Below are 228,349 nucleotides of genomic sequence, written 5' to 3' on the forward strand. Positions count from 1 at the left end.
GGCGCTGAAGGAGAACGCGGGCGGCGCCTCGTCGCCCATGCCGGGCCTGTACGTGAAGGACACGATCGCGATCGGCCAGTCCCAGTCAGCGGCGCGGCTGGCCATCTACTACAACACGATCCAGCCGCTCTACAACGTCCTCGACGGCTTCGCGTTCTGGGACCGTTCGGGCCAGCTCCGAAGCGACCTTTCCGTTCCCGCGATCAGCGTCGACTCCGAAGGACTCGGGGGATCGTTCGGAGGTGCGGCGTGGACGACGTCTCAGTACACGCGCAAGTGGGACGTCGCCGGCGCGACGCACGCGTCGCTCTACGGCGCGCAGTACATCGAGGCGATCGCGCAGCGCGATCAGTCCATCCAGGCGCCCAACGGGCAACCGATCACGTTCTTCGGCTGGATCGAGCCCTCCTGTGCCAAGCTTCCGCCCTTCACCACGGTGGACGTCGGCCTGGTCTACGACAACGCCATCGCGTCCGTCCGCAACTGGGTCGAGCGTGGAACCCCCGCAGCGCCTTCGCGGAGCTTCGTCACCTCCCCGTCAGGAACACTCGTCCGTGATGCGGACGGCAAGGTGCAGGGCGGGATCCGTCTCCCGCAGTTCCTCGTGCCGACCGCGGACCAGGGGGCACTGAACGGGACCGCCTTCCCCTGTGCCGTGTCTGGATGGCACCGCTATTACACCCGGGCCGAGCTCAGGGCGATGTACGGCAGTCACGGGCGCTATGTGTCGAGGGTGCTGCGGGTCATGGGTCCGCTCGTGGCAGATGGCTACGTGTTGCCCTCTGACGGAGCCGCGGCCGTTCGTGACGCCGCACTGTCCGACGTCGCGAGGTAGACCCCTCCGCTGGCTCGCCGCGAGTCAGTTCTCTACAACGCGCGACGCAGGGCGCCGGGGATCACCCACCTTGACTGGTGGGTGATCCCCGGTCGCGCGCCAGGAAGGCCGGCCGTCAGTTCGGTGGGGCGGCTTGGTCAGGAACATCGGCCCTGAACTCCGAAGGGCTGCGGCCGCACCGCTTCTTGAACGAGGTCGCGAAGTGCGCCTGCCAATCAGATCCTCGAACATCACCTGCCACCGGCCGCGGTCTGCGCTGTGCCCAGCGGCCACCGCACGATCTTCGGTTGTCTTCACAAACCCCGATGATCACGTTGTGGCCGTCCCCGTTCTCAGGCGCCCCACCAGCAAGATCACGACTTACCACTGGAGTACCAAGGGCCCGTCTCGGTGGTTCCCGAGCCGTCGCCATCGGCACCGGTCAGCCAGTCCCCCAGCCGCCGGGGTGCCGGCCTAGTGGTCTTGGTCGGTACCTGGGTGTAGACCTCAATCGTGATGCTGATCTGGCTGTGCCGAAGAATCTGCATCGCCGTCTGGGGGGTGTACGTCCAGCGCGGCCAGCAGGGACCCACACGTGTGCCGCGTGTCGTGAACGGTGATCACGCGAACCCCAGCACGCTCACAGCGTGCCCTGAAACTGCGATTGTCGCGGTTTTGGTCATCTGGCGGCTACCTCCCGCCTCGCGCTCCAGAAGCACGATGTAGTCGGCGATGGCGCTGCCAGGGATACGACGAGCTGCTGCCGCCGCGTCCAGCTGGCGGCGCTGCTGCGCCTGGCCGGGCAGACCTTCCGCTCCCCGCAGCAACCTGGTCATCGAGGCCGAACTGAACACCGCGGCCGCGGCCACCGCCCGCGCTGCTGCTGGTGCCGCCAGCCGTCCGGCCGCCGCGCATCACTGTTCGACGGGCCAGGGGCGCCGATTGCGTGGTGCGTATCACCGAACCCGGCACCGGACGGCCGGCAGTGTGGACCGGGCTGCTTGAAACCACCCGGCACGCCGAAGGCGGCCTGCCGCGCTTTGTGGTCACCGCGTCCCGCTGCTACGCCATCGCGGCGTGGCAGGAGGCGTTCCTGGCCACCGGCACTCCCACCCTTGACGTAGGACTTCCGTGCCCAGATGTCGCTGGTGGCCGCCTTCTTGATCGCGTCGATCGACCGCTTGTTGGGCCATCCGGATCCGAAGCTCAGGTAGTCGTCGTCGACCGAGCCGTTCTTGGAGCCGTAGAAGAAGTGCACCCGCGCCTTGCTTCCCTTGGGGGCCGACCCGGTGAAAGTGATCCTGATCCGGCGCGTGCCCACCACCTGCCAGTAGCCGCTGGCCTTGACCGCGGTAGGCGCGAGGGCTTTCCCCTTGCTGTTCTTGTTCAGGTTCCAGCGGTGCTTGGCGGCGGCGATCCCGGCCTCGGCGGCGGGCGCGGTGGTGACAGCGGCGTCGGCGGACGGCGCCAGGGCTGCAGCAAGCGCCCCCGCACGGTCGCGCCTGCGATGTCGTCGGCCCGGTCGGGTGTAGCTCGTTCTGAGTGACGCATCTGCCCAGATCAGCAGGCTCTTTAGCGTTGTACTGCCCTAGATCAGGATTCAGCCATGGCCGTAGAAGTAGTCACGCCGGAAGGATTCCCACTCGTGCAGGTCTTCGCTGGTCTCCTCGTACTCAGCCAGGGCGTGGGCGATGTCGGTCCACCCGTGGGCGATGAGGTAGTTCAGTGTGGATTTCGCGCCTGCACCCAGTAGAAACTGCACGTCGAACCCGATGGAGGTGTCGAAGTCCAGGTGTTTGGCCTGCCACATCATCGGCACGTCGCTGGGGTCGCCGATCAGGTAGAGCAGGAACGCGCACTGGTAGAGGTTTTCAAAGAACTCGTCTCCGCCGGTGTCACGGCGATGCTGTATCTCCGCCTGGAAGATATCGCGCAGGAGCGCATGATGCCCCCGTGCGACACAGAGGTCGATGCCGGCCAGAAAGCGTTGGCGTTCGAGTGGGTCGGTGAACCGGTTTGTCACGAGTTGGGAGCTTAACCGGCCCTGAAGAGCGAGAACCTAGCTAACCCTTGACGACCTTTGTGATCAGGCAGTGAGGTCATATTCGTTCCGGTGGCGGGTTTGGATGTTGGTAAGCGGACGGGGTTCTTGTGTCACTGAGGGCTGGAGTTGGCGAGTGAACGCCCCGTCTGGCGGAGGTGCTGGGGTGCTGCAGTTACTCGAACAGGTGGCGGTTGGCCCGGCTCCAGGCGACCCGTTGGTCCAGTTCGTCAAGGAGGCCGTCGGCGACCCAGCGGGCTTGGGGCTGGTATCCGGCGTCGGCCAGCCTGCGAACTTGATCGATTCCGTCCTGCTGGACGTCGATGACCGCGTCGATCAGTCCGGTGGTGGAGGTCAGGCCGTAGGTGGCGGCGAACGCCTCCACCCGGTGGCGCCGGTCGGGTGGCTGGGTATAGCGCAGCCAGCGCAGGCATTCGGCGTCATCGCGAAACGGCGCGACGTACTCCAGTGCGTAGGCGATGTCGTGCATGCGGTGCGCCGGCCGGACGTAGTCCCAGTCGAGGATGCCGACCGGGCGTGCGCCGCGCCAGACGATGTTCCATGGGCCGAAGTCCCCGTGGCAGATCACCTGGTCATCGCCCGGCCCGCTCTCGCCGGTGAACCAGGTGAGCTCATCGGGCGGGCGGAAGTCGGCGACGGCGTCGTGATAGTCGCGCAACAGGCGGGCGAAGGTCATCAGCCCCGTGTCGTCGACTACCTTGGCCCAGCCGTGCGGCCCGGACTCGCCGTCCAGGTAGGTCAGGACCTCACGCCCTTGCTGGTCCATCCCCAGCACCCGCGGCGAGTAAGGGAATCCGACCTGCTCCAGATGCCCGAGCAGCGCATGGACGGCCGGTGTCCACGGATGAGTGGGCCTGCGGACGGTGGCGGCCTTGGTTCAAGGGCGTGCTGGTCATGCGATCCGTTCGGGTTGCAGGTCGGGGCGGGGTGAGCGGACGCGAGGCGTCCCAAGGCCGACGGTGCTGTTGCGGTGGCGGCGGACAACGGTCACGGTGTCGAGGATCTGCTGCTTGTCCTCGGCTGGGAGCTCGCCCATCTTTTCCCGGACGCGAGCGATGAGCTGTCGGGCCCGGCGGATCTCCTCATCCGAGGACATGGCCTCGGCCTTGGCCCACTCGTCGGCGTCGACCATGGCGATGAGCCGCTCGCGGTTGCGCAACAGGTCGGGCGGTAGGACACGTCGGTGCGGAAGTGACCGCAGCCGACGCAGCGGAACCGGACGGGACAGTCCTGACCGGCGGCCGCGACGTTGCTCGGTTCGGACGATACTCCAATGATCTGTAGATATACGCATAAATCGCCAGTAGCGTGTAGACGGTACGGCCACCGGGAGCGCCCGTCAGGTGCGCGACGGTAACCGGCCCCAGCTTTGACCCGGTGCGGGGCCAAACGACGACAGACTGCTACTCTATTCCAGAGATTACTTGAGGAGTGGATATGGGCGGTCCGGAACGCAAGGTGGCGCTCTACGATCAGTTCGCGCGCGTCGGCAAGGCCCTCTCCAACGGCATGCGCCTCCAACTGCTCGACTTGATCGCACAGGGCGAGCGCACAGTCGACTCTCTGGCCCGCACGGCCGGTCTCGGCCTGACCACCACGTCCGCGCATCTGCAGGTGCTCAAGCGCGCCGGCCTGGTCCACACGCGCCGAGACGGCACTCGCGTCTACTACAGTCTCGCCGGGGATGACGTCGCGATGCTGTACGCGTCGATACGTGACGTCGCCCAGCAGCACATCGCCGACACCGAGCACGCACGCCTGGCCTACCTCGGCGACGAAACCGAAGCCGTGTCCCGGGACGAACTGATGAACCGGGTCCGGGAGGGCACGGTGATCGTGCTGGACGTGCGGCCGCGCGAGGAGTACAAGGCCGGCCACATCCCCGGAGCGATCAGCATTCCGCTCGAGGAGCTGTCCGAGCATCTTTCCGGCCTTCCCTCCGACCGCGAAATCGTCTCGTATTGCCGGGGCAGCTATTGCGTGCTCGCTCACGATGCGGTCCGGCTGCTGCGCGGAGAGGGACGGGTGGCCGCCCGGCTCGCAGACGGCATGCTCGAATGGCGCCTGAGCGGGCAGCCGGTCAGCACCGACGCTCGGATAACGGCCTGACCCGGCGAGCTCGGCGCGACACGCCGAGCAGATGATCAACGTCACCGTATGTCGGGGGGCGAGGAACGTCCATTCCCCTGGGGGTTGCTTCATCGGTGCGGCCGATCAGGCAAGGAAAGCACGACACGGCATGGGCGGTTCTTCGAAGACGAACTCGCTTCCGCTGTAAGCGGACAGGTCACGAAGGAGTCGCGGAAATCTTCGTCGGACAACCCAAGGTCTCGTACATCCGGGCACCGGCGAACAGCCCCGAAGCGGTCGTGAGAGCGGCGACAGTCCAGGTCGCGACTGGGATGCCGTAGGCGTCGGCGATGATCCCGGACAGCAGGGCCCCGACGGCGAAGCCGCCGTCGCGCCACAGCCGGTAGATCCCAACGGTCCGCGCGCGGGCGGCTGGATGGGCGACGTCGCCGATCGCGGCCAGCAGCGTCGGATACACCATCGCGGTGCCGAGGCCGAGCAGGACCAGGGCGAACGCCCACACGGTCATGGTCGTGCCGAGGGCGACGAGCGCGAGGGCGGCGCCTTGCAGGAGCATGCCTCCGACGATGAACGGTTTGCGGCCGTACCGGTCTGAGGCGGCTCCGGTGACGAGCTGGCCGAGCCCCCACACCATCGGATACAGCGCGGCGAGCAGCCCGATCTGGCCGAGGGACAGGCCGTGGGCGGCGAACAGGATCGGGAACAGGCCCCAGGCGAGCCCGTCGTTGAGGTTGTTGACCATTCCGGCCTGGCTGGCCGACGACAGTGCGGGCTCGGTGAAACTGGTCTGCTTGAAGATCTGCCCGGTGGTCAACATGCCGGCTGCGGCCTGGGCGGAGGCCTCGTGATCGGCATGGCCGCGGGTCTCCTGCACGACCAGTGCCGAAAGTCCGAGCCCGAGGGCGGCATAGGCCAGGCCGAGCAGGAACGGCGCCGGCCGCAGCCCGTATTCGGCAGCCAGATGACCGGTGGCCATCGCGGTGAGCGCGACGGCGACGTATCCGGCTGCCTCGTTCAGTCCCATGGCCAGACCGCGGCGGGCGGGCCCGACCAGGTCGATCTTCATGATGACGGTGGTCGACCAGGTCAGACCCTGGTTCACACCGAGGAGCACGTTGGCGGCGACGACCCAGCCCCAGGACGGTGCCCAGATCAGCAGCAAGGGAACCGGTAGCCCGATCAGCCAGCCCAGGATGAGGACGGGTTTGCGGCCGTACCGATCGGACCAGGTGCCCGCAAAGAAGTTCGCGGCGGCCTTGGTGACGCCGAACGCGAGGATGTAGGTGAGTGCGGCGGTGTAGGCGGCGAGCTGGAAGGTCTGCTCGGCCAGCAGCGGCAGTACGGTGCGCTCCTGGCCGAGCATGCCCCCGACCAGGGCGTTGACGGCGACGAGCAGAGTGAACTGGGCGGCGTTGGCGCGGAGCCCGAGGACCGGCCGGGACCCTATGGTCATCTGCCTTCCTTCAGGCGGTGCCCCGTCGCTTTCGCCCAGTCCCACGGCCCGCCCTCCATGACGGCGACGTCGCTGCGGTCACGCAACAGGAGGCTGGCTGCGGTGGCGGCCCGTTCACCGTGCCCGCACATCACGACGGCCGGCCCCTCGGGCGCGGCGGACTGCGGCAGGTCACCGACAGGCAGATTGACGGCAGCGGGCAGGTGACCTGCCTCGTACTCCGACGGCTGGCGGACGTCCACCACCCTTCGCCCCGCCACAGCATCCGGCTGGACCAGTGGAAACGTCACCAGCTCGCCGTCCCACACGTCCATGGGCAGCTCGCCGATCGGCACACCGTGGCCGATCTTCAACGCCTGCCAGACGATCTCGGCGGCATCCTGCGCCGGGTCGCGGACGACCATCCAGGGCGTGCCGAGTTCGACCAGCCAGCCGAGCCACGTCGCGAACTGCGGCCGGAGAGCGATCGACAACGCCCCCGACACGTGTCCAGCGGCGAAGGCGGCCACCGGCCGGGCATCGACCAGCACCGCTCCATCAGCCAACGCCCGGCGCACCTGGCCGGAGTTCAACTGCTCCAAACCCGGAGTCGAAGCGACCACGGCCGGCCCGGCACGGTTGATGTCGGCAAGACGCAGGAAATAAGGCGGAAAGTCGCCGAGCCCGTCGATCAGCTGGTCGGCGAACGTGCCGGCGTCCGGCGCCGTGAGCAGCGGGTTGGTCGTCTTCTGCGCGCCGATCGTGCTCGTGCGCGCGGATCCAGGTGGCGCCGCGCAGAACGAGCCCGCCCCATGCGTTGGCCACAGCGCGGTCTCGTCCGGTAGCTCCATCAGCCGCCGTACCGACCGGTACTGCGCGAGTGCCAGCTCACGAGTGCGCTCCTGGTCGACCAGGTCCGTTCGGGCGGCCGACCCGACGATCAGCGATCCGCCGGAGAACACCCCGAGGGGATGGGAGCCGTCCAGTAGCAGGAACGCCAGGTGTTCGTCGGTGTGCCCCGGTGTCGCCAGCGCCCGCAGCGTGAGACCGCCCAGATCGATTTCATCGCCGTCATCCAATGCCTGGTGGCCGAAAGTGCGCCGTCCGGCGGCCGACGCCAGGATCTGAGCGCCCTCGCCGGACGCGAGTTGCAGGGCACCGCTCAGGAAGTCGGCGTGCAGATGAGTGTCGGCCGCGAACACCACGCGCAGTCCTCGCCGCTGCGCAGCAGCCCGCAAAGCACGCAGATCCCGCGAGGCATCGACGGCCAGGGCCCGGCCGTCTCCCAGATCGACCAGGTAGGCGCTGTTGCCCAGACCTTCATCGACCAAGGGGATCAGATGATCATCGGCGAACCCCATGACATCCGCCCTCCTGTGAACTCACCTCCATATTCTAATAATCATTGGAATAGTGCAATATTGATAGCACCGAGTGGACTGGGCGGCTCTGCTCTCCGACGCCCAGGGGCAGAGAAGCTTCAAGAGACCGCGAGGTCGCCGTCAGGTCGGGGGGCGATGCGGGTCCCGAATTGGGCACTGATCTCGTTCAGCAGCCCGGCGAGGTCTTCGGTGTCGTCGCGGGACGCGAGCTGCAAGCTCATCTTCCGGGCTTGCATGGGGATGATCCGAAGGTCGGCCGGTGTGTCTGTGACGGCGTCGATCGACGCCAGGTACAGCGGCCGCAGGTCATCGCGGTAGGGGTGGGGTGTGTCGATGCCTTCGTAGTCGTCGATGAAGTCGCCGCATCCGTAGAGGATCAGCTTGCCTCGATAGATCTCGAGGGGGCGGGGGTGGTGTGAGGAATGGCCGTGGACGACGTCCACGCCGCCGTCGATGAGCGCGTGCGCGAAATGGATCTGAGCCTCCGGGACGTCGTATCCCCAGTTGGAGCCCCAGTGGACGGAGACGACCACGATGTCGCCGGGCCGCCTGGCCTGCCGCACCCGTTCGTTGATCTCGGCGGCGCGGGCGGCGGAGAGGGTGTCGATGAACGCGACGCCCGCACGGTCGGCTGTCGCGGCCCAGGACGGATCAATGCCGCTGGAGGCCGTACCGAAGGCGAACACCACGACCCGGCCATGATCGACGGGAACGATCGCGGGCCGGTGTGCCTCGGCCAGGTCCCGTCCTGCACCTGCGGCGTGCAACCCCAGGCCGTCGAGGCAGTCCAGGGTCTCCTCAAGACCGGGGCGCCCGAAGTCCAGCACGTGGTTGTTGGCCAGGGTGCAGACGTCCGGCCGCGCGGTGGCCAGCGCGGGCGCGTTGGCAGGGCTCATGCGATAGTGCACGCTCTTGTGCGGGGCGAACGCGCCGCTGCGTGTGATGCCGGTCTCCAGATTCACCAGCCTCGCGTCGGCCGCCGCCATGACGGCACGAGCCGCACCCCACGGCCACCCGAAGCCCACCGGCCGGGGAATCGGGCCGTTCGCCGCCTCGGCGAGCTCCACATACGTTCGCGCGTCCCGGACGCTAGTTTCGCGCAGTACGGAGTCGCCCGGGTGCGGGAGGATCTGGTCGACCCCGCGGCCGAGCATCACATCGCCGCACAGCCCTATCCTCACCCGGCCTTCTCGCAGCTCGCGCCGACTCACCCGTAGGCCGACCGACCTCACCGTCTCCGGCTGAACGCACCTGGAACGGCGGCCGTGACCAGCAACCGGTCCAGCCCCGTGAACCCGACGATCCACGGGAAGACGGCCAGATACAGCCCGGCCAGCAGAATCAGCCCATCGGCCAGTTGCACGGCCGGTCGCGATGCCGCGACCTCGTACCGCTCTCGGCGAGCGCCCAGATCGACGTGCTCTTCGACGATGTTGTGGGCCATGGCTCACCTCCATGCCGCTACCGTCGATGACGCCCTTCCCCCTCAGAAGCCGCCCATGCAAAACCCGGACGCAGGTTTCACGCAGCACTCTGGACCCGCCAGGCAAGAAGCTGCACGATAACCCCGCAGGGCGGAACACGCCTGATCGGAAAGGCCATGTCCAACGCCTCCGCCGTCGCTATTCCTGGCGGGTCGCGGCGCCGAGGTGTCGAGCCCGTCAGGATCATGGGCTGGCCGGTTTACCGAGAGCGCACGACGGCCTCCAATACCTCGTGAACGGTCTTCGCGGGGTGGCCGATGGTGGCTTCCAGCGTGGGGTCGGTGGCGTTGAACTCGCCATTGCGCGATGCAGCGAACATCGTCAACGAGAACTCCGCAGCTGGCCGCGGCATCCCACTGGCGACTGCTGCGGTTACCCACTCGTCGTCGTCCATGACGACTCGGGTGATGGTGCGGCCGATGATGCGGCTGAGGATTTCGGCAACGTCAGCGAAGTCCAGCGCGTGGGGGGCCGTCAACGGCGGCGTGATGCCTTCGGGTGTTCCGTCTTCGGTCAGAGTGAAGGCCGCGGCGTCTGCCAGGTCCTCGTGGGCCGTCCAGGACACCGGGCCGTCCTGCGGCACGGCGAGCGTGCCGGTCTCCAGCGCCGCGCCGATGTAGTAGCCCAAGGTGGAGGCGTAGAACCCGTTGCGAAGGGCGGTGTAGGCGACCCCTAGCTGCTTGAGGTGCTCCTCGGTAGCCGCGTGGACCTTCTGCGGTGGGAAGAGCGACGTGGGAGAGGCAGCCTGGTGGCTGGTGTACAGGATGCGCTGGGCGCCCGCTTCCCGCGCTGCGTCGATAGCAGCGCTGTTGGCGGTCAACGCGCCGCCGCCTCGGATGGCCGCGGAGACGACCAGGACGCGCTCGGCACCTTCGAAGGCGTGCTTCAGGCTGTCCGGTTCGGTGAAGTCTCCCGCTCGGACTCGGACGCCGCGCTCGGCGAGGTCGGCGGCCTTGCTCACGTCGCGCACACTGACGCCGATCCTGTCGGCCGGTACCCGTTCCAGCAGGCGGTTGACGATCAGCGACCCGAGGTGGCCGGTGGCTCCCGTGACGATCAGCATTGGTGCCTCCCATGTTTCCAACGGAACGAAAAATATGGTAACACTGATAATTCCGTTGGATGCAACTGCATGCCTCCATCCGGAGGCTGGCCGGGCTTTGCCTGTAGTTTTGACTGGTCGTACAGCCTACAGTTGGCAATATCAGTGATAACGTCGCCGGTCACGCATGGGCGATAGCATCGTTTCCATGGCACCGAACACGCAGCGGCGAGACATCACCCGGGACCGCATCGTGAAGGCTGCGGCCGGCCTGCTGCGCGACCAAGGGCCGGCCGCGGTGACCACGCGCCGCGTGGCCCACGAGGCCGGGCTGCAGCCTCCTGCTCTTTACCGCTTCTTCCAGGACAAGGACGACCTGCTGGATGCCGCCGCGGAGCATGTCTTCACCGAACATGTGGCGAGCAAGCAGACCACCGCGCCCACGGACGACCCTGTAGAAGACCTCCGCGCCGGATGGAACACGCAGATCAGCTTCGGCCTGGCCAACCCGTACATCTACGGCCTGTTGCTCGACCCGGCCCGCGCACGCGACACCCCGGCACAGGTCAAGGGTGTGCTGATCCTTGCCGAGCGTGTGCACAGAATCGCCGCCGCCGGACGGCTTCGGGTGAGCGAGGAACGCGCCGTCAACCTCATCCGCTCGGCGGGGGTCGGAACCGTCCACACCCTGCTGACCCTGCCGCCAGAGCAAAGCGACCCGCATCTGGCCGATGCCGCTTTCGACGCGATCGCTCGCGCCATCCTCGTAGATGAGCCCGCTGTCCCCACCGATGACCCGGCGGCCGTCATTGCAGCCTTCCGCACCCTCCTGCCCGAACTACCCAGTCTCAGCAAAGCTGAGGCCGCGCTTCTCGACGAATGGCTGCAACGCTGATCCAGCAACGCGCTACGACCACCCTGGCCACGATGGCAAAGTTTCGTCCCCCGGCGGATTCTCTTCTCACTGCGGATGCGTGGGCGCCCTCGGCGTTGGCTGCGAGGACCTCAGGGTGTCGGGCGTTCTTGTTGCGCCAGCGTAGGTAGGCGTGCAGGGCCCGGGTCTGCACGTAGTGATGCAACCCGAGCGCCGCACCTCCGGACTTCACCCAGCGACCCGGCCGAGGTGAAGGTGCTCCGCTGCGCATTGTTCAATACAGGCTTCGCGCCGCCAGGGCACTGTGTTGCCACAAGCGAAACCGCATGGAGGCCATCGACGTCGCCCGGTCTTCAACGCGCTGCAAGACGCCGTCGTTCGCCAACCCGCCTTCTGCGCTCGGCGTCCGTACCGGCGCCGTCGTTCACCGGGGTCCGCGCCGTCGAGGCGAGCGCTATCTGGTCATGCGCGAAGGCGGCCAGGTCCCGGGAGGCGGCGGTTCCAGCATGGGCACGAGGAACCGCTGGGCCAACGCGGCGAGTTGTTCGTCGTCGTCGAGGTCGATGAGGTGGCTGGGGATGGCCAGGAAGGACGCGGAGATCCGGACCATCATTTCGGCTACGTGGTCGGTGTCCAGGTCGCTGGACACGTTGCCGGCGCGTTGTTCGTGGCGGAGTTGGCCGGCGACGAACTGCCGGACGGCGGTGAGCGTTCGCCCCTCGTCATTGATCATGGAGGATACGAGCAGGTCCGGTTCCGTGGTGATCAGGCCGCCGATGAGCGGGTTGCGCCGGATGGCGCGCAGCGAGCTCACAAAGCCCAGCACCACCCGGTCGGCGGCGGTGCCGGCCTGTTGGATGTCGATGAGGAACTGATCGAAGTACCGGCGGAACTCCCGGCGTACGACCTGTTCGACCAGGGCGTCCTTGGTGGTGAACCGCCGGTAGACGGTGATCCGTGAGACTCCGGCGCGGCGGGCCACGTCCTCCATGGTGGATCGCTGGATGCCCATCCGGCAGAACAGCTCATATGCCGCATCGAGGATGCGCGTACGGGACTCGTCGCTGTCGTCGACGCGTTCGACGGCGTCGCTGTACGCGCGTTCGAGCAACGACTCCGAGCCCGCGTTCGCCGTGAGGAAGGACGGCACTGGTTCCATGAATTCCTCCTAGACGACCGATTCTGCCTTGATGGCCGCCGGCCAGGCTCGGGTCTTGTGATGCCCGCCACAGTGTGCTCTCATGGGACTCGCCGAGATGAAACGCAGATGCACGCTCTGTTTCATCGTATCAACGACAACGCTCTGCGGCCCCCCGAGGAGGAGCGAAGGCATGGAGAAACCCAGCAGGCGCAACGTGTTGATGGCGGGCGGGACGTTGGGCGCGCTCGGCGCGTTGAGCGCCGCGTCGCCCGCACAGGCGGGCTCACTGTGGACGTGGTCGCCCAAGGGCTCGGTGGCCGGCGCCGGGGACGGCGCCGACCCGCGGTGGGTGTGGGACGCCGAGGCCGACCCGCTGGTCGCCTCGCTGCTCGACCGGGGTGACGTGCCCAAGGTCAACACGCTGCTGCGGACCTGGACCAAGAACGGCCAGCCGCTGCCGAGCGGGCTGCCGGCGGACCTGCGCGACTTCATGGAGAACGCCAGGCGGCTGCCGTCCTGGGCCGACCAGGGCAAGCTCGCCACCGCGGTCGACTTCAACGAGAAGCGGGGGCTCTACCTCGGTGTGACCTACGGCTTCGCCAGCGGGATGATGAGCACGGTCATCCCGAGGGAGGCGCGCGCGGTCTACTACTCCAAGGGCGGCGCGGACATGAGGGACCGCATCACCAAGACCGCCAAGCTCGGGTACGACATCGGGACCTCGAACGCCTACAAGCCCGACGGTGAAATGATCGTGACCTGCGTCAAGACCCGGCTGGCGCACGCGGGGGTGCGCCACCTGCTGCCCAAGTCGCCGTACTGGTCCAAGGTCGCCGACGAGGAGATCCCGATCAGCCAGCGGGACATGATGGTCACCTGGCACAGCCTGCCCACCACCGTCATGCAGAACCTGGTCAAGTGGAAGGTGCCCATCCCCACCGCCGAGTCCGAGGCCTTCCTGCACTCGTGGCAGGTGGCCGCGCACATGCTCGGCATCAAGGACGAGTACATCCCCGCGACGTGGAACGAGGCCAACGCCCAAGCTGAACAGGTCCTGACCCCGGTGCTGGCCCCGACGCCCGAAGGCATCAAGCTCGCCGACATCCTCCTCAACCTCGGCTCATCGATCGACGGCGGCCTCCTCAGCAAGCCCATCCTCGGCTCACTCACCCGCTACGTACTCGGTGACCAGATCGCCGGATGGCTGAAAATCCCCAAGGATCCCCTCTGGGACCCTCTCTTCCAGGTCGCCTGGGAGCCCTTCGTCGCCGTACGCGAAGGCCTGCTGTCGCTCGAGAAGGCACCAGGCGCCCTGCAGAAGGCCTACTGGGCCTTCGACGAAATCCTCCGCCTGGGAGCCCTGCTCTACCTGTCCGAAGGGGAACTGCCGATCAGCATCGAAATCCCCCAAACCAACAACCCGCACCACTGATCGAGGCCGCACCGCACCCTCGTTTCCGGGGCCATCCCCATGCGGGGATGGCCCCGTCGCGTAGAAATTCAAGCACGGCTCCAACGCGTCGGCCTCATCTGCGCCGGGATCCCTAAATGATGGGCCCGACGGCGCGCCACGCGCCCTTGCCTACATCTGCACCGACCGGCCGTCTGGGCGTTGGACGGGCCGTCGGTGGTGGGTCACTTGTTGAACCAGATCTGGCTCTTCTTACGGTTGTCGTACTTCTTGGCGACGACCTTGCCCCGGCTGGTGGTGTCCAGGTAAAGCCTGGTCCTCCAGTTCATCCGGGCGCCCATCTGGGTGGGCAGCCAGTACTGCCATTCCGAGTTCTTGTTGCACCTGCTCGTCCACACCGTGCCCGCGCCATTGCTGTTCAGGCAGCGGCCGGTGGCTTGGTTCTTCATGAGCCACGCGGTGCGAATGTGGTCGAACTTCTTCGACGTCATCTTCCACTGCTGGCTCTTGGGCGGCCTATTGGCGCACTTCTTGAGAACGACCTTGTCACCCGACGCATTCGTCAGGCACTTCTTCGACGAGTACTGAACAATTTTGTGCGGACCAACCGTCTGCGCGGAGGCGCTGGTCGCGACGCCGACAATGGCGGCCGAGGAGAGCAGTACGAGGGTGCCTGCCGCTGCGACGATGCGCATAGAGGTCCCGCCTCTCTGAATGGGTGTGGATACGCTGCGCCCGCCGTACGGGGAAGCACAGGGCGCGAGAGCCGCGACCCCGACGTGGGCTGTCCGCGCAAAACTAACTACCTACCCCACCCGCAAAATAGGGCCTGAAGCACCACCACCACCTGGTCGAATAGTGCCCAGCTCCTACTCATCCTGACGGATATGTGGACTTCACTCAGAAGACGCTTGATGGCCGGATCACGCTCACCGGCCCGTGTTATTAAGCGACCAGTCCGCCAGGCCAATACCCGACCTACGGGGACGCTCTGCTGGTGCGACAGGGGCCGCCGGAAAACCGTTTGAGCCTTCCTTCCGCGTTCCCGTAGGTTGCCTGCGGTCCGTCGCAGTGAGGACAGAGGACAAACCGCGTGACCCCGCCTGCTCTTTAGCCCTGACACCTTCTTCCGCTCACCTTCAAGCCGACCCTCCCGTCGGCTCTGCCGGGCTGCCCGTGCGCGCCCGGTCATTCAGCGTTTGAGGCCGCGCGCAATCGGCCTCGTGTCAGGTCTCGAGAGATCATGTCTTCACAACCACCGTGATAGCCAGGGACTAGCGGGGATGTAGCCGCGGCGCGCGATCCCCGGCAAGCAAGCCGAGCTTCATGCGCGCGCCGCGGCGGCACCCTTTCGGCTGGTTCAGAGAACGGCGGACAGGCCTGCCGGCTTCTAGTCTGGGGCGGCTGACGCTTGGCCGACTTGTTCCATGCAGGCTTGTCGGACCAGGGCCGCCAGTTCGTCGCGGGGGCGGCCCCACCCGTCCACCCACTCGTCGTAGAGCCGATAGAGGGAGCCGAGGGGTGGATCGTGGAAGGCGTCGTCCCAATGGGAACTGACCATGAGCTGTTCGACTTCCGTGATCAACCATCCGGTGTCGGTCTCGCCGGCGAGGTAGCGGGAGGCAAGATCGTCGTAGACATCGTTTACCGCGATGTGAAGGTCGTCCGGCACGGGGCTTCGCGCATCGATCAGCGCAGCAGGAAGGATGTCGCGGACCTCCCGGGTGTCGGATCCGTCCATCCCGGCCAGCGTCCGGAGCGCTTCCCCGTCGAGGCCGTCGGCGATCCAGTGCGCCGCCCAGAGAGGCACTCGCTCAGCCACCAGATCGTCGATCTTGAGCCAGGCCGCGACGAGTCGCGGTGGAGGGATCTTTCTGCCGGCACCGTAGTAAGGGACGCTCACCATCCCATCATGATGTCTGGCCTATCGCGGCCCTCAGCAGGCGCTTGTCCGGTTTGCCGCTCGGGGCCAGCGGCGCCTCGTCGAGGACGGTGATGGTCACCGGCACGCAGGCGTCGCCTAGCTGTTCACTGACCAGGGTCCGGAGCGAACCGAGGTCGGGAGTCCTGTTGGCCGCCGGCACCACGAAGGCGTGCACCGCCTCGCCGGTGTCCTCGTCCGGGGCACCGACCACGTACGCCTCCGCGATGTCAGAGGAGGTGGCCAGAACCCGCTCGATCGGGCCGGCGTAGTGGAGGCCTGCGTTGACGATGATGACGTCCCGCGCCCGCCCGACCAGGTACAGTCGCCCGTCCTCGTCGAAGTGGCCGAGGTCCCGGGTGCGCACCCATCCGTCGATGAACACGTCCGTGGTCTCCGCCGGCTCGGCCCAGTACCCGATCGCCTGCGCGGGTGTGCGGACGTACAGCTCACCGTCGACACCGGCCGGGACCGGCCTGCCGTCCGCGTCCCGGATCTCGACGTCGATGACTTCGGGTGGGAACCCGACCGACGGGGGGACGTCCGACGGCGTGGCCATGGAGATCGTGCCGGTCTCGGTCTGCCCGTAGCCGTGGAACACGACCGGGCCGAGCACGTCGAGTGCCTCGCGGAGCCGGGACGCCTCCAGCGGCGACCCGGACACCATGAGCGCCCGGAGGCTGCTCAGATCGGCCGGGTCGCTGCGCTGGGCGGCGACGAGTTTGTACAGGCGGGGCACGGTGATGATGCTGGCGGACGCCCGATGCCTGGTGATCGCGTCAGGGAACACGGGCGGGTCGGCGACGACCATGGTTCCGCCCGCGGCGAGCGTGAGGACGCCGTACTCCATCATCACCTGGCTGCTCAGCGACCCGAACACCAGGTAGCGCTGCAGCCGGGACGCCAGTTCCCGGATGGCCGGCGGCCACGCCTCCGGCCTGGCCGTCCACGCCGCGTTCATGGCGGCGTAGGTCTGCGCGCATGCCTTCGGCGCGCCGGTGCTGCCACTGGTGTAGAGGAGCCGGGCGACGTCATGCGGCCGACCGGACAGGTGCAGCGGGCCGTCGGGTGCGGCCAGCAGCTCGGCGAGGCTCAGCGTGCGCGGCGCGTGCTCCGGTCCGGTGGCCGCGTCGGTCACGACCGCGGTGATGTCCTGGTGGAGCACATGACGCAGCTGGCCGTCGAGCAGCCCTGGCCGCACACCGACGACGCGGGCCCCCACGACGTGGCCGGCGATCATCGTGGCGAACGCTTCCGGGGTGACACCGAGCATCATGGCGACGCCGTCCCCCGGCCCTATGGCCGCGGCGCGCAGCCCGGCCGCGATCCGCCGGACGAGGCGGAGCATCTGCTCGCCGGTGACGGCACGGGCACCGTGTTCGAAGACGGGCCGATTCCCGGCCGCCACGAGGAGATCCAGAACCGACCGCGGGTACGGGTCAGACGGCATCGGCGAGACATTCCTTGACGAAGACGGCCAGTGGCTGCTGATGCACCGTCGGCAGGTTCCACCGGTTGTCCAGATTCTCCGCGAGGTGGTGGACGCCGGCCATCTCGCCGTCGCGGTAGTACCGCACCACCGGGTGCAGGTAGCTCGCGTCGTGGGCGTTGACGGCGTCGTTCTCGCCGACCCGCGGGACCGAGATGTCGAACGGGTCGCCCTGGTCGTGATCGGGTCCGTACTCCAGGGTCGTAATGAGCCTGTGCCGGGCATCGCCGAGGCCACCCTCGGCGGCGTAGGCCACCGGGACCTCCTCCTGGTACAGCGCGACGGCGCCGTTCACGGTGACCACGTCGCCAAGCACGCCGAACTGCTGCCACAGCGCGGAGGAACGGTTGACCCGGGCGATGATCGCGTCGCTGATCGCGTCCGGGGCCGGCTCGACCTTTTCGGCCGGCCAGGTCTCACCGTCGTAGCGGGTGGTCAGAATCCGGTAAAGCGCGCGCACCCCGTAGCGGAAGCCGTGGATGAACCCGCTGGTGGATCTCTTGAAGTCGCGTTGCTGGGTGAGCGTGCCGGCGAAATACAGACCGGGCACGGTGGTCGACTCGTACGCCGGCGTCTGCTCGGGGAAACGGTCGTTGATGACCAGCGCGGGCCGGCAACCGTCGTCGAACACCGAGGCGTCGAACCGGAAACCGGTGCACACGATCACCCGGTCGTAGAACAGCTCGCGCAGCGCCTCCACGGTCCGGGCATAGCGGAACATCACCCGGTAGCGACCGTCGCCTTGGCGTTCGATGCTTTCCACGGTGCCGTCGAGGACCGAGTTCTGGGACTTCAGCTGGTAGGTGTCGAGGAAATTGTTGTTCACCGCGCGCAGGTGCCCGACGAAATGCGACTGCCAAGCCATCTTGATGGAGTGCGGCCCGGCGACGTGGATGACCGCGGCCTTCTCCAGGAGCGCATCAGCGGTCTCGAACCCCGAATTGCCCTTGCCGATCACCAGGACCTGCTGGTCGGCGAAGGACGCGGGGTCGGTCTCGAACGTGTCGTAGCGTTCGGCGCTCTCGATGCCGGGGATCGGCGGGACGTACAGCTGGGAGACGCCGGTGGCCACGACGAGTCGCCGGCCCCGCCATGACCGTCCATTGTGGTCGACGGCGGTGAATCCGTCGTCGTCCCGGCTGATACGGACGATGTCGGTGTCGTAATGCACCCGGACGCCGGTCGCCGACGCGAAGTCCGACAGGTAGCGCACGAGATCGTCGGCTTGCGGGAAGTACCGTTCGCTGTACCGGGTGAACAGCAGCTCCGGATCGTCGCTCAGCAACGAGTTCCAGTCCATCCGCAGCCGCAGCTCCGGATCCTGGTACCCGGTGTGCACCTTGTTGATGGAGATCAGTTGGCGGTGCCGTGGGAACCGGGTGAAGAAGGTGCCCGGCCCGGCTCCGCGTTCCAGCACGGCATAGTCGTGTCCGCCACGTTCCAGCAATGCGGCGAGCTGCAGTCCCGCCGGGCCCGCCCCGATGATCAGGTAGTCATGCGGCATGTGCCGGAAGCTACCGACGAAATCTCAGAGGATTCTGAGATTTCGTTTCTATGGTCCAGGCATGCCCGCTGTCGAAGGCTCCCTCAACCTCAGCTCCATCAACCTCAGCGCCCCGCTGCGCTCCGCCGATCTGCACCGCGCCGCGACGCCGGTGTCCGTCGTGGTCGACGCGGGTGTCCACAGCCGTGTCGAGCGCGGCCGTGAGTACCTCCGTGGGGTGCTGCGGGAGGAGGAACGTCCGGTCTACGGCGCGACCACCGGCTTCGGTGCACTCGTCGGGTTCCCCGGCCGGGACGAGGAGGCGGACCAGTGTGACAACACTCTGGCCCACCTCGGTGCCGGGCAGGGGCCGGATCTGCCCCATGACGTGGGACGGGCCGCGCTACTCGTGCGCGTGTGGTCTCTCGCGCAGGGGAAGTCCGGGGTTTCGGCGCACGTGGTCGACGGGCTTGCCGCGATGTTCGCGACGACGTTCGTCCCGGCGATTCCACGCTACGGTTCGGTCGGCGCGAGCGGAGACCTGATTCCGCTCGCCTATGCCACCCAGGCACTGCGCGGCCGGGGACACGCGTATGTCGACGGCCGGCGGATGCCCGCAGCCGAGGCGCTCGGCCATGCCGGGCTGATCCCGTTGACGCTCGACGGCCGGGACGCCCTCGCACTGGTCAACGGCACGTCCCTCACCACCGCCGCGACAGCCCTGGCCCTGGACAGCATCCGGTCGTCCCACCGCGCGACGCAGGCGCTCACCTGTCTGCTGGTCGATCTGCTCGGCTGCGACCCGGGCTTCCTCAACCCGCAACTCCTCGACGCGTATGGCCATCCCGGGGCGGTCGACGTCGCCGACGGCATGCGCAAGACGCTCTCCGGGATCAGTCCGGCCGGCACACGTGCGCTGCAGGAGCCCTACAGCATCCGCTGCTCCCCGCAACTGCTGGGCGCCGCCGAGGACGCCCTGCGGTACGTCGACGGTGTCGTCGAGGCCGACCTGTCCAGCGTCAGCGACAACCCGCTGTTCTTTCCAGATGACGACCTGGTCGCGCATGGCGGCAACTTCTTCGGTCAGCCGGCCGCGTTCGCCTCCGACGTGCTGGCCATGGTCACCGCCCAGCTCGGCAACCTCGCCGAGCGGCAGCTCGACCTCCTCGTCGACCCGGCCCGCAACGGCGGCCTGCCCCCGATGCTCGCCGCCGGACCCGGCCGCCAGCACGGGATGCAGGGGGTCCAGCTCGCCACGACCGCGTTCGTCGCCGAGATCCGCCGCGCCGCCGTGCCGGCCGGCATGCAGAGCCTGCCGACCAACCTGCACAACCAGGACGTGGTGCCGTTCGGCACACAGGCAGCCCTCCGCGCCTACGACATGGCCGCCCTGCTGCACCTGCTCTGCGGTTCGCTGGCCGTGGGCCTGCGGCAGGCAGTGCACGTCGGCGCCCGCCGCCCCACGTCCCCGGGCTGTGCGGTGCTCCTCGACGCCCTGATCGAGGCGATCCCTCCGATCGATCCCGACCGGCCGTTGGACGCCGATGTCCGCACGGCCGCCGAGCTGCTCACCGCGATACTTCCCTGAAGTACCGCAGAACGGCTAAACCTGTCGGCGCTGGATCAGAGGCAAAGTGACGGCACCCGCAAGGTAGGCCAGCAGGGCACCCGTGGGGAGAGCGCCGGGACCGTGATAACCAGGACCCGCCAGCGTGATGCCGGCCAGCCCCATCTGCGCCCCGGCCAGCCCGGCGATGGTCAACGTGGTGTACCTCCGCTGCGGGGCAGTCGGCCTGCGGTCCTTGTCCACGCCAGCTGGATCCACGCCGGCTGAGTCCACGCCGGCTGGGCCACGACCGGGTCGGATCCTGCCGCGCCACTCGATCCGGCCGAACAGCATCACCAGAGAGGCGAGCACAACCGTCAGGCAAGCCAGCCAGGGAAGCCGCGATAGCAGCCACTGGCCCGTCCCGACCGGTGGCTGCGGGAAGATCCCCGTCGGATAGAGCGCGGCGGCGGCCACCACCACCGCCGTCATGTGCCACAGGAACACGGTCAGGATCACGGTGTTGACCGCCACCACGGCGGTCCACGGGCGGGTCCGCTGCAACCACCGGTTGGCCCGGTCACGCAACAGCAGCACCAAGCCGGTCTGGGCGGCCGCCAGGGACAGCAAGGCCACAGTCGGCGGGGAGGTGTTCTGCACCTGTGCTCCCGGAACGAAGACCATGCTGACCGGATACGGCCCGGCCGCCGTGAGCAGCACCAGGGAACCGAATCCTGCCACGGCCAGCGGCAGGGCCACCGTCCACCGCGTCGGCAGCCGCCCGTCCTGCCAGGCGAAGCCGACTTGGTGCACCGCCAGCCACATCAGCAGAAAGTTGGCTGAGCCGACGTACGGCAGGTCGAACCCAAGGCGAGCGATGTCACCGGCGCCGACCCCAACCGCCAGGACCATGGGGACCGCAAGGCCCCACCGACGGTGCAGGAGGTGCATCACGGGCGTGAGCACCACCACGGCGAAGTAGACGGTGAGAAACCACAGCGGGATCGTGGCCAGCCAGGCCGCCCTGCCGATCAGCTCCTGCTCGCCACCGAGTGCGCGGGCCACCACTGCCGAGATCCCGATCAGGACCAGGAACGCCGTCGTCGGGCGCAGCAGCCGGTCGGCGCGGCCGGCCAGCCAGTCCCGCCAGTGGACACCACGCCCCCTGGACGCCCTCAGGGAGGAGGCATTGGCGAAGCCGCCGACGAGAAAGAACACAGGCATGACCTGAAACAGCCAGGACAGCCCATGCGCCCACGGCAGGTCCTTCAGCACGTGGCCTCCACCGAGGCCGTCCTCGTCATAGTTCACCGCGCTGGCCAGCCAATGACCGATCACCACCAGCACGATCGCGAGCGCACGGAGCAGGTCGACCCAGCGATCTCGCTGCGGCGGCGTCTCCTCGGCCAACCGCCGCAGCCCCCAGGTCACCGGCCGGTGGTCACGCTTGGTGCTGTCGGACATGGGAACGAGCTCCCAGTGACCAGGTCGCCGGCCAACCGCACAGGCACTCCTCGCCGGGCCGCTTCTCGCAGAGCCCAGTCGAGAACCGCGTCGCTTGGCTCGGAACCATCGACGCCGACGAGAATCGTTCCCTTCATAAAGCCGCCCCCACGCAAGCTTCTTGCGGTCCTCCCGCGTCATCACAGCCCTCTTCGTCATCACAACAAAGAGCGACCGTCATGACTGCGCCGGCCCGAACGACGTCAACCCGGGCGGCAGGCCCCCATCCAGGGGACCTGTAGTCATGCCCTGCCCGAGTTTCCCCACGTCAAACCGTCTCGGTGTCGCCCAGGCGGTCGCGCAGGGGCCAGTAGTTCTCGGTGAACAGGCGGGCCACCAGTTCGCCGCGGCTGGAGACCTGGGTCTTGTCGAAGATCGCCTTGATGTGGTCGCGGACGGTGTGCGCGGAGATGAACAGGGCGGCGGCGATCTCGGCGGTGGCCAGGCCCCGCGCGACGTGCTGGGTGATCTCCAGTTCGCGGGGCGAGAGCCCGTAGGCGGCGGCGATGATCGGCGCCATGTCGGAGGCGGGGGCGGGCTCGATGATGAGCGCCGTTGGACCGGGGACTCCGGCGGGGCCGGTGAGGCATGAGGCGTGGCAGGCGAGCCAGCCGCCGTCTCGGGTGCGGATGCGCACCCGCGCCGTTCGCCCGTCGCGTTCGGACGCGATCGCCCGCGCCTGGACGGCCGTCCCGACGACCCAGATGGGCAGGCGGACGCCGAGGGCCGACGGCTCGGACGGCCCGTCCGGCAGCAGCGCGAGGTAGTGCCGGGCCTCCTGGTTGATCGAGGTGGCCGTCCCGTCGGGGGTAAAAAGGATCATGCCCGGCGCGGACGTCCCGGGGAGCACCGGGGCGGCGGACGGGCGGGCGAAGGAGCGGAGCCGTGCGCCGAGCGAGGCGGATATGCCCGCGACCAGATCGATCTCGGCCTGGTCGAACGGTTCGCGTCCGGCGCTCCGGAACAGGCTGACCACGCCCCACGGCCTGTCGCCCGCGCGCAGCACCGCCCGCAGCTCGTCCATCAGGCCGTCGCCGCGGAGCCGCCGGTACTGTGCGCTGCGCCCGGGCAGGTCACCGGTGTTGCGCCGCAGCGCGCCGGCGGGAGTCGCGGCGCGGGCCAGTTCGCGGAAGGGGATGACGGTCTCCTCCAGCAGCTCGCACTCCCAGTACGCGTAACACTGCGAACCGCCGTTGAGGTTCTGCACCCACATCGGCGCGGTCACCAGCCCGGTCTGCGGGTCGGTGGTCGACCATGCCGCCGCGTCGAAGACGACGCGCTCGCGGAGCCGGGCGGAGACCTGGGTGAACAGCTCGAGGGGGCCGGCCGCCTGTGCGAACGGGTCGTGGCGCGCCATCCGGTCTCCCTTCCGAACTGGTGATCACTCCAGCCTGCCGCAGCGGGCGCCGTCCCCCAACCCCTCGTTTGAGGGGGTGCATCCCGTCGCAGCGCCCCGTTGGTGCGGGATGGGAGGCGCGGGCAGCGGCGGCCAGGGTCGTGATCAAACGACCAAGGACGAGCTGGAGGACGGCACATGGAGATCGGAATCATCGGCGCGGGAGCGTCCACGGTCGGGTTGCTCGACGCGCTGGCCAGGCTTGCGCGGGGGCCCGGCGCGGTCACGGTCTTCGAGCCGTCGCCGCACCGGTGGCGCGGGCGCGCCTTCGGACCGGACCTGAAGTCGGTGCTGGTCAACACCCCACCAATGATCATGTCCGCGCGGCACGGCGATCCCGCACACTACGCCCGATGGCTGGAGGACCGCGACGCCTCTCACCTTGACCGGCGGCTCGGACATCAGATCGTCCCGCGCGGGATGTACGGCGATTACCTGGAGCAGACCGCCGAGTCGGCCCTTGCCCGCCTGCGCGAGCTGGGGTGGCGGACCGAGGTGGTGGACGAGCGCGTGACCGGGATCTCCCCGTCGGACCGTCCTGCCTTGCTCACCGGCGCCGGACGGCGTCACACGGTCGACGTCGCGGTACTGGCCGTGGGCAGCGGTGCCCCGCAGGACCACTACGGCCTGAGCGGCAGCCCGGGATTCGTTCGCGACCCCTATCCGCTGGCATCCAGCCTTGACGACCTCGCGCCCGAACGGGACGTCGCCATCGTCGGCAGCGGCCTGACGGCGGTCGACATCGTCGTTTCACTGGAAAGGCGCGGCCACGCGGGCCGCATCAGCCTGCTGTCGCGCGGCGGGGTGCTGCCTGCCGTCTGGCAGCGACCCGTGAAGACCGAACTGCGTCACCTGACCGCCGGCCGGCTGACGGCCCTCGCCCGCGAGCACGGCGAGCTCACCCTCGGCCACCTGCGGTCGCTGCTGGACGCTGAGCTGGGGCAGGACTTGGGCGAACTCGCCGAGGAAGTGCGGGCGACGCGCTCGGAGGACCCGGTCGAGCGGTTGCGGCGGCAGCTCTCGCTGATCGACTCGCCTGGCATGGGCCGCCGCGTCCTCCAGCAGACCGTGCATGCACTCGGGCCGTACGCCTGGCGCCTGCTCCGCCAGGCCGACCGGGACGTGCTGCGCGATGAGCACTTCCGCACGATCGCCAGCCTCAGCTCGCCGATGGTGCCCGGCAACGCCGCCGCCATGCTGGAGCTGCTGGACGCGGGGCAGCTCGCCCTTGTCCCCGGTGTACGAAAGATCGAGGCCCGGGCAGGCGGCTTCCGGGTCTTCACCGACGCCGGCGTCCGGGCCACCGACGTCGTCATCAACGCCATCAACCCGCCGCCGCACTCGATCCCCGAGAGCACCGGCGCGCTGGTCTCGTCGATGCTCGCCGACCGGGTGGCCGAGCTCCACCCGGACGGCGGGCTGAACGTCGAAGCCGCGACCGGGCGGCTGACGGTGTCCGGCCAGGCCGACCACCGGTTGTACGCCGTGGGCGACCTCGCCGGGGGCGGGCTGTTCATCACCACGAGCATCGCGGGCCTGGCCGCACGTGCCGAGGCGACCGCCCGGGCACTCCTGGCGAACTGACGGCACCATCCCGAGACCATGCGAGCGCCCGGCCTGCGTTCTTTGAGCGCAGGCCGGGCGCTCGCTCTTTGAGCGCGCCGGGCGATGGCCGCAGACGGCCGAGATCATGTCATCCCGTCTGCATCGCGCGGCGAATCCTCACCATGAACACCGACGGCAGGGGGCGCCCGCAGAGCGGGACGTCAGCCCTTGAAGGTGTGTCCGGGCTCAGCGGCCGTAACCGGTCAGTGAGATCCACGTGCCGAACCGGGTCCAGACGGCAAACGTCACCGGGACATGAGAATTCACCGCCTTCCCCGCGTCCCGGTGATCGTTTTGGCCGTGGTGCGTCAACTCGGCGCGGCATACCGACCCAAGCACCTCAGCCCTTACCAGGGGCTCAGGGGTCACAGAAGAATCGGCCACCTGCGATACCGCACATTTGGAACGTGGACTCAATGCGGTGTCAGTTCGGTGTCAGCAAGTCAGGCTAAGTTCCCTGTAGAAAGCGAGGAATCAAATACCGGATCGGTAAATAGGATGTGCAGGAAAAGAAACTGGAAGTGCATATGCTAGCGATCGATAGGCTGCACGGGCTTCCGCTGTCCGAACGGCGTGAGGAACTCGAAGAACTTGTCGTCACGGAGTTCAAGTCCACGCTGATGATGGCAGATGACGAGGACCTTCCGTTCGATATGAGCTATTTCGAGCTCGGCTTCACCTCGCTGGGGCTCACCGAGATCAAGGAACGGCTTGAAATGCAGCTCGGTCGCAGTGTGAGCACCAACGTGCTTTTCAACAGCCCGACCATGGAACGCCTCATATCGTATTTGGCCGACGAGGTCCTGGCAGATCTCTTCGGCGCTCTGTCAATGCCGACAGGTTGAGGAGCAGCACATGACCACATCCGACGGGGAGGCCAAGGGCGAGGGAATACACGCCTGGCACCGCCAGGCCGTGAACGACCCGAATCCGCAGACGCTTACCGCCACGTCCGCCGGGCATGCCCGGCGGCGCCCAGATCATCTGGCCGTCATCTGCGAAGGCCGTGAGGTGACCTACGCGGAGCTGCACCGTCGCAGCAACCAGACCGCACATGCTCTGCTCGCCGAGGGGCTGCGCCGGGGGGCGCGCGTCGCCTACCTCGGCCGCGAGTCAGAGCACTACTTCGAGATCGCGCTCGGCTGTGCCAAGAGCGGCACCGTGCTCGTGCCGGTCAACTGGCGGCTGACCTCGCGCGAGGTCGATCACATCCTGCGGGACTCGGACGCCGAAGTGCTGTTCGCCGAGCGGGAGTTCCGGCCGGTCGCCGACCGGCTGCGACCCGTCCTGCCCGGGCTGCGCACGGTGATCGAGATGGATACACCCGGCTCTCTCGCGGACGGCTTCCTGGACTGGCGGGCCGGTCACGCCGAGACCGATCTCGATCCCGGCACCGGGCGCGACGACGCCGTCGTGCAGATGTACACCAGCGGGACGACCGGCCTGCCCAAGGGCGTCGTGCTGGCCCACCGCACGTACTTCACCCTGATGGAGCACATGACCCGGGCGGGGCTCAACTGGTACGACTGGCACCCCGAAGACCGCTCCATGAGCTGCTTCTCCAGCCTGCACTCGGCGGGCATGGGCTGGTTCATGGTCGGGTTCGCGGCCGGATGCACGAACGTGGTCATGAGGATGTTCGTCCCGGAGGAGGCGGTGAAGCGCGTCCATGAGGACGGGGTCACGGTGATGCAGGCGGCTCCGGCGATGTTGCGGATGCTGCTGGCCGAGCCCGGCGCCACGCCGGACGCGTTCGCCTCACTGCGCAAAATGATCTATGGGGGGTCGGCGATCGCGCCGCCGCTGCTGCGCCAGTGCATGGAGCGGCTGGACTGCGACCTCGCGCAGATGTACGCGGCGGCGGAGTCGGGCAGCGTGGTGACGTGCCTGGCTCCGGCGGAGCACACACCGGACAATCCGAGGCTGGGCTCGGTCGGGCTGCCCTGCCCGGGCAACGAGGTGAGGATCGTGGGCCGCGACGGGGAGGTCCTCCCCGCCGGCCGGGTCGGGCAGATCCATGCCAGGACCCCCGCCCTCTTCATCGAGTACTGGCACCAGCCGGAGGCGACCAGGGAGGCGCTCGTGGACGGCTGGCTGTGCATGCCGGACGCGGGCTACCTGGACGACGACGGCTACCTGTTCGTCCTTGACCGGCTGGACGACGCCATCATCGTCGCCGGGCAGAACATCTATCCGGCGGAGGTCGAGATGGCGCTGGCCGAGCACCCGGCGGTGGCCGAGTCCGCGGTGGTGGGCGTGCCCGACCAGCGATGGGGCCAGGCGGTCAAGGCCGCGGTCGTGTTCCACACGGATCAGCGGGCGACCGCGCGCGACCTCATGGTCTTCCTGCGTGGCCGGATCGCCGATTTCAAGATTCCCACCCAGTACGACTTCGTGGACGATCTACCCCGCAATCCGACAGGCAAGGTCCTGCGTCGAATGCTGCGCGCGCAAGCGTGATGAACGGGGGCGCGCCGGATCCTTAGGGCCGGCCGCAAAAATCGGGGGCTCCATCATGACCGTGTCCTGGTGTGAGTTCGCTGAGAAATCAGCAATGGGGGTACATGAAATGATCCAATTCTTTGTGCTCGGGCCGCTGGAATGCCGGTCGGTCAATCGTCCTGTGAACATCACGGGAACACTCCAGCGAGCACTGCTCGCGACACTGCTGGCGGCCGAGGGAATCCCCGTATCGGTGGACTCACTGGTCGCAGAACTGTGGGGGGACTCGCCCCCTCCGCACTGGGAGAACGCGCTCCAGGCACATATCAGCAGGCTGCGCCGTCGGATCAACGCCGTCGCCGGCGACCGGCCCACCCGGCTCATCGTCGAGCACTCCGGATATCGTCTGCAGACGGAGGAAGGAACGGTGGACGCGAAAGTGTTCATGCGCAAACTCGACAATGCACGGCTCCTCGGCGCCACCGATCCGAGAACGGCGGCTGATGCGCTGCGCGACGCGCTGTCACTGTGGCGCGGCAAGGCCTTCGGCCTGGTCACCCATGGTTCGCTGTGCCGCACGGTGGCGCAACGCTACGAAACCGCCCGGGTGGTGGCGCTGGAGACGCTGTTCGACCTGGAACTGCGGAGCGGGCGGCACACCGACATCATCCCGATGTTGTCGGAGCTGGTCGAGGCACCGACGCTGAACGAACGTTTCTGCGAGCAACTGATGATCGCGCTCTACCGCTCCGGACAGCAGGCGCGCGCCTTGAGCTCCTACCTCCGGATGCGCGACCGGCTCGACGACGAGCTCGGCGTCGAGCCGACCATCACGTTGCGCAACCTCTTCAACGCGATCCTCAACCACCATCCTGCCCTCCGCCTGGGCGCCGATCACGCGGTGCTGCGCGCCTGACGGCAGTAACTGACGGCAGTTTCCCGGCAGCACCTGACGGCAGTTCCCAGCTGTACCCGGCCGTACCCGGTCATGATCGGCTCCTCGCTCCCCCGCGCCGCCAAGATCATGACCGGGTGCGGCTAGCGGTCGTCGGTGATCCGCAGCAGGCGCCGGCCGAAGTCCGACATGACGGCAGTGGCGTGCTCGCCCACGTAGAAGTGCCCGCCTGGATACTCCTGGTGCCCGAGATACCGGCGGCTGCGTCCGGTCCAGGCCGTCATCGCGTCCGGCTCGACCAGCAGCGGATCCGACCGGCCCGCGTACGACACCAGCGGGCACTCCACCACGGCCCCGTCGTCCTCGTACTGCACCGCGATCCGGAAGTCCGCGATCACCGGCGGCATGACCAGATCCAGCATGTCCGGATCGTCCCAGAGCTCCTTCGGGAAGGCGCCGAGGTCCTTGAACAGCCCGCCGAACTCGTCCATCGAGAGCTTCTCGTGGCCCGGAGGCGCACGGAAGAAGCCCCTCGGTGACCACCCTGACATACCGAGCAGCGACGGCGGCGGATCACCGTCGGCCTCGAGCCGGACGGTCAGCCGGTAGGCCAGCATGGCGCCGATGCAATGCCCGAAGAACGCGTACGGGCGTTCATCGTCCACCGTCTCCAGCACGGCGCGGTGAAGGCCGTCGAGCAGCGATTCCCAGTCGGCGGGCAGCGGCTCGGCGCGCCGGCTCTGCCGCCCGGGCAGCGTCAGCGCCTGTGCGCCGATCTCCGCGGGCAGCAAGCGGGTCCAGCCCCGGTAGGCGGCCGCTCCGCTGCCCGCGTGAGGCATCAGGAACAGGCGGATCCGGGACTCGCGCGGCGGCTCCGCGGGACTGAACCAGCGGCCTGCCGAGACGGCCCGGTTCTCCGTGGTGTCCATCGTCATCCCACCTTCTCCGGCTGCCCGTCGAGGAACTCGGCGAGCGCGCGGGGCGTCGGGTTGTTGAAGATCTCTGGCGTGGCGAAGGAGATCGACAGCACCGCGCAGAGTTCCTTGCGGATCCTGACCGCGAGGAGCGAGTCCATCCCCAGGTCGGTGAAGTCGATGTCGGCCCCGACATCGGCGAGGTCGGAGTACCCCAGCACCGCGGCGACCGTTGTCCGGATCAGCTCGGTGATCGCCGTGCGGCGTTCACCGCCCTCCGGTGTCGCCGGCAACGCCGCCGGGGCGATGTCGGCCGGTCGCGTGACCGCCTGGCCGGCGCCCGCGTCGACGCCGGGACCGGCGGGAGCGGCGGGAGATTCCCCCGCCGGGCCGAGGGGCAGCCGGTACGACCTGCGATCGAACGCGTACGTCGGAAGGTCGATCTTCCGCCCGTGGTGCCCCCGGTGGAAGTCGGGCCACGAGACCGGCTGACCCGCCGCATAGGCCTTCGCGACCGACTCGAGGAGCACCTGGCCGTCCTGGTCGGATGAGTGCATGCTGGCCAGCCAGGCGTGCCTGCCGGGCGGGACGCAGCGCTTGCCCAGCGATGTCAGCGTCGCGGACGGGCCGATCTCGATGAAGAGGTGCTTGCCCCGCCGGTCCAGCGCCCGCATGGCGGCCATGAAATTCACCGGTTCGGCGATATGGCGGGCCCAGTAGCCAGCGGAGAAGTCGCTCTTCCTGGCGACCTCGCCGGACAGCGTCGAGACGAGGGTGATCGCGGGCTCGGTGAACCGGACGCCGTCGAGCGCCTTCCGCAACTCCTCGGCCACCTCGGCCATCAGGGGCGAATGGGAGGCCTGCGACACCGTGAGGCGCGTGAACTCGATGTCCTGCGCGGCCAGTTCGGCGGTGATCGCCGCAAGGGAGTCACGGCCGCCGGAGATGACGCATTGCTGAGGCGCGTTGATGGCGGCGACGGCGACATCCGGATAGGCGGCCAGCAGCGGAGCGACCGTGTCCGCGCCGGCCCCGACGGACACCATGCGGCCGGGGGTGCGCACCGAATCCATCAGCCGCGCCCGCACCGTGATCAGCTTGGCGGCGTCCGCGAGGCTGAGCAGCCCGGCGACCGCGCCCGCCGCGACCTCTCCCATGCTGTGGCCCGCGACCGTGGTCGGCCTGACTCCCCACGACATCCAGAGGCGGGCGAGCGCGTACTCGATCGCGAACTGGACGGGCTGCCCGTACTGGGCCAGGCGGAGCGCCTCGGCGTCCTCCGTTCCGCATGTCCCCAGCACCATGCTCTTGATCGGACGGCCGGCGAGCGGGGTCAGCAGCTCGTCGCAGGCATCCAGTTCCTCGGCGAACACGGGGTGCCGCCGGTACAGCGCGGCGCCCATGCCGGGGGTCAAGGGGTTCAGGCCCGAGAAGAGGAACCCGACTTTGCGGGCGCCGCCGGGCAGCCCGCCGCTTTCCACGGTGGCCAGCATCTCCTCGAGCCTGGCGGCGAGGTCATCGGAGCCGGTCACCACGCCGGACACCCGATGACGGAAATGCGCACGGCCGACGTTGGCGGTGTAACACAGGCCGGCGATGTCGAGGTCGGGCCGGCCGGCCGCCCACCCCCGGTAAGCCCGGATCTGCTCGGCGAGCGCCGGGACCGACTTGGCGGAGATGGTCAGCACGTGACCGTCGCCGGGCTCGGGCGCCTGTTCGAGCGCCTGGGCGACCGATGGCGCCTTCTTCGGCGCCTCTTCCAGGACGGCCGAGGCTATCGTCCCGGTGAACCCGAACGAGTTCACCATCCCCCGGCGGACGTCGGCCCGCCACGGCTCCTGCCGTGTGGGAACGCGAACCGGCCAGGTCTCCCAGGCGATGCGGCTGGAGGGCTTGTCCAGGTTGAGATGCGGGAACACGGTGCCGTAGCGCATTTGCAGCACCGTCTTGACCACGCCGCCGATGCCGGCCGCGGCCTCCATGTGCCCGATGTTGGTCTTCAGCGAGGCGACCAGGAGCGGATCGTCCGCGCTGTGCGACGGACCGAAGACCTCGGCGATCGAGGCCATCTCGATCGGGTCGCCCAGGGGCGTGCCGGTCCCATGGGCCTCCACGTACTGGATGTCACCGGGCTCGAGGTTCGCGCCGGCCAGTGCGGCGCGCATGAGTGCTTCCTGTGCGAGGCCGTTGGGGGCGGTGAATCCGGCGCTCTCGCCGTCCTGCCGCACCGCGGTGCCGCGGACCAGGGCCAGCACGGTGTCGCCATCCCGCTCGGCGTCGCTGAGCCGCTTGAGCACGACCACGGCGCACCCTTCGGCGCGGCCGTAGCCGTCGGCGGACTCGTCGAAGGTCTTGCATCGCCCGTCGGCTGAGAGCGCCTGCATGTCGGTGAGCAGCACGCTGCTGTACGGGTGGTGGATGACGCCGACGCCACCGCACAACGCGAGCTCGCATTCCCGGCCGCGCAGGCCGTTGACCGCGAGGTGCAGCGCGGCCAGCGACGACGAGCAGGCGGTGTCCACCGACATGCACGGACCGCGCGCACCCAGGAAGTACGAGACCCGTCCCGCCACGGCCGCGTTCAGGACCCCGCCGGCGAGGTACCCGTCCATGTCCTCGGCTGCGAGCGCTCCGATCTCCCACGCGAAGTCCAGGGCGCTGGCGCCGAAATAGACCCCGACATTGCCGTGCCGCAACCCGGCGGCGTCGATATTGGCGTTCTCCAACGCTTCCCATGACGTTTCCAAGGCCAGGCGCTGCTGCGGGTCGATGCAGCGCGCCTCCTTCGGGGAGATGTTGAAGAACGAGGCATCGAACTGGTCGACTCCCGTCAGGAACCCTCCGCTTGCGGAGCTTATTCGCCCGTTTCCGTCACCGTCGGCTCCAGCGAATTCCGCGGCATTCCACCGGTCCGATGGAATGGACATGATCGCGGACTTTCCCGAGCCGAGATACTCGGCGAAGGCGCCGAGGGTCGTGCTGCCTCCCGGCATCCGGAGGCCGATTCCCACAATCGCGATGGGCTCGTGCAGCCGCTGGAGCTGCGACTCGTAATCACGGATGGTCTCACGTGCCGCGCCAAGCTCAGCTTCGATCGTCATGCGGGCCAATATGCCAGGCGCTCCTGATACGCGACTGTTTCGGCACTGACTCATTGCACGTCAGAACGCGGTCAGCGGATTATCAGAACCCCCTGCGAGGATTCCGCGGAGACGGCAAGAAAGACGGAGACAATCATTCTGGAGCGAACCTGTGGCTGATCCTTTTGAAAACGAGGAAGCGAGCTATCTCGTTCTGGTCAACCACCAGGGCCAGCATTCGTTGTGGCCGGAGGCGATCGACGTGCCGTCCGGCTGGCAGGTGGTGTTCGGCCGTGGCGAAAAGGGGGCCGGGCGGCAGGAATGCCTGGACTACGTGTCGGAGAACTGGACGGACATCACGCCGCTGAACCGGTCCCCCAGGTGAACGTGCGATGACCGACACCATCGCCACCGCACAGGCGACGCTGTGCCAGATCATCGCCGACGTCGTCGACCGTGAGCTCGTCGGTCCGCGGGACGGCTTCTTCGAGGTGGGCGGGGACAGCGTCCTGGCCGTTCAGGTCGTGGCCCGCGCCCGCGAGGCGGGCCTCGTGCTCAGCGTGCGCGACCTCTTCGACCACCAGACCCCCGAGTCACTGGCCGCCGTGATCGGCGATCTTGCCGCCGCCGGCACCGCCGCCACTGCCGCCGGAACGGGTGGAACCGGTGGCGATTCCGCGGAATCACCGCTGATGACCTTCGCGGACGACGAGTTCGGCGATTTCGAGGAGCTCGGCGCCGGCCGCCCCGACGGCGGCGACGAAGGCGAGGGCGAGGGCGAATGGGAGATCATCACATGAACCGCGCCGACATCGAGTGCGTCCTGCCGCTGACTCCCCTGCAGGAAGGTCAGCTGTTCCACGCCGAGTTCGACGAGGACGGCCCGGGTCTCTACAACATGTACCTGTCGGCCCTGCTGTCCGGGCCGCTGGACGTCGCCGCGCTGCGGTCCGCCTGTGCGCGGTTGCTGGCCAGGCACCAGTGCATGCGAGCGTGCTTCCGCCGCAACCGCGAGAACCAGATCGCCCAGGTCGTGCTCCGCGAGGTGCCGCTGCTCTGGCGGCAGGTCGATCTGTCCGGCCTCCCCGAGCCCGAACGCGCCGAGCGGCTGGACCGACTGGAACGGGAGACCCGGACGGAGCGCTTCGACCTCGCGAAGCCGCCCCTGACCCGGTTCGTGCTCGTGCGGCTGACGCCGGACAGGCACCGCTTCATCCTCTGCACCTATCACGCCGTTCTGGACGGCTGGTCTTCCTGGTTGCTGCTGGGCGAGCTGGCACGGCTCTATGAACAGGGCGGGGACGCCTCCGGCCTGCCGGAGCCGCCGCCCTTGGAGGACTACTACCGCTGGCTTGCGAAGCAGGACCGCGCCGCGGCGGAGGAGGCGTGGCGGACCTCGCTCGCCGGCCTGGCGGGCCCGACCATGCTGGCGCCGTCCGGGCCCGAACGATGGCTGGCCGACAGCGAACGGTTCGGCGCCCGGCTTCCCGCCGAGCTGGTCACGAAGCTGCAAGCCCTCACGCGCGGCCGCGGCCTGACGATGAACACCGTCTTCCAAGCGGCGATGGGGCTCGCTCTGGGCACCGCCACCGGCCAGAGCGACGTGGTGTTCGGAGGAACGGTCACCGGCCGTTCTCCGGAGGTGCCGGGCATCCAGAACATGGCGGGGATGTTCCTCAACACGGTGCCGGTCCGGGTCCGCCAGGACCTGTCCCGGCCCGAGACGGTCGCCGCCATGCTGGCGCGGATCCAGGCCGAGCAGGCGCGGCTGATCCCCCACCACCATCTCGGCCTCGTCGACATCCGCCGTGCGGCGGGACGGCCGGAGCTGTACGACGTCCATCTGTCGTTCCAGAACTTCCCCGGGGCCGGCACGACGGGCGGTTTCCCGATGTCCGACGTGCGGACCGACGTCAGGACCGACTACACGCTGAGCATCGCCGTGCAGGCGTCGGGCGACGTGATCGACCTGGACGTCGAGCACCGGCCCGGCCTGTTCGATCGGGAGGGCGCGGACGCACTGGCGGCACGTCTGGTGCGGGTTCTGGAGGCGGCGGCGACGGCGCCGGACGTCCCGGTGAGCCGGGTCCCGGTACTGGCGGCCGAGGAACGGCGGGCACTGCTTGAGCTCGGGCAGGGCGAGCCCGCGACGGCCGGACCTGACCTGGTCCCGGAGCTGTTCGCGGCACGGGCGGCGACGGTGGAGCCGGGGCTGACCGCCGTGGTCTACGGCGACGTGGAGGTGTCGTTCGGCGAGCTGGCCGGACGGGTGAATCGGGCGGCCCGCCGGCTGATCGCCGCGGGCGTGGACATCGGCGACCCGGTGGCGGTGTTGTTGCCACGGTCGGCGGACTCGGTGGTGGCGATGCTGGGGGTGCTTGCGGCCGGGGCGATGTACGTGCCGGTGGACGTGTCCTATCCGCCGGAGCGGGTGCGGTTCATGCTGGCCGATTCGGCACCGCAGGTGGTGATCACTACGGCGGAGCTGGCGGCGTCGGCCGAGTGGCCGGGCGGGGCACGGCCGCTGGTGCTGGACTCCCCCGAAGCCGAAGCCGAAGCCGCGGCCGAACCGACGGCCTCGACGGACGGGCCGGTCGACCCGGCGGAGCGCCGCGCCCGGCTCACGCCGGCGGACCCGGCGTACATGATCTACACCTCCGGCTCGACGGGCCGGCCGAAGGGCGTGGTCGTCACGCACCAGGGCCTGGCGAACCTGTTCGCGTTCGCGTGCGGCGAGGTGATCGAGCCGGCGGCGCGGCGGTCCGGACGGCGCCTGCGAGCGAGCCTGGTCGCCGCGCTGTCGTTCGACGCCTCCTGGGACATGGTGCTGTGGCTGCTGGCCGGCCACGAGCTGCACGTGCTGGACGACGACGTCCGCCGCGACGCGCACGCGCTGGCCGGCCATGTCCGCGAACACCGGATCGACGTCGTCGAGGTCACGCCTTCCTATGCCGAGCAGCTGATCGAAGCGGGGCTCCTCGCACAGGGCGGGCCGTCCGTGCTGGTTCTGGGTGGTGAGGCGGTGGATGCCGGGCTGTGGGAACGGGTCGTTCGGACCGAGGGCCTGACGGGCTGGAACTTCTACGGTCCCACCGAATGCACGGTGAACTCGGTGGTCGCCCGCGTGAGCGGTGACGGGCCGGTGATCGGCCGTCCCGTGCCGGGCACGCAGGCGTACGTACTGGACGAGTGGCTGCGCCCCGTCCCGGCTGGGGTCCCGGGCGCGCTGTACCTGGCCGGACCGCAGGTGGCCCTCGGGTACTGGGGCAAGTCGGGCCTGACCGCCGAGCGGTTCGTGGCCAACCCCTTCCAGGCGGCAGGGGGACGGATGTACCGCACCGGCGACCTTGCCCGCTGGACCCGCGACGGCGTACTGGAATTCCTCGGCCGGGCCGACGACCAGGTGAAGATACGCGGATTCCGGATCGAGCCCGGCGAGATAGCCGCCGTCCTCACCGAAAGCCCGCTGGTCCGCCAGGCCGCGGTACTGCCCGGCAAGAACGGCCTGGTGGCCTACCTGGTGCTCGCCGACGCCGTCGACTCCGACTCCGACTCCGACGACAACCGCGTCGACCTCGACGACGCCGATGTCGGCGAGCTACGCCGGCACCTCATGACCAGGCTTCCCGACCACATGATCCCGTCGGCTTTCGTGCCGCTCGACGCCCTGCCGCTCACACCCAACGGCAAGCTCGACCGCGGCGCGCTCCCCGACCCCGGCGCCGCGCGAGTCCCGGCCGGCCGGCCTCCGCGTACCGGTCGGGAAGAGGTGCTGTGCGGCCTGTACGCGGAGTTGCTCGGCCGCGAGCCGATCGGGATCGACGACGACTTCTTCGCACTCGGCGGCCACTCGCTGCTCGCCACCCGCCTGACCAACCGGATCCGGACCGAGCTCGGCGCCGAGCTCTCCGTCCGGACGGTGTTCCGGGCACCGACCGTGGCCGAGCTCGGCGCCGCGCTCACGGACGCCCGTCCCGCCCGTCCCGCCCTGCGGCGCCGTACGGCGAGGACCTGAGGAGGCACGATGATCCCGCTGTCCTTCGCGCAGCGACGGCTCTGGTTCCTGAACAAGCTGGAAGGCCCCAGCACGACCTACAACATGGCGGGGGCGCTGCGGCTGCGGGGCCCTCTGGACCGCACGGCGATGGCGGCGGCCATCACAGACGTCATCGGTAGGCACGAGCCACTGCGCACGGTGTTCCCGACCGTCGAGGGAGAGCCGTACCAGCAGGTCCTGGACATCGATCAGGCCGGCCTGCGTCTGGAGATCAGTGAGCCCGGGCCCGGTGGCCTGGCGGAGGCCATGGACCGGGCGGCGAACCACGTCTTCGACCTCACCGCCGACCGGCCGCCGTTCCGCGCGACGCTGCTCGTCGCCGGCCCGGACGAGCACGTGCTGATGCTCGTGGCCCATCACATCGCCGGGGACGGCTGGTCAACGGCTCCGCTGCTGCGCGACATCGGGCGCGCCTACCAGGCGCGAACCGGGGGACGGGAGCCGGACTGGGAGCCGCTCCCCGTCGACTACGTGGACTACGCGTTGTGGCAGGCCGAGTTCCTCGGCCGGGCGGACGATCCCGGCAGCGTGCTCGCCGAACAGCTCGCGTTCTGGGCCGGGGAACTGAAAGGCGCGCCCGAGTGCCTCGCCCTGCCCGCCGACCGGCCCAGGCCGCCGGCCGCCACGTACCGCGGCGACACCGTCTTCCTGAGGGTGGACGCGGAACTGCACGCCCGTCTCGCCGACCTGGCGCGGGCGAACGAGGCGACGATGTTCATGGTGCTGCACGCCGCGCTCGCCGTGCTGCTGAGCAGATGGGGCGCCGGCCAGGACATCCCGGTCGGGTCACCGCTGGCCGGGCGCACCGACGAGGCTCTGGACGATCTGGTCGGATTCTTCATCAACACGGTGGTCGTACGCACGGATCTCTCCGGCGACCCGGCTTTCGCGGAGGTGCTGGGCCGGGTGCGCGAGCGGGTGCTGGCGGCCCTGGAGAACCAGGACGCGCCGTTCGAGATGGTGGTCGAACACCTCAACCCCGAGCGGTCACCGGCCCGCAACCCGCTCTTCCAGGTCATGCTGACGCTGCAGAACGCGCCGCGCGACGCGGACCTGATCCCCGGGCTGAAGGCGGAGATGGAGGCGGTGCGCACGCCGACCGCCAAGGTCGACCTCTCCTTCACGCTGACCGAGGAGCTCGGCCCCGGCGGCCTGCCCGCCGGGCTGACCGGCGACCTCGAGTACGCGCTCGACCTGTTCGGCCGGGAGAGTGCCGAAGCGCTGGCCGGAGGGCTGGTACGGGTGCTGGCGGCGGTCGTGGCGGCTCCGGACGTCCCGGTCGGCCGGCTGGACGTGCTGACGGTCGACGAACGGCGGGTGCTGCTCGCCCTGGGGCAGGGCGAGCCGGCGACGGCCGGACCCGACCTGGTGCCGGAGCTGTTCGCCGCGCGAGCGGCGGCGGAGCCGGAGGCGACCGCACTGGTGTGCGGGGACGTCGAGCTCCCGTTCGGTGAGCTGGCCCGGCGGGTGAACCGGCTGGCTCGACGGCTCGTCGCGGCGGGCGCCGGGCCCGGGGATCCGGTGGCGGTGCTGGTGCCGCGATCGGCGGACTCCGTGGTCGCGCTGCTGGCCGTGCTGACGGCCGGAGCGATGTACGTGCCGGTGGACGCGTCCTCTCCTCCGGAACGAGTGCGGGCCATGATGGCCGACGCGGCACCGATGCTGCTGATCACCACGGCCGAGCTCGCGGAACAGGCCGACCTCGATGTCCGGCGGCTGACGCTGGGCTCGGCCGACGCGGAAGCCGAGCCGACGGGATGGCCGGACGGCCCGGTCGGCACGGCGGAGCGCCGCGCCCGGCTCACGCCGTCGGACCCGGCGTACATGATCTACACCTCCGGCTCGACGGGCCGTCCCAAGGGCGTGGTCGCCACTCACCAGAATCTGGCGAACCTCTACGCGTTCCTGAACGGCGAGATCTTCGAGCCCGCGGCCCGGCAGGCCGGACCGCGGTTCAAGGCGATCTCGGTGAGCGCGCTGTCGTTCGACGCTTCCTGGGACACGGTCCTGTGCCTGCTGGCGGGTCACGAACTGCACCTGCTGGACGACGACGTCCGCCGCGACGCACGCGCGCTCATCGACTACGTCCGCCGCCGCGAGATCGATGTGGCCGACGTGACCCCCTCGTACGCCGAGCAACTCATCGAGGAGGGCCTCCTCGACGAGCGGAACCGGCCATCAGTGCTGATCCTGGGCGGTGAAGCGGTGGGAGCCGGGCTCTGGGAACGGGTCGCCCGGACCGAGGGCCTCACGGCCTGGAACATCTACGGCCCCACCGAATGCACCGTCGACGCGGTGATCGCCCGGATCCGCGGCGACCGGCCGATCCTCGGACGCCCGCTGCCCGGCACCCGGGTGTACGTGCTGGACGAGTGGCTCCGCCCGGTCCCCCTCGGTGTCCCGGGCGCGCTGTACGTGGCCGGTGCACAGGTGACGCGCGGCTACTGGCACCGCCCGGACCTGACCGCCGGACGGTTCGTCGCCGACCCGTTCGGCGCTCCCGGTGAACGGATGTACCGCACCGGCGACCTCGCCCGCTGGACCCGCGGCGGCGTGATGGAGTTCCTCGGCCGGGCCGACGACCAGGTCAAGGTGCGCGGGTTCCGGATCGAGCCGGGTGAGATCGCCGCGGTCCTGGCCGGGAGCCCGCTGGTCAGGACGGCGGCGGTGGTCGTACGCGACGGCGCTTTGGTGGCCTACCTGGTCCTCGCCGACGGCACCGCCGACACCGGCGAGGTGCGCCGCCACGCGATGACCGAGCTGCCCGACTACATGATCCCGTCGGCGTTCGTGCCGGTCGACGCTCTGCCGCTCACACCCAACGGCAAGCTCGACCGCGACGCCCTCCCCGATCCCGCCACATCGCACGCCCCCACCGGCCGAGGCCCGCGCGACCACCAGGAGGAGGTGTTGTGCGGCCTGTTCGCCGAGCTGCTCGGCCGCGAGCCGATCGGGATCGACGACAACTTCTTCGCGCTCGGCGGTCACTCGTTGCTGGTCACCAAGCTGGTCAACCAGATCCGGAGCGACCTGGGCGCCGAGCTCTCCGTCCGGGCGGTGTTCCAGGCGCCGACCGTGGCCGGGCTCAGCGCCGAGCTCGCCGGCGCCAGGCCCGCGCGGCCCGCGCTACGCCCGATGACCGACCCGGCGATGACCTGAGGAGAGACGATGATCCCGTTGTCGTTCGCGCAGCGACGGCTGTGGTACCTGAACAAGCTGGAGGGCCCCAGCGCGACCTACAACATCCCGGGAGCGCTGCGGCTGCGGGGGCCGCTGGACCGCCGGGCGCTGGCCGCCGCGCTGAACGACGTCGTACGCAGGCATGAGCCGCTGCGGACGGTGTTCCCGGACGTCAAGGGAGAGCCGTACCAGCAGGTCCTGGAGGTCGAGCGGGCACGCCTGGATCTGGAGATCGTCGAGCCCGATCCCGATGACCTGCCGGCGGCGATGCGCGAAGCCGGGAGCCATGTGTTCGATCTGGCCGCCCCCAGGCCGCCGCTCCACGCGACGTTGTTCGTCGTCGGCCCCGGCGAGCACGTGCTGATGATCACGATGCACCACGTCGCCGGGGACGGCTGGTCGACGGCTCCGCTGCTGCGCGACCTCGGGCTCGCCTACCAGGCACGATGCGAGGGGCGTGAACCGGACTGGGAGCCGCTGCCCGTCCGCTACCTGGACTACACGTTGTGGCAGACCGAGCTGCTCGGGAAGGCCGATGACCCCGGCAGCGTCCTCGCGGGCCAGCTCGCCTTCTGGGCGAAGGAGCTGGCGGACGCGCCGGAGTGCCTGCCGCTGCCCACCGACCGGCCGCGTCCCGCGTTCGCCGGGAATCGCGGCGACACCGTCTCGCTGAGGGTGGACGCGGACCTGCACGCCCGTCTCGCCGACCTGGCGCAGGCGAACGGGGCGACGGTGTTCATGCTGCTGCACGCCGCGCTCGCCGTTCTGCTGAGCAGATGGGGCGCCGGTCAGGACATCCCGGTCGGGTCACCGCTGGCCGGGCGCACCGACAGGGCGCTGCACGATCTGGTCGGGCTCTTCATCAACACGGTGGTCATGCGCACGGACCTGTCCGGGGATCCCACCTTCACCGAGCTGCTGGGCCGGGTGCGCGAGACGGCCCTGACGGTGATGGACAACCAGGACGCGCCGTTCGAGATGGTGGTCGAACACCTCAACCCGGAGCGGTCACCGGCCCGCAACCCCCTCTTCCAGGTGATGCTGAACGTCCTGGTCATGCCGGCGCCCACGGACCTGCTGCCGGGGCTGTCCGCGGAGATGGAGCCGGTACGCACGCCGACCGCCAAGGTCGACCTCCTCTTCACGTTGACGCTGCACTCGGACCCCGATGGCAGGCAGGCCGAGATGGGCGTCGACGTCACGTACGCCCTCGATCTGTTCGATCGGGAGACCGCCGAGGCGCTGGCGGGAGGCCTGGTACGGACACTGGAAGCCGCCGTGGCTGCGCCGGACGTCGCGGTGAGCCGAATGGAGACGCTGACCGCCGAAGAGCGGCGGACGCTGCTGGAGCTCGGGCAAGGCGCGCCCGCGGCGGCCGGGCCCGACCTGATCCCGGAGCTGTTCGCGGCACGGGCGGCGGCGGTGGAGCCGGGGCTGACCGCCGTGGTGTGCGGGGACGCCGAGATGTCGTTCGGCGAGCTGGCCGGACGGGTGAACCGGCTGGCCCGATGGTTGATCGCGGCGGGCGCCGGCCCCGGGGACCCGGTGGTGGTGGCGTTGCCGCGGTCGGCGGACTCGATGGCGGCGATGCTGGGGGTGCTGGCCGCCGGGGCGATGTACGTGCCGGTGGACCTGTCCTATCCGGCGGACCGGGTGCGGTTCATGCTGGCGGACGTGGCGCCGCGCGCGGTGATCACGACGGCCGGGCTCGCGGCGGGGGCGGCGGGTCCCGGTGTCCCGGTACTGCCGCTGGGTTCGGCGTCGGCGGAGGCCGAGCTGGCGGGACTGGCGGACGGCCCGGTCGACCCGGCCGAGCGCCGAGGGACATTGTCGCCGTCGGACCCGGCACACCTGACCTACACCTCCGGGTCGACGGGCTGGCCCAAGGGCGTGGTCGCCACCCACGAGGGCCTGGCGAACCTGTACGCGTCCTTGCGCGGCGAGGTGATCGAGCCGGCCGAACGGGAGGCCGGGCGACGGCTACGGGCGGGTCTGGTGACCGCGCTGTCGTTCGACGCGGTGTGGGTCATGGTGGTGTGGCTGCTGGCCGGCCATGAGCTGCACGTGCTGGACGACGACGTCCGCCGCGATCCCCACGCGCTGGTCGGCTATGTTCGCGAGCACGGGGTGGACGTACTGGAGGTCACCCCCTCCTATGCCGAGCAGCTCATTGAAGAGGGGCTGCTCGAGCCGGGCGGCCCGTCGGTGCTGATCCTCGGCGCCGAGGCGGCGGGGGCCGGGCTGTGGGAGCGGATCGGCCGGGCCGAGGGCGTGGCGGGCTGGAACTTCTACGGCCTGACCGAGGGCACGGTCGACTCGGTGGCCGCCCGGGTGAGCGGTGACCGGCCGGTGATCGGCCGCCCGCTGCCGGGCACCCGGGTGTATGTGCTGGACGAGTGGCTGCGGCCGGTTCCGCCCGGGGTGCCGGGCGCCCTGTACCTGGCCGGTGCGCAGGTGTCCCGGGGGTACTGGGGCCGTCCCGCACTGACCGCCGAACGGTTCGTGGCCGACACGTTCGGCGCTCCCGGCGAACGGATGTACCGCACCGGCGACCTGGCGCGCTGGACCCACGACGGCGTCCTGGAATACCTCAGCCGGGCCGACGACCAGGTGAAGATACGCGGGTTCAGGATCGAGCCCCGCGAGATAGCCACCGTCCTGGCCGAAAGCCCGCTGGTCGCTCAGGCCGCGGTGGTTGCCAGGGAGGAGAGGCTGGTGGCCTACCTGGTGCCTGCCGACGCCTCCGCCGACGCCGGCACCGGCACCGGCACCGGCACCGCGGACGATGCCGACGCCGGCACCGGCGAAGTGCGCCGCCACGCCATGGCCAGGCTTCCCGACTACATGGTCCCTTCGGCGTTCGTCACCCTCGACGCCCTGCCGCTGACCCCCCACGGCAAACTCGACCGCCGGGCCCTCCCCGACCCCGACTACACGGCACCGGGTTCCGGTGACCACGCCGCCCGTACCGCCCGCGAGGAGGCGCTGTGCTGCCTGTTCGCCGAGGTACTCGGCCTGGACGCGGTGGGCGTCGACGACAACTTCTTCGCGCTCGGGGGGCATTCGCTCCTGGCCACACGGCTGGTGAGCCGGATCCGGGCGGCGCTGGGAACGGACCTGTCGGTGCGGCTGTTCCTCCAGGCGCCCACCGTGGCCGGGGTCATCGAGTCCCTCGCGGCGGACCCCGCCGCGCAGGCCCGGATCGACCCGGTGGTGCCGATCCGGACATCCGGCGGACAACCTCCCCTGTTCTGCGTGCATCCGGTCTCGGGAGTGGCCTGGTGTTACTCCGGGCTGCAGCGGCACCTGCCTCCCGACCTCCCCATCTATGGCCTCCAGCTGGAGATGTCCGGCGAGCCGGCTCGGCCGCGGGACCTCGAGGAGCTCACCGCGAGCTACGCCGGCCGGATCCGTGAGATCCAGCCGGCGGGCCCGTACCGGCTCCTCGGCTGGTCGCTGGGCGGGACCATCGCGCACGCCGTCGCCGGCCGGCTGCAGCGCGAGGGCGAGCGGGTGGAGTTCCTCGCTCTCCTGGACTCCTACCCCAGCAATCCCTGGCTCCTGGACATGGATCCGGCGGCCATGCGCGGCGAAGTCGAGCTGGCGATCCTGGTCACCATGGCCCAGGATCTCGGCCTGGACGTCGAGGCCGTGGACGATCCGCGATCGCGGCAGCGGATGAGGCAGGCGGTCGCCAGGGGCTTCGGGCTCCCGGAGGAGATCCTGGCCGACCTCCCGCACGCGGCGGGGAACCTCATCCGGATAGCCCAGGGCGACGAGCACGAGGTCTTCCACGGGGATCTGGTCTTCGTCAAGGCCGCGGGCACCCCCCTCGGCGACACCGACGCGACGGAACTGTGGCGGCCGTACGTCAACGGGACCATCGACCATCGCATCATCGGCTGCGAGCACTTCGAGATGATGAAACCCGGGCCGGTGGCTGAGATCGGAGCGCTGCTCACGGCCAGGATGGTGGCCTGATGGCTCCGGTCGGCGGATCGGGCACCGCCACCGCCGAGGCCGCCACCGGTGGCGGCGCGCTGCGGGGGCGGGACTTCCGGTTGTTGTGGGCGGCGGAGACCGTCAGCAAGACGGGCACCGCCGTGACGACCTTCGCGCTGCCCCTGGTCGCGCTGCAGACGCTGGGCGCGAACACCCTGATGATGGGTGTGCTGAACGCCATGATCTGGCTGCCGTGGCTGCTGGTCGGGCTGCAGGCGGGGGTATGGGCGGATCGCCGCAACAGGCGGCCGCTGATGATCGGCTGTGAGATCGCCTCGGCGCTCCTGATCGTGAGCGTCCCGGTGCTGGCCTGGCTCGACGCCCTGACCATGGGGTATCTCCTCGTGATCGCGTTCGCCTCCGGGTGCTCGACCGTCCTGTTCACCGCGGCGTACAACGCGTACGTGCCGTTCCTGGTCGGCAAGAGCGAGCTCATGGACGCGAACTCGCGCCTGATGGGCAGCGAGCAGGCCGCCAACATCGCCGGCCCCGGCATCGGCGGTCTGATCACCCAGCTCGTCTCGGCCGTTCTCGGGCTGGTCGTCGACGCGTTCAGCTTCGTGGTCAGCGCCGTCTGCCTGTGGTCCATCCGGGCGCGAGAACCGTCCGATCGCCCGGGCGACCGGGCGGAGCGGGCGCGGACCACGTTCCGCGCCGACATCGGGGCGGCGGTCAGGTTCGTGGCACGGGATCCCTATCTGCGGATCATCACCGCGAGCAGCACCTCCACGAACCTGCTCATGGCCGGTATCCAGGCGCTGGTCGTGGTGTTCCTGGTCCGGGACGCCGGGCTCAGTCCCTGGGCGGTCGGCGCCACCACGATCACGATCAGTGTCGGCGGAGTGCTCGGCGCCTTCATCGCGCCCCGGGTCACCGGCCGCCTGGGAACCGCCAGGACCCTGCTCACGGCCCCGGTGACCGACTGCTTCCTCCTGCTGTTCCCGTTCGCCGGCCACGGCCCGCTGCTGGTGGTGGCGCTCGCCGGGACCCTGGTGTGGGCCACGGGCATCGTCGTCAGAAACGTGACGGGGGGCGCTTTCCGGCAGGCCTACTGCCCGCCTGAAATGCGCGCCCGGGCCGCCATGACCATGCGGTTCACCTTCTTCGGAATCTGGCCCATCGGCAGTCTCCTCGGCGGCGTGCTGGGCAGTGTCCTGGACGTCCGGACGGCGCTGTTCATCCTCGCCGGCGCGAATGTCATCACCGACATCTGGGTGTTCATCGGCCCGATCAAGCGCAGCAGAGATCTGCCGACCGAATTCGCTAAATCGCCGGGCGAGAGCGCCGCATAAGCGTCACCGGACCGCCGGGCCGTCCGCATTCCGCATTCCGCATTCCGCATTCCGCATTTCGCAGCCGATCGCGTCAGCTTCACGTCAGCACCCAATGCGACAATTATCACAATTTCAGTGTGCAATTTCGAAGGGAGAATGAGCGTGCATAGAATTCGGATGTTGGCGGCGCTGGCCGCGGCCGTCGGAACGGCGATCGCGCTGACGGCGGGGTTGCCAACGGCCTCCGCAACGGGGGCGGGAAACCGGGGCGGAGCCACCGCCGCGGTGATGGGCGTGGCCGGCCCGGCCACCCAGTTCCCGCGAAACGATCAGGACATGCCGACGTTGGCGGTCGACCCGGTCCACCCGAACGTCGTGGCGGCGACCGCGAACGACCTGGTGGACCTGCAGCGGTGCTCGAAGGAGGCCGCCACCCTGGGAGCGGCGTGCAGCCTTCCCGCCAGCACGACGGGAGGAGGCGGCGGGTTCAACCGCGGGGTGGGGTTCAGCGGCGTGTACTTCTCGTACAACAGCGGCCGCCGATGGAGCCAGCCCACCTATCAGGGGCTGACGGCGGCCGGATGCGATCCCGAGGTGGAGCCGTGCACGCCCAAGCCGGGACCGATCCACACGGTCCCCAACTACTACGAGAAAGGCCTCGCGGCCCGCGGTGGGAGCTCCGTGGCCTTCGGCCCGGTGTTGCGGAACGGCAGGTTCTCATGGGCGAACGGCTCGCGACTGTACCTGTCCTCGCAGGGCGCGACCTTGACCAATACGCCGATCGAGCCCGGTCGCATCGACAGCAAGCGGGCCCTGATGGTGTCGCACATCGACGATCCGACACCCGCCCGGGCCGCCGACCAGTCGAACTGGTCGACCCCGGTCATCGTGCCGGAGCGCACCCCCGCCATATCGAACCCGACCCAGGGCCAGATCTGGGCCGACAACGCCGCCAGCAGCCGGTACTTCGGCCATGTCTACACGTGCTGGAACGACTTCCGGATCGAGGGGCTCAACGGCGCCGGCCCCATCGAGCCCACGGTGGGCGTGTCCCGGGACGGTGGCCGGACCTGGGCGAGCCAGGGGTTCGCCCCGCCGGTCAACTCGGCCGCCGACGGCTATCGCCAGTCGTGCACGGTCCGTACCGACAGCCACGGCGTGGTCTATCTGTTCATCAATCACTACACCGGGCAGTTCCCCTCGTTCGAGCCGTCCGGAAAGCTGACCATCGTCAAGTCGTTCGACGGCGGCGCCACGTGGACGAAGCCGGCCGACTTCATGCCGATGAACACCGGCTGCTTCTATGTGGACCGGCTCGGCAACCGCTGCACCGAGGCGGGGCCGGCGGGCACCGCGAACGAGCAGGGGCCCAGCGTCGGCATCGCCAACGGCGCGCCCACCGGGGCCGGCGCCACGAACGAGATCGTGCTCGCCTGGTCCGACGGCCGGTTCGGCCAGAACCAGGAGTCGGCACTCCTCTCCTACTCCAGGGACCGCGCCAGGACGTGGTCCACACCGGCGAGGATCTCGCTGCCGGGCGACCGGGTCCTGTACACCGCCGTCGCCATCGCACCCGACGCCTCCCGCGTGTACCTCACCTACAACGCCTACACCACACCGTTCAGCCCGACGACGGCGAAACCGCGGTTGTTCCGCGGGATCCTGCGTTCGGCGGCGATCGGCCGGCGCGGTGAGCCGGCCGGCTGGAAGACCGACTACGCGGGGCCCACCGGGGACGCGCGAGGCACCAGCTTCGTCACCTGGAACTACCCGGAGTTCCTCGGCTACCACGTCTCCGCCATCGCGACCCGCCGCTACGGCGCCGGCGCCTGGACCGACGTGTCGCGCACGGCCGACTGCCCGGCCATCGACGTGTGGCGGCAGAAGTCCCTCGACGCCGGCAAGATCCTGACCCCGGCGCCGTGGCCGCTGGCGGAATGCCCGGCGAAGTTCGGAAACTCCGACATCGTCAGCGCGACGACCGCTCGCTAGCACAACGCCACCGCCCGTCCTGGTCAGCGACAGCCGGCTGATCAGGACGGGCGGTGGCATGGCCGAACTTCGTGCGGACGCCCCGTCGAGGACGGACTAGGGCGCACCGGCCGCCAGGAGCCGTTCGAGCTCCATCAGCGCCGCGTCGGCTGCCCTGCCGACCTCCACATCGTCAGGGGCCGCCGCGCACGCGCCGAGCATCTCGACGACCTCGGCTCCGGCCGCGGCGATCTCATCGGGCTCGTTCACCATGACAATTCCTTCCGGGTCTCAGACGGCGTTGCACGCACGGAAGACGTGCACCAGGGCCGGGATGCTGGCCTTGCCCTGGAAGGCGATGTACTCGGGCAGGACGACGTCCTGCTTCCACTTCTCCTTGTAGGCGTACTGGGTCTGCGCCGGGTAGATGTGCCCGCCGTTGGTCCAGAGCTCCTTCATGAACCACTGGAAGGCGCGGCTGTGGCCCGGGAACTCGTGCTCGGCGGAGAGGGCCGAGAAGGGCGTGTAGCCGAAGTGGAGCCACTCCACCCCCTCGGCCTGGAACGTCTCGATGGCCGTCTTGTTGATCGCTTCCATCACCCCGGGCGGGGAGTCCGGCCGGCGGCGGCTGAGGTCGTGCATCCAGCCGGGCCGTGAGCCGTAGACCGGGGAGTACGAGATGTAGCCGGTCAGCTCGTCGCCGCGCACCCCGGCGAAGAGCCGGCGCAGGTGCTGGTACGGCCCGCCGTACTCGCCGACGAGGAACTCCAGCGGCCTGGCGCCGCCCTTGGAGCCCAGCCAGGCCGTGTCGAGCGTCCTCATCTCGTCGTGCCACGCGCCGAGCGGCGCCTCGCTGATCGTCAGCCCGCTGCGCACGGCTCGCGCGATCTTGTTGCGCAGCTGCATGAACGCGGTGCCGCGCAGGCTGAACGAGTCCAGCCGCAGCGCGTACGAACCGCCGATCTGGTTGACCGTGAAGCCCTCGTCCAGGTATTCGGCCGTGTCGGCTCCCTGGAGCTGGATGGCCACGATCTCCCGGTCCTGCTCGGCGGCCAGGTCGAGAAAGGCGCGCAGCAACCGGGGGCGTGCCTCCTTGGGCGCGAATGGGCCGCCGAACTGCACCAGGTATCGCCCGGTGGGCCGGTACACGATCACGCCCGGCGTGTCCGGCAGACGCAGGTAACTGTTGCCCTCGTTGACCGCGAGGAACGAGCTGGGATTGTCCGCGTCCGGGTACCGCTGGATGGCCTCCAGCGCAATATCTGATCTCGTAAGCGTCTCGGTCATCGCAATGCCCCCATTCATGACGGTGCTCGCAAGATTTATCGCATACAGATACGCGAATATCAAGGCCACGAAAAGGTCAGTTACGAGTCAGCAGCGGATCAGGGCCATCCGTCATGATGGCTTTAGCGAAACACAAGTGAACATCGAAGCAGTAACCCTGGAGAGGTTCCCAAAGTGGCCTAATGGGGCCCGGCGTCAGCCGGGAAGGCGCTGTTCAGGCGCCTACGCAGGTTCGAATCCTGCCCTCTCCGCGACGACAAGAATTCGCGTTTTCTGTCTTGGCGCTATTGGCGCTTTCTAGGAGGATCCGTGGGTGGCACGACCGCCGGACCAGTCTCCCTTGATCCCGCCAGTGGGAAAGCGCGCACCCCGATCCCGGTCTCCGGCGTCCATCAGTGGCTTACGACCCTGCTGCAGGACCTGCCCAAGCCGACCGAGTACCGGTTCACCGCGGACTATTCTCGCGCGGTCGTCGACTACTGCCTGGAGAAGTGGCTGGCCGGGAGCTCGGCCGCCGCTCCTGCCGTCGAGGAGGCCGGCGCGGAGTTCCGCGAGGCGATGACCGCCGCAAAGGATCTCTCCGAGTATCAGGTCGATCAGGTCTGCAACCGGATCTTCGGCACGGAACGCGAGCTTTCGGCCTGGCTCTGTGGCACCACCGAGCGCTACCTCAACATCATCAAGCCATGGACCCCCGTCTGGCTCAGTTTCACGAACTGGGCGCTGCGCTGGTGCCGGCAGAACTCGATCGAGACCTTGGTCTTCCTCGCCCGCGACGCGCTGCCGTTCTACGTCGCGGCCACATCCCTGGAACAGGGTCTCAATCTGCATCTGGCACACGTGTCGAGGGCCACCAGGCCGGACGCGCTAACAGCGAATTCGATTCTCCGGCAGCCATCCATCGCCCTTGTCGATTCCGGCTGCTACGGGACGTGCATCAACGAGCTGCGACAGCGGCGCAGCGCCGTTCTCGACAACTCACACGATGATGGCCTGGCCACGCTGCTCTATTACAGCCGCAATCCCCAGCTGTTCGGCTATGTCAACTACGTCATGGGCAAGGACATGCTCGCCAGTCCCGAGACAATGGACCGTGCGGCAGACTTCGTCATCTATGCAGGTGACCTGCTCGAGGCCCTGCCGAAGCCATATCGGTATCGCGAGCAGGACCTGTCCTCGGTGGAGCTGAGCGACCTCGTCAGCTTCACGATCTCTATCGCCGCGCTCAGCAGGATCAGCAGCATGGCGAAGGCGAGCACCTTCCTCGACGCGGAGAGAATGAACGACATTCACGAGCAGGTGGGGCTGCTGTTCCGGCTTTACCAGCTCGCTCAGCATCGCTGCGACCTGCGCAGCGATTTTCTCTTCGACGAGCCGACGCCCAAGAGCTTGCCGGCACCCGGCGCGCTGGCCGGCCTTGACTTCGTTGAAATCCCACCGCAGAGCTACGCGTTCGGCACCGCCAGCGGCTGACCTCCCCGCCGCTGCCTGATTCCCGTACCACTGCGACAACGTGAGGAGCAGTTTTCTGATGCCATTTCCGGCCAGTACTCCAACGCTACTTCGGGCCGGCGCGACGTTGCGCTTCCTGACTTCTCGACGGCAAGGACCGGGCGCCTACCTGGAAGCCCGCGAGGACGTGCCGACCATGGAAGCACTGAGGTGGGCGGCCGAGATCACCTCGATGCTGTCCGGTGAGCCGCTCACGCCCGCCCCTTTCATGGACGCGTGCCGCCGGGAGGGCGGCACGTTCGCGATGACGGCCACCGACCCTGGGCCGTCCCGGGCCGCAGGCTATTACGCCGTGCGCGCGCTCACGCTCTCCGGCCGGCGTGACGATGTGCCTGACGGGCTCCCCCGCTGGTTCGCCGGCGAGATGTCCGAGCCCGACCAGCCCGCCTCATCGGACATCGACGAGATGTTCTATGTCCTGCGCGCACTCGAGCAGCTCGGGGCGCTCGGCCTGCTCTCCGCCAAGGTGTCTCGCTCGCTCGTCGATTTCATCCGGGCCTGTCGGGACGGCGACGGAGGCTATGCGGGCGTGCCGGGCCAGCCGCCGGACACCGAGCACACCTACTGTGCCGTCTGCAGCTTGTCGCTCCTCCAGCAGCCTCTCGGTGCCGCCGAGAGCCGCGTCACCGCCGCATGGCTCAGGTCGCGGTTCGCCACGTCGTCCGGCCTGGCGACGCTCAACGCAGGCGATGACGCTCCTTCACTCGCCGCCACCTATTGGGGCTTCCGCGCGGGAGAGGTGCTGAACGAAACCGTCTGGACAGACCGGCTCAGGCCGGCGGTGGAAAAGCTGGGCAAGCCGGATGGCGGTTACGGGGCACAGGCGTACGCCACCTTGTGGGAGTCGTACTGCGCCCTGCGCGTCCTGTCCACGATCCCTGCTCCGAGCGGAGACGAACGATGACGCCTCCCCGTCTGTCGGACATCATCGGCGGCCGCGCGAGGCGAGGAGAGCTCGCGGTCGGGATCTATCTCGTCCCGGGCTTCCCGGACTGGAACACGAGCCTTGAGGCACTCGACCTGTGCGTCAGCCATGAGGTGGACTTCATCGAGTTCCCGGCGGTGTCGGACCCGCAATGGTCGCCCAGGACCGGTCCGATGATCGCCCGGGCGCTGCGGGATGCCGAGCCTTACTCGGAGGCTGAGGCGACCGCGTGGCTGCTGCGTGCCCCCGTGCGGGTGGCCGTCGTCTACGGGTCCGCCTGGCCGTCGCCCGCCACGTGGTCAGCGCCGCCCCCACTGCGTGCGGGAGTCTCCGGCTACCTCTTCGAGACCGACCCGCCGGATCTCGCGCCCTACGCTCTGGCCGCCGCTGAAGAGGGCGCGGTCATCATCCCCGCGGTGGACGCCACCGCTGCCGGCCTCTCCGATGGCGACCGGCATCTCATCTCCCGCGGCGGCGGGTTCGTGTACGCCTCGCTGGGTCCGGAGACAGGCACGAGGGCCGCTTCCCCCGCCGACCTTCAGCGAAAGCGGGCGGAGGTCCAGTCGTTCCGCCCGGATCTGCCGGTCTGCGCCGCCTTCGGCATCAACCGGACCGCCGATGTCGAGGAGCTGCGTGGCAGCGGCGGCTGCGACGGGATCATCATCGGCTCCGCCGCCCTGGCCAAGCTGGACGAGGGGATGCCGGCGTTCAGTGGATGGCTCAAGGAAATCGTCACCGCCTCCAGGTAGGCCCACGAGACCGGGGACAGGATGTTGAACGGCAAATCCATGCATCAACTGGACCAGAAGCTGGCGCGGCTCGTGTTCGACGAGTGCTGGCGGCAGCTCAGCCTGGACGAGGTTCCGCTGAAGACAGGCGGCGACAGGGAGCGGCTCGCTGAGCGCCTGGCCGGGCTCATCGGGCCGTCCGGCAACGATCCCGAGGCGGTCCTGTCGGTCTTCCTCCGGGACATCGCCCCGGCCATCATCGCGTGCGACACTCCTCGCTTCATGGCTTTCGTGTCGTGCGTGCCGTCGAAGACCTCGATGCTCTTCGACATGATGGTCTCCTGCTTTTCGCTGCACGGCATCTCGTGGCTCGAGGCCGCCGGGCCGGTCGCGGCCGAGAACCAGGCTCTACGGGTACTGGCCGATGCCGCCGGGCTGCCTGCCAGTGCCGGCGGTTGCTTCGTGGCGGGCGGCTCCAGCGGCAACCTGTCGGCCCTGCTCGTCGCACGCGATACCGGCCTGAGCCGTCGCGGCGTGCCGGGCATGCCGCGACGGCCCAAGGTGGCGCTCGCCGCCGAAGCCCACAGTTCGGTGAGCAAGGCCCTCCACCTCCTGGGCATGGAACCGCTCCTGGTGCCCACAGCCGGCCATCGGCTGACAGGACAGGCGCTACAAGCCGCTCTGACCCGCGAGCCGCACGCGGAGGACGTGGTGGCCGTGGTCGCGACCGCCGGTACCACGAACGGCGGCCTGGTCGATGATCTTGCTGGGGTGGCCGAGGTGGCCCGGCGGCACGGGCTGTGGTTCCACGTCGACGCGGCCTATGGCGGCGCCGGGCTGTTCGCTCCCACGGTGCGGGGGCTCTTCAACGGCATCGAGCAAGCCGACTCCGTGGTCATCGACCCGCACAAGTGGCTCTTCTCGCCGTTCGACTGCGCGGCGCTGCTCTACCGCGACCCGCCGACGGCGAACGCGGTGCACACTCAGCGGGCGTCCTATCTGGACGCCATCCACGATGACGCCAACGGCGTGTGGAACCCGAGCGACTACGCCCATCATCTGACCCGCCGAGCCCGTGGCCTGCCCTTGTGGTTCGGGCTCGCGGTCCACGGGACGGACGCCTACAGCGACAGCATCGAGAACACGCTCACCATGGCCCGCTACGCGGCCGACCGCATCGCTGAGGCCGAGGGCCTCACGCTGGTCTGTGAGCCGGAACTCTCGGTGGTGCTCTTCCAGCGGGACGGATGGGGAATGGACGACTATGAGAACTGGTCTGCCAGGCTCCTCGCAGACCAGGTCGCCTTCGTCCTCCCGACGTCCTGGGGCGGCGAACCGGTGGCCAGGCTCTGCTTCGTTCATCCCGACACCACCAAACAGCTGGTCGACGAGGTCATCTCGACGATCGCTCCGGCGCTGGACGGCGTCAGCGGTGCACACGTGCTCATCGATGACTAGGGCGCCCTCATCGATGACTAGGGCGCCGGACCGCGTTGTACGGCGGTGACCATCAGCGCCAGTCCAGCGTCCACGTGAGACCAGCGTCCACGTGCGGACAAGGGCCCGGCCGAGGGGGATCCCCCGGCCGGGCCCTTGTCTGCGCGGGTCTAGGAGCTCTCTCCCGGCGGGAGAGCGTCAACGACGTCCACCCGGTCCGGCAGCAGATCCACCGGCAGGCGAGCGGAAAGCCAGTCCGCAACGAGTTCCGGCTTGATCGCGTGCGCGGTACCGGCTGCCGCCACCACCGGCCGCGGGTCGCTTTCATAGCCCGGCCGAATGGCGTAGACCGCATAGCGGCCAGTGCCGCGAAGCATCTCCTCGACCTCCACGCTGACGCGGAAGCCTTGTTCCGCGAGCAGCTCCGTGACCTGCTTGACCCGGCCTTCGGTCGGTGAGGCGGCCTCGTCGTGGACTTCCATGCTCACCTGCTGGATCAGTGGCCAGTGGCGGGCCTCTATCCCCTGGAGCACGTCGTATTCGGCACGCTGGGCATCGATCTTGATCAGGTCGATCCGGTGAACCCCGGCCTCATCGATCACCGACGACATCGTGCGGAGCCGGCACCGGTGTTCGACGAACTCGAAGTCCTTGGCCACCAGGCTCTCGACCTCGGCAAGGTGCTCCGCACGGCCGGGCGGGCCGCTCTTGCGCTCATTCGCGACGTACCGCTTGATCAGGTCGACCTCGTTGTCCCAGTTCGTGTAGTCGTGGCGGCAGGACATGATCGAGATATTCGGATAGTAATAGAACGAGACCTCCTGGTCGCGATCGGACAGCCCGTAATTGAACGGGCGGGTGTTGAGACCGCGCTCGCAGATGTTCTGTTGAAGCTTGGCGAACACTTCAGGAATCGGCTCGAAGGCATACACTTCCGCCGACGGGCAGCGCGATCCGATGAAAAGACTGAACATTCCCACGTTCGCGCCGACATCGAACACGACGGCATTTTCACGGAGCACGATCCCGCCGCGAAGATAGACTTCATCGACGAAGATCTCGTCATGCAGGAATCGCGTCTCGGCCATGTTCATACCCGCCAGTTCGGCGAGGACCCCGGTGTCAGCGGTCACGGAAAGCGTGCCCCAGGGCAGCACCTGCGCCACCAGCCGGTCGTCGGCATCCCGGATGACACGGGCACGCGCTACGCCAGGGTAACGGCGCAGCGTCCCCTCGATTTCGGCCGCGACCTGGCGGAGCGGCAGCCCGAGAGAATTATCAGGGGTGGCCATAGACCCTCCTTGCTCTTGCGCCCCTTGACGCAGTTTGGAAGAGACCGAGCCACCTGGGAATGATTCGCCGGTAGATGAAATTCTGGATTGCGGCCCGGCTGATTGCAGCATGTCAGCCCTGCCCGACTCACCACTGACATCCCGCTGATCGATGCCGCCGCCTCGACCCGTTCACCTCACATCGCCGAAAGCCTCTGCGATCGGGATCCGTTTGCCGTCAGCGCGGCGTCAGAAGAGGCTGCAATCATATTCACGGAGATGGTGCCTGAAATAGGTCGGAGAATGATTCATGCGATCCCTTGATGAGGCGCGTAACCTGTGCGAGCGCTACCACCCGGGCATGTGTGCCGCTCTCGCGGACATCTCCCTGGCCGAACGTGAGGCACCGGACGGGCCGGTCGTCGGCATATTCCGCAAGTTCGGCGGACCCGGGCTGGTGGTGCCGGCGGAATACGGCGGCATGGGAGTGGACGCGCTCAGCGCGGCACGCATTGTGCGGGCGATGTCGTCGTATTCGCCATCGCTGGGTGCTGCCACCACGATGCACCACTACACGGTGGCGACGCTTTTCTCGCTCGCCAAAAGGGCCGGACGGCTGACCCCCGCGCAGCTGGAACTCCTGACCGAGATCGCACCGGCCGATCTCATCGTGGCCTCGGGCTGGGCCGAGGGGAAGCCGGGGGCGAACATCGTCGTCCCGGCGGCGACCGCCCGCGTCACCGACGGCGGCTACCTGGTCAACGGCGGCAAGAAGCCGTGCAGCCTCGCCCGTTCGATGGACCTGCTCACCGCCAGCGCCGCAGTGCCGATCGACGGGTCTCCCACGCTCGCCCTACTGCTCATCCCGGCCGGCTCACCGGGCATCTCCGTCCACAGGTTCTGGCTGAGCAATGTGCTGGCGGGAGCGGAGAGCCACGAGGTCAGGCTCAACGACGTGTTCGTCCCGGCCGACATGGTGATCCGTACCGAGCCGGACGACCCCGACCGGCTTGATGATCTACAGACGACCGGGTTCGCCTGGTTCGAGATGCTGGCGACCTCGGTCTATGTGGGCGCCGCGAGTGCCCTGGTGGAGCAGGCGCTGGCCAGGGGGCGGGGCAGCGTGACAGACCGTGCGCAGGCGGCGATCGAGCTGGAGTCCGCCGTCGCCCTCGTTGAGGGCGCGGCCCGGGCCATCGGCGACGGGCTCACCGGCGACGCCGCCGTTTCGGCGGTCCTGGTGGCCAGATACGCGGCTCAGCGGGCGCTCAGGACCGCTGCGGACATGGCGGCGGAACTCCTCGGCGGCATCGCGTTCATACGGTCGCCGGACATCGCCTACCTGATCGCCGCCGTCCGCCCGCTGGCCTACCACCCGCCCTCGCGCACCGCGATGGCGGAGGCGCTCGTCGACTATTTCACCGGCCAGCCGCTGCGGCTGTCCTGACCAGCCAGTGAGGATGCCATGGATGTGAAGAACCCCTTCGAGAGCCCGACGACGTTCCGGCTCCACCGGGCCGAATACGTCGTCGCCTGGCTCGCCGTCAACGTGTTCGTCGTTCTGCACTGGAGCGAGATCCGCTGGCTCCCGGCGCTCGTCCTGTTCGCCTACATCGATCTCCTCGGCTACCTGCCCGGCGCGATCGCCTTCCGGCGCAGCGCGTCCGGCCGGATCTCGAAGAACTACTACATCGCCTACAACATCATGCACAGCATGATCACGCAGGGTGCGATCATCGTGCTCTGGGGCTTCACCATCGGCTGGGAGTGGGCGCTGCTCGCGATCCCGTGGCACATCTTCGGCGACCGCGGCATCTGGGGCAATTTCCTCAAGCCGTTCAGCCTGCCCTTCGAGCCGCACGCGGCGCCGGGCTACCGCCGGCTGATGGAGGAGATCTCCACCGGGAACGGGCGGGCGGCCGACGGGCGGACTCCGGCCGCCGCCGGAGTGCACGTCAAATGACGGCATCCGATCTGGACGTGGTGCTGCGCCAGGCGGTCCGCCGCCTCGCGACCGGCGTGGCGGTGGTGACCGTCTGGCACGGCGACATCGTCCGCGGCACCACGGTCTCCTCGATCACCGCGATCTCGCGGGAGCCGCTGCTGATCGGCGTGTGCCTGCGGGAGGGGTCGGGCCTCACCGAGGTCATCGGTGAGGCCCGGCGGTTCGCGGTGAACGTGCTGTCCACGCGCCAGTCCGCGCTCGCCGGCTGGTTCGCCGATCCCGCCCGGCCGCAGGGACTGGCGCAGTTCGATCACCTCGAGTGGGAGCCCGACGCGTTCAGCGGGGCGCCGTGGATCAACGGTTCGCTGGCGTCATTCGGCTGTCATCTCACCACGTCGGTCCCGGCGGGCGATCACAACCTCCTGCTCGGCAAGGTCGTCACCGCCCGCAACGGCGAAGGCGGCCCGCTCCTGCACTTCACCGGACGGCTGCACGACGGGATGCTCCGCGTCCTGCCCCGAGAGGCCACACACCCATCCGGCCAGGTCGCCGCGCTCGGCCGGGCATAAGAACAAGGAGACGGCATGACGGTGCCCAAGGAAGCCGATTTCGACCTGGCCCCCAACCTGCTCGACGGCGCGATGGGCCTGACCATGACCACCCGCGACTGCGACCTTGCGTACTGGCTGACCGCCGTGGCGCAGGGCACCCTCAAAGGACGGGCGACCACCGGTCACGCCGCGGCCGCGGCCACACCCGAGTACATGCGCGAGCCCGGCCCGCTTCGCGAGGCGCTGATCCTGGAGCTGGGCTGGCGTTCGGTCGCCGAGGACCGAGCCGCCCGGGCGTTGTCGTACTTCGTGGCCGAGGCGCCGGGGGTCCCGGAGATGGAGTTCTTCGCGACGCAGGTGCTGGACGAAGCCAGGCACGCGATGGTCTTCCGCAACCACCTCGTCGAGCTCGGTGTGCCCGCCGACCGGCTGCACACGACCATCGCCGAACTGTCCGCGGACTACGTCGCCGAGGTGCTCGCCCCCATCGAGGAGTTCGTGGTCCGCACCGTACGCGACGAAGGCGACTTCATCGGCGCCGTCGCGGCTTTCACGATCGTGGTGGAGGGAGTTCTGGCACCCGCCGCAGAGCTGAGCGAGCGCAAATGGGACCGCCTCGACCCGGCGGCCGGCGAAATCGCCCGAGGCGCGGGGATCGACGAGATCCGGCACCTGACCGTCGGGAGTTCGATCGTGCGTGAGCACCTGATCCGCAACCCCGGCTACCGATCGCGGATCATGGAGATCGTGACCGCCGGCCGCCGGCTCTGGGACGAGGTGCCCGTCCTCAAGTACGTGCTGCGCCGCGAGAACCTCTTCCAGGAAGGCATGCAGGACCACACCGAACTGCTCGACGGCTACGAGGTGTTCCCCGGCCGCAAGCTGCTGGAGACCACCGCGACCGAACGCTACGACATCGCAGAACGATGGACCGACGAGATGGCCGAAGCCCGCCTCCACTACATGGGCCTACCAGAAGCAGCAGCGATCCTGTCACAACCCGCGAACTCAGCCTGACCCCGGGACATCCGGCGATTAGGGGTCCCTATGCCCGGATTTGAGGGCTGGCGGCCCGACCCAGGCCCCCTACGTTCAAGAATCCATCCCTTGCCGATTGAGTTGAGCTCAACTTACACTCTGACCATGGATGGTGAACGCAAGGAGCGGCGATGGTCCGCGCAGGGTGCATCGGCTCGGCAACGGATACTCGCGGCGGCCGCCGAGGAGATGGTCGAGACCGGCGATCTTGAGGTGGCCGCCGTGGCTCGGCGAGCTGGAGTGAGCGTGGGCCTGCCCTATCGCTATTTCGGCACCCGCAGTGGCCTGCTGAGCGCGGTTGTCTCCGGCTTCTACGACCGGCTGGATGAGGCTGTGGTCAACAAGGAGTTCGACGGCGACAGCTGGTACGAGCGGGAGGAGGCGCGGGTCTACGCGTGGGTGGAGCATCTGTACGACGATCCGCTGGCCCCCGTCGTACTCGGCCGCGTGGGTGGCGACGCCGAGACGGCGAGCACCGAAAGGCAGCGCCTGCACACCGCCATCGAGCTGGGTGCTCGGAACATGGCTCGTGGTCAGCGCGAAGGTGACCTTCCCTCCGACCGGGACCCCGAACTGCTCGTGGCGGCGGTTCTGGGCGGCGTTCACATGGCCGTCGTGGTGGCCCTGACCCGCACGCCTCGTCCAGACCGCACGCGGGTGGCCGCGCAACTGTGGGCCTTCGTCGCCGGAGCCGCCGGCGCCGCTCGGAGGACACCATGACCGAGCCGAGCACCAACCCCGAAGTGCGCCGGCTGGAGGATCTGGCCGGCGATCTCGCCCGCACCCACCGCGCCACCAGCGGCGACCGGGACGTCCAGGCGGCGCAGATCGAGGCCGACCTGGCGGCCCTGGAACGCGACGGCTACGTCATCTTGAAGGACCTGCTCAGTCAGAAGGAACGAGAGGACCTGCGTTCCGAGCTCGCTCCGTTGCTCGGGCCGACAGGCCGCAACAGTTTCGAAGGCCACCACACCCAGCGGATCTACAGCGTGCTCAACAAGACCCGCGCCGTGGACCGCCTGGTGGATCATCCCCGCGTGCTGGCCCTGCTCGACCGCCTCCTGCTGCCCAATTACTTGCTGTCCCAGCTTCAAATCATCAATATCCAGCCTGGTGAAGACGCCCAGTTGCTGCACCCCGACGACGGCTTCTACCCCATCCCCCGCCCCCGCGCCGCACTGTCGGTGGCGACAGTCTGGGCGATCGACGAGTTCACCGAGGAGAACGGCGCGACTGTCCTTCTTCCTGGAAGCCACCGCTGGCCAGATGGCCGAACCCCCACCGAAATGGACCCGCGCGTGACCGGTGTCATGCCCGCTGGTTCCTGCGTGTTGTTCCTCGGCACCCTCTGGCACGGCGGCGGCGCCAACCGCAGCACAACGGCGCGGCTGGCTGCCACCGCCCAGTACTGCCAGCCCTGGCTACGCACACAAGAAGCCTTCACCTTGTCGACCAGCCCCCAGGTGACCAAAGAAGTCTCCGAAGACATCCGCCGCATGCTCGGCTACAGCATCTATCCACCCTTCGTCGGGATGGTCGACGGCATGCACCCCAACCGCCTCCTGGAAATCGATTAGGTGCGCCGGGTCTTCAGGAGGCCTGGCCATGGGGATCGGCTCCGTCAGTCCAGCAGAGGTCCGCTATTCCGCGGCAGCAGCAGGCTGACCACCGCGATGGCCACGCCAAGCCCGGCCGCCAGGAGGAAAACCCGGTCGTAGCCGGCGGCGAGGGCGGCGGCCGGGGAACTCCCGCCGGCCTCCATCTGAGTTTTGGCGCTGGCGACGGTCGCGAGTACCGCCAGGCCGACCGATCCGCCCAGCTGACTGGCGGTGTTGGCCAAGCCGCCGACGATTCCCGCGTCGCCTTCGGGAGTGTCGGCGGTCGCCGCGGCCATGAGAGTGGGGAACGTCAGCCCGATGCCGACCGCGACGAGCAGCGTAGGCCCGAGCACGCCGGTGAGATAGCCGCTCTCGGCATGGGCTTGGGCGAGCCAGCTGAAACCGGTCAGGAAACAGCCGCAGCCTGCCAGCACCAGAGTGCGCACACCGGTTCGCGGCAGCAGGGCGGCGGCCCATCGCGCGATCACCATGAACATCACCGCTGCGGGTGTTTGCCCGAGCCCGGCTTGAAGCGCATCGTAGCCGAGCACGTTCTGCAGGAAGAGCGACGTGAAGTACCACATCGCGATGGCGATCCCGCCGAACAGCAGCAGCATGCCGTTGCCGACGGCAACCCCCCGGAGTCTGAACAGCCGCAGTGGCATCATCGGCTGGCTGGCGAAGCGTGCCTCCACCACGGTGAAGACGACGAGCAGAAGCACGCCCGCCCCGGCTGGCCCGATGACCAGCACGGACGTCCATCCATGATCGGCGCTTTGCATGACCCCGTAGATCAGCGCGGCCAGTCCCGCCGTCCCCGTGAGCGCGCCAGTGAGGTCGAGCGGCTCCCGGTGGCCGGTGTGCGTGCCGGCCAGCGACATCATGGCCACCACGATCAGCACCACGCCGATCGGCACGTTGATCAGGAAGACCCACCGCCATGACAGGCCGGTGGTGAGGGCACCGCCCGCGACCGCGCCGGCCATCCCGCCCACGCCGCCCGCGGCAGACCATGCGCCGAACGCCCGGGCACGCGCGTTCGGCTCGGTGAAGCCGGAGTTGATCACGGCCAGCGTCGCCGGGGCCATCATGGCGGCTCCCATGCCCTGAGCGACGCGGGCCGCCACCAGGACCTCCGGGGCGGTCGCCAGGCCACCGGCCAGACTTGAAGCGGAGAACAACAACAGCCCGGCGACCAGCAGCCGGCGATGGCCGAACAGGTCAGCGGCACGGCCACCCAACAACATGAAACCGGCGAAGGTGAGCAGGTAGCCGTTCACCACCCAGGCCAGGCCGGCGGCTGCAAAGCCGAGGTCCCGGTCGATCGAGGGCAGGGCGACGTTAACAATGGATGCGTCCAGGATCACCATGAACTGGCAGGCACACACCAACGCCAGGACCATCCAGGCGTGGCCGGTCCCGCCTTCCGCGTGGCTGCGGGTCAAGGTATTCGTGGACGGTTCGGACGTCACAAGCGCCTCCTCAATGCTGAATGCGAATCTGCGGCAAATGTTCAGTGAGCTGGCCCGCCGGTGGTGCTCATGGGATGAGCTCTCTGTGCCGCCCCTGGCCGGGAGCGGGTCGGGTGGGATCGCCGCTCACGCGGTCTGGCGGGCTCTTCCGTCGGCGGTTGTGCGGGCGTTCCCGTCGGAATCGGGAACGCGGCTGCCCACCAGCAGCCGGATCGCGGTCTGGGCCAGCCGCCGTCCCTGGTACCGGGCCGCATCTAGCGCCGCGGCGTCTGGGCCGTCTCCGTTCGGGCCGGTCACTGACGACGTGCCGTAGGGATTTCCGCCGGCGGCGTACACGGCCGGATCGGTGAATCCGGGCGGGACGATCAGTGCCCCCCAGTGGTAGAACACGTTGGCCAGCGACAGGATCGTGGCCTCGCTGCCGCCGTGCAGGTTGAACGCCGAGGTGAACGCCGTCACCGGCTTGTCGGCCAGGCGGCCTTCCCGCCACAGCCCGCCGGTCTGGTCGATGAACTGCTTGAGCTGCGCCGCCGGCGCGCCGAACCGTGTCGGCGTCCCGAACGCGAATGCGTCCGCCCACGCCAGGTCCTCAACCGAAGCCTGGGCGATCGACGTCGCGGCGTCGGCGTGCTCACGCCACTGCGGGTTCTCGTCGATCGCGCTGTCGGGCGCCAGTTCAGCGACCCGCCGCAGCCTCACCTCGGCTCCGGTCGAGGCGGCGCCCTCGGCGACGGCCTGCGCGAGTGCGTGCACGGCGCCCGTCGCGCTGTAGTAGATGACTGCGACCTTCACGGTCATGTCGGCTCCCTCGACCCCTGAATTAGTTATGCGCATAATGTTATCCGCATAACTAACCTGTCAAGGGGAGCCGGAGATCGACCGGCTGTCGATCAGCAGGCGGTAGCGGCTGACAGTGAGTCGCTCTCGGGGGAGAGGTTGTTGTTGAGGTCGAAGGCTTGGACGGTGAAGGTGTACGTCTTGCCGCAGCTGAGTCCGCCAACGTACGGGTCGGTGAGCCGAGTCCATGGGGCTGGCGCACCACCGCGTGTGATGAGCCGACCGTCCGCGTAGATGTTATATGTGCTGCTCACGCCCCAGTTGTCGCTGGAGGCATTCCACGTTATCCCCAGCGACTTTCCGCTCGCGTCGAGGTGTTCGCGAAGACCGGTTGGTGCAGTGGGCGGCTCGTCGTCCGCAAGGGTCGTGGCTGACAATCTCGCGCCAGGGCCGAACTCGCCGGAAGACCTGCCCGCCTGGACCTCGAACTCGTACGTAGTGCCTGGGCGGAGTTGAGTAACCGTAAGAGTGCTCTCGGGGTCGTAGGCGGCACCACGCTGAACGCCGTTGACGAGGACGCGGTATAGCTCAGCGTTCGATACGCGTGACCACGCGACCTCTAGCCTGTCGAAGCCGGTCTGGGTGACGCGGAAGTCTGTTGGTGCCGGGAGCGTGGAGGCGTTTGCACTGGTCGAGGGTATGACCGTGGCTGCCAGCACTATCAGTGAGCACACTATCGTGGGGAGCGCATGTAGCTTGGGGAGCACAAGCTTTCCTTTCGCCTGGGGTGCTGGTATTCATTACCAGCCGCGCCTAAAAGGGGCACGAATTCGCCAGGCATCTGGTTCATCCCAGTAATCTGATGACCTCAAGTGGACGCAGGTGTCGCCCGCCGTTGTGGGGTGTCAGCCTCGCGGGCCCAGGATCGCCAGTGTGCAGTCGATCGCGGCGTCGGTGATGCCGCGGATGTCGCCGCCGTCCTCGAGGGTGACGGCGACGAGTTCGTTGAGGCCGCCCAGCAACATGATCGCTGTGTGCCGCGACGCCGGCTTGACGCCCGCCGCGCGGAGATCGGCCGTGTCGGTCAGTGCCCGGATCAACGCGACGAACCGCTCAAGCAACTCGCGCTGCACCCGAACCCCGTCGGTCCCCAACCTCGGTACCGCGCGTATCCAGCTCAATTCGATCGCAGGATCGGCCTCGATCCTCGTCAGCCAGGTCGCCATCGCCTGCCGTATCTGGACGGACAGGTCCGCATGGGGATCGACGGCTGCAGCGATCGCTAGCGCCAGCTCGGCGTTCAACTCGGAGTGCAGCGCGAGGAAGCACGCCTCTTTGTTGGGGAAGTACTCGTAAAAGGTGCGCCGCGACGTGCGCGCGTGGCGCACCACGTCAGCGATCTTCGTATCGAAGTATCCGCGTTCACGGACCGCGGCGGCCATACCGTTCAGCAGGCGCTGCCGGAACGGGTCGGCCCCAGCGGCCGTTCCCGGCGCCGCATCGCGTTGTCCCTCGTCAGGGGACATCCTGACTGGCGCGTCACTGACGGCGTCTTGCGACCTCACCTCCCCAGTCAACCATGCGCCCTTGACCGAGCGGGCATGGGGCAGCCGAGTAATGATCACAGTTCCTCTCGTCGCAGGGCGCGGTCAATGCGCAGGACCAGCTCCCCGGCCGTGCAGCCGGTTCTCCACCCGCTCCAGGATGTCGAAATAGCGGGTCGGTGCGATGCGCGCCAAGGCGTCGATCAGGTAGGCGTCCGGCCCGATCAGGATGCGCGCCTTGCCGGCCTCCACGCCCTTGTGAATGGCCTCCGCCGCCTTCTCCGGCGTCGTCATGGCCATGGAGTCGAATTCCTGGGCGTACTCCGCCTGAGTACGGCCCTTGCCTTCGGGGTCCTGGCGGAAGCGTGCGTTCCACGCGATGTTGGTGCGGATTCCGCCGGGATGGACGTTGACCGCGTGGACTCCGGTTCCGCGCAGCTCCTGGCGGAGCGCGTCGGTGAAGCCGCGCACAGCGAACTTCGACGCGCAGTAGGCGCTGTGGGACGGCACGCCGGTCAGGCCGTACACGCTCGACGTGTTGACGATCACCCCCTTGTCCTGCGCGAGAAGAAGGGGGAGAAAGGCTCGCGTGCCGTTGACGACCCCGCCGAGGTTGATGCTCATCACCCAGTCGTGGTCCTCGGGCGGCATTTCGGCGACCGGCGCCGCGGTCGCCACGCCGGCGTTGTTGAAGACGGCGCCGAGGCGGCCCGGCATCCAGTCCCCGACCTCGGCGGCGAATTCGGCCTGGGCGGCGGCGTCGCGGACGTCCATCACCCGCGCGAACACTGGTCCCCGCAGGGTCACCTCGGTCTCCTTGAGGCCCCGCTGATCGATGTCGGTGATCGCCACGGCGCAGCCGTAGGCGGACAGCCGCTGGGCGAGGCTGCGGCCGATGCCCGAGGCGGCGCCGCTGATGACCACGGTGCTTCCGCTGATCCTTCTACGCTGTGATCTCGGCATCGCCGCTCTCCTGCTCCGAAGGTGCCGTCATCTGGTCCGGAGGCGTCGTCACCGGGGCCGTGCGGCCGGCCCGGCGCGCGTTGGCGTCGATGAGGTCGATGATCCGCGGCCACGCTCCGCGCGGCAGGTCGTGTCCCATTCCGGTGATCGTCTCCATCTTGGCTCCGGGGATCGCCCGGGCCGTCGCCCTGCCGCCGGTCGGGTGCACCATCGGGTCCCGGTCACCGTGGACGACGAGCGTGGGGGCCTGGATGCCGGCCAGCTCGCCGGTCCGGTCGCGGCTGGCGAAGATCGCGGTCAGCTGCCGGGCCACCCCTTCGGACGTCGGGTCCCGGTCCCAGGCGCGCCCGGTCGCATCGCGGATCGCGGCCTCGTCGAACGGAAATCCGTACGAGCCGATGTGGCGGTACATGCCCACTTCCTGGTCCATCGCCTCGGCGCGGTTCCTGGGCGCCGGTTTGAGCATGCGCAGCCACGTGCTCAGCGCCGGGCGGCCGATCTTCGGCGCGCCGGTGGTCGACATGACCGAGGTGAGCGATCGCACCCGCCGCGGAGCATGTGCCGCCAGGGTCTGGCCGATCATTCCGCCCATCGAGACACCGACGACGTGCGCCGAGCCGAGACCGAGCGCGTCGAGCAAGCCCATGGCATCGCGTGCCATGTCGCCGAGGTGGTACTGGCGTGGTCCGCCGCGCCCGCGGAACATCGCGATCGGGTTGGGCGGCGGGTAGGTCATGTGCGTCGAACGCCCCGCGTCGCGGTTGTCGAACCGCACGACGGCATAGCCGCGTCCGGCAAGTTCCGCACAGAACTCATCGGGCCATGAGTGCAGTTGCTGGCCCAGACCGGCGATCAGCAGAAGTGGCTCGCCGGCCGGATCACCGATGCGTTCGTAACAAAGAGTGATGCCGCGTCCGACGTCGGCGAAGCGCTCGGACGGAGGAGTCGCCGTGTCCGACGGAGGAGTCGCCTTGTCGGACGGAGGAGTCGCCGTGTCGCTCACGGTGCACCGGCCGCGGTCAGGGCTTGTTCGCCAAGCGTGCCCTTCGGTGTTCTTTGGTGGACGACCAGGCGTCCGCCTTCGGCCGGGGCGATGGCCACGCCGCGCCAATGCGCTCGCTCCGGCCGCGCGTACGTCGTGCCGATTTCGAATTCACGCAGGATCGTCCGCAGAGCGACGTTCAATTCCATGGTGGCGAACGCGGCGCCGATACAGCGGCGCGTTCCGCCTCCGAACGGCACCCACGAAGAGTTTTCCGGTTTCGCGCCTACAAACCGATCCGGGTTGAAGGATGCGGCATCGGGAAACACCGAGTCGTCGTTCTGTACGCGGTCGATATGGACCATGATGCTGTGGCCGTGGGGAATCATCCATTCGCCCAGTGTGTAAGTCGGGGCCTTGACCGCACGCTCGGTGGTGTCGATGACCGGCCGGGTGCGTTGCACCTCCAGAATCGTCGCCTGGCGCAGTTCCGAACCGCCGGCATCCGCCTCCTCGGCGAGGCGGTAAAGGAGGGATGGGTGGCGACGGATCCGCTCGAAGGCCCACGCGAGTGTGGTCGCCGTGGTTTCGTGACCGGCGGCCAGCAGTGTCAGGAGCTCGTCGGCCAGGTGCTGCCGTGTGATCGGCTCGCCGTCCTCATACCGCGCCTGGACCAGCAGCGACAGGACGTCCGGGCGGTCCTCCAGATCGGGATCGCTCTTCGCCTTTTCGATCAGCGTGTCGACGATCTCGTCGAAACGGCGGCGGTGGGCCCGGTACCGGCCGCCGGGGCTCCACGGCCCGAGGTCGGGCCGCAGGAACGGGATTCCCATGAGCTTGGAGCCCAGGTCCACCAGGCGCGGGAGGAGCTCGCGGAGCTGCTCGAACTCGGCTCCCTCGGCTCCGAAGACGGCGCGCAGGATGATGTTGAGGGTGACGCGCATCATCGGGGTCAGGGTCTCGAACTCCTCCCCGGCCCGCCATGTCTCGATCTCGCGCATCACCTCCTCTTCCATGATGGTCTCGTACGCCTGCAGCCGCCGCCCGTGCAGGGGCGGGACCAGGAGCTTGCGCCGGCGATGGTGTTCGGCGCCGTCCAGTGCGAACAGCGAGCCGGACCCGAGAACGACGCCCAGGTTGAAATCGTGGAGACCGACGATCTCGGGTTTGGCCTGGAACACCTGCTTGATCAGCTTCGGCTCGCTGATGACCACCGTCGGGCCGAGAAACGGCAGGTTGAGGGTGAAGGACGCGCCGTAGACCCGGTGCAGCAGCCGCATCGTCGACTGACGCCACATGACGAAGGCGAGCCCTTGCGCGATCTTCGGTAGCCGGGGTCCAGGCGGTAGCGACACCGCCGTGTTCTTACTTGCGGTCACGGCCCGCACCTTTCGTTGGTACAGCTCGGTACCACGGCACGGTACACGCAAGTACCACACCCTGCAAGACTGCGTTAATGTGCATTGAATCCCATCGAGCTCGAACGGTACAGACGGGTACCACATTCCGGTACATGCGCGTACCATGAGGCTCCGTCGCCGCGCGGCGGCGCCGCCAGGCGCTCAGGAACAGGAGTACGACATGGCCGAACACCTCGACGTGATCATTGTGGGCGCGGGCCTGTCCGGCATCGGAGCAGCATGCCATCTACGGCGGAATTGCCCCGGAAAATCGGTAGCGATCCTTGAGGCGCGCGGCGCCGTGGGCGGGACCTGGGACCTGTTCCGGTATCCCGGCGTGCGGTCGGACTCGGACATGTTCACGCTGGGATATTCGTTCCGGTCGTGGACCGAAGGCGACGCCATCGCGGACGGGCCGAGCATCCTGCGTTACATCGAGGACACCGCCCGGGAGTTCGGCGTCGCCAAGGACATCCGGCTCGAACACCGTGTCGTCACTGCGAGCTGGGACAGCGACACCGCGCGTTGGACCGTCACGGCCCACCGCGCCGACACCGGAGAGGACGTGACGCTCACGTCCGCCTACCTGTGGATGTGCACCGGCTACTACCGTTACGACGCGGGCTTCGACCCGGGCTTCCCGGGGACGGACCAGTTCCGTGGTCAGATCGTCCATCCGCAGCACTGGCCGGACGATCTGGACTACGCCGGCAAACGGGTCGTCGTGATCGGAAGCGGCGCCACCGCGGTCACCCTCGTACCCTCGATGGCCACGACGGCCAGCCACGTCACGATGCTCCAGCGGTCCCCGACCTACATCGTGGCGGCCCCCAGGCAGGACCCCATCGCGACCGTCCTGCGCCGGCGGCTGCCGGCGTCCACCGCGCACTCGGTGGTCAGGTGGAAGAACGCACTGCTCGACCTGGCGATCTACCGGCTGAGCCGCCGCCGCCCGAAGTTGATGAAGGCGTTCGTGCTGCGGCACACCAGAAAGCGGCTGCCCAGCGGCTACGACGTCGACAGGCACTTCACGCCGACGTACAACCCCTGGGATCAGCGAATGTGCCTCGTGCCCGACGGTGACCTCTTCGCCACGATCCGCGCCGGCAAGGCATCCGTCGTCACCGACGTGATCAGCACCTTCACACCGGACGGAATCCGCCTGGCATCGGGACGCGAGCTCACCGCCGACGTCGTGATCACTGCCACAGGCCTCACCATGCTCGCGCTGGGCGGCGCCGAGATCTCCGTGGACGGCCGTCCGGTCGAGGTCGGCTCCACGGTGTCCTACAAGGGCATGATGTTGTCCGGGGTCCCCAACCTCATCTGGACGCTCGGATACACCAACGCCTCCTGGACGCTCAAGGCGGACCTCGTCGCCCGGTACACCTGCCGCCTGATCAACCACATGGACGCGGGCGGCTACGCCTCGGTGACCCCGGCGCCACCGGCGAACGGGGCGCTCGCTCCCCTGATCGACCTCAACTCCGGCTACGTGCGGCGCAGCATCGACGCCTTTCCCAAGCAGGGTGACACCGTGCCGTGGCGCCTGCACCAGAACTACATCCGCGACCGGCGCCTGCTCACCCGCGGACCGGTCGACGACCACGTCACCTTCACCGCCCGCCCGGCAACGGGCCGTAAGCGGGAACCGGCCACGAAGGCGTCGCCGTGACCCGGCACGCACGGACCACCGCGGGAGCCGGATCGCCTTCGTCAACCTCGCACCGCGGAAGCCGCTGGTCGGTCGTCGCCGCCTTCACCGTCGTGGCGGCGGCGAACCAGCTGGTGTGGCTGACCTACGCGCCCGTCACCACCGTCACCGCCGGCCACTTCGGTGTATCGGAGGCGGCGGTCGGATGGCTGGCCAACATGTTCCCGCTCTGGTACGTCCTGCTGGCGATTCCCGCCGGGCGGCTCCTCGACCGCTGGTTCAAGCCCGGTCTCGCGGCCGGCGCGCTGCTCACCGCAGGCGGAGCCGCACTGAGGCTGGCGGGCGACTCCTATGAGTGGGCGCTCGCCGGGCAGATCATCGTTTCGATCGGACAGCCGCTGGTGCTCAACGCGATTCCCATGGTCGCCCGCAACCATCTTGCCGAGAAGGACCGCGCGGGCGGGATCGCCCTGGCGAGCGCGGGGACCTTCGCCGGCATGGTCGCGGCCTTCCTGCTCGGCGCCGCGCTGCCGGACGCCGAGCAGCTCACCCTCCTGGTCGGCCTCGGTGCCGGGGTCGCCTGTGCCGCGGCCCTCGCCCTGCTGGTCGCACTCAGACACCCGTTGCGCACATCCGGCTCACCGCCGGGCGGGCAGCGGGTCTCGGTACGCGCCACACTCGCCGACCCCTTCATCCGGCGGCTTTGCCTCCTCGTCTTCTTCCCGTTCGGGATCTTCGACGCGATCATGACCTTTGCTCAGCCGCTGCTCGAACCCGCAGGTGTTCGTGCGGACGTCGCGAGCGTCATGCTGCTCCTCACTGTGCTCGCCGGTGTCGTCTCCTGTGCGTTCGTCCCCGTTGTGGCGGCACGCCGCCGGCGGGAACGCCAGATCTTGGTCGCCGGCCTCGTCGTGGCCGCCATGGGCTGCCTGCTGCTCGCGGTCGCACCTTCGGTGCCCACCGGCTTCGTCAGCCTGATGCTCATCGGATTCGTGCTGCTGCCGTCCCTTCCCATCGTCCTGGAACTGCTGGGACGGCGCGCCGGAGAGGCCGAGGGCACAGCCTCGGGCCTGGTCTGGCTCACCGGGAACATCGGCGGCTTCATGATCCCGGCCGCCGTCGGGCTCTTCGTCCACGAGCCGACGATCGCGTTCCTCATCTGCGGCGCCGGCGCGCTTGTCGCCGTGCCGCTCCTGCGCGGTCTCAGTACTCCCACGGTGGTCGACACTCCGGCACCACAAACGGCCTGACCTGTGCACGCATCGCCTGAATTGATACGCCAGACCGAACGTTGGTTCGTCCGTCGTGGCACGCCCACGATGATCGACGGATACGGCTTCGCCACGCACATACTCCCCAGGATGATCCCGTCGCTGGCATTCGTGGCCCTCGCCAGCCTGGCCTGGTTCGTGCCGCTCAGGACCGCCGGTTCAGCACGCTGGATGCTGCTCGGCGCCGTGCTCGCGGCAGCGGCGGCCATACGGCTGATCATCCGCGTGCTCGTCCCCCGGCTGCCCCGCTTCTCACCAACGACCACCGCCGCCATCCTCATCGCCTACGCCGCGATGCCCATCACCGTGCCCTTGCTGCAACTGGCCGTCGACGGGACCGTCACCCTGCCTGGAAGCCGCTGGGTCGGGGTGCTCGGGTTCGTCATCTTCTTCGCCACCGCCTTCGCCGCCATGCTCCTGGTCACCACGTACGGCATCGTCACGCTCGTGCGCCGGGCGGTCCGGCGCACGTTCTCCGACATGCGCAACAGCATGCAACTGCTGGGCCGGGCGCTGCCCGCACTGTTGTTCGTCACGCTCTTCCTGTTCTTCACCGGCGAGCTGTGGCAGGCCATGAACCGCCTGCCCTGGTGGCGAGTCGGACTGGTCGTCGGGCTGTTCGCCGCGGTCACCACGCTCGCCGCCGCTGTCCGGCTACGAGAAGAGATCGGCCGGGTCGAGCAGGATCTGAGCCCGCACCGGCTGGCATCGGCGTGCAGCCGAACACCCTTGGCCGACGTGCCGATCGAACACCTGACGCGCGACGGTCCCCTGCGCGCGGTCCCGCTCAACGGACGCCAGGTACGAAACCTGCTGCTGATGCTCGCCACCCGCCAGCTCGTTCAGGCAGCGGTCGTCGGCCTGGCGCTGTTCACGTTCTTCCTCGTCCTGGGCCTGCTCGTGGTCACACCCCAGACGGCGGAGCAGTGGATAGGCACCAGACCGGTGCGGACCATCCTGCTGCCGGAGATACCGGTCGCGATGCTGCGCACCGCCACGCTCTTCGCCGGCTTCGGCAGCATGTACTTCGCGGTCACCTCGATGAGCGACGCCGACCACCGGCGGCGGTTCTTCGCACCGATCATCGACAGGATCGAGCGCACACTCGCGGTACGCGCCGTCTACCTCGCAATACAAGTCGAGCGCGACGCGGCTGAGGTTCACCGATGATGCTGAACTTCTCTGAGCTGGAGGCTGGGTCCTACGGCGCGCGCGGACGACTCTGCGCTTCTACAGGTCGCGGCGTAGGAAGGCTATTGCGGCTAGGCCGAGTACGAGGCCGGTCCAGAGGCAGGTCCAGGCCAGGTAGGTGGTGGTGAGCGGGGCCTGGCTCAGGAACGGGAAGTCGCCGAATGAGGGGAAGTACAGCAGCACGGTTGGGTCCTGGAATCCGCGCATGGCCCCGCGCCAAAGGCCGTCGGTCGGCAGGAGCATCCGGGAGACGGCGCCTACCCGGGCCATGCCCTGGTTGTCGAGAGCTTGGCCGACGCCGCCGACCACACCCGCGATCCAGGTGGCGCCGAAGAGGCCGACCGCTACGATGCCCGATGCCATCGGCGAGGTGATGGTGGACAGGAGTAGAGCGAGGGTGAGCAGCACGGTGGTCTGGGCCGCCAGGAGCGCCAGACCGGTCACCGGCTGGGGTGGCCAGTATCCCGTGGTGGCCCAGACGATGACGAGCTGGGTGAGCCCGGCCATGGCTATGAAGCCGCTGCCGAAGGTCACCAGCCCCAGCCATTTGCCGAGCAGCACCGCCGAGCGGCGGACCGGCCGCGCCAGCATCGCCAGTGCCGTCCCTGACTCGATCTCGCCGGCCATGGTGGGGCCGGCGAGGAACGCCGTGCCAAGGGCGGCGATCAGGCTCAGGCCGAACATCACCAGGTTGAGCACCTGGGAGGTTGCCAGCCGGGCTTCTCCGGTGGTGAGCGTGCCGAAGTTCGCGTTGAGCCGGGAGAATCCCCAGGCGCTGAGCGCGAGCAGGACGATCGTCATCACGGCGAGCGAGCGCAACACGCGCCGGCGGGCGGCCTCCTGGAGGGTGAGGGCGGCGACGGTGAGCACAGTCCGGGCGGTCCGGGCGGTCCTGGCGTTCCGGGTGGTCCGGGTGGTCATCGCGGTCATCGGCGGTCCCCTCCGGGATCAACACGCAGAATGTCGAGCAGTCGTTCCTCAAGGCTGATCCGTCCGGGCTCGACGGCGTGCACGCGCACTCCGAGTGCGACCAGATCGGCCACCAGATCGGGCACGGTGGTGGTGTCCTCGTCGGCGGGCAGCGCGATGGTGAACGAGTTTCCGCTGCTGGTGACGCGGCCGGCGGCGTCAAGCCGTGCCTGTGCTTCCGTGCCCACCCCGTCCAGCCGCAGCCGCAGCTCGCGCTGGCCGAGCAGCTCGGCCAGGGTGCCGGATGCGGCGACCTTGCCCTTGTCCAGGATGACGACGCGATCACAGACCCGCTCCACCTCGCCGATGAGGTGCGAGTTGAGCAGAACGGTGACCTGGCGGGATTTGAGGGTCAGCAGCAGGTCTCGCACATCGGCCCGCCCGATCGGGTCCAGGGCGCTGGTGGGTTCGTCCAGGACGACGAGCTCTGGGCGGGCCACCAGCGCGACGGCCAGGCCGAGGCGCTGCTGCATGCCCTTGGAGAAGCCGCCCACCCGGTCGCCGGCGCGGTCGGCGAGGCCGACGGTGGCCAGGCACTCGCGTCGTTCTCCGGCCGGCACCGCGACGCCCGCGAGCCGGACGTGCAGGGCCAGCACCTCGGCGGCGGTGAGCCAGGGCTGGTACCGGAAGAGCTCCGGCAGGTAGCCGACGCGGGCCCGGGCTTCCGGGTCCCGTGCCGGCTGGCCGAGCAGCAGCACGTTCCCCGCGTCCGGGCGGACCAGACCGAGCAGGATCTTGATGACGGTGGTCTTGCCCGCTCCGTTCGGGCCAAGGAGGCCGACCACCTCGCCGCGGCCGACGGTGAAGGACACGTCGTCGACCGCGATCTGGCGCCGGTACCGTTTGCGCAGGCCCGAGCACCACACCGCCGGTGCGGGAGGCAGCTCCGCGAGCAGCTGCTCGGTGGCCTCGGCGGGGCGGGGGGTCACCGGCCCCACCGCAGCCCGCGGGCCACCGACAGCACCTCGCCGGCGCTCAGCGAACCCGCCACCGCGGTGACGACACCGTCGTTCACCCAGACCACCCCCGCCATCGCGCCGTCCCGCGAGCTGAGCACCGTGGCCGCCACTCCCCCGACGTCCGCGGACGAAGTCGTCAGTCTCTCGGCCGCCACGAACAAGGGCAGCGTCGTCCCCGCGCCAGAGAAACCGCGCAGCTGCGACGCGACGTTCTCGGGCAGGTTGGGCAGGGACAGCAGGTAATCGCGGGCCGTCTCGAACGGGACGCCCGAGGAGTGCACGGTGGGCGCGACCGCGCGGACCACGATCAGCGCCGGTACGGGGCGGCCCTGCGTCCAGACCGCAGCGAGGCCGGGGCCGGCGCCCAGCCGGAACCGGCTGCCGTCGAGGCCGGGGGGTGGTGGCGGCGCTGTCCCGCCGGCCGCCGCGACGGTCCGCGCGGTCTTCTCGACCGAGAAGGTGAACACGCCGCTCACCTGGCCGCTGGCCCGGTACGTGGGTTCCCCCGTCACACCGCGGGGCAGCCTGCTGACCTGTGGGACGGAGAGACCCGTGGCCCTCTGCGCCGCGTTGGCGTCGGCGACCTGGCGCAAGTCGACCTTCGCGGTCACCTCCAGCTCGCCAAACTCGGACAACTCGGGCAGTTTCACCAAGTCGGCCCGGGGTGCGGTGACCGGGGTGACCTTCTCGGTACGGAAGATCTGCAGCCAATCCGCAGCGGCCGCGACACTGGCCCCGCCCAGGATGGCGACGACCCCGAATATGGCGACCACCGGACTGCGCAGCTTCGCGCGCCATCGGCCGGCGGGGGTCGCCGTGGCGGCCGGGCGCCGTTCCTCGACGGCGACCGCGCCTGCCAGGCGTTGCCACCCCCCGTCCACATCCGCGGTGAACGCGGTCTCCAGCGCCGCCCCGGCGAACGCCGCGTCCTCCTGGGCGGCCGCCAGTCCGGACAGGCACGTCACGCATCCCCCGACGTGCTCGCGATCGGCGTCGGCGACTCCGGCCGGCTCGTCCAGGAGCCGGCGCAGCGTGCCGTCACTCGGATGACGCATGACGGTTCAACTCCTTGCGCAAAGCGGACTCGGCGCGTCGCACGGTGGTGCCCACGCTGCCGGGGGAAAGGTCAAGAGCGGCGGCGACCTCGGCGTAACTGAGGCCGCTGTGCCGCAGGACGAGGGCCACGGCCTGCCTGCGGGGAAGCCGGGCCAGCGCCGCCCGCACGCGGCGGCGCTCGTCGAGGGTCACGACGGCGTCGGCGATATCCGGGGAGATGGCGCCGCTGCTGTCGGCGGCCTCTTCCCGCGTAGCGCGGCGACGGCCGGAGCGCAGATGATTCAGCGCGGTGTGCGCCGCGGCGACCGACAACCATCGCACCGCCTCGCCGGTCGGCACCGAGGAGCGCGCGAACGTCAGGAACACCTCTTGAGCCACGTCCTCGGCCTCGTCCCGCGAACCGAGCACGCGGGCGGCGACGGCGACGACCCGCGGATAGGCCGTGCGAAAGACCTGTTCGAGGTCGGATCGGACGGCTCCTCGCCCCAGCGGACTCGACACCACCTCGCCGTCCTTCCGCTCGGCTCGCCTGACCACCGCGCCGCGTCCCTCACCTGCCAGGACGGCCGGCAACGCGGCGGCCGGCGCGCTCACACCATGTCTTACAAGGTCCACACCTGTAGAGCACCGCCGAAGCCCCACATGTGACAGTGAACAGTTGTGCGAGTGGCGTCCTGTACGCCACTGGGCGATGGGGAGCATTTCCTACAGATAGCGGAGCCAGAGGTAGGGGGCGGCAAGAGCGACCGTCACGACGGTGACCACGAGGCCGTATTTAGTGAATTGCCAGAAAGTGATGGGGTGGCCGTTGCGGGCGGCGATGCCGAGGACCACCACGTTGGCGCTGGCGCCGACGGCGGTGGCGTTGCCGCCCAGGTCGGCGCCGAGCGCGAGCGCCCACCAGAGGACCTGGGCGTGGTCGTTTCCGCCGTTCTGTTGCACGAGGTCACCGACGATGGGGCTCATGGTGGCGACGTAGGGGATGTTGTCGATGATGGCCGACAGCCCGGCGGAGGCGCCCAGGAGGAGCATGGTGGCGAAGCCGAGGCGGCCTTCGGTGGCGTCGGCGGCGGCGTTGGAGACGTCGCCGATGACTCCGGTTTCGACCAGGCCGCCGACCATGACGAACAGCCCGGCGAAGAAGACCAGGGTGGGCCATTCGACTTCGTCCAGTGCCTGCTCGGTGGTGACCTTGGTGGCGGCGACCAGCAGGCCGGCACCCAGGAGGGCGACGATGGAGGGCTCGTAGTGCAGCACGGGGTGCAGGACGAACGCGGCGACCACCACGCCCAGCACCCCCAGTCCTTGGAACAGGAGCCGGGTGTCGGTGATCGCCTCGCGTTCCTCCAGCGCCATGACTTCCGCTACGCGTTCGGGGTCATAGGTGAAGGCCGAACGGAACAGCAGGCGGCACATCAGGCAGAACACCACCATGAGCACCACCACGAGGGGGGCCAGGTGGATGAGGAAGTCGTTGAAGGACAGGTTGCCGCGGCTGGCGATGATGATGTTGGGCGGATCGCCGACCAGGGTGGCGGTGCCGCCGATGTTGGACGCCATCACCTCGGCGATCAGGTAGGGGGCGACCTGGAGGGCGAGCCGTTCACACACCAGGAACGTGACGGGCGCGATGAGCAGCACGGTGGTCACGTTGTCCAGCAGCGCCGAGGCCGAGGCGGTGATGACCACCAGCATCAGCATCAGCCGGTACGGCTTGCCGCGAGCACGTTTGGCAGCCCAGATCGCCGTGAACTCGAAGACGCCGGTCTGCCGCAGCACCGACACGATCACCATCATTCCCAGGAGCAGGAAGATGACGTTCCAGTCGATCCCGCTCTCCTCGGAGAAGAAGGCGGCCTCGGCGTCGGTGATGTGGAAGAGCAACATCAGGGCCGCGCCGCCCAGCGCCACCTTGGTCCGGGCGATCTTCTCGGACGCGATGAGCACGTAGGCGAAGGCGAAGATCGTGATCGCTACGGCGGCCAAGGAGCCTCCTGTCGAAGGGGATGAGCGGAATGACGCCGACGAGACTTCCCGGCACGCCTAACTTCCCGGGCACACCTGTCCCTACGGTAATGAAGCAATCACTCAGAGTCCTTGTCGGGAGTGGTCACCGCGGTGGTCCCGGGACGGCGTACGAGTGTGCGGGCCTTGCCGTACCACGCGGGCACCTCGCTCTCCTCGTCGAACCCGCGAGCCACGACGACATCGGTCGAGGAGTGCGCCAGGATCGACAACACGATGGTCACCGCGACCAGGTGGAAGATCTCGTCGGCTGCCGGAATCCCTGATTGGAGCACCAGGAGCCCGTACACCACCGAGGCGAAGCCCTTGGGCCCGAACCACATGACCGCGCCGACCTCGCGGGCGGTCAGCCCCGACCGCAGGAACGACATCCAGATCGCCAGCGGCCTGGCCAGCACGAGGGCAAGGACGGCGAACACCCAGCCGGTCCATGACACCTCGCCCAGGAAGGCCGGGGACAGCAACGCGCCGAAGACCAGCAGCGCCGCCAGCTTGAGCAACTCGGCGACCAGCTCTCCGAACTCCTCGAACGCCTTGCTGTGCTCATCGCCGATGGAGGCCACCGTGATGCCGGCGGCGAAGGCGGCCAGGAAGAGGTTGCCATGGGTCGCCTTGCCCAAGGCGAGGACCAGGAGCCCGATCGCCACCGCGTTCAGGGGCTGGTACTTGGGTGCGATGGCGAACAGCCGGGTGCGCTCCAGCATGATCGCCGCCCAGGGCACCGTCACGCCGATCACCAGGCCCAGCGCCAGCTCACTGCCCAGCTCACCGAGGTGCAGGTCGTCACTGCCCTTGGCGATGGCCAGGAACAGCACCACGAACGGCAAGATCAACCCGTCGTTGACGCCCGACTCGACGTTCAGCAGATGCCGCAGCCGTGGTGGCACGCGGTCGTTGCCGACCAGGGCCGCGGCGAAGACGGGGTCGGTCGGCGTAAGGATCGCCGCGACCAGCAGTGACTCGATCAGCCCCAGACCGGCGACATAGTAGGCGAGCAGCGCGGTGACACCCAGGGTCAGCGGCAGGCCCCAGCCCAACGCCCGCCCCGGCAGGCGCCAGGCGGCCCGCAGGTCCTTCCAGCCGGCGTGCATGCCGTCGGTGAACAACACCGCGAACAGCGCCAGCTCGGCCAGACCGGCCACGATCGGGTCCCCTGGACTCAGCGACACCGTGCCGGACACGCCATCACCCAGCAGGAACCCGCCGATCAGGAACAACGCCGCCGTCGACAGCATGGTGCGGTTGGCAAGGCTGGAGACCAGCACGGCAAGCAACAACAATGCCGCGAACGCGAGAAGAAGCGGGGTCATGGCGGCCTTCTGGGTCGGCTGAACAGGACATGCCGACCAGGCTTCCCGGCTCACCAATACACGACCTTAACGGGATTTTGATGCCTTTTCCACGCGTCGCCGGTGTGACCTCCTCAAACGTGATCGCCGACGTGAGCCACCGTCAACAGCGCCAAACCATGACCGTCCAGAGCGGTCACGTGCGCCATTTCGGCCGGATCGGGTATCCGAGCGGAGCCGGGCGGTTCACCGTTGCCGACACGCTTCACCACGCTACGGCGGAAACTGGACGCGCCGGTCGACCACGTCGAACCCCCTAAGCCCGGCGTCACCCCGCACGACAAGCCACCCATCAAGAGCTGGGCCGATCCCGGCGGCAAGAGCAGTAGATCCCCACAGGCCGGCCCCTAGCCGGCCGTTGCAACCCCCTGATTCAGCCGCCGTGTGCACCGTCGCCGATGTCGAAGGGGTTGTCTGTGAGGAACGTGGCGTGGGCCGCGATGATCCTCCAACCCGCCTGGTCGTGGATCCAGGTCCGGGTGTAGCGCATCCGGGCGACCAGCCGCCGGCCCCCAAGGGTGCCCTCCAGCGTGCCGAGGAACCAGGTGACACCGGTGTGCGCGGTGGCCAGCACCTGGAGGTCCTCCTCCTCGACGCGGGTCAGCACTTGGTGGCCGGTTTCGTGCAAACGCAGATCGTCCTGCTTGGAGTAGAGATTTCCGTCCGGTCCGGTGAACCGCACCGAATCGTCGATCAGCTCGGTCAGTGCATCGATATCGGAGTTCAGCTGGGCGGCCTGGAGGCGCCGTTCGGCTGCGCGGAGACTTTCGGTGTGGTCGATGATCGGCATGAACCCCACTATCGCGGGCCGGCCTCCCATCCCCATCCCGCGTCCGCTCTCGGCGGATCCGCTGAGAACGAAAGATCTCGTAGCGACACCGGGACCGTCCTCACGATCCCCGGCATCGCCAAGACCAGCACCTGAGGAAGGATCGTGGCATGGGAACCTGGGGCGTCGGACCCTTCGACAATGATCACGCTGCGGACTTCGCCGGAGACCTGGATGAGGCGCCTCCCGAGCAGCGCACCGAGCTGATCGCCCGCGCGCTGCACGCGGTACTGGCACCCGGCAACAACACCATCAGCCGAGTGGCCGATCCGGCAGTCGCCGCAGCCGCGCTGGTCGCGGCCCAACTCCCTGGCGGGTCTCCCGCCGATCCGGTCTACGGCCCGGATGAACCCTTGCCGCCCATGCCCGTCGAATTGATACCTCTGGCCATCAGAGTGCTCGATCGAGTCACTGCGGCCGACTCCGAGGTGAAGCAACTCTGGGACGAGGTTCCAGAACCTGGATGGCACGACGAGATTGCTCGGCTCCGGGCCGTCCTGGTCAACGACATCTCTGTCGAATAGCCCAGCAGCCGCTGCTCAGGCCGGTGCTGAACGAGCCGTTCGAGACGGGGGGCGGGAGCGCGCCCGAACTGTCTGCTTCTATTCGGCCTTCTGCACGCGGGTGGTGTCGGCGTCGAGCACCGTGCCGTCCGTGCCGGTGGGTACGAGTTCGGGCACAGTCGCGCCGTGCCGGTCGATGAGGGTGGAGTGGGCTTCGCCGGGGGCAAAGGCGTGGCGTTCCCCCCACTGGCGCAGCGTGACGACGACGGGGAAGAGATCGCGGCCCGCGTCGGTGAGCACGTACTCCTGGCGGCGACCCGACGGTGCGGTGCGCTGGGCGAGGAGACCGTGGGCGGTGAGCTTGCGGAGCCGGTCGGTCAGGATGTTGCGGGCGATGCCGGTGCGGCGTTGGAACTCGGTGAACGATCGTGCCCCGTCCATCGCGTCACGGATGACGAGAAGACTCCACCGGTCACCGACGAGGTCGAGCGTGCGAGCGACCGGGCAGCCGGGGTCGGTCCAGCCGGAGTCCGGAGCGCGGGTGACGGCGTCCGACATGACACCTCCAGATGAGTTGCAGATTGAAACTATTGTGCCGTAGCCTCACATTGGTTGCAATATGCTACTGATTGAGGGTGTGCAATGAATGGGTGGCGGCGGCTACTGCTTGCGATGGTGTGTGGTGTCGCGGTGGCGAGCATCTACGCCGCTCAGCCGGTGTTGGAGCCGATGGGCCGCGATCTCGGCGTTCCGGCAGAGCTCACCGGGTGGATCGTGGCGACGGGCCAAATGGGCTACCTGGCGGGACTCGTTCTGTTGGTGCCGCTGGGCGATGTGGTCGACAGGCAATGGCTCATCGCCGCGCATCTGGCGCTGACCGCAGCGGGCATGATCCTCTCGGCCTCAGCCCATGCGGCGTGGGCAGCGTTCGCGGGGTTGGCGGTAGCCGGGGTGTTCGCGGTGGTGGTGCAGACCACGGTGGCCTATGCCGCATCAGTCTCTGCGCCGGGCGAGCGCGGCAAGAACATCGGGGTCGTGACCTCGGGCGTGGTCGTCGGCATCCTCGGTGGAAGAGTCCTCGCTGGCTGGCTCGCCGACGTGTGGGGCTGGCGGAGCGTCTACATCGTCCTCGCGGTGCTCGCGCTTGGGCTCGCGGCCCTCGTCCTGGCCGTGCTGCCCGCGGACCAACGGCCCGAACGTCCGGCAGGGTACGGGCGGGTCGTCGCATCGCTGGTCAGACTGTTCGGGGAGCGCCTGTTCCTCACGCGCGGGCTCATCGCGTTCTTCCTCTTCGCGTCGTTCGGAACCCTGTGGAGTGGCATGGCGCTGCCCTTGGCCGACGCGCCGTGGCACCTGAGCGAGGCCCAAATCGGACTGCTCGGCATCGCGGGGCTCGCCGGGGCGCTCGGTGCGGCGCGCGCCGGACGGTGGGCGGATTCGGGACGGGCGATCTCGGTCACCGGTCTGGCGCTCGCCCTGCTCGTCGCCTCCTGGGCGGGGATCGCGCAGCTTCCATGGTCGCCGTGGCTCCTGGTCGCCGGGGTGTTCCTCCTCGACTTCGCGGTCCAGGCCGCGCATGTCAGCAACCAGCACGTTCTCACCTCTGCGCATCCGGATCGCACGAGCAGCGTCATCGGTGGCTACATGGTCTTCTACTCCCTCGGCTCCGCCCTCGGTGCAGCCGCCACCACGATCGTGTTCGCCTCCGCAGGCTGGGCCGGTTCCAGCCTGCTCGGAGCAGGGTTCGCCCTCGGCGCCCTCGCTGTCTGGGCGATCGACCGGCGACTGCCCGCACAGACCATGAGCACCCCTGCCAAGGAAAGCGCGATGGCCTCAGGCACTCGGCCCGAAACGCCAGAAATGACACGTAGTGAAATGCCGCCCGGGCAGTAGCCCGGGCGGCTCGACCTGCTCACTCTGGAGACCGCATGACCTTCAAGGGCATCACTCACTGTCTGCGCTGCGGCGCAGCACCACGGTGAGCGCCGACAAGGCGAGGTGTCAGGCCTGTTGGTTGGCGATCCCGATGTACTCGCCCATCCGGTACTCGAAGTCGAGGCCCTTCTCAGCGACCAACGCTTGGGCGCCGGCCGCGCGCGTGAGGAACCCCGGCAGCGTCAGCGAGTGGGCGAACTCACCGTAGGCCGCGACCAGGTCGGCGTCCGGCGGCAGCGACGCACGGTTGACCATCGACTTGGCGGTCGCCAGGGAGGTCTTGTCGAAAGAGGCCAGGCGGGCCGCCATCGAGTCCACGAAGTCGTCGAGTTCGGCGTCCGGCAGGGCCCGCGTGACCCATCCCCACCGCTCGGCCAGGTCGGCGTCGTAGTCGCTGCTGCTCAAGACGACCTCCAGGGCCCGGTCGCGGCCGACGAACCGGGGCAGGCGCTCGGTCCCTCCGCCCCCGGGCAGCAGCCCGCCGCCCACCTCGGGCTGGCCGAACATCGCCTTCTCCCGGCTCGCGTAGCGCAGATCGCAGGCCAGGGCGAACTCGTTGCCGCCGCCGCGGGTGCGGCCACGGATGGACGCGATCGTGATGTAGTCGGCCTTCGTCAGCCGCAGCACCATGTCGGTCCAGACCGGCACCGCGCCCTCCGCCGCGGGGAAGTCCGCGGCGGCAGCCAGGTCGAAGTGGTTGAAGAAGAAGTCGGGGACACCGCTCTTGAAGACGACGACCTGGATGTCGGGATCGTCGCCGAATTCCACGACGAGTTCGTGCAACCTGGTCATCGTCTCGCCGACCATCAAGTTCGCGGGAGGGTTCGAGAACGTGATCGTGGCGATCTTGGGTGTCGGGCGTTCGAGACTGATCGTGCTGGGCTTGCTCATGGGCACTCCATGTCGGATCGAAAATATTACGGTCATTCGGGCGGGATCGGCGCCCTTGAAGCCGGACTGGGATGTCAGGTGGGGAGGCGGTTGTTCTTGCGGATCTGCTTGTCGAACACCCCGGCGGGGATGAGGCGGCGTGCTTTGGTGACACGTGAGGCCAGCGGGCCGGCGGTGTAGCGCAGCTTCGGTTTGTTGTCGGTGGCCGCGGTGACGATCACTTTGGCGACTACGGCGGGGTCGTCGCCGGCCTTCATCGCATCCGCCATCACCTCGTCGAAGACGCGCCGCCGCTCGGCGTACACAGGCAGCGGGGTGTCGGGCTGCGCCGCGTTGGTGTCGAAGCTGGTCTTGGTGAAGGCGGGCTGGACGAGCAGGACCCGGACGCCGTGCTCGCGGACCTCGTGGTCCAGCGACTCTGAGTAACCCTCGATGGCGTGCTTCGACGCGACGTACAGGGCCATGAAGGGCTGGGGGGCGACTCCGAGGACCGAGGAGATGTTGATGACGCGTCCACTGCGCTGGGCGCGCATGTACGGCAGGACAGCCTTGGTCATGCGGACGACGCCGAGGACGTTGGTGTTGAGGATGGTCTGGGCCTGGGTGACGGAGTTCTCCTCAACGGCGCCCGCCGAGCCGATACCGGCGTTGTTGACCAGGACATCGATGCGCCCGAATCGGCCGATCACCTCTTCGACCGCGGCGGTGGCCGACTCGTCACTGGCCACGTCGAGATCGAGGTAGTTCACACCGGCGGGCGGGGTGAGACCGGAGGTCTTGCGGCCGGTTCCGATCACCTCAAAACCCGCCGCGGCCAGGGCGCGGGCCGTCTCCTTGCCGATCCCCGATGAGGCACCTGTCACGAGCGCCACCGGCCTAGTTGTCGCCATCACGAGCTCCCTATGGTTTTGAATTACGTTCGTATGCCTTACGTTCGTACGACCATATGGGGAGTCGTCGGCTGATGGCAAGGGGTCACGTCCGGCGATCTGAGAAGGATCAAGGGACTGCAGCGGTCGGCAGTACTACCTCTTCGACCAGTACAGCTCAGGTCCACCAGCAGCACGGCGTCGCCACCGCACGCTGCCGGAATGTCAGCCCGGACGATGACCGGTGGCGAGCCACTGCCCCTGTCGACGAGCGCGGAGAGTTCCCGCATCGCAGCAGGTCATTCGGGTCGCTGAATATCAGGTTTCGCGGTGGAGGGTGTAGCGGATCTTGTGCGCGCCACGCGCCCCGGATCTGTCGTAGAACCGGATGGCATCGGTGTTCCAGGAGGGCGTTTGCCACTGGATCTGGTTCACGCCGATTTGTCGCGCGATGCCGCACAAGTGTTCCAGCAATTCAGCTCCGAGACCGCGCCCGCGGTAACCCTCGGCGAGGAACACGCAGTCCATATGGATGAATTCCGCCGCCTGCCAGGTGGCGAATTCGAGCGTGTAGGAGAGGTAGCCCACGAGCTCGTCCGCCGCGCAAACGACGAGGCACCATAGCCGGGGTTGTGGCGCGAACAATGCCGGCCGTAGGCGGTCGGCGAGGTCGTGGGGCGGCGGAGCCGCGCGCTCGAACTCGGCGTGTGCGCTACACAGCAGCGCCAACCCCGCGAGGTCTTCTGGCTGGACCGGACGGATCTCGTACGCCTCGGTCGTGGCCGGACGCCCGTCAGCAGCCACGGCTGATGGCGGAGACGGGTGTGGTCAGTGGATCCACGGGTCGGCTGAGCTGGCCGGCCACGGTCTGCATTACCCGGTGCCCGTATCTGCCGATCATTTCCTTGACCCGGTATCCGAGGCGTCCGTCCTGATCAGGATGCGGGTACGTGCGGTGATCGGGTCGGTGGGCCGGTGCGGTCACTGACGTCGGTTTCGAAGGCGAGGCGGGCAGAGGGGTGGGCGGCCGCTCGGCGGGCACGGCCGGGGTGGTGGAGAGAACGGCGCTCATGTGATCAACGGTGCTGGTGGCGACCACCCGGAGCCAGTGGCGTGAATGACAGCTTCCGCAAATATCTCGCCATTGCCTCAGCAAGGAGGGCAACCTGCCCGCGGCCAGATCCGCGTCGTGCAACCCGCGCACCTGGTCGAGGGCGATCCGATGCGACGCATCGACCCAGACCAGCCGAGCGGCGGAACCTCAGTGCCGAGGGGGAACTCGACGCCTTGATAGGCTCTTGATCATGACGTACTTCTTCCACCTCCGCTAGTCGCTCCGTCGGCACGACGCGGATCAACCCGGCGCCGGCGATGCGGGACGGTCGTTCATCGTCCCGGGTTGCGACGTGGGAGAAAACGGCATCATGCGCACACGGCGCGTGTTCGTTCGGCACCCGCGTCCCGGCACGCCGACCGTCTCGTGACGGCGGCGCGCCTGGTGGCGCGGTGCGTACGCGGGCTGGAGCCCGCACTTTGCACGGAGATTCTGCGGACAGGTTCCGCGACCATCGACTGGATCGGCCACCGTGAGGTGGGCTTCCTGGCTGGCGACGGCGACTTGCGCTTGCGGACCGCCGACGACGTCTTTCTGCTGGCCGGCCGCCGGGACGACATCGGTCCGTACAAAAGCGATCTGGCCGCCTTGGCCGAGATGGCCCGTGCGGTCGATCTGGAAGGTCTGGCACGGGAACGCCGGGCACGCGGTGGCCCAGCCGGGTTCGGCGGGATCGAAATTTCGGCGTCCTTCCTGGGACGGAGGACGTACAACCGCTACGACATCGAGGACGTTGTCGGCCGGGTGCTGGCCGAGCGCGCCGGTGTGCCGTACCACGCGCGCCGGCATGGCGAGGCTCCGCCAGCCGGCCACAGTGGGTGGCGGCTGACGCTGGACGGCACCCACGCCACCCTGCTGCTCCGCCTAGGGCGGCGCCCAGCACACCGGCGCGCCTACAAGACCGCGACCATTCCGGGCACACTGCACCCACCGGTCGCCGCCGCCATGGCCCAGGCGGCCGAAATGCGCCCGGGCCAACGGGTGCTGGATCCGTGCTGTGGAGCGGGAACGCTGCTCATCGAGGCCCACCACACAGTGCCGGGCACCACGCTGCTCGGGTTCGACATCGATCCGGCCGCGCGCCGGGCGGCCCGGCAGAACGCCGGGCCGCTCCCGGTCGCCATCGAGCACGGCGACGCCGGCGCCCTCACCGTCGCCGACCGCAGCATCGACCGCGTCCTGTGCAACCCGCCCTGGGGAGAACAGGTCGACGCAGGTGGACGCCTCGCCGGGCACCCGGCGCAATGGTGGCACGAACTCGCCAGGGTCCTCGCCGACGAGGGACGGGCGATCGTGCTGCTGCCCGAGGCACGCGGACTGGGCCATGCCCTGGCGCTCGGCCTGACACCCGTCCACGTGCAGCAACTGAGCCTGTTCGGCAGCCGTCCGCTGCTGGCCCGGCTCGAACGCCAACGCGACCGGAGACGCTCTCGGACCCCGCGGGAAGCAACCAGGTCGCCTACCCGTGGGGCCAGATCGAAGGGAGTGTCCCGGGAGAGCTGATCAGACCTTGCGAGCCGTGACCAGGAGGTATTCCCAGTCCATGCCCTCCGGGCTCAGGTGGCTGCCGCCCAGCGTGGCGAGGGCTTCGTCCAGCGCGGCGACCCGTTCGGGATCGTCGGCGATGTTCCGGTACACGGCGATGGTCGGACCGTAGAACGCCTTGAAGTAGTCGCGGAACTCCTCCGGGGTCTTGAAGCGGTCGATGTGCACGGTCTGGCGGACGGCGGTGAAGTCGTCCACCCGGTCGCCGAGCAGCGCCCTGACGTGGTCGGGGTCGCCCCACCGCGGAGGCGGCTGCGCTCCGGGCGGCGGCGGGGGCGCGTACGGCTTCATCGTTGCGAACATCTGCCCGATGAAGCCCTCGGGCGTCCAGTTCAGCAGCGCCATGGTGCCGCCGGATCGGGTGACGCGGACCAGTTCGTCGGCGCTGGCCTGGTGGTCCGGCGCGAACATGACGCCGACACACGACATGACGACGTCGAACTCCTCGTCCTTGAACGGCATCGCTTCGGCGTCGGCGACCTCCCAGTTCAGCCGCGCGCCGCGCTGGGCCGCGATCTCCTTCCCTGCCTTCAGCAGTTCCGGTGTCAGATCGCTGGCCACCACGTCCGCGCCGAGCAGGGCAGCGGGGATGGCGGCGTTGCCCGCACCGGCCGCGACGTCCAGCACCCGCTGCCCCGGCTGTACGCCGCACGCCTCGACCAGCGTCGCGCCAAGCGTCGGGATCACCTCCGTCGCAAGCGCGACGTAGTTGCCCCCGGCCCACATCGCCCGATGCTTGGCTTTCAGTTCACTCACATGCGCCCCCTCGTTTCTGGCTACGGAACGAGTTAAGAATGCGCAGCTCATCTTCTCTAGTACAGGATCTGTACTAGCCACCAGGGCGGATCTAGTCTGCATCCATGGGGTCCTCGTACCAGCAGTTCTGTCCCGTGGCCAAGGCGATGGAACTGCTTGACGAGCGCTGGACTCTGCTCGTCATCCGTGAGCTGCTGTCGGGCAGCCGGCACTTCAACGAGCTGCGCCGCGGTGTGCCGCGCATGTCGCCCACCCTGTTGTCCAAGCGGCTGAACCGGCTCGTACTGGCGGGCGTCGTGCACCGCCAAGACGACGGTGACCAGGTGCATTACCTGTTGACCCAGGCCGGGTTGGAGCTGCGCCCGATCGTGGAGGCGCTCGGTGCCTGGGGCACCCGGTGGATCGGGGAACTCGGCGACGAGGACCTCGATCCGGCGCTGCTGCTGTGGGACATGCGCCGCAACATCGACCATGCCGCCACGCCGCCCGGCCGGACGGTGGTCTTGTTCCGGTTTCCCGAGGTGCCCGCGAAGTCCCGGCACTGGTGGCTGGTCATCGCCGAAGGCGAGGCGGACGTGTGCGACTTCGACCCGGGGCACGAGGTCGCGGTGACGGTGGAGTCCAGCCTGCGCGGCATGGTCGGGGTCTGGCGCGGCGATCTGCGCTGGGCCGACGCGCTGCGCAGCGGTGACCTGACCATCCAAGGCCCGCAGGACCTGCGGCGAATGGTCCCCGCCTGGTTCATCCTGTCGGGGTTCGCCGAAATCCCACGCGCCGAGCTCCGAGGCGCGCCCGGCCCGAGCAGCCTCTGACCGTCACGGCAGGCGCAGGGCGGCGAACACTGCGCGATGGTCGGTGCCGGGCAGGGAGTGCACGCTGAAGTCCTCCACTGCCATCCGGCGGTCGGCGAGCACATGGTCGAGTGTCACGTCCGGGACGTTCCACCAGCGCTGTGGCCAGGTCGGTATCAGCGCCTTTCCCCTGGCGTCGGCGGCGTCCCGGTATCCGCTGCCCAGCAGGTCACGCGGCGGGCGGTGGTCCAGGGTGGAGTTGAAATCGCCCGCGAGCACCTTGAGCCCGCCGCCCGCCCTGGGCAGAGCCCTGAGGCCGTCTGTCCAGCACGGCGTGTCATGCACGTCGCTGGGAGAGCAAGGGTGGACGGAGACCACCTCGACGCGCTGGCCGCTCGGGTGCTCAAGCGTTGCCCGTGCCTGCCGGAATCCGCCGATTTCGATCATCGGAAGTTCGGTGAGCGGAAGCACCAGCAGCCAGAGCAGCCCGTCAATCCACCGTGATCGGATCATGGTCCACACGGTAGCCATGCGGGCCTGGCGTGGTCAGGTGCCTACGTAGGTGGCGAGGTGCTGGGCGGTGAGGGTGGATTGGGCGGTGATGAGGTCGGCGGGGGTGCCTTCGAAGATGATCTGGCCGCCGTCGTGGCCGGCGCCGGGGCCGAGGTCGATGATCCAGTCGGCGTGGGCCATGACCGCTTGGTGGTGTTCGATGACGATGACGGATTTGCCGGCGTCGACGAGTCGGTCGAGCAGGGCGAGCAGGTGCTCGACGTCGGCGAGGTGCAGGCCGGTGGTCGGCTCGTCGAGCACGTACACGCCGCCCTTCTCGCCCAGGTGAGTGGCCAGCTTGAGGCGCTGTCGCTCACCGCCCGACAAGGTGGTGAGCGGCTGGCCGAGGCTGACGTAGCCCAGCCCGACGTCGGCGAGCCTGTCCAAGATGGTGCGCGCAGCCGGGGTGCGGGCCTCGCCAGAGCCGAAGAACTCCTGGGCCCCGGCCACCGACATCGCGAGCACCTCGCTGATGTCACGACCGCCGAACGTGTATTCCAGCACCGAGGCCTGGAACCGCTTGCCCTCACACTCCTCGCAAGTGGTGGAGGCGCCGGCCATCATCGCCAGGTCGGTGTAGATGACGCCGTTGCCATTGCAGTTAGGGCAGGCGCCCTCGGAGTTGGCGCTGAACAGTGCCGGCTTCACGCCGTTGGCCTTCGCGAACGCCTTGCGGATCGGGTCGAGCAGTCCGGTGTAGGTCGCCGGGTTGCTGCGCCGCGAGCCCTTGATCGCGCCCTGGTCGATCGACACCACACCGGCGTCGGCAGGCATCGAACCGTGCACCAGCGAGCTCTTGCCCGAGCCCGCCACGCCGGTGATCACGGTCAGCACGCCGAGCGGGATGTCGACGTCCACGTTCTGCAGGTTGTGACGGGTGGCACCGCGGATCTCCAGCGAGCCGGTGGGCGTCCGTACGGCGTCCTTGGCGGAAGCCCGGTCATCGAGATGGCGGCCGGTCAGAGTGTCACTGGTCCGCAGACCCTCGACGGTGCCCTCAAAGCAGACCGTGCCGCCCGCCGTGCCGGCACCGGGGCCGAGGTCCACCACGTGGTCGGCAATCGCGATCGTCTCCGGCTTGTGCTCCACCACCAGCACCGTGTTGCCCTTGTCCCGCAGCCGCAGCAACAGATCATTCATCCGCTGAATGTCATGGGGATGCAGACCGATCGTGGGCTCATCGAAGACATAGGTGACGTCCGTGAGCGCCGAGCCCAGGTGGCGGATCATCTTCACGCGCTGCGCCTCGCCGCCCGACAATGTGCCTGACGGCCGGTCCAGCGACAGGTAGCCCAGCCCGATCTCCACGAACGAGTCGAGGCTGTGCCGCAGCGAGTCCAGGAGCGGCGCCACCGATGGCTCGTCGAGGTCGCGGACCCATTCGGCCAGGTCGCTGATCTGCATCGCGCAGGCGTCGGCGATGTTGATCCCCGCGATCCTGGAGGAACGGGCAGCCTCGTTGAGCCGTGTGCCCTCGCAGTCGGGGCAGGTGATGAAGGTGACCGCGCGGTCGACGAACGCCCGGATGTGCGGCTGCATCGCCTCCCGGTCCTTGGCCAGGAACGACTTCTGGATCCGCGGGATCAGCCCCTCGTAGGTGATGTTGGTCCGGTCGATCTTCACCTTGGTCGGCTCGCGGTACAGGAAGTCGTCCAGTTCCTTCTTCGTGTACTTCCGGATCGGCTTGTCCGGGTCCAGGAAGCCCGCCTCCGCGAAGATGCGCACGTACCAGCCGTCGGCGTTGTAGCCGGGGATGCTGAACGGGCCCTCGTTGAGCGACTTGCTGTCGTCGTAGAGCTGGGTCAGATCGAAGTCGGTCACACGGCCCGTGCCTTCGCAGCGCGGGCACATCCCGCCGAGCACGGTGAACGTCTTCTGCTCAGCCTTACCCTTGCTGCCACCGCGCTCGACGGTGATCGCACCGCTTGCCCGGACCGAGGCGACGTTGAACGAGAACGCCTTGGGCGAGCCGATGTGCGGCTGCCCGAGCCTGCTGAAGAGGATCCGCAACATCGCGTTGGCGTCGGTGGCGGTGCCGACGGTGGAGCGGGGGTTGGCCCCCATCCGTTCCTGATCCACGATGATCGCTGTCGTCAGCCCGTCGAGAACATCGACCTCCGGCCGCGCCAGGTTCGGCATGAAGCCCTGCACGAACGCGCTGTAGGTCTCGTTGATCATCCGCTGCGACTCCGCGGCGATCGTGCTGAACACCAGCGAGCTCTTGCCCGAGCCCGAAACGCCGGTGAACACCGTCAGCCGGCGTTTCGGGATCTCAATGCTGACGTCCTTGAGGTTGTTCTCGCGCGCGCCGTGCACACGGATCAGGTCGTGGCTGTCGGCAACGTGCAACTCAGACTCAGACGATTGCGTGTCCGTCCTCGTGGCCATGCTCATCGTGTCTCCATCTGGTGGGCTCATCTAGTGGGCACAGTCGCGTCCACGATCCGCGCGCGTGAACGGTGACGTCCATGGCGTTCACGCTAGGGGCGGACGGGCGACCCACGCTTCTCGAATCCTGATCGGCCCGGCCCCTGATCGGCCGCGATCTCGTCCAGGACGCCGGTGTACCGGGCACGGCGGTCGGGGCGGGCGCGGCCGGCGGCGTGCTTGAGCGCGGGGACGGCCGGCTCGCCGATGGCGACGAGACCCTCGGCGGCGGCGGCGCGGACGGGGGAATGTTTGTGGGAGAGCAGGGCGATCAGGCCGGGGATCGCCGGTTCCCAGGCGGCGTGGCTCAGCGTTTTGACGGCCGAGCGGACGACGTTCGGCTGCGGATCGTTCAGGAGCCGTTCGGTCTGCTCCAGGTAGGCGGGCCGGTCGAGAACGATGCGGGAGACGCGGTGGGCGTGCAGCCTGACCCGCGTCTCGGGGTGGGCGATCAGGTCCGCGAGCAGTTCCTTGAATTCGGGGTCGGTGGTGTGGCGTTCAGCCAGCTGGGTGAGCGCCCGCCTGACCTCGGCGGGGCTGCCCTCGCGGGCCCGCTGGAACAGCTCCGCTCGGGACGGCTCGGGCGCCGGGGGCCTGCGTTCGCGTAGGGAAGAGAGCGCGGCCTCGTCTTCGCGAGCCGCGCCGGGGGCCCGCAGCGGACCGTCGACCAGGACGAGCCTGTCGGCGAGATCGTCTCGGCCCTCGGCGCGCAGACGCTGGACGGTGCGGGTCAGAACGGGAGTACGCGTCAGTGTCCGGCCGGAGATGAGATCGAGGAAGCCCCAGGCGCCCGCGTCCAGACGGGCGGAGAGGGCGGCGGCCACGATGTCCGCGGGTGCGCGGCGCAGGGCGGACGCGACCGCGGCGCGAACGGCGTGGTCACCGTGCTCCCAAGCGAGGAGCAGGTGCGGGAGGAGCAGGTGCGGGAGGAGCCGTTCGACATCGGACGAGGGCTGGGCCGCCAGCCGGGCGACGCGTTCTGGGTCCGCCGCCAGGTCGTTGTCGGTCGTCATGGCGAGGGCTGAGGCGGGGACGACATCGATCCGGGAGTCCAGGAAGGCGTGGAGGAGGGCCCGGCGGACATCGGGTTCGGGCCAGTCAAGGAGGGCCCGGGCTGCGGTCTCGCGACGAGCGCTGTCCGGATCGTCCAGCATGGCCAGGAGGCGTTCTCGTTGCGCTGAGGAGCGGGGCTGGTCCAGATCTCCGGGGCGTGGGACGCGGGTCGCCGGGACGGGGCGGCGGGTCTCCTCGGCGACGGTCCAGGGCGGCGCCCCGAGCGGCTGCAACTCGATCATCTGGTCGAGGAGCGCGGACTGGACGTCCGGCAGGGCCTTGGGGAAGTCACTGATCAGCGCGTCGAGGCGGGCGCGCGAGGAGTGCTCGTCGTCGTACGCACCGGACGGCACGCCGAACGCCTCACGGAGGACGGCCTCCTGCGTCAGCCAGGGGTTGGGGCCGCTGTGCGCCAGTGCACGTTCAAGGTCGGACCTGGTCAGGACGGCGTCGCAGCGCCGTAGCAGGACGATCGCGGCTCTGCCGAGCGGCAGCCGCCGCAGGTGATCGGCCGTCTCCAGCTTCCGGGCGGGATCGAACCGTGCGATCACCTTGTCGAGCAGATCCACGAGGACGTCGCCGGCGACGGGCAGCGCTTCGACCAGCGTCCGGGACGCACGGGCGAAGGTCTCGATCTCCACGTCCGACCAGGGTGGAGAGCAGATCCGGAGCGTGAACCGCAGGACGTCCACGTCACCGTCCGCGAGATCCAGCCAGTTCGCCAGCAGGGGCCGCAGCCGCGGGGAGGGCGTGTTCGCGGCCACGACACGACGCGCGATCTCGGCGTCCCAGGGGCCGGATGTCAGGGCGTCCACGTCCGAGAGCCGCCGAGCGGGCGAGGCGCCCTCCAAGGGGTTGAGCAAGAGCGTTCGTGTGCGTTCATCCGTGGCGCGGTCCGCGGCGGCGACGAGAGTGGCGGCGAAGGCGTCGCCGAGGATCGCACGCAGAGCTTCTGTGAGCGCCTCACGCAGACCGGGGTTGTCGTGATGACCGAGCCAGTGCAGCAGCTTGGGCACGGCTTCGGGTGCGCCGGCGCGGGCGAGGGCGGCGGCAGCGGTCTTCTTGACGTTCATGGTGGGGTGGTCGAGGCAGGCGGCGATCGCGGGCGCGGCCCACGACGCGCCGGCCTCCCCCAGCGCGACGAGCGCCTGCCGCACGGTCTGCGGGTCGCCGGCGGCGGTGAGCGGGATCAGGCTCGCCGACAGCGCCCGCGCGTCCCCGGCGTCGCGCGCGATCAGTGCGATCGCATGCTTGCGAACGTGCCGGTCCCGATGCCGCAGCAGCGGATGGACCCGCGCCCTGACCTGGCGGTATGGGGTGCGGAGCAGGAGGCCGAGCAGGATCGTCTGCTCCTGCGGCGTGAGCTCAGGACGTTCCAGGAGGTCCAGGGCGAGGTTCGCGGCGAGCGCGTTCCCGGCCTCGGCCTCGTCGGCGGCGTCCAGCAGGCAGTGTGGCCGGATCGCGCCCCGCCGGAAGAGCCGACCGCCGAGGTTGCGGATCGCGGTCACGGCGTCGTCCGGCACCACGGGTTCGACGTTCGAGGCGCCGGGCCCAGCACCCGACGTGCCAGGCCCAGCGCCCGACCGCCAAGCGCCGGCGAGGTCGGACACGACCCGCAGCAGCAGGTCAGCGATCACCGGGACCGTGGTCGCGTCGCCGTTGCGGGCGATCCTGGACAGCGCCTCGACCGGATCGCCGGGGTCCAGGGCGGAACGGAGCAGGGCGAGCTCGTGCGGGTCCGGGCCGCCCAGGTCGACGGCGATGCGGTGCGGCACGTCCCGCGGGTTGAGGCGATCCAGGATCGATCGCCGGTCGGCCGGGTCTTCGCTGAGATGCCAGAGGAGTTCCAGGGCGCGGTGCCGGAACGGGCTCAGGTGCGGGGCGACGTCCCCGCCGTCCAGTCCGAGTCCCGCGCGCAGCACCGCGACGGTCCGCGCACCCCCGATGGCCTCCAGCGCGTCGAGCCCCGCCTGCGGTGAGCGTGGCAGGAGCTCGATGACGGTCTCCTCGGCGGCCTCGTGCCGCAATGTCCGGATCGCCCGCAGGAACGGCGCCGGGTCCTTGGCTGCGCGCGCCAGGGCGGTGACGGCGTCGCCCGCCATCGGCTCGCCTGTGCCCTGCGCGTCAAGCGCGACGAGCAGTTCCAGGCGGCGCGGATCGTCGGCCGCCAGTTCGCGGACGGCCTCGTTCCTGACCGGGTAGAGGAGGGTGGCGATCTCGCCGGCGGGAACCGAGTGGTCGGCGAGCGCCAGTCCCACGATCGCCGGGACGTCCCGTCCGGACGGGAAGTGACCGCGCCGGTGCAGCCCGCGCAGGCACGCGATGGCGGGCCCGGCGAGCAGCAGCGGGTCCCGGGCGGCGATGCCGAGCAGATCCGTCACGTCGTCCCGGGTCGCCAGTTCGCCGAGCGCCTCCAGCGCCCGCCGCCGCGGCTCCGGCGGCCACCCGGGGCCGGCGGCGACGTCGCGGAGCAGGGACTGGTGCCCATGCCGGGCCGCGACCTCGATCGCTGCGTCGGCCGGACCCGTTCCGAGGAGACGGCGTACGTGCTCGTGCGGCAGCGGGTCCAGCGCCGCCCAGGGCTCGGCGAGTTCGCGCAAGGCATCCGGAACGTCGACGGCAAGCTCGACCACGAGCGCCCGCACCCGGCGCGGGGACAGCACGGCTGCGTGCAGGGCCTCGCGCGTGATTCGGAACGCTTCCGCCCGCAACACGGTGTCGGGCCGTCCCGCCAGCTCTCTTACGAGAACCTCGGGGTCGTCCACGTGCACCGCGCCGACCCCGCGCACGGCCTGGTAGAGCCGATCCCCTGCCGGCTCGTCCCGCACGGCTGCAGGCCGGTCGGCGATCTCGGCGCTCAGCCACGCGATCTGGACGGGGACCGGCAGATCGGCGGCGCGCCAGTCGGGCCAGGACCGGACGTGCTCGCGCAGCCGCAAGTAGATGCGCGCCAACGCGAGCGCCGCCTCAGGCGACTCGTCCAGAAACGCCGGCAGCGACGAGGCGTACGCGACCCGCTCGTCGTCATGGCCCGCATCAAGGTGTGCGGCGAGGCGCACGAGTCCGGACCGCCGCATCCGCGCGTCCTCATGCCCGATGAGCGCCGTCAGCTCCGCGGCGGCACGGGGATCCGTCGATGTCATGGCAACCGATCCTAGGCATCGACCCCGGGTTGGCCAGATCCTTACAGGTAGTGGAGACCGGGCCATCAGCCGGGACGCGCTGGGCGGCCCGGAGGGGCTGAAGGAAGCCCGCCGCACCTGCGTGGTGCGGCGGGGCCTCTGAGCTTGGTGAATGTCGTACGGCACCGGCGGCCTAGTGCTGCACTTCGACGACCACCTTGCCGATGTGGGTGTTGGACTCCAGGTGGCGGTGGGCTTCGACGATCTCGGTGAGGTCGAAGGTGCGGTCTACCACGGGGGCGAAGGCGCCCGTGTCCAGGCCGGCGGTGATGAAGCGGCGGGCTCGTTCCATTCGCGCCGGATCAGCACCGTAGAACATCGGGTTGGCGTACTTGCGGAGATCGAGGGGCCAGGTCCATGGCAGCGGCGTGGGCGTCGGGTCGAGGTTGGACGTGACGATCAGGGTGCCGTTGGGAGCGACTGACTGGGCGAGGGTCTCCAGGCCGGGACCGGCAATGGCGTCGAGGACGAGGTCGGCACCGCGCCCGTCGGTCAGTGCCTGGACCTCCTTGAGGACGTGGTCGGCGGGGACGACGTGCGCGGCTCCGAGTTCGGCCAGCCGCACGTGCTTGGTCGCGTCGCGTGTGGTGGCGATGGGAATCGCGCCGAGGTGGTTCGCGATGCGGATGGCGGCGATTCCGACCGCGCCGGCGGCGGCCGTGATGAGCACCGTGGCGCCCGGGCGCAGTCGGCCGACTTCGACCAGAGCGCCGTAGGCGGTGGTGTACGCCAGCCACGTGGCCGCTCCGGTCACCGCGTCGATGCCGGTGGGACGCTCGATCACCTCGGATGCGGGAACGATGGCACGATCGCCGTAGATGCCGTGCGCCGACATGTCGCTGATCGTGACGGTGCTGATCGGGTCTCCGACCTTGACGTGGTGAACGTCCTCGCCTACGGCCTCGATCACCCCGGCGGCCTCGTGGCCCAGGCGGGACGAGGGGAGCTTGGGCGCGAGCCAGTAGGCGCCGGAGCGGAACAGCGCCTCGCCACGGTTGAGTCCGATCGCGTCGATCCGGATGCGCACCTCTTCGCGGCCGGGATCGCCGATCTGGACGTTCTCGACCTGCAGGACCTCGGGTCCGCCGGTCTCGTGGAACAACACTGCGCGAGCCATCTCGTTCGTTGTCATACCGATCAGGCTGGAGGGCTCACGGGACCGATGGCAGAGTCGGCTTAGCCAGGGACTGGCGATCCCTGTCTGCGGATGGGACCGCCTGGCAAGCTGGTGCGGTGGACAAGGATGAGTTCGCCGCGTTCCTCCGCACCCGACGGGAACGGCTGCGGCCAGCAGATGTCGGGCTGCCTGCGGGGCGGCGACGCCGCACGCCGGGGCTCCGCCGCGAGGAGGTCGCGGTCCTGGCCGCCATTTCGGTGGACTACTACACGCGGCTGGAGCAGAGCCGTGGCCCTCATCCATCCAGGCAGGTGCTGGCAGGGCTGGCCCAGGCCTTGTGCCTGTCGGGTGACGAACGCACGCATCTCTACCATCTGGCGGGCGAGTTGCCGGACGGGACTGCCGGGCCGCGCGGCGATGTCAGTCCGGGCATGCTGCAGATGCTCCACAGGCTCGACGCCATCCCGGCGCTGATCATCGATGCGAAGTTCGAGGTGCTCGCCTGGAACGACCTGGGCGCCGCGCTCATCACCGACTTTTCCGCGCTCGCGCCGAAGGAGCGCAATCTGGCCCGCCATGTCTTTCTGGACGGCGGGACGAAACCGGGTTTCGGCGTACCCCGGACCGAGCGTTATGCCAGGGACATCGTCTCGGATCTGCGAGCGGCCTCGGCGCGCTACCCCGGCGCCTTGGAGATCTCCGAGTTGGTCGCGGAGCTGCTCGACGGCAGCGCCGAGTTCGCGGAGCTGTGGGCTGATCACGAGGTCGGTGCCCAGCGCACCATGTGCACCAACATCGACCATCCACAGGTCGGTCCGCTTGTCCTGTGCTGCGAGATGCTGAGCATCTCCGACCGCGACCAGCGCCTGATCCTCTACACGGCCGAACCCGGCTCGCCCTCATTCGAGGCGTTGCGGCTCCTCAAGGTCATCGGCACCCAGGACCTCACCGCGAGCCCCAGGTGACCCGCAGATCGATCTAGATGCGCCGCGCTGGTACCGCATGCACTTCGGCACTCACATCGTAAATCTGCGATACTTCGATGTGTTCTGATCGGCGACGCGTATGAAGGATGTTCGATGGGCAGCATTGACGGGCTCGACCTCGGGACGTTCGGGGTCTGGACGTTCGACTTCGAGTTCCAGCCGGCCGCGCAGATGCGCGAGTCGATCCAGGAGCTCGAGGAGCAAGACTGGAAGGCGTTCTGGGTTCCCGAGCTGCTCGGGCGCGAGGCGCTCACGCTCGCCGGTTTTCTGCTCGCCTCCACTGAACGGATGCACATCGTCAACGGCATCGCGAAGATCTGGTCGCGCGAGGCCATGTGGACGCAGGGCGCCGCCCTCCTGCTGGCGGACGCATATCCCAACCGGCATGTGCTGGGCCTCGGATTCGGCGGCAACGACCGTCCCGGCACGACGCCCATGGCGGCCATGACCAAATACCTCGACGAGCTCGACGAGCTGAGCGCGCTCAAGACGCCCAACCCCGCGCCGAAGACCCCGATGCGCCGGATCCTGGCCGCGTACGGGCCCAAGATGCTCGAGCTGGCCCGCGACCGCTCGGCCGGCGCCCACTGCTACAAGGTCAACGTGGCGCACACCGCGCAGGCGCGGGAGATCTTGGGACCGGACGCGTTCCTGGGCGTCGAGCACGCTGTGCTGTTCGAGGCCGACCCCGGCAAGGCCCGCGCGATCGCGCGCGAGCACATGGACGTCTACCTCAACGGCAAGTTCAACGTCGCCAAGTTCCGCCGCCTGGGTTACTCGGAGGAGGACATCAGCAACGGCGGCAGTGACCGCCTCATCGACGACTTCGTGTTCTGGGGGGACCTGGACACCATCGTCAACAAGCTCCACGGCCATGTCGACGCGGGCGCCGACCATGTCGGCGTGCAGGTGATCGGCGTCGAACCAGGCCAATCCGCCATGCCGTACTGGCGCCAGCTCGGCGAGGCGCTCCTGCCCTAAGGCGCCCCTGGCCGCCCGGTCACCACGGCGCCCGGTTGAAGCCGGTGTGGGCCACCCACAGGGCGGTGAACGCCGAGGACGTGCGGCCGGTCAGCTTCTTGGCCGTGGACGGCCGGGCCTGCCGTGGCGGGCTGGCTCGGCTGGTCACACCTGATTGCGCTCCCCATCACGGCTGGCCGCGGTGCCGGGGTCGCATCTCCCTTATCCCGTGTTGATGGTGGGGGTTGGGGGACGGGCATGCTGACAAATACCCACGCCGAGCGTGCGCGGTTGCGCACGTTGATCCCGGCGACGACGTCGGCGGGGCCAGCGAACCCGCACCAACGACAACGAAACTGATCACGTGTGGGGCGGTTGGCCCGTTCGATGTGCCCGCACCATGGGATCGGGCACCTTTGCGAGGTGTAGGCCGGATCCACCTCCAGCACGGGCACGCCGGTGCGGCGGGCCTTGTAGGCGATGAACTCGCCGAGCTGGTGGAACGGCCAGGATGAGTGGGTGGCCCGCTGGTGCCGCCTGAGCCGTACCCGCTCGCGGATGCCGTCGAGTTGTTCGAGGGCGATACCGCGACCGGTGCGTTGGGCATCGGCCACCACCATCTTGGCGATCTTGTGGTTCACGTGCGCGGCATGCCGCGCCTCCCGCTTAGCCCGCCGCTTGGCGCGGCGGATCGCCGAGCGGGTGCCTTTGGCTTGGAGTTCGGCGCGTTTGCGGGCCTGCCACCGTCGATACCGGCACAGGCGGCGGCCCTGGAAATTGTCGCCGTCGGAGGTGGTGGCGAGGTTGACGATGCCCCGGTCCACCCCGATCCAGTCGACCGGGTCAGTATTCAGCGGCGCCTCGGGGACCTCGCAGGTGGCGATCAGGAACCATTTGCCGTCCCGGTGCACCAGGTCCGACTCGCCCTTGCGGTGCTCGGCCAACGTTTTCAGCTGGGACGCCGAGCCAGTGAACGTCACGTTCTTCATCCGGCCCCGCACCGTCCAGATCGACACCGTCCGCGCGTCGATCTGCCACGACAGGCATCGATCGTCGAATGGCTGCGCGGCATCCAGGCGGAAGGCGATCGGCTTGCTCTCGGCTTTGACCCGCCGCCGCGAGCCCTCCTTGCCCAGCAGTCCTGCCTCGATCTGGGCGTGCAGTGTGGTGTAGGCGTCGGCGGTTTTGCGGATCACATGCAACGCCGGCTGCGCCGACAACCCCCGCGCCTTCACCTCGCCGTACAGCAGCTTCTGCAGCCCGGCACGGGAGAACACCCCACGCTCGAACGCTTGCTGGGACACCACATTCGCGGTCGCGTTGACCGCGTTGAGGGTCTCAGCCAGCGCCGCCGCCTGCTCGGGCGTCGGCAGCAGCTTGATCTGCACCACCAGCTTCACGACACCGACCGTAACGGCCCGCACAGAAACGTTCACTCAATGCCACTAAACAGTGGCCTACATCACGCCCCGTGCTCATCGATCGGGCAGCCGCGACCCTGCTGCCACGGCCCTGCACGCCACGGATGCCGGGGATGCGATTCCTCCCGGCCCTGAAGCCGAAGAACGAGGACTCCTCGCAAGGAACTCGTTGAAATCACAGAATCCCGATCCCATCACCAGATCCGGCCAGCTCAGGCGGCGCGTTCCCCGCCTGGCGCCCAGGCCCAGGGGTTGCGGTCGCCGGTCCAGCGCTCATCGGACTCCCACTCGGGATGCAGGAGCGGCACGCTGCTGACGTGGCGCTCACCGTCGAAGATGTGGACGGACGGCGGAGCCTCGAACGTCACGGGAGTCAGCACGGCCAGCCGGTCGGTGCCGGGAGCCCAGTGCAGGGAGCCCGGCTTGCCGAGGGCGAACGGACCGCAGAGGATCCGGCCGTCGGACGCGTCGCGGAAGAACAGGCCACGATGGGTGACCGCGGCGACTCGCCGTCCGTCCGGGCTGAGCTCCGCGATCTTGGCGGGCGCGTACCAGACGACCTGGCGGGTCTCGGCGTCCACGCTGATGGCGTTGGAGCCGAACAGCCGCGTGCCGTCCGGTGACCAGACCGGCCTCTCGATCCACTGCCCGGCCTTGAAGCCGTCGTCCTCTTGTGCGCCGGCTTCGTCGAACGCCCTGCGCACACGATCGGGGAGGCTGCGCGCCATCAGGTACGGATGGTCGCCGTCCACGTGGTTGGGGAGCCAGCGCAGTACGCCGCGGTCCATCGGGACCAGGCATCCCTGCAGCCCGCCATCGCCGTTGGTGCCGCAGTGGGAGTAGGCGGTCCGGCCGTCGGGCGAGAGCGCGTACGCCGATGGGCGCGAGTTGCCGTCCGTCACGTCGATCGTGGCGAGCGGCTCGTCGTCCTCGCGGTTCCAGACGCCGACCATGTTGGTGCAGTGGGCAACGGCGACACGGGACGAGTCAGCCGACCACTGGATCGACCGCGCGTAGTCGGGCCATCCGACACCGCCCATGACCCCGTCCACGGTGTGCACGCACCGCCCGCTGGCGACCTCCCAGATCTGCAGGACCCCACCCGCGTCGTAGTCGTCGCCGACCCAGCTGCCCGTGGCGAGGTAACGCCCGTCAGGGCTCAGCGCGTGAGCGACGATCTCCACATCGTGCCCGTACGAATGCAGCAACCGCGCCCCGGTCTCCACCAGCCGCTGCGTGGCCAGCCGATGGACGTCAGCCACGCCGACCTCGTACTCCAAGGCCTCCAAACGAGCCCGCAGCGGCACAAGGTCGCGCTCCGGAACGAACGCGGACCAGTCGGCCCCGTCGAGCAGTGCCCGCAGCGCGTCGGCGTCACCCGCTGACTCCAGCGCACCCGGAGGCAGAAACGGCCGCAGCGCAGGAGCCGGCGCGACGCCTTCCTCCCGTTCGAGCATGCCCGCCAGCGCGGCCTCGTCGAGGAACGGCTTCTTCAGCATCGTGTCGGTCCGCGGGATGGGCCCTCGTTCGCCGAACGCGAGGAAGATGAGGTCGGTCTCCTCGGTCACGTCGCCGGTCACCCGGGCCCCGGCCGCCTGCAGCCGGCGTACGGCCTCGTCCTTCCCCAGCGTCGAGAAGTCCCCGTACAACACGACGTTCCGTCCACGCAGCTTCATGATCACAAAACCCTACAAGCTGTCACCACCTCAATCCGCCCCGAACACGACAATTGGCGCTTGACTCACGCAGCCTCACCTGCAGCCTGTTCCAGCACCGCGAGTTGGGTGCGGGCCTGGTCCCCTCAGGGCCACAGGACGCCGGGTCGGCCGACACGCTGCGCCACCACTTCATCCGGCACCTGGGCACCACACCCCACGCGTACCGGCGCACTTTCCGCGGCCGGCAACCCGCGCTGGACGGCGCACCATGATCAACAATTCGCACATGCTGATGTTCGATCGCACATGATTATGTGCTAGAACGGACGGGTGGGCATCGCCAATCGTTTGGACCTGACTCTGCGCCTGGTGCAGGGTTCTGGCCGAGTCTCCGTGTCTGAGCTGTCCCAACGCCTCGGTGTGTCGGAGATGACCGTGCGCAGGGATCTTGACGCGCTGGAGCACCAGGGCCTGATCCGCAGAGTGCACGGCGGCGCGGTCCCCGCACGATCACGTGCGGAGGACGCGGGGTTTTCCGCGCGCGAGCCTTGGCAGGCCGCAACCAAGGACCGCTTGGGCGCGGCCGTGGCCGGACTGGTGACACCCGGATCCCGCGTTCTGCTGGACGCGGGGACCACGACGGTGCATGTCGCAGAGCACTTGGCAGCCCGGGCGCCGTTGACGGTCGCGGTGCTCAGCCTGCAGACGGCGATGCGCCTGGCCGACCGGCCCGGGATCGAGCTCCTGATCGTGGGAGGCCGTTCCCGGCCGGGCGAACGGTCGCTGGTCGGCCCGCTGGCTCTGCGCACGCTGGAATCGCTGGTCTTCGACTGCTTCGTCATGTCCATCGGCGGCGTCCACGCCGAACACGGCTGGTCGGAGTTCTCGCTGGACGACGCGGCCGTCAAGCGGATCGGACTCGCCCAGGCCACCCGCACCATCACGGTGGCGGACGCGACCAAGCTGGGCGTACGCGCGTTCAGCCAGGTCGCCCCGCTCAGCGCGGTGCACGCCTTCGTCACCGACACCGCCGCCGAGGACGCCGGCACACACCCCGGCGGCCCGCAGACCTTGGATGCCCTGCGGGACGCGGGTGTGGACATCCTCTTGGCCTGACCCACCAGACGCCGCACACCAAGGAGTGACCTGTCATGGACACCGTTCCGCGCGAACTGATGATCCTCGTCGCCGGCCCCTACCGGTCGGGTACCGGCGACGATCCCCGCAAACTCGAGGCGAACGTACAGGCGATGAACGAGGTCGCCCTTAAGTTGTTCCGCGCCGGGCATCTGCCCGTCACCGGGGAGGCTTTGGCCCTTCCGCTGCTGGAGACGGCGGGAAGCACCCGTCCAGAAGATGCCGCCTTCCAGGAGATCTTTCATCCCGTCGCCGAACGGTTGTTGTCCCGTTGCGACGCGGTGCTGCGCATCGGCGGCCCCTCCGAAGGGGCGGACCGGATGGTGGCCCAGGCCCGGGCGCAGGGCAAGGCCGTCTACACGGGCCTCACCGACGTCCCCGCCGCCCGATGACCGCAGGCATCGACGCCCCCGACCGCCGTGGACGCACCGGCCTGGACCAGCACGGCCGCGATCTGACCCGCAACCCACGGGTGCGGATCCGTGACGTGGAGGTGCTCGCCTGCGACTGGTACGTCCTGCGCAAGACCACGTTCGACTACCAGCACAGTGACGGCCACTGGAGCCGCGAGCAACGCGAGACCTACGATCGCGGTGACGGCGCGACCATCCTGCTCTACAACACGGGCCATGAGACCGTGCTGCTGACGCGTCAATTCCGTCTCCCGGCCTACGTCAACGGGCATCCTGACGGGATGCTCATCGAAACCCCGGCCGGGCTGCTGGACGGGGATGGCCCCCAGGAGGCCATCCGCAGGGAAGCGGCCGAGGAGACCGGACACACCATCGGCGACACCGAGCACGTCTTCGACGTCTACATGAGTCCAGGCTCGGTGACCGAACGCCTGCACTTCTTCGCCGCCCCCTACAGCCCGGCAACCGCCACCGGCGACGCGGGAGGCATCGCCACCGAAGGCGAGGACATCGCGATCGTGGAACTGCCGTTCGCCGAGGCGCTCAGCATGGTTCGCAGCGGGCAGATCGCCGACGCCAAGACCATCATGCTGCTCCAATGGGCCGCCCTGGATGGCCCGTTCCGGCGCACGGTGCCTGGCTACTCGGTCAGCAAGGTGAGCCCGTAGACGGAGAGCACGTTGTTGACGGGCTGGAAGTACGTGGGGCAACCGCCGCCTCCGGTGCCCACCAAGATGCCCTGTGCCTGCCCGTTGGCGATGAGGGGCGCGCCCAGGTCACCGGGCGCGGCACAGATGCTGGTACGGATCAGCCCGGTGAGCGCACCCTCAGGGAAGTTGATGGTGACGTTCCGCGCCTGGATCGCCCCGCACCGCCAGCCACTGGTCGCCCCCGCCATGCACACGGCCGAGCCCACCGGCGCGGGCTGCCCTCCGCGCACGGTCATGAACGTGCCGTCGTAACGGTTGACCAGGCCGCGCGGCCGCCAGCTGGTGTTGGTCTTGACCCATCCGCCGCCGCCTCCGGGGAAGGTCGAGGCCTGCACCGTCCCCTGCGCGACCCCGTTGTGGCCGACGGCGGTCGCACCCGGCGTGCCGCACCTCCCCGAGGTGATGTAGCCGCCCCGGACCGAGAATCCGACCGTGCACCGGCCAGACACCGGTGACGTGGTGAAGGAATCACCGCCCCGGACGTCGTAGACCGCCGCAGCCGTCGCATGCGGCACCGGCGCCAAGAACAACGCGGCGAGAACGAGGAGAGTCCGGATCATCGGTTCTCCCAGGGGTCGGGGGCCTCCCCGTCATTGAAATCACATAATCGGAGCCCGATCCATCACCGGATCCGGCCACCTGCGGAGCGGACCTGGATGGCATCAGATCCCGGTGGACACCAGAGCCTGAGGCGTGAACAGTCCCGACAGCCGAGACAGTGCCTCGGGAACGGCCCGGTAGTACACCCAGGTTCCGCGTCGTTCACCCTCGATCAGGCCGGCCTGGCGAAGGACCTTGAGGTGGTGGGAGATGGTCGGGGCGGTCAGCTCGAACGCGTCGGTCAGGTCGCACACGCAGGCCTCGCCGCTCTCATGCGCCGCGATCATGTTCAGCAGCCGCAGGCGTACGGGGTCGGCGATGGCCTTGAACACCTTGGCGAGTTCGGCCGCCTCGGTCTCCGACATCACGGTGCCCGTCAACGGGGGGCAGCAGCTGACGTCGGTGATCTCAAGGTCCCTCAGCTTTGACATGGATCTAATTTGACATCCATCTATCCACTGATGCAACCTGAGCACTACTTAGACAGATGTCGAAACAAGGATCGCGCTTCTCATTCCGAACCACGACGACCACTTGGCATGATGAAGGAGACCGACCATGGACAGGGATCTCAACACCGAGGCGCAAGCCGCTGACGGGGCGTGCTGCGGGGTCAGCTCGTGCTGCGGCTCGAACGAGCAGGCCCTCGACCCGGCCAAGACCGTGGAGCAGGCCAAGAGCGACGCCGGCTGCGGTTGCCTGAACGCCGAGGAGTCGCTGCCGGTCGCGGTCATCGGCGCCGGACCGGTCGGCCTGGCCGCCGCCGCGCAACTGGCCGAGCGCGACCTCGACTTCGTCCTCCTGGAGGCCGGCGACCAGGTCGGCGCCTCGATCTCCGAGTGGGCGCACGTACGGTTGTTCAGCCCGTGGCGGTACGACACCGACCCGGCCGGCCGTCGCCTCCTGGAAGCCACCGGCTGGGCCGTCCCGGACCTCGACCGGCTGCCCACGGGCCGCGACCTGATCGAGTCCTACCTGCGCCCGCTGGCCGCCCTCCCCCAGATCGCCTCCCGGCTGCGCCTGGGCGTCGGGGTCGAGGCGATCACCCGGAACGGCTACGACCGCCTCCGCAGCTCGGGCCGCGACGACGTCCCGTTCCTGCTGCGCCTCTCCACCGGCGAAGAGCTGCGCGCCCGCGCTGTGATCGACGCCTCGGGCACCTGGACCAAGCCGAACGTGCTGGGCGCGGCCGGTCTGCCCGCCTACGGTGAGGCTGGGGCCGCCGACCGCATCACCCACGCACTGCCCGATGTCCTGGGCGCCGACCGCAAGCGGTTCGCGGGCAAGCACACCCTGGTCGTCGGTGCCGGCCACTCGGCCGCCACCACGCTGCTCGCCCTCGCCGAGCTCACACAGGACGCGCCCGACACCCGTATCACCTGGGCCATCCGCGGCGCTTCCGCGGCCCGTACCTATGGCGGCGGTGACGCCGACCAGCTGCCGGCCCGCGGCGCGCTCGGCGCCCGCGTCCGCGACCTGGTCGAGACCGGCCGGATCACCCTGGTCAGCGGCTTCTTCACCCACACCCTCAAGCCCACCGCCGACGGCGTCGAGGTCATCAGCCGCGACCCGGCCGGCACCGAGCAGACGCTCGTCGTCGATGAGATCGTCGGTGCCACCGGCTTCCGGCCCGACCACACCATCGCCAGCGAGCTGCGCCTCCAGCTGGACCCACTGCTGGGCACCACCCCGGCCCTCGCACCGCTGATCGACCCCAACCAGCACTCCTGCGGCACCGTCCCGCCGCACGGCGTCGACGAACTCACCCATCCCGAAAACGGCTACTACGCGATCGGCGTCAAGAGCTACGGCCGCGCCCCCACGTTCCTGCTGGCCACCGGCTACGAACAGGCCCGCTCTGTCGTCGCGGCGCTCGCCGGAGACTGGGACGCGGCCCGCAACGTCGAACTCGAACTGCCCGAGACCGGCGTCTGCTCGTCCAACAACCTCGCTCCCGCCGGTACGCCCGCGGGCCTGGCCACCGGCATCAGCGGCGGTCTGCTCGCCCAGCCCCTCGTCCTCACCGAGGCCTCCACCTCGACCGGTGGATGCTGTGGGTGAACCCCGTCGCGGCTCCGCTCCGGCCGTCTCCGGCCGGAGCGGAGCTGTGTCACGGCGGATGTTCTATGGGTGGTGGATCGTCAGTGCGCTGGCCATCAGCCAGACCGTCGGCTACGGCGTCCTGTATTACGCTTTCGCGGTCATCCTCACTCCGATGCGCCGCAGCCTGGACGCCACGTCGACCCAGGTCACCGGTGCACTCACCCTGGCCCTCCTGGTCAGCGCCGTCGCCGCGGTCCCCATCGGCCGCCATCTCGACCGGCACGGCGGACGCGCCCTGATGACAACCGGCTCCATCGCCGCCACACTGCTGGTCGCCGCCTGGGCCGCGGTCGACTCCCTCACCCAGCTCTACCTGGTCTTCGCGGGCCTTGGCCTGACCTTCTCGATGGTCCTCTACGAACCGGCGTTCGCCGTCGTCGTCACCTGGTTCCACCAGCGCCGCGCCACCGCGCTCCTGGCCATCACCGTCGTCGCCGGATTCGCCAGCACCATCTTCATGCCGCTCACCGGCTGGCTCGCCGACACCTACGGCTGGCGCACAACGCTGCTCGTCCTCGCCGTCATCCACGGAACGATCACCATCCCGCTGCACGCCCTCATCCGCCGCCACCCGGCAGACCTGGGCCTGCACCCCGACGGCGCCAAGTCGTCCACCACGCCGGCCCTAAGCAAGACCACCGACGCCGAACGCTCCGCAATCGCCCACGCCGCTCTCCGCGATCCGGTGTTCTGGACCCTGGTCGTGGCCTTCGTCGCCCACTCGGCAGCCGTCGCCGTCGTCGGCGTCCACCTCGTCGCCTACCTGCTCGACCTGGGCCACCCCGCCGCGTTCGCCGCCACCGTCACCGGCCTCATCGGCATCCTGTCGGTCACCGGCCGCCTGGCCACCACCGCCGCCCAACGCCACCGCTCCCCCACCACCGTGGTCGCCGCGGTCTTCGCCCTCCAAGCCCTCGCCGCGCTCACCCTCCCGCTCACCGGCCGCAACGCCGTCGCCGCCGTCATCTGCGTCCTCGCCCTCGGTCTGGGCTTCGGTGTCGCCACCATCGCCCGGCCCGCCCTGGTCGCCGCGCAATACGGCACCACCGCCTACGCCACCATCTCCGGCCTGCTCACCCTCCCGCTCACGCTCGCCAAGGCACTCGCCCCACTCGGCGCGGCAGTCCTCCTGGGCGCCACCGGCTCGTACACCCCCGTCATGATCGGCGTCGCCGCCGCCTGCGCCACCGCCACCGCCGGCCTCCTCACCACCGGCCGCCTCCGCACCTCGACACGCCTCCCGCAGCCCGCCCGGCCCCTCCCAGCGATCACCACCAACAGCTCGACCTGATCCACGCAACTCACAGCCTCGCGCTACCGCGCTCGCGCTACGACGCCGAGCTCAGCGAACTGCCTGTCGACGCCGTTCTGGCCCCGAAGGGCTCCTGACCGGCTCAGCGGGAAGCGGGTTCGAACAGTTCGACGAGGTTGCCAGCCGGGTCGGTGAGGAGAATCTGGCGTCCGCCGGGACCTGCGACCACATCGCCGCAGAACGACAGCCCGGCCGGGCGCAGCCGGTCGATCTCGGCGTCGAGGTCGTCGACGACGAGATGGATGCGGTTGCGGCCTGGCGTGGCGGAGTCATCGGGCGTGGCACGGGCACCTGAACTCGCCGGTCCGGACAGCAGCAACCGCAGCGGCCCGCGGACCACGTCGGCGAAGGCGGGCGCGGGGTTGCTGTGCAGGGTGAAGCCGAGGTGGTCGGTGTAGAAGCGAACAGCTTCGCCCACGTCGTCGACGATGTAGCGGACGCTGGCGAGCTCGTCGGTCGTCGTCATGGCTGTGTCTCCTTGTCCTTTGTCTCCTGGTTCTCTGCAAGTACGGGCAGCAGGTAACGGATACGGGTGTCGATCTCCTCCGCCATGTGCTTGAACGCGGGGTAGCCGGCGGTGTCACTGGCGGCAGCCGGGTCGGGGATGCTCCAGTGGATCAGCCTCGAATGATCGCTGAACTCGTGGCGGACCTCGCGGACCTTGTCGCACAGGCTGATCAGATGGTCGAAACGGTGCCGGGCCACCGTGTCCAGGTGGCGCGGTCGCTGGTCGCCGATGTCGATGCCGTAATGCTCGCGCAGGACCAGCACGGCGTTGGGATGCATGGCCGGTCTGGGATGGCTGCCGGCGCTGGTCACCTCCACGTGGCCCCTGGTGCGATGGCGCAGCAGGGCCTCGGCTACCGGTGAGCGGGCGCTGTTGCCGGTGCACGCGAACAGCACCCGAGGCCGGGGCGACCGGGTGACCGCGGCAGGTGGCGGGGCGGGATCGAGGCGCAGGGCGGGGTGCAGGGCGATACCGGCGGCGGTCAGCGCTTCCGCGCAGCGTTCCAGATCGAGGTGGTAGTAGCTGTCGCGGGCGTCAAAGCTGCTCCGGTGCGAGGTGACGAGCCCGCTGCCGCGAAGCAGCCGCAGGTGGTAGGAGATCAGGTTCTGCGGTTGGCCGAGCAGCTCGACGAGCTCACGGACCCGGTAGTCGCCGGTGCTCAGCACGGTCAGCAGCCGCCACCGCAGTGGATGGGCGGCCATGCGCACGAACGCCGGGGCCGGCTGACCCGAGGGCACCATGTCCACAGAATACATCAAAACAGTTTGATGGATATGCCGGGTGCCACAGGTATTAGCATCCGCAAGATGGAGGAGTTGCTCGGCTGGGGCGTCGTGGCGAACATCGTCCAGGAACGGCTCGCCGGGCCGGACCTCGAGGTCCGGCGCGGCCTCAAACATTTCGCCGGTGGCGCCAAGGTATGGGTGTCGTTGCCGTTCTGCGGCGACGGCGGCGAGCGGCTGTACGTGGTCGGCCGGCATCGGGGCAGCCACCGGTATATCCGGATCATCATCGAGTCACGCCACCTCGAACACGCCCGCGCCAAGGCGATCTACAGCCCGACGGTCCACCGGCTGCTGTCCGAGTCAGGGGATCAGATGGTGTTCGACTCCGAGGAGCGCGCGGCCGGCTGGGCAGCGGACCTGAACGCACGCGGCATCGAGGCCGAGTTCGACGACCGGCGATGGCACTGGGTGCCAAACCCGCCCCCGATGGAGGTCGAGTTCGAGGGCAGGACGTACTACCTCGCACACTTCAACCACCGCCGGGCGAGGTACTCGTCCCTGCTCCCCCCGCACGAGCCCTGAGCCTCTACGCCGGGGACAGGATGAACGTGGTCCCGTCATCTCCGGGAACCCGCACCTTGAGCCCGGTCTCCGCCAGTGCCTCCGCGATCAGATCGCGATCTCCCGCCCAGTGCACATGCAGGTCCTCGATGAGGTCACCACGGGCGTTGAAGTCGGAGTCGTGGCTCTGGGTGTTCCAGAAGACCGTCTTCGGCGACTGCCCGCTCTCGGTCCGCGCATGCACCTGCTCCCAGCAGCCCGACGTCGTGGGCCAGAGGGCCGGCTCGGCGTAGTAGCCCTGCGCGGCGAGGCGGTCGAACGCCTTCACGATCCGGCAGAGGTCGGAGGCGGCCTCGGTCGCCAGGCAGGTCACGGTGCCCTCCTCCGGCTTGTACGGACCGTGAGCGGCAGCCAGGAGCGCTTCCATGGTGGCGTCGTAGTACCGCGCCCGCTCCTCCTCGTCCATGTCCTCCAACATGTCGACATCGTCCTGGCCCTGTCCCGGGACGGAGACCACGAGGCCCTCGCGGGCGAAGGCCGACTGGATGCTCGACGTGAGCCCGCCCCTCCAGGAGAGGGCGACATCGCCGATGAGAGCGCCGTCCGACGAGAACGCGTCTGAGAAGTCCGCCGGCGGGCACAGCAGCCCGCTCGTCTCGACCTCCTCCGCGAAACGACCGGGCTCGACGAGCTGCCAGCCTTCGTCGATCAGCCGGTCCAGTGCCCTGTCGAACGCGTCGCTCTGCGAGCGGGCAGGCGAGGCGGCACGTTCGCGCCGCGCGGCGTTCCTGGTGAACTGATCGATCGCCATCGCCCACCAGCAGTGCGGGTGCCTGAAGGCGTCGGGGTCGTGTTCCTTGAGGAGCGCGCCCAGCTCGACGAGCCGGGCCCTGTCTTCAGAAGGAGACTCCGCCTCCGGCCCGTTGAGATAGCGGCCGAATTCGTAGACGAACTCGGTGAAGGCTTCGAGCGTGCTGTTCACGACCTCCGTCTGAGCCTCGCCAGGAGCGTCGCCGGGCGTGAACAGGACGACCCATCCCTTGCCGGTGTCGAGGAAGTATCGCGCGTCGTCGTCCCTCGTGATCCCGCCGAGGGTCACGATCTGCGTGTCCCCGCTTTCCGGATCCGGGAGCCGCTCTGTGGAGAACAGCTCCAGGAAGTCGTCCGGCAGGTCCGTCGTGAAGAGCCCGCCCGCGAACCGCGGCAACCCGACCTCGGTCAGCAGAGCCAGATCGCCCTCCGACAGGTCCATCTCCCGGCCTGCCTCAGGCTCGAGGGTGACGACGTCCTCTTCGCCGAAGGCTTCGAGCAGCTCCGCACGCGTGACCATCGCATTCCTCTCCAGATAGGGGCACGGCGTGTCACCGTAGGTGACGGACCACATCCCCGTCCGGAGATCACCAATATTCGCGATCTTGAATCGATCCGGCGCTTGACCTTCATACCGGTATGAAGGTTGATGATTCTGCCATCAGCGCCGAACCCACTTGAGGGGGACTTGATGGAGAATCGCATTGTCGGCCGTACGCCTGTGACGGTCATCGGTCTTGGACTGATGGGCCAGGCGCTCGCCGGCGCGTTCGTGCGCGCCGGGCACCCCACGACCGTGTGGAACCGCACGGCCGCGAAGGCCGAGCAGCTTGTCGCGCAAGGGGCCACGCTCGCCGGCTCAGTGAGCGACGCTGTCGCGGCCAGCCCGCTGGTGGTCATCTGCGTCTCGGACTACGACGCCGTGCACGGGCTGCTCGACCCGCTGGGTGAGGTCCTGGACGGCCGGGTGCTGGTGAACCTGACCTCCGGGACCTCGGCTCAGGCACGTGAGACCGCCGAGTGGGCGGCGGGGCGCGGCAGCGACTACCTCGACGGCGCCATCTTGGCCGTCCCTGCGGGCATCGACGCCGGGGACGGGGCCATCATCTACAGCGGGCCCCGGGCGACCTTCGAGCTGCACGAGCCGACGCTGCGGAGCCTCGCCGCAGGGACGATGCACCTCGGCGACGACCCGGGCCTGGCGTCGCTGCACGACGTGGCTGTGCTGACCATGATGTGGAGCATTCTGAACGGCTTCCTGCACGGCGCCGCGCTGGTCGGGACGGCGGGTGTGCCGGCCACGGCGTTCACCCCGCTGGTGAAGACGTTGATCGGGACCGTGACCGGCTGGCTGGACGGCTACGCGCAGCAGATCGAAGAGGGCACCTACCCGGGGTTCGACTCCACGCTCGACACTCACGTGGACGCGATGGAGCACGTCATCCACGAGAGCGAGTCGCTGGGCGTCAACGCCGAGCTTCCCAGGTTCGTCAAGGCCCTGGCCGACCGGGCCGTCGCCGCCGGGCAGGGCGGCGACGGCTACACCGTCCTGATCGAGCAGTTCCGCAAGCCCTAGCCTGCTCTAGCCCTGGCTGCGCGGGGTCAGGTTCATGCGGATGTCTTCGGCCGCCCACAGGACGAAACGTTCGATGGGTTGAATCGTCTGCTCGGACACAAGCTGGAAGTCGAGTCGTTTGAGGAGGGTCGAGAGGACGAGTTCGGCCTCGACCATCGCCAGGCCGGCACCCTCGCAACTGCGGGGTCCCAGCCCGAACGGGATGTAGGCGAATCGGGGGCGCCCCGCGGACGCCTCCGGTGTGAACCGGTCGGGGTCGAACACCTCCGGGTCGGGCCAGTAGTCGGGGTTCATGTGCACGGCCCAGAACGGATAAAAGATGGTCGTGCCTGCGGGAACGGTGTATTCGCCGAGCACCAGGTCCTCGGTCGCCTCGCGCGCGCCGTACGGCCCCGGCGGGTACAGCCGCATCGCCTCCCTGAGCACCATGTCCAGGTAGGTCAGCCTCTTGAGATCGCCGTACTCGGGTACGGCGCGGTCGCCCAGGACCACGTCCACCTCGTCGGCGACGCGCTTGGCCACGTCCGGGTGCCGGGCCAGCAGGTAGAGCGTCCAGGAGATGGCGACGCCGGTGGTGTGGTGGGCGGCCAGCAGGGTCATCAGCACCGTGTCGCGGATCCGCGCCGGGGACTCCCCCGAGGCGGCCAGGGCCGCAACCAGGTCACTGCGGTCAGCGTCGCTGCGATCGGCCTCCCCGCGTTCCCCGTGGGCTGCGATCACCTGGTCGACGGTCGCGCGCAGATACGTCAGCGCCTGCTCGGCACGGGCGGCGCGTTCCTCCTCGGTGCCCGGCGTCTCCAGCTGGTACAGCCGCCCCAGGTATTCGGTGAGGAGGTCCTCGAACGCCGACACGACCCGCCCGGCGGACTCCTCGGATTCAAGGCCGCTGCCCAGGGCGTACTCACAGATCATGCGCAGCGAGAGCTCGCTCAGGTCCTTCTGCAGTTCGACCGGCGACGCCAGTCCCGCCCAGCGATCGGCCATCTCGGTCGTCAGCTCGGTGAAGCGCGCGAAGTGCGCCTCGTGCGAGGGACGGCCGGCCAGCACCGAGAGCATCACCTTGCGCCACGGCACGTGCTCGTCGGCCGGGATCGTCTGCAGGTTGCCCGACTCCTGCAGCGGGGTCAGGAACTCGAAGAGCTTCTCCGGCCGCTTGTTGATCTTTGCCGTGGCCTCCAGCAGAAGCGGATCGGCGACCGACACCGCCAGATCCGCGCCGGGCAGCGGGAAGCGCACCACCGGTCCGTACTCGGCGTGCAACTGCAGCTGGTAGTTGTGCAGACCCCCCGCCGCCACGATGGCTTCGACGCCGCCCTCCGCGGGCGGACCGGGAATCTGGGCTGGGGCAATACCGTCGCGTGGCATGACACTCTCTCGCGTCGTATTTGATTCGGTTGTACCGGGGTAGGTGCTGTGCTTGCATGCTCTCAGGTATTTACCGATATGACTGGCATTTGGAAGCCGCCCATCGCGGCGGCCGGGAGTGGACATTGGACATGGTCGATCTGCGGACACCGAACGTCGCGCGGATGTACGACTACCTCTTGGGCGGTAAGGACAACTACGCCACCGATCGCGCAGCCGTCGACGAGGTCGTCCGTTTCGCGCCCGACACACCGTTCATGGCGCGAGAAAACCGTGCCTTCCTGGGACGGGCGGTGCGATTCCTGGCCGAGTCAGGGGTCCGGCAGTTCGTCGACATCGGCTCCGGCCTGCCCACCCAGGGCAACGTGCACGAGATCGCCCACCGCATCGCCCCTGACTCGCGCGTCCTGTACGTCGACATCGACCCGATAGTGCTGGCCCACGGGCGGGCGATCCTCGCCTGCACGCCGGGGGTCGCCGCCATCCAGGGCGACGCCCGGCGCGTCGACGACATCCTGGATGACCCCGAGGCGCGCGCGCTCATCGACTTCAACGAGCCGATCGCCGTGCTGATGCTGGCGGTGCTGCACTTCATCGGCGATGAGGACGATCCTCCCGGGATAGCGACGCGGCTGCACGACGCCATGGCGCCCGGGAGCTATCTGACGGTCTCGCACGTGACCGCCGACTTCGACGCCGACCGCCGCGTCCGCGACGCCGGCGCGGTGTACGAGAAGGCCACGTCCCAGATCACCCTGCGCAGCCACGCGGAGGTCACGCGGCTGTTCGACGGATTCGAGCTGGTGGACCCGGGTTTGACCACGCTGTCGCTGTGGCGTCCCCGGCCGGGCGCGACCCTTCCGCCCGGCGCCGACCGCCAGTGGTGCTACGCGGGCGTCGGCCGCAAGCTCGACTAGCCGGGAGCGACCTGGGACGACCTGGGTGACTGACCTGGGGTGACCTGGAGTGACGCTGTCCGGCCTCCGTCGAACGGGTTTGTCCTTGAATACATGGGGCACAGTCGTCTCGTTCGACGATGTGAAAGGTATTCACGCCCCAGTGGCCGGCCGCCGGAGGTGGCGATGCGTCTCGGAACGGCAGTGCTCATCATTTGGCTGGTGATCGGCGCGCTGGCCGCCGGGCAGCGCCACTACTTCGACGACTCCGACGCCGACTGCTCGAACGTGGCGACGGTCGCGGTGACCATCGTGGCCGGGCCGCTGAATTACATCGGTGTCAATCCGAAGATCTCTTGCAAGACCCCGCAGCCGAGCAAGTAACCGCCTCCAAGAACTACCTGCAGGTAACTACCTCGGGCCCTTCTTGTCCTTTTTCTTCTGGCCTTTTGAGTGGCCGGGAGGCTGTGAGTCCGCCGCGGGCGGGACCAACTGGGCCGACTTCGGCGGAGGGCTCGGGGCCTGGGAATTCGGGACCTGGGAGTTCGGCGCCTGGGAGCTCGGCGCCTGGGAGCTCGGCGCCGGGGACGGGATGGTCAGTGTCGGCGCGGGGGTGCTGCCGGGCGCGCTCGTCTCGACGACCGTCACGGTGGCGAGCACGGCGGCGACGACGACCAGGGCCGCGACTGCGGCGGCTTTCAGGGGGTCGCTCAGGCGCGCCCGCAGGCGGGAGGGCGGCGGCGGCAACACCTGCGTGGCCTGGTTCAGGGCCAGTGTCTCAAGGGCGTTGGCAACGTTGCCGGCGCTGGGCGGCCTCTTGGCCGGATCCTTGGCCAGGAGCGCCATGATGACCCGGTCAAGCTCTCCTTCCGTCTGCAACGGGATGGGGTCGTCTTCTACGTGCTGGCGCAGGAGCTCCTCGGTGTCGGGAGCGACGAAGGGCGGACGTCCCGCCGAGAGTTCGTACAGCACGCAACCCAGCGCGTACAGGTCGCTGGCCGGTCCTGCCTCCTGGCCCCTGATCTGTTCGGGCGAGACGTACAAGGACGTACCGATCAACGGACCGGATCGGGTCCTCGGCCGGTCGGCCGTGACGGCGATGCCGAAGTCCGCGAGCTTGACGGTGCCGTCGTCGGCCAGCAGCAGGTTGCCCGGCTTCACGTCACGGTGCACGATTCCCTGCGCGTGAGTGGCCTCCAGGGCCCGTGCCGCCTGCGCGCCGACCTCGGCCACGCGCCGCGGCGGGAACATCTCACCTTCGCGCAACGCCACAGCCAGGTCACATCCGGCCACCCACTCCATGACCATGAACAACCGGCCGTCCTCGCCCCCGGCGTCGAGCATCTCCACGACGTTGGGATGGACGAGCCCGGCGCTGTGCCTGGCCTCGTGCCACACCTGTCCGGGCATCTCAACGATCTTGACCGCGACGGGACGTCCGAGCTGCTGGTCCGTCGCACGCCAGACCTCGGCCGTACCGCCGCGGCCCACCTGCTCGATCAACCGGTAGCGACCTGCCAGCACCTGCTCCGGAACCGCCAGTCTGTGCACGATCTCTCCACGTCCGAGGCCCAACGCGGGCGGTCATGCCCACGTCTGGTCAGCGCATACGACCGGGCAGGTGTCACGTTGAGGCCTTTCAGGGCACATTGGACTACCCGCCACGGCCCGGACTTCCGCAGAATTTTCTCCACTCCTTGGAGCTTCGATAGCGTCGGATCCATGCGGCTTCACGTGGGATGCGCGATGTGGGCTCATGCGCCTTGGCAGGGCCGGTTGCTGCCCCATCCCCTCTCCCCCAAGGAGCGTCTGCGCGCCTACGCGAGCTGGTGCAACGCGGTGGAGGGCAACACCACGTTCTACGCCACACCGAGCCGCGACGCCGTGGAGTCATGGGCCGAGCAAACGGATCCGGACTTCCGCTTCGTGGTGAAGCTGCCCAAGACCATCACGCATGAACGGCGCCTCACCGGGGCGGACGAGGAGCTCCGGGCGTTCCTCACAGCGATCGAGCCCCTCGGACCGCGCAACCATGCGCTCTGGATCCAGCTGCCGGGGTCGTTCGCGCCGTCCGACCTGGGGACGCTGGCGGCCTTCCTCCGGCGGCAACCGCGGACACACCGATGGGCGGTCGAGGTACGGCACCGGGCGTTCTTCGAGGACGCACGGTCGGCGGGATGGCTGGAACGGCTCCTCACCGAGGTCGGCGCCGAGTGGATCCCGTTCGACACCGTGACCATGTTCCAGAGCCCGCCGACCAGCGACGCCGAACGGGACGCCTGGACGAAGAAGCCCCGGGTGCCGCGCCGGTCGGCGGCACTGACCGACCAGCCGATCGTCCGCTATCTCGGCCGTGACGACACGGCGCGCACGGTGGAGGGCTGGCGCCCCTGGGCCGGCCAGGTCGCCGAATGGCTTCGCGAGGGCCGGTCGCCGACGGTCTTCATCCATACGCCGGACAACGCCGGCGCGTTGACGCTCGCCCGCCGGTTCCACGAGGAAGTGCGGGAACAAGTGCCGGAAGTCGAGCCACTGCCCGAGCCCATTCCAGCTGAGCCGCCGACCCTCTTCTGAGTTAATGGGAATGCTCTGAACGGTCAGCCATCCAGGCTGCTCACCAGCACAAACGTCACAGTGAGCACAAATCGACGGTGTGCTGGTGCAAATTCGGCCATTCTTTACCAGTGGCGTCATATTACGGCTATCGCGGGTATGAACCCAGTCATCCATGCTTCACGCTCACAGACCGATCGGGGGAGGATCGTGAGTCACGGCAACGGGAAGACCACGACCAGAGACCGTTCCAGGACCGACTCCAGGACCGACGTCCCGCGCCAGCCGGTGACCGAGTCGGCGTCGAGCCCGTCCAAGGAGGACGGGCAGAGCCCGTCCCCGCCGGGCACACGCACGAAGGACGGCGGGGCGCTGGTCGCTCAGCAGGGACGCACCACGATCGCCGACGGCGTCGTCGCCAAGATCGTGGGGATGGCGGCCCGGGAGGTCGGCGGAGTGCATGCCCTGGGGGCCGGCATGGGTCGCACGCTCGGCTCGATGCGCGAGCACATCCCGGGCATGACCAAGAGCGTCTCGCAGGGCGTGGCCGTCGAGGTCGGCGAGCGTCAGGCGGCCGTCGACATCGACGTGGTCGTGGAGTACGGGGTGGCGATCCCGAGGCTCGCCGGTGCCGTTCGCGAGAACATCATCCGCTCGGTCGAGCAGATGTGCGGGCTGGACGTCGTCGAGGTCAACATCACCGTGGACGACATCCACCTGCCCGAGCAGGACGGGAACGACGACCCGGGCTCGTCCCGCGGCTCGGACAAGCCCAGGGAATCACGGGTCCAATGACGTCGGTCGAGGCTCCGGCCTCCGGCTCCACCGGCACGCCGGGCGACGGGGAACTCGCCGAACGCGTCGCGGCGGCGGCCGTCCGGTGCCCCGGTGTGGTGGACCTGTGCGCGAACGAGCCGGGGAACAACGAGTGGGGGAACATCGTCACCTACCGGCGCGGGTCGCCGTTGCGCGGGGTGGCCGTGCACGACGACGAGGTCGTGGTGTGCCTGGTCACGACGCTGGAGCGGCCCGTCTTCCAGACCGCGGAGGCGGTCGCCGCGACGATCGCGCCGTTGGCAGGCGAACGATCTGTGCACGTGATCGTGGGAGATGTCGTCGTGGACGACGGACGGCGCTGACCCGAACGAGTTGACGCAGACGAGCTGACGCAGACGGGTTGACGCAGACGGGTTGACGCACGATGAGCAGCAAGGACAAGGCCGCCTTCCGCGCCTGGATCCGCGCCGACCACCCTGACGCGGGCGGCGATCCGGAGGCGTTCGCCGCGGGTCTCCGCCGGCGTCGTCCCGTGTCCGCCGCGCAGGCGCACGGCCGGGTGACCGTCGTACGCCGGCGGAGAGGGCCCAACGGGGCATTCCAACGATGGCTGGAGCGTCGCCGCCGGCGACGTTCTCGCAAGCTGAACTAAGGGGGATTTGAAATGGGTGATGCGAAGATCTGGCCGCTGGCCGGTCTCGCCTTTGGAGCCGTCCTCGGAATGGCGGCCGGCTTCGGCGGGTTCGGGCCGTTCCTGGCCGTCCTCGTACTCGGGATCATCGGCTTTCTCACCGGCCGGGTGATCGAGGGCGAGCTCGATGTGAGTGATCTCTTCGGCCCGGCGCACGAGCGGCGCGGCAGGTCGTCGTCATGACCGCCCGGCTCACCTCGGACCGCGGGACCACCGAGATCGGCGACAGGGCGATCCTGGCCATCGCCTGCCAGGCCGCGGCGGACACACCGGGCATCGGCGGCGTGCACGAGGGCGTTCCCGGCGTCCACAGGGGCCGCGACGGGCGTCCACTCGGCCGGGCGGCCACCGACGGTGACCTGGCCTCGGCACGTGTGCGGATCTCGGTGGAGTATCCCGCCTCCGTACGCGAAGTGACCCGGGAGGCCCGTAGGCGGATCAGGGACCAGGTGCGAGCGCAGACCGGCCTGCGCGTCGGCCCCGTGGACCTCGATGTCGCCGCGCTTCGCCAGGGGAGGCGGTCGTCATGACCACCACCGCCGGACGGCTGCCCAAGGCGTCGGAACGGGAGGAGGCGCCGCCCCGGAGCGCGGACCGCGCGGCGCGGCGGGCGGCCCGCCGCGTCTTCCGGCCGCGCCGGGTATGGCCCGCCCTGGTGGCGGCGATCGTGCTGACCGTCGTCGGCACGGTCGTGGCCATCGAGACCATCACCGCGCTCGCCGGCAGTCCCGCGGGCGTCGTCCCGTACGAGCGGCTGGCGGACTGGCTGGCCGACACCGGCTGGCGCAGCGCCGCAACGATCACAGCGGGGGGCGTGACCCTGTTCCTTGGCCTTGCCGCGCTGCTGGCGGGCCTGTTCCCCGGGCACACGCGGCTGATCCGGCTGCGCACCGACGACCCCGATCTCGTGATGGGAGTCACCGAGCGTGGCCTGCGCACCGCGGCGGGGACGGCGGCCCGCGACGTCGACCTGGTCAGCGACGTCCAGCGCGTCAAGACGCGACGCAACCGGGTCGTCGTGACGGTGGTCACGCCGGTACGGGACACGGGCAACCTCAAGGAGAAGGTGCGCGACGCCGTGCGAGCCCGCTTCGACGAGCTCGGCGTCGATCCTCCCCGCAATGTCGGCGTACGGGTCCGGCGCAAGGGGGCGTGAGGCATGGATCGCAAAGCCGCGTTCATCAACCGCACGGGGTTGACCATTCTGGGGCTGCTGCTCGCGGCCAGTGGGGCAGCCATCCTCACGCGGGCGTTCGGCTGGTGGGGGTCGTCGGCGAGATCGGCGCCCGTTCTCACGGACGCGATGCGCCGCTTCCCGGATGAGCACTCCTGGTTCTGGCCGTCGGTGGCGGCCGGCGCCTGCGCGCTGGCGCTGATCGGCGTGGCGTGGTTGCTCGCGCAGGCGCGGAGCGAGAAGCTCCCCGGCCTGTCCTTGGAGGTGGACGACTCAAAGGGGCAGACACGGGTCTCCTCGGACGCCGTGACGACCGCCCTGGAAGAAGAGATCGAGGCACTGCCGGGCGTCCGTGACGCACGGGCGCTGCTGCTGGGCGACAAGGACCACCCGAGGCTGATGCTGAACGTGGCGTACGGGGCGCGCGCGAACTTGGAGACCCTGCGCAAGGGCATCGAGGAGAAGGCCGTGACGCACGTGCGCGCGGCGCTTGACCTCAACGCACTGCCGACGGTCGTCCGCCTGCGCCTCATCGCGGGCCAGCACCGCCGGCACGTGGTCTGATGGCGGACAGCTCACTCGCCCTCGTCGCCACTCACCCGCCCGCATCGCCGCCGCTGGTCAGCCGGCCCGCGAGCCAGCGGCGGCGGGCGCACCGCTCATCGCCGGGACCACGCCGCTCATCGTGGGGGCAGGCACTGCGGCGCTCGTCGCCGGGGCAGGGGCTGCGCCGCTCGTCGCGGGGGCAGGGGCTGCGGCGGCCTGGACCGGGACGGCGTTGACGTCCAACGTCGTGGCCACGGAGACGCGTGCCCGCTTGATGCGGAGCAGCGCATAGGTGGCGAGCAGGGCGGCGACCGTGGTGATCACGCCCGCCAGCACGAGCGCGGCGCGGGGGCCAAGGGTGTCGGACAGCGCGCCGAGGGCGGGAGGACCGACGGCGCCGGCGGCGGCACCCACCATGCCCTGGGCGGCGATCACGCGGCCACGCAGGTGGGAGGGGCTGTCAAGCTGCGCCCGCGTGCTGACGGTGGTATCGATGATCACTGCGGCCGCCGCCACCGGGACCATCACGATGGCGAAGAACACCACGCCCGGCGACACGCCGGCGAGCAGCTGCCCGACCGAGGCCGCCACCGACACGGCCAGCAGGAGGCGCAGGGGCAGCCGCGCCCGCGCCGCCGCGTAGAGGCCGCCGAGGACCGTGCCGATCGCGAAGGCCACCGACAGCACGCCGTAACCTCCGGCGCCGGCGTGCAGCGGGCCATCGCTCATGGCCGCCATGGTCACCTGGTAGTTGCGCCCGAGGCTGCCCATCATGAACGCCAGGGCAAAGGTCACCAGCAGCCATGGGGTGCGCAGCACGTACCGCAGCCCGTCCGCGATACCGCGCTCGCTGGCTGCGGCGGCCGGGATCACGTGGAGTTCCCCGCGCCGCATCAGCAGGACCGCCGCGATGACGGCGAGGAAGCTGGCGGCGTTGCCCATGAACACCCCCGAGACGCCCAGGAGGGGGATCAGCGCGCCGGCGAGGCTCATGCCCAGGATCCGCCCGGCCGAGTTGATCACCGAGCCGAGCGCCAGCGCGTTCGAAAGATCATCAGGACCGACCACCTCGGCGCCGAACCGCCCCAGGGCAGGGCCGCTGAACGCCCCGACGACGCCGGACGCCAGCGAGATCGCGTACAGTCCGCCGGTGGTCTGCACGTCGCCGACCGCGATGAACGCCAGCAACACGGCCAGCCCGCCCTGCGCCACCTGGGCGGCGAGCACGATCGGCCGCACCGGCAGGCGGTCGGCGAGGGCGCCGGCCAACGGGCTGAGCAGCAGGGCGGGCGCCGCGTTCAGCACGAGACCCAACCCGACGCTGGTCGCCGAATGCGTGATCGACAAGATCAACCAGTTGAGGGCCAGCGCCTGCATCCAGGTGCCGGTGACGGAAACCATGTCCGAAACCGCCCACAACCGGTAGTTATGATGACGCAGCGAGCGAAACATCGCTGGTAGAGCCACTATCTTTTACCTCTCCTTGGGCATACCGAGAGGTTTCAACAAGGCGGCCCTGTCCGAACCTTCCAGTCGGACCGAAATGTGAAGCGGATCACCCTCCGACGATGTTTGAACTCTGGGTGGGCCAGGTCACGATCACAGCGCCCGATCCCTCCCCGTCAGGGCGGTCTCGCGTTTGTCGACAGGGCGTTGCCAAAACCGGATGATTTTGCCGACGCCCTCATCTCCGACCAGCCGCTCGGTGACGTCGTCAAGCTCTTCAAGGAGAAGGGCGGCGCGGGCAAGCCGGTCTACGGCCAGATCCCGGTCTCGTACGGCGACAACGCGGACGAGGCCAAGGAGATCGCGCACCGATACTGGAAGTTCGCGGCGCCCGGCTGGAAGGTGATGGCCGAGCTCTCCACGCCGAAGAACTTCGAGGCCGCCTCCGAGACCGTACGCCCGGGCGATGTAGCGGAGTCGGCGCCCTACGGAGACGACGTCGAACGCTACGTCCAGGCCGTGCAGCAGTGGTCGGACGCGGGATTCACGCACATTTCGTTCTGCCAGAGCGGGCACGACCGGCAAAAGGACTTCCGCCGATGGGCTGAGGTCGAACTGCTGCCAGAACTGCGCGAACGCTTCGGGTGAGCTGGCCACTCCAAGGCGTCACAGCCAAGTGGTCCAAGCCAAGTAGGTCCAAAATCTTGACCTGTGTCCAATAAGTAGCGTTAGTCCGTTTCTGTTTCGCGCATATCTCCTGCCGCAGGCCCGTACCGGCGGGCCACCGAGCGACAGGAACGGATCATCGTTACGCCCACGCGCAGGACCCCGTCGGACGAGGTCGGCGAACCGGGCCTGGCGGACGGGCAGACTCCCGAGTCCAGGGCCCGGGCCCTGCTCCGGCAGCTGACGCTGGAGGAGAAGGTCGGGCTCCTCCACGTGCCGACGTGCTATGACTCCGCCTGCCCGGAGGGCGCGAAGCAGACGGCCGCCTTCCACCCCGGTGTCCCGCGCCTCGGCATCCCGCCGATCCAGGAGACCGGCGGCGACCTGGGAATCGCCAGCCCCTGCGGGCTGCGGAAGTGCGACACGTCCACCGCCCTGCCCGCGGGCCTGGCCATGGGGGCCTCGTTCGACGCCGGGCTCGCCCGGCGCGTCGGCGCCGTCGTGGGCACCGAGGCGCGCGCCACGGGCTCGGTGATCCAGCTCGCGGGTGGCGCCAACCTCATCCGCGAACCGCGCGGCGGCCGCAACTTCGAGTACGTCGGGGAGGATCCGCTGCTCACCGGCCGTCTGGCCGGCGCCGCGATCGCCGGGGTGCAGAGCCGCGGGGTCGCCTGCACCCTCAAGCACTTCGCCCTCAACGCGCAGGAGACCGGCCGCACGGTCGTCTGCGCGCACCTCGGCGAGGGCGCCCTGCGCGAATCCGACCTGCTCGCCTTCCAGATCGCCATCGAGGAAGGCCGGCCGGGCGCCGTCATGACCGCGTACAACAGGGTCAACGGCACCTACGCCAGCGAAAACCCCTTCCTCCTTGATCACGTGCTGAAGCATGAGTGGGCGTTCCCGGGCATGGTCATGTCCGACTGGGGCGGCACGCACTCCACGGTCGAGGCGATCACCGCGGGCCTCGACCGCGAGTCCGGCGAGGACCTGGATGACGAGGTCTACTTCGGCGCCCCGCTCCTGGACGCCGTCCGGGACGGCCGTGTGCCCGTCAGCCGCGTCGATGACGCGGTCACGCGCATCCTGACCGTTCTCATCAAGGCAGGCTTTCTAGAACGCACCGACCAGGCCACGATCGGGCCGAGCGCAGACGGGCAAACCACCCCCGCGCTGGCAGCGCCCGGACAGACCACCCCCGGCCAGACCCCGCCCGGGCAGATCGCGCCCCGGCTGGCCGCCCCCGGACAGACCCCGCCCGGGCAGACCGCCCCCGGGCAGACCGCGCCCCCGCTGACCACGCCCCGGCTGACCACGCCCGGGCAGACCGCCCCCGGGCAGACGGAGCCCGGGGAGATCTCGCCCCGGCAGATCGCGCCCCACCTGGCCTCGCCCCGGCAGATCGCCCCTGGGCTGACGGCGCCCGGGCAGACCCCGCCCGAGCTGACCGCCCCTGGGCAGACCGCGCCCCGGCTGACCCCGCCCGAGCAGACCGCGCCCCGGCAGATCGCGCCCCACCTGGCCGCGCCCCGGTTGACCGCGCCCGGGCTGACGGCCGAGCAGCGCGCCGCACATGCCCGGGACGCGCGCGACCTGGCCGAGAGCGGCATCGTGCTGCTGCGCAACGAGGGTGCGCTTCCCCTGGCTCCCAGCGCCGGCCAGATCGCGCTCATCGGCGGCCACTCCGATTTCGGCGTGCTCTCTGGCGGAGGTTCCAGCCAGGTGGCGCCCGAGGACTCGATGGCATGCCGCAGGGACGGCCTTCCACGCGTTTACCATGCGTCCTCCCCGCTGACCGAGCTCCGCGCGGCGCTGCCCGACGCGCTGGTGGTCTACCAGCCTGGTGGCGACCTGGAGTCGGCCGCGCACGTCGCGGGCAACGCGGACGTCGCGATCATCTTCGCCGAGTCGTGGTCCACCGAGGGCCGGGACCATCCGGATCTGACACTGCCCGGCGACCAGGACGCGCTCATCAGCGCGGTCGCCAGGACCGCCGTCTGCACGATCGTGGTGCTGGAGACCGGCGGTCCGGTGGAGATGCCCTGGCTCCAGGACGTCGACGCCGTTCTCGCCGCCTGGTACCCGGGCTGCCAGGGCGGCCAGGCCCTCGCCCGCGTCCTCACCGGAGCCGTGTCACCCTGCGGGCGGCTTCCCGTCACGTTCCCCCGCGACATCGACCAGCTGCCGAGACCGGTCATGCCGGACCCCGCCAGCACCACCTCCGATCCGGGCAGGCCCCGGCACGGCTATTTCCAAGTGGACTACGACATCGAAGGCTCCGACGTCGGCTACCGCTGGTACGAGCGGCACGGTATCGACCCGCTCTTCCCGTTCGGCTTCGGGCTGACCTACACCGACTTCGGCTATGCCGATCTCGAGGTCACGAACGGGGACGGCCTGAGCGCGGAGATCACCGTCACCAACACCGGCACCGTCGCCGCGACCGACACCCCGCAGGTGTACGTGACGCTCCCGCCCGCCGCCGGCGTCCGGTCCTCGCGCCTCGCCGGCTGGGCCCGCGTCCCCCTCGAACCCGGCGGGTCCGAACGCGTCACCATTCACCTCGAACCGCGCATCCTGGCCGTCTACGACACCGCCCTCCCCGGCTGGCGCACGCACGCCGGCCGCTATGGCGTCGATCTCCGCACCGACGCCCGCACCACCAGGCTGAACACCTCCATCGAACTCGAAGCCGAAACCGCGGCCCCGTGACCGGTGAACGCCCTCGCCTGGAGTTTTGTCCCAGCGCAGAAGAGTGCTTGATGAGGCCTTTCTCGGGAAGGGTGCATTGGCGAATGCGTTCCTGCAGCGTGCCGGTTCAGCAGCGTGCCGGTTGAGTAGCGCAGCGAGGAGGTACGTGCCGATGAGCAGCGCCGCGGAAGCCCATTTCCCGGCAGTCCCGGACGAGCCGAAAGCCGAGCGCGACGCGGTACGCCGCGCGGTCATGGCGTCGACCATGGGAAATGCCGTGGAGTGGTTCGACTATGGCGTCTTCACGTCCGGAGCCATCACCGGCGTCATCGGCACGGTCTTCTTTCCCGGCGATTCCAACGCGGTGCTCAAATCGCTGGCGCTGGTCGCCATCGGATTCATCGTGCGGCCCTTCGGCGGCGCCTTCTTCGGCCCGCTGGGCGACAAGATCGGCCGGCGGCCGGTGCTCGCGCTGACCATCCTGCTGATGTCGACCTGCACGTTCCTCGTCGGCGTGCTGCCCACCTATGCCGCCATCGGCATTGCCGCGCCCATCCTGTTGTTGCTGCTGCGGCTGATCCAAGGGTTCTCCACCGGCGGTGAGTACGGCGGCGCCGCCACGTTCATCGCCGAGTACGCGCCGACGAAGAAGCGCGGCTTCTTCGGCAGTTTTCTGGAAGTGGGGACGCTCACCGGCTACGCCCTGGGAAACGGCGTGGTGCTGACCGTGAGCCTGCTGGCCGGGACCGAGGCGATGCACGACTGGGCCTGGCGCATCCCGTTCATCCTCGCGCTGCCGCTGGGCGTCATCGGGCTCTACCTGCGCTCCAAGCTCGACGACCCGCCGGCGTTCCGCAGGCTGGAGGAAACAGGCCAGAAGCCGGAGAAGGCGCCCTTCAAGGAGACGCTGGCCGGCCACTGGCCGATGATCCTCAACCTCATCGGCATCGTCATCCTGCTGAACGTCGCGGACTACATGTTGCTGACCACAATGCCGTCGTACTTCACCACGCATCTGGACATCGGCGCCAACACCGCCACGATGATCATCATCGGGGTGGAGCTCGCACAGCTGTGCGTGCTCGTGCCGCTCGGCATGCTGTCGGACCGCGTCGGGCGAAGACCGCTGCTGATGACCGCCGCCGTCGGCTTCCTGCTGCTCAGCTATCCCGCCATCCGGTTGATGCAGAGCGGGAGCCTGCTCGCCCTCATCATCGGCTTCGGCTCGGTGGCGTTCCTGCTGGCCCTCATCCTCGCGGTCATCGGCTCGACGTTCCCGGCGATGTTCCCGACGCGGGTGCGCTACGGCTCGTTCGCCATCGGCTACAACGTGTCGACCGCGCTGTTCGGCGGCACCGCCGGAGTGGTCGTGGAAGCACTGATCAACAAGACCGGGGACAAGAACTGGCCCGCCTACTACCTGATGGGCGCCGCGGCGATCGCGATCGTCCCGATCCTGCGCATCCCGGAGACGGCCAACGTGCCCATCGAGGTGATCGACGCCGAGAGCGACCGGCACGCGGGCGAGCTCACCGGATCCCGGGACTGAGCTCGCCGAGCGACGCGCGGGCACGCCGTTCGTCGTCGGGACGGCCGAGGTCGGCGAAGAGCTCGGCGGCGGTCTCCAGGTGGGCGACGGCCTGCTCGTACCGTCCCAGCTCCTGGTTCGCCTGGCCCCACAGCTCGTGGAAGTAGGCCTTGCCCATCCTGTGCCCGATGCTCTCGGTGAGACGCAGGCCTTCCTCGCAAAGCGCCGGCAGCCTGCTGAAATCGCCGGCGGCGAGGTGCACGCGGACCAGGCTGTACAGGGCGCTGGCCTGGTAGGTGGCATCGCCGAGGCCACGGGCGATGGCGAGCGACTCCTCGCATGCCGCGACGGCACGTTCGGGATCATCTGTCTGGCTGCAGACGATCCCGAGCACCCGCAGCGCGGCGAACTCGGTGTGCGGATCGCCGACCTTGCGCGCCAGCTGGAGCGCGTGCTCGGCGTCGTCGCGGGCGTCGTACGGGCGGCCGAGGCACTGGACGCTGTACGCGCGCAGCTCCAGGGCGCGGGCGAGATCCTGCCGGCTGTCGGTCTCCGCGAAGACGGCGGCGCAGTCGTCGATCAGCGGCAGGGCCTCGGCGGGCCTGCCCCGGTCGGCGGCGATGACCTTGGCCGCCCGGAACAGCGCCCGCGCGGCGGCAGGGGCGTCGCCCTCGCGCTCGGCTGCCGCCGCGACGATCCGCCAGAGATGTTCGGCTTCCTCGTGCAGATGGTGCAGGTGCAGGTGCGACGCCATGCGCAGGACGAGCCCGGTGGCCAGGCGGAAGCGCCCGGCGGCGCACGCGGCCGTCACCGCCGTGCGCAGGTTGGCCAGCTCGCTGGTGAACCACGCGGCCGGATCGGGCTCGATGAGGCGTTTGACGAGTTCGTCGCTGACGGCCATGCGCGGGGTGAAACGCGACGGCGGCGGGAAGTACGGGTCGCGCGGCACGAGGGAGTCGGCGTGGTCGACGAGCTCCAGCCAGCCGATGGTCAGCCGCTCCAGTGCGGGTTCGGCCTCGGCGTCGCCGGCGAGCTGTTCGGCGGCGTAGTCGCGCAGCAGGTCGTGGAGGCGGTACCGCGGCTGGTGCACCTGGTCGACGCCTGTGGTGGAGAGCAGGCTCTTGTCCACGAGGGTGTCGACGAGCTCCTCCGCGGACGGGTCGTCGAGCAGGACACCCACGACCCAGGGAGCGAAATCGTGCGGCCCGGCGATGGCCAGCATGCGGAACGCCCTCTGGGCGCGTTCGTCCAGCGACTGGTAGCTGGCCTCGATCAGCGCCCGCACGGCCGTGTTGCCCGCCACCAGATGGTCCAGCCGGCGCTCGGGATCGGTGAGCAGCCCGGCCATGTGCGCGAGAGGCCAGGTGGGACGGCCCGCGAGCCGGGCGCCGACGATGCGCATCGCCAGCGGGAATCCGTCGCAGGCTTCCACGACGCGCGCGGCGGCGGCCTCCTCGGCGGCCACCCGGTGCGGGCCGATGATCCGGCCGAGCATGCGCAGGCCCTCCGGGCGGCTCAGCCGTTCGAGCGCGAGCAGATGCGCACCGTCGAGGCCCAGCGACCGGTTGCGGCTGGTGATGAGGATCGCGCAGCCGGGCGTGCCGGGGAGCAGCGGCTGGATCTGCCCGGGCGCCGCCGCGTCGTCGGCGACCACCAGGACCCGCTTACCGGCGAGGCGCGAACGGTAGAGCGCGGCCCGTTCGGCGAGGGTCTCGGGGATATCGGCGGGTGCGACCCCGATCGCGCGCAGCACCTCGTTGAGCACCGCCGCCGGGTCACGCGGGGTCTGCGACGCTCCGGCGAGCTGCACGTACAGCTGGCCGTCCGGGAACGACGGGGTGACCAGGTGGGCGACGTGCAGGGCCAGCGAGGTCTTGCCCACACCCGGCGGTCCGCTGATCTGCACGACGGGCGGCGCTGTGGCCACGGCGGCGGACGCCAGCAGCTGGCGCAGCCTGCCGCGCTGCGTCTCGCGGCCGGTGAAGTCCCGGACATCGGGCGGGAGCTGGCGGGCCAGCGGCTGCCGGGGCGGGCGCGCCGCCTGGGCGGAGTGGCCGTCCTGCCCCTGCACGGGGTGTGGCGCCGGATGCGGGGTCAGATCCGGGTCGTCGACCTTGATCCGGTGCCACATGCGCTGCAGCTCGGGGCCGGGCTCGCTGCCCGCGGCCTGCTCCAGCATCTCGTGCGCCTCGTCGTACGCCTGGAGCGCCTCGGTCTTGCGGCCCGACCGGTACAGCGCGAGCAGCAGCTGCGCCCACAGGTACTCGTTGAGCGGATCGTCGAGGACCCAGGCCCGCAGCTCCGGGACGAGCGCCCGGTGGCGGCCGAGCGTGAGCCGGATCTCCACCAGCTCCTCCCGGGCGACGCGGCGTTCGGCCAGCAGCCCGGCCGCGATGCCGGTCACGGCCGAGGTCTCCGGCAGGTCGTCCAGCGGCGGCTCGCGCCAGAGGGCGAGGGCCCGCTCGTAGAGCTCGGCGGCCAGCGGAGGGTCACCGCGGCCCCGGGCCTCGCGTGCCTGGACGAGGAGATCTCGGAACGTTACAAGATCCACCGTGTCGCGGTCGCCCAGCCGCAGCCGGTAGCCGCCGTGGCCGGGCGGGACACGATCGGGGGACAACACGCGGCGCACGCCCGCGACGCAGGTCTTGATGGCGCCGGTGCGATCCGCCCGGTCGCCGTCCGCGCCCGGCTCCCAGAGCAGCGCCTGCAACTGGTCCGACGAGAGCGCCTGGCCGCTCTTGAGGACCAGCACGCTGATCGCCGAACGGATCAGCGGCTGGGAGACCGTGATGGGTTCGCCATCATCGGAGCGGATCTCCAGTCGCCCAAGAATTCGAAACTCCACTGACCTGCTCGCAGCCTTTCCACGCCGCCAAGAAGGCCAAGCTAGTGAACTTCGCCCGAGACAATCATGACCGGATGTGGTCACGAGTCAATGCGAGTAAGGGGCTCTGTTGCCGCTGCCTGCGGCATCACGACCCCTCTGGCCCGCCGCACGGTGGACACGGCCAGACCTGCTCACCTTCCGCTGACCTTTGCGGTCTAACGTCGATGTCCCTCTTTTCCCGATCCCGGGAAATCCATACGTCCCACGCCCCCGCCCCGGTTCCCCGCACCCCGCCCGGAGCGCCCGAGGAGGGTGAGCATGACGATGACATCCCTGTCGGCGGAACGATGATCCCGCCCGCACCGCCCGGCCCGCCCATGGTGACCGCGGCGGGCCCCGGCTGGACACCGGCGGGCGGCGGCACCGACCTGGCGAGTCCCGCCCGGATCTACGACTACCTGCTCGGCGGCAAGGACAACTACGCCGTCGACCGTGAACTCGCCCGCCGTCTCCTGGAGTTCCAGCCGGAGGTGGCCGCCGCCGCGCGGGAGAACCGTGCGTTCCTCAGGCGCGCGGTGGGTCTCCTCGCCGAGCGCGGCATCCGCCAGTTCCTCGATCTCGGCTGCGGGCTGCCCACCCGGGAGAACGTGCACCAGATCGCCGCCCGCCACAGTCCCGGTGCACGCGTGGTGTACGTCGACCATGACCCGATCGTGGTGGCCCACGCGCGCGCCCTGCTCACAGACGACGGCAACGTCGCCATCGTGCAGTCCGACCTCCGCAAGCAGGACGAGCTCCTCAGCAACGTCAACGCCAGCCGCAGGCTGGACTGGGCCGAGCCCGTCGCCGTGCTGCTCACCGCGGTCCTGCACTTCGTGGCCGATGCCGACGACCCGGCAGGGATCCTCGCCGGGCTCCGCGCGGGCCTCGCGCCCGGGAGCGCGCTGGTGATCTCCCATGCCACCGCCGGGACGGCGCCGGCGAAAGCCGCCAGGGCGGCCGAGCTCTACGCCACCGCCTGCGTCACTCCCCTGGCTCTTCGCGAACGCGACGAGATCGCGGAGTTCTTCGGGGACTTCGAGCTGCTCGACCCTGGCCTGGTGTTCACCACTGAGTGGCAACCCCAGGACGAGCCGCCGTCGCCACCGCCGCGAGGGCAGCTCCTCGCCGGAGTCGGCGTACGCCGGTAGCGGTCATTCAGTGAGAGTGCCCTGGCGCGCCCACTCAGGTTGCGCAGCCCGCCGAGGCTCGACGTACGCGTGATGGTCGACGAGAGCGTGCAGTCGCCGCAATCGCCGCAATCGCCGTAGTCGCCGTAGTCGCCGTAGTCGCCGCAATCGGCGCAATCGGCGCAATCGGCGCAGGACGCACTGGAAATCGTCCGGCGCGCCGCCGACCTGCTCAACAGTAAGATCCTCAAGGTAGGCGGGTTGTACCAAAAGTGGAGGCTTCCCCGATGCACGACCTCGTCGACCGCTTGCGGGGCACGCTGCTGCCCGCCGTGGTGACCCCGATGGACGAACGCGGCGTCGTGGACCACGACGCGCTCGCGGTGTACGCCGAACGGATCGCCGCGGGACCCATCGGCGGCATCGCCGTATGGGCCCACACGGGGCGCGGGCTCTACCTCTCCGAAGACGACCGGAGCCGCGTGCTTTCAACCTGGCGGCAGGCCACCTCCGCGCCCATCGTGGCGGGGGTCGGCGTTCCGCGTACGGCCACCGCCCCGACCCTGGCGGCGGCCGCCGACGCGACGGTGGCGATGGCGGCGCGGGCGGCCGAGCTGGGCGCCGACGCCGTGATGGTCTATCCGCTGGCTGCGCTCGGCGACCAGGCCGACGGGCACGCCCAGGCGGTCCGGCTGCACCAGCGGGTCACCGCCGAGAGCGGGCTGCCACTCGTCGGCTTCTACCTGCACGACGAGGCGGGTGGTTATCCCTACTCGCCCAAGCTCATCCGCGATCTGCTCGCGCTGCCGGCGATGCTCGGGGTCAAGACCACCACGCTCGACAGCGCCATCGGCTGCCAGGACGCGATCTGGGCGGGCCGGGGCACCGGCAAGCTGTCCATCACTGGTGAGGACCGGATGTTCGGACCGTCGTTCATGTGGGGTGCCGACACGGCGCTGGTCGGCATCGCGGCGGCGCAGGTGGGGCTGTCGGCCCGGGTCGTCGAAGCCTGGAACGAGCGCGACCACACTGCGTTCGTGCGCGCCTCCGATCGGCTCGACCGGTTCGCGGCGGCGACCTTCTACGCGCCGGTCGAGGGTTATGTGCAGCGGATGATGTGGGCCGCGGTCTGGGAGGGGCTGATCCCCGAGAGGTCAGCGCACGACCCGTACGGGCCGTCCCTGCCCGCGAGCGAACGCGACCAGGTGATCGGCTGCCTGAAGGAACTGCGGGCCGCCGCGGCGGCCTGATCAGCCCGCGAAGGAACGCGCCGGAACGCGCCGCGGGCATGCTCGTCAAGAACGAGGGCGTCCTCCCGTACGACTACGCGGAGTATCTGGCCAGGGGCTTCGCTACCCCGCGCGGTAAGGCGGGCGGGGGGCTCTCCTCATCCGGCACAGATGGTGACATGCTCGGTCCTGCGGCGTTTTCAGCGAGAGGCGTCGCACGGATCGACGGGAGTGTGGTGGCGGATGGGGCTACAGGGCGATGACGCGCTGTTGCACCAGCGGGTGGTCAGCGGTGACGAGTCCGCCTTGGCCGAGCTCTACGACCGGCTCTCGCCGCTCGTCTTCGGATTGTGCGTGCGCGTCACCAGGGACCGGACGATCGCCGAGGACATCACCCAGGAGGTGTTCCTGACCTTCTGGGAGAAGCCGCTGGCGTTCGATCCTGAGCGCGGCACCCTGCGCGCCTGGCTCGCGACGATCGCGCACCGCAGGGCGGTCGACCACGTACGCGCCGAGGAACGCAAGAAGCCCTCGCACCTCGGTCCCCGGCTCTTCGAGCGCGGACCCGCGCCGATGGAGGACTCCGTCCTGGACGCCGAGGCCTCCGCCCGGGTCCGCCGGGCCGTGCAGGGCCTGCCCGCCGAGCAGCGTGAGGCGCTCGAAATGGCGTACTGGGGCGGCCGGACGTACAGACAGGTCGCGGAACAACTCGGCCTTCCAGAAGGTACGGTCAAATCAAGGATCCGGCAGGCGCTGCGGCAGCTTGCGGGGATGCTGGCCGAGGAAGGCGTGCGATGAACCCGGTGGAACGGCTCTACCTGGACGCCCTGGAGGAGGGCGTGGAACGCGACGAGCGTCCCTCCTCGGGTCTCCTGCTTACCACGGCACGGGCCCGGCGCCGCCCCGCGGCGACGACCGTCCCCTGGGCGGCGCCCTACGCGGGCAGGGTCGCGGCCATGGACGCGGTGCTCGCGTCGGCCTCGGCCGGCGACTGGGCCCAGCAGGTCGTCGAGGGCTGGACGCTCCAGCAGCTCGTCGCCCATCTGACCGCCAAAGACGGGCTGGTCGCGGCCGACGTGGGCGCGCCCGTGCTGGGCCCGCCGATCGGGACGCGCGATCCGCTCGGCCGTACCGCCGAGGTCCAGGCCGCCGAAGAGGGCCGGTCGCCCGAGGAGACCCGCGAGACCTGGCGGGCGCAGGCCGACGCGCTGTGCGCGCGCCTCGCCGACGTCGATCCGGCCACCCCGGCGGCCCCGGACGGGCTGGCCATCCCGGTGCGCGACGCCATCATTGCCCGCAGCCTGGAGACGTGGGTGCACGCTGACGACGCCGCGCGCACGTCGGCGCTGCGGCTGCCGCCGCCGGTCGCCGGCCACCTGCATCCGATGGCGGGCTTCTGCACCCGCCTGCTGCCCTGGACGATGATCGCCACCGGCAGCGACGGCGCGGGCTCGACCGTGCGCGTCACGCTGACCGGCCCCGGTGGCGGCACGTGGCTCGTCCCGCTCGACGTCAACGACCCGGGAGGCGTCCGCGAAGGCGGCGAGGGCGACGCCGGAGCCCACATCGTCACCGACGTCGTCGCGTTCTGCTTCCTGCTCGGCGGTCGCGGGGCCCCCGAGTCGCTGCCCGCCGAGATCGAGGGCGACCGGGACCTGGCACGCCGGGTGCTGGAGGCCGCACCGGCCTTCTCCGGCCCGTGACGTTCACCTGGTGTTAGATCTTGGTGTGCCGGGCGGGCGTACGCTCCTGCCATGAGGTCCTCCAAGCTGCTCGCCCCCGTGGCGGCCCTGGCGACGCTCGGCGCCCTCGCGACCCCGGCGTGCGCCACTGAGAAACCGAGCGGTCAGTGCTCGCCCGCCGCCTCGCTGCTCGGTTTCTCCGACGCGCTGGACAAGACGGAGCTGAACGGGACGGCCATCGCCGGGCTCTCCGCGCTCGCCATGACAGGTCACGGGCGGGCCGTCGCGGTGGTGGACAACATCGGTACCACGCCCGCGCGGATCTACGACCTGTCGCTGCGGCGGGGCGGCGTCCTCAAGCCGGCGGCGCGCAAGGTCACGACTCTGACCCGGCCGGACGGGACGCCCTACACCGGCGCCGACTTCGACGGCGAGGGCCTGGTGGTGGAGCGCGGCGGCCAGACGATCCTCGCGAGCTCCGAGACCGAGCCGTCGATCCGCCGGTTCCGCCGTTCCGACGGGCGCCAGACGGCCGAACTGCCGGTGCCCGAACGTTTCCGCGTCGCCCCGGCGGGCCAGGCCACCCGCAACCAGACCTTCGAGTCGCTGGCGGCCACATCGGACGGCCGCACGGTCTACGCCGGCATGGAGGGTCCGCTGAACGGTGAGGCGTTCCAGCGCATCATCCGTTACGAGGGCCACGCAGGTGGCCGTTATGTCCCGGTCGCGCAGTACGCCTACAAGACCGATCCCACCCTCAGCCTCGCCGAGCTCATCGCTCTGCGGGACGGCGGGCTTCTCGCCATGGAGCGCGGCTTCACCCCCGGTGTGGGCAACACCGTCCGGATTTACCGGACATCCACCAATGGGGCCCGCGACGTGACGAACACCCCGGCTCCCGCGCTCAAGAAGGAACTGCTCGTGGACATCGCCACGTGCCCGCCGTCCGGCGCGACCGCCAAGCAGCCACAGCCCAACCCGTTGCTCGACAACATCGAGGGCATGGCGCTCGACGGCCGGATTCTCTACCTGATCTCCGACGACAACGGCAGCGCGACGCAGATCACCCGGGTGTACGCGCTGGCGATCAGAGCCAGTCGCGGCGCTTGAAAATCAAGTAGAGAACGCCGCAAGTGGCGGCCATCAGGCACAGCGCGACCGGGTAGCCGAACGCCCAGCGCGTCTCGGGCATGTGGTCGAAGTTCATCCCGTAAATGGTCCCGATCAGTGTGGGCGCGAACAGGATGGCGGCCCACGCGGAGATCTTCTTGACCTCCTCGTTCTGGGCGTTGCTGGCCTCGGCGAGGTTCTTCATCTCCTCGTTCTGCGCCTGCCCGACCAACGTGGCGTTCAGCGTCAAGATGTCTTGTAGGTTCTGACGGAAACCATCGACGCGTTCCATCACCGTCGTGGCGTGGTCGGCGACATCCCGCAGGTAGCGGCGGAGCTCGTCATCCACCTGGTACTTTTCGAAACCCGCCGACAGCGAGCCGAGAATCGGTGACAGCGGCCGGGTGGCCCGCTGGAACTCGATCACCTCACGTGAGAGCTCGTAGATGCGCCGCGACACCAGCGGATCGCCCCGGAACACCTCGGTCTCGATCTCGTCGATGTCGTTCTGGAGACCCGCCACCACCGGCGCGTACTCGTCAACCACAGCGTCCAGGATCGCGTAGAGCACCGCTTCCGGACCGCTGGACAGAAGCTCGGGCGTATCCTCCAGGCGCTTGCGGACCACGGCCAGGTCTGGGGACTCACTGTGGCGTACGGTCAGCACGAAGTCCTTGCCGACAAAAATGTGCAACTCGCCAAAGTCGACTTCTTCCACATCGTCCAGATAACGAGCTGCACGCAGCACCACGAAGAGCGTGTCCCCATAACGTTCCAACTTCGGCCGCTGATGGGCCACGATCGCGTCCTCAACGGCCAGCTCGTGCAGCTCGAATTCCTCGGCAAGCGAAAGCAGCTGCGGCTCAGAAGGGCGATAAAGACCGATCCACGCCATGCCGCCCTCGGTTCGCCCCAGGCACCGGTAGGTCTCGGCGAGAGTGGCGGGCGATTCGGCCCGGACGCCGCTCACATAGACGGCGGCATCGACCACGCCTTCGCCGTCCGGCTCATGGTCACCCGGCCGGGGATCCATGGAACGCTCCGGAGGCGCCTCGGCCGGCACCTTGGCGGCACGGGAGGAAGATCTCAAAAGCGGACGCAACATACGCCCTCGCCGATCCGCCATCACCACTCCCTCCGCAGAAGCCTCAGAGGGACATGTACCCATCCGCCGATCTTCAAGTGTGCACGACCAGGGTGAACGAACCAGGTGGTAACCGCCTATGCCGAAACGACCGCTCCCCCACTATCAGGTGAACAGCTCCTAGAAATCATCGTTCGTGTGCGGGGCGAGCGGGACGTCCAGGGCGGCATCGAACCGTCCGGCCGCTCCTGGCGTGTGCTCGGTGACCAGACCCGCCCGAACGAGCCGCCGGACCTGCGTTCCGCCCAGATAGACAGACCCGAGCTCGGCCACGCCGAACGTGAGGTCAGGCTCGTCTTGGGTGGCCTTGCCCGTCAGGCGCCAGCGCCCCTCATTGATGGGCAATCTGGCGTCCTGGACCTCGATGACCAGGCTCTCCTCGACCGCCCAGCTCCGCATCCGGAGCGACGCCGGAACGTCGATCAGCCTCAGCCACAGCGCGCCCCAGTCCCCCTTGATCACGACTTGGTCCGGGTCGACGGCCAGCAGCGGGAGCAGGTCGTCGACGGGCCTGCTGTGCGCCTGGATCCGGCTGGTCAGGTCGATCGACGCGAGGAACGTCCACAGCGCGGCCTCCACCGCCGGAGTATCGGCCTCCAGCTCCTCGAGCCGGACGACCCCGGGCGCACCGGTGTCCTCGTTCTCCCCCCGCGTCCGGTAGATCGCATAGCCGCCGCCGTCCAGCACCACGATCCGCGGCTCACCGTACTCGTCGTCGTGCTCATCCGCCGGGGGCAGGATCGCCCTCTCCCACCATTCGGCGTCCCGGACGAGCCCGCCGGGGCGTCGCGCGATCGCCCGGGCGTGGATCGGCCCGAGCACCTCCGCCGCCTGGTCGCGCCCGATCAGCCGCAGCGGGCGCGGATCGGGCTCGATGCGCAGTGCCAGCGGCCGGGAGCTGTCGATCTCCAGGCTGATAGAACGATCAGCCAGGCCGAACCCGTATCGCCCGTAGATCCCCGCCTGCGACGCCCACAGCGCCGCCAACGGACGCCCCGCCGCGACCGCGTCGGCGTGCATCCGTTCCATCATGGCGGTGAGCACACCCCGGCGCCGGTGCGTCGGCAGCACGCCCACAAACGTGATCGCCGAGCAGTCCGGCAACGCGCCGGGCACCGCGAGCTTCATAGGCAGCGCGGCCAGTTGCCCCACCAACGTCTCACCCTCGTAGGCGCCGATCCGCTCCGACCGCCGCGGCACCCACAGGTTGCGGTCCCGTTTGTCGTCCTCGGTGCGGAAATGGAACACCATCTCGGCGAGGTCCAGCATCCGTCCCAGATCGGACTCCGGAATCTCACGGATCTCTAGATCGCCCATGCGTCCACGGTAAGCGCGCGGCCCCCGGCAAAGGCAACCGGTTTTCCCACTGACCAGGCCGAACACCGGTCAGTCCCGTTTGATGATTCCGGTCAGCCCGGCCACGACGGCCGTCGTGAGGATCCAACCTGCGGCAATGAGCGTCCAGGACCAGTAGACGACCGTTCCCTCGGGGTTCCACGCCTTCTGCTGGCCAAGGTCCACGATCGGGAGCAGCACATCGAGTGTGTAGGCGAACGCGTGGAAGGCCGGGCCCTTGGGATCAGCCTGCTTCATGTCGGCCCGTGCGAAGACCAGACTCCCGACCGCCAGCAACCCGGCCAGCCAGACGGCGGCCAGCCACGTTCGGTAGCCGTAACCGACGGTCAGGAACAGGAGCCAGTTGGCCAGCCTGCCGAACGGTCCCAGAACCTTGCGCCGATGCCACTGCTTGGCGATCGCGACGCGCCGGGCCGCCTCCTCCCTGCCATCGCGACGGTAGGCCTGCGCGAGCTGGTCGTACGGCTGTGGCACATACCCCTCCGGCTGCTCGGCCAGCCGCCTCAGGCGTGTCCGTACGTCGATCTCGTCATGCTCCAGCGTCCCGAACGTGAAACCGCGCAGCGTGACACGTGAGGGCTGCCAGCTCACGGCGTCGTCGCGGAAGCTCTCAACCTGGACGTTGGTGAGATCGATGCCCCCGGCGGGAGCCCGTCCGAGCCTCAGCACCAGGGCACGGGCGCTGACCGCCTCCAGATCGAGCGCGAGTCCCTGCGGATTGGACAACTCCGCGTCGATGAACGAGAGCCGCCCACCCACCCGTGTGCCGATCAGATAGACCTCGCCCTCGGCCGCGAAACCGTCCCGAAAGAACAGGTTCTGATCCACTGTCATGCCGAGGCCCTCGATCACATGGCCGCCAGGGTTGACCAGCCGCGCCCCATCGAACTCGATCTGCCCGCCGACATGCGCGCCGTTCAGCCGAAGTTCTCCCTCCGCGACGAAGCCGTCCCGGCACATCAGGTCGCCCCCGACCGCGAGCCGGATGGCCGAGAGCGCACGGCCTCCGGGGTTGGTGAGCCGGGCACCGGTGAGGTTGCAGACACCGCCCACCTGCGCGCCGGTCAACCGCACCTCGCCTGCCGCGACGAAGCCGTCCCGGCAGAACAACGATCGTTCGACGGTGAGCGCATCCGCCTTGAGCGCCAGCCTGCCCGGGTTGGTGAGCCGAGCGCCGTCGAGGATGAGATGCCCGCCGACCTTGGCACCGGCGAGCCGGACCTCCCCCACGGTCTCGAATGCGCAGACGAGGTCCTGCTCGACCGTCAGCACGTAGGCGTTCAACGCCGGTCCACCCGGATTCCTCAGCACCGCACCCGACATGTCCAGGTGCCCGATCCGGCCACCAGCGAGGCTGATTCTGCCGTCCGCGCTGAATCCGTCCTTGCAGAGCATGTACTGCGCGACCGAGAGCCAGTTCGCCATCAGCGCGTTCCCACCGGGGTTGGACAGCCGTGCGCCGCTGAGCGACAACTGTCCGGAGATGCGTGCGCCGAGCAGCCGCATCTCGCCTTCGGCAACGAAGCCCTCCCGGCAGAACATCCCCTGCTCCACGATGAGGCGGTCCGCGTTCAGCGCCACGCCGCCTGCGTTGGACAGGCGTGCTTCCGTCAGAGAGAGCTTCCCGCCGATGTGTGCGCCCAGCAGGTCTACGACGCCTTCGGCAACGAAGCCCTTGTTGAGCTCCAGGTTCCCAGTGGTCCGCAGTTGCTGCGCGGACAATCCCGGCATCCGGCATCCGGGGAGCCGGATCGCGGGCGCGGTGACCTCATCGAAGTTGGGTGCCTCCTCAAAGACGCAGCCTTCCAGCACCAGGGGGCGGTCCAGCGGGCACGCCTCCAGGTTGAGGGCGCCTGTGATGTGTGCACCCTGGACCTTGAACGGGCCAGGACGTCCGCCCTCAGGCGGCGCCAGGAGCATGTCCGTCAATTGGTCAGCGCTGATCGATTCCACGTAAGGACGGAACCATGAGGCGTGGGTGGGCGTCCCTTTTTTGGTGGACGAGAACGAGTTGAGCGACGCTGAGCGGTTGGTGTGGCGGGCTTATCCGGTTGGCGAACGTGTCCAACTGGATGGGGCCGAAGTGCGTGGCGAGGTGCTCGCCGCGCTGCTTCTCGGTGCCGTGCCGCCGCGTCCCGGGTATGCCTCCGGGATCTCGTTGCGGGGTGCGCGCGTTACGGGGCGGCTGCGGTTGAAGGGTGCCGCGGCCGAGGCCGGGCTGCACTGTACGGACTGCGAGTTCGACGACAAGGTTGAGTTCGTCGACGCCAACCTGCGCACCCTGCGGATCGAGCGTTGCCGCCTTCCCCTGCTCGTCTGCTCGCGGCTCCGGCTGGACGGCCTGCTCAACCTGGAGGGCTCGGAGATCGAGCAGGGGTTGTGGCTGGACGGGGCGCACGTCGGCGGCCCGCTGGTGATGAACGGGATGCGGCTCGGCCCGGTGCTCGCCGACAGGCTCACCGTGGAGGGGCGGCTGGACGCCCGGAATCTCAAAGTGCAAGGCGAATTCCGCGCCCACAATGCGCACATCGGCGGCAGCCTGAACTTCAGCGGTTCGCGGATGAGCAACCCTGGCGGGATCGCCCTGAATCTAGGCGGCATCACGGTCGAGGGTGGGGTCTGGTGCTGGCGCGGGTTCGAGGCGCAGGGCACGCTCCGTCTCATCGGCGCCACGTTCACGGCCAATCTGAACCTGGACGGAGCGCGGCTGAGCCAACCGGGCGAGGGCACGGCCCTCAACCTGGACCGGGCGTCGATCGGGCACTTCGTCGCGCAGGACCTCCAGGTCGGCGCGGGGCAGGTCAGCATGCGCGGGACGCAGGTAAGTGATGGTGTCGACATGCGTGGCGCGGTGCTGGTCGGGAGCGGCCCGGACGAGCCGGTCCTGGCGATCGACAACGCGTCCATGGCCTACCTCGAACTCAGGAACATCCGTGCTTCGGGCGAGGTCATGATCCGTGCCTGCCGGGTCGAGAACCGCATCTGGCTGAGTGGCGCCGATGTTCGCAATCCCGAAGGTAACGCCGTGCGCCTGAACAGGACGGAGGTCGGGGCTGACGTCTTCTGCCGCGGCCTCACCCTGGAGGGCACGCTGAGGCTCTCCCGCTCACGGATCGGGGGCCTCTTGGAACTCGACGACGTGCGGCTTTCGGGGGCCGCCAGCACGGCGATCTTCGGCCATGCCCTCCAAGCGGGCGAGTTCAAGCTCGTCCCCGCCCAGCCCGTTCAAGGCACGGTCTTCCTGAATCACGCCCAGATCGGCGTGCTGCACGACGACCCTGTCTCATGGCCCACCGAGTTGGTCCTGACCGGAACGCGGTACGACGCGCTGGAGCCTCGGCTGCCTGCGGGAGAGCGGCTGCGGTGGCTGACGCGCAATCCGGAGGGGTACGAGTCGCAGCCGTACGAGCAGCTGGCCAACTATTACGCCGCCACCGGGCAGAACGCGGACGCGCGCAAGGTGTTGTACGCCAAGGAGCGCCATCGGCAGGGCACCGAGACCCGGGTGATCCGGGGGTGGAGCCGGCTCCAGGACATCACCACCGGATACGGGTACCGGCCGTGGCGGGCGCTGTTGTGGTTGGGCGTGCTGCTGACCATGGGCGGGCTGGTGTACGGGTTCTCGCCGCCGGCGCCGCTCAAGCGGGGTGAGGCACCGCACTTCAACCCGGTGATCTACACGCTGGATCTGCTGATCCCGATCGTCGATCTCGGGCAGGAACGTGCGTTCAACCCTGCGGGCGCGCACCAGTGGCTCTCGTACACGCTGGTCGCCGCGGGCTGGGTGCTCACCGCCACCGTCGCGGCGGGGGCGGCGCGGATCGTCAGCCGGCGCTGACCCGGGTCGAGTAGTCGTAGTCCGCCAGCGGGAACGATCGGCTGCGGCGGCGGGCGGCCACCACCGAGGACGGGCGCTGCCAGGGGGCGTCGCCGTGCTCGTCGAAGTAGTAGCTGTTGGCGGTCGTGCAGTCGCCGTTGAGGAAGACGGTGCCGGGCATGCGGTGTGCGACCCAGTTCATGTAGCGGTCGTGGGCCTCCTGTCGGACTTCCGCGCGGGTCACGCCGCGGCGGCGTGCCTCGCCGATGACGCGCAGGGCGTGGCGGATCTGCGCGTCGATCATCTGAAACCAGGACAGGCCGATGTTGCCGTACGGGCCTGGAACGAGGAAGAGGTTGGGGAAGCCGGGCACGGCCGCTCCCTCGTACGACTGCCGCCGGTGCTGTTTCCAGAACGCGGTCAGCTCGACGCCCTCCCGGCCGACGATGGGGAACGAGATGTCGAACACCTTGAAGCCCGTCGCGAGGATGAGCGTGTCGATCTCGCGCTCCGTGCCGTCCACGGCGCGGATGCCAGTGGCGGTGAGACGGTCGATGCCGGTGGTCACCAGGTCGACGTTGCCGCGGTTGAACGTGCGCCAGTAGTCGTTGGAGAACGAGGGACGCTTGCAGCCGAAGCCATACCTGGGCGTGAGCTCCGCTCGGAGCTGCGGGTCCTTCACCTGGCTCTTGAGGTGGCGCAGGCACCTGCGTTCGATCGCCTTGACAAGCGGCTCGACGCGGCGGTGGTGGACGACGCCGGTGACGATGACCTCGACAGCGGTGGTCGTGACGAAGCGCGTCGCCCTCTGCGTCGCGGGCACCCGGCGGAAGAGCTCCTGAACGGGGCGCGGCAGCCGCGGGTCGAACTTGGGATACACCCAGATCGGTGTCCGCTGGTAGACGTCCAGGCGTGCCACCCTGCCCGCGATCTCGGGGATGATCTGGAGGGCCGTCGCACCCGTGCCGATGACGGCCACGCGCTTGCCGGTCAGGTCATGGTCGTGGTCCCAGTGGGCGGTGTGCACGGTGTGGCCGGTGAAGTCGTCCAGCCCCTCGATCTCCGGGAAGCTCGGGGTTGTCAGCGCTCCCTGGCACGACAGCAGATAGCGCCCGGTCACCGTGGATCCGTCCGCCAGCTCCACGCGCCAGATGTCGCCGGTCTCGTCGAAGCGCGCGGCCACGACGGTGGTGTTGAGGCGGACGTGCGGCATGATGCCGTACTTGCGGACGCAGTGGTCGGCGTAGTCCTTGATCTCCGGGCCCTTGGCGTACAGCCGTGACCAGGTCGGCCGCGGCTCGAACGCGAACGAGTAGGTCGGCGAGGGGATGTCGACCGACAGGCCCGGATAGGTGTTGTCGCGCCACGTTCCGCCGATGTCCCCGGCGCGTTCCAGCAGCACGAAGTCGTCCACGCCGGCGCGCTTCAGGGCGATGCCCGCGCCGATCCCCGCGAATCCGGCGCCCACGATGACCACCTCGTGGTCGGGTCCGGCCTGTTCCGTTTCCGAGGTCTCGGTCATCAAGCACGCCTCCCAGGGGTCCGGCCGCAATTCTACACATAGTCCAATAACTACGGATGTGGCGTTCGTCATGCACACCCCGGCAGGCCGCCCCTAAGATCAATTTCCTATCCAGGAGGGGTGTTTTCTTTGCGTCGTACATGGATGTACGCATCTGTCGGGCTCGTCCTCAGCGGTTCGCTGCTCGCCTGCAGTGCCGAGACGCCAGCCGGCAAGGTCAGCGCGGTGCAGGCCGCGCCCAAGCTCCCTAAGGGCAAGGTCAGCCCGGTCGCCAAGAACCTCCGGGTGACGCTCGACAAGTTGCGTCTCCAGGAGGTCCTGGACACCGCGCCGCCCAGCAGCGCCCAGGCCCGTTCGCTCGGCAGCCCGGTCGACAAGGAGGCGCAGACGGTGAACGACCGCGCCCGCCTGCTCGCCGCCGCGCCGGCCGCCAAGCCGATCGTCCAGCAGCCCCAGGTCGACGCGACCATCATCGAGCTCAACCGGCGCGGCCGCCCGGTCTCGTCCGGCACCGTGCTCATGAGCCCCGCCTACAAGAACGGTGTGGCGATCCCGGTCGACCGGAACTTCACCGCCAAGGACGTGCGCTGGCGGCAGTGGGACGACAAGGGCTGGTACGCCAACAAGGGCCAGGGCACGATCGACGTCGTCCCCGGCCGCGAGAAGGCCACCGTCGACCACATGCTCAACTACCCGGCGTCCGTCCTGAAGCTGATGGTCAACTTCGGCGTCCTGCGCCTGGCGGACCAGGGCAAGGTCAAGCTCGACGAGACGTTCAGCTACAAGCCCGACCCCGTCAGCTCGCTCTGCGGCGGCGCCACCGCCAAGACCGTCCGGCAGTACATCGACGAGTCGCTCACCTGGTCGTCCAACGGCGCGTCCTGCGCGCTCGTCAAGCTCCTGCACGAGCGCGGCGGCATCGACCCGCTCAACCAGACGTTCCAGGACCTCGGGCTGCAGACCCTGCAGCTCAAGGGCACCAACCCCGCCAACGGCGGCCGGTGGTCCAACTCCATCACGATGAGCTCCCTGGACACCGCCAAGCTCCTGGCGCTCGTCAACGGCGCTCCCGGCAAGGTCTGGACGGCCCCCAACGGCAAGCCGGTCACGAGCAAGGTCCTGTCCCCCGCGTCGCGCAAGCTCTTCATGTCGAAGTTGAGCCAGCAGGGCTACAACGACATGTTGTCGAGCACCAACTGGTGCGGCGGCACGTACCCGGCGGCGGGCATCCCGCAGGTGACCCCGTCCCGGTGGATCGGCAAGGACGGCACGGTCACCGTCAACGCCTCCAAGTTCGGCCGTGACGTACGCCCGTGCAACAAGAAGGCCGAGGTCCGCTTCTCCCACAAGACCGGCTGGGTGAACAACACCGCGAGCGACGCCGGAATCGTCCGTGCCCTCCCGGGCAAGGGCGGCCGCACCTACATCGTCGTGGTCTTCTCCAACCTCGGCACCCAGTACGTCGACGCGAACCGGCCCACCACCCCGCCCGGCATCTACCCGTTCTCCTACACCGAGAAGTTCGCCAAGCTGGGCCGCGCCATCGACACCTACGAGAAGCGCAAGCGCCGCTAGACAGGATCGAAGCCGAGGTCGATCGGATGACCTTGGCAGGCCCGCTGGGCGCCGGGATGACCGGCGCCCAGCGTCCGGCCGAACGCGTCGAGCGTCTCTGCGCGAAGAGTCTCGCCCTCATCTCTCACTCCTGACGCCATGAGGGCGGACGCGAGATTCGCCGCGCACTGTGCTCGCCGAGCAGCGCCCAGAGCCGCCGCAAGGTCGCGGCCCCCAGGCCTGCCGCTGATTCATGATCGCCACAGGCCGCCAGGTCCGTGGCCAGGTTGGCCACGGTGAGGGTGTAGTGATGGTCACGGCCGAGAACCGCCTCCAGTCCCGCCAGTGCCGCCTCATTGAGGGCCTTGCCTCCTGCGGCTCTCCAGTAAGACGCTGCGTTCGGTGGTGACCAGGATGTGGTCGAGCCCGTCGATCAGAACCAGCCACCGGGAGGCGGACGCTCGAACGGTCGGCCTCCACTCCCGTCCGCAGCGGCTGCCATCGCGTCAGGCAGGCTGCGACTCGGACGGCAACGCGATGGGCATCGAGGGACCGTACGGCGCCCGGTCCGGCTTGGACGATCTACGGGCGTCCCGCCACCAGCTCCCCTGGTCCTGGAGCACCCGCGCGACGGCCGTCGACTTCCCCACGCCAGGCTCCGCCACGAGAATGGCGAACTGGCTGGCCTCGAGCATCTGCGCGAGGGTGAGCACGCCGATCCGGCCTCTACCGCTCACGGCACTCGGTGCGCTGTTCAACGTAGGGGTCCATCAACGGCGGGGCGCTGCCGATCGAGTACACGTACTGGTGATGTGAAGAAGCCTCCGCGCACTGCTCCTCGAGGAGCCTGCGCAGAACCGGCGGGAGGGCCTGAGGCTGCCGCCGCCACCACCAGAAACGGGCAGAGACGATTCCACACGTTCCCGCGCTGGTGGCGAGGGACGCCAGCCCAACCCCGAGGGCGTCACCCCGGCGGACTGAAGTGCCAACAACAGCACCGCGAGGGCTCCCAGCCCGACGGTCGCGATCAACCACGCCCGGCTCGGCCGGGCGTCCTCGTTCTCCGAGGTGCCGTCGTCGGCCCGGCTTTCGACGAGCACCTGGAAGAGCGACGACAAGGACCAGCCCGGCGACGAGGGCGATCGGCGCCCAGTGCTTGACGCGCTCCAGGCCGAACGGGAGCTCGCCCGACGTCACGACGTTGCCGATGAGGCTGAAGACTGACGAAAGCAGGACGTTGACACAGACACCGCAAGGAGGCAACCCGATGGCCTCCCGCGGTCTCGCATCACCGGATCCCCTTACCTGCCGCCATAGTGCAGCAAGGCGTTTCGAGGTTCAGCGATCGGTATGGAGCTGAGATACGGGCTTGGTGTAGCGACGGCACGGCACGGTGATCGGACCGTTCGGGCCGGGGGCCTGATGGTCGAACGGGCCTTCGTCAGCCCAGCCCTGGCGCTCGTAGAAGCGCCGGGCCCGAGCGTTGCCCGCGACGACGGCGAGCCAGGCCTTGGCGTGACCGTCGGCGTGCACCAGGCGTTCGGCCTCGGCGAGAAGGGTGGCCGCGACGGCCGAGCCGCGGTGGCCGTCGGCGACGTAGACCTGCTCGACCTCATCGCCGACCACCATGATGAAGCCCGCAACCTCGCCCCCGACAACCGCGACCGTGGTGTCCGCGACACGTTCCACGGCTCGGATCTCGAACGATTCAGGAGTGCGCGCCGCGAGCAGCTCGTCGGGAACGTGGCCGAAATGACCGTCCCGCCATCCGTCCCGCCAGATGACGGCCACTGCCGCCGCATCGTCTGGACGGGCTGGACGCAGGTCGAGGGGTGACATCCAGCCAGCGTAACCAGCGGACCGAAGGGAGAAAGGCGGCCCGCACGGTGCGCGTTGACGGCAGTCGTTATGTGTTCGGGGGTGCGTGGCGGATGGTGCACGTGTTGGTGTTGCCACGTGCAGGCGTGCCTGTAGGCCCGGCGCTGGGGGTGCGCCGGGCTGCAGGCTGGGGGTGTGCGGGGTGGTCAGGCCGCGTGGTCGTGCCAGGGGTTGTCGGCCTGATCGACGGGTCTGCCGCGTCTGGATCTGGCGACCCCGTCAGGTGGCAGCGCCCGATACCGGTAGCGGCCGTCCTTGGTGGTGGTGATGTGTATCTGGTGGGGGTGGGTGTGTTTCCAGCGGTTGTGCCATCCGCAGCATAGGGCGAGTTTGTCGATGTCGGTGGGGCTGTTGCCCAGCGCCCACCCGTCGACATGGTCGACCTCGCACAACAGCCCCGGCACCTCACAGCCCTGCACCGCACAGGTGTCATACAGGGTTTCCAGCACCCGGCGTTGCCCGGCGGTGGCGATCCGCACCGCATGCCCCAGATACAGCGGCACGTGGTCGGGGCTGAGGATCAGTGGGGAGATTCCGGCGTTGAGGGCGATGCGCCGCACCTGCGCCGCCGGGATCGGGGTGCCGTCACGCAGCCGCCCGGGGGTGTTGTCGCCGGTCAGGGTCTGCAGGTCGGCGATGACGGTGATGCGGGTGTCCCTGTGTCCACCGGCCAGCACCGTCGACAACGCCGCAGCGGTGCGTTCGGCCAGGTCGCGGCGGTCGTCGGTGCCGGCGGGTTTGGCGAGCGGTGCGAGGGTGCCGTCCAGGATGGCGGTGTCTTCGGGGTTGAGCCACCCGTGCAGGTAACAGCCGCCATCCAGCGACCGGCTCACGGTCATCCACGACCGCTGATACCCCCGCGCCGCATCCTGTGGCGGCTGGTCTTCGCCGGCGAGTTCGGCGACCAGGTCATGCACTCTGCGGCCCAGCCGCGCCAGGTTCCGCGCCGACACCCCGCCAGCCACCGCCTCCAACAAAATGCCCTCGGCCGCCGCACAGTCCTCATCGTTCAGCCGCTGTACGGCGTCGGCGATGGTGGCGGCATACCCATACGACAGGGCGCCGGTGGCCAGCCGCTCGCTTACTTGCTGCAGGCGGGGGAGTTGGCGGGCCAGGGTGAGGCGTTCTTGGGCGCGGCCCTCGCGCATGCCCAGCCGGCACCGCAACCACGCCTGAGTCGACGCCAACCCCCACCGCTTGGGTTCCCCGGTCCGGTCCACCACCGCAATCAACCCCGCCAGCACCTGCTCACCCTGATCCAACGCGGCGGCGAACCGTTCGGCCAGCTCCATGCAGGCGGTCCCGGAGTCGGGTGCCGATCGTTGGGTGAGTTGGGTGGTGATCGCGGCGGCCGCTTCCACCAAGTCAGCGGTGGAAGCGGAATCAAGTCCCGCCACGATCGAATCCATGCCGTTATTCTATCGTCACGTTCGGTGATATTGCAAGGTGTTGAGTGGCGATTGCCAGCGGTATCCGGCCACCTTTTTGTGACCGGTGCGACAGATGGCCGTCCCGCGATTTCCGTTGATCAGGAGCGGCGAGCCGGAAGGCTAAGTCGGCGTCATTCGGCAGGGTCAGCGTGTGCGTTTGTGGCCGTTTTTGTGGGTGGCTGGGGCGGGGGTGTTGTCCCACGGTCGTTGTCGGTTGCGGGCGGGTGGATCGGGGATTAAGTTGGCTGGTTTGGGTGGGTGGTTGAGCGGTGCCGAAATGACCGTTTGCGGGCTGGTGCGGCTTTGTCGTGGGTTGCGGTCACGTTGGTTGCTGTTGCGGGATTCTGGTCTGCGCACAAGGGTGATGGCGGGCGGTGGCCTGAGGTTGTGGCACATCCCGCGCTCCGCGCGGGCTTAAGGTCGAACATCAGCCACCAGCAAACCCGCACAACACCAACGCGCCGTGCCCGCCGCCTCCCTTCTTGTCGCCGCCGCTTTTTGGGTCTTCAGCCCCAACCGACCGGCTGCCGGGCGGGGTGCGGAGCCAAAGGGGTGACCGCTGCCGCAACCGCGAAGCGGCACGAAGTAGGCTGCCGCCCGAAATCCTGTGTGTGCGCACCTGCCGTGCCCGCCGCCTGCTTTCTTGTCGCCGCCGCTTTAGGTCTTCAGTCCCAACCGACCCGACAGCCGGGCGGGGTGCGGCGCCAGAGGGGTGACTGCTGCCGCCAACCGCGCAGCGGCGCGAAGTAGGCTGCCGCCCGGAAACCGGTGCGTACGCACGTGCCGTGCCCGCCGTCTACCTTCTTGTCGCTGCGCTTTTTGGGTCTTTAGCCCCGCCTCACCCGACAGCCGGGCGGGGTGCGGAGCCAAAGGGGTGGCCGCTGCCGCCAACCGCGCAGCGGCGCGAAGTAGGCTGCCGCCCGGAAACCTGTGTGTGCGCACGTGCCGTGCCCGCCGTCTACCTTCTTGTCGCTGCGCTTTTAGGTCTTTAGCCCCGCCTCACCCGACAGCCGGGCGGGGTGCGGAGCCAAAGGGGTGACCGCTGCCGCCAACCGCGCAGCGGCGCGAAGTAGGCTGCCATCCGGAAACCGGTGCGTACGCACGTGCCGCGCCGCCGTCTGCCTTCTTGTCGCTGCTGCTTTTGGGTCTTAGCCCCGCCTACCCGCCTACCCGCCGGCCGGATGGGTGCGGAGCCAGAGGGGTGACCGTTGCCGCCAACCACGCAGCGGCACGAAGTAACCTGCCGCCCGGAAACCTTTGCATGCGCGTACTGTCCCCGCCCACTGCCCATCTTGTCGCTGGCGCTTTTAGGTCTTCAGCCCCAACCGACCGGCTGCCGGGCGGGATGCTCAGCTAAGGGGCCGACCGGTGCTGCCAACCGCGAAGCGGCAAAGATGTGTGCCACAAATGCGCAGGTCGACGCGAGGGCCAAACTTCCGGTCAATTCCTTTCTGCGTCGCGGATGTTTGTAGCTAGGCCGCGCTAATCCGCAGTTGGGTGACTAACCAGCTAACGGTGCGACCCTTGCCGCCACTACTCACCCCACACGTCTGCCTGCCGTCCACGGCCCTGCTACTGCTCACACCAAGCTTGAAGCGAATTGCTTCCGGCAGAGCGGGCGAGTAGTTGTAGCCGGTTGCGCGGGCCGTTCCCGGAAGCGGACACAGGGGCCTAGTTCTTGGTCTCCGGTTGCTGGCCGCGGACGGGCAGCCCAGAGTCGTTTGGCGACCGTTTTGGGTATCGGCTCTAGCAAAGGCGAAGGTATCGCGTTGCGAACCCTCGCTGAGTTTCTGGTCGTCGCCGGACTCGGCAATGATCACCGTGCGGAGACGACCGCCAAGTACCACGAGGACGTGGCGTGTATACCGGCGACGGCGAGCGTCGCACAAGGCGTTGTCGGCATTCTGTGACCGTGTTGTCGCGGAACGCTGCGCCACCATGGTGCGCTCGCCGATCTCCGCGTTCATCGGGGAAGATCTCGACACCGGCTTCCCGGTGATCGAACCTATGGGTACTGGTCAGCTGTGCCAGGCCTGAGACGGGGAAGGGGACCGATGACGGTTGTGTCCAACGCGCTGGTCGGCCTGGCATTGGTGGCGAGCGTGGCGGTCGCCGGGTGCGGGGCTGCGGGGGAGTCGTCGATCATGGACAAGGACACGCTGGTCGCCGGTGTCCGGCCTGACCTTCCGGGGATCGGGCTGAAGCGTCCGGACGGCTCGTTCGAAGGGTTCGACGTGGACGTTGCCCGGCAGGTGGGCGCGCGGCTCGGCAAGCGGGTGAAGTTCGTCCAGTCGTTCGCCGCCGACCGTGAGCGGCTGCTGCTGGAACGGCGCGCCGACCTGATCCTCACGTTCTGGGTGCGGCCTGACTGGAAGCTCCGCCTGACGTTCGCCGGGCCCTACTACCCCTCGTACCAGGACATCCTCGTGCGGACCGGCGAGCGCGAGATACGTGGCGTGCGCGACCTGAAGGGCCGCAAGATCTGTGCCGTCCGCGGAGCCGGGGCGGCCGACCAGGTGACCAAGGAACGAGGCGTCGCCGCCGAGCAGGTGTTCGCGCAGGACTACGACCAGTGCGCTGCCATGCTGCGGAGCAGGAGCATCGATGCCATCACGACCAACGACACCATCCTGGCGGGGATCAAGCTGCGCCAGGGCCAGGACTTCCGGCTGCTGAACGCGCGGTTCGGTGAACAACGCACCGGGATCGGGATGCGGCGCGGTGATCCCGACGGCTGCGAGGCCGTCAACAAGGCCATCACCCAGATGTACCAGGACGGCACGATGGCCAAGCTCATGCACAAGTGGTTCAGGGGATCAGGGCTGGACCTGTCGGTCATCGAGGTTCCGGAGTTTGAGGGCTGTCTCTGACTTCGGGCAGCGCCAGCCGGGCTACTGCGCGGGGCGCGCCGTCCGTTGCCGGAACAGCTCGTCGTCGACGTCGATCGGCTCTGGGCCGGACAGCGCCGGCGATGGCCATGGCAGACCGGAGTCGGCGTTGGCGCTTGATCGGGCCGCCCATGTGGGGGGTGCCTCTATGTTCTTGGTCAAGCCAGGTCGTCGTCCGGGAAGAGGTATGCGTCGGTCTCGGCGTAGTAGATGACCGCCTCGCAGGCTTGCTGTGAGGAGGGAGGGGTGCCGTCGTGTTGGGCGCTCCAGGCTTCGAGGACGTCGCGGATCAGGAAGGCTTCCAGGAGGTAGGTCCGGCCGTGTGCATCGGGCCGGGTGCCTTCGGTGTTGGGGTCGGCTATTGCGTCGCTGTGTGCGGTCCAAGGTTCGCTGGCGTAGACGGTCAGGCCGTCGTCGGCTTCGGTCAGCCGACCGATCAGCTCCTGAAGTGTCATTCGTCCTCCGCTGTTGCTCATGCGTGTGGGCTGCAGAGTCTCACGGGGCGTGGGGTTCGGTGTTCGTAGAAGGTGCCGTCGCGGAGCATGGCGAACAGAACGCTGATGCGGTGTCGGGCGAGGCGGAGCAGGGCTTGGGTGTGGGTCTTGCCGCGTGCTCGGCATTGGTCGTAGTAGGTGCAGGAGGCGGGGTCGTGCAGAGCGGCGAAGGCGGAGAGGAACATGGCTCTCTTGAGTTGACGGTTGCCGCTTCTGGGAGCGTGTTCGCCATGGATCGAGGTTCCTGAGGATTTCGTGGTGGGGGCGGGGCCTGCGTAGGAGGCCAGGTGGGCGGCGGTGGGGGAGTTGGTGCCGTCGCCGACGGTGACCAGCAGGACGGCTGCGGTCCTGACTGCGACCCCGGGCATGGAGGTCAGGACATGGGAAAGAGGGTGGGCCTCCAGCAGGGTGGCGATCTGGCTTTTCCAGCGCGCGTCGCTGCTGGTGAACGGCCGTCAGGGAGCGGCGAGTGAGGGGATTACGAGGTCGAGGTCGAGGTCGAGGGTGCTGGTGCCCGGGACGATCACGGTCTGTTCGTCGAGGGCGGCGAAGACCTCGTCGATCAGCCGCTCGGCCATCCGCGGAGCCTTGGGACGGATCAGGTCCACAAGCCTGCGCCGCCCGGCTTTGCGCAGTGTCGCCGGGGAGCCGTGGCGCCCTAGCAGCCAGGTGACGGCGGGATGGTCCAGCCGGGGGCCCAGCATCCGTTCAAGGCTGGGGCGGAACTGGGTGGCCCCCTTGCAGGACCTCGAAGAACATAACGGGGGGTGGGTACGCATGATGTCGGCTTGGCGATTCGGACGACGGGCCGGGGGACCACGCGGTCAGAGAAGAGTGGCGGCTCGAACGCGGTTTAGGTGGATGAGGACGTCGTAGAACGTGCCCAGAGCCACGGGCCTGGCTGGGTCCGGATAGTCGGCTCCGATTTCGCGCGTCGGCCGAGCCTGCCGCAGCCAGCTACGGGCCGGCTCCGGGACGGTACGCATGTCCAGCACGTAGTCGCGGTACCGCACCTTGTCGAGCGTGTGCTCGTTGCCGCCCTTGTCCCCAGGTCCCACTGTGACCGGACGCAGCACGCCGGTGTCGGGGTCGAAGGCGTTGAACGAACCGTGGTCGAACGTGAAGCCGATGTTCACATAACGGCGCCCGATTTGTTCTCTGATCAGGTCGCCCTGGATCCGGTACGGGTATTCCGGGCGCGAGTTGCCGTACGCGACGTGCCCGTTGTGGGCCGACAGCAGCGTCTTGCCGCCCGTGCGCCGGTTCCACCAGATCGTGTTGTCCGCCATCGCCTGCTCGCGGTGTTGGACGGCTCGCAGCAGGTCCGCCTGGTCCTCAAGGTCGTACGAGTAGATCTCGGCTACCTGGGCGATGAACTTCGCGTACTGAACGATGGTGCCGTCGGCTCCACGTTCACGCAGTAGATTCACGACCTGTGTGGCGTCGGCCAAGGATGCCTTGCGTTCGGCAAGCGGCCTCTGCGGATAAGCCTGCATCCAAGTCTCCATGCCAGCGTCAGGCCGCAGGCGGCTGTAGCGCTCCTTCACCGTCGGCAACATGTCGGGGTGGTGACTGCGTACGTATCCCTCCACCCGAACGAACAGCTCCATGCCCGGATAGTCGATGTCGTTTCCGACGTACTGGAGCTTGGTGGCGTGCCGTGCGTTGTAGGCGCGCATCCACTGGAAGAGGTCGAGGTACTCGCGGGTGTTCCACAAGCGCGTACCGCCCTGGAACTCCTCCTCCATGATCTGCCGTATGTCGCCCTTGCCCTTCACCACGTAGTCGTTGATGCGGAGACCCGCGGCCACATGCACTTCCTGGCTGAACGCCCTGAAGCCCTTGGTCTCCGCCAGGTACCGGAAGACCCTGTGCTTCATGGTGAAGAACTCGCGTGAATTGTGAGTCGCCTCGCCCAGACCCACCACGGTCGCCCCGTCCAGCATGTTTCCGAGCATGTGCAGATCGTTCATGCTACCGGCCGGCTCGGTGCTGAGTAGCGGGTGCGCATGCGTCTCAATGGCGCCGACCACTGGTGCCACGCCATCTGCACTTGCGGGTTGCGGGACGGACGCCAGCACGCCGGCGGCCACGAGTCCTTGGAGTACGTTACGTCGAGTTCTGATCGGCATGCCGCACATGATCTGCCGACCCCGACTCGTCCGGCACTACCGCTAGCAGCCCTGCTTTACGGGGGCCTTCCCCACTACCGATGCTTCAGAGATCCACCGGTGAAAGGGGCTTCACGTGCCACTGCGGATCGGCGGAATCCGGGCCGGGAGCCGGCGGAATCCGAGCCGCGATCTGCTCGCGAGCGTGCTCGCATTCGCTGAAGCTGTACGGGCAGGCTAGGGCGTGCTCAATCAGCTTCTTGGCCGCCTGCGCCTGTGCGATGCGCTGCTCAAGCTCTTGGACGTGGCGGCGCAGCATGTCGCGGTGGTCCATCGGGCTGGCGGTGGACAGTAGCGTACGCAGCTCGGCCAGCGTGAAACCGGCCTCCTTGCCCATCAGGATCAGCGCGACACGCCCCAGGTCCGCCAATCCATATGAGCGTTGACCCCCCGCGAGCCGCGCGGGCTCCAGCAGACCCATGCTCTCCCAATGCCGCAGCACATGCGTGGCCAGCCCGAACCGTTCTGCCAGCTCGCCGATGGCCAGCCCCTCGTCTGCTTGTCCGCTGATGGCTAGCCCTTCGTGTGTCTGCTCGCCGATGGCCAGCCCCTCGTTTGCCGGCTCGCCGATGGCCAGCCCCTCGTCTGCTTGTCCGCTGATGGCCAGCCCCTCGTTTGCCGGCTCGCCGATGGCCAGCGTCTCGTCTGCTTGTCGGCTGATGGCGAGCGCCTTGTCGGTCTGCCCGCCGATGGCCAGTCCCTCGCTTGACTTCATGTGTACATTAACCGGCACCGTGACCGGCATGATCAAGTCATCGATCGCGGTCACCCGCGTGGTCAACTCCTGCGTGCTGCTGGAATTCGACGGCCACGCCGTGCTCACCGACCCCTGGTTCATCGAACGGTGGTGGCTGCGCCGTGGAGAGCCGTTGGGGCTGCGGATCGCGAACCTGCCCCCGCTCGCCGCCATCGTCGTCACCAATCTGGCCACCAACCACTGGGATCTGCGTGGCCTACGCGCCCTTCCCGCCAAGGAGACCACGCCGCTGTTCGTGCCCACCTCTGGCATGGCCCGCCGCGCCAGGGCAGTGGGATTCCTGCGTGCTGAGTGCCTGCGTTGGGGACAGACCCGTGACATCGCTCCCGGTGTCAGCATGCAAGTGGTGCCCTCGGGGCGGACTGTGGTGTGGCCCAACAACGCGTATGTGTTCGGTGCGGCAGGCGGCCGGGTGTTCTTCGGTGGTGAGATCGCCGAGGTCGAGCTCCTTGAGCGATACCGGGCCGAGCAGCCGCCGGTGGACCTGGCTCTGCTGCCGGTCAACGGGCTGCGCCCGGTGTTCGGCCCGCGCCTGGTGATGGGCCCGGAGCAGGCCGTCGCCGGAGCGGCCGTGCTCGGCGCGCGAGCTCTGGTCCCTGTGCACGACGCCCACGGGCACGACCCGCTGTCGCGGCTGTTCCGGACCAACGGCACCGCCTCGGACGCGGTACGGCTGGCCGACCCGGATCTGCATGTGGCGGACCTGCCGACTGGTGAACGTTGGGAGTTGCCGTGCTGAGCCCGTTCATGCACGGGGAAGTCACGCAGGTCGAGCCGATCGCCGAGCGCATGCGTCGCATCCGCATCTCCGGCCCCGAACTGCGCGACCTGGACTGGGTGCCCGGCATGCACATCCGCCTGCGGGTCTGCGACCCGCGTCGGCCTGGCACGTGGCTGCGCGGCTTCCTGCGTACTTACTCGATCTGGGATTACTCGGCGGAGGGCCATCTTGACATGTGCATCCTCGACCACCCCGCCGCTGGCCCCGGGGCGTTGTGGTCACGCCGGGCTCATGTAGGCGACGTCGCCGTCTTCATGAGGCCGGAGGGCAGGTTCGTGCTGCGGCAGGACGCGCCGTACCACCTGTTCACCGGAGACGAGACCGCAGCCGTCGCCTTCGGCGCGATGCTCCGCGCGCTGTCACCCTCGGCCATCGTGCACGGCGTGATCCTGGCCGACAGGCCAGGCGATCAGCTCCCTCTTGCCCGAAGTGATCGCCTGACCTGGGTCTACCGGCCCGATGAGCTGCCGGACGCCGTTCTTTCGCTGGACTTTCCCGGCGAGCCGGGCGTCGCCTATGTCGCCGGCGAGGCGCGCACCTGCCAGGCGGTGCGGGGCCACCTGGTGAACGAGCGCGGCTGGTCCCGCCGGGACGTCGTGGTGAAACCGTTCTGGGCACCAGGACGACGCGGCATGGACTGACTCGGTACGGCACACGCCCGGCCGGGCGGGCTGTCCGGCGGCGAGCTCCCGCAGCCCGCCCGGCCAGCACGCACGGACCCGACGAGGTCAGCGCGACCGTGGTCAGTCGCGAGCTGTGATCTGCTGGATTGCCCAGCTATTGCCGTCCGGGTCGTTGAAGTAGCAGAACCCCACGTTGTTCAGGTCGTCGCCGTCGCGCGCCGGACGCTGCCCTTCCTTGGCGAAGACCTGGCCTCGGAGACGTCCACTCCGCGCCCCGCGAGCTCGGCCCGCGCGGCCTTGACGTCGTTCACCACGAGCTGCACGCCCTTGAGTGAGCCGGGCGCCATGCCCTCGTGGGCGTTGCCGATCACCACCGAACAGCCCGACCCGCGTGGGGTGAGCTGAACGAAGCGCACGTCGGCGCTGACCGAGGTGTCGTGGTCGACGGCGAAGCCGAGCTGCGCCTCGATGTCACCAAGATGGCGCTCTACCGGCACGTGTCGAGCAAGGCCGAGCTCGTGGCCGTCACGATCGAGACGGCTGTCGGTGAACCACCGGACGTCAGGCGAGCAGGGAGACCGCTTCCGGCACATCCTCAGCGCAGTGGACGACGTCCACGACGCGCCACCCGACGACGGCTGGGCCTTCGGGCTAGACCGGATACTCGCGGGACCGGACCAGCTCATCACGGAAAAGAACGCCTAGATCCACGCGGGATTTCCAAGTGTCGAATTGAAATCACTTTGGGTTAATTCGGTAACTCTTGTCAGGCAGGGTTGGGTCATCTCTTGTTTGTTGAAGACTCTCCGAAATGGCCCACCCTGAAGGAGACTTCAGGGTGCTTCAGCCTAGCCTCAGGAAAGTCAGTCAGAGTGGATCCATCGAAGGAACGCCGCACGCTGGGAGGGAAACTGATGAGATTTCACCTTCGTGTCCGTCACGTGGGGAGAGAAATGGCGCTTCCACCGCCTGCGCGTGTGGGAAGGCCTGCACCGGCCGCGACACCGCGGCAAGGCGAAATGACGCGCGTGCGGATCGTTCCCGCGTGGCCGGCACGGCCCGCCTGGTCGGCCTTCTGGAGCGGATGGCTTGCCACCGGGCCATCGTCGCTGTCGCCGCCGTGCGGCAGCAGGTCGCGCTCGGCGGATGGTCAGGCCCAGGGCACGGTCAATCTGCCAGATCGCCGAGTCCAAGACGCTGGTGCCCAGTCCGGCGCCGGTGGCGGTGTTCCTGCCCAGCGCGAAGGACAGCAACACCTGCACGCGCCGGACGAAGCCGGAGCCGATGAACGACGGAAACGATGGCGTCGCAGGCTCTACCACTACCAGTGAGCGGGCCAGGACAACCGACGGCGTCGGGGCGAAGGTACGCAGCGCCCCGAGACCAGGAAGCCGCCGCGGGCCTGCTGTGGTGAGCCGCCGGTGAGGCTTGTCGTGGACCGCGGCGAGCCGGTCGGGTACCGCTTGCAGCCGTCCAACTCCGAAACCCTCGCAGTATCAGACCGTTCGGCTCACCGCTCCGCTGCGGCCACCTGCGGCCGGTCCGGTTCCGCTGAGAGGAACTTGTGGCCTCGCGCCTGCGACCGGGCCAGCCATACGCCGGCGACCTGTGAGGTGAGGACGGACAGCAGCACCAGTGCGACGAAGAAGGTCGCGTTGATGACGCCCGCCCCGAAGGCCACCGAGGCCAGCACGATGCCGGGGCCGCCGCGGGCGTTCATCGCCACCGCGAAGTCGGTCGACCACGCCCGGTCCCTGCCGGCCAGCCGCGCCCCCGCCCATACGCTGCTGAACTTGATGACGCAGGCCACCGTGAACAGCCAGGCGAAGAACACCAGGTCCAGGTGGTGTACCAGGTCGATCCGGAACCCGACGAGCGCGAAGTAGATCGGCACGAAGAAGGCCAGCGCAAATCCCCGCAGCAAGCCGAGGCCGGGCGACTCCCGGGATGCCGGTTCGGCCATGGCGATCCCGGCCAGCAGCGCGCCGAAGATCGGGTCGATGCCCAGGCCCATGCAGCACAGGCACAGCGCGAACAGGAACACCAGCCGCAGTGCCGTTGGGCTGCGCCGCTCCAGCACGTTGAGCCGCCAGTTTCCGGTCAGCCATTGGAACAGTGCCCGGCCGCCGCTCAGGAAGACCGCGAAGAAGAGCACCGATGCGGCCACGTAGTAGGCCACGTACAAGCCGATCGCCTCGCCATCGAGGAGTGTGGGCAGGCCAAAGGTCGCGTCCCCATGGACGTTGGCAAGGCCGAGGATCACGGCTAGGACGACGTACAGCAGGATGTCCTCGACCACGGCGACGGTGAGGACGGTGCGGGCGAACAGGGTGCCCATGATGCCCAGGTCCATCATGATCCGGGAGATGACCGGGATGCTGGTCACCGCGATCGCCAGCCCCAGGACCAGAGAGATCGTGGCAGCCGAGCCGTGCGGACCGGCCAGCGCGCCGGGGTCGATCACCTGGGCGATGGTCAGCCCCCCGGCAAAGGGGATCACCAGACCCGTGACGCTGGTGAACAGCACCGTCTTGCGCTCAGTCCCCTGGCCGCCCGGCCGCATCTCCAATCCGGCAAGGAACACCATCATGACCATGCCGAGCTGGTAGACCGCGCCCAGCATGTGCGCTGTCGGAGTGTCGTGCGGGGCCAGCCACCCGCTGGCCGCCGGAGCGATCAGAGCGAGGGCGCTGGGGCCGAGCAGCAGCCCTCCAGCGATCTCGCCGATCACCGGGGGCTGGCGCAGCCGTACGAACAGGGCCGCACCCAGATGGGCTGCCAGCAGGAAGACCGCCAGCACGATCAGAATCCGGGCCACCTCGCCGACCGGCAGGGACATCGCTCGCCTCCTCGCGAGGGCAGGCACCGACCCAGCAGCGCGGCAGCGCAGGGGAAGGATCCATCAGTAAGCCGGACTTGCTCCGTGCACTCATGTGCTCTGTGCACTCATGTGCTCTGTGCACTCACAAGCTGCGTGATTTGCGTGACCGGCATTTCACTCGATCAGGGGCGCGACCGATGGCGTTGGCCTTGCTCGTTTGCGGAATACCGGAAGATCTGGACCTCGTCCAGTGGCTCGCATCCGTACTCCCCCACTCGTGTGTGGACCAGGAAGGTTGGCCGGTTTGAACCGATCAGGCACTGTTGGTGACCATACGTTCACTATAAGGAGTTGAACGTTGCTTTGCGATGCCATGGGCGTGAGGTGAACGTTGCCGGAGCGGGCAACTCCCCGCACCGACCGCGGACGACAGGTCCCGCACCTCCGAGCGAGCGGCGAGAGCGGCGACGGCTTCGTCCCGGCGGCGGGACCGCGGCCCTCATTCCACAACACTTCAAAATATTGGCAGATTAAATCCTCTGTAGCTAACGTAAATGCTGGGCAAAGTTCCAGATTTGGTCGGCTTATGAGGTCCTTCTGAAGGGGGTCATTGTGCTGAAATCATTGTGATGACCGATAACAAGCCGCAGCACGACACAAGCCCTATTGACGAGACCCCGGCAGAGCGCACCATCCGCAATTTCTTGGAGCTCCTGCAGGGCTTGCGGGTCGCGGTCACCGGCGTGCAGGTGCTTTTCGCCTTCCTGTTGACCGTGCCGTTCGCTCCGGGTTACGAGCGGATGACCGCCGCCGACCGCTGGCCGTTCTTCGTCGCGCTGGTCGCGTCCGCAGTGGCCTCGGTGCTCTTCATCGCTCCGGTGGCCCAGCACCGGATACTGTTCCGCCTTGGCTGTAAGGAGTCGCTGATGCGGCGGGCCAACCTTTACGGCATCGCCGGGACGCTGGCCCTGGCGGTATCGATGGCCTCCGCCACCCTAGTGGTGGTCAACTTCCTGTTCGATAGCCCGATCGCGCTCGTCACCTCCACCGGTGTTGCCTGCCTGGCCGGATGGCTGTGGTTCGGCAAACCGATACTCATCCGGATCCAAAGGGGGCGCATTCGTTCTCGGCGATGAACCCCGTGTGGACGAGGTCGTGGTGCGCGGGAGCGTGGTGGAGGAGGGCCGGACTCAGGGTGAACGAACGAACAGATGGGCAGCGCCAGGCGCTGCCCATCTGTTCGCGGGGGAGTGTCACCCGCCCCCGATGTCGCTCTCGTCCCCTTCGTTCTCCTGCCAGTGGCGGTTGGTGCAGAGGGTCTTGAACGGGCTGTCGGAATCTACCGAAAGGACATATACGATGCAGTAATGGATGGACTTGTTCGAGAACTTGTCGTTGTCATGCTTCTTGTGGTTTTTGATGGAACCCTTGAACTTAGAGTTTTTGTTGGACTTCTTGGACTTGTTGGAGTTGTTGGACTTCTTCGACTTCTTCGACTTGTGGGGGTTGGGGTCGGACTCATGGGAATTGTGGGAGGGCCTAGGGTCCTGGGAAATGGTAGTGGCCGTCGCAGGTGCTGCGCCGATCAGCGCACCAGCCATGCTCATGGCGAGCACGCTGGTGGCGGCAAAATACCGGAGCATGATGCTTCCTCTTTCCTGGGCGGGTAACGCCGATACCGGCGTCGGCGATATCTATCGCCTAACGCGAGAGATCTTGCCCAGGATTTCCATGCCAACGCACCCGCTCAATCGTCTATTCCTGGAAATGTCTCGGCAAAGTGGCGAGAGCGCGCCATGCCGTCGGCTAATTGAGATAGGGAATTCCTATTCGCCCGAAAAATGCCGCGCGGCGGGACGGTTGCCGGTTTGGAGTCGTGAGCGGTGAAGGAGCCACTGCCCATGCTCTGGCAAGTGTGATTTATCGGGTGCGGCAGTGAGATTCCGCGGGCGGCGGGAGCTGTACCTGGAACAGCGCGCCGCCCTCGGGCGCGTCACCGACCGTGATCTTGCCGCCGTGCGCCTGGACCAGGTCGCGGGTGATGGCCAGGCCGAGCCCGGCTCCGCCGTCGTCGCGGCTGCGGGCCTCGTCGAGCCGGACGAACCGTTCGAAGATCCGCTCGCGGTCGTCCGGCGGCACTCCGGCGCCGTCGTCGGCGACCCGCAGCACCGCCGCGCCGACCTGCCCACCGTCCTGCGCGCCCAGTTCCACGCGAATCCTGGCGGTCGCGTGCCGTTCGGCGTTGTCGAGGAGGTTGGAAAGGACGCGGGCCAGCCGTACACGGCTGCCCATGACCCGGGGGGCGTTCGCCACGTCGGCTTCGATGGCGAGGTCGCGTGTGCCCTGGGGACGTCGCCTCAGTTCGTCGCGCACCAGCTCGGCCAGGTCCACCGGCTCCGGCGGGGCGGGGCGGTCTCCGGCGTCGAGGCGGGCGAGCAGCAGCAGGTCGGCGGCCAGATGCTGGAGCCGGACGACGTCGACGATCAGTTCGGACACGTCCAGCAGCTGTGGATGCGCCGCGGCCACCTCTAAGTGCGTGCGCAGTGAGGCGATCGGGGTGCGCAGCTCGTGTGCGGCGTCGGCGACGAAGGCGCGCTGCCGCGTCACCGACCGTTCCAGCGCGGCCAGGGTCTGGTTCGTCGCGGCGGCCAGGTCGGCCACCTCGTCCCGCGACCTGGGCACGGGGACGCGGCGGGTCAGGTCGCCCGATGAGGTGATCTCCGTCAGCTCGCCGCGGATCGCCGCGACCGGGTGCAGCGCGCGCCGTGTGACCAGCCAGGTCACGGCCGCCACCACGGCCAGCAGCAGCGGCAGGCCGGCCAGCATCCCCCGGCTCACCGCAGCGACCGCGTGGCGCGTGGTGGCCAGGCTCGCGCCCGCGTACACGGTGACGGTATCGCCGCCGGGGGTGGTGGCCTGCACCGCTGCGAACCGATAGTCGGCGGTGCTGCCTTCCACGGTGGCGCGGCCCGTGGCATGCCGGACTTCGTCGGAGACCTGGCCGGGGTGGGGATCCTCCTCGTCCAGGTCGTCGTCGTCATCATCCTCTGCTGACAGGGTTGTGGTGGTCATCGGCCAAGGCATTGTGGCGGGATTGCCGGTGCCGCTGATGGACTGCAGGTCTTCGCTCACCGCGCGTACGCGGCCGGAAGAGTCCACGATCTGGACCGGGTGCGCCTCGGTGTCGTCCAGGTCGAGCCGGTTGTAGGGGATGCCGGTGGCGAGTTTCGCGGCGGTCTCGCGGGCGGTCATCTCGGCCTGAAGATCGGCGTGTCCGGCGAGGTTCGCCCGCAGCAGGGACATCACGACCAGTCCCGCGGCGACCAGCGCGACGGCGACCACAGCGGTCGCGCCCAGCGTGGCACGGGCGCGCACCGAGCCGAGCAGGCGGGGCATCTAGGTGCTCCCTCTCGGTGGCCTGCCGGGTTGGGCGGCGCCGCCGTTGGAGGCCAGGCGGTATCCGGCACCGCGCACCGTGGTGATCGATCTGCGGCCGAAGGGGGCGTCCAGCTTTCGGCGCAGCGCGCTCACATAGACCTCGACGATGTTGGGGTCGCCATCGAAGCCGCTGTCCCAGACGTGCTCGAGGATCTGCGTCTTCGACACCACCTGGCCCGCGTTGGTCGCCAGGTGCTCCAGCACCGCGAACTCCTTGGTGGTCAGTTCCACCTGCACACCGGCGCGCTGGACGCGTTTGGCGGCGGGGTCGATGGACAGGTCGCCAAGCTCGATGAGGGGCGAGGCGCCCCGGGTATGGCGCCGCAGCAGGGCCCGGACGTGGGCGAGCAACACCACATAGGAGAACGGCTTGGTGAGGTAGTCGTCGGCGCCGGTGTCGAGCCCTTCGGCATGGTCGTACTCGCCGTCCTTGGCGGTGAGCATCAGGATCGGAGTGTCGTCACCCGCCGAGCGCAGGGCCGAGCAGACCCGGTAGCCGTTCATGCCGGGCAGCATGATGTCGAGCAGGATGAGGTCGTAGTCGTTCTCCAGCGCCCGGGCCAGGCCGGTGGCGCCGTCGTGCGCCAGGTCCACCGCGAAGCCCTCGGCGACCAGGCCCTGCGCCAGTGACCTGGCCAGCCGTTTCTCGTCCTCGACGATCAGCAGGCGCATGCGTCCCACCCATTACTATCAGTGATATCCTCATTGCTTAGTGTAATAACGCGTGGTCGGTGTGCCAGCCGGCGCCGGCCCGGTCGGGCGGTTCAAGATCGGCAAGGCATGCCAGCGTCACCTGAAAGCCCTTTGGCTGCGCCTCGTGCCGACCTCACCCTTCGGGGAACGCAGATCCGGCCCGGGGAGGGATGGACATGAAGTTCGCTGCCAAGAATGCGCTGTCGGGAAGCTGGCCACTGCTGGTGGTCGCGGCCGTGGCGGGAGCGCTGGCGGGGGCCACCGCCACCGGATTTGCCGCGGGGAACGACGGCTGCGTCCAATCGGTCACCGTACGCCTCGACATCGAGAAGGCCGCCGCCGCCGCGCTGGCGGCGGTGCCCGGCAGCCACATCGAGGGCCTGGAACTGGACTACAACGGCCGGACCTTGATCTGGGAGGCCGACACCCTGGCCCGCGATGACACCGAGCGGGAACTGCACATCGACGCCTGCGACGGCCGCGTGTTGTCCAACAGGATCGACCCCCCGGAGGAGGGCGAGGACAAGCCCGACGAGGCCAAGGCGCTGCGATCGGCGAAGATCACCGCAATCCAAGCCGCACGGGCCGGTGCGAAGGCCGTGTCCGGCATCGCGGCCGCCGTGGACTTCGAATACCGCCGGACGAGGCACTTCTGGGGGGTCGACATCACCGCCGACAACGGCCAAGAGCACAAGCTACGGGTGGACGCCGCCACCGGCAAGGTCACCGCCGACACCGTCGAACAAGACCTCCACGGCTGATCTCCTCGAGCCTTGCCAGAGGCGGGCGTGCAGTCCAGGTTGGGCGCAGCTTCTCCTACCGGCCCTGGAGGCCGAAAAGGCAGAGTGATCCTCGTCGCTCCTCCCAGGCAACGGCGCGCTGCGGCCTCGCCCAAGAGCTGTCCTTTGGTGACTACGCGTATGTGTATGGGTGCGAGTCGAGCCGAAAACCGATCGACCTCACGCCTGGACGCTCCGTACGTCGGTTGCGTTCACCGAGCTTGACGGATTTTGGTTGACCGCATCAGGACACGCACGGTGACAACGGCCGGGTTCCTTGGCACGTCCTGCAAGTGAACATTTTGTTCCAAGGAGAGGGCGTGCGATGAAACTACGGGGGTTGGCAGCGCTTTCAGCGCTGTTTCTACCGGCCGGGGTTATGACGGCCGGTGTGGCGGAGGCGGCTCCCAAGCCGGTGCCACAGAAATGGAAGCTCACCACGCGCACCAACGTCGCAGGGGACGACGGCATCGGTGCCCTGGCGGTCACCGGACGCAAGAGCGCCTGGGCAGCCGGCAGCGTCTGGCAGGGGCCTCCGCTGCTGTACCGCTGGAACGGCAGCGCCTGGCGCCGGATCAAGCTGCCCGCGCACGTGAACCACCCGCTCGAGCAGATGGACGCCACCTCGGACAAGAACGTCTGGGCGTTCGGCGGTGACAGTTCATCGGTGTTCAAGTCGTTCCACTGGAACGGCAAGGCGTGGAAGACATCCGTCGTCGAAAGAGGCGAGGTCCACGCCTGGGACACGGAGGCGATCTCCTCTTCGAACGTGTGGCTGTCCCTCAACGAACACTCGGGCCGCGGCCAGTTGCGTAACTGGAACGGCCGCAAGTGGCGGAGCATGCGAATTCCCGCAGCGAGCAGTCTCTACTCAATGAGCTTCACGTCGGCCAAGAACGGGTGGGCTGTCGGCTCGAAGGCCAGTGGCGGCGGGGGCATAGCCCTGCGATGGAACGGCTCCTCCTGGAAGTCCACGGCCCTGCCGCGGATCCAGATGCCGAAGGGCTCCACGTCCCAGCTCAGCAGCGTCCTGGCGTTGTCGTCCCGGAACGTCTACGCCATCGGCTCCTACAGTTGGATGGTCGACGACGACGAGGAGCACCGTCCCATCGTTCTGCACTGGAACGGCTCCAAGTGGCGCAGGCTGACGGGCCCGAACGTGCATGCCGACATCTCCGGCCTGTCCACCGATGGCCGCGGCGGCCTCTGGATGAAGGTCAGTGGTGACAGGCTGGCGAACTACCGCGCCGGCCGCTGGACCGTCACTCGGATCCCGGGTCCGGCCGGACACCATGTCGGCATGGACGCCATGGCGAACGTCCCGGGCACCGCGACCATGCTCGGTGTCGGCTACGTCAGGCGCGACTCCGAGCCTGACATCCAGGACTCCGCCTTCTTCACCGCTCGCTGACCAGACCGGGAGCCGGCGTGCGCATTTGCGCGCACGCCGGCTCCACGAATTTTCGCCTAGTCCCGGCGGAACATGGACAGGCGTTCCATGGAGTGGACGGTATCCGCAGCCGCGTGAGTCGGGGAACCGGTGATCGTCCGTTGGCGTCGTTCTCTACGATCGATCGGCCAACGTGCAACCACGAGGAGTGCCCCCATGAGCGATGCCGAACAGCTGGCCGAGGCAACCGTCCTGCATGAGCAGGGGCTCCGGGCACGGCGCGAAGGCGACCAGGCGGAGGCGGAACGGTGCTTCCGGGAGGCGTTCGAGAAGGGCCGCCCGGCCGCCGCCCACGACCTGGCCGGGCTGCTGCTGAACCGGGGCGACAAGGCCGAGGCCGTGGAGTGGTATCGGCGCGCGGCGGAACAGGGCGTGCCCGAGAGCGCCTTCGAGGTCGGTTATGCGGAGCAAGAGCGCGGTGACCTGGAGGAAGCCGAGCGTTGGTACCGGCAGGCCGCCGAGGGGGGCCACGCGGGCGGCTACCTCAACCTTGGAGTGATCCTGCGCGATCGAGGGGCCGTGGACGAGGCGAAACAGTGCTACCTGCGTGCCTGGGAGCTGGATTCCGACGACAAGGCGGCCTCCAACCTCGCGGCGATCTACGACGACGGCGGGAAGGGCGATCTCGTTGCCGCCGCCGAATGGTACGGCCGGGCGGCCGACCTCGGTAACGCCATCGCCGCGTACAACCTGGGCTTCGTCTGGCAGGACCGGGGTGAACCCGACAAGCGCTTGGAGGCATGGCAGCGCGCGGCGGACCTCAAGCACCCCAACGCCGCAAACGCGATCGCCGACGCCCACCTGTCACAGCAGAACGTGGACGAGGGCGTCACCTGGTTGCGCAGGGCGGTCCTGGAGGTCGGCAACGCCAAGGCCGCGCGCAGGCTCAGGGACATCTACGCGAACGCGGGAGGGCACCGGATGGCCCGGTTTTGGGGCGAGTTCCCGGACGGGCCGACGTTCTACAGCCCGGAGTTCCAGGCGTACGCGAGTGGGATCGCCGCCGTCAGGATCCACCAGCAGGACGTGTTCAACGACGCCTTCACACACGATTACATCGAATGGGATCCGGAGGAAGCGACCGTGACACTGGACGGCCGCACCCTGCGGGGGCTCACCGTCCTGGGCAGCTTCTCCAACCTTTCCCAGACCTGGCTGTGGGCGTGGGACAACCCCACCTGGGAACAAGACCTGCCCGCCTTGGCAGGGCTGCGCACCCTTCGGGAATTCGGCGAACTCCACCAGATCCCCGAACTGCTCAAGGGCCACCTCGACTTCTCCCGGTTCAACCATCCTGCCGAGGGCGCGTTCACGATGGCCCTTGCCGCCGCCCCGCTCATCGGCGCCAAGGGTGTCAGCTTCGTCACTGTCAACGAAGGAAAGGGCCGGCTCGTCCTGGCCACCGACGATCCGAGCCTGCCCACAGCGCAGTTCGATCGCCTGGCCGTACCCCGCCTCCTCACGCAGGCCGCCGAGGTCTGGCCGCACGAGCAGCACCGTGTGGTCCGCGGCTTCATGGAGCACCACGGGTTCGAGATCAGCGAATCACCCGCCGTCATCGTCGTCGAATCCGCCGACGGACGCCGCGTCACCGTCCACTGTCCCCTTGAGAAGGCCAAGGAACACCCCGAGGTCAAGGCCATCCTCGGCCGCGACAACGCCACGATCGTGGAGAACACGCCCGCCCGCATCCAGGGTCAGCGCTCAGACGGCGAAAGCCCATACCGCCTGGTCGTGCTCTTCGACCTCGACGACCGCATCACCACCATCAGCAGCGGAGTGGAAGCCGCGCCCGGTGTGGGTGAGGGGAACGGTGAGTGAGGTGAAGCGGCTGAGGCTGTTGGCTCAGCCGCTTCACCTCATGGCGCGGGTCAGGCGGTCTCGGTGGGATGGCCCGCCGCTGTCCAGTCCTCAATGCCTTCCCGGTACGCGCGGACGTTGGTGTAGCCGAGGGCGGTGAGCCGGCCGGCGACCTGTCCGCTGTTGGGGCACGCGGGGTTGGAGCAGTAGGTGACGATCGCGGCATTGCGATCGGGCAGCACGCTGGCGGCCTGCGCGTCCACGTCGGCCAGGACCAAGGCGATCGCGCCGGGCAGATGCTGCTTGGCGTAGTACTCGCCGCCGAGCGCGTCGACCACCGTCACGGTGCCCTCGTCGATCGCGGCCTTCAGCTCGTCACGGGTGATGAGCGCGGTCATGTCGCTACCTCCAGATAATCGGACCATGGTCCGGATAACTTCGGACATTATCGGACCACAGTCCGCTTAACAAGCCGAGGAGCGACTCGAGCTGTCGGTCAGCTCTCAGACAGGTGGCGCTCTACCGTCTCCACCTTTGATGTCATCGCGTCCGTCACGCCGGGACGGATGTCCGCCTTGATCAGCAGGCTCACCCGTGGGGACCGCTCGGCGACCACGTCGGCCGCGCGCTTGATCACGGCCATCACCTCGTCCCACTCGCCCTCAACGGTCGTGAACATCGCGTCGGTGCGGTTGGGTAGGCCGCTGGCTCTGACCACACGAACGGCCTCGGCGACGAGCTCACCCACGTCCTCGCCAGCACCCAACGGAGTCACCGAGAAGGCAACAAGCACAATGCAATCCCTTCAATAGGGCCTATTCAATAGGGCCTGGTCGTACACCACCAGGAGACCACGTGCGTCCTCACTCGTAGGTCCGGTCGTGGCCGGTGGCCGGAGCTGCATACACACTCCTGGGAGGCGGAGTGTGTATTGTGGTGGGCATGCGGCGACTCAACATCACGCTTCCCGACGATCTGGCCGACACCTTGCAGGCGCTGGTCGAGGACAAGAAGATCGCCTCGGTGTCGGGCTTCCTGGCCGAGGGTGCCCGGCTCAAGCTGGCTTATCTCCAGGACGCGGCCACCGTGGACGAGCTGTTCGGTCCGCCCAGCCCCGAGGAACAGGCCCTGGTCGAGCACATGACCGAGGGCGGCACACGCCGCGACCGGGCGATGGCGTGATCACCGGTCACGTCTTCGACGCGACCGCTCTGCAGGACCTGGCCATCGGCAAGACCGTGTACGTACGGGCCAGGCTGCGCGCCTCCATCGCCCAGCACGCCACCATCGTCATCCCCGCAGCCGGGCTCGCCCGCGCCTGGCAGCTCGTCCCCGACCATGCCCGCCCTGTGCTGGAACGCCTTCCGGATATGCAGGTCGTCCAGATCGACGACCTGGACGACGTCATCGCCCAGCAGACCGGGCTGCTGGCCGCCGCCGCGCCCGACATCGGCGTTGATACCGTTCAGGCCGCTTGGTCGGCTCGCTGGCGCCGCTGGCCCGTGCTCACCGCAACCCCCGACGCTTACCGTGCGCTGCCCGGCATCCGCATCGAAGAGATCCCGTGACTCGGTGACCCAGGCGGCACCGTCCGATCAGCGGGCGGTGAATCCGCCGTCGACGTAGATGACGGTGCCGGTCATGGCGGCGGCGTCCAGCGCGACATGTCCGACGGTGAGCGCCACATCCTTGGGTTCGGATAGGCCCCCCAGAAGCATCCGGCCGAGCTCGATCCCCAGTTCGCGTTCGACTCGTTCGGGCTCGACTCCTTGCTGGTAGGCCGCGATGTAGGCGGCGGACATCGGCGTACGCGTGCCGCCTGGACTCACGCAGTTGACCCGCACCCGAGGTGCCAGGTCGACGGCCAGATTGACGGTGAGGCCGTGGAGTGCGGCCTTGCTGGCGCCGTACGCGGCGTGCCGGTCGATGCCGCGCGCGGCAGCCGTGCTCCCGATGAAGACGACACCGGCACCGTCGGCCAGGTCGTCCAGCAGTGCTCGGGTGAGCAGGATCGGTGCGGAGATGTTGATGTTCCACAGCGCGTCGAGTTCGGCCCGGGTGGTGGAGGCGATCTCTCGTACGTGATCGATGCCGGCGGAGTGGACCAGGGCCGTGACCGGACGTCCGGCGACCGCAGCGGAGACGCTCGCCATGCCGGCGTCGGTGGTGAGATCGGCGACGACCGGTTCGAAGCTGCCCGGGATGTCGGTTCCGACCTTGTTGAGCTCGGCGGCGCGGCGGGCGACCCCGAGCACGGTCAGGCCTCGATCGGCCAGATGGCGGGCGACCGCGGCGCCGATTCCGCTGCTGGCGCCGGTGACCACGGCAACTGTCATGTCTCGCTCCCCGATAGGATTGTCAGGTTCCTGTCGAGTATCCGAGTTCGTCAGGAACCTGTCAACTATGGGACGTGTGATGAGTTGGGACGTGTGATGAGTGACGATGAGATCTGCCTGAGCTTCCTCGTGCGCCAGGCGTGGCTGAACATGCGATCGGTCATGGACGGCGCGCTCGCCGCGCACGATCTGTCCGTGGCGCAGTACGCGACGCTTCTCGTGCTCGAAGAGCAACCCGGCGCCTCGGTCGCCGACGTGGCCCGCGCGGTGGCCAGCGCCCGGCAGTCCGCCAACGAGATGCTGACCGGGATGGAACGCGCCGGAATGGTGGAACGCCGTCCCCACCCACAGGACCGCCGCAGCCAGGAGATCCACCTGACCGCCCTTGGACGCGGGCGACTGGAGGCGGCCAGGCCCTCGGTTCACGCACAAGAGAACGAACTGGAGGTCGGCTTCGACGCCGCGCAGCGCGCCACCGTCCGCGATTGGCTGGCCCGCATGGCCAAGGCCGGTCACGACTGACTCAGGCCAGGCACGCCATGACTCAGGCCAGCCACGACTGACCAAGGCCAAGCTCGAACTCAGCCAGACCATGCGGTGTTACATCGCTGAGCCCTCGATTGCATGCGCGTGCTTTGTCAGAACGGCGACAAGAGAGCGGGCGTCCCCGAACTTATGCTCGGGTTCCTTTCCCGTGAACGTGCCTCCGGAGGGCTTGCCATGCGACACAGCCGAGTGGCCGTCCTGCTGACATCCGCAATCATGGGATTCTCCCTCGCGACCGAGCCTGCCGTGGCCGATCCGGCCGTGACCGAGCCGGCCAGGTTCGCGATCAGGGAGTTGCCCACGGAGGGCGCCACCACGGTGTCTCCCCAGGCGATCAATGAGTTCGGGCAGATCGTGGGCACTGCCCCGCCGGTCGGGAAGGCCATACGGTGGGATCCCGACCGCAGCGGCAACGGTTACACGCCGACGGTGCTCGTCCAGGACGCCACCTCTGCCGTGGAGACCGTGGAGATCAATAACCGCGGGCAGGTCCTCGGTCGCCACAACTCCCGTCCCACCCTCTGGAACCGCCAGGGCGAGACCACGCACCTCACACCGTCTGTGGGACCCGGGGGCGGCATCGATCTCAACGACCGCGGCCAGGCGTTGGTCTACCACGAGATGATGTTGTTCCCCTTCCGCGCCGGGGTGTGGAGCGGCGGGACGTTCACCGAGATCTCCGAGCCCGGCAAGAGCGCCGCCATCGGACGGGCGATCAACAACCGGGGGCAGGCCACCGGCACCTACCTCGCCCTGTCGGGACCCGAGCCAACGGAGTTCGGCTTCGTCTGGGACAAGGGAACGATGACGCGGGTGCTCGGTCCCGGAGGGCGCCTGGCCTTCACGTTCGACATCAACGACCGCGGCCAGGTCATCGGGTGGACGTCCGACGCCGACGAGCGGTTCTTCCCGTTCGTCTGGGAGCGGGGCCGGATGACCGAGCTCGCCACCCTCGGATCCTCGTTCAACTTCCCGGCCTGGCACAGGAGCATCAACAACCGGGGCCAGATCATCGGCGTCAGCGGGACCACGTCGGAGGGCAGCCTCCCGGTCATGTGGGACCGGGGCAGGCTGATCGAGCTGGGCACCCTCGGCGGCACGAAGGCCTCCGTCACGGCGATCAACAATCGCGGCCAGGTGGTGGGCTGGAGCGAGACCGCCGACGGTGAGGAGCACGCGTTCCTCTGGGAGCGCGGGCGGATGACCGACCTGGGAACCCTCGGCGGGAAGAGCAGCCAGGCGACCGATATCAACGACCGCGGCCAGGTCATCGGCGTCAGCCGCAATGAGGCCGGGGCGAACCGCGCCGTCGTGTGGACCCCCAGAAGATGACGCAGCGCGCCTGGACCCTCCGACGCCAAGCCGGCGATCGAGCACCGCATGCTACTGAACGTCGGCACCGCGCCATCACCGTCAATCTCGGGATCCCGACATTCTGAGATATCGCTGACCGCCCACCTGGGTGGGCAGCGTGCATTTCATCCAGATGTCCTCGCCGTACCCCAATGCCTTGTACATGTGCGCGGTGCCGCGGTTTCCGATAAATCCGGCCGTTCGGATCGCTGTCCTGACTACTAGGGAAACTCCAGCGTGCCGTTCATAGTTGCCGCGGGAACGAGGGGCCTCCTGGAGGTCCCGATGGCGACGTGCCCTGACCAGCGCAACGACTGGATCGGAGGAAGACTGCATGAAGCGGATACGCAAACTCTTCGCCCTTGTGGCAGCGGCGGTCCTGCTGCTCGGAATCTTCCCGGCCACGGCCACGGCCCCGGCCACGGCCACGGCGCACGCCCGTGCCACGCTGCGGCCGGTCATCTTCGTGCATGGCGGATCCGGGTCGGGCAGCCAGTTCCAGACCCAGGCCAAGCGGTTCGCCAGCAACGGTTATCCGGTCACCCACGTCGAGACCCATGAGTACGACTCCCTGTTCGTCAACAACACGATGGAGCAGGTCCATGCCGGGCTCGACCACCGCATCGCCCGCCTCAAGGCGGCCACCGGCGCCGACAAGGTCGAGCTGCTCGGGCACTCGCTGGGCACCCTGGTGTCCCAGCAGTACCTGAAGAGCTCGGCGGAACGGGCGGCCAACGTCGCGCACTACGTCAACATCGACGGCGGTTCGACCGCCGGCGCCGAATCCCCGCCCGTGCCCACCTTGGCGATCTGGGGAGAGGGCAGCACGGATCGCAAGATCGAGGGCGCGACCAACCTCTACCACTCCGGCGAGTCGCACGTGCAGACCACGTCCTCGGTCGCGACCTTCAAGGCCGCCTACGAATTCTTCACCGGCGAGGCGCCCGCCACCACCGGCGTCACTCCAGAGTCAGGTGAGATCCAGATCGCCGGCCGCGCCGTGTACTTCCCGTTCAACACCGGGCTCAGAGACGCCCGGCTCGACATCTACCCGTTCGACCCGGCCACCGGGCGCCGGACCAGCGCGCAGCCGGTCGCGACCTACCAGTTCGGTGGGTCCGGCGACGGGTCGTTCGGCCCGTTCAAGGGCCGAGGGGACGTGCACTACGAGTTCGCGATGTCCAAGAACGGCACCAACCAGGTCCATCACCACTACTACCAGCCGTTCCGCCGCACCGATCTGACCGTCCGCGTGCTGAGCGGCGACCCGGGCGGTCCGGTGGACTGGCTCGTCGAACGCAACAGGAACCACGTCGCGATGCTGGTCTACCGCAACAAGGAATGGTGGGGCGACCAGAGCGACAACAACGACACGCTGGCTCTCAACGGCACCAACGTCCTCAACGCCACCACCGCACCGCGCACCAAGCGGGCGTGCGGCATCTTCCTGTACGACTGGCGCTCCGATCGCCGGACCAACCTGAACACCACCGTCGGGCTGTTCCCGATCCTGCCCTTCATCTCCGGCGCCGACCACTACATGCCCGCCTCCACGTCCGGAACGGTGACGCTGGAGACCCGGCAACGCGCCGCCGACGGCCAGACCGACCGGCTAACGATCCCCAGCTGGCTGTCGGACACCCACATGAACTCCATCTACATCGACGACTACGCCTGACCGACGTCGTCCGCCACGACCATCCGGCCGGGGCACGGCCACGTCCGCGCCCCGGCCGCGTGAGGCTCTGCATCAAGGGGCGCCCTGGCAAGGTGGAGATCAAGGACTGCCACCGGTTGAACGACGGGCATCACCGGCTCACTATGCTCCGTCAGATGCGGTTATGCCCCGACATGGCCATTCCCTTAGCCGGAGGATCTGTGGTGCCCCCTACCCAAGATGCGAGTTCGGCCACTGTGGCGAGCACGTCGCCCCCCAACGCCTACGGCTGCCTTTTGCCCTCCGCCGGTCTGCACGCGCTGGGACTGTTACTGGCGCTGTCGCCGTTGCACTGGACGGTCGTCGGCTATCTCCTCGTCCTTGTCGGCGCGGTGCTGCTGGCGATCACCTGTGGCTTGGGCAGGCTTCCGGCCGACTCACCGGAGCGGCCACGTGCCCTGCGCGCCGCGAACCACCATGTGGTGTACGGGCTGGTCGCGACCGCCGCGACCGTGGTCGTGGGGGTCGCCGACACCGGCTCGACCGCCATCTGGATGGGGTACCTCTGCCTTGTTCCGGTGGGTACGGGGCTCTACACCCGGGCCCAACTGATCGGACGCGACCGCGTTCTGCCCGCTGCCGTGGCGAACGTCCTGGTGGTCGCGGTCCCCGTGTTGTGCGTCGTCGGTGCGCCGTTCGCGCATGGCACTGGCCGGAGCCCGGCGATCGCGCTCCTGCTGATGATCGCCGGTGTTGGGTTGCTCGGCGTGAGCCTCCTGTGCGTCACATCTCGAGCGCTTGTCCCCGGAGCGGTCTTGCTGTTCCTGGTGGCCGCTCTTACTCTCAACAACTTCACCAGTGGCCTGCAAGCCTGGCTGAACGTCGCAGGACAGAGCCAGGACTGCCGCCTTCTGGACACCACGACGTTCAGGCCGAGGGCAGCGTCGCCCGACGCCGTTCACCACTACCAGTGCGGTGAGCGGCGGGTGGACTACGAGCAGGCGTCCGGGGTGACTCCGATCTCCGACGCAAAGCTGGTCGTGGACCGTACCGGCATCACCGACCGCGCCCTGCCGGGCGAAGAGACACCCGGGTGGCGCGGTGTGCTCTGGCTGGTCAATCTCGGTGCCATTGTCGCCGCGCTCGGTGCCGTCGTTCTCTTGGGCAGGAACAGGCAGAGGAACGCCGCACAGCCGCAGACCTAGGACGCGGGGGCCCGTGGCGGCCTGCTGTCCCGCCCCAACAGCAGGCCGCCACATATCCCCGGAGCCGCTGTCAGCGGAATTGCGGCGTCGCCATCACTTCCACTTCAGGTTCGGGACCCGCAGCCAGGCGTCGCACTCGCCGCCCGTCCCTTTGTCGAGAACGAAGCTGAAGACGATCGCGTGCTCCCCGTAGGGAGGGCCATAACCGATGTTGGTGTTGTTGATCATCTTGCCCTTGTGGAACTGGCTGTCCTCAACCGCGTCACCCTTGTAGCCGGGCCCTCCGCTCCACCGCCAGTTCGCGCCACCCTCGTGGATGACCTTGTAGGCGGTGACAGAGCTGTTGCTGTGGTTGCCCGACGTCTTCTGGATCGCCCAACCCCACTCCAGAACGCGGGTGAAGGCGCCCGATCCGGTGGGCCTGCCGTAGGTCTCAACGTAGCCCTTGGCCCAGCGGCCCTTCGCCTTGCACATGACCTCGCCGCGGTAGCGGGCCCCGGCGGCCAGTGTCGTGGCGGATCCGGCAGGTGAGGACGCTGCAACTCGAGACGCCGGGGAAGCGGACGCCTGCGGGGCGGCGCCGACCACGCCGGCCGTCGCGATGGTGGCCGCCGCGATGGCCGCCCACGTGGAGTGCGACATGCGATCTCCTTCGAACGGGAGTCGATCTTGGTTTCAAGATCGACATGAGGGTCGCGGCGGGGGATGAATCAGGTCCGAACAAGTGAGAGAGAACGTGTGAACAGCCAGGACCAATCCCGAGTCGGGTGGCCACGTTCTACTCCACGGGTGCGTCAGTGTGTCTGGTCCGAGTGATCTGTTTCGTGCTGGACGGTCAGCGCGGTGAGGGCGGCGTCGATGGCGTCGGTGAGGCGACGGGGATCGGCTTCGGCTCGCGCGAGGATGTGAAGTCCTTGCATCAGTGCGAGTAGAAGGCGCGCCTGGGCTCCGCAGTCGATGTCGGGACGGACTTCGCCGGATTGCTGTGCCGCCTTGAGTGCCTCCTCCAGACCGTTCTCCAGTGCGCCGAAGCCACCGTGGACCAGCTGCAGCGCCGCTTGATCCTCAGGGAGCAACTCGGCCGCGGTGTTGCCGAGCATGCAGCCGCGGCCGGGTGTCGTTTGCGCGGCTTGCAGGACACTCAGGAGAAGCTCGCGGATGCGCGGCAGGAAGGGGCCCTCGGCGGCGACCTCGGCCGCCTGCCCGCGGGCCGCGTTCACGTACCGCTCCAGCGCACGCAGGAAGAGCGTGTGCTTGTCGCCGTAGGCGGCGTAGAGGCTGCCCGGCAAGATTCCGAGCCCTCCCTTGAGGTCCCGGAGCGAGGTGGCCGTGTAGCCGCGTCGCCAGAAGAGCTCCAGCGCTCCCTCGACGACCTGGTCTTGGTCGAACGATCGCGGTCGGCCGGTTCGTGGCATGACGGCATCGTATGACTTCTTGACACCTCGTTCAAGAAGTGTAAGCGTGTGGGCACGACTTCATGAACGTGCGATCAAGAAGTAACCCGCCAACTCGAGGAGATCCCGTGGGACGCCTATTCCTGCACATCAACGTGTCGCTCGACGGCTACATCACCGACTCGGCGGGGGACATCGACTGGGCGTTCGCCGACGAGGAGTTCCAGCGCCACATCGACGACCTGCTGGAGTCGATCGACGGGATGGTCTTCGGCCGGACGGCCTTCGAGCAGCTCGCCGCGTACTGGCCGACCGCCGGGGACGAGGTCTCGGAGACGCAGCGGCGCCGGATGCACGAGCTGCCCAAGTACGTCCTGTCCCGTACGCTCCGCCGCACGGACTGGCACAACTCCCACCTGCTCGGCGACGACCCGGCGGGCGCCCTCGACGACCTCAAGCGCCAGAGCGGCCGCGACCTCGCGCTCTTCGCAGGCGGCCAGGCCGCCACCTCCGCCGTCCGCCTGGGCGTTCTGGACCAGATGCGGCTCGTCGTCAACCCCGTTCTGCTGGGTGGCGGAACGAGGCTGTTCGACGGTACGTACCCCAGGGCCGATCTGCAGCTCACCGACACGCATCGGTTCGGATCAGGCGCCCTGCTCCTCACCTACGACCTCTAGGCCTCGGGGCACACAAGTCCGTTGAGGTCCTTGGAAAGGAATCTAGGCAAGGTGGAGGTTCCGGGTTACGTTCAGGGCCGGGGCTGGAGTCAGGGGGCGGCGTTGCGACCGCAGGCGAACAAAATCATGACCGCTGTGGAGCGTCTCGAGTCCGCCCGTGAGGATCTCCTGACGGGCTCCCCGCCGCCGGACTGGACTGCGCGGCGCCAGTTGGCCTCCTGCGGTCCGCTGCTCACCGCGATCACCGACGAGTACACCCGTACGGACGACCCGGCCGGGTACGCCGCGTTCCTGGGGGCGTGGCTGGAGGCGTGCCCGCTGACCTCCGGCGCCCTGGCGGCGGTGCCTCTTCCCGCGGACACCGTCGCCGCCGAGATCGGGCCCCTGTGGGAGAACGCGCTCGGGCTGTTCCTCGAGACGTTCCCGCCGCTGTGGCCGCAGGTGAAGGCCACGCTGCCCGAACCGGACGTCTACGCGCGGCGGATCCTGGACGGCCTGCGCCGGGCGTGGGTGACGCTGCGGCCCGCCGCGTCGGGCGAGTATGCGGTGCGGGCGCTGCGGCGCGGCGACCTCTACAAGGGCCAGGAGCTGGTGGGGCTGCGGCGCTGCGCGGTGAACACCCTGTACCCCGGGCACGGCCCGGCCTTCACCCTGTGGAAGGACGTCGTGCGGGAGCACACTCTTGCGGCGCCGACCAGGGAACAGGTGACCCGGTTCCGTGAGCGCGGTTTCACCTACGACGACCGGTTCGTCCCCACGGCCGAGCGGGCCGCGGTCGCAGCGTTCGTTGTCGCCCTGACCGCGCTGCCCGACCAGGAGGGCCCCGATGGCCGGATCGACCTGCGGGGAACGATCGTGCCACTGGAGATCGACGTCTCCGGCAAGCGGATCCGGTACGAGTTCGTCACCGGCCACGACCGGCGGATCCGCGTGGAGCGGATCGGCCCGCCCGCCCCCCGCCCGGTCCCGGCCACACTCACGGGCACGACCGCCGAGCACCTGGCCGAGGCCTTTGGACTGCGGTCGGTCGCGCAGCGCACCGGCAGCGCCTGGACGGCCGCCGACGTGCGGACGGTCGCGGTGATCCTCGACCGGGCCAGGCCCCGGCTGCGCGAAACGTTCGGCAATCTGGCGCTGCTCCGCGACGGCCAGCCCCCCGGCGACGATCCCGATCTCCTCAATGGTGGCGCCTACCACCACAGCGCTCACGACGTCGACCCCGCCGAGCTGCCCGACCCACCTCACATCCACCTGTACGACCCGGCCTTCGACACTCGTGACCTGCGCTTTTGCGGGGCTCCCGGTGACCACGGCGGCGAGCTGGAGTTCACCCTCGGGCACGAGCTGGGCCACGTCATGGCCAACGAGCCCCGGCACCGGGTCTTCGCCGTCCTGAACGAGCGCCGCGAAGCCGCCCGACCGGGCCCGGACGCGCTGATCGATGACTACAAGGCCGTGCACTCCACGCTGGGCCTCAGCGCGCAGTTCAGGGTGTCGCAGCTGCGGAACGCGTGGATGGAAGCCCGCAGCCTCCACACCGCCGCATACGACCTCTACCGCAAGACCGGCCATGCCTACGCCAACGCCCTGTCCTCATCCCAGGCCGACCTGATCGACGCCACCCGCCCCCACTTCGAGCAAGCCCGCACCCAGGCCGAGAAGGCAGCGCGCGCGATGGCCGAGTGCGCAGTAGCGCTGGACAAGTTTGCGAGCGAGTCCAACCTGGTGCTCCAGAACCCGTCGCTCTCGCGGGCGGCCGCGCTGACCAAGGCCCTGACCCTCGACCTCTACAGGGTGCTGGAGGGCTACGTGACGTTGAGCTCCCGGGTCCTCGACTTCGTCGCGCTCGCGCGCCGCGTCGGCCACCCGATCCTCACTTCCTACGCCGCCACCGACCATGGCGAGTGGTACGCCGAGACCTGGGCCCTGTTCCTCACCGACCCCGAACGCCTCTGGGACCTGTGCTGGCCGATGTATCGCTGGTTGGAGGACGGCTGCCGCCGGCTGGACGCGGCCGAGCTACCCGAGGCGTTCCCTGCCTGAGCCCCGCGTTCCGGTGAGCGACTACACCTCGAGAGCCGCGCAGGCAGGAGCGGGGTACGTGCCGAGCACCGCAACGCTCGTGCCGACATCGTTCCCGGCTTTGAGTGCCTGGCACTTAAGGGCCAGGTCAGGCGGGTTTCGGCGATGCAGATGGCCAACGCCTGGCCTGTGGTGCGCCGCCGGTCGTGGACCGGCGGCGCGGTTGCCGGGCGCGGTGTGGTGGCTAGCCGGCGTATCCGGCGGGGGGACCCAGGAGCAGGCCGCCGTTGACCTCAAGGGTCTGGCCGGTGATCCAGCGGGCGTCGTCTGAAGCGAAGAACGCCACGGCGTCGCCGACGTCGGCCGGTTGGCCGTGCCGGCCGAGTGCGATCATGGTGGCGACATGCTGGGCGGCCTTCGGATCACCCAGCCATCCGTTCATGTCGGTCTCGGTGATGCCGGGAGAGACGGTGTTGACCGTGATGCCGCGCGCGCCGAGGCTCTGCGCGAGCGACCGGCTGAAAACGTTGAGGGCGCCCTTGGTCATGGCGTAGGTGACCTCAGGGGTGGCGAACCATGTGACGCCCGAGGAGACGTTGATGATGCGGCCGCCGTCACGCATCAGGGGGAGCGCCCGCTGGGTGATGAACAAGGGCGCCCGCACGTTGATCGCGAATTGGCGGTCATAGGCCGCGCGCGTGACCTTCTCGAGGGTGGCGTCGTAGTCGATGATCGCGGCATTGTTCACCAGGATGTCCAGTGGCCGCCCGTCCAGTCCCGCTTCCAGCCCGGCGAACAGCGTGTCCACGTCGTCGTCCACGCCGAGTTCGGCGCGTACGGCGAATGCGTCCCCGCCCGACTTCTGGATCGTCGCCACGGTGTCGTTCGCCGCCGCTTCGTTGGTGCCATAGTGCACCGCGACCAGCGCACCATCGGCGGCCAGGCGCTCGGCGACGGAACGCCCGATACCGCGTGAGGCTCCCGTCACCAGCGCCGTCTTACCAACCAGATCAGCCATCCTGGGCTCCTTCGTAGCATTCCAGCAATGTTAGGGATCGTTCCCTAACAAATGGAGATGTGCAAGGCTCTGTGATCCAGATCACATGTATAGGGAACCTTCCCTAACATGGGTAGGCTGCTCGACGTGGCCGAACAACGGGTTGCCCGGCGCCGTACGTCGACTCAGACACGTGAGCACGTGCTGGCGATCGCGCACGAACTCTTCTACTGGAACGGCATCCGGGCCATTGGCGTGGACAAGATCGCAGCCGAGGCCGGGGTCGCTCCGACCACTCTCTACCGGCTGTTCGCGTCCAAGGACGACCTCATCGCCGCCTACGTCGAACGTGCCGACCACGCCTACCGGGAGTGGTTCACCCAAGCCACACAAGCTGACGGCCGCAGCGCACGCGAGCGGATCCTGGCACTGTTCGACGACCTCCTGGTGCAGCTCCAACCCGACAACTGCCGCGGATGCCCCTTCCTCATGACTTTGGCCGAGTACCCCGACACCCAGGTCGCCGGCCACCGGCAGGCGGTGGCGATGAAGACGTGGGTCCATGAGCGCTTCAACGAGCTCACCCGGCAGCTGCCGAACGTCAACGACCCGGCCTTGCTGGCCGACCACCTCACGCTGATCATGGAAGGCGCCTACGCCTCGGTGCAGGCGCTCGGGATCGACGGGCCCGCGCGGCAGGCGCGCATCCTGGCCGAGACGATCCTGCCTGGCGAGGACGCCCGCCCGACGAGCGGCTCCTGATCGCAGGCGGCTGCCGGCCGCTGGTTGATCGGCGTGTGTACGGTGGCGCTGCGCGCTGATTCCGAGGGGTGATCATGAAGTACGCGGCTGGCGACGCGGTGGTCTTCGGGACATACGGCGCGACGATCGTCCGGGCGGTCACGACAACAGAGAGTGCTGGTAAGACGTGGACCCGGGTGGTGCTCGGTTTCCCGTTCGACAGCGCAGACCCGGACGAGATTCTGGAAGTCCTGTTCGATCACGACTGCCTGGGGCTGCTGTCGGAGGCGCTCGGCTCTCGTGGCGTGCCAGGGGTGCTGGCGGTCCTGGCAAGTCCACTGCCGGAACGCGAGCCCACGTCGTGGGGATCGGTGTGGGAGACGTACGACACCATGATCGGTGCGATAACGGCGGACGCCTACAACGAGCAGATGCCCGCAGTGCTGAACGCCCGCGAGGTGGCAATGGTGGTACGGAACCTGACCGCGCGGCAGAACGGCACAGCACGGCATTACGCCCGGGAAATCGAGCACTGGGAGGCACCCATGCTCGAGACCGCACGCGCCGTGCTGGTGTCGGAGATCGCGCTCGGCGCGGGCATCGACCGTACGCAGGCCGAGGCCGCAATCGACGAAGCCCTGGCCGTCCACCGGCCGCCGTCCTAGGGCCCGACTAATCTGTTTCCGCCTTGGCTTGTTGAGATCCGGTCAGGCCTCGCTCGGCCAGCCAGGCGGTGAGCGCCGGACCGTCGCGCAGGTCGGCGTCGCAGTCACCGACACCGCGGATGCTGTCCTGGTGGTGCAGCGTCCAGCAGGCGATCAGCTCGTCGTGCACATCGTGGATGAGGATCGTTGGCCATCCCGAGCACCTGCACCTGTCACCGGTTCCGCCGTCCACGATGGCCAGCAGCCCAGCCAGGTCGGCGATGTCGGCCCCGGTCACCACCGTCCGTGCCAGGTCGGCGGAGTCGACCTGGTCCGGTGATCCCTCGACGAGCACGACCCGTGCGGCGCGGTTCAGCACGCTCTGCAGCCGAGCTGTGGTCGGCCGCCCTTCCGCCATGGCCGCCGGCCCCTGGTCAACCATGGTCGTGAGGGTAACCGGCGGTCTGCACGAGCCAAAACCCGGTTTCTCGGCGCCTAAGGTCAGATGGCCGGCGAACGGCGCTCTTCCTCTTGGGGCACGCGGCGCTTCGACCCAACCATGCCGCGCCAGACGCCAAAAGCTGACAGTAGGCCGACGATGAAGAGAATGGCCAGGACGCGACCAAGGCGGCCACTGCCAGGACCTTGAACGAACGTGGCCTTGTCACTCGGGTCGTCCTTGGAGTGGGAAACCCAGACCTTTGCACCGGCGGCGTGAAGTTGGCGACCCCGATCGGACATCTTCTTGCGCGAGCTCGGCCTGTAGACCACTTGGCGCGTTCCCGATGGGCAAGCGACCTGGTACTCCTGCTGAAGCCACAGCTCTCTCGTCGGTTTCAACGCCGACACCTGGCACGACTCGACCCGTTCCGCCCGCGCCGGTGTGATCGTGCCGAGCAGAACCAGGACGGGGAACGCCGCCAAGAGAGCGAGCACCAGCGTGCCCGTCCCCTGACCACCACGACCGCGGGCCAGCCGGATTAAGCCGACGGCCACGCACACAAAGAATCCGAAACCGACCGCGGCCATCGGCCACCGCCACCAGCCCGCCGTGTCCTCCGTTCCCAGCAGAAGGAAGAGGACGAACGGGAATCCGACCCACCCTGCCGCCACCAGCGGCCAGCCCTTCCAAGCAGCGTTCCGACCCTGAGCTTCGACCATTGTCAGATCCCTCCAGTCGACAGGAACAGTGCCAGATCGCCCCGTGTCCCTCCAAGGCCGAGCCTCGCGCACCAACAGGCCGGACTCGTTCACTCGCCACTTTTCTTGGTGGGACCAGCCTCGAATACGACCCGTTCGTAGACGCCCTCAGCCGACTTCAGCAGGATCTCGCCGCCATTGGCCTGGTGGGCTTGCACAAACAGCCACGCCCGCATGGCCACGTCGAGTACCTCGGACCGGTTCAAGCCCAGCCGCGCCGATTCGCGCTCCAATCCGCGTACGGCGTCAGCGCTCAAGGACACAACCGGGGCCGAGTCCGCCAGGCGCCCACCAGGCTTCTTCAAACGAGCACTGTCGCCCATACGACCTTTCCACCTCCGTGTGCCTCAGCCACCCGGAAGCAGCCCCAGCGGTCAGCGATTACGCTCACGATCCCCACACCCCGTACGCACTCCTCCTCCATCACCCGGGGCAGTCTCGCGTCCGGGGCCCACACCTCGATCACCACCGATGAGACGTACCGCCGCACACCCCTCACCAGCGCCACCTCCGAGTCCAGCGACGCCCGCACGGTCACCCACTCGCCTTCCGCGTGCCGATGCGCGTCGGTCACCAGCTCTGAGGCGATCAGGCGCGCTTCGTAGCTGTCCGCCACGCCCCATGCCGCGCACGCCCGGTCCACGTACCGACGACTCGCCTGCGCCGCCAGAGCATCCGCCCGCAGCACCAGCCGTCCCACCACCGCCGAGTCCGGCACACCGGCCGCTCCCACGGACAACGTCCCGGCGCTCACCACGCCCTCCAGCCCACCGACCCGGCCCCCGCCGCCCGATCTGGCCCCCACAAGGCGCCGACCCATGCATCCACCACGACAGGTTGGGCGAGCGGCACTATCTCCACAGGCGCGCGCCGCGCGCCCAGCTCATTCAGCCGCCGCGCCAGCAGCTGCGCCGACCCCGCCTCCACGAGCCGGTCGTAGCCAGGCAGCATCGCCCACCAGCGCCCCGTCGCCTTCCCGAGCCAGGCGCGCACCTCCGGATACTGCCGATGCAACTCCGCCAGCAGCACCGCCGGATCAGACGAGGCACCACACCGCGATGCCTCCGATACATTGCCCACAGCCGGACCCTCCTGTCCGGTCAGGCCCCGGAACCCCCCGGTGTTGGCGCACCGGGCCGGGGCCGCTTGTCTCTTCCTCAGTCAAACCGCGTCACATGCCGTAACTGAACGGGGACAATGACGGGAAGACAGGGGACACCCCCGTTGTCCCCGTCCGACCCGAGAGGGGCGCCGCACTGTGACCGGTCAGGACCGTCCCGCATGGGCGATACGGCTCCAAACCGAACGCGAAGCCCGTGGCTGGGGGAAGTTCGAGATGGCGCGCCAGCTGCTCGCCGCCGTGGGGATCACCAGCCCCACTCCCCGCCGGATCAAGAACATGGCCCGACAGATCCTCGGTTGGGAAAGCGGCGATCACTTTCCCTGCGACTGGGCTGACGCTTTCGCCACCGCTTTCGCAATGCCTCGTGACGACCTGTTCCCGGATCCGCCTCACGAGTCCAGCCCCGCCGCCGTGGGTACCGTGGATCAGAGCACGATTCCCAACATCGGGGATGATGATGTGAAACGCCGCGCCGCACTGCAGTTGATCACCGCGCTTGGCGCAGGGGCTGCGATCCCTCCCGGTGCCCTTGAGACCGTCCTGTCCGGCATTACCGACGCCCTAGGTAACCCGCTCGACATCGACGAATGGGACGCCAATGTCCACGAGTACGGACAAGTTCTCCCAACCCGTCCGGCCGGGGCGCTCGTCCAGGACCTCACCGCAGACCTGATCGCGGTCGGTCAACTCCTCGAACGCCCCCACAGTGAGCAGGACAGGGCCGGGCTCATGCGGGTAAGCGCTGGGCTCTCCGGGCTCCTGGCGATAGATCTCGGGGACGCAGGGGATCAACGCGCCGCGCGCGTCGCATGGAGCACCGCCAGTCGCGCCGCCGACGCCTCCGGAGACCGCGATCTACGTGTCTGGGTACGTGGACGCGCCGCCCAGGACGCTGCCATGGCAGGACGACCGGCAGTCACTGTCATCAGGTTGGCTGGGGACGCCATCAAGATCGCCGATAGCGCGCCCTCAACGGGGCTCGCACGCGCCTACGCTGCACGCTCCTACGCCGCCACTCAGCAGGGCGATACTGCTCAAGCCCATGACGCGCTCGCGGCACTTACCCAAACCTTTGACCGCTTGCCAGACAGCACGGGAAGACAGACCAACCCGCTGTCCTATGGCGCTACTCAACTGCTCTGGGCAAAGGCCTATGTGCGCGCCCTCACTGGTGATCGCACAGCAGACGAGACAGTCGACCAGGCATTGGCCCTCTATCCGCGCAGCGCAACGGCGCCGATCATCAACCTGTCCCTCATGCGGGCCGCTCTGCTGGTCAAGACCGGTGAGATCGACACTGGCCTAGAACACGCGATTAAAAACCTTCAACACAACCAAGGTCGGGTGATGACTGCTGCTGGCCGAACCATCACCCAGAAGATCGTCGCAGCGCTGCCGCACCAAGCCCGCTCACTCCCCGCAGCTCAAGAACTGCGTGCGCTGACAGCCGCTACCTGACTCCCGCCTCTAGCCTCCCGCTTTCATGGCGGGCTGGTGGCGGCTGGTCACCGACATAATTGGTGGTCTCCGCCCTGATCCGCAGGGTGCGGTGCGCGGGGTCGAGGTCGTCGCTGCGCAGCGAGCACAGCTCCTCGCGCCGAAGCGCGGCGCCGTAGGCCAGGGCGAGCATGACGCGGTTGCTGAGGGGCTCCTCGGCCGCGACCGTCAGGATGTCGCTCCCCTGCTCGGTGGGGATCCACGGCAGCTTGGTCAACCGAGGCACCAGGCCACGCTGATGCCCGCCACGAGGCCCACCGTGGCATCGGTCCGGCGTGTAGCGGCCTCGGCCGACGGGTCGGAGTCCCGCAGGCCCTCCTCCATGAGGTGGTCGTAGAACAGGCCTGACCGGCACGATCCGCTGCTGGATGGTGGCGTTCGACAAGCCGGAGCCGGAATCGAGCGCGACGACGTTCGCTCCGCGACGGCTGGGGCGCCCGGCCAGCTCCCGCACGTAACATGGCGATGTGAGCCCGGTTGGCCGTCACCGGGTCGATGTCCTCCCGCTCGCACATCTCCAGGTACTCGGCCAGACCGCGCGCGTAGGCATCGATCGTTCGCGGCGCCCTCCCCAGATCCGTCCAGATCCGCAGCCACTCGGCCGCCCGCGCGTGCCGGCCCAGCACCGGCCACTTGTTCTCCAGCACCACCGTGCCGCTCAAGCCATCTCCCCAAGTCACGTGGTCAGGACCGAGGAGACATGATCACCTCGACGACCAGATTCCACGTAACTTTTGAAATGATCAAGCGACAGATGTAGGGCCGCGTCAACCCCGATCTGTTGCGCAAACGCGTCCTATGGCCAGCTGACACGGGTCCACCTCACGGAATCGGAATCAGTGCCTGATCCACAATTCGCGCGACGTTGACACTGTCCACGGCCAGCTCTGGCGTTATTGTCGCGGGATCTGCGCCAGGCTGGAGGTCAATACCCCCAGTGAAGCGGTCGTTTGGGCCGCGCGGAGGCAAGTGATCTGACCGCGTTTTCTGTCCCCGGTTCTTGCGAGGCCAGCAAGTTCTCACGAACGGCCACGGCCTCTGGTGATCAAATAGATGGGAACTGTTGTCGGTCGTGCTGCGTCAAAGCTCTGGCCACGCGCACGGAGGTTAGATGGGAAGCAAGAGGAGCGTCGTCGTTGTCGCCGCGCTGGTAGTGGTTGGGCTGAACGGTTGCGGCAACGATGAATCGGCCGGTCAGAATCCGGCAGGCGGGGAGCAGGCGCGGTCGCGTAAGTTCCGCTGCGGCGAGAAGATCGCACCACCAGTGCATGACGACTATCAGGGGTTCCGGTTCACGATCGAGAAGGTCCGGTGGCCGGTCGGGGCCCTTCCATCGGCCGACATTGCGCTCCACGCATCGTCGCCGACGAGGGTCTGGTTTCCGATGGGGCCGACTGAGGCACGTCTTCTGCTGCTGAGTGCAGACCGCATCGTCGGCGGCCAGGGGTTCCCAGACGCTCCCCCCGCACCGACCGGTGGGACACCCACCGTTACAGCCCATATGAGCCGGGTCGTGCCAGTGGAGCCGGCCAGACCATACCGATTCACACTCGCCATGAACGGGCTGTGCACTCAGGCGACGCGGAATACGGTCGAAAAGAGCGCCTCTGGGTTCAGTTTCACTGTTGCTGCTTCGGCTTGGTCGATTGCAGTCGGCCCGGCTAGCCAGCCAACCCAGGATTCGAATCGCCGGTCCGACCCTCTGCTGATCGCTTCAGCCCCGGCACAGGCCGGGTTCTCCGAGTAGTCGAAGACCGCGCCTGGGTCAGTTCAGCTTTGTAGGCGCTGAACTGACCCGGGTTGTGATCATTGGCCGTTGGCTATATCCAGGTTGAGTCGGCCGAGAATCCGCAGCGCTTGCGTGAAGCTCACTACCTTTCCGCCCGATGAGGTCACGACCGCGGATACGATGCCTCTCGCCTGCCGGGTGACGTCGCCTGGCTTAGCGATCGCGAAGACCAGTGCGCCGCTGTCGCCGGGGCGAGCCGCGATTCCTCCATTTTCGGAGTCCATCTTGGTGCCGTGCACTCCGCTCACCATGTAGCAGGGCCTGCCGGCGCCGGGGCAGAGGTTGAACGCGACATCGTCATCGGTGACCTTGATCGCACACACTGTTTTCCCGGTTTCTACGTAGGACTTGTAGCCGTTCTGGCAGACGTAGTCCCCGTTGATCGAGTCACTGACACCGTAGATCCCGAAGCCGTAGATGCCGCCGCCGGGGTGGTCGCTTTCCGCTCCAAAGGCATCCGTGTGGCCTGGCCTGACATCGATAGGTATGGCGTCGTACTCAGGTGCGCCATCGAACGTCGTACCGACTACATGTGAGGTGACACCGGTCGTGACCTTGTCGCCGGACAGGCCGCAATGCATGGCCGTGACAAGGATCGGCCTAGATGGGGTGTTTCTCAGCTGTGCGGGCAGCCCAGAGGTACAGGCGTTGCCTGCCGGGAACAGCAGAAGGCTTCCGGCGCCAAAGTAACGAGAATCCGGATCGTCGTACCAGTCATCGAACCTTGACTTCGCCGGGCGAGCGGGGGCGCCTTTTTTGAACGTCAGTGCCACTTGTGACTGGAAGGCAGACGATCGCTGTTTTCCAGTCTCTGAGGCGGCGGAACCTGGGTCTGAGACGTGCAGTTCGAGCGAGGATCCGTCACGCGGGACGCCGATAGCGTGAATGTCGACGGGGATCAGACCGGCGTGGCTTGCTGCGAGCAGTTTCCGTCGGGCAGAATCCAGCTGACGTGCCGAATATTTGGCCGCCTGCACTTTCGCTTTTGTGATGTCGATCTCCGGGTTCCGAGACTTCGCCAGGGCCAGCAGCCGCCCTATCTCTGCCGGCTCCTTCATATGGACCTCGACAGCCGCGCTGGGTGCGTCTATGTACACCTTGGTGAACGATTCGGGCATCTGCTGGAGACCGGCAGATCGCACTGCTTCAGCGAGAATCCGAAGCGGAGCGAGGACTCTGGCCTGGTCGTGAACCGAGAGAGCGGCGAAGTCTCGGTCCTGGGGTGACGTCGGGTCAGAAGGATTTCGTGGTGAATAGGCGTTGGCGTGAGGCATGCTGAGTGACAGGGTCGCAATAAATACGGCAACGAGCGCTAGCAGGGATCGTGTGGCATCGCGCATGCGTTTCAGCCCTTCGCAGAGTGGTCGCCAGCGCCATGATCGTCACCCACGATTCGCAGCTAATCAAGCCTTGACTTTCTACTTTTCTCTAGTTATGGCGCGAGCCAACTGAACCGGTCCTACGGAGCCTCCAAATATCCCAAGTTCTCGCCGTCAGATGCAGGAGCTTCGCACTTCCTGTCGAGCCAGCCCGGCATCCCATCTGGTAAGCGAGCTACTCTCACGGCGACTACCTGCCGTTATAAACGGCTGCTCCTCAGACCGAACGCCGCACACCACGCCTCCAAGCCGGGAGAGCTTCACTCCAGCAGCGCCATGGTGAAGCATCCAGGCCATCGGGCCACTGACCCCAACTCGCCATTCCGTCTATCCCAAGCAGCTTTGCAAGTCAACACACAAAAAGCAAAAATTCGAAGGCGTGTCCTGACCTGCGGCACAACGCATTGACCAGAGTCGGTCAGGCGAACTTCATTGACCTTGACAAGAGAGGTTGATCATCATGTCAACAAATCGATAGCAAACGAAGGCCAGAAAGCAACGCCTGCACCTTAAATCCAGCTGCAGGCACAATATCCCACGCTCCGGTGAACACTGGGCCAGGAGGTGAGCCATCTTCCTTTAATTTAGACAAATGCCCAAATCTCTACAAAGAAAGAAGAAGCTGCAGTGAGAAATGAATGGAGCAAGCTGCGGAAGATCGTGGTTACTTCGGCCGCCACAGCATGCCTGGCCGTTGCCGTCACGCCAACCCTGACTTCGTCCGCCTCCGCCGAAGTGCCTCAACTACGTCAGACCAAAGCTCCGGCCTATCGTCCTTTCACGCGCCCACCTGGACCATGCCACATTGACGAACTCGGCATGATCCTCCGGCATGCGGGCGTGTACTGGGAATGTGTATGGATCTACGAATCTTGGTGCGAATGGACGCCGATCGGCAGCCGTAGTCCCAAGAGTCGTGAGCCTAAAACCGGGGCTTAGCCAATCAAGGGCCTGCCCTCCTTGCAAAGGGCAGGCCCTTTCTCTGGACAGTCTCTACGCTGCTGTCCTCCCCTGACCGTTCAGTTGCACACCGTGCGTGGCAACGCGCGCGAGGACGCGCTGTTGTTTGCGCCGACCACCCGGAACGTGGGGGTTCCAGCCTGGCTTGGCGGGATGGACTATCCCTGTGGACCGTGGCCCCCGGTTGCAAACTGAGGAACTGGGGAGTCCGCGCGCACGTCTGATGATGGGGCCGTCGACTGCTCGGGGGCGAGCCCTGCCGGAGCGAACGAGGTGGTCCGTAGTGTTGGAGCCCATGCGGCGGTGGAGGGTGCTACGCCGGAAGGAGCGGCTGCGACTGAGCACCTTGAATGGCATCGATGGCAATACCAACCGAGCACGGGTCCGAGCGGAGGCGGTTCGCACTGGACTGGCTGCTTGTGCTGGAGCGGGTGCCGCGGCCGGGTTGATGCTAGCGATCCGCCGGCAGCGTCATACCGAAGTTGCTACCGCACGGTCAGACCGCGACTCCGTCGAGTTGTACTTCATCGAGTTGTACAAGGCGGCCACCGAACAGCTCGGCTCGGATAAGGCCCTGATCCGGATGACGGCGCTGTACACCCTGGAAAGGTTGGCGAACGATTACCCGAAGTATCGGCAGACCGTCGTCAACATCATCTGCGCCTATTTGCGCATGCCGTTTGCCGAAAGCCCGCCGCCGGAGACCGTCAACGCCAAGGAACTTGCCATGCTGCCGGTGATCGAACGCGCTGCCGTCGTTGTGACCGTCGCCGAACCGGCCGCCGTCTGGCAGCAGGAACGTCACGTCCGCCTCGCCGCCCAGCGCATCCTGCACACTCACCTTCGAGCAAGCGCTTCCACACACTGGACCGACCTGTCACTCGACCTCATCGGCGCCACCCTCATCGACTTCACCCTCGCTGGCTGCGCACTGGCCACCGCCAACTTTCGCGAGGCAGCCTTTTCCGGGGCCGCTGACTTCCGCGAGGCGACCTTCTCCGGACCCATCATCTTCCGCGAAGCGACCTTCGCCAAGTCTGCCGACTTCCGCAGAGCAGCCTTCTCCGGGGCCGTCGACTTCCGCAGAGCAGCCTTCTCCGGGGCCGTCGACTTCCGCGAGGCTGCTTTCTCCGGCTACGCCGGTTTCTTCGAGGCGACCTTCTCCGCATCCGCCGACTTCGGCAAGGCGACCTTCTCCAGGGCTGTCAGCTTCGGCAAGGCGACCTTCTCTGGAATCGCCGACTTCCGAAGGACAGCCCTCTCCGGAACCGTCAGCTTCGGCAAGGCGACTTTTTCCGGAACCGCCGACTTCCGCGAGGCGACCTTCTCCAAGGTCGCCCAGTTCACGGCGGCCAGCTTCGAGGGCGGTCCTGAGATGGCGGGCGCCACGGTTACCGATGCAAGCCCGGATCACCATGTGCTGCCCCGCGGGTGGCGGATCGAACCAGCAGAGGGGCGCGCCGGACGCATCGTCGCCGAGTCGGGGCCCGAAGCGCCGCCAGGATCTGTCCCAAATGGCGCGTAATCCTCGGACGCGACGTCTCGATCACCGCCCTCACGGAACCCCCTTCATTCTCGGGCGGCATGAGCGGCGAGGTGGTTCTGGAGGACGGCGATGACCTTGACGAGGTGGCCGGCCTTGCTCTGGCTGCAGCGCAGTTTCCGCAGGATGCGCCATGACTTGAGTTGGGCGTTCGAGCGTTCGCCCGGCCCACGGCGAGGACGCCTTGACATCGGCTTCGCCCAGCAGTTCGGCGGCCCGGTCGCCGCGATCGACGGGATGCGGTTCGTGCGTTTCAGCGGGCGGACCGCCGCGAGCCGGGACGGGTGGCCAGGCCGGTCGGCGAGGTCGCCGGGGATCACGTGCGGGGTGGGGTTAGGGGGAGTCGCAGGGCGAACCGTGCGCCTTGCGGGGAGTCCTCGACGGTCAGGGTGCCGTTGTGCGCTTCGGTGACGGCCCGGCAGATGGCCAGGCCGAGTCCGCTCCCGCCCGGTTCACGGCGGCGGCCTTCGTCCAGGCGGACGAAGGGCTCGAAGATGCGTTCCCTGTCGGCGGGGGCGATCCCCTCGCCGTCGTCTTCGACGGTGACCCTCGCCTGGTCGCCGGAGCGGGCCACGGTGATGGTCACGCTGGTGCGGGCGTGGCGTTGGGCGTTGACCAGCAGGTTGGTGAGGACACCGGCGAGCTGCACGCGATTGCCGGTGACGGTGAGTTCGTGGGCCGCGTGGACCTGCACGGGCGGGTCGCCGCCGCGTTTGGCGGCCTCTTGGCGGGCCAGGGCGGACAGGTCGACCGGCTCGACGGCCCGTGGGCCGGTGCTGATGCGGGTCAGCATCAGCATCTCCTCGATGATCGACTGGAGCCGCTCTGCCGTGGACAGGGTGCCCCGGATTGTCTGGCGGGCGTCGACGTCGGGGAACAGCAGGGCCTCCTCCAGCTGGGTGCGCAGGCCGGTGAGCGGCTGACGCAGTTCGTGGGCGACCATCGAACCGAACCGGCGCTGGCGTTCCACCGCGTCCTGAAGGCGGGTGAGGGTCAGGTTGGCGGTACGGGCCAGGCGGGCGATCTCATCATCACCGGCCGGTTGCTGGACGCGGCGGCTGAGATCGCTGATGGTGATCTCGGCGATCTGGTTGCGCATCGCCTCGACCGGCCGCAGGGTACGGCCGACCAGCCACCAGGTCGCCCACCCGGTCAGCACGGCCGCCGCCAGCACACAGGCGGCGATCAGGGCCTCCAGCCGGTGGCTGCCCAGCAGCGCCGGCCGCGGCATGGCCGCATACACGATGTGAGCCCGGCCGCCCCACAACAGGGCGGCCTCCTGCGGGGAGACCCGGCTGGCGGTGAGCATCAGGCAACGTCCATCTGTGCACTGGACACGGCTCAGGATCCGGTCGTCGGCAGGTGGCCGCAGGGTGCTCAGCGGCGGCCGGCCGCTGGCGGCGCGGCTGGCCGACACCACGCGCCCATCAGGGCCGACGAGCTGAAGGTAGGGAACCCGCGAGGAGGCGATCGGAGGCGGCGGCGCGGGGACACGCATCGAGCCGATCCACTCGGTGGCCTCCCGCTGGGTGTCCCTGAAGGCCTCCCGCTCGATCCGGACGCGGACCACCGTGTCGACACCGATGCCGATCGCGATGAACGCCAGCAGCGACACCCCCACCATGACCAGGGTGAAACGCGCCCGGATCGAGGACGGCAGAAAACGCCGACCCACCCCGCCTCTCACCACCGATCGCCGCCGTTCATCGTCTTTGGTCTATTAAGGCGGTGCTGCGGCGCGGCCGGTGGTCGGCACGCTGTAAAAGCGGAGTAACACCTTCCCCAGGAACCGAAAACCAGCCGATAGGGCCCAGCCGCTACAGCTCGTAGTCCTCGGCGTGCTCATCCCATGCAAGGTCGTTCAGGGTCGCCAAAAAGCACCCGTCCAAGGCGATGAAGAAGCTGAAGAGCTGCTTCAATTGCACCTTCCCAGTCTCAGGTGCGCCGAAGAAGTGCCCCAAAAAGGGCCAGAAGCTGCCACTAAAGGCCTGCTGGTTCAAGAAGGTCCGACGCTCCGGTCAAGTTCTACCCCCGGGCAAAGTACGGCTGGTACTTCGAAGCGCAGAAGGGTCACTTCGACGGCAAGGGCTCCACGGTCTACTTCCGCTGGTATCAGGACAAGAAGAAGGTCCTGCGCCTGCACGTCTACGCCCACGTGGCCAACCCGTCCGTCCCGGACTGGGCGAACAAGGCAGGCGCCTACAACGCATGGTCGAGTTTCGCCGCGAACATGGGCAGGTCCCTGGCCTAGCCTGAGGCCGCGGTTAAGGAACGAGGGGGCGGACCATTTCGGCCGCGAGCCGGACGAAACCCACTGGATCGGGTTCGTCGGCCGTAGGTTGCAGGACGACGGTGTCGGCGCCCGCGTCCGCCAGTCGCCCCACGGCCTCGGCGATCGCCTCGGCGTCTCCGGCGACGACGAACGGCGGGGCATTCCTTACGTCGGACTCGTTCTGGAGACGTTCGTCAGCGCCCGGTCCGGTCGCGGCGAGCAGATACACGACGACCTCGTGGCGGCCCGTGCGCTCGCCCGCCGCGCGTCCTTCGTCGACGAGGCGGCGGGCCTCCCGTACTGCCTCGGGAGCGGTGTCGGCGGTGAGGATCGTGCCGTCCGCGCACTCGCCGGACAGCCGGAGCGTGCGCGGCCCCGTCGCCCCGGCGAACACGGCAGGCGCCTCGGGCGGCGGCCAGTCGAGCGCGACGTCGTTGAGCTTGACGTAGCGGCCATCGGTGGTGACCCGTTCACCCCGAAGCAAAGCGCGCATCGCGTCCAGATGTTCGCGCAGAAGGGTCATCGGCGACTCCACCCGCGCGCCGACCTGGCCCATCCAGTCCTGGACGCCGTGGCCGAGTGCCAGCGCGACCCGTTCTGGAAACAGCCGATGCAACGTGGCCGCCTCCATCGTGGCCAGCGCCGCGTTCCGCAGTGGCACCGGCAGAAGCCCGACGCCGACGCGCAGCCGTTGCGTCCACGCCAGCGCCGCAGCCGCCGAGGCGATGCCGCTCTCGAAAAAGCAGTCCTCCCATAGCCACAGCTGTTCCAGGCCTGCGTCGTCTGCGGCGGTGGCCACGTCGCGCAGTCGTTCAGGGGGGAGTTGAGGCCGGAACACAACGCCGAGAGCGGTCATACGATCATCGTAAGTCGTGCCTCAGGAGCGCTGAACGGGCGCACCGGCATCTGCCTGTGGATCACGGCGTCGGCGAAGCCACGGGGTGCGGGCGATACCCACTTATTTGTGGGTACTTGGCTGGGGCTCGGTGGTGGGGCGAGGCTGGTGGCGGGCGGTCAACGGGCCGTTCGGAACGGAGGTGGCGTGCGTTCAGGAAACCGGCTGGGCCTCAGCGAGCTTCTCCAAGCGGCGGTGGCCCCAGTCGGAGAGGGGAGCCAGCGCCTCGGAGAGGTCGCGGCCGAACTCGGTCAGCGAGTACACCGTCTTCAGCGGTAGCCCCTCGTGCACCTCGCGGTGCACGAGGCCGTCGTTCTCCATTTCGCGGAGCGCCTGAGTCAGCACCTTCTCGCTGAGGTCCGGCAGCCGCCGGCGTAGTTCGCCCGGGCGGTGCGGACGGCCTTCCAGCAGCCAGAGCAGGGTGGTCTTCCATTTGCCGTCGATCACGGCGATCGCGGCGGTCACCCCGCAGACGTTCGTGTTCTGAGCGAGCTTGCGCGTCATCGATGTCCTACTTGATAGCTGTCGATTTGTGAGGGTTTAACCATGTCTGAACAGTCTGCCGTCACCGTGATCGGTCTGGGACCGATGGGACGGGCCTTGGCGGGTGCGTTCGTGGACTCGGGTCTGCGGACCACCGTCTGGAACCGGACACCGGGCCGGGGCGACGAGCTGGTCGAACGCGGCGCGATCCGTACGCGATCGGCCGAGGAGGCGGTCGCGGCGAGCGACCTGACCGTGGTGTGCGTGGTCGACTACGACGCGGCGGACTCGGTGCTGCGGCGCGAGGCGGTCACCGACGCGCTGAAGGGCCGCACGGTGGTGAACCTGACCGCCGACACACCCGGACGGGCCCGCGACGCCGCCTCATGGGCCGCTGACCACGGCATCCGGTATCTGGACGGCTCGATCATGACGCCGTTCAGCAGCATTGGAACGCCGGAGGCGGTGTTCATCCACAGCGGCCCGGAGGATCTCTACCGAAGGCACCTCCCGATGCTGGAGGCGCTCGGCGGCACCCATACCTATCTGGGCGAGGACATCGGCCGGGCCGCCGCGCACGACATCGCGCTGCTGGACATCTTCTGGACCGCGATGGCGGGCTACGCGCACGCCCTGGCGGTGGCGAGGGCGGAGGGGATCACCGCGCGCGAACTGGCCCCGTTCGCCAGGGGCATCGGCACGATCCTGCCGCCGATCTTCGAGGGGATCGCAGAGAGCGTCGACAACGGGAACTTCTCTGGCGAGGGCAACCCGATCACCTCGGCGGCGTCGTCCATGGCCCACATCATCCACACCTCCGAGGCGCACGGGATCGACGCCGGCGTCATGCGGGCTGCCGAGGGACTGGCCCGCCGCGTCATCGGGATGGGCCACGGCACGGACGGCTTCATCCGCATCACCGAACTCCTGCAACGAACGACCACCGACGCTGGGTTGATCGAGCAGTGATGTCGCACGTGCGTTGGTAGCGGGCGTGGTGGACGAGTTCACCCGATGTCCCAGGAAGCAAGGTTTGTGCCGCAGTGCAGGCAACGGAACAGGTAGGCGGTCGGCTCGCCAGTACGGGACAGTCGCAGCAGGAAGCGCTCGGTTTCCGGAGGTGTCCACCCGTACTGTTGGTGATCTTCGCGGAGCAGGTCCAGCACGTCGGGGTAGGCCTCAAGTTCGCGATAGCCGACGGGGCCGAGGAAGGCCGCTCCGTCACCGCAGTGATAAAGCCAGGACTCCTGCTGCCAGCCGGTAAAGCCGGGAGTGCGTCGGGTGATCTCGTCCACCACCGACAACGGCACGTCGTCGGGTACGGAGACGGCATCGCTGAACATCGCCAACATGTCGAAATCGCCTCCGACGGAGGTGCCCAAGGCATGTGACGCTTCGCCGGAGTGAATGCAATAAAGGCAGAGGGAATCAGGCTGGTTACCGTAAACGGGGCCTCGATAGCGGGTCTCTCGATGCATGCCGCAGACGCTGCAGACATGGTCGCTGCGCACCGCAGACCCGGTGGCCAGCGGATCAGGGTGGTAACGAAAGATCGGCTCTGACACGGGGCCATCCTGTCACCAGCCACGGAGGCGCTGGCTGTTCGTGCTCGCGGTTTTCGCGAGACGGAACGGTTCGACTTGACAAGGGGGAGATGTGACCCGCAAACTCAACCGGAACGAGACGTCTCGTCTCGTGTCGAGGAGGTGGGTTGATTGACGACTGCCAGGGTGTGGTTCATCACTGGGGCTTCCCGTGGTCTGGGGAGGGCGTTCACCGAGGCGGCCCTTGCTGCCGGAGACCGGGTCGTGGCTGCCGCCCGTAATGTCGAGCCGCTCGCCGATCTGGCCGCCGAACACCCGGACGCCCTTGTCCGGCTGTCGCTGGACGTCTCCGATCGGCAAGCGGTGTTCGAAGGGGTTGAACGGGCGGCGGCCGCATTCGGCAGGCTCGACATAGTGGTCAACAACGCCGGCGGGCTGCTGTACGGGATGGTGGAGGAGGCCACCGAGGAGCAGATCCGGGCACATCTCGACGTGAATTTCTTCGGCGCCGTCTGGGTGGCCCAGGCGGTGGTTGCCCACATGCGCACTCAGGGGTCGGGCCGGATCTTGCAGATCACCTCGATGGGCGCCGGTGGTGGCATGGCGACCGTCGGCTTCTACGGTGCGGGCAAGACGGCGCTGGACTCGCTCAGTGAGGCATTGGCGATGGAGGTCGAGCCGTTCGGCATCAAGGTCACCATCGTGGAAATGGGTGGCTACGCCACCGGTTTGTTCACTGCGGGCACCACAGCCACCGAACCTCTTCCGCACTACAAGGCCTTGCGCGCCCATATGGAAGAGATGTGGGGTGACGACGCCGGCCCGGACCCGAGCACAGCCGCTCCGGTCATCATGGAACTGGCGGCACTGCCGGATCCGCCCCGGCGACTCATCCTCGGCAGCCAGTCCTACGATCAGGTCCAAGAGCTGGACCGGGCCCGGACCCAGCTGTACCAAGCCTGGGAGCACCTCAGCCGCATGGCCCCAGGCTGAACCGCATCGTCGCGTTCAGTAGATGATGGACACGATCTGGCAGACAGCTTCGGCGAGTTCACGGTCGCCGTCGATGCGGGCACGAGCGAGGGCGGTGTCGGGCTGGATGCCTCGGGTGCACAGGCGCCAAGCGGTCTCCGCGTCCAAGTCGACCACGGCGGCGGGGTGGCCGGTGTCCGGCTCGGCCAGGGACCACCTCGGCTCGGTGGCGGTGACGGTCCAGGTGTCGCCCGCAGGGCCGGCGATTTGCACCCGGATCTGCGTGCCGACGGGTGCGTTGGTGTTGCGCAGGGTGTGGGGCAGGGCCCGCATGAATGTGTCCAGGACAACGGCTAGCAACTGCGGGTCTGGGTCGGTGTTCTGACCGATGGCGTGACGGATCTGCTGGCGGTGGGTCCAGTACTCGGTGAAATCGCGGGCGCTGTCCAGCCACATCGGCGCCGGATCGATGCCGGCCCAGGACACTCCCAACGCCGGGGCGTCGAGGTCGGTTGTCTCGAAGAAGCGGACGATTTGCCCACCGATCAGGTCGACGGTGTCGGTGAGCGCGGCCGGGCTCACGCGGCGGTTGGCGTCGACCCATTCCTGGTTGATGCGGTGGATGAACGTCTCCAGGGTCTCGCCCGCTGCGAAGCCGGGCCCTTCCTGGTGTCCGTCGCGGTGGCTGGCAAGGCGTCCGTAGAAATCGCCGAGAATGTGGGTGGTGAGATCGCGCACGGTCCAACCCGGCACCGCCTCCTTGTGCCAGTCGGCCGGCTCCAGGCCGCGAAGCGTGGCCATCAGCGCCGCCAGCTCAGGAGCGAACAAAAAGCGGGCGTCGATCGGAGCGCCGAGCCAGGAGTGGCTCGCAACGTCGTTGAGCTGGGAATCCATGACCAAAGCCTGCCAACCCGGGCACTTGGTCGGCCAGCGAATATCCCCTTCTGACTGCCGCCGCGCCCGTGCCATGTGATGCAGGTGCCGGGGCGTTGTTTAGGGGCTGAGGCGTGGTTTAAGGGCTGAAGTGTGGTTCAGGGGCTGAGGTGTAGTTCAGGGGCTTAGCGCCAGGGCTAGTAGAAGGGCGAGTAGGAGAGAATCGAGTCTGTCGAGCAGTCCGCCAGCGCCGGCCAGCCAGGAGGCGGAGTCCTTGGCCTCGACACCTCGCTTGATCATTGACTCCAGCAGATCGCCCAGTGGGGCACCGGCCGCCACCGCGACGGCCCAGGCGGGCGTGAGTGCACCCAGTGCGGCCAGCGTGCCCAGGCCTGCGATCGTCCCGGCCAGCAGACCGCTCCAGTGCTTGGCTGGTGACAGCGGGGAGAGGGACGGCCCGCCCAGTCGTCGGCCGCTGAACGAAGCGGTGATGTCGGCGATCGACACGGCGGCGAACAACGCCAGGACCGCCGGGCCGAGCAGGACCACGCCGACCAGGGGCGCGAACCAGATCACCCCCAGCACGCCGAAGCACAGCCTGGAGAGCCCGCCAGCGGCGTCACCGGCCAACACCGGCACCAGAGCGACGGCGGCAACGGTGAGGGCGAGAACCCGGGGCAGTTGAACGGGAGCCAGCCAGGCCGCCACAGGCGCCACGGCCACGGCGACGGCGAGCACTGCACGGTCGAGCCGGGGGAGTCGGGTCAGTCCGCCGTACTCGAGTGTGCACGCCACTCCCGCCGCAGCGGCAAGGATCGCCGCACCGCCACGGCCGACGTACAGGGCGGCGACCACGACGGGCACGCCCATCGCCCAGGCGCACCATCGCAGCAGGTACTCCCGCCGTCTGGACAGCGCGACCGCGATGCCGCCGACGAGCAGCGCGCCGGCGAGGTAGGGGACCAGATCCTCGACCTCGGTCACGCCATGCCAAGCGGGACGCGCAGCGCTTCGGCGACGGCGGTGACCACGCGGGCGTTGGCCGTGGCGTCGCGTACTGCAATTCGCACGGCACGGCCCTCGAACGCCGGGGACGACGGCGACAGGTCTCGCAGGAACACCCCCCGCCGTCGGCACCGTTCGACAAGCTGGGCCGCTCCATGTCCGCCCCGGGGCAGCGTGAGCAGGACGAAGTTCGCCACCGACTCGCTGACGTGCAGATCCTCGCTGGTCGCGGCGAGCGCGGCGGCCAGCTCGGCACGCAGCACTGCCGTCTGCGCCCACTGGGCGGCGTAGTACGCCGGATCGCGCAGTGCGTTCACTGCGGCGATCTGGGCGGGCAGACTCACGGCCCACGGCGGTGTCCAGCTCCGCAGTTCGGCTGCGATCGCTGGCGGCGCGGTGAGATAGGCCGCCCGCAGACCCGACAGGGCGTACATCTTGGACAGTGACGCGCAGATGACGGCGTTATCGGCCTCTGCCGCGTACGGCTCCAGCGATTGCCCTGCTCCGGCGTAACCGATGTACGCCTCGTCGATCCAGAACCGGGTCCCGCCCGGCGCTCCCGCCAGCACCTTCCGCAGCTCGGCAGCGTCGAGATGTACCCCGGTCGGGTTGTTGGGGTTGACGATGACCACCAGGTCGTAGCCTTCCCGCAGAGCGCGGGCGAGGCGTTCCGGGTCGATCCGCCAGCCCTGCTCGCGGCGCAGCGGGAACCGGTCGGCACGGCAGCCGATCACCCGCTCGACGACGTGCGCGTACTCGCCGTAACAGGGGTCGATCAGAAGCACCCGGCTGGACGCGTCCAGCCAGCCCCGGAACGCACGGAAGATCAGATCGGAGGAGCCCGCGCCGACGGCGACAGCGGCCTCGGGTATGCCCCGGCGAAGTGCGATCTCCTCGATGAGCCCGCCGGCCTGCGCGGGCGGAGAGGTCCGTGCGATCCACTCCTGCCCGTCGGTCAGGGCCGCGACCGCGGCAGGGGCCGGTGGAAACCACGCGTCGAGGACGTCGGCGGGTACGACGTCACGGTGAGCGTCGAGGGTGTCGAACCCCCGGCCCAGCGCCTCGATGGAAGCACCCCCGTGCGCGCAGAACGCGTCCTCAGGCAGGAAGGGCACCTCCAGCCTCCATCCCACCTTCCGCTGAAGATCGCGTAGCAGCGCACCGTGCTGTCGGAGGGTCCGGTCGGTGAGCTCGGCCACGTCCCCGGTGAGGAGCTGGAACTCGATGCTCCCCGAGCGCACCGCCGTATCGGTGGACGCCAGCCCCAGCGCCAGGTACGTGGGCAGCAACTCGACCCGGCCCAAGGCCACGATGGTCCTACCTCCGTGGGCCATCACCCAGCGAAGCGCCGCGTACATCAGCAGCTTGCCGATCAGCTCGCCCCGCCGGCTCGGATCGACGGCCAGGATCCGTATCTCGAACAGGCCGTCCTCGCGCAACGCGGGATGCTCGTGTCTCCGCAGGTATTTGTCGATCGAGTAGCGGCCCACCCACGGCGGCGTCACGCTGATGAACCCTGCCGGTTCCCCATGGCGAGCCGCCACGATGTAGACGTTGCTCCCGTCCAGGTCATCGGTGAGCAGCCCGGCGGCATTGGGGACGTGCTGGCCGAGCTCCCGCGCGTACACCTCGTGCCGAAGGCGGTGGATCCACCCATGGTCGTCCTCCGACGCCAGCCGCAGTTCCAGCTCCTCAACGACGACGGACGACCCGTCGGCAAACCCTCCCGCGCGCTGTCGATCGTTACTCACCCGCATCACCTCGGTGGCAACCCTGCACGAGCCCTCGCGCAACCACCTGAGTACCTGTACTCACCCGCCCCGGGAGCCCGTACTCAACTCCGCCAAGGCACCCCCGGCACGCAGGCATCCCCGGCACCAGACACCCCCGGCACCCCTGGCACCCAGGCATCCAGGGACCCCGGCACCCCCGCACCCCGGCCCCCGGGGACCCCGGCCCCCAGGGACCCCGGCCCCCAGGGACCCCGCACCAGCCATCGCCGGCGTGCCCGAGCTGAACGGGGGAGTGGACACCGACGACCTCGTGGAGGTGGCAAGCCACCTCCACGAGGTCGTGCACATCTGTGAGCAGATTGTCGCGCGCGTGCTCTGCAATCAGCCAGAATGGCTTGTCTTGCGAGCAGCGTTCAGCCGCCGACCTGGCGGATTGGCGTCTCAGCGGCGATGTCTCGCACGATGACCTGCGTTCATGTCACCGAGGATCACCGCCGGATCCCGTTTTACCCCCGCTATTCGCGGAGGTTGGCCTTCTCGCACCTCTCGTCGAGAGAACCCGGGCCCTTCCAGCAGATGCTCATGACGTACGGATGCTCTGCCTTAACGTTGTACTGGAAGGTGTTGCATCCTGAGTCGCCGCCGTCCTCTACTTCGCCGTAGATGTTGCGGGCATCTGACAGCTGACCTACGACGCCGTGCCCGTCGGCTCGCGTGTCACACACTTTGAAACTATCGCCATTGTCGATATGAGTGATGGATCCGTACCTATTCGACACCGTCTTGTCGGCGGCTTGCGCGGTGCCTGCCGCAGTCATGACAATCGCGGACGCCGCCACGCCCACCATCAGGGCGCGCGACAGTACGTTTTTGGGCATTCGGGATCCTCTCCGCCATTCACGTTGAATGTGAAAGACATACAACAGCACCCGATTCCGAACTGTCAATGATCTTGGTCGAGGGCTTGTCGAGGGCTTCAGGCCCCATGATTCAGGTTCCCTGGAAGCCAGGCGGGATGGGCGATGGCGCGGGCACATGCGTGGCCCTGTCGTCACAATGAGCGACCACCCGAGTTCGTCCAGCAATGGTCCGACTGGCGCAGCCGCCGTCAAGCCCAGGCCCGCCGCAGCCAACAACTCGCCCGAGCAACAGCCAATGTCGTTGCAGTATTAAGTCAGCACTTCTCGGTCGAATGAATGGTCACAGCTCGGACATCGCAAAGGGGGTAGCGCTGGCGCTGAGCAGCAGTTTTCGTTGAGACCGTAAGGATGTCCCGGATGTTGAGTAGCGGCGCCGCCCTCGTACGGCGCGTCCGTACGAGGGCGGCGCGGGGAGGGGCGCCTCGGGGATTAGGAGGTGACGGCGTAGGCGTTCTGAATTGTCTGGGCGACGGTGTTGCCGTCGGCGTCCTTAGCGGTGGCCCTCAGCGACACCTTTCCCTTGGGCGGGTTGTGCAGTTCGGCGACCCAATGGTCTCCGTCCTTTCGGATCCGGACCGGCTGCCACTGCTGACCCTCGTCGGTGGAGGCCTCGACCGTGAGGGAGGTGACCTGCGCGGACGTCGACCTCGGCTGGTGCTCGACCCGCACCCCCGGCTGGTGCTCGACGCGGACCGGGAACGTGAAGGGCTTCCCGGCCGGGGCCTGGTTCACGTCATCCAGCTCCGGCAGGAACCGGACCGCCATCAGCGGCAGGGCTGTGGGACGCGAGGCGTGCGCGGAGCGGAACGTCCATGACGAGGTCACTCTTGTCGACAGCTTCCACTCCGGGTGATCGCAGGCCGCTTCGATGTCCAGCTGGTAGATGCCGGCCTCGGGCGGAGCAGTGAAAGCGCCGGCGGCTGGAAGGTCGCTTTCGCCGACCGTCTTGCCGTCCCGCAAGAGGCGAGCCGAACCCTGGGTGCAACTCGGTCCGTAGGGTTGGCCGTAGCCGTAGTGGCCAGGCTCGGTGTCGCTGAACGCTTGGATTGCCACGTCCACCGTGTCGCCGTCGCGGTACGCCCACGCCGGGCGGCCAGGGTGGTCCTCGTCGCGTGGCGGCGTCGCGAACGACGGACCCATCACGCCCTTGTACATCGTTTCCTCCCGCCGCTCACCGGGCCGGTAGGTGCGGGTCTCGGTCTGGATGAGCGGCCGACCGTCGTCGAAGGGGTTTATGACCTCGCGTGTGAAGCGCGGCCCGGTCGAGAAGTACTCCGTCCGGGTGGTCGGCGCGGGAATGGGCACGTACCATCCGCCGGACGGGCCGCCGAACCCGACCGTCTCGGTCAGCAGACTGCTGGGCAGGTCGCCGCCTGCGCCCCGGTAACGTACCCGCACGGCGGCCAGATCCCGTTCCCGCGCGGTATAGATCGGGTGGGCGGGCAGCCGCCCCGTGGTCGGGTAGTAGAGGTTGTACTGGTACGGGCTGACCTTGATGCCGTGGGTGGTCACCGGTATGGGACCGGCCTTGACCAGGTCCCGCAACTTGACGCCCTCGGGAACATAGGTGACGGCCGTCGGCAGCTTCAGCCCGCCCTCGAAGTCGAGTCTCAGGGTGTCGCGCACCAGCAGCACCCCCCGGCCGCCGGCCTGGGCCACGTTCTGGACCCGCTCGGGGATCTGGGCGTCGTCGGCCGGCGGCGGGTCGAGCACCACCAGTTTGCCGGCGACATTGTGCAGCTCGCCGGGAGTGCCCGAGCCCCCGTACACCGCCGAGAGCCGGTTCGTGCCCTCCAGCCGGGGGTCGTCACCGTAGCCGGCGTAGTGAACGTCGATCGGGAACGGCTGGGGGCCCCCGGTTTCGAGGCGTAGCAGCGGCTCCTGGTAGGTGGCCTGGGCGGTGAACGCGAAGCGGGGGGACGGGGCGGTGGTTGAGGCGTACATCTGGGCGCCGAACGGCATGTTCACGTTCCACCGGAAGTAGGTGTAGTCCGGGTTGGGCGCGGCCTTGGCCAGCAGGCCGACCATCCAGGACGTCTTCCGCGCGGAGGGCCGGTCGACGTTCACCTCCACCCGGCGGGCTTTGCGGGCGTCGAACGTGATCGTGCGGTCCTTGTCGACCACCACCTCGGTGTCGACCATCCCGGCGACCGCCGGATTGGCGTTCCCGGGCAGGGCGGTGTTGACGAAGCCGGCCACCATATAGCGCCCGGCCGGAAGCCGCAGCGTCTCACCCGGACCGCCTCCGTACATGCCGTACGGGTCGTCAAGGCTGTAGGCCGACCACTGCGCCGCCGTCTCAGGGCCAGGTGGGCGACCGTTTCGGTCCAGCAGATCGACCTTCACGTCGTGCTCGGCTGGGACGCCGGACGCGCCCTGCCGCCGTTGCGGGCTCGACGGGCGGGCCATGCCGGGGGAGGCGGGTTTCACGCCGGCCAGTTGGACCTTGACGTCGCCGGGAGCGGCCTTAAGAGCGTGCCAGAACGGGACGGCGGAATTCTTGGCCAGGGAGACGGAGTTCCGTCCTGTCGTCTTGATCCCTGGCAGCCGGGAGGCTGCGGGGCCGGTGACCGACAGCGGGAGCGCGGCGGCGCGGGCATCGTCAAAGCCGGAGGCCAGCAACCGGCCCACGTCGAACAGCCGCCGATCCAGCCGCCCCTTGGTCACCAGCGGCGCGGCGTCCATCGGCAGAACGACGACGTGCGAACCGGCCTGCTGCTGCAGGAAGCCGACGTTCGCACGGCCAGGCCCAGGCAGCACATGAACGCTCCCGTTGCGAACCTGCACCCGGTCACCGGTGACCAACGTGATCGTACGGGCGGTGGCGACGGGAGCGGATGCGACGCCGATAGCCGGAGCCTTGCCCGGCCGTTCCGCGCTTGCCGCCGCGTCGACGGCGACGGCGGGCATGGCCGAGGCGGCGAGCACCGCTGACAGGGGCATGGCGAGGAACGGTCTGGATTTCCATCGCACGTGGCGACTCCTCTTAAAGAAGCTGTCGGGGAACTGGTGATCTTGACTCAGCCCTGTCCGCGGACCCGGCCCGGTTCCGTGTGATCGCGATCACACGGCCCCCGCGGGCCGCTCAGAAGGGGTCCGCGAGTCCATTGCCAGACCGGGTAATCAGGTGGCTGCTCAAGGCATTGAGGCGAGATGGTCGCCGACGAGATGTCCGGCACCGCCGGATTCCCTACACCTGAGGCTGCTTGGCAGCGGCCCCCTTTCGGTTTCCCTTGGAGAGGCCCTCTCGTTCTCGCCGAAAAGGTCACGGATGTCGTGTAGGGAACCGGGATGCGCCGGACATCTCGCTGTGACACTGAGGCAGACGAGAGGAGCCGGGTGTGCCGGAGCCTGATGACGAGTTCGCCACGTCGTGGGATTACTACTACGGCGACTATTACGACGATGTGCTGAGTTATGCGGCACGTCGCGTCGATCACGAGACTGCACGTGACATCGCCGCCGAGACGTTCCTGATCGCCTGGCGCCGCCGCAAACACATACCGACCGACCGCCCGTTCCCCTGGCTGTTGCACGTGGCCCGGAACGTGCTGGCGAACGAGGCGCGTGGCCATCGGCGGCGCGGGCGGTTGTGGGGACGCCTCCGCGACCACAGCGGCCTGGGGCAGACGGCCCCCGACGTGGCCCACGGGGTCGCGGAGGGCGGTCGCATCGGCGCGGCTCTGCGGAGCCTTTCCCCTCGTGACCGTGAGGCTCTGGAGCTGGTCGGCTGGGAGGAGCTCACCGCCAAGGAGGCGGCGATCGTCGCCGGGTGCTCGGCGAAGACCTTCTCGGTCCGCCTGAGCCGCGCCCGCCAGCGCCTGTCGGCCGCGCTCGCCGAACTCGACGCCGCAGATCAGGACGCCGCAGAACGGCCCGTCCCCGTCCCGACGATGCACAGGAGCCCGCAGACATGAACGACATCCAGGAAGTCCGCGAGATGCTCGCGTCCACCAACCCGGTCCCCCCGGGCAGCCTGGCGGGCTCCGCACAGGACGGCGTCGGCCGCGCCACGCGCACACGGATCACCTCCTCCAGCACACCGCGCCGGCGCAGGTCGTGGTCGGTACGGCTGGTCGCCGTCGGCGGCCTGGCGGTCGCGATCGCGGCTGGGACGACCGTGGTCCAGAACATGGGCGGCACCGACGAGCAAGGCAGGCCCCGCGCACCCATCCCGGGTATCCCGGCCGGGCCCGCGGCCAATGCCCAGGAGGTGCTGAACAGGGCCGCGATCGCTGCGCGGCACCGTCCGTTCGTTGCCCCTCGGCCCGATCAGTGGGTCTTCGTCGAGACCCGGTATCAGCGTCTCGCCCACCAGGAGAAGAGCGGGGTGTGGACCCCCAAGTCGCGGCCGAAGACAACGGTCGAGCCGATATGGACCCGGGCCGACGGCAAGATGATGGCCATGCTCGATGGGGGCAAACTGACGCTCTCGCCCACCGGCGGCGCGATGCCGCCTCAGGACTATGCGACGCAGTCCAAACTGCCGCGGGTCCCGGATGCATTGCTGGCGTGGGCGCGCAAGAATGCCGGCCCGACTGGAGACAGCGCTACGTTCCAGCTGCTCAGCGCGGTTCTGGCAAACAACGTGCTGCCCCCTGACCTGGAGGCCGCCATCTACCGGGCCCTCGCGAAGGCGGCTCCCGGCGTGAATCTGAACAAGCAAGCCGTGGACCTCCAAGGCCGTCCGGCTCTGTCCATCGCCGTTCCCGTCGAGGGTTGGCTGAAGGACGAGGTACTGCTGGACCCGTCCACCTACGCCTACCGGGGACACCGCTCGACCGTCACCAAGGACCACACCATCGAGGACAGCACCTTCAAGAAGGGCGCCATCGAAAGCCAATCAGTCCGCCTCGCAGCCGGCATCGTAGACCGCCCCGGCCAGCGCCCCTCTACCCCCTAAACAATAGCCCGAGAAAATTCAGAATGAACCAATAGTTAATTTACGGCCAACGGCAATAAATGGTGGCGAGCGTCACAACAGCGAATAGTGCCCAGGGGCCTATTGGTCACGGATCTTGATCCCGATAATCAAGCTGCTGTTGATCACCGCATATCGCGAAATAAGCGGTGCATCCACGGCTGGTCCCACCTACCCCCTCCAAGGAGAGAGCACACGTGTCGCTGAAGAAGGTCGTGCCACTTGCCGCCGCCGGGTTCGTCACAGCGGGCCTAATGACAATCGCCCCAGCGGCCTCCGCCGAGGTGGAGACCGGCAAGGTCACCGTGGCGAAGGCCCGCAAGGCCACGCACATCGCCTACACCCAGTGCAAGGCGAAGGGCCGCTGGGGTAAGGCCTACATTAAGACCGACGGCAAGCCCACCAAGAAGCGCCGGGTCGTCAATGTCGTCGAGTGGGGCTACGCCATCCAGAAGACGAAGGGCAACCACAAGAACTCGAGCGTCAAGGCACTGCTGGCCGTCCACGAAGGCACCGGCCGTTGGCGCCTGTCCGGTGGCCCCGGCTACACGGGATGGAAGGCCATCGAAGACAACAAGTGGCACAAGGGCAAGTGGTACCAGTCGTCCTCCGTCGGCAGGGGCGCCCTCGGCGAGCTCGCCATCAACATGTGGTTCGACTTCGACAAGGGCACCGGCGGCTACTGCGATGCGCCGCTGATCCGCTACGCGAAGCTCAAGCCCATCAAGTAACCGGCTAAACGCCACCGAACGGCAACGGCACGACAAGGGCTCGGCCTCTCAAAGGCCGAGCCCTTGCCGCAACACCTGTTCCGATTCAGCGTCGTGGAGGCCGTGAAGGTCTACAAGCCTCGGTAGGCGGTCCAGGTCTTCGCGGTGGCTGCCAGTTCGACCCAGAAGGGGCGTGCGTTTCGCTGTATGGCGCGCTCCCACAGTCGGTGGTTGAGTGCGGCGAAGGTGTCGATTCCTTCGGGGGGCGCGGTCGCCCATGCGGGGAACTGGGTCACCCACTGCTCGGCTTTGGCCGGGGTGTGGCCTGCGGCGACCAGCCGGACCACGAGGAAGGCCAGATCCACCCAGGCTGCGCCTTTGCAGCTCCACGCCCAATCGACCAAGTAGGCCCGTTCATCGGTGATCAGAACGTTCGACTCGTTGAAGTCGGTGTGCAGCAGAGAATCACCGGCCATCACGCTGGCATCGCCGAGTTGGGACCACCGACGCTCAAACGGCAAGGTGGTGACATCAGGTCGCGGGACCTGCTGGAGACGATGGATCAGGTCCATGAGTTTCGGCAGGTCTGGCGATCCTGGGGCATAGTCGATCGGTCGGGCGTCCAGGACTTCGAAGCCGAGCAGACGCCACCCCCTGGCCTCCACATCGAACAGAAGCCGGGGGGCCAGCGCGGACACGTGCGGATTGACCGCAGCCTCGTTACGCAGGCTCTTACGAGCCCGCTCACCAGCCGCCCCCTTGAGGAAGACCCGGCCCTGACCCATGTGCAGGGTTGAGGAGATCTCCGAGTTGATCCCCGACTCTGACGGGTCCTCCCTCTTCACGGGGCCCGTGTGCACCTCTACGGCGGCACGTAGCTCAGCGGGAAGGGCAAGCCAGGGGGTGCGAGGCAATGTCAGTCCCTAGGTGAGTCGGTGCATCCGGTGTGGCATTGCGAGCACTTGCCCGCTACCGGCCACAGATCATCATCAACGGTCAGGCCGAGATCCCGCATGGCCGTGAGGGTAGAGGCGACCGCTGGCGCGTGGACCTCCAGCGCGCCGCTCTCGGGTACGTGATGGATGTAGCGGCCCGCCACCCGACGTTCTTGCAGTACGCGTACCACCTGCCTTGCAACCCTGGTTGGGACCTGTCTCGGAAGATCCAGAGCACCTCACCATCAGAGGGTTGAAGCTGTCAGACACCGATGTTTTTCTGTCATGCTTCTTGCATGGTCGAGATGATCGGGCGATACCGGCTTGTTCGTCAGCTGGGCCGTGGCGGAATGGGGACAGTGTGGCTTGCCGAAGACAGCGGCGGACAGCATGTCGCGGTGAAGGTCATCAACGACGAACTGGCACGCGAGCCTGAGTTCCGGGAGCGGTTCCGGCAGGAGGTGGAGGCCGCGCGGCGAGTGCGGCGGTTCTGCACGGCGCCAGTCCTGGAAGCCGGTCTTGACCAGAACCTGCTGTGGGTGGCCACCGACTTCATCGACGGCCCGACCGTGCAGGAGGCGGTGTCCGCCCACGGCCCGCTACGTGGAGCCGATCTCGACGCGCTCGCGGTTGGTATCGCGACGGCCCTGACCGCTATCCACCAGGCCAGGTTGATCCATCGGGACCTCAAACCCTCCAACGTGCTGCTGTCACCAGTCGGCCCGCGGGTCATCGATTTCGGTATCGCCCGCGCTCTGGATGCCACTGGGCAGTTGACGCGTTCAGGGAGGGTCATCGGCACCCCCGGCTACATCGCGCCTGAGCTGTTGGCCGGTGACCAGCCGCTCCCCGCCGCCGACGTGTTCTGCTGGGGCGCTGTCGTCGCCTACGCAGGCACGGGCCGTCCTCCCTTCGCCGGGGCCGGCGGCGCCGAGATCAACGACCGGGTCCAACACGCCGAGCCTGATCTGGACGGCCTTGAGGCGCATCTTCGCCAACTCGTCGCCCGTGCCCTGGCCAAGGATCCCGCCGCCCGACCGGCCGTTCCGCAGGTGCTCTCCGAGCTCACCGGCTCGCCGTCCGCTCCACCCCAGGACGGGGACTCTCGCACCCGTCGGCTGACAACACGGTCCGACTCTCGCGTTGCCCGGCGACCCGCCCTGTACGCAGGTCTGGGCGCGGTTGTGCTCGTCGCGGCCAGCGTCGTCGCGCTGGCCTTGGCTGCATCCAACGGAAATGCCGGAGCGGGAAGCAGGGGCCAGGCCGCGACGGCAACCTCACCCGCTACCAGCTCCACCCCCTCGGCATCACCCACAAGCCCGCAGCCAGCCACCGCGCCTGCACCCAACACGCAGTCCAGTACGCAATCGCCTTCTTTGAGCCCGGGCCCGATCACCAACACCGCCAGCGAACTGTGTATCGACACCGATGGCCCTCAGGCACCCGGTGTCCACGTGCAAGTCCGTGACTGCGGCAACTACAGCGGCCAAAAATGGAGCTATGACCAGACCACCTTTCACCTCGCCAACCCGCCTAGCCGACTGTGCCTGGACACGGCCAGAGCTCCCGCCACGGGAGTCAGCGCAGTACTGAACCGGTGCGGGAACTACACCGGCCAGCAGTGGCAATACAACCCCAGCACCGGCCAGTTCACTAACCTCAAAAGCGGCCTGTGTCTGGACACAGCCAGGCCCCCCGCCAACTACGTCGCTCTGGTGCTCAACCCCTGCGGCAACTACACCGGCCAAGGCTGGCGCGGGTGACCTGGTCGGGGCCGATCCCGATCTCTCCAGCCGGCCGGTCCGAGAACCGGCGTCGAAGCGCTCGATGGCCGGTTCGAGTGCTACGACCCGACACCGGCCACAGGGCCCCGATCATGGCTGGCGCTGGCCGGGTCGCCATCTACGAGCCCACGGGGAACGCCTCCGAGGAGTTCACCTGGACACCCGTCGGTGGCCGGAAGTTTGTGGTGTCCAACGTTCAGCCCGATCCGGAGTACCAGGGAGAACGGCCGACGATCAGGAACGGCCAGGCCGCCGAGCAGTACACCGACGCGGTTGTGTGGGCACGCCAGACCTAGCCCAGGTCGCGCCAGATGCACCATCCGGAGATCTTGTACACGGGGCCATCGCGTTGGCATCGTCGATGGCCGACCCGAACGCGGGGCAGGAGCTCTATCTCCTGACAGGGTTTGGGGCCGGTCGATTGCGTAGGCCGCCCCCTGAGGATCTCGAGGTCAGCACGCCTTGCAACTTCGCCTCGGGGCTGGCGGTGCGGGGTTTACTTCACCCCCTTGCCTAACTAGACGGAGCATTTCCCGCTGGAGGTGGTCGTACCTCTCTTCACACTGATGGCCGGGCTCCATCCCTGCTCCACGACGTGCGGCGGGTGATAACCGTGCATGCGAACGCAGCCGTTTTCCTCGTAGTTGTATCTGCAGCGGCGCCAGTTACCGCCCGTGCTCTTGCAGTAGCGGTTGTGCCTCCTGATGCTGTTCCGCGTGTGGACGCGAAAGTTCAGGCCGTTGGCCCAGCGATCACGGACCCAGACGTCATCGGACTTGTAGTCGAAGCAGCCATCACCGAACCGCTTGCCGAAGACGTTCTTCCAGGTGTAGCACTTAGCCCTCTTGGGGGGCTTGGTCCCCTTGGCGTCGGCGCGGGGCGCCGCCATCGGCTCCATGGCCTCCGGGCCCGGCTGCGCGGCCTGCGCCGGCGTAGCGGGTGCTGCGGCGGCGGCGTGCCGGACGGCGCTCGTCGGGCCGCTTACGGTGGTGGATTGTGCCTGTGCCGGCGCGGCCAGGGCCAGTGCCGTCGCGGCACAGGCGCCGGTGGCCAGGGCGCCCGCGATCAGCGTTCTCATGGTGTTCCTTCCCCGTTCTGATGGACGGCCCGGAGCGTCCACTGCTCCGGGGACATCTGTCAGGCGTTCCCCGTGCTGGGGAATCTCCGAATTGCGCGACGAGCGTACGGTCGGGCGGGCGTCATGGGGGACCCTCCTTTCAGCGGTGACTTAAAGGGCGGCTGGATCCGCTCATCCAACGAGTGGAAACCGAGCCCGTGCGGGCTCGTGATAAGTGCCTAATGACTGGCTACCGGGGTTCACCGAGACCGACGCCTATTAGTGCCTAGGGGCAGGACTCCCTGACACAGACCGTGCGGGTTTGAGGTGAGCCCCGGCCAGCGGAGCCGGGCTTGGGCCAGGCTCGTGGGCTGAGCCAGCCGTGTGGTGATCGCTTTTTGAGGTGCCGGGCCACGGGCGACCGGCCGCAAGGTCTACGCCATCAACCCTCTGGCCGTCGCCCGCTACCGCGAGCGGCACAGCGTCGCGCGCGCCAAGTCCGACCACGCTGATGCCATGACCTTGGCCAACATCGTGCGCGTCGATGCCGCTCACCACCGCGCCATGGCCGCCGACTCCGAACTCGCTCAGGCCATCGCGGTGCTGGCCCGCGCGCAGCAGGACGCGGTCTGGAACCGCCAACAGCTGGTCAACCATCTGCGCTCGCTGCTGCGCGAGTACTTCCCCGCCGCGCTGGAGGCCTTTCAGGCCGGCAACGCCCGCCTCACCTCTTGTGAAAGCGCGGGTCATCATGCAGCTCGCTCCCACGCCCGCCGCCGCGGCACGGCTGACGACCCGTCGGCTGCTGGCCGCGCTGCGCCGGGCCGGCCGTCAGCGCTACCTGCAGGCCACTGCCGATCGGCTGCGCGAGATCTTCCGCGCTCCGCAGATGCGGCAGCTGGCCCAGGTCGAGGACGCGTTCGGCGCTCAAGCCAAGGCTCTGACGCTGCAACTGGACGCCGCCTGCAATGCCGCCGACGACCTGGCCGCCGCGACCGCCCAAGCCTTCCACCAGCATCCCGACGCCGACATCATCGTCAGCTTCCCCGGCCTGGGCGCCCTGACCGGCGCTCGCGTTCTGGCCGAGCTCGGTGACGACCGCACGCGCTTTCGCGACGCCCGCGCGGTCAAGGCCTACGCCGGCGCAGCCCCCATCACCCGGGCCTCCGGCAAAAGCACCGTGGTCCAGCACCGCAAGGTCAAGAACCAGCGTCTGACCGCCGTCGGATTCCTCTGGGCCCTCGCCGCCATCGCAACACCAGGACCACGCGCTCACTACGACCACCGCCGCGCCACCGGAGACCGGCACTCCAGCGCCCTGCGCAACACCTTCAACCGCCTCCTCGGCTGCCTGTTCCACTGCCTGCAGACCCGACAGCTCTACAACGAAAGCGTCGCCTTCAACACGCGCCTTCCGGTCGCCCGCTTGACGGCTTAAACCCCTCGGATGTCTGTGTCATATCTCGAAGGGCCGTACGCCCCGGAGTGGGTGAAGGGACGATGGCCTGGTCATGCGGGACCCCGAAGGCAACGAGTTCTGCGCGGCGTAGCAGGCGGTAAACGGGAACCCGCGTCCACCCCGCCACGTCATAGCGCACACGGTGTGATCGGACGCGGAGGATCGATGACGAAGCCCGGACATGGCGCGGCGGCTGTATTCGCGGTCATCGCTCTTGCCCTTACCTTGGCGGGATGTTCCAGCGGCGGCTCCGTCGAGCCGATCGCGCAGTCGCCGAGCGAGACCCCCACCACCACGGCGGCGTCGCCCTTCACGACGAAAGGCGACGACGGCCAGGTGAAGGTTGTGGAGAAGGGTCTCTCCGCGACCAGGAAGGGTGCTGAAGAATTGCTCTCCTTCGGGCTGGTGCTCGAAAACACCAACCGAAAGGCGGTGGCGTTCCCGAAATACGCCATCAACCTCCTCGACGCTGCTGGGAAGCGACTCTACGAAGGTGAGTACGACATTGACCCGCCGCTGTCGGCACCACGGATTCTTCCCGGTGGCCGCTATGGTGTAGGCGTCACCTCCTCCCATCCCAACCCTGCGAAGGTGGCCGACATCAGAGTCGTCATCATCGAGACGGAGTGGGTGACGAGCAACGACCGGGAACAGTTCGCCAAGCTCACGGCGGGGCCGGTGCGAACGGAACGAGCGACCGCGTCCCAGCGAGCGGCCGCTGAGACCACCAGCGTGACGTTCACGATCGATTCGGCCTTCAGCAAGCCGCTTCTAGCCGTCGAGATGTCGGCGATCTTTCGTAACACCGCCAGAAAGATCGTTGGCGGCGCCCGCCATTTGAAGCGCCAGGACGGAATGAACTCCATCCACATCCCGCCAGGTCGCTCCACACACGAAATGGCGCTCGAGGACGACACACCCAGCAGCGCCGACGATAGCCGCACCGAAGTCTACGTATTTCCCTTCGTGTTCCCGCCGTCCTGAACAGGGATTAAGGCGAGCTCACCAGCGAGCGCACCAAACGCTCAGCTCACCACAGAGCGGGAACCCAAACCTGGCCGTCGAGCGTGACCTGGTCGACCGCTACACCGACAGGTCGACGGCCGGGACCAGATCCCGGCCGTCGAGCACCTCGATGGCCGTGATGGCCGTCGCGGTCGCATCCAGGCTCAGCAAGATGGCGACCTCGTCACCGTGCCCAAGCTCGACCAGGTAGGGACACGGCGAGCCCACCGGCGCAGTCAGCAGATTGGCGCACGTCGCACCACAGGTACACCGGCCGTGGAAGGGCAGATCCTCGACTGTGTCGGCAAGCGAGTCACCATCGCCATCGGCGCGCAGCAGGTGAACGATGTCGGCAGCCAGCCCCGGAAACACCTCCACCAAACGCGGATACCGCCCGACCTTCATACGGCCCCACGCTACGCCCACGTCCATCACCTCGGGCAAGGCGACAGGTTAAACGGCAAGCTAAGGCACTTACTGGTTGCGCTCATCCGCATCGTCGCGGTGCGCCTGCTCGTAGGCGTCCACCACCGCTGGCGGAATAGGGCCTCGCCCGACCACGCTGCGGTCCCCGGCATCGGACCGCTTGATCTTCAGGTGGCCGAAGCCGTCGTCGAAAAGCCCGCTGTCGATGACCTCGACCGGACATCCGATGATCTCTGCCACCCGCTCTGCGGCCGCCAGCCACTCTTCACGACGCGCCTGGCCCTCATAACCGATGACGTGGTGACCAGCCATCGCCCGCGGGCTCTGCAGCAGTTCGGTCAGCCAAGGCACCGGATCCACCGTTCCGTCATCCTCATCCATCGCCACAACCTACGCCGATCCGCACCAACCGCAGCTGATCATCCAGGTTGTGACACAGGCCCTTACCTTGAGATTTAACCTCGGTCGGTCGCTGAGCGTCTGACCGTGTTGCTTCTGCCCAGGCCACTGGCTCGGATGCATGACGTGTTGGCCCGTGTGGAGGGGTTCTGGAACACCCGCGGGCGGAGGTCCGCTCCGGCGGGTGTTCCAAAATCTCGCCGCTTTCACGCCGGACGCGCAGCCGCCCACGGGGTCAAAGCGAGCACGCCGGTGCCCCGCACCTGAGTCTCCTGACTGAGACTCAGAGGGCTGACACCGTGCGCGGCTGCGATTTCGGGAGCCAGGTCAAACGCAACCGCCTCCCACTCCTCAGCCTCTTCCTCGCCCGCAGCCGACGGGTCCCAGTCGGCCGGATACCCCAACTGCTCGTGCCAGGCGGCGCGTTCTTGAGGCAAAGGGGCACCCAGGGCGAGTAGTTCGTCATCCAGCCCGACCGCCGAGTACCGGCGCAGCACGGTGCCGTGCTCGGCCACCAGCCAGGTCGAACCATCGCCCTGCGCGCCGTAGTAGTACGCCTGCGCCCGGCCGTACCGCGTGCTGAGCTCGCGGCACAGGTCAAGCACCTCTTGGCGGCGCCGGCTGTCGTAGGGGTCGCACCAGGCCCCAAAGATCAGCGTCCAGCCGTCGGCCTCGGGTGTGACGAACACCCGGGACAGGCACCGCCCGTCCTCCACATCGTCGTGCCCGTCAGAGTCAATCACTTCTTGCGCTTGAGCGAAGGTGACGGGCTCGGGCTGCGACAGGCCAAGGATCGACATGAGCCCGGCCTGATCTCCGGTGCAGACCGCGATCCAGTGATTCCAACACGTCCAGATCGGCATCGGGCATTCGTTCGCTTCGCCGGGCATGGGCCAACTATGCCAAGGTTCCGCCGAACCGATCTATGGAGGTTAAATCTCAAACTTACAAACCCCTCAGCGGGGGAAGGTCGTCCGTGATGCCTCGGTGGGTCGCCCATTGGTGAGTGGCTGTTGCCATCGCTTGGAGCCACGGCGCGTCAGGGCTTCGCTCCGCGAACGGGCGATACATGTGCATGTTGGCGGAGGCGAAGGCGTCGATTGCCGTCGGGTCGGCGTTCGCCCAGGCCGGGCACTCGGCCGCCCACGTCTCAGCGGCTTCCGTGCTGTGTCCGGCTGCTATCAACTGCACTACCAGGCAGGCCGGGTCGATGAACGCCGCGCCACCCTCCGCGCGGCGGAAGGCATGTGGATCGAGTGGCGGCGGATGGAACGTTCGGGCTTACGTCGCCCTCAGGAGGCCGTTCGCCTCCTGTTTGACCGAACCCACATCAGCTATGGGGAGGGAGGGGTTGCTTGCGCTGGAACCCCAGCAGCACTCAGCTTCCGGGCCAGAAGTGTCAGCTCTGGCAGTGTTCCGGCATAGGTGCCCAACCTGATCTGCTGAAGGGCCGTCTTGGCTTGTCCGAGCTGGATGCCCAGGACCGCCCGCACGACTTTCATCGCGATGACCGTGCCGGAGTCCGGATCCGAGAACCTGATGCTGGCCGAGCCATGTTCAGCCAGCAGGTGCTCTCGCAGATCTGCTGGTGGACCGCCACGTCCACATGCCATCTCAGCGTTCCCGCACACAGAACAGGAACGCTCAATGCTCCAGTGCAGAACGCCATAGGCAAGCGTCTGACTACCTGAGCACAAACTCGGCCGCCCGCAGTTGGTCGCTGTGCTGGTGGGCGACCCTCGCGTATAACCAGCCGAACGGACCCGCTTTCCCATCTACACCCCTCAGTCTGGGATGTTGCAACGACCGCTAGAACGGGAGCTCGGCAGGGGTGGGGCCGTTTCGTCGTTGTCAGCGACGCAGCATGCGGGCACGCGGGTGCCGAACCTTCCACGCCGCCCAGGACAGCCACGCGCGGATCCTTGAGCGGTGAGGGAGATCGGCAACGGACGCGTACGCGACCCAGTCGTTGCGGCCTACTTCGGGCATCTCACCCTCACCTGGCTCGTGACCTCGTTGACCTTGAATGCGGTTCCGTCGTGGCTGGTCCCGCTGATGCGCATGCGGACTCTCCAACCTGCATCGTCGCACCGGTCGAAGGTGACGGTCCACCGCTGCTTGCCCGTGGCGTCGGGAATCCTGAGATCGGGGCGGGACGACGCCATCACGATCCAGTCGCGGCCCTTGTGCTTCTCCAACTGCAGCACCATACGGTGGCTGCGCGGTGGCCTGCTGCATTTGACCGCCATCGAGGCGGTGATCCAGGCGGCGCCGTCCGGCATCTGGGTGGCGTGTGGCGCCGAGACGACGCGCGTGAAGCAGGTCTTCGGCCCGACGCGTCGGCCGATCCGCCGCTGCTTCCGCTCGCGCCGCACTCCTCTGCAGCGCCCAGCAGGACCGCCGCGAGGATCGCCAGCACGGCCATGCGGACCGTTCTTCCGCTGTGCATCACTTCCTCCTCAGTGCTTGAGGCGGTGTCCGTGGCCCCGGGCAACGCGCCGTCGATCACCTACCCACATTTCACCTATTGTGACTCAAGAATTACTTTGAGTAAGCTTGCGGCGGGGAGCGGACCGGCACGTCGAAAGGAACCGCATTGCTGGGATCTCGTCTTGTGCGGGTGGTATCTCCCCGCACCACGCTGGCCACGTCAGTGACCAGGGTGGTTGCGGTCCTGATGGGTATCGTCCTGGCCGCACTGCCGCATCCCGCACTCGCCGCGCCTGGCTCGGTCACGCCGGTTCGAGGCTTGGCGGTGCTCGATCTGGGATCGGGTCTCGATCTAGAAAGCCACGGCATCACCGAGCGTCCCGTCAACGGCGCGACCAACGCTGCCGACAACAAAAGCATCGACACCGACCAGGGTGTGGTGTTCAAGATGGCCACGGGCAGCAGCCTGGTCGCTCGCGACGGCCGGATATCCGTCGGGAAGCTCTCCTTCCAGGGCGGCGTCGAGTTGACCAAGGGCAGAAAGAAGGTCGTGCTGCGCGCGCTTACCCTCGACGTCAAGACCGGTCGGGTGACCGCGGTGCTGGGCTCCAAGACCCAGACCATCGGCACCTTCCCCCTCGGCGATGTGGAGGTCTCCGCCAAGCGCGCCGGTTCGCTTGACGCGGTGATCACCTTCGGCGGGCCACTGACCCTGAACGCGCAGACGGCGGCGGGCATCGACGCGGCCCTGGGGTCAAATCTCAAAGAGGATGTGGACCCAGACGCCGGCATCGAGGTCCCCATGGAGGTCCACGCCGTCGTGACGCTCGCCTCCGATCTGGCGGAGGCCTTGGACCTGGACCTCGACGCCGTACAAGACCTGGACGTCGACCTCGGCATTCACCTTCTCTAGCCGCCAGGAGCGCACCAACCTCCACGGAAGAGGGCGCCAGGGCGAGCCGCCTGTCACAGGCGGCTCGCCCCGTCTTCGGACGTGCGGTCGGCCAGCGGGATTCGGTGATGACCTGGACGCCGCCTCGTTCGGCGCAGCGTTCGAGGTCGGTCAGCACTGACGGTGGTGCTGCCCGCAGCGCGGCGGGCCGTAGCGCCTTGACGGGTATGCGGGCCGTGCGACCGCGACGCACCCGGCACCTTCCAGCCCCAGGTGTGACAGAGCCCGACCACAGCCCAGCGCCGGAACGGCGCCGCTCGTCCGTTCTGCGGGCGGGTAGAGGAACGCGTCGTAGACCCCTTTCATGAGTGCGCAGCAGGGTCAAGTGGGCCGCGCACGGTGCGCCATTCCACGTCGGGCGGCTCAGGCGGCAGATCAGCTGACGAACCGGTCATCGCGCTACTGCAGCGGCCTGGTGGCCGCGTTCAGCGTCCTCGATGGCAAGCAAAGGCGGCTAGTCAGCTGACGGGCGCAGCCACACGCGGGTGCCGGGGAATGCGCCGTGGATCTCAACGTCGTCGACGAGCATGCGGGCGGCCCATAGCCCACTGGGCGGCTCCCCGGGGCGCGGCGGGATGTACCCGACCAGCGGGCCCGGGCGCCAGTGCCCATGGTCGGCGATCTCGCAGACGAGATCTCCGGCTGAAGGCCACAGACGGGCCTGCACGGGCGGGAGTCCATGGCGTATAGCGTTGTCGGCGATCGCGCACGCCGCGGTAACCAGCTGGTGCACGTGGCTGGCGTTCATCCCGTGCCGCGAGGCGTGCCCGGTGAGGAACGCGCGTAGCTCGTGCAGGTCCTCGCCGGTCACCGCGAGCCGTGCCGCACGCGGATCCGGCGGCAGCGGGCAGCGCTCGTGCTCGGCGGCGAACCGAGCCGGGCTGGTGTAAGCGGTGCTGACCGAGGCGTGTTCGCCGTGCAGCAGCAGCGGGTGCGTACGCCGGACGTTGACCACGGCGGCGGGTTCGGTGGCGTGGGTGTCGTAGGCACAGATCACCTGTGCCCGGACGGTGTGGAACGCCTCGTTCACCAGCGCCTCGTAGCGGGCCCAGCTGACGCCCTGCCGGTCGGCGCGGAGGGTCGGCGGCTGGGTCACGGCCCAGATCGGCCGCGGTGCGTGCCGCTCGACCAGAGCGGCGTAGGCCGCGAGCGTACGCACCGGGTGCTGGTAGTAGGCCGCGGCGTCGTGGAACTCCACCTCGCCGCCGTCGTCGCCGAGGACCAGCCGCAACGCGGTCCAGGTAGAGCGAGTGACCACGGCGACCACCTGCCCCTCGGCGCGCAGCCCGGCGCGGATGAACGGGACGGCAGTGGCGAGCAGTTCGTGGTCGCCGCGGTGCAGCATGGCGTGGTGCCGGAACCTCATGACGGACGCTCCTGCCCCGCGGAGGAGCGGGTGGACGGTGGGGTCGGGCCGCGGCGGCGCGGCGACGGCGACGGCGACGGGACCGGGCCGCCGCGGTGCTGGGGGCCGCGCTGCTCAGGGTGGGCCTGTTCGGTTTCGCGCATCTGGGTCAGCAGACCGGCCGGTGTGGTGGCGGTCAGCACCAAGGCGCGGCCGGGATCCCACAGCGGCATCGCGACGAGCTCACCGCGGCCGGCGAACACATGCCACGCCGGCTCCGCGCCGTCGAGCCGGTAGGCGACGTACCGCAGGTGCGCAGCCTCGGCGGCCTCGGCGGCTGCGGCTGCGGCGGCGGGCGGCGAGGTACGCCGCGGCGCGGGTCCGGGATGGTGGTCGCGGGTCCAGGGCCAGGTGGTCATGACGGTTCGCCTCGGAACGCGGCCGCTTCGTCAGCGAATTCGACGTCCGCCGGGTTGGCTGAGGAGCGGGAAGCCGCACCGGATGCCTGCGGGCCGATGAGGACCTCGGCGAGAGCAAGGACCGGCGGGCATGGCCAGGGCGAGCCGTCGTGCTGGCAGACAGACCGGCCGGGCTGGTCGGCAGGGGAGTGCATCTCCAGGAAGACCAGCATCAACTCGGCCGGATCGAGCCCGCTTCCGTGTCCCACGGGGAAGGGCGCGGCAGCGCCCCGCGATTGAGGCGCTTCGGAGAACAGGTGCAGGTGGCCGCGGTTCGCCGAGCTGGGCGCCCTGAGCTGGTGAGGTCTGTTTTCGGCCAGGGGCATGGCTGGTCTCCGTGATGTGGGGAAGGATTGCGCCTCGTCTTCGATCGTTGCGCGCGGGCCAGATCTGGCCCATATCGGTGTGTCATGGCTGGTCAGGAGCGGGTCATGACAGATTCGAATGGTGGTCCGCCAGCGGCGGGTCTACGGTGAGCGGCCCGCGCGCACCCCGCTACGCGGCGAGACGACGCGGTCACGGGAAGGAAACGCAGGTGACCGGGATGGGCGGCGCGACCTCGGCTGGGAAAGTCTGCGTGGCCTGTAGAGAAACGGTGTTGTCGCGCTACAACCCCGAGCCGCTCTGCGCGGGATGTCAGCAGGCCGCGCGGGACGGCTCGGGCATCGCGCCGGCGTGGCTGTGGGACTCGTGGCCGATGCGGCAAGCGCTGGCGCGTGCTGACGTCGCCGCGGTGGTGGCGTTGCTGCGCGCGGCCTCGGGCCTGTCGCAAGACGATCTCGGGTTGCTGGTCGGCTGGTCGCAGGCCACCGTCTCCCTGACCGAGCGAGGGCAGCGAGCCACCTTGTACGACGTGCGTGAGCTCCTTGGGTTCGTGGACGCGGTGGGGATGCCTCGTGAGGCATTGGCACCGCTGTTCCTAGGCGATTCACATGCCACTCTGAGGGAGGACAATGAGGCCCTGGATTCCCTTGGAGAGATGGACTTGGAACGCCGCGACTTCAACGCCATGGCCGCAGGGCTGATGGCGTCGGCGCTCGTACCGCAGGTGACGGTGCCCGACCGGGTCGAACGAGCGCACGTCCGGTACCTGCAGGCCATCGTCGATCGCCTCCGGGTACGCGACCAGAGCATGGGCGGCGGCGCCGTCCTCAAGCAGGCGCTCGCCGAGTTCGCCCGCGCACGCCGAATGCTCGATCAGGCCGACTACAGCGAAGCGGTCGGCCGCCAGCTGCTCATCGCGACCGCAGACCTGGGCATCATCTGCGGGTGGGTCGCCTACGACCACGGAAATCAACCGCTGACCCGCCGCCTCTACAACGAAGCGCAGCTGCTGGCCAGCAGCAGCGGCGACGCCGACCTGCAGACGCACGTCCTGCTGAACATGTCCATGCAGTCGACCTACCTCGCGGGCCTTGCCGCCGAGCGTGGCGAAGCCCTGGGCTTCGCCCGCGAAGGGCTCCGCTTGGCTGTTCAGGCCGGCGACGTCGCGCGGCATGAGCCCTCGCGACGCCTGCACGCGCTCGTCGCGCTGCGCCAGGCGGCGGCCTACTCCCACCTCGGCGATGCGGCAGGGTTCCGGGCCTGCATCACGCTGGCCCGCCGCGAGCTCGACCGCGGACCGCATCCCACGGATGCGGCCTGGACCGGTTTCGTCACGCCTGGCGAGGTCGCGGCCTACCGGTCGGCAGGCTATCTGCGGCTGGGGGACGCAGCCCAGGCGGTTCGGCTGCAGCAGGCTGCGCTGGAGGATGCCGGGCTCAGTCCCCGCAACCGCGCCTGCGCGCAGGCGTCGCTGGCCAAAGTGCTGCTCGTGGCGGGCGACCGCACCGAAGCAATCAATACGGGCAAGGCAGTCCTGCCGGCCCTCCGGGAGATGACCTCGGCGCGGCCACTGGCAAGCCTCAGCGGCGTCCGCACCGCCGCAGCGAAAGCCGGCGATGACGAGTTCTGCACCCACTACGACACGGCCGCCAGGGCACTGGCCACCTGACCCCGCGAACAGGATGGAGCACCACGTGGCTGATCTGACCTTTCGCCGTTTCGACACCGCTGGCGCTCGCGAGCAACGGGACACCGTCTCGCTGATCCACCAAGACGCCTATGCCGATCGGATCGCCTCGGGCGCGCCGTTCTACTCGGTGGAGGCGTTCATGCAGCGCTTTGATGCCTACACCTCTCGTGACGGCCTGGACCTCGTGATCGGCTACGAGCACGATGAGCCGATCGGGCAAACGTGGGGCTGGCCGCTGGGCCCGAACTCACGTTCTTGGGAAGGCCTGGAACCTGATCCCGACCGTCCGGCCGACTTCACCGCCGAGGACGGCAGACGGACCTTCGCCCTATCAGAGATCATGGTCCGTCAGGCGTGGACGGGCCGTGGCTATGCCCATGCCCTGCACGACGAACTGTTGCGCGGCCGCCCTGAGCAGCGCGCGATGCTGCTGGTCAACCCGACCAATGAACGCGCGCAGCGTGCCTACAGCAAGTGGGGCTGGCAGCAGGTCGGTCGGCTCACCCCCAGCTGGGACAACGCACCCCGGTTCCACGTGCTGATGTTGAACCTGCCGGTGCCGTGAGGGACCTGGATTCCTTCTCGCTGCCACGGTGACGGCAGGCCGCACATTCTCGATCTCGGCGACCGTCTCGTACACCGTGACGGCGTTCCCCTCACCGTGCTTGCTGGCCACGTGGGTCGTGGCGGTGATGCAGGCCGTGCACCAATCGGCCGACACCTTCGCGGCCTTGTACGCGGCGGCGTAGGTGGCTTGGGGGCCAGAACAGGGAGCCAACCACCCAGACTCCGCCAGGCTCGCCACAACCACATGTGACCCCCACAACGCATACCGGCTGGTCGAAACCTTGTCTCGTACGGAAGGGGACGGGGGTGTGGGGGCGGAGCCCCCACCTGGGGCGGAGCCCCGGGGGGACTGTCCGAGCGGAGCGAGGTCCTTGCCTTTTGGGGCTGGTGGCCTTGCCTTTTGGGGCTGGTGGCCTTGCCTTTTGGGGCTGGTGGCTTTGCATTGGGGGAGCGGCTTTGTCTGGGGGTGGATGGTGGAGGCCCCGCCCGAGTGTCGGGAGAGGCCTCCAGGGTGGGGCTGGCGGCCCGGGGTTACCAGTGGAAGACGCCCAGGCCGGTGCGTACGGCGTCGGTGGATTCGATGAGGCGGGCTAGTTGGATGAAGCCGATCTCCTTGGTGGAGGCGTCGGCGGGGTCGATGATTGTTACGCGGGTGCCCTCTGCGGATCCGTCGCCGTTGATTCCGGTGACGATGGTGGCGTGGACGAGCCTGTTGTTCTCGTACGCGTCGTCGCCGATCACCCACAGCGGGCCGTACGACTCCAGCAGCCGGCGGATCCCGCGCGGCAGGTAGCTCTGCGGGCCCTCCTGCCGCAGCCCCAGCGCCGTCGCGTAGGCCGGGACCTCCTCGGCCGCCAGTCCCTGGCCGGCGTCCAGCTTGGCCCGGAACGCCGGGCCCGCGCGGTCGGCCGCCGTCTGGATTGTGATGGAGGTCCGGTCGCGCCAGCCGAGCATCATCGCGCCGACCGCGGCCCAGCAGGTGAGCGGGCTGGGCTGGCCGAGCGGCTGGACGGGCGGCGCGACCGCGAAGTCCATCCCCTCGGTGCCCGGAGCCCGGTCGCCGCTGCGCACCTCGACGTGCCCGCTGGGCCGGGTGACCTTGACGCGTCCCGATGGGCTGTTGGCGGCGCGTTCCATCACCCGCTGCACGGTCTCGTTGGACGTGGGCCGCTGGCCCTCCGGCGGTTTGGGCTGCCCGGAGGCGCCGCTCAGCGCGGCCTCGGCGAGTTCCTTGGCCTCGTTGTCGCTGATGAGCCCCTTGTCCTTGGCCTGCTTGATCCGGGTGAGGTTGCGGTCGCTTTCTGCGGATTGGAAGCGCTGCTGGGCGAGCGCCGCGGCCTGGCCGCCGAACGCCTTGGCGGTGCTCAGCGTGCTGCTGAACGCCTCCGCGACGTTCTGCTGCGTGAGGTCGAGCCCGGTGATGTCACGGAACAGGTTGGGCGTGCCGATCAGGCTGAGTGCGGCGGCCAGCCCGGTCGGGTCGGGGGCGCGCGGCGCGGTCTGCATCCGTACCACCGGCGCCGGGAACTCGTCGGCGGCCAGCCCGGTCACCGGCTGCCGGCGGGTACCCGTGGACAGCGGCAGGATCTCCGGCGGCGCCAGCGGGATGGGCGCCTCCTCCCAGCGCCAGAACCGGGTGTCGTCGATGAGCTCGCAGGAGTTGCACGAGCCCGGCATCGCCTCGGCGAACAGTCCAGGGGTGGGCATGCTGACCCGCATCGGCGTGGCCGGCGGCACGGCGTAGGCGTCCCGCAGATCCGTTCCTTCCTCGTATCCCGGATCCAGGCGCAGCCCCGGCACCACCGGCATCACCAGGCAGTTGCCCACGATCGCGAGCAGCCGGTTCTCCACCGCGCCCGCCACGCTGCGTCCGGTGTTGGGCGCGATGTAGCCGTCCAGGAGCAGGTGCCTGCGGTTGGCGTCCATCGTCCACCAGATCGCCTGGTGGTAGTACTCGACGTAGTCGTTGAGGTGCGTGAGCAGCGTCTCCGCCACCCGTTCGTCCTCCTTGCGCGGGTTGCGCTTCTCGAAGGTGTCCAGCGGCGTCGGGATCTGCACGGCGTCGGTGCTCGACAGGTCGTTGTCCAGGCGCCAGTCGATGAACAGCGGGCGGTTCACGTGGTCGGTGCGGTAGCGCATCGCCGCGGACACCGCGACCACCCGCGCCAGCCCGGGCAGCGTCGAGCTGAAGGTGAACTTCACATGCTGCACCGCGGCGCGTGTCACATCGGGTGGCGCGGCGGTCAGGCGGAGGCTGACCAGCAGGCTGTGCCCCTGGACGAACGGGGTGACGATCGTGGGGTCGAGGGGCACGGACTTCGCGCCGCCCGCCGTCAGCAGGTCGAGTTTCAGCGTGTCGACCATGCGCTGCGCCACCCGCGGCGCGATCCGGGTGTTCCAGATGCGATCACGGTCGGCGGGCCTGGCCACCCCGAGGTAGGTGCGCCACACCTGCTCGGCCAGTTTGTCCGGCGGTACGGGCTGGCCCTGCGACTGGATCTCCGGCAGGAACGGCACGTAGCCGCCCCAGTCACCGGGGTCGAACAGGCCCTCCGCGGTGTCGCGCGGCCGGGCGAGCGTGAACGACAACCACAGCTCGCCCTCCAGGTCGGTGAGCTTCTCGTCGGCGTACCGCTGCAGCGGGAAATCGGCGCCCCGCCACTGGTTGAGCACCCGTTCCAGGGCCGCCGGCCCACCCGCCAGGTCGGCCCGCCGCAGATAGCGCTCCACGACGGTGCGGTGCCGCAGCGCCTTCTCCGGGGTGAACGGCGTCATCTCGAACGGGATGAACAGGCACTCCCGGACGTCCGCCAGCTCATTGGTGACCTGGAAATGCCGGAGCACCTCGAAGTATTCGACGGTCATCGCGTGGCAGTGCGAATGGTTGGCCACCACCTCGGTCTGCGCCCGTACGGCCTCGCCTTGCCGGGCGGACTGCACGGTGGTGACCCGCTGGCTGCGCACTGCGCTGGCGGACTGCTGCGTACGGTCGCGCATCTGGCTGAGCGAACTCGCCGCCACGTTGCGCGCCGACCGCTGCCAGGCGGAGGAGGAACTGGTGGAGTAGCCGCCGCCCACCCCGAACAGCACCGGCCCGATGAACCCGCCGATGCCGCCGCCGATCGCGCCGACGCTGGACTCCGAATGCCCGCGGACGTTCTCCCGCAGCGAGGAGTTCACCACCTCGGAGATGTCGCGGTCGTGCGCAAGCTGCGCGCCGAGCTGCTCGGTCTCGCGGCGCTGCGCGCTGCGCGCTGCGAGCTCTTCGCGCCGCCAGTCAAGGATCGCGATCCGCTTGCGCTGCCCGGGCGCCAGCGGAACCGAGTACACCAGGTCGCCGAGCGAGTAGCCGTCCGAGCGCCAGACCTGCTTCATGGTGAGCACGTGGCCGTGCGCGATGGTGGTCGCCTGGTAGGTGGTGGGCGTGTGGTCCCAGTCGACCTCGTGGTCGGCGTCCAGCGCAACGCGGCCGGCCTGCGGCCGGGCGAGCGTCTGCACGGCTTCCCCGACCTGCTTGCGCAGCGTGAGGTTCTCCGCACGGAACAGGTCGAGCGAGGTCAGCCGGTCGGGATCGCGAGCGATCCCGGTAAGCACCCGCGGGTCGAGCCGCAACTCCGGTTCGTCGGCGTCGGCCACCCGAGCGGCAAGCATGTCGGTGACGGTCCGCGGCCGTCCCCGGCCATTGCCCCCGTCCGCGCCTCCTTCAGTGCTCTCGGCTGCGTCGCCGTCTGCGTTGCTGCCTTCCCCGTTCCCGTCAGCGCTCTCGCCGGTCGTTAGGGCGATCTGCGTTCCGCCGCGCCGCTCGCGCTCCACGACCAGCGCTGCCACATAGTTGGCGATGGGCTTGCTGAGCTGCACCGGCTCGGCGAACGTGGTGCCCCGCACCTCGGGCTCGCTGGTACGGACGAGCCCGTGGAACGTGACCTCCTCCACCGTGCGGTTCGGCACCGTGAAGTTCGTGCAGCCGCCGAGGTCGGAGGCGTACGTCGACGGATCGTTCGCCAGGTCCGCAGGATCGGGGACCCGAGGGGTCGCCGGGCAGGCACAGTCATCGTCGGCGCCGTCCTGTCCGGCCGTCGCGGGGACGGGCATCTCGGGGACGACCAGCAGTACCCGCAGCGGCAGCCGGCCGGAGTTCAGCGGCACCGGGATCGGCGCACCACCCTGGACCACCCCGTACGCGCGGTCGAGTTTGTCCGGCGGCCACAACTCGGAGAAGTAGCCCTCGCCTGAGGTGCGCGCCACCAGCAGCGGGTAGGCGCTCTCGTCGTCCCCGCCGGGCGGCACCCCCCACAACACGACCAGCAGGTCGGCGGACGCCTGCGTGCCCGCCTCGTCCATCACGCGTCCGGTCAGGCGTTCCCGGCGGCCGCGCGCCGGATCGTCACTCGGCTCGATGGGCGCGGGCATGCTCGGCGTGACCGTGAGCTCGACCGGCTGCTCCACGTCCGCGACGGTGAGCGAGCGGGTGGCCGCCACCACGCCAGTCGGGGTCAGGGCCCGTACGATGAACGGCACACGCCACTCGGCGGGCAGGGCCATCTCGTACGTCCCGTTGAGCGCGGCGCTCACCGCGCGGTGCACGGGCAGCCAGCGCGGCTCGCCGTCCTCCGGTGTCAGGCTGACCAGTTCCTCGAACTCCGCGGTGATCCGCCATCCGGTGAAGACGGCCGGGTTCGCGGCGGTCAGCTTGCCGGTGAGCTTGGCAGGCAAGGGCGCCATGTTGATCTACCCCCGGTCAGACGTTGGGTTCGCGGACGGGCGGGATGGGCGGGATCGGCGGCCCTTCGAAGGCCAGGCCGGTGTCCTCCAGCGCTTCGTAGCCGACCCGCAGCTTGGCCCCGTTGGGCGGTTCGTTCCGCAGGTATCCGGTGAACCCCGAGCCGTCGGAAGAGGTCGTGATCCCCTCGACCTCCTGGTTCCCGACGGTGGCGCGCACGTTGAGCGCCCGCTCCTCGAAGCCCTCACCGAACGCGTAGACCCGCACGTCCCAGTGATCCAGCAGTTCGTGGTCGACCCGTTCGAACAGGACCTTCGACACCTGGAAGGTGCTCACGATGCCCGCCCCCTCAGTGCGTTCACGATGCCCGCCCCTCTGCGTTCACGATGCCCGCCCCTCACTGCGTGGAGATCCGGATGTCGTCGACGAAGACGTTGGCGGCGGCGCCCGGCACCGTCTCCAGCACGATCTTGCGGATCTTCGTCCGGTCCACCCCGCTGAACGTGGTCAGCGCGATCGCGGCGGTCTCCTGCCGCAGCAGCGTGACGTTGTCCGGGGGCAGGGGCGGCGGAGCCGGCGCCGGCGGCGGAGGCCGCAGGCGCTTGCGCTGGATCTGGTGGAAGAAGGGCCGGCTGGGCACCCAGCCCGGCTCGAACGAGAGCCGGGTGACCGTGTCGCTCGCCCCCGCGTCGTCGATCAGCGTGACCTTCAGATCCGGCACCTTGGCCGCCGCGATGCCGGCCTTGCTCAGGTCGGGGAAGTGCCCGGAGAACAGCAGCGTGAGGAAGGTCGCCGAGGTCAGGTCACGGGCGGCCGAGAACGTGATCTCCAGGGCCTTCCGCGAGCCGGAGCCGCCCGCGTCGATGTGCAGCACCTTGGTCTGGTGCCCGGTGTGCGCGTCGAGCGGGCCGCCGATGGAGATGTCCGGCATGAACTTGATGTTCGCGACCGGGCCGCCCGGACCGCCGGGGATGTTCCGGCCGGTGCCGGGCAGGTTCGGCGAGCCGCCCTCGAAGTCGTCGACCAGCAGATGGGAGGCGCCGAAGGCCCACTGGAGGGAGACGCGCACGCCCTTGCTGTTTGCGCGGGTGGCGTTGAGCAGCGGGCGGGCGGTCGTGTCCCCGGTGAGCTGCCAGGCGAACATGCCGCCGATGTATTCGATGACCAGCGCTTGGTGGTCGGCGCGCGAGAGGACCGGCTCGCCGGCGGCCACCGCGGGATCGTTGTCGGGCCACTTGGAATTGAAACGGTCGTGGTTGCAGCCGTCCAGGAAGACCATGCTCTTCGGGCAGCGCGCGCGGTCGTAGTGCCGGAATCCGGTGCCGGTCGGGGCCCCGGCCCCGCCGAAGCCCGAGACGTCGCCGTCCTGCGCGCCGTACACCACCAGGTAGAAGTCCAGGTCGCCGGCCTCCAGGTCCTGCCTGCCGATCTCGGTGCCGACCGCCGGCCGGGTGATCCCGGTGAAGTCGGTCGGTGCGAGCGAGCAGGCCGCCACGATGTCGAACGGCCGGGGCCCGGGCGTCTTGAGGTGTTTCTTGACCGCACGGACGACGGCGTCGCCGCCGCGTGAGTGGCCCACCAGGCCGACCTTGCCGAAGTCGAGCCGGTCGCGCAGGGGGCTATTGCGTTCGGCGTCCAGCTTCGCCATCTCCTGCATCGCCTTGAACACCAGGTCCGCCCGCATTTCCACCAGTGAGCCGAAGGTGTTGGCGTAGTTGCAGTCGACCGACACCGACACGATGCCCTGCCGGGCCAGCGCGTCCTGCAGGTAGGCGTAGCCCGCGTGGTTGTCGTCTTCGTCGATCCTTTCCGCGTCGAAGATGTCGACGCCGCTGATCGTGGTCGTCTTGGTGCTCTTCCACTTCGGCTTCCACGCCGGCGCCTGGCCGTGCAGGATCACGACCACCGGAAGCTTCGCGCCGGCCACGGCACGCCCGCCGGCGACGGTCGGGTAGGTGACCCGCAGCCGCATCTTGGCCTCGAACTTGGTGCTGTCCAGCCTGTCGCGCCGGAGTTGGCCGAACTTCAAGAGGGCAAGGCCGAGCTGGCCCACCTTCCTGGGTGCCCCGGCGGCGGTCGATTCGAGCACCCGGCGTTCCTGCTCCACCACCGACACCTCGCGGAACGCCGGTGCGGAGTCGAACCGGACGGGCGGCGGCCCGAACAGGTTGTCTTTACGGACGGGTACGTCGACGAACCTCACCAGGTCGGGCAGGGTCCGCGGCACGGGCGGGCCGCCCGCGCCGACGGTGCCTGCGCCCTCATAGCCGACCTCGACGGTCTCGCCGGGACCGGTCACCGAGACCTCGGCGCTGTCGGACTGGGCGGCCGCGTCGAGGACCTTCTTGACGGTCGGATCGGTGGCGGGCGGCTGGTCGGCCTGCGCGGGCTTGCCGACCAGCGCGCGCAGCGCGGAGCCGGCCAGGTCGCGGGCCTGGTCGGGGGACAGCAGGCCGTCGTCGCGGGCCCGCTCGATCTGGTCGAGCGTGCGGTCGATGTTGCGGCCGAGGTTCTGCTGCTTGGCCAGGTCGGCCGCCTGCTTGCCGAAGAACTCGGCGGTGTCCAGCGCGCCCTTGAACGCGGCGAGCGCGTTCTTCTGCGTCTGGGTCAGGCCGGTGATGTCCTTGAACAGGTCGCCCTTGGCGAGAACGTTGAGTGCGTCCCGCAGGCCCAGCGGGTCCGGCAGGTCGGGGGCGTTCTGGATGGAGACCAGCGGGCTCGGCAACGCCGTCGGCGTGAGTCCCTCGACGGGCGTCGCACGGCTCGCGGTCGACACCGGCTCGATCGGGGTCAGCCGGTCGGCCTCGGGGATGGGCTCCTTGTCCCACCGCCAGAAGCGCGACTCGTCGATCTGCTCGCAGGCGTTGCAGGCGCCCTGCATCGCCTCGGCGTACACCCCGCGCGTCGGCACGCTGACCCGCAGCGGCGGCGCGGGCGGGGTGGCGTACGCGTTGCGCAGGTCGATCCTGGTGTTGTCGCGCACCACCGTCGGATCGAGGTGGATGCCCGGCGCGACGGGCAGGATCAGGCAGTTGCCGGAGATCCCGATCAGCCGGTTCTCGACCACGCTGGACACACTGCGGCCGTCGGAGTTGGGGGCGATGATCCCGTCGAGCAGCATGTAACGGCGGGCCGGGTCCATGCTGGTCCAGATCGCCTGGTGGTAGTGCTCCAGCCGCTCGTTGAGGTGGGTCAGCAGCCGTTCGGCCAGCTTGCGGTCCTCGCCACGCGGGTCGCGCAACTCGGCGCGGGCGAGCGGGGTCGACACGACCACCGGGTCGTCGTTGCCCAGGTCGTTGAGGATCCGCGGACCGTCGAACAGCAGGTGCTCCATGTGCGGCGAGCGGTAGCGCACCTTGCCGGCGTGCACGACGACCTGGGCGTCGGGGGGCAGCTCGGCGCCCGGATATGAGATCGAGAAGCGGGTGATCTCCTCGCGCGGGATCGGCGGCAGCGGGCCGGCCGCACGCAACGTCACGTACAGCGGCGTGCCCTCGGCGTACCGCGACACCAGCGTGGGGTCCAGCGTGATCGGCACCTCGGCGCCGCTCTTGGTGATGTAGGCGAACTTCAGTGCCTGGACGAGCCGTTCGGCGATGCCCGGGGCGATCTCGGTGCGGAAGATGCGGTCGCGCTCGGCCTGTGTGCGCTGGTTGAGCTTGGCGGTCCAGAGTTCCAGGGCGTCGACGGGCAGCCAGGGGGCCAGGCTCCGCCAAGTCGAGAGCTGGAACGCGCCGTCGTCGGTGTCGCGCGGGCGGGGCAGCACGAAGCTGATCCGCAACTCGCCTTGCAGGTCCTCGGGTGCCTCTTCGGAGAACCGGCGCTGTGGCAGGTCGTGCCCCTCCCAGTTGCGCAGCACCCGCTCGACGGCGTCGAACGCGCCGCGCAGCGAGCGGTCTTGCAGGAACCGGCGCAGCGGCTCCCGCCAGCGCTGCGCCTTGTCGAGGTCGAACAGCGAGATCGGGAACGGCACGAACAGGCACTCCTGGACGTCGGCCAGCTCGTGCGACACCAGCAGATGCCGCAGCACCTCGAAGTGCTGGATGGTGATCGCGTGGCAGTGGTTGAAGTTGGCGACGACCTCGGTCTCCGCGCGTACGGTCTCGTTCTGGGCGACGGTCTGCACGACGGTGGACCGCTGGTCGCGTACCGACGAGGCACGCTGGGTCGTACGGTCCCGCAACGTCTGCAGGGCGTTCGCGCTGAGGTCGCGGGCGGAGTTCTGCCAGGAGTCCGCGCTGGCGCCGCTCGCCCCGCCGGCCACCCCGCCGAAGATCCCCCAGCCGGTGCCGATGAAGCCGCCGCCGATGCCGCCGGCCACACCCCACTGGGAGGCGCGCGACCCGCCGGACAGCTCTTCGGTGAGCCGGGATCCGGCGATCTCCGTGACGTCGCGGTCGCGCGCCACGATGGCGTCCAGTTCCTCCTCGAACTCCAGCAGCTCGGTGCGCGTGGCCTCCTGGCGGCGTTCCCAGTCGACGATCGCGATCTGGCGCTGCTGGCCGGGGGCCAGCGGCACCGAGTGCAGCAGGTCGCCGAGCGAATAGCCGTCGGCCCGCCACACCTGCCGGTATTGCAGCAGGTGGCCGTGCGCGACGGTCGTCGCCTGGTAGAGCGTGGGCGCGTCGTCCCAGTCGACCGGGCGTGCCGCGTCCAGCGCGACCCGCGCGGGCTCCTCCCGGCGGGCGGCCTCAACCACATCGACCACCCGGCGCAGCTCCTTGTTGAGCACGGCGAGCTCGACGGCGCCGGCGGAGAGAGGGCCGGGGCGGCGCAGCAGATCCCGTACGGTGGCCGCCTCGACCACTGGCGCGAGGCCGCTGTCGGCCAAGGTCAACTGCCCGGCGCCGGGATCTCCGCTGGCCCGCCGGGGATTGAGCTCCGCGGTCTTGTGCGCCTTATCGGTCTTGTCCGCCTCGTCCGCCTTATCTGCGGACCCTTCAGTGATCTCTTCGGGATTGCCGTTGCCGGTTGCGTGGCCGTTGCCAAGTGCGGCCCTCGGGAGGGTCAGGCCGTGGGCGTCGGAGCCGGCGAGGACGATGCGCTTCAGGTCTTCCAGGACCCTCGCGGGTATGACCGCCCGCGGCGCGATGGTGGTGCCGCGGATCTGCGGGTCGGTCGTACGGACCACCAGGTGGTACGCGAACTCCTCGACCACGCGGTTGGGGGTGGTCAGGTCCTGGCAGGTGCCGCCCAGGTCCTGGGAGTAGGCGCCGGAGTTCAGCGCGACGTCGGCCGGCTCGGCGCCCAGCGGCGGCACGGCCTCACAACCGCAGTCGGCCTCGGCCACCAGTGCGTCGGACAGCCGGGTGAGGAGGATGACCCGGGTGGGCAGCCGGTCATCGGCGGTCAGCGGGATCGGCAGCGGTTGCCCGCCGGCGAACGTGCCGTGCGCGCTGTGCAGCAGGTCGGCGACCCAGTCGGCGCTGAAGTAGCCGCTCGCCTGGGTGCTGGTCGCGGCCAGCACGCGCGGCGGGGCGGCCGGGGTCTCCTTGGGCACCCCGCGGATCACTACCGGCAGCCCGGGCGGCACTTCGCGGCCGAGCTCGTCGATCACCCGCCCGGTGATCCGTACCTTGGCGCCCAGCGTGGGGTCGTCGCTCGGCCGGATGACGAACGGTGTCGCCGGTGTCGCCTCCAGCACGATCTCCTGCTGGAGCTGCTGGACGGTGAGCGACCTGCGGACCAGCTCGGTGCCGTCGGGGGTGGTGACCGTGATCGTGATCGGCACGGAAACGAGTTTGATGTCGGCAAGCCGCAGCTCGAACGACCCGCCGGCGGGCAGCGCCGCCGCCGTGCTGCGCACCACCATGACCTGTTCGGGTGGCAGCTCCGGTCCTCGGTCGACCAACGTCACTTCACGGAAGCTCAGCTCGACGCGGTGTCCGCTCCAGTCGCCTGCCCCCGGGGCGCGCACCTGCCCTCGCACGATGAACATCCGCCCTCCTTAAACCCTCGACGGAAGGTCAGATGCAAAATGACTATCACGGCCACCAATCAGTGACCAGAGAAATCTGGCGTAGGCACGACTCGATTATTGACACTTGCCGGATCCGGACAGTTGCGGGCTCGTGACTCTTCCCCCGCGCATCTGATATGCATGTTTCACGCCGTGTGGACGGCGTCTGCCTGGCTGATCACCTGCGGGTACGCCAGTGACGCTATTTTCGGTACGCGTATTTTCGCGACCCATTTCCAGAGCTTGGCGCGGCAAATATTTCCCAT

The 228,349-nt window shown here is 68.6% G+C and carries 207 protein-coding genes, 1 tRNA gene and 4 pseudogenes (1 of these 212 running past the window's edge); 101 read left to right on the plus strand and 111 right to left on the minus strand.

Going from position 1 to position 228,349, the window contains the following annotated elements:
• Positions 1–835, plus strand: the 3' portion of a protein-coding gene (locus tag ACH34W_RS14390; RefSeq protein WP_395961347.1) for an alpha/beta hydrolase domain-containing protein. Its footprint begins 632 nt before the window's first position; 835 of the gene's 1,467 nt are visible here — the last part of the coding sequence; its start codon lies off the left edge, out of view; it ends in the stop codon at positions 833–835.
• 599 nt (positions 836–1,434) lie between these two features.
• Here ACH34W_RS14390 and ACH34W_RS14395 read toward each other — a convergent pair.
• The 5 genes from ACH34W_RS14395 to ACH34W_RS14415 form a co-directional block, all read right to left on the minus strand.
• Entirely contained in the window at positions 1,435–1,650 is a 216-nt protein-coding gene (locus ACH34W_RS14395; protein ID WP_395961348.1) for a hypothetical protein, read from the minus strand.
• On the minus strand, positions 1,647–2,135 hold the full coding sequence (locus ACH34W_RS14400; protein ID WP_395961349.1) for a hypothetical protein: 489 nt from the start codon (positions 2,133–2,135) through the stop codon (positions 1,647–1,649). Before ACH34W_RS14400 ends, ACH34W_RS14395 begins: the two co-directional genes overlap by 4 nt.
• A gap of 279 nt (positions 2,136–2,414) precedes the next feature.
• The gene (locus ACH34W_RS14405; protein ID WP_395961350.1) at positions 2,415–2,837 is read right to left on the minus strand and encodes a hypothetical protein; all 423 of its coding nucleotides are present in this window, start codon (positions 2,835–2,837) and stop codon (positions 2,415–2,417) included.
• Positions 2,838–3,030: 193 nt separating this feature from the next.
• A complete protein-coding gene (locus ACH34W_RS14410; RefSeq protein ID WP_395961351.1) occupies positions 3,031–3,642 on the minus strand; it encodes a phosphotransferase in 612 nt (203 codons plus the stop codon).
• Positions 3,643–3,768: 126 nt separating this feature from the next.
• Positions 3,769–4,035, minus strand: coding sequence for a hypothetical protein (locus ACH34W_RS14415; RefSeq protein ID WP_395961352.1), 267 nt, complete (start codon positions 4,033–4,035; stop codon positions 3,769–3,771).
• Positions 4,036–4,313: 278 nt separating this feature from the next.
• Between ACH34W_RS14415 and ACH34W_RS14420 the strand changes: the two genes are divergently transcribed.
• Positions 4,314–4,985 (plus strand): ArsR/SmtB family transcription factor, encoded by a 672-nt coding sequence (locus ACH34W_RS14420; RefSeq protein WP_395961353.1) that lies wholly within the window; start codon positions 4,314–4,316, stop codon positions 4,983–4,985.
• A gap of 178 nt (positions 4,986–5,163) precedes the next feature.
• Here the strand turns inward: ACH34W_RS14420 and ACH34W_RS14425 are convergent, their stop codons facing one another.
• The 5 genes from ACH34W_RS14425 to ACH34W_RS14445 form a co-directional block, all read right to left on the minus strand.
• The gene (locus ACH34W_RS14425) at positions 5,164–6,420 is read right to left on the minus strand and encodes an MFS transporter (protein ID WP_395961354.1); all 1,257 of its coding nucleotides are present in this window, start codon (positions 6,418–6,420) and stop codon (positions 5,164–5,166) included.
• Entirely contained in the window at positions 6,417–7,760 is a 1,344-nt protein-coding gene (locus tag ACH34W_RS14430; protein WP_395961355.1) for a rhodanese-like domain-containing protein, read from the minus strand. Before ACH34W_RS14430 ends, ACH34W_RS14425 begins: the two co-directional genes overlap by 4 nt.
• A 119-nt stretch (positions 7,761–7,879) precedes the next feature.
• Positions 7,880–8,962 (minus strand): CapA family protein, encoded by a 1,083-nt coding sequence (locus tag ACH34W_RS14435; RefSeq protein WP_395961356.1) that lies wholly within the window; start codon positions 8,960–8,962, stop codon positions 7,880–7,882.
• A gap of 47 nt (positions 8,963–9,009) precedes the next feature.
• Positions 9,010–9,225 carry an SPW repeat protein gene (locus tag ACH34W_RS14440; protein WP_395961357.1) on the minus strand — a complete coding sequence of 72 codons (216 nt, stop codon included), beginning with the start codon at positions 9,223–9,225 and terminating at the stop codon, positions 9,010–9,012.
• Positions 9,226–9,464: 239 nt separating this feature from the next.
• On the minus strand, positions 9,465–10,328 hold the full coding sequence (locus tag ACH34W_RS14445; RefSeq protein WP_395961358.1) for an SDR family oxidoreductase: 864 nt from the start codon (positions 10,326–10,328) through the stop codon (positions 9,465–9,467).
• A 187-nt stretch (positions 10,329–10,515) separates the two neighbouring features.
• Between ACH34W_RS14445 and ACH34W_RS14450 the strand changes: the two genes are divergently transcribed.
• Entirely contained in the window at positions 10,516–11,202 is a 687-nt protein-coding gene (locus ACH34W_RS14450; protein ID WP_395961359.1) for a TetR/AcrR family transcriptional regulator, read from the plus strand.
• A gap of 25 nt (positions 11,203–11,227) precedes the next feature.
• On the opposite strand, the pseudogene ACH34W_RS14455 reads toward ACH34W_RS14450, so the two are convergent.
• Both ACH34W_RS14455 and ACH34W_RS14460 read right to left on the minus strand, forming a co-directional pair.
• Positions 11,228–11,383: pseudogene (locus ACH34W_RS14455) on the minus strand (IS630 family transposase); the annotation flags it as partial.
• Positions 11,384–11,635: 252 nt separating this feature from the next.
• Entirely contained in the window at positions 11,636–12,340 is a 705-nt protein-coding gene (locus tag ACH34W_RS14460) for a TetR/AcrR family transcriptional regulator (protein WP_395961360.1), read from the minus strand.
• A 172-nt stretch (positions 12,341–12,512) separates the two neighbouring features.
• On the opposite strand from ACH34W_RS14460, the gene ACH34W_RS14465 reads away from it, so the two are divergent.
• A complete protein-coding gene (locus ACH34W_RS14465) occupies positions 12,513–13,754 on the plus strand; it encodes an oxygenase MpaB family protein (protein WP_395961361.1) in 1,242 nt (413 codons plus the stop codon).
• Positions 13,755–13,957: 203 nt separating this feature from the next.
• On the opposite strand, the gene ACH34W_RS14470 is transcribed toward ACH34W_RS14465, so the two are convergent.
• The 4 genes from ACH34W_RS14470 to ACH34W_RS14485 all read right to left on the minus strand — a co-directional run bounded on the left by ACH34W_RS14470 (position 13,958) and on the right by ACH34W_RS14485 (position 18,647).
• Complete coding sequence (locus tag ACH34W_RS14470) at positions 13,958–14,428, minus strand: RICIN domain-containing protein (protein ID WP_395961362.1); 471 nt, start codon at positions 14,426–14,428, stop codon at positions 13,958–13,960.
• Between the two features lie 695 nt (positions 14,429–15,123).
• A complete protein-coding gene (locus ACH34W_RS14475; RefSeq protein WP_395961363.1) occupies positions 15,124–15,639 on the minus strand; it encodes a hypothetical protein in 516 nt (171 codons plus the stop codon).
• A 4-nt stretch (positions 15,640–15,643) separates the two neighbouring features.
• On the minus strand, positions 15,644–17,104 hold the full coding sequence (locus tag ACH34W_RS14480; RefSeq protein ID WP_395961364.1) for a class I adenylate-forming enzyme family protein: 1,461 nt from the start codon (positions 17,102–17,104) through the stop codon (positions 15,644–15,646).
• The gene (locus tag ACH34W_RS14485; protein WP_395961365.1) at positions 17,094–18,647 is read right to left on the minus strand and encodes an NAD(P)-binding domain-containing protein; all 1,554 of its coding nucleotides are present in this window, start codon (positions 18,645–18,647) and stop codon (positions 17,094–17,096) included. The genes ACH34W_RS14480 and ACH34W_RS14485 overlap by 11 nt, the downstream gene beginning before the upstream one ends.
• A gap of 61 nt (positions 18,648–18,708) precedes the next feature.
• Between ACH34W_RS14485 and ACH34W_RS14490 the strand changes: the two genes are divergently transcribed.
• Positions 18,709–20,214, plus strand: a complete 1,506-nt coding sequence (locus ACH34W_RS14490) for an aromatic amino acid ammonia-lyase (protein WP_395961366.1) — start codon at positions 18,709–18,711, stop codon at positions 20,212–20,214.
• Between the two features lie 15 nt (positions 20,215–20,229).
• Here the strand turns inward: ACH34W_RS14490 and ACH34W_RS14495 are convergent, their stop codons facing one another.
• From ACH34W_RS14495 to ACH34W_RS14505, 3 genes are all read right to left on the minus strand, one after another.
• A complete protein-coding gene (locus tag ACH34W_RS14495) occupies positions 20,230–21,636 on the minus strand; it encodes an acyltransferase family protein (protein ID WP_395961367.1) in 1,407 nt (468 codons plus the stop codon).
• The gene (locus ACH34W_RS14500; protein ID WP_395961368.1) at positions 21,600–21,773 is read right to left on the minus strand and encodes a universal stress protein; all 174 of its coding nucleotides are present in this window, start codon (positions 21,771–21,773) and stop codon (positions 21,600–21,602) included. Before ACH34W_RS14500 ends, ACH34W_RS14495 begins: the two co-directional genes overlap by 37 nt.
• Before the next feature lie 170 nt (positions 21,774–21,943).
• A complete protein-coding gene (locus ACH34W_RS14505; protein ID WP_395961369.1) occupies positions 21,944–23,032 on the minus strand; it encodes a response regulator transcription factor in 1,089 nt (362 codons plus the stop codon).
• 177 nt (positions 23,033–23,209) lie between these two features.
• On the opposite strand from ACH34W_RS14505, the gene ACH34W_RS14510 reads away from it, so the two are divergent.
• From ACH34W_RS14510 to ACH34W_RS14525, 4 genes are all read left to right on the plus strand, one after another.
• Positions 23,210–24,655 carry an FAD/NAD(P)-binding protein gene (locus tag ACH34W_RS14510; RefSeq protein WP_395961370.1) on the plus strand — a complete coding sequence of 482 codons (1,446 nt, stop codon included), beginning with the start codon at positions 23,210–23,212 and terminating at the stop codon, positions 24,653–24,655.
• A gap of 521 nt (positions 24,656–25,176) precedes the next feature.
• Entirely contained in the window at positions 25,177–25,521 is a 345-nt protein-coding gene (locus tag ACH34W_RS14515; RefSeq protein WP_395961371.1) for an acyl carrier protein, read from the plus strand.
• Between the two features lie 10 nt (positions 25,522–25,531).
• The gene (locus ACH34W_RS14520; RefSeq protein ID WP_395961372.1) at positions 25,532–27,136 is read left to right on the plus strand and encodes a long-chain-fatty-acid--CoA ligase; all 1,605 of its coding nucleotides are present in this window, start codon (positions 25,532–25,534) and stop codon (positions 27,134–27,136) included.
• 163 nt (positions 27,137–27,299) lie between these two features.
• Complete coding sequence (locus ACH34W_RS14525) at positions 27,300–28,034, plus strand: BTAD domain-containing putative transcriptional regulator (protein ID WP_395961373.1); 735 nt, start codon at positions 27,300–27,302, stop codon at positions 28,032–28,034.
• A gap of 122 nt (positions 28,035–28,156) precedes the next feature.
• On the opposite strand, the gene ACH34W_RS14530 is transcribed toward ACH34W_RS14525, so the two are convergent.
• Together ACH34W_RS14530 and ACH34W_RS14535 are read right to left on the minus strand one after the other, a co-directional pair.
• Positions 28,157–28,942: a thioesterase II family protein gene (locus ACH34W_RS14530; RefSeq protein ID WP_395961374.1), complete on the minus strand. Its 786-nt coding sequence runs from the start codon at positions 28,940–28,942 to the stop codon at positions 28,157–28,159.
• A gap of 2 nt (positions 28,943–28,944) precedes the next feature.
• A complete protein-coding gene (locus tag ACH34W_RS14535; RefSeq protein ID WP_395961375.1) occupies positions 28,945–32,028 on the minus strand; it encodes a type I polyketide synthase in 3,084 nt (1,027 codons plus the stop codon).
• Positions 32,029–32,179: 151 nt separating this feature from the next.
• Between ACH34W_RS14535 and ACH34W_RS14540 the strand changes: the two genes are divergently transcribed.
• The 7 genes from ACH34W_RS14540 to ACH34W_RS14570 all read left to right on the plus strand — a co-directional run bounded on the left by ACH34W_RS14540 (position 32,180) and on the right by ACH34W_RS14570 (position 46,512).
• On the plus strand, positions 32,180–32,392 hold the full coding sequence (locus tag ACH34W_RS14540) for an MbtH family protein (protein WP_395961376.1): 213 nt from the start codon (positions 32,180–32,182) through the stop codon (positions 32,390–32,392).
• A gap of 7 nt (positions 32,393–32,399) precedes the next feature.
• Positions 32,400–32,807: a phosphopantetheine-binding protein gene (locus ACH34W_RS14545; protein ID WP_395961377.1), complete on the plus strand. Its 408-nt coding sequence runs from the start codon at positions 32,400–32,402 to the stop codon at positions 32,805–32,807.
• Positions 32,804–36,022 (plus strand): amino acid adenylation domain-containing protein, encoded by a 3,219-nt coding sequence (locus ACH34W_RS14550; RefSeq protein ID WP_395961378.1) that lies wholly within the window; start codon positions 32,804–32,806, stop codon positions 36,020–36,022. The genes ACH34W_RS14545 and ACH34W_RS14550 overlap by 4 nt, the downstream gene beginning before the upstream one ends.
• A 9-nt stretch (positions 36,023–36,031) precedes the next feature.
• Positions 36,032–39,223 carry an amino acid adenylation domain-containing protein gene (locus ACH34W_RS14555; protein WP_395961379.1) on the plus strand — a complete coding sequence of 1,064 codons (3,192 nt, stop codon included), beginning with the start codon at positions 36,032–36,034 and terminating at the stop codon, positions 39,221–39,223.
• A gap of 9 nt (positions 39,224–39,232) precedes the next feature.
• On the plus strand, positions 39,233–43,225 hold the full coding sequence (locus ACH34W_RS14560) for an amino acid adenylation domain-containing protein (protein ID WP_395961380.1): 3,993 nt from the start codon (positions 39,233–39,235) through the stop codon (positions 43,223–43,225).
• The gene (locus ACH34W_RS14565; RefSeq protein ID WP_395961381.1) at positions 43,225–44,538 is read left to right on the plus strand and encodes an MFS transporter; all 1,314 of its coding nucleotides are present in this window, start codon (positions 43,225–43,227) and stop codon (positions 44,536–44,538) included. The genes ACH34W_RS14560 and ACH34W_RS14565 overlap by 1 nt, the downstream gene beginning before the upstream one ends.
• 144 nt (positions 44,539–44,682) lie before the next feature.
• Positions 44,683–46,512 (plus strand): sialidase family protein, encoded by a 1,830-nt coding sequence (locus ACH34W_RS14570; protein ID WP_395961382.1) that lies wholly within the window; start codon positions 44,683–44,685, stop codon positions 46,510–46,512.
• Positions 46,513–46,608: 96 nt separating this feature from the next.
• Here the strand turns inward: ACH34W_RS14570 and ACH34W_RS14575 are convergent, their stop codons facing one another.
• Both ACH34W_RS14575 and ACH34W_RS14580 read right to left on the minus strand, forming a co-directional pair.
• Positions 46,609–46,764 (minus strand): hypothetical protein, encoded by a 156-nt coding sequence (locus ACH34W_RS14575; RefSeq protein ID WP_395961383.1) that lies wholly within the window; start codon positions 46,762–46,764, stop codon positions 46,609–46,611.
• Positions 46,765–46,782: 18 nt separating this feature from the next.
• The gene (locus ACH34W_RS14580) at positions 46,783–47,778 is read right to left on the minus strand and encodes a bifunctional lysylphosphatidylglycerol flippase/synthetase MprF (protein WP_395961384.1); all 996 of its coding nucleotides are present in this window, start codon (positions 47,776–47,778) and stop codon (positions 46,783–46,785) included.
• A gap of 159 nt (positions 47,779–47,937) precedes the next feature.
• On the opposite strand from ACH34W_RS14580, the gene ACH34W_RS14585 reads away from it, so the two are divergent.
• The 5 genes from ACH34W_RS14585 (at position 47,938) to ACH34W_RS14605 (ending at position 52,401) form a co-directional block, all read left to right on the plus strand.
• Positions 47,938–48,029: transfer RNA gene (locus ACH34W_RS14585), tRNA-OTHER, on the plus strand.
• Between the two features lie 58 nt (positions 48,030–48,087).
• A complete protein-coding gene (locus tag ACH34W_RS14590; protein WP_395961385.1) occupies positions 48,088–49,251 on the plus strand; it encodes a hypothetical protein in 1,164 nt (387 codons plus the stop codon).
• Between the two features lie 175 nt (positions 49,252–49,426).
• Positions 49,427–50,194 carry a prenyltransferase/squalene oxidase repeat-containing protein gene (locus ACH34W_RS14595; RefSeq protein ID WP_395961386.1) on the plus strand — a complete coding sequence of 256 codons (768 nt, stop codon included), beginning with the start codon at positions 49,427–49,429 and terminating at the stop codon, positions 50,192–50,194.
• Positions 50,191–50,964 (plus strand): tryptophan synthase subunit alpha, encoded by a 774-nt coding sequence (locus tag ACH34W_RS14600; protein ID WP_395961387.1) that lies wholly within the window; start codon positions 50,191–50,193, stop codon positions 50,962–50,964. The genes ACH34W_RS14595 and ACH34W_RS14600 overlap by 4 nt, the downstream gene beginning before the upstream one ends.
• Positions 50,965–51,003: 39 nt before the next feature.
• Positions 51,004–52,401, plus strand: coding sequence for a pyridoxal phosphate-dependent decarboxylase family protein (locus tag ACH34W_RS14605; protein ID WP_395961388.1), 1,398 nt, complete (start codon positions 51,004–51,006; stop codon positions 52,399–52,401).
• Between the two features lie 149 nt (positions 52,402–52,550).
• Here the strand turns inward: ACH34W_RS14605 and ACH34W_RS14610 are convergent, their stop codons facing one another.
• Positions 52,551–53,672, minus strand: coding sequence for an FkbM family methyltransferase (locus ACH34W_RS14610; protein WP_395961389.1), 1,122 nt, complete (start codon positions 53,670–53,672; stop codon positions 52,551–52,553).
• A 289-nt stretch (positions 53,673–53,961) separates the two neighbouring features.
• On the opposite strand from ACH34W_RS14610, the gene ACH34W_RS14615 reads away from it, so the two are divergent.
• The 6 genes from ACH34W_RS14615 to ACH34W_RS14640 all read left to right on the plus strand — a co-directional run bounded on the left by ACH34W_RS14615 (position 53,962) and on the right by ACH34W_RS14640 (position 58,762).
• Complete coding sequence (locus ACH34W_RS14615; RefSeq protein WP_395961390.1) at positions 53,962–55,098, plus strand: acyl-CoA dehydrogenase family protein; 1,137 nt, start codon at positions 53,962–53,964, stop codon at positions 55,096–55,098.
• An 18-nt stretch (positions 55,099–55,116) separates the two neighbouring features.
• On the plus strand, positions 55,117–55,614 hold the full coding sequence (locus ACH34W_RS14620; protein ID WP_395961391.1) for a hypothetical protein: 498 nt from the start codon (positions 55,117–55,119) through the stop codon (positions 55,612–55,614).
• Positions 55,611–56,165, plus strand: a complete 555-nt coding sequence (locus ACH34W_RS14625) for a flavin reductase family protein (protein ID WP_395961392.1) — start codon at positions 55,611–55,613, stop codon at positions 56,163–56,165. Before ACH34W_RS14620 ends, ACH34W_RS14625 begins: the two co-directional genes overlap by 4 nt.
• Positions 56,166–56,180: 15 nt before the next feature.
• Positions 56,181–57,164, plus strand: coding sequence for a hypothetical protein (locus ACH34W_RS14630; RefSeq protein WP_395961393.1), 984 nt, complete (start codon positions 56,181–56,183; stop codon positions 57,162–57,164).
• A 126-nt stretch (positions 57,165–57,290) separates the two neighbouring features.
• Positions 57,291–57,905 (plus strand): TetR/AcrR family transcriptional regulator, encoded by a 615-nt coding sequence (locus ACH34W_RS14635; RefSeq protein WP_395961394.1) that lies wholly within the window; start codon positions 57,291–57,293, stop codon positions 57,903–57,905.
• Positions 57,902–58,762, plus strand: coding sequence for a phytanoyl-CoA dioxygenase family protein (locus tag ACH34W_RS14640; RefSeq protein WP_395961395.1), 861 nt, complete (start codon positions 57,902–57,904; stop codon positions 58,760–58,762). The genes ACH34W_RS14635 and ACH34W_RS14640 overlap by 4 nt, the downstream gene beginning before the upstream one ends.
• Positions 58,763–58,806: 44 nt before the next feature.
• Here ACH34W_RS14640 and ACH34W_RS14645 read toward each other — a convergent pair whose 3' ends face one another.
• The 7 genes from ACH34W_RS14645 to ACH34W_RS14675 form a co-directional block, all read right to left on the minus strand.
• Positions 58,807–60,255: an MFS transporter gene (locus ACH34W_RS14645; protein ID WP_395961396.1), complete on the minus strand. Its 1,449-nt coding sequence runs from the start codon at positions 60,253–60,255 to the stop codon at positions 58,807–58,809.
• Between the two features lie 126 nt (positions 60,256–60,381).
• The gene (gene wrbA / locus ACH34W_RS14650; RefSeq protein WP_395961397.1) at positions 60,382–61,053 is read right to left on the minus strand and encodes an NAD(P)H:quinone oxidoreductase; all 672 of its coding nucleotides are present in this window, start codon (positions 61,051–61,053) and stop codon (positions 60,382–60,384) included.
• Between the two features lie 92 nt (positions 61,054–61,145).
• Positions 61,146–61,799: a fibronectin type III domain-containing protein gene (locus ACH34W_RS14655; protein WP_395961398.1), complete on the minus strand. Its 654-nt coding sequence runs from the start codon at positions 61,797–61,799 to the stop codon at positions 61,146–61,148.
• 138 nt (positions 61,800–61,937) lie between these two features.
• A complete protein-coding gene (locus ACH34W_RS14660) occupies positions 61,938–62,474 on the minus strand; it encodes a TetR/AcrR family transcriptional regulator (RefSeq protein ID WP_395961399.1) in 537 nt (178 codons plus the stop codon).
• 207 nt (positions 62,475–62,681) lie between these two features.
• Complete coding sequence (locus tag ACH34W_RS14665) at positions 62,682–63,539, minus strand: SDR family NAD(P)-dependent oxidoreductase (RefSeq protein WP_395961400.1); 858 nt, start codon at positions 63,537–63,539, stop codon at positions 62,682–62,684.
• The gene (locus ACH34W_RS14670; protein WP_395961401.1) at positions 63,520–64,542 is read right to left on the minus strand and encodes an alpha/beta fold hydrolase; all 1,023 of its coding nucleotides are present in this window, start codon (positions 64,540–64,542) and stop codon (positions 63,520–63,522) included. Before ACH34W_RS14670 ends, ACH34W_RS14665 begins: the two co-directional genes overlap by 20 nt.
• Positions 64,539–66,026: a cytochrome P450 gene (locus tag ACH34W_RS14675; RefSeq protein ID WP_395961402.1), complete on the minus strand. Its 1,488-nt coding sequence runs from the start codon at positions 66,024–66,026 to the stop codon at positions 64,539–64,541. Before ACH34W_RS14675 ends, ACH34W_RS14670 begins: the two co-directional genes overlap by 4 nt.
• A 19-nt stretch (positions 66,027–66,045) precedes the next feature.
• Between ACH34W_RS14675 and ACH34W_RS14680 the strand changes: the two genes are divergently transcribed.
• The 3 genes from ACH34W_RS14680 to ACH34W_RS14690 all read left to right on the plus strand — a co-directional run bounded on the left by ACH34W_RS14680 (position 66,046) and on the right by ACH34W_RS14690 (position 70,016).
• Positions 66,046–67,596: a flavin-containing monooxygenase gene (locus tag ACH34W_RS14680; RefSeq protein ID WP_395961403.1), complete on the plus strand. Its 1,551-nt coding sequence runs from the start codon at positions 66,046–66,048 to the stop codon at positions 67,594–67,596.
• Complete coding sequence (locus ACH34W_RS14685; protein WP_395961404.1) at positions 67,593–68,825, plus strand: MFS transporter; 1,233 nt, start codon at positions 67,593–67,595, stop codon at positions 68,823–68,825. Before ACH34W_RS14680 ends, ACH34W_RS14685 begins: the two co-directional genes overlap by 4 nt.
• 111 nt (positions 68,826–68,936) lie before the next feature.
• On the plus strand, positions 68,937–70,016 hold the full coding sequence (locus ACH34W_RS14690) for a hypothetical protein (RefSeq protein WP_395961405.1): 1,080 nt from the start codon (positions 68,937–68,939) through the stop codon (positions 70,014–70,016).
• A 60-nt stretch (positions 70,017–70,076) separates the two neighbouring features.
• On the opposite strand, the gene ACH34W_RS14695 is transcribed toward ACH34W_RS14690, so the two are convergent.
• The 6 genes from ACH34W_RS14695 to ACH34W_RS14720 all read right to left on the minus strand — a co-directional run bounded on the left by ACH34W_RS14695 (position 70,077) and on the right by ACH34W_RS14720 (position 76,356).
• Positions 70,077–70,967, minus strand: a complete 891-nt coding sequence (locus ACH34W_RS14695; protein ID WP_395961406.1) for an ABC transporter permease — start codon at positions 70,965–70,967, stop codon at positions 70,077–70,079.
• Positions 70,964–71,935, minus strand: coding sequence for an ABC transporter ATP-binding protein (locus ACH34W_RS14700; RefSeq protein ID WP_395961407.1), 972 nt, complete (start codon positions 71,933–71,935; stop codon positions 70,964–70,966). The genes ACH34W_RS14695 and ACH34W_RS14700 overlap by 4 nt, the downstream gene beginning before the upstream one ends.
• Positions 71,932–73,020, minus strand: coding sequence for a hypothetical protein (locus ACH34W_RS14705; RefSeq protein ID WP_395961408.1), 1,089 nt, complete (start codon positions 73,018–73,020; stop codon positions 71,932–71,934). Before ACH34W_RS14705 ends, ACH34W_RS14700 begins: the two co-directional genes overlap by 4 nt.
• Positions 73,004–73,615 carry a sigma-70 family RNA polymerase sigma factor gene (locus ACH34W_RS14710; RefSeq protein ID WP_395961409.1) on the minus strand — a complete coding sequence of 204 codons (612 nt, stop codon included), beginning with the start codon at positions 73,613–73,615 and terminating at the stop codon, positions 73,004–73,006. The genes ACH34W_RS14705 and ACH34W_RS14710 overlap by 17 nt, the downstream gene beginning before the upstream one ends.
• Before the next feature lie 111 nt (positions 73,616–73,726).
• On the minus strand, positions 73,727–75,007 hold the full coding sequence (locus tag ACH34W_RS14715; protein ID WP_395961410.1) for an ArsB/NhaD family transporter: 1,281 nt from the start codon (positions 75,005–75,007) through the stop codon (positions 73,727–73,729).
• Between the two features lie 98 nt (positions 75,008–75,105).
• Positions 75,106–76,356 (minus strand): cation:proton antiporter, encoded by a 1,251-nt coding sequence (locus ACH34W_RS14720; protein WP_395961411.1) that lies wholly within the window; start codon positions 76,354–76,356, stop codon positions 75,106–75,108.
• A 231-nt stretch (positions 76,357–76,587) separates the two neighbouring features.
• Here ACH34W_RS14720 and ACH34W_RS14725 point away from each other — a divergent pair, with 231 nt between their 5' ends.
• The gene (locus ACH34W_RS14725) at positions 76,588–76,746 is read left to right on the plus strand and encodes a hypothetical protein (RefSeq protein WP_395961412.1); all 159 of its coding nucleotides are present in this window, start codon (positions 76,588–76,590) and stop codon (positions 76,744–76,746) included.
• Positions 76,747–76,768: 22 nt separating this feature from the next.
• Here ACH34W_RS14725 and ACH34W_RS14730 read toward each other — a convergent pair whose 3' ends face one another.
• Positions 76,769–77,185 carry a nuclear transport factor 2 family protein gene (locus tag ACH34W_RS14730; RefSeq protein ID WP_395961413.1) on the minus strand — a complete coding sequence of 139 codons (417 nt, stop codon included), beginning with the start codon at positions 77,183–77,185 and terminating at the stop codon, positions 76,769–76,771.
• A gap of 149 nt (positions 77,186–77,334) precedes the next feature.
• On the opposite strand from ACH34W_RS14730, the gene ACH34W_RS14735 reads away from it, so the two are divergent.
• Positions 77,335–77,748: a DUF4259 domain-containing protein gene (locus ACH34W_RS14735; RefSeq protein WP_395961414.1), complete on the plus strand. Its 414-nt coding sequence runs from the start codon at positions 77,335–77,337 to the stop codon at positions 77,746–77,748.
• Positions 77,749–77,826: 78 nt separating this feature from the next.
• Here ACH34W_RS14735 and ACH34W_RS14740 read toward each other — a convergent pair whose 3' ends face one another.
• Positions 77,827–78,285 (minus strand): winged helix-turn-helix transcriptional regulator, encoded by a 459-nt coding sequence (locus tag ACH34W_RS14740; protein ID WP_395961415.1) that lies wholly within the window; start codon positions 78,283–78,285, stop codon positions 77,827–77,829.
• A 114-nt stretch (positions 78,286–78,399) separates the two neighbouring features.
• Between ACH34W_RS14740 and ACH34W_RS14745 the strand changes: the two genes are divergently transcribed.
• The gene (locus ACH34W_RS14745) at positions 78,400–79,620 is read left to right on the plus strand and encodes an MFS transporter (RefSeq protein ID WP_395961720.1); all 1,221 of its coding nucleotides are present in this window, start codon (positions 78,400–78,402) and stop codon (positions 79,618–79,620) included.
• A 108-nt stretch (positions 79,621–79,728) separates the two neighbouring features.
• Here ACH34W_RS14745 and ACH34W_RS14750 read toward each other — a convergent pair whose 3' ends face one another.
• The 4 genes from ACH34W_RS14750 to ACH34W_RS14765 form a co-directional block, all read right to left on the minus strand.
• Complete coding sequence (locus ACH34W_RS14750) at positions 79,729–80,553, minus strand: enoyl-CoA hydratase/isomerase family protein (RefSeq protein WP_395961416.1); 825 nt, start codon at positions 80,551–80,553, stop codon at positions 79,729–79,731.
• Positions 80,554–80,627: 74 nt separating this feature from the next.
• Complete coding sequence (locus tag ACH34W_RS14755) at positions 80,628–81,443, minus strand: oxidoreductase (RefSeq protein ID WP_395961417.1); 816 nt, start codon at positions 81,441–81,443, stop codon at positions 80,628–80,630.
• Positions 81,444–81,740: 297 nt separating this feature from the next.
• Positions 81,741–82,226, minus strand: a complete 486-nt coding sequence (locus tag ACH34W_RS14760; protein WP_395961418.1) for a GNAT family N-acetyltransferase — start codon at positions 82,224–82,226, stop codon at positions 81,741–81,743.
• Positions 82,216–82,494, minus strand: coding sequence for a hypothetical protein (locus ACH34W_RS14765; RefSeq protein ID WP_395961419.1), 279 nt, complete (start codon positions 82,492–82,494; stop codon positions 82,216–82,218). The genes ACH34W_RS14760 and ACH34W_RS14765 overlap by 11 nt, the downstream gene beginning before the upstream one ends.
• 408 nt (positions 82,495–82,902) lie before the next feature.
• Between ACH34W_RS14765 and ACH34W_RS14770 the strand changes: the two genes are divergently transcribed.
• Complete coding sequence (locus ACH34W_RS14770; protein ID WP_395961420.1) at positions 82,903–84,039, plus strand: methyltransferase domain-containing protein; 1,137 nt, start codon at positions 82,903–82,905, stop codon at positions 84,037–84,039.
• Here ACH34W_RS14770 and ACH34W_RS14775 read toward each other — a convergent pair whose 3' ends face one another.
• Positions 84,040–84,837, minus strand: a complete 798-nt coding sequence (locus ACH34W_RS14775) for a class I SAM-dependent methyltransferase (protein ID WP_395961421.1) — start codon at positions 84,835–84,837, stop codon at positions 84,040–84,042.
• Positions 84,838–84,941: 104 nt separating this feature from the next.
• On the opposite strand from ACH34W_RS14775, the gene ACH34W_RS14780 reads away from it, so the two are divergent.
• Entirely contained in the window at positions 84,942–85,649 is a 708-nt protein-coding gene (locus tag ACH34W_RS14780; protein WP_395961422.1) for a winged helix-turn-helix transcriptional regulator, read from the plus strand.
• 3 nt (positions 85,650–85,652) lie between these two features.
• On the opposite strand, the gene ACH34W_RS14785 is transcribed toward ACH34W_RS14780, so the two are convergent.
• From ACH34W_RS14785 to ACH34W_RS14800, 4 genes are all read right to left on the minus strand, one after another.
• The gene (locus tag ACH34W_RS14785) at positions 85,653–86,141 is read right to left on the minus strand and encodes an endonuclease/exonuclease/phosphatase family protein (RefSeq protein WP_395961423.1); all 489 of its coding nucleotides are present in this window, start codon (positions 86,139–86,141) and stop codon (positions 85,653–85,655) included.
• A 33-nt stretch (positions 86,142–86,174) separates the two neighbouring features.
• Entirely contained in the window at positions 86,175–88,574 is a 2,400-nt protein-coding gene (locus ACH34W_RS14790; protein WP_395961424.1) for an ATP-binding cassette domain-containing protein, read from the minus strand.
• A gap of 86 nt (positions 88,575–88,660) precedes the next feature.
• Positions 88,661–92,803, minus strand: a complete 4,143-nt coding sequence (locus tag ACH34W_RS14795; protein ID WP_395961425.1) for a HEAT repeat domain-containing protein — start codon at positions 92,801–92,803, stop codon at positions 88,661–88,663.
• Between the two features lie 172 nt (positions 92,804–92,975).
• Positions 92,976–93,974: a zinc-dependent alcohol dehydrogenase family protein gene (locus ACH34W_RS14800; protein WP_395961426.1), complete on the minus strand. Its 999-nt coding sequence runs from the start codon at positions 93,972–93,974 to the stop codon at positions 92,976–92,978.
• A 101-nt stretch (positions 93,975–94,075) separates the two neighbouring features.
• Here ACH34W_RS14800 and ACH34W_RS14805 point away from each other — a divergent pair, with 101 nt between their 5' ends.
• Both ACH34W_RS14805 and ACH34W_RS14810 read left to right on the plus strand, forming a co-directional pair.
• The gene (locus tag ACH34W_RS14805) at positions 94,076–94,924 is read left to right on the plus strand and encodes a helix-turn-helix transcriptional regulator (RefSeq protein WP_395961427.1); all 849 of its coding nucleotides are present in this window, start codon (positions 94,076–94,078) and stop codon (positions 94,922–94,924) included.
• Positions 94,925–95,038: 114 nt separating this feature from the next.
• Positions 95,039–95,926 carry a TIGR03620 family F420-dependent LLM class oxidoreductase gene (locus ACH34W_RS14810; protein WP_395961428.1) on the plus strand — a complete coding sequence of 296 codons (888 nt, stop codon included), beginning with the start codon at positions 95,039–95,041 and terminating at the stop codon, positions 95,924–95,926.
• Here the strand turns inward: ACH34W_RS14810 and ACH34W_RS14815 are convergent.
• Together ACH34W_RS14815 and ACH34W_RS14820 are read right to left on the minus strand one after the other, a co-directional pair.
• Complete coding sequence (locus ACH34W_RS14815; protein WP_395961429.1) at positions 95,923–97,305, minus strand: RNA-guided endonuclease InsQ/TnpB family protein; 1,383 nt, start codon at positions 97,303–97,305, stop codon at positions 95,923–95,925. The two genes, ACH34W_RS14810 and ACH34W_RS14815, sit on opposite strands and share 4 nt — an antisense overlap.
• Positions 97,306–97,538: 233 nt before the next feature.
• The gene (locus ACH34W_RS14820) at positions 97,539–99,002 is read right to left on the minus strand and encodes a hypothetical protein (protein WP_395961430.1); all 1,464 of its coding nucleotides are present in this window, start codon (positions 99,000–99,002) and stop codon (positions 97,539–97,541) included.
• Positions 99,003–99,055: 53 nt separating this feature from the next.
• Between ACH34W_RS14820 and ACH34W_RS14825 the strand changes: the two genes are divergently transcribed.
• From ACH34W_RS14825 to ACH34W_RS14840, 4 genes are read left to right on the plus strand one after another with little or no spacing between them, the layout of a single operon-like run.
• Positions 99,056–99,256 (plus strand): hypothetical protein, encoded by a 201-nt coding sequence (locus ACH34W_RS14825; RefSeq protein ID WP_395961431.1) that lies wholly within the window; start codon positions 99,056–99,058, stop codon positions 99,254–99,256.
• Positions 99,257–99,314: 58 nt separating this feature from the next.
• Positions 99,315–100,100: a DeoR/GlpR family DNA-binding transcription regulator gene (locus ACH34W_RS14830; protein ID WP_395961432.1), complete on the plus strand. Its 786-nt coding sequence runs from the start codon at positions 99,315–99,317 to the stop codon at positions 100,098–100,100.
• Between the two features lie 35 nt (positions 100,101–100,135).
• Positions 100,136–100,513 (plus strand): hypothetical protein, encoded by a 378-nt coding sequence (locus tag ACH34W_RS14835; protein WP_395961433.1) that lies wholly within the window; start codon positions 100,136–100,138, stop codon positions 100,511–100,513.
• The gene (locus tag ACH34W_RS14840) at positions 100,510–101,202 is read left to right on the plus strand and encodes an NUDIX domain-containing protein (RefSeq protein ID WP_395961434.1); all 693 of its coding nucleotides are present in this window, start codon (positions 100,510–100,512) and stop codon (positions 101,200–101,202) included. Before ACH34W_RS14835 ends, ACH34W_RS14840 begins: the two co-directional genes overlap by 4 nt.
• Here ACH34W_RS14840 and ACH34W_RS14845 read toward each other — a convergent pair.
• Both ACH34W_RS14845 and ACH34W_RS14850 read right to left on the minus strand, forming a co-directional pair.
• Entirely contained in the window at positions 101,175–101,804 is a 630-nt protein-coding gene (locus ACH34W_RS14845) for a S1 family peptidase (protein ID WP_395961435.1), read from the minus strand. The two genes, ACH34W_RS14840 and ACH34W_RS14845, sit on opposite strands and share 28 nt — an antisense overlap.
• A 102-nt stretch (positions 101,805–101,906) precedes the next feature.
• Positions 101,907–102,275 carry a metalloregulator ArsR/SmtB family transcription factor gene (locus tag ACH34W_RS14850; RefSeq protein WP_395961436.1) on the minus strand — a complete coding sequence of 123 codons (369 nt, stop codon included), beginning with the start codon at positions 102,273–102,275 and terminating at the stop codon, positions 101,907–101,909.
• A gap of 127 nt (positions 102,276–102,402) precedes the next feature.
• On the opposite strand from ACH34W_RS14850, the gene ACH34W_RS14855 reads away from it, so the two are divergent.
• Together ACH34W_RS14855 and ACH34W_RS14860 are read left to right on the plus strand one after the other, a co-directional pair.
• Positions 102,403–103,905, plus strand: coding sequence for an FAD-dependent oxidoreductase (locus ACH34W_RS14855; protein ID WP_395961437.1), 1,503 nt, complete (start codon positions 102,403–102,405; stop codon positions 103,903–103,905).
• 46 nt (positions 103,906–103,951) lie between these two features.
• Entirely contained in the window at positions 103,952–105,238 is a 1,287-nt protein-coding gene (locus tag ACH34W_RS14860; RefSeq protein ID WP_395961438.1) for an MFS transporter, read from the plus strand.
• A gap of 103 nt (positions 105,239–105,341) precedes the next feature.
• On the opposite strand, the gene ACH34W_RS14865 is transcribed toward ACH34W_RS14860, so the two are convergent.
• Together ACH34W_RS14865 and ACH34W_RS14870 are read right to left on the minus strand one after the other, a co-directional pair.
• Positions 105,342–105,725, minus strand: a complete 384-nt coding sequence (locus ACH34W_RS14865; RefSeq protein ID WP_395961439.1) for a VOC family protein — start codon at positions 105,723–105,725, stop codon at positions 105,342–105,344.
• Positions 105,722–106,522, minus strand: a complete 801-nt coding sequence (locus ACH34W_RS14870) for an ArsR family transcriptional regulator (protein ID WP_395961440.1) — start codon at positions 106,520–106,522, stop codon at positions 105,722–105,724. Before ACH34W_RS14870 ends, ACH34W_RS14865 begins: the two co-directional genes overlap by 4 nt.
• 51 nt (positions 106,523–106,573) lie before the next feature.
• On the opposite strand from ACH34W_RS14870, the gene ACH34W_RS14875 reads away from it, so the two are divergent.
• Positions 106,574–107,074 (plus strand): hypothetical protein, encoded by a 501-nt coding sequence (locus tag ACH34W_RS14875; protein WP_395961441.1) that lies wholly within the window; start codon positions 106,574–106,576, stop codon positions 107,072–107,074.
• A 4-nt stretch (positions 107,075–107,078) separates the two neighbouring features.
• Here the strand turns inward: ACH34W_RS14875 and ACH34W_RS14880 are convergent, their stop codons facing one another.
• Positions 107,079–108,383 (minus strand): SUKH-4 family immunity protein, encoded by a 1,305-nt coding sequence (locus ACH34W_RS14880; RefSeq protein ID WP_395961442.1) that lies wholly within the window; start codon positions 108,381–108,383, stop codon positions 107,079–107,081.
• 171 nt (positions 108,384–108,554) lie between these two features.
• On the opposite strand from ACH34W_RS14880, the gene ACH34W_RS14885 reads away from it, so the two are divergent.
• On the plus strand, positions 108,555–109,439 hold the full coding sequence (locus tag ACH34W_RS14885; RefSeq protein ID WP_395961443.1) for an NAD(P)-dependent oxidoreductase: 885 nt from the start codon (positions 108,555–108,557) through the stop codon (positions 109,437–109,439).
• A gap of 6 nt (positions 109,440–109,445) precedes the next feature.
• Here ACH34W_RS14885 and ACH34W_RS14890 read toward each other — a convergent pair whose 3' ends face one another.
• The gene (locus ACH34W_RS14890) at positions 109,446–110,804 is read right to left on the minus strand and encodes a cytochrome P450 (RefSeq protein ID WP_395961444.1); all 1,359 of its coding nucleotides are present in this window, start codon (positions 110,802–110,804) and stop codon (positions 109,446–109,448) included.
• Between the two features lie 56 nt (positions 110,805–110,860).
• Between ACH34W_RS14890 and ACH34W_RS14895 the strand changes: the two genes are divergently transcribed.
• Both ACH34W_RS14895 and ACH34W_RS14900 read left to right on the plus strand, forming a co-directional pair.
• Complete coding sequence (locus tag ACH34W_RS14895) at positions 110,861–111,721, plus strand: SAM-dependent methyltransferase (RefSeq protein ID WP_395961445.1); 861 nt, start codon at positions 110,861–110,863, stop codon at positions 111,719–111,721.
• A 165-nt stretch (positions 111,722–111,886) separates the two neighbouring features.
• Entirely contained in the window at positions 111,887–112,084 is a 198-nt protein-coding gene (locus ACH34W_RS14900) for a hypothetical protein (protein ID WP_395961446.1), read from the plus strand.
• Between the two features lie 27 nt (positions 112,085–112,111).
• Here ACH34W_RS14900 and ACH34W_RS14905 read toward each other — a convergent pair whose 3' ends face one another.
• A complete protein-coding gene (locus ACH34W_RS14905) occupies positions 112,112–113,251 on the minus strand; it encodes a protein kinase (RefSeq protein WP_395961447.1) in 1,140 nt (379 codons plus the stop codon).
• Positions 113,252–113,422: 171 nt separating this feature from the next.
• Between ACH34W_RS14905 and ACH34W_RS14910 the strand changes: the two genes are divergently transcribed.
• The 8 genes from ACH34W_RS14910 (at position 113,423) to amaP (ending at position 117,459) form a co-directional block, all read left to right on the plus strand.
• A complete protein-coding gene (locus ACH34W_RS14910; RefSeq protein WP_395961448.1) occupies positions 113,423–114,274 on the plus strand; it encodes a DUF72 domain-containing protein in 852 nt (283 codons plus the stop codon).
• 267 nt (positions 114,275–114,541) lie between these two features.
• Positions 114,542–115,048: an Asp23/Gls24 family envelope stress response protein gene (locus ACH34W_RS14915; protein ID WP_395961721.1), complete on the plus strand. Its 507-nt coding sequence runs from the start codon at positions 114,542–114,544 to the stop codon at positions 115,046–115,048.
• Positions 115,045–115,392 carry a hypothetical protein gene (locus ACH34W_RS14920; protein ID WP_395961449.1) on the plus strand — a complete coding sequence of 116 codons (348 nt, stop codon included), beginning with the start codon at positions 115,045–115,047 and terminating at the stop codon, positions 115,390–115,392. The genes ACH34W_RS14915 and ACH34W_RS14920 overlap by 4 nt, the downstream gene beginning before the upstream one ends.
• Positions 115,393–115,454: 62 nt before the next feature.
• Positions 115,455–115,682, plus strand: a complete 228-nt coding sequence (locus ACH34W_RS14925; protein WP_395961450.1) for a hypothetical protein — start codon at positions 115,455–115,457, stop codon at positions 115,680–115,682.
• 12 nt (positions 115,683–115,694) lie between these two features.
• Positions 115,695–115,904 carry a hypothetical protein gene (locus tag ACH34W_RS14930; RefSeq protein WP_395961451.1) on the plus strand — a complete coding sequence of 70 codons (210 nt, stop codon included), beginning with the start codon at positions 115,695–115,697 and terminating at the stop codon, positions 115,902–115,904.
• Positions 115,901–116,251 (plus strand): Asp23/Gls24 family envelope stress response protein, encoded by a 351-nt coding sequence (locus ACH34W_RS14935; RefSeq protein WP_395961452.1) that lies wholly within the window; start codon positions 115,901–115,903, stop codon positions 116,249–116,251. Before ACH34W_RS14930 ends, ACH34W_RS14935 begins: the two co-directional genes overlap by 4 nt.
• Positions 116,248–116,877, plus strand: coding sequence for a DUF6286 domain-containing protein (locus tag ACH34W_RS14940; RefSeq protein WP_395961453.1), 630 nt, complete (start codon positions 116,248–116,250; stop codon positions 116,875–116,877). Before ACH34W_RS14935 ends, ACH34W_RS14940 begins: the two co-directional genes overlap by 4 nt.
• Positions 116,878–116,880: 3 nt before the next feature.
• Positions 116,881–117,459 (plus strand): alkaline shock response membrane anchor protein AmaP, encoded by a 579-nt coding sequence (amaP, locus tag ACH34W_RS14945; RefSeq protein ID WP_395961454.1) that lies wholly within the window; start codon positions 116,881–116,883, stop codon positions 117,457–117,459.
• 57 nt (positions 117,460–117,516) lie between these two features.
• Here amaP and ACH34W_RS14950 read toward each other — a convergent pair whose 3' ends face one another.
• Positions 117,517–118,893: an MFS transporter gene (locus ACH34W_RS14950; RefSeq protein WP_395961455.1), complete on the minus strand. Its 1,377-nt coding sequence runs from the start codon at positions 118,891–118,893 to the stop codon at positions 117,517–117,519.
• Positions 118,894–119,094: 201 nt separating this feature from the next.
• Here ACH34W_RS14950 and ACH34W_RS14955 point away from each other — a divergent pair, with 201 nt between their 5' ends.
• The 3 genes from ACH34W_RS14955 (at position 119,095) to ACH34W_RS14965 (ending at position 123,790) form a co-directional block, all read left to right on the plus strand.
• On the plus strand, positions 119,095–119,535 hold the full coding sequence (locus tag ACH34W_RS14955) for a hypothetical protein (RefSeq protein ID WP_395961456.1): 441 nt from the start codon (positions 119,095–119,097) through the stop codon (positions 119,533–119,535).
• Between the two features lie 291 nt (positions 119,536–119,826).
• The gene (locus ACH34W_RS14960) at positions 119,827–122,262 is read left to right on the plus strand and encodes a glycoside hydrolase family 3 C-terminal domain-containing protein (protein WP_395961457.1); all 2,436 of its coding nucleotides are present in this window, start codon (positions 119,827–119,829) and stop codon (positions 122,260–122,262) included.
• 151 nt (positions 122,263–122,413) lie between these two features.
• Positions 122,414–123,790 (plus strand): MFS transporter, encoded by a 1,377-nt coding sequence (locus ACH34W_RS14965; RefSeq protein ID WP_395961458.1) that lies wholly within the window; start codon positions 122,414–122,416, stop codon positions 123,788–123,790.
• Here ACH34W_RS14965 and ACH34W_RS14970 read toward each other — a convergent pair.
• Complete coding sequence (locus tag ACH34W_RS14970) at positions 123,771–126,614, minus strand: AfsR/SARP family transcriptional regulator (RefSeq protein WP_395961459.1); 2,844 nt, start codon at positions 126,612–126,614, stop codon at positions 123,771–123,773. The two genes, ACH34W_RS14965 and ACH34W_RS14970, sit on opposite strands and share 20 nt — an antisense overlap.
• Positions 126,615–126,943: 329 nt before the next feature.
• On the opposite strand from ACH34W_RS14970, the gene ACH34W_RS14975 reads away from it, so the two are divergent.
• The 5 genes from ACH34W_RS14975 to ACH34W_RS14995 all read left to right on the plus strand — a co-directional run bounded on the left by ACH34W_RS14975 (position 126,944) and on the right by ACH34W_RS14995 (position 131,786).
• Positions 126,944–127,786 (plus strand): SAM-dependent methyltransferase, encoded by an 843-nt coding sequence (locus ACH34W_RS14975; protein ID WP_395961460.1) that lies wholly within the window; start codon positions 126,944–126,946, stop codon positions 127,784–127,786.
• Positions 127,787–128,052: 266 nt separating this feature from the next.
• A complete protein-coding gene (locus tag ACH34W_RS14980; RefSeq protein ID WP_395961461.1) occupies positions 128,053–129,015 on the plus strand; it encodes a dihydrodipicolinate synthase family protein in 963 nt (320 codons plus the stop codon).
• A gap of 222 nt (positions 129,016–129,237) precedes the next feature.
• A complete protein-coding gene (locus ACH34W_RS14985; RefSeq protein WP_395961462.1) occupies positions 129,238–129,792 on the plus strand; it encodes an RNA polymerase sigma factor in 555 nt (184 codons plus the stop codon).
• On the plus strand, positions 129,789–130,697 hold the full coding sequence (locus tag ACH34W_RS14990; RefSeq protein WP_395961463.1) for a maleylpyruvate isomerase family mycothiol-dependent enzyme: 909 nt from the start codon (positions 129,789–129,791) through the stop codon (positions 130,695–130,697). Before ACH34W_RS14985 ends, ACH34W_RS14990 begins: the two co-directional genes overlap by 4 nt.
• 51 nt (positions 130,698–130,748) lie before the next feature.
• Positions 130,749–131,786 carry an esterase-like activity of phytase family protein gene (locus tag ACH34W_RS14995; RefSeq protein ID WP_395961464.1) on the plus strand — a complete coding sequence of 346 codons (1,038 nt, stop codon included), beginning with the start codon at positions 130,749–130,751 and terminating at the stop codon, positions 131,784–131,786.
• On the opposite strand, the gene ACH34W_RS15000 is transcribed toward ACH34W_RS14995, so the two are convergent.
• The 3 genes from ACH34W_RS15000 to ACH34W_RS15010 form a co-directional block, all read right to left on the minus strand.
• Positions 131,764–132,912, minus strand: a complete 1,149-nt coding sequence (locus ACH34W_RS15000; protein ID WP_395961465.1) for a magnesium and cobalt transport protein CorA — start codon at positions 132,910–132,912, stop codon at positions 131,764–131,766. The two genes, ACH34W_RS14995 and ACH34W_RS15000, sit on opposite strands and share 23 nt — an antisense overlap.
• A 138-nt stretch (positions 132,913–133,050) precedes the next feature.
• The gene (locus tag ACH34W_RS15005) at positions 133,051–134,247 is read right to left on the minus strand and encodes a GNAT family N-acetyltransferase (RefSeq protein WP_395961466.1); all 1,197 of its coding nucleotides are present in this window, start codon (positions 134,245–134,247) and stop codon (positions 133,051–133,053) included.
• A gap of 69 nt (positions 134,248–134,316) precedes the next feature.
• Positions 134,317–136,215 (minus strand): hypothetical protein, encoded by a 1,899-nt coding sequence (locus ACH34W_RS15010; RefSeq protein WP_395961467.1) that lies wholly within the window; start codon positions 136,213–136,215, stop codon positions 134,317–134,319.
• Positions 136,216–136,264: 49 nt separating this feature from the next.
• Between ACH34W_RS15010 and ACH34W_RS15015 the strand changes: the two genes are divergently transcribed.
• Positions 136,265–138,124, plus strand: coding sequence for a hypothetical protein (locus tag ACH34W_RS15015; RefSeq protein WP_395961468.1), 1,860 nt, complete (start codon positions 136,265–136,267; stop codon positions 138,122–138,124).
• Here the strand turns inward: ACH34W_RS15015 and ACH34W_RS15020 are convergent.
• The gene (locus ACH34W_RS15020) at positions 138,111–139,625 is read right to left on the minus strand and encodes a flavin-containing monooxygenase (RefSeq protein ID WP_395961469.1); all 1,515 of its coding nucleotides are present in this window, start codon (positions 139,623–139,625) and stop codon (positions 138,111–138,113) included. The genes ACH34W_RS15015 and ACH34W_RS15020 overlap by 14 nt on opposite strands.
• Positions 139,626–139,769: 144 nt before the next feature.
• Here ACH34W_RS15020 and ACH34W_RS15025 point away from each other — a divergent pair, with 144 nt between their 5' ends.
• Positions 139,770–141,200: a serine hydrolase gene (locus ACH34W_RS15025; RefSeq protein ID WP_395961470.1), complete on the plus strand. Its 1,431-nt coding sequence runs from the start codon at positions 139,770–139,772 to the stop codon at positions 141,198–141,200.
• A 485-nt stretch (positions 141,201–141,685) separates the two neighbouring features.
• Here the strand turns inward: ACH34W_RS15025 and ACH34W_RS15030 are convergent, their stop codons facing one another.
• The 3 genes from ACH34W_RS15030 to ACH34W_RS15040 all read right to left on the minus strand — a co-directional run bounded on the left by ACH34W_RS15030 (position 141,686) and on the right by ACH34W_RS15040 (position 144,466).
• A complete protein-coding gene (locus ACH34W_RS15030) occupies positions 141,686–141,916 on the minus strand; it encodes a hypothetical protein (protein ID WP_395961471.1) in 231 nt (76 codons plus the stop codon).
• A 601-nt stretch (positions 141,917–142,517) separates the two neighbouring features.
• On the minus strand, positions 142,518–143,018 hold the full coding sequence (locus ACH34W_RS15035; RefSeq protein ID WP_395961472.1) for a GNAT family N-acetyltransferase: 501 nt from the start codon (positions 143,016–143,018) through the stop codon (positions 142,518–142,520).
• A gap of 185 nt (positions 143,019–143,203) precedes the next feature.
• Positions 143,204–144,466 (minus strand): DUF222 domain-containing protein, encoded by a 1,263-nt coding sequence (locus ACH34W_RS15040; RefSeq protein ID WP_395961473.1) that lies wholly within the window; start codon positions 144,464–144,466, stop codon positions 143,204–143,206.
• 1,790 nt (positions 144,467–146,256) lie between these two features.
• Here ACH34W_RS15040 and ACH34W_RS15045 point away from each other — a divergent pair.
• Both ACH34W_RS15045 and ACH34W_RS15050 read left to right on the plus strand, forming a co-directional pair.
• Positions 146,257–146,397, plus strand: a complete 141-nt coding sequence (locus tag ACH34W_RS15045; protein WP_395961474.1) for a hypothetical protein — start codon at positions 146,257–146,259, stop codon at positions 146,395–146,397.
• Positions 146,398–146,541: 144 nt separating this feature from the next.
• Positions 146,542–147,357 carry a transporter substrate-binding domain-containing protein gene (locus tag ACH34W_RS15050; protein ID WP_395961475.1) on the plus strand — a complete coding sequence of 272 codons (816 nt, stop codon included), beginning with the start codon at positions 146,542–146,544 and terminating at the stop codon, positions 147,355–147,357.
• A gap of 21 nt (positions 147,358–147,378) precedes the next feature.
• Here ACH34W_RS15050 and ACH34W_RS15055 read toward each other — a convergent pair whose 3' ends face one another.
• The 5 genes and pseudogenes from ACH34W_RS15055 to ACH34W_RS15075 all read right to left on the minus strand — a co-directional run bounded on the left by ACH34W_RS15055 (position 147,379) and on the right by ACH34W_RS15075 (position 150,809).
• Positions 147,379–147,537 (minus strand): hypothetical protein, encoded by a 159-nt coding sequence (locus ACH34W_RS15055; protein ID WP_395961476.1) that lies wholly within the window; start codon positions 147,535–147,537, stop codon positions 147,379–147,381.
• Positions 147,534–147,830, minus strand: a complete 297-nt coding sequence (locus tag ACH34W_RS15060) for a hypothetical protein (RefSeq protein ID WP_395961477.1) — start codon at positions 147,828–147,830, stop codon at positions 147,534–147,536. Before ACH34W_RS15060 ends, ACH34W_RS15055 begins: the two co-directional genes overlap by 4 nt.
• Before the next feature lie 17 nt (positions 147,831–147,847).
• A pseudogene (locus ACH34W_RS15065) lies at positions 147,848–148,600 on the minus strand (transposase); the annotation flags it as partial.
• A gap of 93 nt (positions 148,601–148,693) precedes the next feature.
• Positions 148,694–149,827 carry an erythromycin esterase family protein gene (locus ACH34W_RS15070; protein WP_395961478.1) on the minus strand — a complete coding sequence of 378 codons (1,134 nt, stop codon included), beginning with the start codon at positions 149,825–149,827 and terminating at the stop codon, positions 148,694–148,696.
• Between the two features lie 259 nt (positions 149,828–150,086).
• Positions 150,087–150,809, minus strand: coding sequence for a MerR family transcriptional regulator (locus ACH34W_RS15075; RefSeq protein WP_395961479.1), 723 nt, complete (start codon positions 150,807–150,809; stop codon positions 150,087–150,089).
• Here ACH34W_RS15075 and ACH34W_RS15080 point away from each other — a divergent pair.
• Positions 150,784–151,536: an MBL fold metallo-hydrolase gene (locus tag ACH34W_RS15080; protein WP_395961480.1), complete on the plus strand. Its 753-nt coding sequence runs from the start codon at positions 150,784–150,786 to the stop codon at positions 151,534–151,536. The two genes, ACH34W_RS15075 and ACH34W_RS15080, sit on opposite strands and share 26 nt — an antisense overlap.
• A complete protein-coding gene (locus tag ACH34W_RS15085) occupies positions 151,530–152,219 on the plus strand; it encodes a siderophore-interacting protein (protein ID WP_395961481.1) in 690 nt (229 codons plus the stop codon). Before ACH34W_RS15080 ends, ACH34W_RS15085 begins: the two co-directional genes overlap by 7 nt.
• Positions 152,220–152,398: 179 nt before the next feature.
• Here the strand turns inward: ACH34W_RS15085 and ACH34W_RS15090 are convergent, their stop codons facing one another.
• Positions 152,399–152,698: a hypothetical protein gene (locus ACH34W_RS15090; RefSeq protein WP_395961482.1), complete on the minus strand. Its 300-nt coding sequence runs from the start codon at positions 152,696–152,698 to the stop codon at positions 152,399–152,401.
• Positions 152,699–152,747: 49 nt separating this feature from the next.
• Here ACH34W_RS15090 and ACH34W_RS15095 point away from each other — a divergent pair, with 49 nt between their 5' ends.
• Entirely contained in the window at positions 152,748–152,906 is a 159-nt protein-coding gene (locus tag ACH34W_RS15095) for a hypothetical protein (protein ID WP_395961483.1), read from the plus strand.
• A gap of 805 nt (positions 152,907–153,711) precedes the next feature.
• On the opposite strand, the gene ACH34W_RS15100 is transcribed toward ACH34W_RS15095, so the two are convergent.
• Positions 153,712–155,040 (minus strand): cation:proton antiporter, encoded by a 1,329-nt coding sequence (locus tag ACH34W_RS15100; protein ID WP_395961484.1) that lies wholly within the window; start codon positions 155,038–155,040, stop codon positions 153,712–153,714.
• Between the two features lie 611 nt (positions 155,041–155,651).
• Between ACH34W_RS15100 and ACH34W_RS15105 the strand changes: the two genes are divergently transcribed.
• Complete coding sequence (locus tag ACH34W_RS15105) at positions 155,652–156,158, plus strand: DUF6328 family protein (protein ID WP_395961485.1); 507 nt, start codon at positions 155,652–155,654, stop codon at positions 156,156–156,158.
• 117 nt (positions 156,159–156,275) lie between these two features.
• On the opposite strand, the gene ACH34W_RS15110 is transcribed toward ACH34W_RS15105, so the two are convergent.
• The 3 genes from ACH34W_RS15110 to ACH34W_RS15120 all read right to left on the minus strand — a co-directional run bounded on the left by ACH34W_RS15110 (position 156,276) and on the right by ACH34W_RS15120 (position 159,132).
• Complete coding sequence (locus tag ACH34W_RS15110; protein WP_395961486.1) at positions 156,276–156,665, minus strand: hypothetical protein; 390 nt, start codon at positions 156,663–156,665, stop codon at positions 156,276–156,278.
• Positions 156,666–156,942: 277 nt separating this feature from the next.
• Complete coding sequence (locus tag ACH34W_RS15115; protein WP_395961487.1) at positions 156,943–158,418, minus strand: ATP-binding protein; 1,476 nt, start codon at positions 158,416–158,418, stop codon at positions 156,943–156,945.
• On the minus strand, positions 158,419–159,132 hold the full coding sequence (locus tag ACH34W_RS15120) for a response regulator transcription factor (RefSeq protein WP_395961488.1): 714 nt from the start codon (positions 159,130–159,132) through the stop codon (positions 158,419–158,421).
• A gap of 197 nt (positions 159,133–159,329) precedes the next feature.
• Here ACH34W_RS15120 and ACH34W_RS15125 point away from each other — a divergent pair, with 197 nt between their 5' ends.
• The 3 genes from ACH34W_RS15125 (at position 159,330) to ACH34W_RS15135 (ending at position 163,203) form a co-directional block, all read left to right on the plus strand.
• The gene (locus tag ACH34W_RS15125) at positions 159,330–159,914 is read left to right on the plus strand and encodes a PepSY domain-containing protein (RefSeq protein ID WP_395961489.1); all 585 of its coding nucleotides are present in this window, start codon (positions 159,330–159,332) and stop codon (positions 159,912–159,914) included.
• Between the two features lie 397 nt (positions 159,915–160,311).
• Complete coding sequence (locus tag ACH34W_RS15130) at positions 160,312–161,343, plus strand: hypothetical protein (protein ID WP_395961490.1); 1,032 nt, start codon at positions 160,312–160,314, stop codon at positions 161,341–161,343.
• A gap of 195 nt (positions 161,344–161,538) precedes the next feature.
• Entirely contained in the window at positions 161,539–163,203 is a 1,665-nt protein-coding gene (locus tag ACH34W_RS15135; protein WP_395961491.1) for a DUF6882 domain-containing protein, read from the plus strand.
• Positions 163,204–163,253: 50 nt separating this feature from the next.
• Here the strand turns inward: ACH34W_RS15135 and ACH34W_RS15140 are convergent, their stop codons facing one another.
• Together ACH34W_RS15140 and ACH34W_RS15145 are read right to left on the minus strand one after the other, a co-directional pair.
• Positions 163,254–163,580 (minus strand): rhodanese-like domain-containing protein, encoded by a 327-nt coding sequence (locus ACH34W_RS15140; RefSeq protein ID WP_395961492.1) that lies wholly within the window; start codon positions 163,578–163,580, stop codon positions 163,254–163,256.
• A 98-nt stretch (positions 163,581–163,678) separates the two neighbouring features.
• Complete coding sequence (locus ACH34W_RS15145; RefSeq protein ID WP_395961493.1) at positions 163,679–163,975, minus strand: MTH1187 family thiamine-binding protein; 297 nt, start codon at positions 163,973–163,975, stop codon at positions 163,679–163,681.
• 149 nt (positions 163,976–164,124) lie between these two features.
• Between ACH34W_RS15145 and ACH34W_RS15150 the strand changes: the two genes are divergently transcribed.
• Positions 164,125–164,364, plus strand: a complete 240-nt coding sequence (locus tag ACH34W_RS15150) for a ribbon-helix-helix domain-containing protein (protein ID WP_395961494.1) — start codon at positions 164,125–164,127, stop codon at positions 164,362–164,364.
• Positions 164,361–164,750, plus strand: coding sequence for a hypothetical protein (locus ACH34W_RS15155; protein ID WP_395961495.1), 390 nt, complete (start codon positions 164,361–164,363; stop codon positions 164,748–164,750). The genes ACH34W_RS15150 and ACH34W_RS15155 overlap by 4 nt, the downstream gene beginning before the upstream one ends.
• Positions 164,751–164,777: 27 nt before the next feature.
• Here ACH34W_RS15155 and ACH34W_RS15160 read toward each other — a convergent pair whose 3' ends face one another.
• Positions 164,778–165,518 carry an SDR family NAD(P)-dependent oxidoreductase gene (locus ACH34W_RS15160; RefSeq protein WP_395961496.1) on the minus strand — a complete coding sequence of 247 codons (741 nt, stop codon included), beginning with the start codon at positions 165,516–165,518 and terminating at the stop codon, positions 164,778–164,780.
• A gap of 96 nt (positions 165,519–165,614) precedes the next feature.
• Between ACH34W_RS15160 and ACH34W_RS15165 the strand changes: the two genes are divergently transcribed.
• From ACH34W_RS15165 to ACH34W_RS15180, 4 genes are all read left to right on the plus strand, one after another.
• Complete coding sequence (locus ACH34W_RS15165) at positions 165,615–166,040, plus strand: MarR family winged helix-turn-helix transcriptional regulator (RefSeq protein WP_395961497.1); 426 nt, start codon at positions 165,615–165,617, stop codon at positions 166,038–166,040.
• 240 nt (positions 166,041–166,280) lie between these two features.
• Positions 166,281–167,396: a hypothetical protein gene (locus ACH34W_RS15170; RefSeq protein WP_395961498.1), complete on the plus strand. Its 1,116-nt coding sequence runs from the start codon at positions 166,281–166,283 to the stop codon at positions 167,394–167,396.
• Between the two features lie 355 nt (positions 167,397–167,751).
• Positions 167,752–169,095 carry an alpha/beta fold hydrolase gene (locus ACH34W_RS15175; RefSeq protein ID WP_395961499.1) on the plus strand — a complete coding sequence of 448 codons (1,344 nt, stop codon included), beginning with the start codon at positions 167,752–167,754 and terminating at the stop codon, positions 169,093–169,095.
• Between the two features lie 203 nt (positions 169,096–169,298).
• Positions 169,299–170,279, plus strand: a complete 981-nt coding sequence (locus ACH34W_RS15180; RefSeq protein ID WP_395961500.1) for a hypothetical protein — start codon at positions 169,299–169,301, stop codon at positions 170,277–170,279.
• A 93-nt stretch (positions 170,280–170,372) separates the two neighbouring features.
• Here the strand turns inward: ACH34W_RS15180 and ACH34W_RS15185 are convergent, their stop codons facing one another.
• Both ACH34W_RS15185 and ACH34W_RS15190 read right to left on the minus strand, forming a co-directional pair.
• Complete coding sequence (locus ACH34W_RS15185) at positions 170,373–170,921, minus strand: hypothetical protein (RefSeq protein ID WP_395961501.1); 549 nt, start codon at positions 170,919–170,921, stop codon at positions 170,373–170,375.
• 152 nt (positions 170,922–171,073) lie between these two features.
• Positions 171,074–171,694 (minus strand): TetR/AcrR family transcriptional regulator, encoded by a 621-nt coding sequence (locus ACH34W_RS15190; RefSeq protein ID WP_395961502.1) that lies wholly within the window; start codon positions 171,692–171,694, stop codon positions 171,074–171,076.
• A gap of 107 nt (positions 171,695–171,801) precedes the next feature.
• Here ACH34W_RS15190 and ACH34W_RS15195 point away from each other — a divergent pair, with 107 nt between their 5' ends.
• Both ACH34W_RS15195 and ACH34W_RS15200 read left to right on the plus strand, forming a co-directional pair.
• Positions 171,802–172,350 carry a dihydrofolate reductase family protein gene (locus tag ACH34W_RS15195; protein ID WP_395961503.1) on the plus strand — a complete coding sequence of 183 codons (549 nt, stop codon included), beginning with the start codon at positions 171,802–171,804 and terminating at the stop codon, positions 172,348–172,350.
• Between the two features lie 126 nt (positions 172,351–172,476).
• On the plus strand, positions 172,477–174,393 hold the full coding sequence (locus tag ACH34W_RS15200; protein ID WP_395961504.1) for a hypothetical protein: 1,917 nt from the start codon (positions 172,477–172,479) through the stop codon (positions 174,391–174,393).
• Positions 174,394–174,616: 223 nt separating this feature from the next.
• Here ACH34W_RS15200 and ACH34W_RS15205 read toward each other — a convergent pair whose 3' ends face one another.
• Complete coding sequence (locus ACH34W_RS15205) at positions 174,617–175,390, minus strand: SDR family NAD(P)-dependent oxidoreductase (protein WP_395961505.1); 774 nt, start codon at positions 175,388–175,390, stop codon at positions 174,617–174,619.
• A gap of 108 nt (positions 175,391–175,498) precedes the next feature.
• Here ACH34W_RS15205 and ACH34W_RS15210 point away from each other — a divergent pair, with 108 nt between their 5' ends.
• Positions 175,499–176,131, plus strand: a complete 633-nt coding sequence (locus ACH34W_RS15210) for a TetR/AcrR family transcriptional regulator (RefSeq protein ID WP_395961506.1) — start codon at positions 175,499–175,501, stop codon at positions 176,129–176,131.
• A gap of 74 nt (positions 176,132–176,205) precedes the next feature.
• On the plus strand, positions 176,206–176,775 hold the full coding sequence (locus ACH34W_RS15215) for a hypothetical protein (RefSeq protein ID WP_395961507.1): 570 nt from the start codon (positions 176,206–176,208) through the stop codon (positions 176,773–176,775).
• Between the two features lie 7 nt (positions 176,776–176,782).
• Here ACH34W_RS15215 and ACH34W_RS15220 read toward each other — a convergent pair whose 3' ends face one another.
• The 5 genes from ACH34W_RS15220 to ACH34W_RS15240 all read right to left on the minus strand — a co-directional run bounded on the left by ACH34W_RS15220 (position 176,783) and on the right by ACH34W_RS15240 (position 179,034).
• Positions 176,783–177,196 (minus strand): hypothetical protein, encoded by a 414-nt coding sequence (locus ACH34W_RS15220; protein WP_395961508.1) that lies wholly within the window; start codon positions 177,194–177,196, stop codon positions 176,783–176,785.
• A 59-nt stretch (positions 177,197–177,255) separates the two neighbouring features.
• On the minus strand, positions 177,256–177,915 hold the full coding sequence (locus tag ACH34W_RS15225; protein ID WP_395961509.1) for a hypothetical protein: 660 nt from the start codon (positions 177,913–177,915) through the stop codon (positions 177,256–177,258).
• Between the two features lie 89 nt (positions 177,916–178,004).
• Positions 178,005–178,211 carry a hypothetical protein gene (locus tag ACH34W_RS15230; RefSeq protein WP_395961510.1) on the minus strand — a complete coding sequence of 69 codons (207 nt, stop codon included), beginning with the start codon at positions 178,209–178,211 and terminating at the stop codon, positions 178,005–178,007.
• 44 nt (positions 178,212–178,255) lie between these two features.
• Positions 178,256–178,708: a hypothetical protein gene (locus ACH34W_RS15235; protein ID WP_395961511.1), complete on the minus strand. Its 453-nt coding sequence runs from the start codon at positions 178,706–178,708 to the stop codon at positions 178,256–178,258.
• Positions 178,705–179,034 carry a hypothetical protein gene (locus tag ACH34W_RS15240; protein WP_395961512.1) on the minus strand — a complete coding sequence of 110 codons (330 nt, stop codon included), beginning with the start codon at positions 179,032–179,034 and terminating at the stop codon, positions 178,705–178,707. The genes ACH34W_RS15235 and ACH34W_RS15240 overlap by 4 nt, the downstream gene beginning before the upstream one ends.
• Before the next feature lie 256 nt (positions 179,035–179,290).
• On the opposite strand from ACH34W_RS15240, the gene ACH34W_RS15245 reads away from it, so the two are divergent.
• A complete protein-coding gene (locus ACH34W_RS15245) occupies positions 179,291–180,535 on the plus strand; it encodes an XRE family transcriptional regulator (protein ID WP_395961513.1) in 1,245 nt (414 codons plus the stop codon).
• On the opposite strand, the gene ACH34W_RS15250 is transcribed toward ACH34W_RS15245, so the two are convergent.
• Positions 180,528–180,800, minus strand: a complete 273-nt coding sequence (locus ACH34W_RS15250) for a tyrosine-type recombinase/integrase (RefSeq protein ID WP_395961514.1) — start codon at positions 180,798–180,800, stop codon at positions 180,528–180,530. The genes ACH34W_RS15245 and ACH34W_RS15250 overlap by 8 nt on opposite strands.
• 659 nt (positions 180,801–181,459) lie before the next feature.
• Between ACH34W_RS15250 and ACH34W_RS15255 the strand changes: the two are divergent.
• Both ACH34W_RS15255 and ACH34W_RS15260 read left to right on the plus strand, forming a co-directional pair.
• Positions 181,460–181,552, plus strand: a pseudogene (locus ACH34W_RS15255) (LuxR family transcriptional regulator); the annotation flags it as partial.
• 133 nt (positions 181,553–181,685) lie between these two features.
• Entirely contained in the window at positions 181,686–182,321 is a 636-nt protein-coding gene (locus ACH34W_RS15260; protein ID WP_395961515.1) for a hypothetical protein, read from the plus strand.
• Positions 182,322–182,380: 59 nt separating this feature from the next.
• Here the strand turns inward: ACH34W_RS15260 and ACH34W_RS15265 are convergent, their stop codons facing one another.
• Positions 182,381–183,481, minus strand: a complete 1,101-nt coding sequence (locus ACH34W_RS15265; protein ID WP_395961516.1) for a hypothetical protein — start codon at positions 183,479–183,481, stop codon at positions 182,381–182,383.
• A 1,738-nt stretch (positions 183,482–185,219) separates the two neighbouring features.
• On the opposite strand from ACH34W_RS15265, the gene ACH34W_RS15270 reads away from it, so the two are divergent.
• The gene (locus tag ACH34W_RS15270) at positions 185,220–186,227 is read left to right on the plus strand and encodes a pentapeptide repeat-containing protein (protein ID WP_395961517.1); all 1,008 of its coding nucleotides are present in this window, start codon (positions 185,220–185,222) and stop codon (positions 186,225–186,227) included.
• Positions 186,228–186,271: 44 nt separating this feature from the next.
• On the opposite strand, the gene ACH34W_RS15275 is transcribed toward ACH34W_RS15270, so the two are convergent.
• The 4 genes from ACH34W_RS15275 to ACH34W_RS15290 all read right to left on the minus strand — a co-directional run bounded on the left by ACH34W_RS15275 (position 186,272) and on the right by ACH34W_RS15290 (position 189,916).
• A complete protein-coding gene (locus tag ACH34W_RS15275) occupies positions 186,272–186,565 on the minus strand; it encodes a hypothetical protein (RefSeq protein WP_395961726.1) in 294 nt (97 codons plus the stop codon).
• Positions 186,562–187,920, minus strand: a complete 1,359-nt coding sequence (locus ACH34W_RS15280; protein WP_395961518.1) for a sensor histidine kinase — start codon at positions 187,918–187,920, stop codon at positions 186,562–186,564. Before ACH34W_RS15280 ends, ACH34W_RS15275 begins: the two co-directional genes overlap by 4 nt.
• 589 nt (positions 187,921–188,509) lie before the next feature.
• Positions 188,510–189,373, minus strand: coding sequence for an LLM class flavin-dependent oxidoreductase (locus ACH34W_RS15285; RefSeq protein WP_395961519.1), 864 nt, complete (start codon positions 189,371–189,373; stop codon positions 188,510–188,512).
• A 192-nt stretch (positions 189,374–189,565) separates the two neighbouring features.
• A complete protein-coding gene (locus ACH34W_RS15290; RefSeq protein WP_395961520.1) occupies positions 189,566–189,916 on the minus strand; it encodes a winged helix-turn-helix transcriptional regulator in 351 nt (116 codons plus the stop codon).
• A 42-nt stretch (positions 189,917–189,958) separates the two neighbouring features.
• Here ACH34W_RS15290 and ACH34W_RS15295 point away from each other — a divergent pair, with 42 nt between their 5' ends.
• Positions 189,959–190,864 carry an NAD(P)-dependent oxidoreductase gene (locus ACH34W_RS15295; protein WP_395961521.1) on the plus strand — a complete coding sequence of 302 codons (906 nt, stop codon included), beginning with the start codon at positions 189,959–189,961 and terminating at the stop codon, positions 190,862–190,864.
• Positions 190,865–190,902: 38 nt separating this feature from the next.
• Here the strand turns inward: ACH34W_RS15295 and ACH34W_RS15300 are convergent, their stop codons facing one another.
• Entirely contained in the window at positions 190,903–191,460 is a 558-nt protein-coding gene (locus ACH34W_RS15300; RefSeq protein WP_395961522.1) for a CbrC family protein, read from the minus strand.
• Positions 191,461–191,610: 150 nt separating this feature from the next.
• On the opposite strand from ACH34W_RS15300, the gene ACH34W_RS15305 reads away from it, so the two are divergent.
• A complete protein-coding gene (locus ACH34W_RS15305) occupies positions 191,611–192,432 on the plus strand; it encodes an SDR family NAD(P)-dependent oxidoreductase (protein ID WP_395961523.1) in 822 nt (273 codons plus the stop codon).
• Between the two features lie 15 nt (positions 192,433–192,447).
• On the opposite strand, the gene ACH34W_RS15310 is transcribed toward ACH34W_RS15305, so the two are convergent.
• The 5 genes from ACH34W_RS15310 to ACH34W_RS15330 all read right to left on the minus strand — a co-directional run bounded on the left by ACH34W_RS15310 (position 192,448) and on the right by ACH34W_RS15330 (position 199,915).
• On the minus strand, positions 192,448–193,305 hold the full coding sequence (locus tag ACH34W_RS15310) for a maleylpyruvate isomerase family mycothiol-dependent enzyme (protein ID WP_395961524.1): 858 nt from the start codon (positions 193,303–193,305) through the stop codon (positions 192,448–192,450).
• Between the two features lie 156 nt (positions 193,306–193,461).
• Positions 193,462–194,268: a phosphatidate cytidylyltransferase gene (locus ACH34W_RS15315; protein WP_395961525.1), complete on the minus strand. Its 807-nt coding sequence runs from the start codon at positions 194,266–194,268 to the stop codon at positions 193,462–193,464.
• Positions 194,265–196,040, minus strand: a complete 1,776-nt coding sequence (locus ACH34W_RS15320) for an aminotransferase class I/II-fold pyridoxal phosphate-dependent enzyme (protein WP_395961526.1) — start codon at positions 196,038–196,040, stop codon at positions 194,265–194,267. The genes ACH34W_RS15315 and ACH34W_RS15320 overlap by 4 nt, the downstream gene beginning before the upstream one ends.
• Positions 196,041–196,537: 497 nt before the next feature.
• Complete coding sequence (locus tag ACH34W_RS15325; protein WP_395961527.1) at positions 196,538–196,900, minus strand: hypothetical protein; 363 nt, start codon at positions 196,898–196,900, stop codon at positions 196,538–196,540.
• A gap of 471 nt (positions 196,901–197,371) precedes the next feature.
• A complete protein-coding gene (locus tag ACH34W_RS15330; RefSeq protein ID WP_395961528.1) occupies positions 197,372–199,915 on the minus strand; it encodes a hypothetical protein in 2,544 nt (847 codons plus the stop codon).
• A 368-nt stretch (positions 199,916–200,283) separates the two neighbouring features.
• Between ACH34W_RS15330 and ACH34W_RS15335 the strand changes: the two genes are divergently transcribed.
• The 3 genes from ACH34W_RS15335 (at position 200,284) to ACH34W_RS15345 (ending at position 202,594) form a co-directional block, all read left to right on the plus strand.
• Complete coding sequence (locus tag ACH34W_RS15335) at positions 200,284–200,859, plus strand: RNA polymerase sigma factor (RefSeq protein ID WP_395961529.1); 576 nt, start codon at positions 200,284–200,286, stop codon at positions 200,857–200,859.
• On the plus strand, positions 200,856–201,845 hold the full coding sequence (locus ACH34W_RS15340) for a CU044_5270 family protein (protein ID WP_395961530.1): 990 nt from the start codon (positions 200,856–200,858) through the stop codon (positions 201,843–201,845). Before ACH34W_RS15335 ends, ACH34W_RS15340 begins: the two co-directional genes overlap by 4 nt.
• Before the next feature lie 215 nt (positions 201,846–202,060).
• Positions 202,061–202,594 (plus strand): hypothetical protein, encoded by a 534-nt coding sequence (locus tag ACH34W_RS15345; protein ID WP_395961531.1) that lies wholly within the window; start codon positions 202,061–202,063, stop codon positions 202,592–202,594.
• A 110-nt stretch (positions 202,595–202,704) separates the two neighbouring features.
• On the opposite strand, the gene ACH34W_RS15350 is transcribed toward ACH34W_RS15345, so the two are convergent.
• Complete coding sequence (locus ACH34W_RS15350) at positions 202,705–203,271, minus strand: phosphotransferase (RefSeq protein WP_395961532.1); 567 nt, start codon at positions 203,269–203,271, stop codon at positions 202,705–202,707.
• Positions 203,272–203,804: 533 nt separating this feature from the next.
• Between ACH34W_RS15350 and ACH34W_RS15355 the strand changes: the two genes are divergently transcribed.
• Together ACH34W_RS15355 and ACH34W_RS15360 are read left to right on the plus strand one after the other, a co-directional pair.
• A complete protein-coding gene (locus ACH34W_RS15355) occupies positions 203,805–205,271 on the plus strand; it encodes a serine/threonine protein kinase (RefSeq protein WP_395961533.1) in 1,467 nt (488 codons plus the stop codon).
• 113 nt (positions 205,272–205,384) lie between these two features.
• The gene (locus ACH34W_RS15360; RefSeq protein WP_395961534.1) at positions 205,385–205,588 is read left to right on the plus strand and encodes a hypothetical protein; all 204 of its coding nucleotides are present in this window, start codon (positions 205,385–205,387) and stop codon (positions 205,586–205,588) included.
• 221 nt (positions 205,589–205,809) lie between these two features.
• Here ACH34W_RS15360 and ACH34W_RS15365 read toward each other — a convergent pair whose 3' ends face one another.
• A complete protein-coding gene (locus ACH34W_RS15365) occupies positions 205,810–206,370 on the minus strand; it encodes a hypothetical protein (RefSeq protein ID WP_395961535.1) in 561 nt (186 codons plus the stop codon).
• 384 nt (positions 206,371–206,754) lie between these two features.
• On the opposite strand from ACH34W_RS15365, the pseudogene ACH34W_RS15370 reads away from it, so the two are divergent.
• Both ACH34W_RS15370 and ACH34W_RS15375 read left to right on the plus strand, forming a co-directional pair.
• Positions 206,755–207,787, plus strand: a pseudogene (locus ACH34W_RS15370) (transposase); the annotation flags it as partial.
• Positions 207,788–207,973: 186 nt separating this feature from the next.
• On the plus strand, positions 207,974–208,792 hold the full coding sequence (locus ACH34W_RS15375; RefSeq protein ID WP_395961536.1) for a hypothetical protein: 819 nt from the start codon (positions 207,974–207,976) through the stop codon (positions 208,790–208,792).
• 99 nt (positions 208,793–208,891) lie between these two features.
• On the opposite strand, the gene ACH34W_RS15380 is transcribed toward ACH34W_RS15375, so the two are convergent.
• The 4 genes from ACH34W_RS15380 to ACH34W_RS15395 all read right to left on the minus strand — a co-directional run bounded on the left by ACH34W_RS15380 (position 208,892) and on the right by ACH34W_RS15395 (position 211,920).
• Complete coding sequence (locus tag ACH34W_RS15380) at positions 208,892–209,257, minus strand: hypothetical protein (RefSeq protein WP_395961537.1); 366 nt, start codon at positions 209,255–209,257, stop codon at positions 208,892–208,894.
• Positions 209,258–209,287: 30 nt separating this feature from the next.
• Positions 209,288–209,620: a hypothetical protein gene (locus tag ACH34W_RS15385; RefSeq protein ID WP_395961538.1), complete on the minus strand. Its 333-nt coding sequence runs from the start codon at positions 209,618–209,620 to the stop codon at positions 209,288–209,290.
• A 224-nt stretch (positions 209,621–209,844) separates the two neighbouring features.
• A complete protein-coding gene (locus ACH34W_RS15390) occupies positions 209,845–210,528 on the minus strand; it encodes a hypothetical protein (RefSeq protein WP_395961539.1) in 684 nt (227 codons plus the stop codon).
• Positions 210,529–211,614: 1,086 nt separating this feature from the next.
• Positions 211,615–211,920 carry a hypothetical protein gene (locus ACH34W_RS15395; RefSeq protein ID WP_395961540.1) on the minus strand — a complete coding sequence of 102 codons (306 nt, stop codon included), beginning with the start codon at positions 211,918–211,920 and terminating at the stop codon, positions 211,615–211,617.
• Between the two features lie 395 nt (positions 211,921–212,315).
• On the opposite strand from ACH34W_RS15395, the gene ACH34W_RS15400 reads away from it, so the two are divergent.
• Entirely contained in the window at positions 212,316–212,981 is a 666-nt protein-coding gene (locus ACH34W_RS15400; RefSeq protein WP_395961541.1) for a hypothetical protein, read from the plus strand.
• A 493-nt stretch (positions 212,982–213,474) separates the two neighbouring features.
• Here ACH34W_RS15400 and ACH34W_RS15405 read toward each other — a convergent pair whose 3' ends face one another.
• The 3 genes from ACH34W_RS15405 to ACH34W_RS15415 are packed head-to-tail and all read right to left on the minus strand — an operon-like array spanning position 213,475 to position 215,032.
• Entirely contained in the window at positions 213,475–214,386 is a 912-nt protein-coding gene (locus ACH34W_RS15405; protein WP_395961542.1) for an anti-sigma factor RsbA family regulatory protein, read from the minus strand.
• Positions 214,383–214,784, minus strand: a complete 402-nt coding sequence (locus ACH34W_RS15410; protein WP_395961543.1) for a hypothetical protein — start codon at positions 214,782–214,784, stop codon at positions 214,383–214,385. The genes ACH34W_RS15405 and ACH34W_RS15410 overlap by 4 nt, the downstream gene beginning before the upstream one ends.
• Positions 214,781–215,032, minus strand: coding sequence for a hypothetical protein (locus tag ACH34W_RS15415; RefSeq protein ID WP_395961544.1), 252 nt, complete (start codon positions 215,030–215,032; stop codon positions 214,781–214,783). The genes ACH34W_RS15410 and ACH34W_RS15415 overlap by 4 nt, the downstream gene beginning before the upstream one ends.
• Before the next feature lie 335 nt (positions 215,033–215,367).
• Here ACH34W_RS15415 and ACH34W_RS15420 point away from each other — a divergent pair, with 335 nt between their 5' ends.
• Genes ACH34W_RS15420 through ACH34W_RS15430 form a run of 3 tightly spaced genes read left to right on the plus strand, consistent with a single transcriptional unit; the run spans position 215,368 to position 217,586 of the window.
• Positions 215,368–216,816 (plus strand): helix-turn-helix domain-containing protein, encoded by a 1,449-nt coding sequence (locus ACH34W_RS15420; protein ID WP_395961545.1) that lies wholly within the window; start codon positions 215,368–215,370, stop codon positions 216,814–216,816.
• A gap of 25 nt (positions 216,817–216,841) precedes the next feature.
• Positions 216,842–217,402: a GNAT family N-acetyltransferase gene (locus ACH34W_RS15425; RefSeq protein WP_395961546.1), complete on the plus strand. Its 561-nt coding sequence runs from the start codon at positions 216,842–216,844 to the stop codon at positions 217,400–217,402.
• Positions 217,403–217,430: 28 nt separating this feature from the next.
• Positions 217,431–217,586: a hypothetical protein gene (locus ACH34W_RS15430; protein WP_395961547.1), complete on the plus strand. Its 156-nt coding sequence runs from the start codon at positions 217,431–217,433 to the stop codon at positions 217,584–217,586.
• Between the two features lie 349 nt (positions 217,587–217,935).
• Here ACH34W_RS15430 and ACH34W_RS15435 read toward each other — a convergent pair whose 3' ends face one another.
• The 3 genes from ACH34W_RS15435 to ACH34W_RS15445 form a co-directional block, all read right to left on the minus strand.
• On the minus strand, positions 217,936–222,126 hold the full coding sequence (locus ACH34W_RS15435) for a papain-like cysteine protease family protein (protein WP_395961548.1): 4,191 nt from the start codon (positions 222,124–222,126) through the stop codon (positions 217,936–217,938).
• A gap of 16 nt (positions 222,127–222,142) precedes the next feature.
• Positions 222,143–222,460, minus strand: a complete 318-nt coding sequence (locus ACH34W_RS15440; protein WP_395961549.1) for a hypothetical protein — start codon at positions 222,458–222,460, stop codon at positions 222,143–222,145.
• 61 nt (positions 222,461–222,521) lie between these two features.
• Entirely contained in the window at positions 222,522–228,062 is a 5,541-nt protein-coding gene (locus tag ACH34W_RS15445; protein WP_395961550.1) for a hypothetical protein, read from the minus strand.
• Positions 228,063–228,349 lie beyond the last annotated feature (287 nt).

Source organism: Actinomadura sp. 6N118 (genome assembly GCF_044326415.1).
Lineage (GTDB): Bacteria > Actinomycetota > Actinomycetes > Streptosporangiales > Streptosporangiaceae > Spirillospora.

Coding starts and splice junctions, on each gene's coding strand:
- ACH34W_RS15220 (WP_395961508.1), bottom strand. CDS start 177,196: ATGGTTGACCAGGGGCCGGCGGCCATGGCGGAAGGGCGGCCGACCACA.
- ACH34W_RS15020 (WP_395961469.1), bottom strand. CDS start 139,625: ATGACCGAGACCTCGGAAACGGAACAGGCCGGACCCGACCACGAGGTG.
- ACH34W_RS15140 (WP_395961492.1), bottom strand. CDS start 163,580: ATGACCGCGCTCATCACCCGTGACGAGCTGAAGGCCGCGATCGACGAG.
- ACH34W_RS14820 (WP_395961430.1), bottom strand. CDS start 99,002: ATGAAGCTGCGTGGACGGAACGTCGTGTTGTACGGGGACTTCTCGACG.
- ACH34W_RS15245 (WP_395961513.1), top strand. CDS start 179,291: ATGGCGCGCCAGCTGCTCGCCGCCGTGGGGATCACCAGCCCCACTCCC.
- ACH34W_RS14995 (WP_395961464.1), top strand. CDS start 130,749: ATGAGGTCCTCCAAGCTGCTCGCCCCCGTGGCGGCCCTGGCGACGCTC.
- ACH34W_RS15385 (WP_395961538.1), bottom strand. CDS start 209,620: ATGGATGAGGATGACGGAACGGTGGATCCGGTGCCTTGGCTGACCGAA.
- ACH34W_RS14735 (WP_395961414.1), top strand. CDS start 77,335: ATGGGAACCTGGGGCGTCGGACCCTTCGACAATGATCACGCTGCGGAC.
- ACH34W_RS14855 (WP_395961437.1), top strand. CDS start 102,403: ATGGACAGGGATCTCAACACCGAGGCGCAAGCCGCTGACGGGGCGTGC.
- ACH34W_RS14485 (WP_395961365.1), bottom strand. CDS start 18,647: ATGCCGCATGACTACCTGATCATCGGGGCGGGCCCGGCGGGACTGCAG.
- ACH34W_RS14575 (WP_395961383.1), bottom strand. CDS start 46,764: ATGGTGAACGAGCCCGATGAGATCGCCGCGGCCGGAGCCGAGGTCGTC.
- ACH34W_RS15000 (WP_395961465.1), bottom strand. CDS start 132,912: ATGGCGGATCGGCGAGGGCGTATGTTGCGTCCGCTTTTGAGATCTTCC.
- ACH34W_RS15225 (WP_395961509.1), bottom strand. CDS start 177,915: ATGGTCGAAGCTCAGGGTCGGAACGCTGCTTGGAAGGGCTGGCCGCTG.
- ACH34W_RS15150 (WP_395961494.1), top strand. CDS start 164,125: ATGCGGCGACTCAACATCACGCTTCCCGACGATCTGGCCGACACCTTG.
- ACH34W_RS14605 (WP_395961388.1), top strand. CDS start 51,004: ATGCATCAACTGGACCAGAAGCTGGCGCGGCTCGTGTTCGACGAGTGC.
- ACH34W_RS15355 (WP_395961533.1), top strand. CDS start 203,805: ATGGTCGAGATGATCGGGCGATACCGGCTTGTTCGTCAGCTGGGCCGT.
- ACH34W_RS14630 (WP_395961393.1), top strand. CDS start 56,181: ATGACGGTGCCCAAGGAAGCCGATTTCGACCTGGCCCCCAACCTGCTC.
- ACH34W_RS14875 (WP_395961441.1), top strand. CDS start 106,574: ATGGAGGAGTTGCTCGGCTGGGGCGTCGTGGCGAACATCGTCCAGGAA.
- ACH34W_RS14795 (WP_395961425.1), bottom strand. CDS start 92,803: ATGACATCGACGGATCCCCGTGCCGCCGCGGAGCTGACGGCGCTCATC.
- ACH34W_RS14410 (WP_395961351.1), bottom strand. CDS start 3,642: ATGGACCAGCAAGGGCGTGAGGTCCTGACCTACCTGGACGGCGAGTCC.
- ACH34W_RS15160 (WP_395961496.1), bottom strand. CDS start 165,518: ATGACAGTTGCCGTGGTCACCGGCGCCAGCAGCGGAATCGGCGCCGCG.
- ACH34W_RS14680 (WP_395961403.1), top strand. CDS start 66,046: ATGAGGCTCCGTCGCCGCGCGGCGGCGCCGCCAGGCGCTCAGGAACAG.
- ACH34W_RS14420 (WP_395961353.1), top strand. CDS start 4,314: ATGGGCGGTCCGGAACGCAAGGTGGCGCTCTACGATCAGTTCGCGCGC.
- ACH34W_RS15130 (WP_395961490.1), top strand. CDS start 160,312: ATGACGGCCGGTGTGGCGGAGGCGGCTCCCAAGCCGGTGCCACAGAAA.
- ACH34W_RS14835 (WP_395961433.1), top strand. CDS start 100,136: ATGGACACCGTTCCGCGCGAACTGATGATCCTCGTCGCCGGCCCCTAC.
- ACH34W_RS14880 (WP_395961442.1), bottom strand. CDS start 108,383: ATGGTCACGCGTGCGGAGCTGCTCGAAGCCTTCGGCGAAGAGGACGTC.
- ACH34W_RS15110 (WP_395961486.1), bottom strand. CDS start 156,665: ATGCTCCGGTATTTTGCCGCCACCAGCGTGCTCGCCATGAGCATGGCT.
- wrbA (WP_395961397.1), bottom strand. CDS start 61,053: ATGACCGTGAAGGTCGCAGTCATCTACTACAGCGCGACGGGCGCCGTG.
- ACH34W_RS14930 (WP_395961451.1), top strand. CDS start 115,695: ATGGGTGATGCGAAGATCTGGCCGCTGGCCGGTCTCGCCTTTGGAGCC.
- ACH34W_RS15285 (WP_395961519.1), bottom strand. CDS start 189,373: ATGACCGCTCTCGGCGTTGTGTTCCGGCCTCAACTCCCCCCTGAACGA.
- ACH34W_RS14480 (WP_395961364.1), bottom strand. CDS start 17,104: ATGCCGTCTGACCCGTACCCGCGGTCGGTTCTGGATCTCCTCGTGGCG.
- ACH34W_RS15395 (WP_395961540.1), bottom strand. CDS start 211,920: ATGCCGGACGGCGCCGCCTGGATCACCGCCTCGATGGCGGTCAAATGC.
- ACH34W_RS15310 (WP_395961524.1), bottom strand. CDS start 193,305: ATGGATTCCCAGCTCAACGACGTTGCGAGCCACTCCTGGCTCGGCGCT.
- ACH34W_RS14965 (WP_395961458.1), top strand. CDS start 122,414: ATGAGCAGCGCCGCGGAAGCCCATTTCCCGGCAGTCCCGGACGAGCCG.
- ACH34W_RS15290 (WP_395961520.1), bottom strand. CDS start 189,916: ATGACGCGCAAGCTCGCTCAGAACACGAACGTCTGCGGGGTGACCGCC.
- ACH34W_RS14505 (WP_395961369.1), bottom strand. CDS start 23,032: ATGGCGCGCCACGACCCGTTCGCACAGGCGGCCGGCCCCCTCGAGCTG.
- ACH34W_RS15120 (WP_395961488.1), bottom strand. CDS start 159,132: ATGCGCCTGCTGATCGTCGAGGACGAGAAACGGCTGGCCAGGTCACTG.
- ACH34W_RS14615 (WP_395961390.1), top strand. CDS start 53,962: ATGCGATCCCTTGATGAGGCGCGTAACCTGTGCGAGCGCTACCACCCG.
- ACH34W_RS15265 (WP_395961516.1), bottom strand. CDS start 183,481: ATGCCCGAATCGTTCACCAAGGTGTACATAGACGCACCCAGCGCGGCT.
- ACH34W_RS15040 (WP_395961473.1), bottom strand. CDS start 144,466: ATGGATTCGATCGTGGCGGGACTTGATTCCGCTTCCACCGCTGACTTG.
- ACH34W_RS14745 (WP_395961720.1), top strand. CDS start 78,400: ATGGTGTGTGGTGTCGCGGTGGCGAGCATCTACGCCGCTCAGCCGGTG.
- ACH34W_RS14900 (WP_395961446.1), top strand. CDS start 111,887: ATGCGTCTCGGAACGGCAGTGCTCATCATTTGGCTGGTGATCGGCGCG.
- ACH34W_RS15375 (WP_395961536.1), top strand. CDS start 207,974: ATGACGAAGCCCGGACATGGCGCGGCGGCTGTATTCGCGGTCATCGCT.
- ACH34W_RS14940 (WP_395961453.1), top strand. CDS start 116,248: ATGACCACCACCGCCGGACGGCTGCCCAAGGCGTCGGAACGGGAGGAG.
- ACH34W_RS15365 (WP_395961535.1), bottom strand. CDS start 206,370: ATGAGAACGCTGATCGCGGGCGCCCTGGCCACCGGCGCCTGTGCCGCG.
- ACH34W_RS14950 (WP_395961455.1), bottom strand. CDS start 118,893: ATGTTTCGCTCGCTGCGTCATCATAACTACCGGTTGTGGGCGGTTTCG.
- ACH34W_RS14510 (WP_395961370.1), top strand. CDS start 23,210: ATGGAGATCGGAATCATCGGCGCGGGAGCGTCCACGGTCGGGTTGCTC.
- ACH34W_RS14460 (WP_395961360.1), bottom strand. CDS start 12,340: ATGGAACCAGTGCCGTCCTTCCTCACGGCGAACGCGGGCTCGGAGTCG.
- ACH34W_RS14660 (WP_395961399.1), bottom strand. CDS start 62,474: ATGGCCGCCGCGGTCCGTGAACGCGGATACTTCGATACGAAGATCGCT.
- ACH34W_RS14720 (WP_395961411.1), bottom strand. CDS start 76,356: ATGACCCCGCTTCTTCTCGCGTTCGCGGCATTGTTGTTGCTTGCCGTG.
- ACH34W_RS15405 (WP_395961542.1), bottom strand. CDS start 214,386: ATGAGGTTCCGGCACCACGCCATGCTGCACCGCGGCGACCACGAACTG.
- ACH34W_RS14490 (WP_395961366.1), top strand. CDS start 18,709: ATGCCCGCTGTCGAAGGCTCCCTCAACCTCAGCTCCATCAACCTCAGC.
- ACH34W_RS14780 (WP_395961422.1), top strand. CDS start 84,942: ATGGGGTCCTCGTACCAGCAGTTCTGTCCCGTGGCCAAGGCGATGGAA.
- ACH34W_RS15070 (WP_395961478.1), bottom strand. CDS start 149,827: ATGCTCGGAAACATGCTGGACGGGGCGACCGTGGTGGGTCTGGGCGAG.
- ACH34W_RS14560 (WP_395961380.1), top strand. CDS start 39,233: ATGATCCCGTTGTCGTTCGCGCAGCGACGGCTGTGGTACCTGAACAAG.
- ACH34W_RS14810 (WP_395961428.1), top strand. CDS start 95,039: ATGGGCAGCATTGACGGGCTCGACCTCGGGACGTTCGGGGTCTGGACG.
- ACH34W_RS14695 (WP_395961406.1), bottom strand. CDS start 70,967: ATGACCGCGATGACCACCCGGACCACCCGGAACGCCAGGACCGCCCGG.
- ACH34W_RS14790 (WP_395961424.1), bottom strand. CDS start 88,574: ATGAGCATGGCCACGAGGACGGACACGCAATCGTCTGAGTCTGAGTTG.
- ACH34W_RS15165 (WP_395961497.1), top strand. CDS start 165,615: ATGAGTGACGATGAGATCTGCCTGAGCTTCCTCGTGCGCCAGGCGTGG.
- ACH34W_RS15080 (WP_395961480.1), top strand. CDS start 150,784: ATGATCAAGTCATCGATCGCGGTCACCCGCGTGGTCAACTCCTGCGTG.
- ACH34W_RS15445 (WP_395961550.1), bottom strand. CDS start 228,062: ATGTTCATCGTGCGAGGGCAGGTGCGCGCCCCGGGGGCAGGCGACTGG.
- ACH34W_RS14565 (WP_395961381.1), top strand. CDS start 43,225: ATGGCTCCGGTCGGCGGATCGGGCACCGCCACCGCCGAGGCCGCCACC.
- ACH34W_RS15295 (WP_395961521.1), top strand. CDS start 189,959: ATGTCTGAACAGTCTGCCGTCACCGTGATCGGTCTGGGACCGATGGGA.
- ACH34W_RS14885 (WP_395961443.1), top strand. CDS start 108,555: ATGGAGAATCGCATTGTCGGCCGTACGCCTGTGACGGTCATCGGTCTT.
- ACH34W_RS14910 (WP_395961448.1), top strand. CDS start 113,423: ATGCGGCTTCACGTGGGATGCGCGATGTGGGCTCATGCGCCTTGGCAG.
- ACH34W_RS15205 (WP_395961505.1), bottom strand. CDS start 175,390: ATGGCTGATCTGGTTGGTAAGACGGCGCTGGTGACGGGAGCCTCACGC.
- ACH34W_RS14890 (WP_395961444.1), bottom strand. CDS start 110,804: ATGCCACGCGACGGTATTGCCCCAGCCCAGATTCCCGGTCCGCCCGCG.
- ACH34W_RS14530 (WP_395961374.1), bottom strand. CDS start 28,942: ATGGACACCACGGAGAACCGGGCCGTCTCGGCAGGCCGCTGGTTCAGT.
- ACH34W_RS15035 (WP_395961472.1), bottom strand. CDS start 143,018: ATGTCACCCCTCGACCTGCGTCCAGCCCGTCCAGACGATGCGGCGGCA.
- ACH34W_RS15215 (WP_395961507.1), top strand. CDS start 176,206: ATGAAGTACGCGGCTGGCGACGCGGTGGTCTTCGGGACATACGGCGCG.
- ACH34W_RS14980 (WP_395961461.1), top strand. CDS start 128,053: ATGCACGACCTCGTCGACCGCTTGCGGGGCACGCTGCTGCCCGCCGTG.
- ACH34W_RS14450 (WP_395961359.1), top strand. CDS start 10,516: ATGGCACCGAACACGCAGCGGCGAGACATCACCCGGGACCGCATCGTG.
- ACH34W_RS15435 (WP_395961548.1), bottom strand. CDS start 222,126: ATGGCGCCCTTGCCTGCCAAGCTCACCGGCAAGCTGACCGCCGCGAAC.
- ACH34W_RS15135 (WP_395961491.1), top strand. CDS start 161,539: ATGAGCGATGCCGAACAGCTGGCCGAGGCAACCGTCCTGCATGAGCAG.
- ACH34W_RS14495 (WP_395961367.1), bottom strand. CDS start 21,636: ATGTCCGACAGCACCAAGCGTGACCACCGGCCGGTGACCTGGGGGCTG.
- ACH34W_RS15420 (WP_395961545.1), top strand. CDS start 215,368: ATGGGCGGCGCGACCTCGGCTGGGAAAGTCTGCGTGGCCTGTAGAGAA.
- ACH34W_RS14840 (WP_395961434.1), top strand. CDS start 100,510: ATGACCGCAGGCATCGACGCCCCCGACCGCCGTGGACGCACCGGCCTG.
- ACH34W_RS14975 (WP_395961460.1), top strand. CDS start 126,944: ATGATCCCGCCCGCACCGCCCGGCCCGCCCATGGTGACCGCGGCGGGC.
- ACH34W_RS14595 (WP_395961386.1), top strand. CDS start 49,427: ATGGAAGCACTGAGGTGGGCGGCCGAGATCACCTCGATGCTGTCCGGT.
- ACH34W_RS14920 (WP_395961449.1), top strand. CDS start 115,045: ATGACGTCGGTCGAGGCTCCGGCCTCCGGCTCCACCGGCACGCCGGGC.
- ACH34W_RS14665 (WP_395961400.1), bottom strand. CDS start 63,539: ATGCCGAGATCACAGCGTAGAAGGATCAGCGGAAGCACCGTGGTCATC.
- ACH34W_RS15210 (WP_395961506.1), top strand. CDS start 175,499: ATGGGTAGGCTGCTCGACGTGGCCGAACAACGGGTTGCCCGGCGCCGT.
- ACH34W_RS14730 (WP_395961413.1), bottom strand. CDS start 77,185: ATGCCGATCATCGACCACACCGAAAGTCTCCGCGCAGCCGAACGGCGC.
- ACH34W_RS14635 (WP_395961394.1), top strand. CDS start 57,291: ATGGATGGTGAACGCAAGGAGCGGCGATGGTCCGCGCAGGGTGCATCG.
- ACH34W_RS15105 (WP_395961485.1), top strand. CDS start 155,652: ATGACCGATAACAAGCCGCAGCACGACACAAGCCCTATTGACGAGACC.
- ACH34W_RS15340 (WP_395961530.1), top strand. CDS start 200,856: ATGAACGACATCCAGGAAGTCCGCGAGATGCTCGCGTCCACCAACCCG.
- ACH34W_RS15175 (WP_395961499.1), top strand. CDS start 167,752: ATGAAGCGGATACGCAAACTCTTCGCCCTTGTGGCAGCGGCGGTCCTG.
- ACH34W_RS14690 (WP_395961405.1), top strand. CDS start 68,937: ATGATCCCGTCGCTGGCATTCGTGGCCCTCGCCAGCCTGGCCTGGTTC.
- ACH34W_RS14845 (WP_395961435.1), bottom strand. CDS start 101,804: ATGATCCGGACTCTCCTCGTTCTCGCCGCGTTGTTCTTGGCGCCGGTG.
- ACH34W_RS14600 (WP_395961387.1), top strand. CDS start 50,191: ATGACGCCTCCCCGTCTGTCGGACATCATCGGCGGCCGCGCGAGGCGA.
- ACH34W_RS14430 (WP_395961355.1), bottom strand. CDS start 7,760: ATGGGGTTCGCCGATGATCATCTGATCCCCTTGGTCGATGAAGGTCTG.
- ACH34W_RS15325 (WP_395961527.1), bottom strand. CDS start 196,900: ATGCCCAAAAACGTACTGTCGCGCGCCCTGATGGTGGGCGTGGCGGCG.
- ACH34W_RS14440 (WP_395961357.1), bottom strand. CDS start 9,225: ATGGCCCACAACATCGTCGAAGAGCACGTCGATCTGGGCGCTCGCCGA.
- ACH34W_RS14610 (WP_395961389.1), bottom strand. CDS start 53,672: ATGGCCACCCCTGATAATTCTCTCGGGCTGCCGCTCCGCCAGGTCGCG.
- ACH34W_RS14785 (WP_395961423.1), bottom strand. CDS start 86,141: ATGATCCGATCACGGTGGATTGACGGGCTGCTCTGGCTGCTGGTGCTT.
- ACH34W_RS14545 (WP_395961377.1), top strand. CDS start 32,400: ATGACCGACACCATCGCCACCGCACAGGCGACGCTGTGCCAGATCATC.
- ACH34W_RS15410 (WP_395961543.1), bottom strand. CDS start 214,784: ATGACCACCTGGCCCTGGACCCGCGACCACCATCCCGGACCCGCGCCG.
- ACH34W_RS15100 (WP_395961484.1), bottom strand. CDS start 155,040: ATGTCCCTGCCGGTCGGCGAGGTGGCCCGGATTCTGATCGTGCTGGCG.
- ACH34W_RS14555 (WP_395961379.1), top strand. CDS start 36,032: ATGATCCCGCTGTCCTTCGCGCAGCGACGGCTCTGGTTCCTGAACAAG.
- ACH34W_RS14550 (WP_395961378.1), top strand. CDS start 32,804: ATGAACCGCGCCGACATCGAGTGCGTCCTGCCGCTGACTCCCCTGCAG.
- ACH34W_RS14895 (WP_395961445.1), top strand. CDS start 110,861: ATGCTCTCAGGTATTTACCGATATGACTGGCATTTGGAAGCCGCCCAT.
- ACH34W_RS15115 (WP_395961487.1), bottom strand. CDS start 158,418: ATGCCCCGCCTGCTCGGCTCGGTGCGCGCCCGTGCCACGCTGGGCGCG.
- ACH34W_RS14755 (WP_395961417.1), bottom strand. CDS start 81,443: ATGGCGACAACTAGGCCGGTGGCGCTCGTGACAGGTGCCTCATCGGGG.
- ACH34W_RS14535 (WP_395961375.1), bottom strand. CDS start 32,028: ATGACGATCGAAGCTGAGCTTGGCGCGGCACGTGAGACCATCCGTGAT.
- ACH34W_RS14500 (WP_395961368.1), bottom strand. CDS start 21,773: ATGAAGGGAACGATTCTCGTCGGCGTCGATGGTTCCGAGCCAAGCGAC.
- ACH34W_RS15390 (WP_395961539.1), bottom strand. CDS start 210,528: ATGCCCGGCGAAGCGAACGAATGCCCGATGCCGATCTGGACGTGTTGG.
- ACH34W_RS14445 (WP_395961358.1), bottom strand. CDS start 10,328: ATGCTGATCGTCACGGGAGCCACCGGCCACCTCGGGTCGCTGATCGTC.
- ACH34W_RS14870 (WP_395961440.1), bottom strand. CDS start 106,522: ATGTATTCTGTGGACATGGTGCCCTCGGGTCAGCCGGCCCCGGCGTTC.
- ACH34W_RS15185 (WP_395961501.1), bottom strand. CDS start 170,921: ATGTCGCACTCCACGTGGGCGGCCATCGCGGCGGCCACCATCGCGACG.
- ACH34W_RS14625 (WP_395961392.1), top strand. CDS start 55,611: ATGACGGCATCCGATCTGGACGTGGTGCTGCGCCAGGCGGTCCGCCGC.
- ACH34W_RS15360 (WP_395961534.1), top strand. CDS start 205,385: ATGGCTGGCGCTGGCCGGGTCGCCATCTACGAGCCCACGGGGAACGCC.
- ACH34W_RS15060 (WP_395961477.1), bottom strand. CDS start 147,830: ATGACACTTCAGGAGCTGATCGGTCGGCTGACCGAAGCCGACGACGGC.
- ACH34W_RS14765 (WP_395961419.1), bottom strand. CDS start 82,494: ATGAGCGCCGTTCTCTCCACCACCCCGGCCGTGCCCGCCGAGCGGCCG.
- ACH34W_RS14520 (WP_395961372.1), top strand. CDS start 25,532: ATGACCACATCCGACGGGGAGGCCAAGGGCGAGGGAATACACGCCTGG.
- ACH34W_RS14470 (WP_395961362.1), bottom strand. CDS start 14,428: ATGCGCATCGTCGCAGCGGCAGGCACCCTCGTACTGCTCTCCTCGGCC.
- ACH34W_RS15190 (WP_395961502.1), bottom strand. CDS start 171,694: ATGCCACGAACCGGCCGACCGCGATCGTTCGACCAAGACCAGGTCGTC.
- ACH34W_RS14675 (WP_395961402.1), bottom strand. CDS start 66,026: ATGTGGTACCCGTCTGTACCGTTCGAGCTCGATGGGATTCAATGCACA.
- ACH34W_RS14850 (WP_395961436.1), bottom strand. CDS start 102,275: ATGTCAAAGCTGAGGGACCTTGAGATCACCGACGTCAGCTGCTGCCCC.
- ACH34W_RS14990 (WP_395961463.1), top strand. CDS start 129,789: ATGAACCCGGTGGAACGGCTCTACCTGGACGCCCTGGAGGAGGGCGTG.
- ACH34W_RS15170 (WP_395961498.1), top strand. CDS start 166,281: ATGGGATTCTCCCTCGCGACCGAGCCTGCCGTGGCCGATCCGGCCGTG.
- amaP (WP_395961454.1), top strand. CDS start 116,881: ATGGATCGCAAAGCCGCGTTCATCAACCGCACGGGGTTGACCATTCTG.
- ACH34W_RS14640 (WP_395961395.1), top strand. CDS start 57,902: ATGACCGAGCCGAGCACCAACCCCGAAGTGCGCCGGCTGGAGGATCTG.
- ACH34W_RS15400 (WP_395961541.1), top strand. CDS start 212,316: ATGGGTATCGTCCTGGCCGCACTGCCGCATCCCGCACTCGCCGCGCCT.
- ACH34W_RS14465 (WP_395961361.1), top strand. CDS start 12,513: ATGGAGAAACCCAGCAGGCGCAACGTGTTGATGGCGGGCGGGACGTTG.
- ACH34W_RS14620 (WP_395961391.1), top strand. CDS start 55,117: ATGGATGTGAAGAACCCCTTCGAGAGCCCGACGACGTTCCGGCTCCAC.
- ACH34W_RS14705 (WP_395961408.1), bottom strand. CDS start 73,020: ATGCGTCATCCGAGTGACGGCACGCTGCGCCGGCTCCTGGACGAGCCG.
- ACH34W_RS15200 (WP_395961504.1), top strand. CDS start 172,477: ATGACCGCTGTGGAGCGTCTCGAGTCCGCCCGTGAGGATCTCCTGACG.
- ACH34W_RS15050 (WP_395961475.1), top strand. CDS start 146,542: ATGACGGTTGTGTCCAACGCGCTGGTCGGCCTGGCATTGGTGGCGAGC.
- ACH34W_RS15005 (WP_395961466.1), bottom strand. CDS start 134,247: ATGGGCGATCTAGAGATCCGTGAGATTCCGGAGTCCGATCTGGGACGG.
- ACH34W_RS14475 (WP_395961363.1), bottom strand. CDS start 15,639: ATGGTGAGCGTCCCTTACTACGGTGCCGGCAGAAAGATCCCTCCACCG.
- ACH34W_RS15125 (WP_395961489.1), top strand. CDS start 159,330: ATGAAGTTCGCTGCCAAGAATGCGCTGTCGGGAAGCTGGCCACTGCTG.
- ACH34W_RS14580 (WP_395961384.1), bottom strand. CDS start 47,778: ATGACCGAGACGCTTACGAGATCAGATATTGCGCTGGAGGCCATCCAG.
- ACH34W_RS14985 (WP_395961462.1), top strand. CDS start 129,238: ATGGGGCTACAGGGCGATGACGCGCTGTTGCACCAGCGGGTGGTCAGC.
- ACH34W_RS14750 (WP_395961416.1), bottom strand. CDS start 80,553: ATGAGCAAGCCCAGCACGATCAGTCTCGAACGCCCGACACCCAAGATC.
- ACH34W_RS14740 (WP_395961415.1), bottom strand. CDS start 78,285: ATGTCGGACGCCGTCACCCGCGCTCCGGACTCCGGCTGGACCGACCCC.
- ACH34W_RS14865 (WP_395961439.1), bottom strand. CDS start 105,725: ATGACGACGACCGACGAGCTCGCCAGCGTCCGCTACATCGTCGACGAC.
- ACH34W_RS14935 (WP_395961452.1), top strand. CDS start 115,901: ATGACCGCCCGGCTCACCTCGGACCGCGGGACCACCGAGATCGGCGAC.
- ACH34W_RS15260 (WP_395961515.1), top strand. CDS start 181,686: ATGGGAAGCAAGAGGAGCGTCGTCGTTGTCGCCGCGCTGGTAGTGGTT.
- ACH34W_RS14925 (WP_395961450.1), top strand. CDS start 115,455: ATGAGCAGCAAGGACAAGGCCGCCTTCCGCGCCTGGATCCGCGCCGAC.
- ACH34W_RS14800 (WP_395961426.1), bottom strand. CDS start 93,974: ATGACAACGAACGAGATGGCTCGCGCAGTGTTGTTCCACGAGACCGGC.
- ACH34W_RS15025 (WP_395961470.1), top strand. CDS start 139,770: ATGTACGCATCTGTCGGGCTCGTCCTCAGCGGTTCGCTGCTCGCCTGC.
- ACH34W_RS14425 (WP_395961354.1), bottom strand. CDS start 6,420: ATGACCATAGGGTCCCGGCCGGTCCTCGGGCTCCGCGCCAACGCCGCC.
- ACH34W_RS14395 (WP_395961348.1), bottom strand. CDS start 1,650: ATGACCAGGTTGCTGCGGGGAGCGGAAGGTCTGCCCGGCCAGGCGCAG.